The 220828-nt window shown below is 38.1% G+C and carries 207 protein-coding genes, 1 tRNA gene, 2 pseudogenes and 1 riboswitch (1 of these 211 running past the window's edge); of the genes and pseudogenes, 100 read left to right on the top strand and 110 right to left on the bottom strand.

Annotated elements, in window-relative coordinates:
* The 14 genes from mtlD to ybaK all read right to left on the bottom strand — a co-directional run.
* Nucleotides 1-874: the 5' portion of a bifunctional mannitol-1-phosphate dehydrogenase/phosphatase gene (mtlD, locus tag ACF8D3_RS05645; RefSeq protein ID WP_392470640.1), read on the bottom strand. The gene continues 1256 nt to the left of window position 1, outside the view; the window shows 874 of its 2130 coding nt (coding positions 1-874); it begins with the start codon at nucleotides 872-874; its stop codon lies beyond the left edge, outside the window.
* 344 nt (nucleotides 875-1218) lie between these two features.
* Nucleotides 1219-1839 carry a GNAT family N-acetyltransferase gene (locus ACF8D3_RS05650; RefSeq protein ID WP_004879402.1) on the bottom strand — a complete coding sequence of 207 codons (621 nt, stop codon included), beginning with the start codon at nucleotides 1837-1839 and terminating at the stop codon, nucleotides 1219-1221.
* Nucleotides 1840-1969: 130 nt separating this feature from the next.
* The gene (locus tag ACF8D3_RS05655; RefSeq protein WP_004879400.1) at nucleotides 1970-2314 is read right to left on the bottom strand and encodes a hypothetical protein; all 345 of its coding nucleotides are present in this window, start codon (nucleotides 2312-2314) and stop codon (nucleotides 1970-1972) included.
* Nucleotides 2311-3834: a PepSY-associated TM helix domain-containing protein gene (locus ACF8D3_RS05660; protein WP_392470642.1), complete on the bottom strand. Its 1524-nt coding sequence runs from the start codon at nucleotides 3832-3834 to the stop codon at nucleotides 2311-2313. Before ACF8D3_RS05660 ends, ACF8D3_RS05655 begins: the two co-directional genes overlap by 4 nt.
* Nucleotides 3834-4127, bottom strand: a complete 294-nt coding sequence (locus ACF8D3_RS05665) for a hypothetical protein (RefSeq protein ID WP_007483345.1) — start codon at nucleotides 4125-4127, stop codon at nucleotides 3834-3836. The genes ACF8D3_RS05660 and ACF8D3_RS05665 overlap by 1 nt, the downstream gene beginning before the upstream one ends.
* Nucleotides 4128-4207: 80 nt before the next feature.
* The gene (locus ACF8D3_RS05670) at nucleotides 4208-6460 is read right to left on the bottom strand and encodes a TonB-dependent receptor (protein WP_007483346.1); all 2253 of its coding nucleotides are present in this window, start codon (nucleotides 6458-6460) and stop codon (nucleotides 4208-4210) included.
* A gap of 93 nt (nucleotides 6461-6553) precedes the next feature.
* On the bottom strand, nucleotides 6554-7171 hold the full coding sequence (locus tag ACF8D3_RS05675) for an RraA family protein (protein WP_392470643.1): 618 nt from the start codon (nucleotides 7169-7171) through the stop codon (nucleotides 6554-6556).
* Nucleotides 7168-7929 (bottom strand): (2Fe-2S)-binding protein, encoded by a 762-nt coding sequence (locus ACF8D3_RS05680; RefSeq protein WP_392470644.1) that lies wholly within the window; start codon nucleotides 7927-7929, stop codon nucleotides 7168-7170. Before ACF8D3_RS05680 ends, ACF8D3_RS05675 begins: the two co-directional genes overlap by 4 nt.
* A gap of 9 nt (nucleotides 7930-7938) precedes the next feature.
* Nucleotides 7939-9852, bottom strand: a complete 1914-nt coding sequence (locus ACF8D3_RS05685) for an IucA/IucC family protein (protein WP_392470645.1) — start codon at nucleotides 9850-9852, stop codon at nucleotides 7939-7941.
* Between the two features lie 8 nt (nucleotides 9853-9860).
* A complete protein-coding gene (locus ACF8D3_RS05690; RefSeq protein WP_392470647.1) occupies nucleotides 9861-11702 on the bottom strand; it encodes an IucA/IucC family protein in 1842 nt (613 codons plus the stop codon).
* Nucleotides 11703-11720: 18 nt separating this feature from the next.
* A complete protein-coding gene (locus tag ACF8D3_RS05695) occupies nucleotides 11721-13148 on the bottom strand; it encodes a DHA2 family efflux MFS transporter permease subunit (RefSeq protein WP_392470648.1) in 1428 nt (475 codons plus the stop codon).
* A gap of 20 nt (nucleotides 13149-13168) precedes the next feature.
* A complete protein-coding gene (locus tag ACF8D3_RS05700) occupies nucleotides 13169-14602 on the bottom strand; it encodes a lysine N(6)-hydroxylase/L-ornithine N(5)-oxygenase family protein (protein WP_392470649.1) in 1434 nt (477 codons plus the stop codon).
* A complete protein-coding gene (locus tag ACF8D3_RS05705; RefSeq protein WP_392470650.1) occupies nucleotides 14595-16379 on the bottom strand; it encodes an IucA/IucC family protein in 1785 nt (594 codons plus the stop codon). The genes ACF8D3_RS05700 and ACF8D3_RS05705 overlap by 8 nt, the downstream gene beginning before the upstream one ends.
* A gap of 323 nt (nucleotides 16380-16702) precedes the next feature.
* Nucleotides 16703-17170, bottom strand: coding sequence for a Cys-tRNA(Pro) deacylase (gene ybaK, locus ACF8D3_RS05710; protein WP_007483359.1), 468 nt, complete (start codon nucleotides 17168-17170; stop codon nucleotides 16703-16705).
* A gap of 168 nt (nucleotides 17171-17338) precedes the next feature.
* Between ybaK and ACF8D3_RS05715 the strand changes: the two genes are divergently transcribed.
* From ACF8D3_RS05715 to ACF8D3_RS05730, 4 genes are all read left to right on the top strand, one after another.
* Nucleotides 17339-17644: a hypothetical protein gene (locus ACF8D3_RS05715; protein WP_004879367.1), complete on the top strand. Its 306-nt coding sequence runs from the start codon at nucleotides 17339-17341 to the stop codon at nucleotides 17642-17644.
* A 193-nt stretch (nucleotides 17645-17837) separates the two neighbouring features.
* Nucleotides 17838-19211 carry an AarF/ABC1/UbiB kinase family protein gene (locus tag ACF8D3_RS05720; protein ID WP_004879365.1) on the top strand — a complete coding sequence of 458 codons (1374 nt, stop codon included), beginning with the start codon at nucleotides 17838-17840 and terminating at the stop codon, nucleotides 19209-19211.
* 235 nt (nucleotides 19212-19446) lie between these two features.
* Entirely contained in the window at nucleotides 19447-20733 is a 1287-nt protein-coding gene (locus ACF8D3_RS05725) for an acyl-CoA dehydrogenase family protein (RefSeq protein ID WP_392470809.1), read from the top strand.
* 22 nt (nucleotides 20734-20755) lie between these two features.
* The gene (locus ACF8D3_RS05730) at nucleotides 20756-21955 is read left to right on the top strand and encodes an acyl-CoA dehydrogenase family protein (RefSeq protein WP_392470651.1); all 1200 of its coding nucleotides are present in this window, start codon (nucleotides 20756-20758) and stop codon (nucleotides 21953-21955) included.
* A 59-nt stretch (nucleotides 21956-22014) separates the two neighbouring features.
* Here the strand turns inward: ACF8D3_RS05730 and gorA are convergent, their stop codons facing one another.
* Both gorA and ACF8D3_RS05740 read right to left on the bottom strand, forming a co-directional pair.
* Entirely contained in the window at nucleotides 22015-23367 is a 1353-nt protein-coding gene (gorA, locus tag ACF8D3_RS05735; RefSeq protein WP_392470653.1) for a glutathione-disulfide reductase, read from the bottom strand.
* 161 nt (nucleotides 23368-23528) lie between these two features.
* Nucleotides 23529-24773, bottom strand: coding sequence for an alkane 1-monooxygenase (locus ACF8D3_RS05740; RefSeq protein WP_392470654.1), 1245 nt, complete (start codon nucleotides 24771-24773; stop codon nucleotides 23529-23531).
* A 189-nt stretch (nucleotides 24774-24962) separates the two neighbouring features.
* On the opposite strand from ACF8D3_RS05740, the gene ACF8D3_RS05745 reads away from it, so the two are divergent.
* A complete protein-coding gene (locus ACF8D3_RS05745; RefSeq protein ID WP_392470656.1) occupies nucleotides 24963-25895 on the top strand; it encodes an AraC family transcriptional regulator in 933 nt (310 codons plus the stop codon).
* Between the two features lie 43 nt (nucleotides 25896-25938).
* On the opposite strand, the gene lpxA is transcribed toward ACF8D3_RS05745, so the two are convergent.
* The 12 genes from lpxA to rimO form a co-directional block, all read right to left on the bottom strand.
* Nucleotides 25939-26727, bottom strand: coding sequence for an acyl-ACP--UDP-N-acetylglucosamine O-acyltransferase (gene lpxA, locus ACF8D3_RS05750; RefSeq protein ID WP_023013510.1), 789 nt, complete (start codon nucleotides 26725-26727; stop codon nucleotides 25939-25941).
* Nucleotides 26724-27209 carry a 3-hydroxyacyl-ACP dehydratase FabZ gene (gene fabZ / locus ACF8D3_RS05755; RefSeq protein ID WP_004879353.1) on the bottom strand — a complete coding sequence of 162 codons (486 nt, stop codon included), beginning with the start codon at nucleotides 27207-27209 and terminating at the stop codon, nucleotides 26724-26726. Before fabZ ends, lpxA begins: the two co-directional genes overlap by 4 nt.
* A gap of 6 nt (nucleotides 27210-27215) precedes the next feature.
* Complete coding sequence (gene lpxD, locus ACF8D3_RS05760) at nucleotides 27216-28286, bottom strand: UDP-3-O-(3-hydroxymyristoyl)glucosamine N-acyltransferase (RefSeq protein WP_392470657.1); 1071 nt, start codon at nucleotides 28284-28286, stop codon at nucleotides 27216-27218.
* Between the two features lie 3 nt (nucleotides 28287-28289).
* Complete coding sequence (locus ACF8D3_RS05765; protein WP_019384384.1) at nucleotides 28290-28778, bottom strand: OmpH family outer membrane protein; 489 nt, start codon at nucleotides 28776-28778, stop codon at nucleotides 28290-28292.
* Between the two features lie 41 nt (nucleotides 28779-28819).
* Nucleotides 28820-31327: an outer membrane protein assembly factor BamA gene (bamA, locus tag ACF8D3_RS05770; RefSeq protein ID WP_392470658.1), complete on the bottom strand. Its 2508-nt coding sequence runs from the start codon at nucleotides 31325-31327 to the stop codon at nucleotides 28820-28822.
* A gap of 32 nt (nucleotides 31328-31359) precedes the next feature.
* A complete protein-coding gene (gene rseP / locus ACF8D3_RS05775; RefSeq protein WP_392470659.1) occupies nucleotides 31360-32715 on the bottom strand; it encodes an RIP metalloprotease RseP in 1356 nt (451 codons plus the stop codon).
* A 5-nt stretch (nucleotides 32716-32720) separates the two neighbouring features.
* Nucleotides 32721-33917: a 1-deoxy-D-xylulose-5-phosphate reductoisomerase gene (ispC, locus tag ACF8D3_RS05780; RefSeq protein WP_392470660.1), complete on the bottom strand. Its 1197-nt coding sequence runs from the start codon at nucleotides 33915-33917 to the stop codon at nucleotides 32721-32723.
* On the bottom strand, nucleotides 33918-34742 hold the full coding sequence (locus ACF8D3_RS05785; protein ID WP_392470662.1) for a phosphatidate cytidylyltransferase: 825 nt from the start codon (nucleotides 34740-34742) through the stop codon (nucleotides 33918-33920).
* A gap of 3 nt (nucleotides 34743-34745) precedes the next feature.
* The gene (gene uppS / locus ACF8D3_RS05790) at nucleotides 34746-35495 is read right to left on the bottom strand and encodes a polyprenyl diphosphate synthase (protein WP_392470663.1); all 750 of its coding nucleotides are present in this window, start codon (nucleotides 35493-35495) and stop codon (nucleotides 34746-34748) included.
* 4 nt (nucleotides 35496-35499) lie between these two features.
* Nucleotides 35500-36054, bottom strand: coding sequence for a ribosome recycling factor (frr, locus tag ACF8D3_RS05795; RefSeq protein WP_061517441.1), 555 nt, complete (start codon nucleotides 36052-36054; stop codon nucleotides 35500-35502).
* A gap of 75 nt (nucleotides 36055-36129) precedes the next feature.
* Nucleotides 36130-36858: a UMP kinase gene (gene pyrH, locus ACF8D3_RS05800; protein WP_007482231.1), complete on the bottom strand. Its 729-nt coding sequence runs from the start codon at nucleotides 36856-36858 to the stop codon at nucleotides 36130-36132.
* Nucleotides 36859-36922: 64 nt separating this feature from the next.
* Nucleotides 36923-38266, bottom strand: coding sequence for a 30S ribosomal protein S12 methylthiotransferase RimO (gene rimO, locus ACF8D3_RS05805; protein ID WP_004879334.1), 1344 nt, complete (start codon nucleotides 38264-38266; stop codon nucleotides 36923-36925).
* Nucleotides 38267-38594: 328 nt separating this feature from the next.
* Between rimO and glnL the strand changes: the two genes are divergently transcribed.
* The 5 genes from glnL (at nucleotide 38595) to ACF8D3_RS05830 (ending at nucleotide 43688) form a co-directional block, all read left to right on the top strand.
* Nucleotides 38595-39704: a nitrogen regulation protein NR(II) gene (gene glnL / locus ACF8D3_RS05810; RefSeq protein ID WP_392470665.1), complete on the top strand. Its 1110-nt coding sequence runs from the start codon at nucleotides 38595-38597 to the stop codon at nucleotides 39702-39704.
* A complete protein-coding gene (gene glnG / locus ACF8D3_RS05815) occupies nucleotides 39691-41187 on the top strand; it encodes a nitrogen regulation protein NR(I) (protein WP_004879331.1) in 1497 nt (498 codons plus the stop codon). Before glnL ends, glnG begins: the two co-directional genes overlap by 14 nt.
* A 148-nt stretch (nucleotides 41188-41335) precedes the next feature.
* A complete protein-coding gene (locus ACF8D3_RS05820) occupies nucleotides 41336-41977 on the top strand; it encodes a TetR/AcrR family transcriptional regulator (protein ID WP_392470666.1) in 642 nt (213 codons plus the stop codon).
* A gap of 113 nt (nucleotides 41978-42090) precedes the next feature.
* Nucleotides 42091-43011, top strand: coding sequence for an ornithine carbamoyltransferase (gene argF, locus ACF8D3_RS05825; protein ID WP_023013568.1), 921 nt, complete (start codon nucleotides 42091-42093; stop codon nucleotides 43009-43011).
* Nucleotides 43012-43163: 152 nt separating this feature from the next.
* Nucleotides 43164-43688 (top strand): protein tyrosine phosphatase family protein, encoded by a 525-nt coding sequence (locus tag ACF8D3_RS05830; RefSeq protein WP_017196947.1) that lies wholly within the window; start codon nucleotides 43164-43166, stop codon nucleotides 43686-43688.
* Here ACF8D3_RS05830 and ispF read toward each other — a convergent pair.
* A complete protein-coding gene (gene ispF / locus ACF8D3_RS05835) occupies nucleotides 43676-44167 on the bottom strand; it encodes a 2-C-methyl-D-erythritol 2,4-cyclodiphosphate synthase (RefSeq protein ID WP_007482241.1) in 492 nt (163 codons plus the stop codon). The genes ACF8D3_RS05830 and ispF overlap by 13 nt on opposite strands.
* A 98-nt stretch (nucleotides 44168-44265) precedes the next feature.
* On the opposite strand from ispF, the gene ACF8D3_RS05840 reads away from it, so the two are divergent.
* Nucleotides 44266-44913: a hypothetical protein gene (locus ACF8D3_RS05840; protein WP_004879317.1), complete on the top strand. Its 648-nt coding sequence runs from the start codon at nucleotides 44266-44268 to the stop codon at nucleotides 44911-44913.
* A 48-nt stretch (nucleotides 44914-44961) separates the two neighbouring features.
* Here ACF8D3_RS05840 and ACF8D3_RS05845 read toward each other — a convergent pair whose 3' ends face one another.
* From ACF8D3_RS05845 to ACF8D3_RS05860, 4 genes are all read right to left on the bottom strand, one after another.
* Complete coding sequence (locus tag ACF8D3_RS05845; RefSeq protein WP_061391793.1) at nucleotides 44962-46206, bottom strand: D-amino acid dehydrogenase; 1245 nt, start codon at nucleotides 46204-46206, stop codon at nucleotides 44962-44964.
* Between the two features lie 184 nt (nucleotides 46207-46390).
* Nucleotides 46391-46480: riboswitch (glycine riboswitch) on the bottom strand.
* A 135-nt stretch (nucleotides 46481-46615) separates the two neighbouring features.
* Nucleotides 46616-47107 (bottom strand): hypothetical protein, encoded by a 492-nt coding sequence (locus ACF8D3_RS05850; protein ID WP_026094090.1) that lies wholly within the window; start codon nucleotides 47105-47107, stop codon nucleotides 46616-46618.
* Between the two features lie 112 nt (nucleotides 47108-47219).
* Entirely contained in the window at nucleotides 47220-48614 is a 1395-nt protein-coding gene (fumC, locus tag ACF8D3_RS05855; protein ID WP_392470668.1) for a class II fumarate hydratase, read from the bottom strand.
* Between the two features lie 153 nt (nucleotides 48615-48767).
* Nucleotides 48768-49775: an SDR family NAD(P)-dependent oxidoreductase gene (locus tag ACF8D3_RS05860; protein WP_061397483.1), complete on the bottom strand. Its 1008-nt coding sequence runs from the start codon at nucleotides 49773-49775 to the stop codon at nucleotides 48768-48770.
* Nucleotides 49776-49841: 66 nt separating this feature from the next.
* Here ACF8D3_RS05860 and tusD point away from each other — a divergent pair, with 66 nt between their 5' ends.
* Genes tusD through ACF8D3_RS05880 form a run of 4 tightly spaced genes read left to right on the top strand, consistent with a single transcriptional unit; the run spans nucleotide 49842 to nucleotide 51249 of the window.
* A complete protein-coding gene (gene tusD, locus ACF8D3_RS05865) occupies nucleotides 49842-50210 on the top strand; it encodes a sulfurtransferase complex subunit TusD (protein WP_007482254.1) in 369 nt (122 codons plus the stop codon).
* Nucleotides 50211-50253: 43 nt separating this feature from the next.
* Nucleotides 50254-50604: a hypothetical protein gene (locus ACF8D3_RS05870; RefSeq protein ID WP_004879310.1), complete on the top strand. Its 351-nt coding sequence runs from the start codon at nucleotides 50254-50256 to the stop codon at nucleotides 50602-50604.
* An 8-nt stretch (nucleotides 50605-50612) separates the two neighbouring features.
* Entirely contained in the window at nucleotides 50613-50897 is a 285-nt protein-coding gene (locus ACF8D3_RS05875; RefSeq protein ID WP_278397165.1) for a hypothetical protein, read from the top strand.
* 40 nt (nucleotides 50898-50937) lie between these two features.
* Nucleotides 50938-51249 carry a TusE/DsrC/DsvC family sulfur relay protein gene (locus tag ACF8D3_RS05880; protein WP_278397167.1) on the top strand — a complete coding sequence of 104 codons (312 nt, stop codon included), beginning with the start codon at nucleotides 50938-50940 and terminating at the stop codon, nucleotides 51247-51249.
* A gap of 9 nt (nucleotides 51250-51258) precedes the next feature.
* On the opposite strand, the gene ACF8D3_RS05885 is transcribed toward ACF8D3_RS05880, so the two are convergent.
* Nucleotides 51259-52122 (bottom strand): DMT family transporter, encoded by an 864-nt coding sequence (locus tag ACF8D3_RS05885; RefSeq protein WP_392470670.1) that lies wholly within the window; start codon nucleotides 52120-52122, stop codon nucleotides 51259-51261.
* 120 nt (nucleotides 52123-52242) lie between these two features.
* On the opposite strand from ACF8D3_RS05885, the gene ACF8D3_RS05890 reads away from it, so the two are divergent.
* Entirely contained in the window at nucleotides 52243-53643 is a 1401-nt protein-coding gene (locus tag ACF8D3_RS05890) for a PLP-dependent aminotransferase family protein (protein WP_392470673.1), read from the top strand.
* Nucleotide 53644: 1 nt separating this feature from the next.
* Here ACF8D3_RS05890 and ACF8D3_RS05895 read toward each other — a convergent pair whose 3' ends face one another.
* From ACF8D3_RS05895 to ACF8D3_RS05930, 8 genes are all read right to left on the bottom strand, one after another.
* Nucleotides 53645-54127 (bottom strand): helix-turn-helix domain-containing protein, encoded by a 483-nt coding sequence (locus tag ACF8D3_RS05895; RefSeq protein ID WP_007482267.1) that lies wholly within the window; start codon nucleotides 54125-54127, stop codon nucleotides 53645-53647.
* A 178-nt stretch (nucleotides 54128-54305) separates the two neighbouring features.
* Nucleotides 54306-55535 carry a molybdopterin molybdotransferase MoeA gene (locus ACF8D3_RS05900; RefSeq protein WP_392470675.1) on the bottom strand — a complete coding sequence of 410 codons (1230 nt, stop codon included), beginning with the start codon at nucleotides 55533-55535 and terminating at the stop codon, nucleotides 54306-54308.
* Nucleotides 55535-56458, bottom strand: a complete 924-nt coding sequence (gene moaCB / locus ACF8D3_RS05905; protein WP_392470676.1) for a bifunctional molybdenum cofactor biosynthesis protein MoaC/MoaB — start codon at nucleotides 56456-56458, stop codon at nucleotides 55535-55537. Before moaCB ends, ACF8D3_RS05900 begins: the two co-directional genes overlap by 1 nt.
* 16 nt (nucleotides 56459-56474) lie before the next feature.
* Entirely contained in the window at nucleotides 56475-57005 is a 531-nt protein-coding gene (locus ACF8D3_RS05910) for a molybdenum cofactor biosynthesis protein MoaE (protein WP_004879297.1), read from the bottom strand.
* Nucleotides 57006-57008: 3 nt separating this feature from the next.
* Complete coding sequence (locus tag ACF8D3_RS05915; RefSeq protein WP_004879296.1) at nucleotides 57009-57260, bottom strand: MoaD/ThiS family protein; 252 nt, start codon at nucleotides 57258-57260, stop codon at nucleotides 57009-57011.
* Nucleotides 57261-57285: 25 nt separating this feature from the next.
* Nucleotides 57286-58305, bottom strand: coding sequence for a GTP 3',8-cyclase MoaA (moaA, locus tag ACF8D3_RS05920; RefSeq protein WP_373278692.1), 1020 nt, complete (start codon nucleotides 58303-58305; stop codon nucleotides 57286-57288).
* Between the two features lie 269 nt (nucleotides 58306-58574).
* Complete coding sequence (locus ACF8D3_RS05925) at nucleotides 58575-60851, bottom strand: molybdopterin-dependent oxidoreductase (protein ID WP_392470677.1); 2277 nt, start codon at nucleotides 60849-60851, stop codon at nucleotides 58575-58577.
* An 18-nt stretch (nucleotides 60852-60869) separates the two neighbouring features.
* Nucleotides 60870-61745 carry a MaoC/PaaZ C-terminal domain-containing protein gene (locus tag ACF8D3_RS05930; RefSeq protein ID WP_392470678.1) on the bottom strand — a complete coding sequence of 292 codons (876 nt, stop codon included), beginning with the start codon at nucleotides 61743-61745 and terminating at the stop codon, nucleotides 60870-60872.
* Nucleotides 61746-62069: 324 nt separating this feature from the next.
* Here ACF8D3_RS05930 and ACF8D3_RS05935 point away from each other — a divergent pair, with 324 nt between their 5' ends.
* The gene (locus tag ACF8D3_RS05935) at nucleotides 62070-63401 is read left to right on the top strand and encodes a D-serine ammonia-lyase (protein WP_392470679.1); all 1332 of its coding nucleotides are present in this window, start codon (nucleotides 62070-62072) and stop codon (nucleotides 63399-63401) included.
* Between the two features lie 6 nt (nucleotides 63402-63407).
* On the opposite strand, the gene ACF8D3_RS05940 is transcribed toward ACF8D3_RS05935, so the two are convergent.
* From ACF8D3_RS05940 to ACF8D3_RS05960, 5 genes are all read right to left on the bottom strand, one after another.
* Nucleotides 63408-64034, bottom strand: a complete 627-nt coding sequence (locus tag ACF8D3_RS05940; RefSeq protein WP_392470681.1) for a molybdenum cofactor guanylyltransferase — start codon at nucleotides 64032-64034, stop codon at nucleotides 63408-63410.
* Nucleotides 64031-66811: a molybdopterin-dependent oxidoreductase gene (locus ACF8D3_RS05945; protein WP_392470682.1), complete on the bottom strand. Its 2781-nt coding sequence runs from the start codon at nucleotides 66809-66811 to the stop codon at nucleotides 64031-64033. Before ACF8D3_RS05945 ends, ACF8D3_RS05940 begins: the two co-directional genes overlap by 4 nt.
* An 85-nt stretch (nucleotides 66812-66896) precedes the next feature.
* Nucleotides 66897-68516, bottom strand: a complete 1620-nt coding sequence (nirD, locus tag ACF8D3_RS05950) for a nitrite reductase small subunit NirD (protein WP_392470683.1) — start codon at nucleotides 68514-68516, stop codon at nucleotides 66897-66899.
* Nucleotides 68517-68527: 11 nt separating this feature from the next.
* Nucleotides 68528-71074 carry a nitrite reductase large subunit NirB gene (nirB, locus tag ACF8D3_RS05955; protein WP_392470684.1) on the bottom strand — a complete coding sequence of 849 codons (2547 nt, stop codon included), beginning with the start codon at nucleotides 71072-71074 and terminating at the stop codon, nucleotides 68528-68530.
* Between the two features lie 27 nt (nucleotides 71075-71101).
* On the bottom strand, nucleotides 71102-72454 hold the full coding sequence (locus ACF8D3_RS05960; RefSeq protein ID WP_392470686.1) for an MFS transporter: 1353 nt from the start codon (nucleotides 72452-72454) through the stop codon (nucleotides 71102-71104).
* A 519-nt stretch (nucleotides 72455-72973) separates the two neighbouring features.
* Here ACF8D3_RS05960 and ACF8D3_RS05965 point away from each other — a divergent pair.
* The 5 genes from ACF8D3_RS05965 (at nucleotide 72974) to accC (ending at nucleotide 77620) form a co-directional block, all read left to right on the top strand.
* Nucleotides 72974-73564: an ANTAR domain-containing response regulator gene (locus tag ACF8D3_RS05965; protein ID WP_004879286.1), complete on the top strand. Its 591-nt coding sequence runs from the start codon at nucleotides 72974-72976 to the stop codon at nucleotides 73562-73564.
* Nucleotides 73565-74602, top strand: coding sequence for an ABC transporter substrate-binding protein (locus ACF8D3_RS05970; RefSeq protein WP_392470687.1), 1038 nt, complete (start codon nucleotides 73565-73567; stop codon nucleotides 74600-74602).
* A 739-nt stretch (nucleotides 74603-75341) separates the two neighbouring features.
* Nucleotides 75342-75791, top strand: coding sequence for a type II 3-dehydroquinate dehydratase (aroQ, locus tag ACF8D3_RS05975; RefSeq protein WP_392470689.1), 450 nt, complete (start codon nucleotides 75342-75344; stop codon nucleotides 75789-75791).
* Between the two features lie 27 nt (nucleotides 75792-75818).
* On the top strand, nucleotides 75819-76238 hold the full coding sequence (accB, locus tag ACF8D3_RS05980) for an acetyl-CoA carboxylase biotin carboxyl carrier protein (RefSeq protein ID WP_004879279.1): 420 nt from the start codon (nucleotides 75819-75821) through the stop codon (nucleotides 76236-76238).
* A gap of 17 nt (nucleotides 76239-76255) precedes the next feature.
* Nucleotides 76256-77620 (top strand): acetyl-CoA carboxylase biotin carboxylase subunit, encoded by a 1365-nt coding sequence (gene accC, locus ACF8D3_RS05985; protein ID WP_004879277.1) that lies wholly within the window; start codon nucleotides 76256-76258, stop codon nucleotides 77618-77620.
* A 48-nt stretch (nucleotides 77621-77668) separates the two neighbouring features.
* Here accC and ACF8D3_RS05990 read toward each other — a convergent pair whose 3' ends face one another.
* Nucleotides 77669-78139: a hypothetical protein gene (locus ACF8D3_RS05990; protein WP_004879275.1), complete on the bottom strand. Its 471-nt coding sequence runs from the start codon at nucleotides 78137-78139 to the stop codon at nucleotides 77669-77671.
* Nucleotides 78140-78342: 203 nt separating this feature from the next.
* Here ACF8D3_RS05990 and ACF8D3_RS05995 point away from each other — a divergent pair, with 203 nt between their 5' ends.
* Nucleotides 78343-79833 (top strand): amidase, encoded by a 1491-nt coding sequence (locus tag ACF8D3_RS05995; RefSeq protein ID WP_392470690.1) that lies wholly within the window; start codon nucleotides 78343-78345, stop codon nucleotides 79831-79833.
* A gap of 4 nt (nucleotides 79834-79837) precedes the next feature.
* Here the strand turns inward: ACF8D3_RS05995 and ACF8D3_RS06000 are convergent, their stop codons facing one another.
* The 3 genes from ACF8D3_RS06000 to ACF8D3_RS06010 form a co-directional block, all read right to left on the bottom strand.
* Entirely contained in the window at nucleotides 79838-81007 is a 1170-nt protein-coding gene (locus ACF8D3_RS06000) for an MFS transporter (protein ID WP_392470692.1), read from the bottom strand.
* Between the two features lie 168 nt (nucleotides 81008-81175).
* The gene (locus ACF8D3_RS06005) at nucleotides 81176-82381 is read right to left on the bottom strand and encodes an aromatic amino acid transaminase (RefSeq protein ID WP_392470693.1); all 1206 of its coding nucleotides are present in this window, start codon (nucleotides 82379-82381) and stop codon (nucleotides 81176-81178) included.
* 121 nt (nucleotides 82382-82502) lie between these two features.
* Nucleotides 82503-83891, bottom strand: coding sequence for an amino acid permease (locus tag ACF8D3_RS06010; RefSeq protein WP_392470694.1), 1389 nt, complete (start codon nucleotides 83889-83891; stop codon nucleotides 82503-82505).
* Between the two features lie 355 nt (nucleotides 83892-84246).
* Between ACF8D3_RS06010 and fahA the strand changes: the two genes are divergently transcribed.
* From fahA to ACF8D3_RS06030, 4 genes are all read left to right on the top strand, one after another.
* Nucleotides 84247-85554, top strand: coding sequence for a fumarylacetoacetase (fahA, locus tag ACF8D3_RS06015; protein WP_392470695.1), 1308 nt, complete (start codon nucleotides 84247-84249; stop codon nucleotides 85552-85554).
* Nucleotides 85541-86173 carry a maleylacetoacetate isomerase gene (gene maiA, locus ACF8D3_RS06020; protein WP_392470696.1) on the top strand — a complete coding sequence of 211 codons (633 nt, stop codon included), beginning with the start codon at nucleotides 85541-85543 and terminating at the stop codon, nucleotides 86171-86173. Before fahA ends, maiA begins: the two co-directional genes overlap by 14 nt.
* 18 nt (nucleotides 86174-86191) lie before the next feature.
* Complete coding sequence (locus tag ACF8D3_RS06025) at nucleotides 86192-86740, top strand: VOC family protein (protein ID WP_007482310.1); 549 nt, start codon at nucleotides 86192-86194, stop codon at nucleotides 86738-86740.
* Between the two features lie 388 nt (nucleotides 86741-87128).
* Nucleotides 87129-87908, top strand: coding sequence for an IclR family transcriptional regulator (locus ACF8D3_RS06030; protein WP_392470697.1), 780 nt, complete (start codon nucleotides 87129-87131; stop codon nucleotides 87906-87908).
* A gap of 64 nt (nucleotides 87909-87972) precedes the next feature.
* On the opposite strand, the gene hppD is transcribed toward ACF8D3_RS06030, so the two are convergent.
* Nucleotides 87973-89028, bottom strand: coding sequence for a 4-hydroxyphenylpyruvate dioxygenase (gene hppD / locus ACF8D3_RS06035; RefSeq protein WP_004879259.1), 1056 nt, complete (start codon nucleotides 89026-89028; stop codon nucleotides 87973-87975).
* Between the two features lie 518 nt (nucleotides 89029-89546).
* On the opposite strand from hppD, the gene ACF8D3_RS06040 reads away from it, so the two are divergent.
* Nucleotides 89547-91217 carry an FMN-binding glutamate synthase family protein gene (locus ACF8D3_RS06040; RefSeq protein ID WP_392470698.1) on the top strand — a complete coding sequence of 557 codons (1671 nt, stop codon included), beginning with the start codon at nucleotides 89547-89549 and terminating at the stop codon, nucleotides 91215-91217.
* Nucleotides 91218-91315: 98 nt separating this feature from the next.
* On the opposite strand, the gene ACF8D3_RS06045 is transcribed toward ACF8D3_RS06040, so the two are convergent.
* From ACF8D3_RS06045 to ACF8D3_RS06065, 5 genes are all read right to left on the bottom strand, one after another.
* Nucleotides 91316-91840, bottom strand: a complete 525-nt coding sequence (locus ACF8D3_RS06045; protein ID WP_019384327.1) for a hypothetical protein — start codon at nucleotides 91838-91840, stop codon at nucleotides 91316-91318.
* An 80-nt stretch (nucleotides 91841-91920) separates the two neighbouring features.
* Nucleotides 91921-92949, bottom strand: a complete 1029-nt coding sequence (locus tag ACF8D3_RS06050) for an alpha/beta hydrolase (protein ID WP_392470699.1) — start codon at nucleotides 92947-92949, stop codon at nucleotides 91921-91923.
* Nucleotides 92949-94079 (bottom strand): YdcF family protein, encoded by a 1131-nt coding sequence (locus ACF8D3_RS06055; RefSeq protein WP_392470700.1) that lies wholly within the window; start codon nucleotides 94077-94079, stop codon nucleotides 92949-92951. The genes ACF8D3_RS06050 and ACF8D3_RS06055 overlap by 1 nt, the downstream gene beginning before the upstream one ends.
* Nucleotides 94080-94087: 8 nt before the next feature.
* Nucleotides 94088-95122, bottom strand: a complete 1035-nt coding sequence (murB, locus tag ACF8D3_RS06060) for a UDP-N-acetylmuramate dehydrogenase (protein ID WP_061391765.1) — start codon at nucleotides 95120-95122, stop codon at nucleotides 94088-94090.
* A 12-nt stretch (nucleotides 95123-95134) separates the two neighbouring features.
* Nucleotides 95135-95650, bottom strand: a complete 516-nt coding sequence (locus ACF8D3_RS06065; protein WP_392470702.1) for a low molecular weight protein-tyrosine-phosphatase — start codon at nucleotides 95648-95650, stop codon at nucleotides 95135-95137.
* Between the two features lie 176 nt (nucleotides 95651-95826).
* On the opposite strand from ACF8D3_RS06065, the gene ACF8D3_RS06070 reads away from it, so the two are divergent.
* Both ACF8D3_RS06070 and ACF8D3_RS06075 read left to right on the top strand, forming a co-directional pair.
* The gene (locus tag ACF8D3_RS06070) at nucleotides 95827-96987 is read left to right on the top strand and encodes an iron-containing alcohol dehydrogenase (protein WP_392470703.1); all 1161 of its coding nucleotides are present in this window, start codon (nucleotides 95827-95829) and stop codon (nucleotides 96985-96987) included.
* Nucleotides 96984-97424: an acyl-CoA thioesterase gene (locus ACF8D3_RS06075; protein ID WP_392470704.1), complete on the top strand. Its 441-nt coding sequence runs from the start codon at nucleotides 96984-96986 to the stop codon at nucleotides 97422-97424. The genes ACF8D3_RS06070 and ACF8D3_RS06075 overlap by 4 nt, the downstream gene beginning before the upstream one ends.
* A gap of 47 nt (nucleotides 97425-97471) precedes the next feature.
* On the opposite strand, the gene dnaX is transcribed toward ACF8D3_RS06075, so the two are convergent.
* Nucleotides 97472-99502 carry a DNA polymerase III subunit gamma/tau gene (gene dnaX / locus ACF8D3_RS06080; RefSeq protein ID WP_392470705.1) on the bottom strand — a complete coding sequence of 677 codons (2031 nt, stop codon included), beginning with the start codon at nucleotides 99500-99502 and terminating at the stop codon, nucleotides 97472-97474.
* 199 nt (nucleotides 99503-99701) lie between these two features.
* Here dnaX and ACF8D3_RS06085 point away from each other — a divergent pair, with 199 nt between their 5' ends.
* The 10 genes from ACF8D3_RS06085 to ACF8D3_RS06130 all read left to right on the top strand — a co-directional run bounded on the left by ACF8D3_RS06085 (nucleotide 99702) and on the right by ACF8D3_RS06130 (nucleotide 110251).
* Nucleotides 99702-100865, top strand: a complete 1164-nt coding sequence (locus ACF8D3_RS06085; RefSeq protein ID WP_392470706.1) for a JmjC domain-containing protein — start codon at nucleotides 99702-99704, stop codon at nucleotides 100863-100865.
* Between the two features lie 203 nt (nucleotides 100866-101068).
* Nucleotides 101069-102124, top strand: coding sequence for a linear amide C-N hydrolase (locus ACF8D3_RS06090; protein WP_136457287.1), 1056 nt, complete (start codon nucleotides 101069-101071; stop codon nucleotides 102122-102124).
* A gap of 35 nt (nucleotides 102125-102159) precedes the next feature.
* Nucleotides 102160-102675: a hypothetical protein gene (locus ACF8D3_RS06095; RefSeq protein WP_061397515.1), complete on the top strand. Its 516-nt coding sequence runs from the start codon at nucleotides 102160-102162 to the stop codon at nucleotides 102673-102675.
* A gap of 364 nt (nucleotides 102676-103039) precedes the next feature.
* On the top strand, nucleotides 103040-103606 hold the full coding sequence (locus ACF8D3_RS06100) for a TetR/AcrR family transcriptional regulator (protein ID WP_007482338.1): 567 nt from the start codon (nucleotides 103040-103042) through the stop codon (nucleotides 103604-103606).
* Nucleotides 103607-104149: 543 nt separating this feature from the next.
* Complete coding sequence (locus tag ACF8D3_RS06105; protein ID WP_004879228.1) at nucleotides 104150-104461, top strand: metalloregulator ArsR/SmtB family transcription factor; 312 nt, start codon at nucleotides 104150-104152, stop codon at nucleotides 104459-104461.
* Between the two features lie 88 nt (nucleotides 104462-104549).
* On the top strand, nucleotides 104550-106247 hold the full coding sequence (locus ACF8D3_RS06110) for a SulP family inorganic anion transporter (protein ID WP_392470708.1): 1698 nt from the start codon (nucleotides 104550-104552) through the stop codon (nucleotides 106245-106247).
* 200 nt (nucleotides 106248-106447) lie between these two features.
* Nucleotides 106448-107650 (top strand): serine/threonine transporter SstT, encoded by a 1203-nt coding sequence (sstT, locus tag ACF8D3_RS06115; protein ID WP_392470709.1) that lies wholly within the window; start codon nucleotides 106448-106450, stop codon nucleotides 107648-107650.
* A gap of 6 nt (nucleotides 107651-107656) precedes the next feature.
* Nucleotides 107657-108337 carry a YoaK family protein gene (locus ACF8D3_RS06120; protein WP_392470710.1) on the top strand — a complete coding sequence of 227 codons (681 nt, stop codon included), beginning with the start codon at nucleotides 107657-107659 and terminating at the stop codon, nucleotides 108335-108337.
* Nucleotides 108338-108340: 3 nt separating this feature from the next.
* Entirely contained in the window at nucleotides 108341-108880 is a 540-nt protein-coding gene (locus ACF8D3_RS06125; RefSeq protein ID WP_192414899.1) for a DUF2058 domain-containing protein, read from the top strand.
* A 120-nt stretch (nucleotides 108881-109000) separates the two neighbouring features.
* Complete coding sequence (locus ACF8D3_RS06130; protein ID WP_004879214.1) at nucleotides 109001-110251, top strand: mechanosensitive ion channel family protein; 1251 nt, start codon at nucleotides 109001-109003, stop codon at nucleotides 110249-110251.
* 57 nt (nucleotides 110252-110308) lie between these two features.
* Here the strand turns inward: ACF8D3_RS06130 and ACF8D3_RS06135 are convergent, their stop codons facing one another.
* The gene (locus ACF8D3_RS06135; RefSeq protein WP_392470711.1) at nucleotides 110309-110638 is read right to left on the bottom strand and encodes a hypothetical protein; all 330 of its coding nucleotides are present in this window, start codon (nucleotides 110636-110638) and stop codon (nucleotides 110309-110311) included.
* Between the two features lie 98 nt (nucleotides 110639-110736).
* A complete protein-coding gene (locus tag ACF8D3_RS06140; RefSeq protein WP_392470810.1) occupies nucleotides 110737-112542 on the bottom strand; it encodes a phage capsid protein in 1806 nt (601 codons plus the stop codon).
* A gap of 312 nt (nucleotides 112543-112854) precedes the next feature.
* Here ACF8D3_RS06140 and ACF8D3_RS06145 point away from each other — a divergent pair, with 312 nt between their 5' ends.
* Nucleotides 112855-114009: a catalase family protein gene (locus ACF8D3_RS06145; protein ID WP_392470712.1), complete on the top strand. Its 1155-nt coding sequence runs from the start codon at nucleotides 112855-112857 to the stop codon at nucleotides 114007-114009.
* Nucleotides 114010-114074: 65 nt separating this feature from the next.
* Here ACF8D3_RS06145 and ACF8D3_RS06150 read toward each other — a convergent pair whose 3' ends face one another.
* Both ACF8D3_RS06150 and ACF8D3_RS06155 read right to left on the bottom strand, forming a co-directional pair.
* Entirely contained in the window at nucleotides 114075-114269 is a 195-nt protein-coding gene (locus ACF8D3_RS06150; protein WP_004879207.1) for a hypothetical protein, read from the bottom strand.
* A 111-nt stretch (nucleotides 114270-114380) separates the two neighbouring features.
* Nucleotides 114381-114608 carry a hypothetical protein gene (locus ACF8D3_RS06155; RefSeq protein WP_019384320.1) on the bottom strand — a complete coding sequence of 76 codons (228 nt, stop codon included), beginning with the start codon at nucleotides 114606-114608 and terminating at the stop codon, nucleotides 114381-114383.
* Between the two features lie 191 nt (nucleotides 114609-114799).
* On the opposite strand from ACF8D3_RS06155, the gene ACF8D3_RS06160 reads away from it, so the two are divergent.
* Entirely contained in the window at nucleotides 114800-115033 is a 234-nt protein-coding gene (locus ACF8D3_RS06160; protein ID WP_004879202.1) for a hypothetical protein, read from the top strand.
* A gap of 117 nt (nucleotides 115034-115150) precedes the next feature.
* Here ACF8D3_RS06160 and ACF8D3_RS06165 read toward each other — a convergent pair whose 3' ends face one another.
* Both ACF8D3_RS06165 and ACF8D3_RS06170 read right to left on the bottom strand, forming a co-directional pair.
* Nucleotides 115151-115432 carry a hypothetical protein gene (locus ACF8D3_RS06165; protein ID WP_392470713.1) on the bottom strand — a complete coding sequence of 94 codons (282 nt, stop codon included), beginning with the start codon at nucleotides 115430-115432 and terminating at the stop codon, nucleotides 115151-115153.
* 165 nt (nucleotides 115433-115597) lie between these two features.
* Complete coding sequence (locus ACF8D3_RS06170) at nucleotides 115598-115810, bottom strand: hypothetical protein (protein WP_081110055.1); 213 nt, start codon at nucleotides 115808-115810, stop codon at nucleotides 115598-115600.
* 185 nt (nucleotides 115811-115995) lie between these two features.
* Between ACF8D3_RS06170 and ACF8D3_RS06175 the strand changes: the two genes are divergently transcribed.
* The 5 genes from ACF8D3_RS06175 (at nucleotide 115996) to gcvH (ending at nucleotide 120716) form a co-directional block, all read left to right on the top strand.
* Nucleotides 115996-116439: a BLUF domain-containing protein gene (locus tag ACF8D3_RS06175; protein WP_278394277.1), complete on the top strand. Its 444-nt coding sequence runs from the start codon at nucleotides 115996-115998 to the stop codon at nucleotides 116437-116439.
* A gap of 319 nt (nucleotides 116440-116758) precedes the next feature.
* Nucleotides 116759-118606, top strand: coding sequence for an ABC transporter ATP-binding protein (locus ACF8D3_RS06180; protein ID WP_392470714.1), 1848 nt, complete (start codon nucleotides 116759-116761; stop codon nucleotides 118604-118606).
* Nucleotides 118606-119046 carry a MaoC family dehydratase gene (locus ACF8D3_RS06185; RefSeq protein ID WP_392470715.1) on the top strand — a complete coding sequence of 147 codons (441 nt, stop codon included), beginning with the start codon at nucleotides 118606-118608 and terminating at the stop codon, nucleotides 119044-119046. The genes ACF8D3_RS06180 and ACF8D3_RS06185 overlap by 1 nt, the downstream gene beginning before the upstream one ends.
* 128 nt (nucleotides 119047-119174) lie before the next feature.
* Entirely contained in the window at nucleotides 119175-120200 is a 1026-nt protein-coding gene (locus ACF8D3_RS06190; RefSeq protein WP_392470717.1) for an AraC family transcriptional regulator ligand-binding domain-containing protein, read from the top strand.
* A 141-nt stretch (nucleotides 120201-120341) separates the two neighbouring features.
* A complete protein-coding gene (gene gcvH, locus ACF8D3_RS06195; protein WP_392470719.1) occupies nucleotides 120342-120716 on the top strand; it encodes a glycine cleavage system protein GcvH in 375 nt (124 codons plus the stop codon).
* Nucleotides 120717-120775: 59 nt separating this feature from the next.
* Here the strand turns inward: gcvH and aspA are convergent, their stop codons facing one another.
* Complete coding sequence (gene aspA / locus ACF8D3_RS06200; RefSeq protein WP_392470720.1) at nucleotides 120776-122218, bottom strand: aspartate ammonia-lyase; 1443 nt, start codon at nucleotides 122216-122218, stop codon at nucleotides 120776-120778.
* 481 nt (nucleotides 122219-122699) lie between these two features.
* On the opposite strand from aspA, the gene putP reads away from it, so the two are divergent.
* On the top strand, nucleotides 122700-124196 hold the full coding sequence (gene putP, locus ACF8D3_RS06205) for a sodium/proline symporter PutP (protein WP_392470721.1): 1497 nt from the start codon (nucleotides 122700-122702) through the stop codon (nucleotides 124194-124196).
* Between the two features lie 42 nt (nucleotides 124197-124238).
* Here putP and ACF8D3_RS06210 read toward each other — a convergent pair whose 3' ends face one another.
* Nucleotides 124239-124730: an Lrp/AsnC ligand binding domain-containing protein gene (locus tag ACF8D3_RS06210; protein ID WP_004879183.1), complete on the bottom strand. Its 492-nt coding sequence runs from the start codon at nucleotides 124728-124730 to the stop codon at nucleotides 124239-124241.
* Nucleotides 124731-124850: 120 nt separating this feature from the next.
* Here ACF8D3_RS06210 and putA point away from each other — a divergent pair, with 120 nt between their 5' ends.
* A complete protein-coding gene (gene putA, locus ACF8D3_RS06215; protein WP_392470724.1) occupies nucleotides 124851-128615 on the top strand; it encodes a trifunctional transcriptional regulator/proline dehydrogenase/L-glutamate gamma-semialdehyde dehydrogenase in 3765 nt (1254 codons plus the stop codon).
* Between the two features lie 98 nt (nucleotides 128616-128713).
* On the opposite strand, the gene ACF8D3_RS06220 is transcribed toward putA, so the two are convergent.
* Entirely contained in the window at nucleotides 128714-128974 is a 261-nt protein-coding gene (locus tag ACF8D3_RS06220; RefSeq protein ID WP_019384311.1) for a DUF2164 domain-containing protein, read from the bottom strand.
* Nucleotides 128975-129149: 175 nt separating this feature from the next.
* Here ACF8D3_RS06220 and ACF8D3_RS06225 point away from each other — a divergent pair, with 175 nt between their 5' ends.
* From ACF8D3_RS06225 to ACF8D3_RS06235, 3 genes are all read left to right on the top strand, one after another.
* A complete protein-coding gene (locus tag ACF8D3_RS06225) occupies nucleotides 129150-129629 on the top strand; it encodes a GrpB family protein (protein WP_392470725.1) in 480 nt (159 codons plus the stop codon).
* Between the two features lie 94 nt (nucleotides 129630-129723).
* Entirely contained in the window at nucleotides 129724-130809 is a 1086-nt protein-coding gene (trmA, locus tag ACF8D3_RS06230; RefSeq protein ID WP_392470726.1) for a tRNA (uridine(54)-C5)-methyltransferase TrmA, read from the top strand.
* A 260-nt stretch (nucleotides 130810-131069) separates the two neighbouring features.
* Entirely contained in the window at nucleotides 131070-131297 is a 228-nt protein-coding gene (locus ACF8D3_RS06235; protein ID WP_004879177.1) for a hypothetical protein, read from the top strand.
* Nucleotides 131298-131340: 43 nt separating this feature from the next.
* On the opposite strand, the gene ACF8D3_RS06240 is transcribed toward ACF8D3_RS06235, so the two are convergent.
* Nucleotides 131341-132075 (bottom strand): phosphodiester glycosidase family protein, encoded by a 735-nt coding sequence (locus ACF8D3_RS06240; protein WP_392470812.1) that lies wholly within the window; start codon nucleotides 132073-132075, stop codon nucleotides 131341-131343.
* A gap of 172 nt (nucleotides 132076-132247) precedes the next feature.
* Here ACF8D3_RS06240 and ACF8D3_RS06245 point away from each other — a divergent pair, with 172 nt between their 5' ends.
* Nucleotides 132248-132781, top strand: a complete 534-nt coding sequence (locus ACF8D3_RS06245; protein WP_392470728.1) for a lecithin retinol acyltransferase family protein — start codon at nucleotides 132248-132250, stop codon at nucleotides 132779-132781.
* Between the two features lie 28 nt (nucleotides 132782-132809).
* On the opposite strand, the gene ACF8D3_RS06250 is transcribed toward ACF8D3_RS06245, so the two are convergent.
* On the bottom strand, nucleotides 132810-133271 hold the full coding sequence (locus tag ACF8D3_RS06250; protein ID WP_392470729.1) for a nucleoside deaminase: 462 nt from the start codon (nucleotides 133269-133271) through the stop codon (nucleotides 132810-132812).
* Between the two features lie 333 nt (nucleotides 133272-133604).
* Between ACF8D3_RS06250 and ACF8D3_RS06255 the strand changes: the two genes are divergently transcribed.
* Both ACF8D3_RS06255 and ACF8D3_RS06260 read left to right on the top strand, forming a co-directional pair.
* Entirely contained in the window at nucleotides 133605-133862 is a 258-nt protein-coding gene (locus ACF8D3_RS06255; RefSeq protein WP_004915387.1) for a YjhX family toxin, read from the top strand.
* Nucleotides 133863-133940: 78 nt separating this feature from the next.
* A complete protein-coding gene (locus ACF8D3_RS06260) occupies nucleotides 133941-134447 on the top strand; it encodes a GNAT family N-acetyltransferase (RefSeq protein ID WP_392470730.1) in 507 nt (168 codons plus the stop codon).
* A gap of 81 nt (nucleotides 134448-134528) precedes the next feature.
* Here the strand turns inward: ACF8D3_RS06260 and ACF8D3_RS06265 are convergent, their stop codons facing one another.
* Nucleotides 134529-135113, bottom strand: coding sequence for a YceI family protein (locus tag ACF8D3_RS06265; RefSeq protein ID WP_392470731.1), 585 nt, complete (start codon nucleotides 135111-135113; stop codon nucleotides 134529-134531).
* A gap of 227 nt (nucleotides 135114-135340) precedes the next feature.
* On the opposite strand from ACF8D3_RS06265, the gene ACF8D3_RS06270 reads away from it, so the two are divergent.
* The gene (locus tag ACF8D3_RS06270) at nucleotides 135341-135751 is read left to right on the top strand and encodes an OsmC family protein (RefSeq protein WP_392470732.1); all 411 of its coding nucleotides are present in this window, start codon (nucleotides 135341-135343) and stop codon (nucleotides 135749-135751) included.
* 214 nt (nucleotides 135752-135965) lie between these two features.
* Here ACF8D3_RS06270 and ACF8D3_RS06275 read toward each other — a convergent pair whose 3' ends face one another.
* Together ACF8D3_RS06275 and tkt are read right to left on the bottom strand one after the other, a co-directional pair.
* Nucleotides 135966-136388, bottom strand: a complete 423-nt coding sequence (locus ACF8D3_RS06275; RefSeq protein WP_392470733.1) for an Imm44 family immunity protein — start codon at nucleotides 136386-136388, stop codon at nucleotides 135966-135968.
* Nucleotides 136389-136477: 89 nt separating this feature from the next.
* Nucleotides 136478-138466 (bottom strand): transketolase, encoded by a 1989-nt coding sequence (tkt, locus tag ACF8D3_RS06280; protein WP_392470734.1) that lies wholly within the window; start codon nucleotides 138464-138466, stop codon nucleotides 136478-136480.
* 382 nt (nucleotides 138467-138848) lie between these two features.
* Between tkt and metK the strand changes: the two genes are divergently transcribed.
* Nucleotides 138849-140015, top strand: a complete 1167-nt coding sequence (metK, locus tag ACF8D3_RS06285; protein WP_392470735.1) for a methionine adenosyltransferase — start codon at nucleotides 138849-138851, stop codon at nucleotides 140013-140015.
* Between the two features lie 58 nt (nucleotides 140016-140073).
* Here the strand turns inward: metK and ACF8D3_RS06290 are convergent, their stop codons facing one another.
* The gene (locus tag ACF8D3_RS06290; protein WP_004879152.1) at nucleotides 140074-140331 is read right to left on the bottom strand and encodes a hypothetical protein; all 258 of its coding nucleotides are present in this window, start codon (nucleotides 140329-140331) and stop codon (nucleotides 140074-140076) included.
* 243 nt (nucleotides 140332-140574) lie between these two features.
* On the opposite strand from ACF8D3_RS06290, the gene ACF8D3_RS06295 reads away from it, so the two are divergent.
* Nucleotides 140575-140757, top strand: a complete 183-nt coding sequence (locus ACF8D3_RS06295) for a hypothetical protein (RefSeq protein WP_004879151.1) — start codon at nucleotides 140575-140577, stop codon at nucleotides 140755-140757.
* A 44-nt stretch (nucleotides 140758-140801) separates the two neighbouring features.
* Here ACF8D3_RS06295 and ACF8D3_RS06300 read toward each other — a convergent pair whose 3' ends face one another.
* The 5 genes from ACF8D3_RS06300 to ACF8D3_RS06320 form a co-directional block, all read right to left on the bottom strand.
* Entirely contained in the window at nucleotides 140802-141362 is a 561-nt protein-coding gene (locus ACF8D3_RS06300) for an FxsA family protein (protein WP_392470736.1), read from the bottom strand.
* A gap of 185 nt (nucleotides 141363-141547) precedes the next feature.
* A complete protein-coding gene (locus ACF8D3_RS06305; protein WP_392470737.1) occupies nucleotides 141548-141982 on the bottom strand; it encodes a DUF333 domain-containing protein in 435 nt (144 codons plus the stop codon).
* A gap of 120 nt (nucleotides 141983-142102) precedes the next feature.
* The gene (locus ACF8D3_RS06310; protein ID WP_007482405.1) at nucleotides 142103-142264 is read right to left on the bottom strand and encodes a hypothetical protein; all 162 of its coding nucleotides are present in this window, start codon (nucleotides 142262-142264) and stop codon (nucleotides 142103-142105) included.
* Between the two features lie 500 nt (nucleotides 142265-142764).
* Nucleotides 142765-142983 (bottom strand): cold-shock protein, encoded by a 219-nt coding sequence (locus ACF8D3_RS06315; RefSeq protein ID WP_004879138.1) that lies wholly within the window; start codon nucleotides 142981-142983, stop codon nucleotides 142765-142767.
* Between the two features lie 458 nt (nucleotides 142984-143441).
* A complete protein-coding gene (locus ACF8D3_RS06320; protein ID WP_392470738.1) occupies nucleotides 143442-144038 on the bottom strand; it encodes a LysE/ArgO family amino acid transporter in 597 nt (198 codons plus the stop codon).
* Between the two features lie 148 nt (nucleotides 144039-144186).
* On the opposite strand from ACF8D3_RS06320, the gene ACF8D3_RS06325 reads away from it, so the two are divergent.
* A complete protein-coding gene (locus tag ACF8D3_RS06325; RefSeq protein WP_392470740.1) occupies nucleotides 144187-145074 on the top strand; it encodes an ArgP/LysG family DNA-binding transcriptional regulator in 888 nt (295 codons plus the stop codon).
* A gap of 124 nt (nucleotides 145075-145198) precedes the next feature.
* Complete coding sequence (gene ruvC, locus ACF8D3_RS06330) at nucleotides 145199-145744, top strand: crossover junction endodeoxyribonuclease RuvC (protein WP_004879133.1); 546 nt, start codon at nucleotides 145199-145201, stop codon at nucleotides 145742-145744.
* Between the two features lie 2 nt (nucleotides 145745-145746).
* Here the strand turns inward: ruvC and ACF8D3_RS06335 are convergent, their stop codons facing one another.
* Entirely contained in the window at nucleotides 145747-147303 is a 1557-nt protein-coding gene (locus ACF8D3_RS06335; protein ID WP_392470741.1) for an NAD(P)H-hydrate dehydratase, read from the bottom strand.
* A gap of 21 nt (nucleotides 147304-147324) precedes the next feature.
* On the opposite strand from ACF8D3_RS06335, the gene queG reads away from it, so the two are divergent.
* Both queG and bioB read left to right on the top strand, forming a co-directional pair.
* A complete protein-coding gene (gene queG, locus ACF8D3_RS06340; protein WP_392470742.1) occupies nucleotides 147325-148434 on the top strand; it encodes a tRNA epoxyqueuosine(34) reductase QueG in 1110 nt (369 codons plus the stop codon).
* A 94-nt stretch (nucleotides 148435-148528) separates the two neighbouring features.
* Nucleotides 148529-149518, top strand: coding sequence for a biotin synthase BioB (bioB, locus tag ACF8D3_RS06345; protein ID WP_007482417.1), 990 nt, complete (start codon nucleotides 148529-148531; stop codon nucleotides 149516-149518).
* A 50-nt stretch (nucleotides 149519-149568) separates the two neighbouring features.
* Here bioB and ACF8D3_RS06350 read toward each other — a convergent pair whose 3' ends face one another.
* Both ACF8D3_RS06350 and ACF8D3_RS06355 read right to left on the bottom strand, forming a co-directional pair.
* Entirely contained in the window at nucleotides 149569-149781 is a 213-nt protein-coding gene (locus ACF8D3_RS06350; protein ID WP_019384290.1) for a hypothetical protein, read from the bottom strand.
* A 125-nt stretch (nucleotides 149782-149906) separates the two neighbouring features.
* Nucleotides 149907-150254, bottom strand: a complete 348-nt coding sequence (locus tag ACF8D3_RS06355) for a hypothetical protein (RefSeq protein WP_004879121.1) — start codon at nucleotides 150252-150254, stop codon at nucleotides 149907-149909.
* Nucleotides 150255-150742: 488 nt separating this feature from the next.
* Here ACF8D3_RS06355 and ACF8D3_RS06360 point away from each other — a divergent pair, with 488 nt between their 5' ends.
* From ACF8D3_RS06360 to ACF8D3_RS06390, 7 genes are all read left to right on the top strand, one after another.
* Complete coding sequence (locus tag ACF8D3_RS06360) at nucleotides 150743-151276, top strand: fimbrial protein (protein WP_004879120.1); 534 nt, start codon at nucleotides 150743-150745, stop codon at nucleotides 151274-151276.
* 84 nt (nucleotides 151277-151360) lie between these two features.
* On the top strand, nucleotides 151361-152092 hold the full coding sequence (locus ACF8D3_RS06365) for a molecular chaperone (protein ID WP_004879118.1): 732 nt from the start codon (nucleotides 151361-151363) through the stop codon (nucleotides 152090-152092).
* Between the two features lie 61 nt (nucleotides 152093-152153).
* Nucleotides 152154-154706 (top strand): fimbria/pilus outer membrane usher protein, encoded by a 2553-nt coding sequence (locus ACF8D3_RS06370; protein WP_392470744.1) that lies wholly within the window; start codon nucleotides 152154-152156, stop codon nucleotides 154704-154706.
* Nucleotides 154703-155719, top strand: a complete 1017-nt coding sequence (locus ACF8D3_RS06375) for a fimbrial protein (RefSeq protein WP_392470745.1) — start codon at nucleotides 154703-154705, stop codon at nucleotides 155717-155719. The genes ACF8D3_RS06370 and ACF8D3_RS06375 overlap by 4 nt, the downstream gene beginning before the upstream one ends.
* Before the next feature lie 263 nt (nucleotides 155720-155982).
* Nucleotides 155983-156276 carry a type 1 fimbrial protein gene (locus ACF8D3_RS06380; protein ID WP_392470746.1) on the top strand — a complete coding sequence of 98 codons (294 nt, stop codon included), beginning with the start codon at nucleotides 155983-155985 and terminating at the stop codon, nucleotides 156274-156276.
* 202 nt (nucleotides 156277-156478) lie between these two features.
* Complete coding sequence (locus tag ACF8D3_RS06385; protein ID WP_392470748.1) at nucleotides 156479-159505, top strand: LodA/GoxA family CTQ-dependent oxidase; 3027 nt, start codon at nucleotides 156479-156481, stop codon at nucleotides 159503-159505.
* Nucleotide 159506: 1 nt separating this feature from the next.
* Nucleotides 159507-160610: an FAD-dependent monooxygenase gene (locus tag ACF8D3_RS06390; RefSeq protein WP_392470749.1), complete on the top strand. Its 1104-nt coding sequence runs from the start codon at nucleotides 159507-159509 to the stop codon at nucleotides 160608-160610.
* A 227-nt stretch (nucleotides 160611-160837) separates the two neighbouring features.
* Here the strand turns inward: ACF8D3_RS06390 and ACF8D3_RS06395 are convergent, their stop codons facing one another.
* Nucleotides 160838-161185, bottom strand: coding sequence for a hypothetical protein (locus ACF8D3_RS06395; RefSeq protein ID WP_392470750.1), 348 nt, complete (start codon nucleotides 161183-161185; stop codon nucleotides 160838-160840).
* A gap of 160 nt (nucleotides 161186-161345) precedes the next feature.
* On the opposite strand from ACF8D3_RS06395, the pseudogene ACF8D3_RS06400 reads away from it, so the two are divergent.
* Nucleotides 161346-161770, top strand: a pseudogene (locus tag ACF8D3_RS06400) (type I restriction enzyme endonuclease domain-containing protein).
* A gap of 124 nt (nucleotides 161771-161894) precedes the next feature.
* On the opposite strand, the gene ACF8D3_RS06405 reads toward ACF8D3_RS06400, so the two are convergent.
* Nucleotides 161895-161971: transfer RNA gene (locus ACF8D3_RS06405), tRNA-Ile, on the bottom strand.
* 161 nt (nucleotides 161972-162132) lie between these two features.
* Here ACF8D3_RS06405 and ACF8D3_RS06410 point away from each other — a divergent pair.
* The gene (locus ACF8D3_RS06410; protein ID WP_392470751.1) at nucleotides 162133-163374 is read left to right on the top strand and encodes a tyrosine-type recombinase/integrase; all 1242 of its coding nucleotides are present in this window, start codon (nucleotides 162133-162135) and stop codon (nucleotides 163372-163374) included.
* A gap of 108 nt (nucleotides 163375-163482) precedes the next feature.
* On the opposite strand, the gene ACF8D3_RS06415 is transcribed toward ACF8D3_RS06410, so the two are convergent.
* Together ACF8D3_RS06415 and ACF8D3_RS06420 are read right to left on the bottom strand one after the other, a co-directional pair.
* Nucleotides 163483-164289 (bottom strand): Bro-N domain-containing protein, encoded by an 807-nt coding sequence (locus ACF8D3_RS06415; protein WP_392470752.1) that lies wholly within the window; start codon nucleotides 164287-164289, stop codon nucleotides 163483-163485.
* Nucleotides 164290-164358: 69 nt separating this feature from the next.
* Nucleotides 164359-164514, bottom strand: coding sequence for an Arc family DNA-binding protein (locus tag ACF8D3_RS06420; RefSeq protein ID WP_392470753.1), 156 nt, complete (start codon nucleotides 164512-164514; stop codon nucleotides 164359-164361).
* Nucleotides 164515-164630: 116 nt separating this feature from the next.
* Here ACF8D3_RS06420 and ACF8D3_RS06425 point away from each other — a divergent pair, with 116 nt between their 5' ends.
* From ACF8D3_RS06425 to ACF8D3_RS06435, 3 genes are all read left to right on the top strand, one after another.
* Complete coding sequence (locus tag ACF8D3_RS06425; RefSeq protein WP_392470754.1) at nucleotides 164631-165101, top strand: Arc family DNA-binding protein; 471 nt, start codon at nucleotides 164631-164633, stop codon at nucleotides 165099-165101.
* A gap of 634 nt (nucleotides 165102-165735) precedes the next feature.
* The gene (locus ACF8D3_RS06430; RefSeq protein WP_392470755.1) at nucleotides 165736-166734 is read left to right on the top strand and encodes a hypothetical protein; all 999 of its coding nucleotides are present in this window, start codon (nucleotides 165736-165738) and stop codon (nucleotides 166732-166734) included.
* Nucleotides 166727-167356: an NADAR family protein gene (locus ACF8D3_RS06435; RefSeq protein WP_392470757.1), complete on the top strand. Its 630-nt coding sequence runs from the start codon at nucleotides 166727-166729 to the stop codon at nucleotides 167354-167356. The genes ACF8D3_RS06430 and ACF8D3_RS06435 overlap by 8 nt, the downstream gene beginning before the upstream one ends.
* A gap of 14 nt (nucleotides 167357-167370) precedes the next feature.
* Here the strand turns inward: ACF8D3_RS06435 and ACF8D3_RS06440 are convergent, their stop codons facing one another.
* Together ACF8D3_RS06440 and ACF8D3_RS06445 are read right to left on the bottom strand one after the other, a co-directional pair.
* Nucleotides 167371-168462 carry an ImmA/IrrE family metallo-endopeptidase gene (locus ACF8D3_RS06440; RefSeq protein ID WP_392470759.1) on the bottom strand — a complete coding sequence of 364 codons (1092 nt, stop codon included), beginning with the start codon at nucleotides 168460-168462 and terminating at the stop codon, nucleotides 167371-167373.
* Between the two features lie 18 nt (nucleotides 168463-168480).
* On the bottom strand, nucleotides 168481-169101 hold the full coding sequence (locus ACF8D3_RS06445) for a hypothetical protein (protein WP_392470760.1): 621 nt from the start codon (nucleotides 169099-169101) through the stop codon (nucleotides 168481-168483).
* Nucleotides 169102-169319: 218 nt separating this feature from the next.
* Here ACF8D3_RS06445 and ACF8D3_RS06450 point away from each other — a divergent pair, with 218 nt between their 5' ends.
* On the top strand, nucleotides 169320-169541 hold the full coding sequence (locus ACF8D3_RS06450) for an excalibur calcium-binding domain-containing protein (protein WP_392470762.1): 222 nt from the start codon (nucleotides 169320-169322) through the stop codon (nucleotides 169539-169541).
* Nucleotides 169542-169550: 9 nt separating this feature from the next.
* On the top strand, nucleotides 169551-170192 hold the full coding sequence (locus ACF8D3_RS06455) for a hypothetical protein (RefSeq protein ID WP_392470763.1): 642 nt from the start codon (nucleotides 169551-169553) through the stop codon (nucleotides 170190-170192).
* A gap of 235 nt (nucleotides 170193-170427) precedes the next feature.
* Here the strand turns inward: ACF8D3_RS06455 and ACF8D3_RS06460 are convergent, their stop codons facing one another.
* From ACF8D3_RS06460 to ACF8D3_RS06510, 11 genes are all read right to left on the bottom strand, one after another.
* The gene (locus ACF8D3_RS06460) at nucleotides 170428-171012 is read right to left on the bottom strand and encodes a lysozyme (RefSeq protein ID WP_392470764.1); all 585 of its coding nucleotides are present in this window, start codon (nucleotides 171010-171012) and stop codon (nucleotides 170428-170430) included.
* The gene (locus ACF8D3_RS06465; RefSeq protein ID WP_061391716.1) at nucleotides 171009-171299 is read right to left on the bottom strand and encodes a phage holin, lambda family; all 291 of its coding nucleotides are present in this window, start codon (nucleotides 171297-171299) and stop codon (nucleotides 171009-171011) included. Before ACF8D3_RS06465 ends, ACF8D3_RS06460 begins: the two co-directional genes overlap by 4 nt.
* A gap of 269 nt (nucleotides 171300-171568) precedes the next feature.
* Nucleotides 171569-171763 carry a hypothetical protein gene (locus ACF8D3_RS06470; protein ID WP_061519431.1) on the bottom strand — a complete coding sequence of 65 codons (195 nt, stop codon included), beginning with the start codon at nucleotides 171761-171763 and terminating at the stop codon, nucleotides 171569-171571.
* A 225-nt stretch (nucleotides 171764-171988) separates the two neighbouring features.
* A complete protein-coding gene (locus tag ACF8D3_RS06475) occupies nucleotides 171989-173335 on the bottom strand; it encodes a host specificity factor TipJ family phage tail protein (RefSeq protein ID WP_392470766.1) in 1347 nt (448 codons plus the stop codon).
* A gap of 17 nt (nucleotides 173336-173352) precedes the next feature.
* Nucleotides 173353-174048, bottom strand: coding sequence for a hypothetical protein (locus ACF8D3_RS06480; protein ID WP_392470767.1), 696 nt, complete (start codon nucleotides 174046-174048; stop codon nucleotides 173353-173355).
* 38 nt (nucleotides 174049-174086) lie between these two features.
* A complete protein-coding gene (locus tag ACF8D3_RS06485; RefSeq protein ID WP_392470768.1) occupies nucleotides 174087-174530 on the bottom strand; it encodes a hypothetical protein in 444 nt (147 codons plus the stop codon).
* Nucleotides 174531-174721: 191 nt separating this feature from the next.
* A complete protein-coding gene (locus tag ACF8D3_RS06490; protein WP_392470769.1) occupies nucleotides 174722-175144 on the bottom strand; it encodes a hypothetical protein in 423 nt (140 codons plus the stop codon).
* A 108-nt stretch (nucleotides 175145-175252) separates the two neighbouring features.
* The gene (locus ACF8D3_RS06495) at nucleotides 175253-176068 is read right to left on the bottom strand and encodes a DUF4882 family protein (RefSeq protein WP_392470770.1); all 816 of its coding nucleotides are present in this window, start codon (nucleotides 176066-176068) and stop codon (nucleotides 175253-175255) included.
* A gap of 209 nt (nucleotides 176069-176277) precedes the next feature.
* A complete protein-coding gene (locus ACF8D3_RS06500) occupies nucleotides 176278-176700 on the bottom strand; it encodes a TonB-dependent receptor (RefSeq protein WP_392470771.1) in 423 nt (140 codons plus the stop codon).
* A gap of 100 nt (nucleotides 176701-176800) precedes the next feature.
* Nucleotides 176801-177184, bottom strand: coding sequence for a hypothetical protein (locus ACF8D3_RS06505; RefSeq protein WP_241775543.1), 384 nt, complete (start codon nucleotides 177182-177184; stop codon nucleotides 176801-176803).
* Between the two features lie 351 nt (nucleotides 177185-177535).
* On the bottom strand, nucleotides 177536-177967 hold the full coding sequence (locus ACF8D3_RS06510; protein ID WP_392470773.1) for a hypothetical protein: 432 nt from the start codon (nucleotides 177965-177967) through the stop codon (nucleotides 177536-177538).
* Nucleotides 177968-178548: 581 nt separating this feature from the next.
* On the opposite strand from ACF8D3_RS06510, the gene ACF8D3_RS06515 reads away from it, so the two are divergent.
* Together ACF8D3_RS06515 and ACF8D3_RS06520 are read left to right on the top strand one after the other, a co-directional pair.
* Nucleotides 178549-179094 carry a 1-acyl-sn-glycerol-3-phosphate acyltransferase gene (locus tag ACF8D3_RS06515; protein ID WP_019384226.1) on the top strand — a complete coding sequence of 182 codons (546 nt, stop codon included), beginning with the start codon at nucleotides 178549-178551 and terminating at the stop codon, nucleotides 179092-179094.
* 138 nt (nucleotides 179095-179232) lie between these two features.
* Nucleotides 179233-179982 carry a YebC/PmpR family DNA-binding transcriptional regulator gene (locus ACF8D3_RS06520; protein WP_004653079.1) on the top strand — a complete coding sequence of 250 codons (750 nt, stop codon included), beginning with the start codon at nucleotides 179233-179235 and terminating at the stop codon, nucleotides 179980-179982.
* A gap of 43 nt (nucleotides 179983-180025) precedes the next feature.
* Here the strand turns inward: ACF8D3_RS06520 and ACF8D3_RS06525 are convergent, their stop codons facing one another.
* Complete coding sequence (locus ACF8D3_RS06525) at nucleotides 180026-180496, bottom strand: Lrp/AsnC family transcriptional regulator (protein ID WP_004661600.1); 471 nt, start codon at nucleotides 180494-180496, stop codon at nucleotides 180026-180028.
* Nucleotides 180497-180953: 457 nt separating this feature from the next.
* Nucleotides 180954-181724: a glutathione S-transferase family protein gene (locus ACF8D3_RS06530; RefSeq protein ID WP_392470774.1), complete on the bottom strand. Its 771-nt coding sequence runs from the start codon at nucleotides 181722-181724 to the stop codon at nucleotides 180954-180956.
* Nucleotides 181725-182081: 357 nt separating this feature from the next.
* Between ACF8D3_RS06530 and ACF8D3_RS06535 the strand changes: the two genes are divergently transcribed.
* From ACF8D3_RS06535 to ychF, 7 genes are all read left to right on the top strand, one after another.
* The gene (locus ACF8D3_RS06535; protein ID WP_392470775.1) at nucleotides 182082-183293 is read left to right on the top strand and encodes an SfnB family sulfur acquisition oxidoreductase; all 1212 of its coding nucleotides are present in this window, start codon (nucleotides 182082-182084) and stop codon (nucleotides 183291-183293) included.
* Nucleotides 183294-183306: 13 nt separating this feature from the next.
* Complete coding sequence (locus tag ACF8D3_RS06540; RefSeq protein WP_392470777.1) at nucleotides 183307-184530, top strand: SfnB family sulfur acquisition oxidoreductase; 1224 nt, start codon at nucleotides 183307-183309, stop codon at nucleotides 184528-184530.
* The gene (locus ACF8D3_RS06545; protein WP_392470778.1) at nucleotides 184530-185942 is read left to right on the top strand and encodes an LLM class flavin-dependent oxidoreductase; all 1413 of its coding nucleotides are present in this window, start codon (nucleotides 184530-184532) and stop codon (nucleotides 185940-185942) included. Before ACF8D3_RS06540 ends, ACF8D3_RS06545 begins: the two co-directional genes overlap by 1 nt.
* 35 nt (nucleotides 185943-185977) lie before the next feature.
* Nucleotides 185978-186808, top strand: coding sequence for a MetQ/NlpA family ABC transporter substrate-binding protein (locus tag ACF8D3_RS06550; protein ID WP_392470779.1), 831 nt, complete (start codon nucleotides 185978-185980; stop codon nucleotides 186806-186808).
* A gap of 11 nt (nucleotides 186809-186819) precedes the next feature.
* Nucleotides 186820-187890, top strand: coding sequence for a methionine ABC transporter ATP-binding protein (locus tag ACF8D3_RS06555; RefSeq protein ID WP_392470814.1), 1071 nt, complete (start codon nucleotides 186820-186822; stop codon nucleotides 187888-187890).
* Nucleotides 187871-188530 carry a methionine ABC transporter permease gene (locus tag ACF8D3_RS06560; RefSeq protein WP_392470782.1) on the top strand — a complete coding sequence of 220 codons (660 nt, stop codon included), beginning with the start codon at nucleotides 187871-187873 and terminating at the stop codon, nucleotides 188528-188530. The genes ACF8D3_RS06555 and ACF8D3_RS06560 overlap by 20 nt, the downstream gene beginning before the upstream one ends.
* A 94-nt stretch (nucleotides 188531-188624) precedes the next feature.
* Nucleotides 188625-189716 (top strand): redox-regulated ATPase YchF, encoded by a 1092-nt coding sequence (ychF, locus tag ACF8D3_RS06565; RefSeq protein WP_004878859.1) that lies wholly within the window; start codon nucleotides 188625-188627, stop codon nucleotides 189714-189716.
* A gap of 79 nt (nucleotides 189717-189795) precedes the next feature.
* Here the strand turns inward: ychF and ACF8D3_RS06570 are convergent, their stop codons facing one another.
* On the bottom strand, nucleotides 189796-190329 hold the full coding sequence (locus ACF8D3_RS06570; RefSeq protein WP_061519791.1) for a DUF962 domain-containing protein: 534 nt from the start codon (nucleotides 190327-190329) through the stop codon (nucleotides 189796-189798).
* Nucleotides 190330-190435: 106 nt separating this feature from the next.
* Between ACF8D3_RS06570 and ACF8D3_RS06575 the strand changes: the two genes are divergently transcribed.
* A complete protein-coding gene (locus ACF8D3_RS06575; RefSeq protein WP_392470783.1) occupies nucleotides 190436-191140 on the top strand; it encodes a Crp/Fnr family transcriptional regulator in 705 nt (234 codons plus the stop codon).
* 36 nt (nucleotides 191141-191176) lie between these two features.
* On the opposite strand, the gene ACF8D3_RS06580 is transcribed toward ACF8D3_RS06575, so the two are convergent.
* A complete protein-coding gene (locus ACF8D3_RS06580; RefSeq protein WP_061516587.1) occupies nucleotides 191177-192307 on the bottom strand; it encodes a CNNM domain-containing protein in 1131 nt (376 codons plus the stop codon).
* Between the two features lie 166 nt (nucleotides 192308-192473).
* The gene (locus tag ACF8D3_RS06585; protein WP_392470784.1) at nucleotides 192474-192938 is read right to left on the bottom strand and encodes a hypothetical protein; all 465 of its coding nucleotides are present in this window, start codon (nucleotides 192936-192938) and stop codon (nucleotides 192474-192476) included.
* Between the two features lie 179 nt (nucleotides 192939-193117).
* Between ACF8D3_RS06585 and ACF8D3_RS06590 the strand changes: the two genes are divergently transcribed.
* The 4 genes from ACF8D3_RS06590 (at nucleotide 193118) to dapC (ending at nucleotide 198816) form a co-directional block, all read left to right on the top strand.
* Nucleotides 193118-193507 (top strand): tautomerase family protein, encoded by a 390-nt coding sequence (locus tag ACF8D3_RS06590; RefSeq protein ID WP_392470786.1) that lies wholly within the window; start codon nucleotides 193118-193120, stop codon nucleotides 193505-193507.
* A 120-nt stretch (nucleotides 193508-193627) separates the two neighbouring features.
* The gene (purT, locus tag ACF8D3_RS06595; protein ID WP_392470815.1) at nucleotides 193628-194845 is read left to right on the top strand and encodes a formate-dependent phosphoribosylglycinamide formyltransferase; all 1218 of its coding nucleotides are present in this window, start codon (nucleotides 193628-193630) and stop codon (nucleotides 194843-194845) included.
* Nucleotides 194846-194915: 70 nt separating this feature from the next.
* Nucleotides 194916-197582 (top strand): [protein-PII] uridylyltransferase, encoded by a 2667-nt coding sequence (gene glnD, locus ACF8D3_RS06600; RefSeq protein WP_019384211.1) that lies wholly within the window; start codon nucleotides 194916-194918, stop codon nucleotides 197580-197582.
* A 64-nt stretch (nucleotides 197583-197646) separates the two neighbouring features.
* Nucleotides 197647-198816, top strand: a complete 1170-nt coding sequence (gene dapC / locus ACF8D3_RS06605) for a succinyldiaminopimelate transaminase (RefSeq protein ID WP_392470788.1) — start codon at nucleotides 197647-197649, stop codon at nucleotides 198814-198816.
* A gap of 47 nt (nucleotides 198817-198863) precedes the next feature.
* Here dapC and ACF8D3_RS06610 read toward each other — a convergent pair whose 3' ends face one another.
* Nucleotides 198864-199481: a LysE family translocator gene (locus tag ACF8D3_RS06610; protein ID WP_392470789.1), complete on the bottom strand. Its 618-nt coding sequence runs from the start codon at nucleotides 199479-199481 to the stop codon at nucleotides 198864-198866.
* A 154-nt stretch (nucleotides 199482-199635) separates the two neighbouring features.
* On the opposite strand from ACF8D3_RS06610, the gene ACF8D3_RS06615 reads away from it, so the two are divergent.
* The 3 genes and pseudogenes from ACF8D3_RS06615 (at nucleotide 199636) to ACF8D3_RS06625 (ending at nucleotide 204537) form a co-directional block, all read left to right on the top strand.
* Nucleotides 199636-200088: an Lrp/AsnC family transcriptional regulator gene (locus ACF8D3_RS06615; protein WP_061391696.1), complete on the top strand. Its 453-nt coding sequence runs from the start codon at nucleotides 199636-199638 to the stop codon at nucleotides 200086-200088.
* A 269-nt stretch (nucleotides 200089-200357) separates the two neighbouring features.
* A pseudogene (locus tag ACF8D3_RS06620) lies at nucleotides 200358-201383 on the top strand (efflux RND transporter periplasmic adaptor subunit); the annotation flags it as partial.
* A gap of 10 nt (nucleotides 201384-201393) precedes the next feature.
* Nucleotides 201394-204537, top strand: coding sequence for an efflux RND transporter permease subunit (locus ACF8D3_RS06625; RefSeq protein WP_392470791.1), 3144 nt, complete (start codon nucleotides 201394-201396; stop codon nucleotides 204535-204537).
* A 42-nt stretch (nucleotides 204538-204579) separates the two neighbouring features.
* Here the strand turns inward: ACF8D3_RS06625 and ACF8D3_RS06630 are convergent, their stop codons facing one another.
* The 4 genes from ACF8D3_RS06630 to msrB all read right to left on the bottom strand — a co-directional run bounded on the left by ACF8D3_RS06630 (nucleotide 204580) and on the right by msrB (nucleotide 207052).
* On the bottom strand, nucleotides 204580-205203 hold the full coding sequence (locus tag ACF8D3_RS06630; protein ID WP_392470792.1) for a LysE family translocator: 624 nt from the start codon (nucleotides 205201-205203) through the stop codon (nucleotides 204580-204582).
* A gap of 73 nt (nucleotides 205204-205276) precedes the next feature.
* The gene (locus ACF8D3_RS06635; RefSeq protein ID WP_392470793.1) at nucleotides 205277-206116 is read right to left on the bottom strand and encodes an AraC family transcriptional regulator; all 840 of its coding nucleotides are present in this window, start codon (nucleotides 206114-206116) and stop codon (nucleotides 205277-205279) included.
* Between the two features lie 34 nt (nucleotides 206117-206150).
* Entirely contained in the window at nucleotides 206151-206636 is a 486-nt protein-coding gene (locus ACF8D3_RS06640) for a glutathione peroxidase (protein WP_019384204.1), read from the bottom strand.
* The gene (gene msrB / locus ACF8D3_RS06645) at nucleotides 206633-207052 is read right to left on the bottom strand and encodes a peptide-methionine (R)-S-oxide reductase MsrB (RefSeq protein ID WP_004878830.1); all 420 of its coding nucleotides are present in this window, start codon (nucleotides 207050-207052) and stop codon (nucleotides 206633-206635) included. Before msrB ends, ACF8D3_RS06640 begins: the two co-directional genes overlap by 4 nt.
* Nucleotides 207053-207281: 229 nt before the next feature.
* On the opposite strand from msrB, the gene ACF8D3_RS06650 reads away from it, so the two are divergent.
* Complete coding sequence (locus tag ACF8D3_RS06650; RefSeq protein WP_392470795.1) at nucleotides 207282-208712, top strand: pyridoxal phosphate-dependent aminotransferase; 1431 nt, start codon at nucleotides 207282-207284, stop codon at nucleotides 208710-208712.
* A 56-nt stretch (nucleotides 208713-208768) separates the two neighbouring features.
* On the opposite strand, the gene ACF8D3_RS06655 is transcribed toward ACF8D3_RS06650, so the two are convergent.
* Nucleotides 208769-209653 carry an SEL1-like repeat protein gene (locus ACF8D3_RS06655; RefSeq protein ID WP_130134824.1) on the bottom strand — a complete coding sequence of 295 codons (885 nt, stop codon included), beginning with the start codon at nucleotides 209651-209653 and terminating at the stop codon, nucleotides 208769-208771.
* Between the two features lie 550 nt (nucleotides 209654-210203).
* Between ACF8D3_RS06655 and ACF8D3_RS06660 the strand changes: the two genes are divergently transcribed.
* The 6 genes from ACF8D3_RS06660 to ACF8D3_RS06685 all read left to right on the top strand — a co-directional run bounded on the left by ACF8D3_RS06660 (nucleotide 210204) and on the right by ACF8D3_RS06685 (nucleotide 219819).
* A complete protein-coding gene (locus tag ACF8D3_RS06660) occupies nucleotides 210204-211271 on the top strand; it encodes an asparaginase (protein ID WP_392470797.1) in 1068 nt (355 codons plus the stop codon).
* A gap of 168 nt (nucleotides 211272-211439) precedes the next feature.
* On the top strand, nucleotides 211440-215003 hold the full coding sequence (dnaE, locus tag ACF8D3_RS06665) for a DNA polymerase III subunit alpha (protein WP_392470798.1): 3564 nt from the start codon (nucleotides 211440-211442) through the stop codon (nucleotides 215001-215003).
* Between the two features lie 13 nt (nucleotides 215004-215016).
* Nucleotides 215017-215856, top strand: a complete 840-nt coding sequence (locus ACF8D3_RS06670) for an RNA methyltransferase (protein ID WP_392470800.1) — start codon at nucleotides 215017-215019, stop codon at nucleotides 215854-215856.
* The gene (gene cysE / locus ACF8D3_RS06675; RefSeq protein WP_004878820.1) at nucleotides 215849-216667 is read left to right on the top strand and encodes a serine O-acetyltransferase; all 819 of its coding nucleotides are present in this window, start codon (nucleotides 215849-215851) and stop codon (nucleotides 216665-216667) included. Before ACF8D3_RS06670 ends, cysE begins: the two co-directional genes overlap by 8 nt.
* Before the next feature lie 113 nt (nucleotides 216668-216780).
* Entirely contained in the window at nucleotides 216781-217680 is a 900-nt protein-coding gene (locus tag ACF8D3_RS06680) for an ABUW_2363 family tetratricopeptide repeat lipoprotein (RefSeq protein ID WP_392470801.1), read from the top strand.
* Nucleotides 217681-217800: 120 nt separating this feature from the next.
* The gene (locus tag ACF8D3_RS06685; protein WP_392470802.1) at nucleotides 217801-219819 is read left to right on the top strand and encodes an esterase/lipase family protein; all 2019 of its coding nucleotides are present in this window, start codon (nucleotides 217801-217803) and stop codon (nucleotides 219817-219819) included.
* A gap of 46 nt (nucleotides 219820-219865) precedes the next feature.
* Here the strand turns inward: ACF8D3_RS06685 and ahpF are convergent.
* Nucleotides 219866-220828 (bottom strand): alkyl hydroperoxide reductase subunit F (ahpF, locus tag ACF8D3_RS06690; protein ID WP_392470804.1); only part of this gene is annotated, 963 nt, incomplete at its 5' end.

Here is a 220828-nt window from a genome sequence, read left to right on the forward strand (position 1 = left end):
CAAAGCTATTTACAGATTCAAGATATAAACGATTTCGCGTAGATGCTAACATTCGTTTTGGACGTGTGTAGCCATCCCAATGCGATAAAATTTGGGCAATATAACCACCACCAATTGCCCCGAAGCCATGAATACCAACAGTAAGCTGATTCAAACTTTGCGGAAATGGTTCTTGTAAATGTGGCATACCGATTTCGGGAGTATATTCATCCAAAGCATTCAAAAATTCATACATGTCTTGATAGTAGAATTTTGCTTTAGACAACATTCGATCATTTGGTTCTTTAATATCTTTAAATAAAATCGTGATACCGCCTGCATCACTCGCAGAACAAATACCATTTTCAGAATCTTCAAACATTAAACATTGTTGTGGCTGTAGATTTAGTTTTTGTGCCGCTTTTAAAAAGATTTCTGGATGAGGCTTACCACGCTCTACTTCATCTCCACAAACCAGTAAATCGAAAAACTTATATACATTTGCATTAATTAAATATTCTTCAGCGATTGCTCTACGACTTGAAGTCGCAACAGCCATACGCAAACCAGACTTGCGTAGTCGCTCTAATACCTGAATGAGACCTTTTTTAATCGGTACACCATTCATACGAACTGATTCTAACTCTAATTCATCAGCGCGCTTTCTTATTTGCGCGTAAGGTACATCCTCACCATAGAACTTTTTCGCTAGTTCTTCAGCAGTTCGAGCACTCAGTCCCAAACATTGCATTAAATAGTCATCAGAGAATTCCTGTCCAATGAGCTCTTCTGAAGCTTGTTTCAATGTTTGAAAACGTAAACGTTCCGTGTCAAACATCGTCCCATCCATGTCAAAAAGCGCCCCTTGAACAGGATAATCATGAAAAATAAGCATTTGTACTCCTTTCTTTTACTATCGCTTTTTATAGATTAACTAAAAAATGAGCATAAAATCCGAATTGTAAATAAATGAAATAAATTTGATCAAAAAACAATCAAATCATTTCAAATCCACACTATAATTGTAATTTATGGGGAAGTTGACTTGCATAACCATATAAAATATGAGTGCTATTTGATCATATGGATCAGTCTATAGAGAGATTAAATGTCTAAGGCCTTCAGCCAAATTATGTTGATTAGACTTTAAAAAGTAAATAAATATCCAAAGCTATGATTATCACTGAGACATAGTTAACCCCCATGTCTCAGTTGCAGCACCTATATTATTTACGAGATTTAGGCTGGTTGCGCCTCTGATTGTTGTTGTGAAGCTTTGAAATAGCTCTCGAACTTATTATAAAAAGTCTCTCGATAACAGTAGTACAACATCGCCGTTTTTTCTGGCATTGGAATTAACCGCTGGCTTTCATAACACATTTCTTCAACTACAGCCGCATACGGCTTAACGGTATGATCAGGTTCACCTACAATTTTTTTTGCTTGCGAATGTTCAAAAATATAAAAACTTAGTAAACGAATGGTTGGACGTAAGAAACCTTTACCAAAAACTGACTTATCACCAAACAGTAAGTGCCAACCTAGATCTTGCTCATCTCCTTCGTAATAACGGCCTAAACGATCACGTTTCCCTTCATAAATTTCGGTATAACCGACATCTTTACCGTCAATCCCGACAATCAATAAACGTTGATGATCATCTGCCAGCATCTTGTCAAAATAAACCTGTAAATCTAGTTCTGACTTATTCAATTGCCACTGAGGAATCACATGTGGTTCATGCATCCATTGGTGTAAAAGCGGAATATCTTGCGGGTATTGTACTTGACGCAAATAGTATTGCGTTCCGTCTTCATAGTATTCGAAATAGTCTGGAAGTTTTTGTGAAAGCGTAAGCATTATATAGTTCCTTGCTTTTACCATTAAATGATAATAATAATCGTTTTCATTAAATGGTGGAATTTATTTTTCTTGTTTTTTGTTAATTTAATTTATTTATAAGAGCGTATTCGCTTCTACCTTGAAAAGCTTAAATAAACGCTAAAAGCTCTAGTGCTGTAAAAATAAAAGCGAAAATGATCGAACCTAACCAAATCAAAATGAAATATTTTCTAAATAGATAAAAACTAAGTACTTGTAAAAAAAATGCTGTTGTTAGTATCACGAATAGCCATGTTAAAGGTCCAACTGAAGAACCTTCATAATGACAATTCATTAGCAATGAAATCATCAGGAATAAAACTGTTAGCCAAGGCAAAACTCTTTTAAGATTTTGATTTAACCCATCGTATTTCAGATGCTTCTGACCAAACTGACTCAACATACAGCCCTGCATCACGGCAGCTAAGGACCAAAACAATGCTGCAAAACTCATTTTATCTCTCCAGATACTTTAAACTTTTTGAGATAGAACAGGATTGCTGCGATATAAGCCAAAGCAAGCAATAGAAAAGCAAGATCAACACCTGCCAACCACCACTGACCATGAACTGTACTATTTAATAAAGATGCTTCAGGCACGGTGATAAAACTAATGATTGGAATCATGAGCAAGACCAATGCCGTAACGATCAACAAAGATAAAATCGCTTTGCGAACACTTAAAGTTAAGCTGAATAACAGGCTCAAAAGCCAAATCATAAAAAAAGTAGCCACTTCATAGCTGCTTCTGCTTTCAAACGTTGCAGGCAATATTCGTCCTGCTAATAAATAAGCTGCGGAAGCCAAAGGAAGTCCTAAAAAGGTAAAGAAATTCAGTTGTCGTACTAATTTATAACTAAAATTATTGTGGACTTTGATTCGCTTCTTTTGCCATAGTAATGCTCCTGCTATCAACATTACACAACCAATAATACCCATGCACGACAAAATAAAACGCATCCACATCGATGCAAAATAACCAAGATGAATGCCATACGTCGATGAAGCCAACTGAGCCACAGCACTTAAGTTTCTTGGCTGCTCAAGTAACTCAGCCGTATTTGCCGCAAAAAAATATTGAGGTGTATTTAAGGTGATAATATTTTTATAATTATATTCAAAACTAATCACCGCATCCGCTGTATTGGGTTTTCTTACTTCAAATTTATCTAAAAATGCCCCTGTTTGTGTCTGAGCTGGTAATTGCTCAATAAATTTTTTAAACGGCTGCATTGTTTTAGATGACGATGATGTAGAGGGTTTCGCCATCTCTATATACTGCATTTCATTATAAAATTGAGGAATGCCGGCTTTCCCATAATGCTGCGACAGTCCCCACGGCAATACTAGATAAAATAGAATCAATAAGCCTGTAAACCCCATAATCAAATAAAAAGGAAACGTCACAATGCCCGTTATATGGTGTAGGTCGAGTAAAGATCGTTGTCCTTTATAAGATCGGAAAACAAAGAACTCCTTGATGATTTTCTTATGAGTAATAATCCCTGAAATCAGGCTAATTAAAAAAATAATTGAAATAATAGCGACAATAAAACTGCCAATTTTGCTGGGTAGCGGATACAAGGTGTAATGCAATTTAAAGAATAAATCACCACCCAAAGTATCGCGTACTGGATTCAGTAAATCGCCAGTGAGAGGATTCTGTAATTGTTGATGCCGTCCATTTTCATCTTGCCATTGTAGTAAATTGACAGGCATTCGCTCGTTTGCAACGGTGACTCTCCAACGTTTCGCATCTTCAGCGTGTTGGTTAAGATAATCAAAAGCAGTTTGAGCGGACTGTTGAGTAGATGGAATATGTTGAATACGACTCATCGCTTCAGGTTGCGCCCAGACATTCAACTCTGTACGAAAATAAGCGACGGAACCTGTAAAAAATATAAAGAAGATGCCCCATAAAACAACAATGCCAAACCAGCTATGCACAATGGCTTGTATTTGACGAAAACTCATTAGGTCATTCCCCATCTGTTTAATAACCAATAACCTGCAAGAAGTAATACTCCTAAACTATTCATACTCCAAAACCAAAGTTTAGATATCACCGCAGTGGCTAATACCACATAGAAAATGAAGAAAATAAAACTTAAAAATACGGCCAAATAGACGTTTTCTGCTGTCGCAAACGGTAACCAATTTGCCAAAACTAAACTTAGCCAAGAGCTATAACAATAAGCTGCAAGACAGATGAAAAATACTCTACGATAAGTCAGATTAAATTTTTCTTGTTTTTCAATTCGGCTCATCTTAATTACCTTGCACTCAAAAAAAGCTTAGAGAGAAAGAAATACTCATTATCCAATCAATATTTCTTTCTCAAATTTTATTAGTAATTAATCGTATAGCTTAGGCCATAGGTACGACCTTCAGCAGGTAGACTTGATAACTTAGCAAATGAGACAGCCGATTGTTGGCTATATACAGTACGATAGTCTTTGTTCCACACGTTATAGACACCAAAGTCTAAGCGCCCTTTTCCTACAGGAAAATGTGTTAGCACATCCATGGTGGTATAACCTGTAATTTTTGCCGCCGAGTTTGGAAGGATATTATCGTCAGTTACAGCAACTAAATCGTCTTTGGCTGCTTTATCCGTACCTTTAACCGCTAACATTTGTACGCGAACGCCATAACCCTCATCATTATTCCATTCACCAAAGACTGTTCCTTTGGTTGGAGAAACTTGATAAGCATTGAGTTCACGCCATTTACCAGCAGCATCCTCGTATTGTCCACGGGTATAACCGAGTGTTCCGCCGACTTTAAAATTTTCCATGAATGGATAACTTGCAGTGAGCTCTGCACCATATACACGTTGATCTGCATCAGCCACACTAGCAGAACGGTTAGCATTAAACTGTACAACCTTATCGGACGTATTATAGAAGCCTGTTACACCAAGATTTAAACCATCATCTTGGTTTAAACGCCAACCCAATTCATAGCTATTCACTGTGATCGGTTCAATATTCGCTGTTGAAAGCGTATAAATCGCAACATCACGTAGCATACGTTGAACATCTGGATAACTGAAACCTTGTGAGAAGTTCGCAAAGACTTGCTGATCATCCGTTAATTTGTATACAGCACCTAAATTGAATAGAAACTTGTCTGAATTGGTTGAGTCACTTGGAATGACGGTCAAATCAGCACTTTGCCCTTGGGCTGCTCGTTGAGCTTGTCTTGATGGAATATAAGCATCTGTATCTGCTTTGATATATTGATAACGCGTACCCGCTTGGATATTTAAACGATCCGTCAGTTCATAATCAGCTTGTAAAAAAGCACCGATATTTTGAATCGTTGTATCAGGCCCAGCCCCATAACTTTTGCCTGTACTTGTATAAGTCAGCCCATTATCCAATGCATTCAATAAGTCATAATATTGATGATCTTTTTCATGATCGTAATCTAAACCATACGTTAGTTTTAAGGCACGATCAGCAACGCTTAGTTCTTTTTGAAGTGTTGAGCGAAGCCCAGCTACCTCAATCTCAGATTGTGATTGGCTTGCAAACTGAGTCAGTGCATAAACAGGGAAAAAACGTGCATTTTCTTTACGGTAATATGCCTCAAGATTTAAGGTTTGCCCTAAAAACTCTTGATTTTGATATTGCGTATTTACTGCATAACGCTCAGTGAATGGTTGATTATCTAGTTTCAACCCTTTGACTGCTTTATATGAAGGATTGTTTACGACATCACCCGTATAATCACGTCCATATTCTGTGTCTTGCTTGTCTTTATAATATTGCGCACCAAAGCTCAAAGACTGTGTATCTGTTAAATCAATATTCACGCGACCATTTACATCGATTGTATCGGTATCTTCACGGCTGGTCTGGTATGGATCGGTTGCGATACGCTCTCCCTTACCATCGAATTGAGAACCTCGACTGGTAAAGTTCGCACCTAAGAAACCATTGATATTGTCTTTATCGAATGAAACAGTTTGCCCAACTTCATAAGCTAAACCATCGCCACGGAATGTATCTGATGAAGTGATTCCAACTTTAGTTTCAAAGCTCAATGGTTTTGATGTATCAGCACGCTTGGTAATGATATTGATGATGCCACCTGTAGCACCAGAACCATAAATACTTGTAGCGCCTGAAATGATCTCAATACGTTCAATCATACTCGGGCTAATACTATTGAGTTGTCGTGATACATCACGCGAACCTGTTTGAGATACACCATCAATCATGACCAATACATTACGGCCACGCATCGTCTGACCATAGTTACTCGTAGTTCCACTACTTGGTGCGAGTGATGGAACAAGTTGCGCTAATACATCAGCAACTTTACGCCCCGCCGTTGCTTGCTGCGCAATTTGATTATGGTCAATGGTTTGAACAGTCCCCGCAATTTCTGCAATATTTTTTGGTGTCCGCGTTGCTGTAACAACGATTTTCTCTAATTGCGCAACTGGTTTTTCCTTAGATTCTTCAGTAGCAACTTCATTTGAACTTGTATCTGCATAGACATGCTGAGCAAACATTGCCATGACAGCAAGACAACATGGTGTCATTTTAAACAGTACTTTTTTCGCCCCAAACTCATTCTTCGCTTTCATTTTCTCATTTCTCCAGAGCCCTAATATCACTCAAAAAATATCCAAAAGGCGACTCATCATACTAAATTTAAATATTAATGAGAATGATTTTTATTAAAAATAGTATTCATTAATTTCATTCAGACGAAAAAAATTGTCTTTTTTGAGTTTTTCCTCAGTTTCGAGCTGTTGAAACTGCTCCAAATATTGATGTGCTGTCTCAATCGCCAAGACAAAAACGCCATCTGCATCAGCCACTAATAGATCACCAGAATGCACCGTGAACTGATTAATATAAATTTCTGTGTCCATTTCAACTAAGCTCTCCCCCTCATTACGAGTGGTTAAGCAACTGACAGCATGTGCAAAAATGGGAAGCTTTAATTTTGATAACGCCTGTCGATCAGTAATAGCACCAAGCACGACAACGCCAGCTAAACCACAATGAATCGCAGCTACACTCCTTTGCTCCCCCCAACATGCACGTTGTAAATCATATCGTGCATCAATGATGAGGACTTCGTTCGACCGACAGCTCATCAAGACATATCTTAATTTGCTTGCATTTTTTGACTCAAGCCGCGCTGTTCTAATCACACCGACTAGACTTTGTTCAGGAGACATTGGAAAAACATGTGGAATATGCCCTTCATCCAATACATGCCCAATGGTTGAGGTCGCGATATTTTTATACGCTGCTATAAGCGCTTCTAGGTTTATGTTCTGGTTCATAAAATGTTCTCATTTGATCTGTTTAGCTGTGATGGACAGTTGCGACATAAAGTTTGACCAGCTTCCTCTAACTGAAAATACAAACAGCACTTTTTTCTCATATAGGTTGCAAGCTCTGGATGCCAGTGACCCCAAAGACGAACAAAAGGATTTTCAGCTAAATGAAAACTTTGAGCTGATCGCTTTTTGATGAGCTGTTGTTGTTGCTGTAATTTTTCTTGCATCTCAGGACTTATGTTTTGCTGTGTCCATGAGTGATAGAACTGCACCACACGAACCGCAGCATTTTCCCAAAGCAAGGCATAAGACACTCTTCCAACCTTAGCGATCTGTTGAAACAAACAATTGAGCTGATCAAAAATTGCACCAATATCCTGCAAAGACATAACTTCAAGAGATAAAGCCTCAGAGTTTGTCAACTGCAATGTCCGATCCCAGTACCATTCACTGGATAAGTTGACAGCTAAGATTGAACTCTGCCATTTCACAAAAGTTAAAGATGCCGCCTGACAATAAAGAAAAGGTAATATCCAAACAGTAGACCAATATTTGACAAATAAAGAGCTGGCACAGCTTAGGTTTTTAGCATGAATACGTTTTGCAAAGTCTTGCAGCGTCTTCTCACAAATCGAATCATCAAGCAAATCTGCTAAAGTGATCGCCTTTGTGTCTAAGTAACACACCTCCAGTTTCAGATGTTTGCTCAACGCTGAAACTGGCGTGGTTAATCTTGCTTGATCAGCACAGTAACTATTCATGCATCGCTACTATGACTGATTGAAAACTTGCCAAAGTGGATTGCTTGTTTTTCCAATACCTGAAGGCATACTGCCTATTCGAGTATCTTGTTCAAGCAACGGTCGAAGCAATTGTTTATAAGGCCAATATGGTGACTCAAACAATAAACGTTGTAACTGCTTTTGAATTTCAGGCTGAAAATCTAAATGTTCCAGTATCTGCTGTAACTCAACAGCCAACACCTTCCAAAATTCACGCACTTCAATCTGATAATAATTCGCCAAAGTATCGACAATACAGCCAAGGTTGACTTGAATGCCTAAAGTCTGAATGTAGAACAATAATTCTTCGACTGAATCATGATAGAGCGTATTTCTAAAATCATGTGGACTTAAATAATCTGGATCATCCAAACCATTTTGTAATACCCACGGTAAGTAAATACGCAATGAGTCATGATCTCTAAACATCAATCCATCAAATTGACCATCTTTAAGCACCAGACATAAATTTTGTCCATGAATTTCTCCCATCAAACCCAAACGGAACAGACGTAAATTCACTTCAAAAAAGCATGCACATAATTGGGCGAATTGCTCTAACACCTCGGCCGTTCCATTCGACAGCCCTTGTCGCTGCAAAATATAATCAAACACAGCGGGCTGACCTGAAATCTTGTGCCCCAGGCTTGCCATTGGAATCAGTTGATACGGCTGCTGCAATAATTCAGGTGGAATATGACGGCGTTGAGCCGCTAAATGTGTTGGTTTCTCTACAAATAACCATTCATTATCAGCACTTCGATCTTGCTGTTTTTCAGGTAAATAAGACCACCATTGGGTTTCTTCACATAACCATAATTTTTGCTGTAGCACAGGATCTTTTTGCTGTGCTTGTAACAATAGTTTATGGTTTTTCTCACCATTAATCATTTTTACGATCGGAAGAAAGCGTAATGAACCAAGTGCTTTAATCCCTATCGGCAATTTCAGACTTTCTTGTGGAATATACTCAGACAATAAACTTCGCATTGAAGCACTGGCGTACATTCCTTTTGAAATAAAATTCAATGGCTGACAGATACCTACAGCGACATCCTCAGCAAAGAATTGTTCAAATAAATGCTTGAACTGCCAAGGATGAATTGGCATTGCGATATGTGTTTCACTCAAACCACGTTGGAACATTTCCTGTTTGAGTTGATAACGCTCGGCACGCTGAATAAAAATCTGGCTAGGCTGTTGCGTAAAAATATCCTCAACACCTGCACCAAACATCATTTTATCTTTATGTACCGCAACCCAGTGGATACTGAGTTCCTGCGCAAATTCAGGACAATATTGCAGGTATTCCTGTTGACTCAACCCTTCCTTCAACTTGGATAAAGGATGATAAGGACGATCCCGATAACCCGCATATTGCTCTAAAATACGAAATATCTGTGCGGAACTTTGATGCATCAACTCATGGGCATTCACTTGATGCTGTTGCAGCAAACGAAATTGCTGCAAACACTTCTGGATCTGATCTGCAAAATTTTGAATTTTATTCGTCTGACAGTGTTGAAATACCTCCATATCTTGCAAATATTGGAATAGTTCCAATAATTCAATCGACTGAAGTTTCCCCTGATCATTCATCTGATCTACTAAGATAATTTCAGACTCAGCAAAAAAACACCAAGGTTGAGCAATACCTTGATTTACAGGAAAAAAGACACATCGCTTTGATTGTTGCTCAAGTAACAATACAAAATATTGCTGCTCAAATCTTTCATTTAAATACTGTTCTAGATCAATATCGAATCCACTCAGCTTTGTTTGTGCTTTTTCAAAATCAACAACATATTGCTCAGGAATCAACTCCTCTACCAATAAGGCATTCACAAAATCTTGTAAAATGGTTCTGTCTGTCAATTGATAGACAGGTTGAAGCGCATTCATAAATAACCTCACTTCAACTGAGCTTTAAAAGGTGCTAATGGGTTATCAACAAACTTAATTTGAATACGACCATCACCAAATAAACGTCTTTTGGTTAATGATTCAATACGTAACTTGTCGGCAAATACATCAAAGATTTGATAACGCTCAGTATGTTCAGGATGTTGTTGCTGATACTCCTGAATTACATCCGCTGCCCATTGCCAAAAATCTTGTTCTGCCACCGCATAAGTTTGATTTAGAAAAATCGCAATGTCCGTCAATGCCACAAAGAACAGACATGCACAACTAAAATCACGAATCCCATCCAAGTCGCCAGTCAAAATAAAAGACATACTATTGGTTTTGGCATGTTCAGGCGGCAATTGATCGAGTTCAGGCGCTAATTCTGGATATGCCAAGTGTGCTGGGCTATAACGTACACCATCATGAAAATCTTTTAGCAACACTCGGGTTGGCCACCCTTTCTCATGTACCAAAATAATATTTTGCCCATGCGACTCCGTCGCAATACCTTCAGCAAATAGTAAGTGAATCAGCGGTGTAATCACTACTTTCAATAATTGACGTGTCCATTTTTCCATGCCGTATTGCTGTATCCACGGTGCAATTAAGGCTTGCTCATCTTTTTGAATATGGCTCACCCCATTCAATGGAATCGCATCTTCACCTTGACGTAAATATTGATGTACACTTTCACGCCATAAACAGCCAATCGTTCCATAGGCTTGTTTTGCATGTGAAGCAGGTAAACGGGTGAAATCTACACTCAAACCATAAACTTCACGCAATACCGCAAAATCTAATTTTTTCGCAGTTTCACTTTGATCAATCAGAGCTTGCAACCAGTCAGTAATGATTGGTCCATTCATCACTGTATGTTTTGCCAATACACGTGAACTCGACGTATTGGTTAAACTCATCGAAAGTTTGATATATGGTTTTTCTGGATGCTGAAGATTCGTCACAGTTCGTAAGGACTGCTGCGCCAAATAACGATCATGGCTGTGACCTAAATACATAATTTTTTGATCGGCAATTTCTTCGGCAAAAATTGAGATGAGATGATTTTCCCATTGCCAAGGATGAACTGGAATCCACACATAATCAGCGCTTTCTTTAACTTGATTTTTAAGTTTTTGCTGAAATTGGATTAGGTCTTGGGAATTTAGCTGTGCCTTAAAAAATTCTTTTGTATCAATACTATTGGAATGGTTTTCAGCAACAATATCTTTATGTATAGCTAACCAAACGAGCGCCATCGGCTGTGCAAATTCAACGCCATAATGGATATTATCTTGCAAACTGAAACCAACTCGTGACTTATAACAAGGATGATATGGATGACCATCCATTAAATAAGATTCGAGAATATCGTAAGGATATTGAATTGCAGGCAAGGCATAGTTTTCAAAACAAACTTGTGATTGTAAATCGTGAATATATGTACGTTTTAATTCAAAAATGAAATCTTCAACTTTCGCGGCGTCTGTAATTGAACGCAGAATTTCATCTATGACTTGATTCAGACGAGCTGGTTGCTGCTTACCGTGCGCATCTTGGCGGAGAACATCTTGATCACGCGCCAATCGAACTAAGTTATAACTATATTGACGCTGACCAGACGCTTTATACTGCACCGTTTGCTGTTGGCGATCCTGCACCTGAACTATAAATTTTTCACCATCATGATCAGCCGCAATGATTTCTTCGAAAATAAGCGCTTGTAATAATTGTTTTATTACACGCTGTTCAACCTCTTTCGACTGTTCAGATTGTGGTTGTTGCCATGCTTGAAAGGTATTTTGAATCAGATGCGTATTTGATAAAACTGGATGTAATTGTCCCATGTTGATCTTCCTAAATATTTAATTCATTTTGTGTTGGTCTGGGAAACGCCATGCATAAGGCAAAGCGCACAAGATAAGCACAGTACAAAAAACAAAAATTTCTTGAATGCCTTTAAATGTGTCCAGCGCTGTATTTGAACTTGTTTGAAAAATGTCTTGGCGTAATTGCAGATATAAAGCAGCAAGTACCACGGCAACTGCGGCAAAAAGTCGACGGAACAGATTATTTAATGCAGCAGCCTGAGTGACCAAATGTTGTTGTTGCTGACGTAAACTATTTAAACCTGCTGTGGTTGAAGGCATATAAGACAAGCCCATTCCCAAACCATGCAACATCATGCAACAGATAATGAACCAGACATTTTGTACGGGTGCCCATGCAAGCAATGCAAAAGACAATGCGGTAATGATGAGACCAAAGCTCATAATTTTTGACGCGCCGTATTTATCGAGATATTTTCCCGCAGGCTGACTACATAGACCGGTCACAAGTGCGCTACTCATAAGGGCAAAACCCGTCCAGAGCGGACTCAGCTTTAAACACTGTTGAATCCATAACGGTACAAGCAACATACCGATGAATAAACCAACCGTTTGTGCCACACAAATCATCAGACTAAATCGAAAGCCTTTTACATCGAACAATGCTGGCCCAATCAATGGACGGGTTTGAGCTTTTTGCCTTCTGACAAACTGCCAGAATGTTAGGACACAAATGCCAAGCAATAACCAATAGATCGGTTGTACTAAATCTGCAAGCTGATGAAGCTGACTTAAAGTACCTAACAGCAAAATAATGCTTGTACTTAGATAGATGAATCCAAGCCAATCAAAGGACTGATTCATATCGCCTTGTTCTTTAGGTAGATAAAGATAGCCCAACACTAGAGCAATACAGGCAATCGGCAAGTTGATAAAAAACAATGCTTGCCAATCGAGCCAGACCAAAACTAACGCACCCAACATCGGCCCGATTGCCAAAGTCAGCATGATCATCGAACCCCATAATCCTGTAGTACTACCTCGTTGTTCAGTCGGTGTGACCGAAAAGATCAAGCCCAGCGACAAAGGAATCATGAGACCGCTGCAAAAACCCTGCAAGGCTCTCGCGATAAGAACAGACTCAAATTGATTAAATAATCCACCAATTGTTGATGCCAAAGCAAAACACAACAATGCAGTTAAATAAGTCTGTCGCTTACCAAAACGTTGACTGAAATAACCAGCGAGCGGCAAGCTGATGCTCATTGCCAATAAAAAAGCAACAATGACCCAACTCGCCAAAATCTCTCCAATTTGAAAATATTGCATCAATTGAGGAATTGCTGGGTTAAAACTACTATTATTTAAACTTACTGTGCCTGTTCCAAGCATCACAGTAAGTAAGACATAACGCTGCAACCCGACTTGAACAGATTGTGCGGTTGGTACAGAAGATTGCTCCATACACTTTTCCTCTGTACAACCTAGTCAATATGCTCTGATAGTTTTAACTGTGAGTAAAACGTTGGCGAAGTATGTCGACGCTGATCTGATTTCTGAGAAACACGCGACAGCGTTGAATCAGCTAACTGTGCATGATTCCGCACTGGTTGATCCGGTTTTACAGATGTAGCAACACCAAACTGTTGGTAAGATTGAGCCTGATCGAGTTTAAATAACTCCCTACCCAAAAGTTGATTGGCAATCGTCGCTGCTCGATATGCACCTAGACCGAGGTCAGGTGTTCCAACACCATGATGAAACACTTGCATATTCTGTAAGAAGATCCGTCCATCACCTTTATAATTCACTTCAAAATCTGAGCTAACCTGCCAACGATTTGTCTGATCAAGTGAAATTAAAGACTGTAAATTTTGTAAAAAAGCAGGCTTTGGATAGCGATAGCCTGTAGCAGCAATCACACAATCTGCATCAACCAAATACTTCTCATTTTGCTGATGCTGTTCAAAACGCAAACGTATTTTTTGATTTTCTAGTACTTCTGCATACTGTAGCTGATGATGCCCTGCCAAAGTCACCTCTGTATTTTGACCACCAATACTACGATGATAAAGTCGCTCATAAATGTCACGAATCGTTTTACTACTAATCCCTTTATATAAATTTGCCTGTTGAATAGGTAACTCTGCTTTCAGTGCAGTAGGTAAATGATAGAAATAGTGCATGTAGTCAGGGCTAAAATGCTCAAGCCCTAACGGTGTATTTTCCATTGGGAAAAAACCCGCTGATCGAGTTAACCAATGTAAATGGAAGTTGGCTTTCACCTGTCCTTGTGCATATTGACGATCAAATAAGTCGATAAAAATTTCTGCCGCAGACTGCCCTGAGCCAATCAACACGACATCACCTTTCAGTTTTTCAGGGCAATTTTTCAAATATTCAGCTGAATGTAAACACTGTGTTGTTTGCGAATAAATATGCTGCAAACTTTCAGGTAAATGTGGAACAGTCCCGATTCCTAAAACCAATTGACGCGCACGATAGCACTGTATTTCGCCGTTGAATAAAACCTCAACCTCGAAACCACCTTTTACGGGTTGGATATCAAGAACGCGACTATTAAATTGGACATTCTCCAGTTGTTTTACAACCCATTGACAATAATGGTTATATTCTTGGCGTGGAATATATAGATTTTCACGGAAATAAAATTTATATAATCGCTGGTGATGTTTTAAATAATTGAGAAAACTATAGGGACTTGTTGGCTCGACCAAACTCACTAAATCTGCCATAAATGGGACTTGCAGTAAAGCATTGGGCAATTGCATACCCGCATGCCAGTCAAATCCATCTTTTTGTTCAAAAAATTGATATTTAAGCTCACTTTTCCCTTGCAAAAGACTAGCAAGACTCAGATTGAAAGGCCCTAACCCGATTCCAATAAAATCAAGCATAGCTCACGTCCTTCTGCTCTACGAACAGTGGATTTTGCAGCTGCACATAAACAGACTGATGCTCAACAGGTGCAATCAGTTCATCAAGTTCATGTAAACGCGTGAGTAAATTTCCCTTATAAGGCAACGTCTCATTAAACAATAAACCTTGCAATAACGTACTTTCAGGATACTGTTGCAATAAATCTTGTAAAAAACCTTTAAGATGCTCAAGCAACTTATCTTCGGTGATATAACCCGTTGCACCAATTGCATTGATGATGCCAAACAAAGTATTTCCAAAGAAATAATAACTAAAACGCTCGTCGACAAAATCTTTAGGTCCAACCGCAAACGCTTTCTCTTTTAGCTCTGGTAATACTTTTAAGATCTCAGTGGCAAATTCTTCGATGTAATAGAAACCTTGATTGTCACGTAGCCATAATGTTTTTGGAAAATTATTTTCCATTTCTAAGAGTACATTTTGCTGATGGGATTCAAAAGCCATACCATAACGATGATATAAATACATCAATGGCTCTAGGCTGACTTCAAGGAAGCGATTGAACCAATCCAACGCAATTTCAGAAAAATCAGTGTCTGAATGCGTTTTTTCAATTTTTGCAAATAATGCATTAAAGCGATTTAACGATTTACTTGGATGATCTTGGCAAAGTGATGCAATACACGTCACTTGCTGCTGCGGATGGAAAGGTTGATCACGGAAAATACAAATACTTTCATTCACTACCTCATCATCTATTTTTAATGCCATCCAAGCTGGGTCATTGACTGCTTTTAAACTTGGGCATTGTTTTAAAATATTCTGACCATATTCACTGTGCCATAGGCGATGAGTTAACTCTCCACGATGACACTCTTTCGCCAGGTTAACGCGGATTGAATTGGTAATCATGACCGAAAGTGAAGGTTTAACCATCCACGGTGCACTAAAGCTTGCTAAAGTACGAATCGATGTAGTCGGGAAAAATTGCCATCCTCGTAAACCAAGATCAATCAATTGACCCGTTTGTTTTAGTCTTTCAAACCAAGATTTGCTTTGTAAATAACGTGCTTGCCAAGGATGTAAAGGCAATAACTTATATTCGGTATGTGTTTTTAATAGATTGAGATCGTTTTCAGACAGATACCATTGTAAATTCGTTTTAAGCTCTTCGGAAATTTCCTCGTTTGTGGCTGACCCTTCTGCAATATAATCCTGATGTACAAACCAATAATGAAGTTGGGTTTGTCCTTTATGTTCTGGCGAAAACTTCAACCAATCCTCATGTACAAAACCCGTTCGACTTTTAGGCGCGGGATGCATGCTATGCCCTAAAATCAAAGCTTGTTCGGTTTCAATAAAGCTTTGCCCTGCTTTCACAAGATCATCAAAATCATGTTCACGCTGCATTAAAAACTGCTGTAGTGCATCTCGGCTTTGAATCCACTTTTCAACTAGAGAAGCAGCATCTAAAGGAATTGATGATTCAAAGACAAGTTCTTCCAACAGCAAGCCCACGATTGCAACTGGGCTAAATGTTTTAATCTGTCCTTGAATCGTTATTTGTGGGAGAGCATGTAACCGATGTCGCCCAACTCGACTGACATAACTTAATGGGAAATAGCATTGGGCTTGAATAGAATGAATCGGAACTGATAACAGCGTCAAACCTTGGCTAAACGCTTGTTGTTGGGGACTCTGCTGACTTTTATTTAGCAAGTGACCTTTGCCAGTTTCTTGCGTGTATGCGTTGACGAAGTGTTGTATCGCCAACCGATTGGCAAGTGATTGCATCAGACTGTATCCTCTTATCGAGAGAGTAGAATTTATTTTTCGTAATGTTTGAGCTCTAAACACACCTCAACCACAATTAATTATGATTAAGATTATGCTAATGATAATTATTATCATTTAATAATTCAATTTAATAAAACAACCTAAAAATATAGGCTTAACTATATGAATTAACTAGCTTAAATATAAAATTAAGATTAAAAAGGATACAAAAAGATAATAATTATTCTCATTAAATAAAATGATGGTTTTAAGATTCTCAATAGTTTTTATAGATAAATTAATATTTTAGTAATAACAGCTATTTAGAACGTTTTATTCACTTAAATGTCTAATACATCACTAAATGAAGCACCAAGTAATTTGGCTAGATCATGAGGATTCAAACCTATATCTAAGCCCCTTTTCCCACCGCTGACATAGATTTTTTCAAGAGATTGCGCCGTTAAATCAATCACTGTTTTTAAACGCTTTTTCTGCCCTAATGGACTGATCCCACCGACTAAATATCCTGTTAATCGCTCAGCGTCTTTAGGATTTGCCATTTGAAGTTTCTTACACCCTACTGCCACTGCAACTTTTTTTAGATTTAATTGATGATTTACTGGCAGTACTGCAACGTAGTAATTTTTTTCGTCTGTTACCATTAAAGTTTTGAATACTTCTTCTACTTTTAAATTTAATTTTTCAGCAGCTTCCAAGCCAAAACTTTTGGCATTTGCATCATGTTCATATTCATGAATTGAGAATGGTATTTTATTTTTTTCCAGTAATTTACATGCAGGTGTCATTTTCTTTCGGACTATTCTTAATTCATCTAATAAGTGGTATTAGTGTAGCATTATTTATAAAAAATCTTAAATTTGCTTAGGCTATTTTAGATATAAATCTATTCTTGATATCTCGATCTTGAACCTCATATATTTTCTAATAGTGAAACGAATAGGCTCTATCAGTTAATGAGTTACAAGCATAATAATTTAATGGCAATGCGAGAAAGTTATTGGAATGATGAATCATCTTCTACCGTTCACGCTGAAAAACAATTTCTAAGGAATACTTTGATTGAGGAAGGTATCTTTGAAAATGCGACTTTAGATGACACGAAGTATTTTTTCTTCACATTACCCAGTATTATTATCGTCAAAGCTCATGCCTTAGGCTTTCATCACAGTCATGTGAAACGTATGTTGATTAAACATATTCACAGCAACCGCGCTGCATTAATGCGTAAATCAGTACTGAAAATTCAGTTTAAAATATAGGACATCTGTATAGTTAAGCTAGATTTAGGATGAAAAATCTACTTAGGCTATTTTAGATTATTGATCTATTTCACAAATTTAGACTGATAATTCAAGAGATTGAACTATTTTAATACGTTCAAAAGCTGTAATATCCTCTACACTTTATCTCTCGGCTTTCAACCATCCGATTTCAGCATAGGATTTTTCTTTCATGTCAGATCAGAACGATAAGCTTAAGAACCTAAAAACCTCGTCTGTGGATCGTCGCTTATCTATCGCTAAAGCCTCTTTACTTGCTGGAACACGCTGGGCAACTGCAAGTGCTACTTCCCTTTTCTCTAGTGAAGAAGAAAAAGAGAAGAAACGTAAAAAAGCTATGGCTGAACAAGCACATTATTTAGTTTCTGAAATTGGGAAATTAAAAGGTTCAATCGTAAAGATTGGACAAATGATGGCTTTATATGGTGAGCATTTCTTACCTGAAGAAATTACTCAAGCACTCAATACATTAAATAATCAAACTGTTGCCCTTGCTTGGCCTGCGATTAAAAGTCATTTACAGGAACAACTCGGTTCTAAATTAGATGATTTAACGATCGATCATGAGCCGATTGGTACTGCTTCCCTCGCGCAAGTACACCGAGCAACGCGTAAATCAGATGGATTAGAGCTTGTTTTAAAAATTCAATATCCGGGTGTCGCAGAAGCGATTGACTCAGATATGAATCTATTCAAGAACATGCTGAAGCTTACCCGTATGGTGCCGCAAACTCGTGAATTTGATCAGTGGTTTGATGAAGTCCGTGAAATGATGCATCGTGAAGTCAACTACGATATTGAAGCAGCGACAACACGCCGTTTTGCTGAACGCTTGAATGATGATCCACGCTATATCGTGCCTCAAATTGTTGATGAATTCTGTGCTGAAAAAGTTCTATGTATGACTTTTGAGCGTGGTGTGCCGATTAATAGCCCTGTCATGCTTTCATTGCCCCAAGAACGCCGTAATCAACTGGGTGAAGCTTCGCTTGAAATTGCGGTTCGAGAGTTATTTGAATGGGGTGAAATGCAAACTGACCCGAATTTCGGAAACTATCTTGTTCGTCTTGGCAATGGTGATGATCTAAAAGATCAAATCGTTCTCCTCGATTTTGGTGCAATTCGTCAATTCGACGACAATTTACTTACGGTTGCTCGAAATCTGATTCATGCAGGATATGACCACGATAAAACGGCGATGGTTAAAGCAATGACGGGTTATGAATTCTTTGACGGAATGCCAGAAAGTATCAAACCTGGGATGGCTGATGTTTTTCTAATCGCGACAGAAGCGTTTAGTTGCCCGAGCAATAATCCTGATATGCCAGCTGGTGTAATGGATGAACAAGATCGTTATGATTGGAAAAAAAGCCAATTACATAGCAGAGTGATGCAACAAGCTGCGCAGTCTATGGCTTCGCGCTATTTCTCAGTTCCACCTAAAGAATTTATGTTTATTAGCCGTAAATTTATTGGTGCTTATACCTTCATGACTGTCATTGAAGCAAAGACTAATGTTCGCAAAATGATTCGTCAATTTGCATAATTTTCGCTAGAAAGTCATTTTGACCAATCTGATTTGTCAGTTTGGTCAATTTTTTTGAGTTCAATTTTTTCATATTTTTTTTAAATCTTTTAAAAATATATACTTATAAAACAACCTATCCATAAATCACCCTTTATCATTCTCAAAACAGCACGTCAAAGAAGACATAGTTTTTTTACTGAGAGCATGTCAGCATAATTTTACAACCATCCTCTAGGATAAAGTCATGTCGAATATGATGAATAAAGCTCAAGGCTTCGGACTATCTTTAATTACCAAAATCGCAGGAAGCGAAGTTCTTGATCAACTCAAATTAAGAAAATTTGTTGAAAAATCATTATATCAGGGTTCAAAAACAGGTTTTAAGGTACTCACTAAAACTCAGAAAGCATTTAAGCCACAACCGATTGATAAGCAACGCCTCCCGAATCAAGTCAATAAAAACCTATTTGACCTTGGCTTAACAGAAGAACAGCAAATGACGTGTGATGCAATGTCACAGTTCGCTGAAGAAGTGCTCTATACCCTCGCACATGATGCAGATCATAATGCGCAATTTCCTGAAGAACTTTGGCAGCATTTAGTTGATCTTGGACTCAATTATTACGCTTTACCAGAAGCTTTAGGTGGCGTTGCAGCAGAACAAAATATTGTCAGCAATATCTTGATTGCTGAAAGCCTAGCAAAAGGTGATTTCAGCTTAACAGCTGGTTTGCTCAGTACATTTAGCGTTATTAATGCGATTACGCGTTGGGGTTCAACCCAAGTTCAATCTATGTATCTGCCTTGTTTTGCTGAAGATACAGATATCACTGCAACATTTGCATTTCAAGAAGCAACACCAGCGTTCAATCCATTCCAGCTTAAAACTACTGCAACCGAACAAAATGGTCAGTTTTTCATTAATGGTGAAAAGACCCTTGTGATATTGGGTGATACAGCCGATGTTTTCTTAGTCAGTGCTGAGTTAAACGGTAAACCTGATCTTTTTGTTGTGCAATGCAATGAAACCATTTCAATCAAAGCAAATCCAGCAATGGGTTTGAAAGCAACAGAAACAGCAACACTTCAATTCAATCAAACCCCTGCATTACGTTTGGGTGATACAGATTTTGATTACACGGCATTTGTCGATCTTGGCAATTTAATGTGGTGCGCAATGGCCGTTGGTACATGTGAAGCGATCAAAGCTTACTGTATCAAATATGCAAATGAGCGAACTGCTTTTGGTGAGCCTATTTCTCATCGTCAAAGTGTGGCTTTCATGATCGCGGACATGGCAATTGAAATTGATGCGATGCGTATGTTGGTTCTCAATGCCGCAAGTTTGGCAGAAGCTGGAAAACCATTCCATCGTGAAGCGTATTTGGCTCGTCTACTTTGTGCTGAAAAATCTATGAAAATGGGTACAGATGGTGTGCAAATCCTAGGTGGTCATGGTTTTACCAAAGAGCATCCTGTAGAGCGCTGGTATCGTGATCTACGTGCAACCGCTATCTTACATTCTGGCTTACATGCTTAATTGACTATCAGAGGATCACAACATGAACTTACAAAGTCCTAAAAAATTCAAAATGATGGTCGATCAAGCACATGAAGTTGCGCTGAATGTGTTACGTCCTATTTCCCGTAAATACGATAAAGCTGAACATGCCTATCCTAAAGAATTAGACATGCTTGCCTCTTTAATTGATGGTATGAATGAGGGCGGCGAAGGTATTAATGCGGGCGCAGCCGTCGGGAAACGCGGTGAAACCGAGACTAGAAATAAGAATGGCAATAATATGTCAACAGCGCTTGGTATTATTGAAATGTGCTATGGCGATACAGGTCTATTGCTTAGCATGCCACGTCAAGGTCTAGGAAATTCGGCAATTGCAGCCGTTGCCAACGATGAACAACTCGAGCGTTTCAAAGGAACTTGGGCAGCGATGGCAATTACAGAGCCGGGATGTGGTTCTGATTCAGCTGCTATTCGCACAACAGCAACGCAAGATGGTGATGATTATATCCTTAATGGTGAAAAAATCTTCGTTACCTCTGGTGAACGTGCTGATTCAGTCGTCGTTTGGGCAACACTCGATAAAAAGCTTGGTCGTGCTGCAATTAAGTCATTCGTTGTACCTAAAGGTACGGCTGGTATGAAAGTTGAGCGTCTTGAACATAAACTCGGGATCAAAGCTTCTGATACTGCTGTGATTAGTTTTATTGATTGCCGAGTACCTGCTGCTAATTTATTAGGTAATCCTGAGATTGACGTGGCTAAAGGTTTCGCTGGTGTCATGGAAACTTTTGACAACACCCGTCCACTGGTTGCTGCTATGGCGATTGGTTGTGCAAAAGCATCTTTGGAACGTATCAAAGAAATCTTTAAAGACCAACTTGATGCTGACTATAAAACCCCTTATTTACAAACCTCCAATCTCGCCGCACAAATCTATCGAATGGAAGCTGAATGGGAAGCTGCTCGCCTCTTGATGATCAAAGCAACATGGATGGCAGACAATAAAAAGCCAAACTCTAAAGAAGCTTCTATTGCAAAAGCAAAAGCTGGACGTGTTGGCAATGACATCACTTTAAAATGCGTCGAGCTTGCTGCTAGTGTTGGTTATGGCGAAGATGAATTGTTAGAAAAATGGGCACGTGATTCAAAAATTCTCGATATTTTTGAAGGTACACAGCAAATTCAACAATTAATTATTGCTCGTCGCGAGTTGGGTAAATCATCTAGTGAATTGAAGTAATTTAAATAAAAAGGACGTCTATAGTGGCGTCCTTTTTTAATAGTATCGTTAATTTAACACTATCGCATCGTGACAAACTCTTCGGCTGAAGTTGGATGAATAGCGACAGTATTATCAAAATCGCGTTTTATCGCACCCATTTTCAATGCGACTGCAAAGCCTTGAAGGATTTCATCCATACCAAATCCTATCCCATGAATACCCACAATTTTTTCTTCATCACCAACACATACCAATTTCATTTTAGTCGGCTGCCGATGTTGAGTAATCGCACTGTACATTGCTGTAAATGAAGAATTATAGATTTTCACCGCTTGCTGGCCATATTTTTCAATTGCTTCTTGTTCAGTTATTCCAACTGTGCCAATAGGCGGATGGCTAAACACAACTGTTGGGATATTCTCATAATCCAAATATTCATTTGGCTTAGCATTAAATAATCTTTCAGATAAGCGTCGACCAGCTGCTACAGCGACAGGCGTCAATTCCATCTTTCCAGTAATGTCACCGACTGCATAAATTCCCTCCTGTGAGGTATTTTGAAATTGATCGACAGCGATATAACCTCGCTCATCTAATTGGACATTTGCTTTATCCAAATTTAAGTTTGCTGTATTAGGTTCTCTGCCTGTTGCCCAAATGAGACAATCAACAATATGTTCTTCACCATTTTCTAAATGCAAAGTCACTTTACCATCGGCATTTTTTGTCACTTTTTTGGGGGTTGATTGAGTATGTAACGTAATGCCATCGGTTTGCATAACGTCGACCAAAGTTTCACTCAGAAATGGATCAAATCGTCGTACAGGTAAATCCTTTCGAATAAATAAGCCAACCTGTGACCCCAAAGTATTCAGCACACCAGCAAGCTCAACAGCAATATAGCCAGAGCCAATGACTGCGACTGTTTGAGGTAAAGCTGATAACTCAAAGAAACCATTTGAATCAATACCATACTCAACACCATCTATATCAGGTAATGAGGGTTGCGTACCCGTTGCAATTAAAATATGGTCGGCAGTTAGGCGCTCACCATTTACTTCAATTGTATTTTCATCAATGAAAATTGCTGGCCCTTGAACCACATCGACTTTATTGTTACTTAGGCTATTTTGATAAGATTGATGAATTCGATCAATATAAGCTTGGCGATTTTTGACCAGTGTCTGCCAGTTAAAAGATTCAACTTGTACGTTGAATCCATAATCAGACGCATATTTTTGAATGCTCTCTGCTATATGCGCGGCATACCACATCACTTTTTTAGGTACACATCCTACATTTACACATGTACCTCCGATTTCTCCCTTTTCGATTAAGGCACATTTTTTTCCATACATGGCTGCACGATTTACAGATGCTATGCCGCCACTACCGCCACCTATCGCAATATAATCATAATGTTTTGTCATCATCGCCTCATGAATTATCTAAATCTGCAAAATTCTTGTTAGATCAAAACTATAGATATACAACAACAAGATATAGAAACCGATGATTTTTAATTTATTTAATACAAGAAAAAAGCACTGCTCATTTCTAAGCAGTGCTTTCATTTGATCATGTCTTTAAATTACTCAGCAGCGACGACTTCTGCTTGAGTTTGCTCTAAAGATTGATCAACCACACCAAACTTTTTAAAGATTTTTGCACGACGCTTAGGATAAATATTCGCTTTATTTAAATCACCTTTGTAATGATCAAATACACGCTTATCCATCATTTTTGACCATAAAGGTGGAATCAATGCAGGCAATAACATACTTGCATAGCCACTTGGTAATTCAGGAGCTTCATCAAAGTGACGTAATGCTTGGAATGGACGTGTCGGATAAGCATGATGATCAGAGTGACGTTGTAGCTGATATAAGAACAAGTTAGTCACAATATTATTATTGTTCCAGCTATGTTCAGGCATAGTACGTTGGTATTTACCATTTTCATCTTTTTGACGCTTCAAACCATAGTGTTCAATATAGTTAATAATTTCAAATAAACTAATTCCATAGAATGCTTGTGTTGCTAAATATGGAATTACACCTTTACCAAAGATACCAACCATAGAAGCATGAAATGCAGCACTCATACCCCAACCTTGCAACAACTCATTGTCTGTAGACCAGAATTCTTTACCTTTACGTTTTAAACGTGTGGTTTCAATTTCTACAGCTGATTTGAATGAGCCAATTACTGTACGAGGCCAAAACTCATAGAATGTTTCACCCATTTGTGAAGATGCTGGATCTTCTGGTGTTGCAGCACGTTTATGGTGACCATAAGGATGTTCTACACGGAAATGGTTATAGCCCGTTGGTACAAGTGCTAAATGCGATAAAATATGGTCAATACGATCATGCTTATGACTCAGCTCATGCGCAGTATTAATTGCAATACCGTTGATCGCACCCATCGAAATACCAAGTAAAATCTTATCTAAAAACGATGTTTCTTTACGACTTGTTAAATAGCATGCATAAAAATTTGCGGCATATTGCAATGGAATAAAGCTTTTTACTAAACGAGAGTAATAAGGATCTTTTTCAAGTAATTTAATGTCTTCATCCGTTGGATTATTTGCATCTTTACCAATAATCGTATCGATTGTTGGAATAACAATATGCAAAACAATTGGACCACCTAACGCAAAGATTTTTTTCAAAGGACGTGGTGCAAATTGATAGCCTGCTAAAATACCGATACCGATTACAGGCAAAGCTGGGCTAATTGCCCATAAATAACGTTTACGATCCAATTCAGTTTTTGATTTTGGAATGCTTACTGGCGTAAGTTCTTGCTCAACATTTACTGGCGCATTCATCATCTTTTCCATGTCTTTGTATATATATGTATATTTTCAGGAATTATGAGATGCATTACAGTTGCAAGCGTCCAAAAAACCTATGTGAAAGTCTTTGGCATCATCCACCCTGTTTTTGTCCTTAAAACACATATTGAGTTATTACATTAGCTCTCTATAATTTAAATGAACACACCGATAAAAAATCATATGGATGCTTTAAGTAAAATATTTGCCGATATTCATTTAAACCACAGTGAATATATCTACTTGAAAACACAAGGAGAATGGAGTTTTATCTGCCAAGATCAAACCGCTTTAATTGTTCATATTGTTTTAGTGGGGTCGGTATTTATACAGGTTGATGGACAAAATAGTCTGACAGCCAATGCGGGTGAAATCGTAGTTATCCCTTCTGGTAAAGCACATACTGGGGCTGACAATGCCATTACCAAACTCGTTAATGCCTTAGACATATCTAAATTTTTTGATGGTCACAAAGAAGATGCCATCGAGTTTGGTACTGAATCATCCGAGAAAAATTTAATATTAACAGTGCGCTGTCAAATTGATACACTCATGGCACGCCCTTTTATTCAAGCGCTTCCGACTTTAATACACCTACAACATGGAGACACAAGTACTCCTGAATGGTTACAAATTGGTCTGCACTTTCTTGCCCTTGAAACACAAAATATTCAAGCAGGCCGAGATATTATTATTGACCATCTCGTAAATATCTTATTAATTAAGTGTATTCGAGATCATATTCAACAAATTTCTGATCAATCAGGATGGCTGAGTGCATTCAATCATCCCGAACTCAGCAATAGTTTAGCCGCTATCCATAATCATCCTGAAGATGCTTGGACAGTAGAAACTTTGGCTGAACAATGCTGTATGTCTCGTTCTAAGTTTGCAAGTTTATTCCATGAAGTCATTGGGGAATCACCACTAGCATATTTACAACAACATCGAATGCGTTTAGCGAGCCAATATCTACGCAAAAGTAATTATTCTATTCAGCAAATTGCAAATAAGGTTGGATACTCTTCTGAAACTGCTTTTAGCCAAGCATTTAAACGCACTTTTGAAATTTCACCTAAACAATATCGGCAGCAATATATTCAAAATGAAACATAAATAAAAAAAGACACTGATGTGTCTTTTTTTATTTTAGAAAATCTTAGCGTACGATGCCGCGTGTAGACTTTTCTAGAGAATCGATAAACAGCTGAGCTTCAGGCGTGCTTTCTAAAATTTCATTCCGTATTTTCTCGATTGCTTGCTCTGTTGTAAGGCCAGACTTATAGATCAACTTATAAGCTTCTCTAAGACCTTGAATGGTATTTCGAGACCATCCTTTACGACGCATGCCCTCTATATTCATGCCAAAAGCACGTGCTGGATTACCTGATGCCATCACATAGGCAGGAACATCTTTAAGGATTAAAGCCGCACCACCAATCATACTGTAAGAGTCAATACGGCAGAATTGGTGAATACCAGCATTACCGCCAACAATCACATGATCACCAACATTTACATGTCCAGCTACACCAACATTGTTTGCAAAAATATTGTGGTCACCAATGTTACAATCATGTGCAATATGGGTATTCACCATCAATAAATTATGGCTACCAATCTTTGTAATACCATGATCCTGAACTGTACCTCTATGCAAAGTACAATGTTCACGAATAGAGTTATTATCCCCTATTTCTAACCACGTCTCTTCACCTTGATATTTTAAATCTTGGCAAATTTCCCCAATACTCGAAAATTGGAAAATATCATTATTTTTTCCAATTTTCGTAAAGCCACCAACTACAACATGCGAACGTAATTTTGTTCCTGCATCAATACTTACATTTGGTCCAATAATACAATATGGCCCAATTTGTACATCAGATGCGATTTCTGCAGATGCGTCAATAATTGCTGTAGGATGAACTAAATTTTGACTACTCATGTCTGCTCAATTTTCTGATGGGAAATAATAATCTCAGCTGCTGCTGCAATTTTGCCGTCAACACTAGCAGTACAATTGTACTTGTAAATGCCACGTTTTTGCATAACAAGCTCAGATTTTAAGATAAGCTGGTCACCAGCAACAACCTGTTTCTTAAATCTTATTTTTTCTGCGCCAGCAAACAAGAACAATGAACCAGCTTTTGGCTTCTGATTTGTTAATACAAAACCTAAAATACCAGAAACCTGAGCCAAAGCTTCAATAATCAATACACCAGGCATAATCGGATAAGTTGGAAAATGCCCCTGTAGAAACTCTTCATTAATAGATACGTTTTTATAACCGACAATGCTATTTTCAGTTACTTCTGTCACTCTATCAACTAACAAGAAAGGATAGCGATGAGGTAAATATTCACGGATAGTTTGGATATCCATTGGTAATTCAGGCATCGTGAATGCTGGAAATGTTGACTCAGTCATAATAAATTATTTACGTAACTTAAGGGTTGATTCAAGGGACTCTAATTGAGCTTGCATATGATCAAGCCTTTTCGTGAGTTGGGTCAATGGCACATCTGCTAATTGTCTCAAGCGTACAACCGTCCTTTTCCAATGACTATTTTCAAAGAGTCCAATTCCTGAAGAATAAGTTCCAGCCTCAGAAATATTTTTTGTGACCATTGACATTCCAGTAAGCGTGACATTATCCGCGATATTTAAATGCCCTGCAACTGCACTACCGCCTCCAATAATACATTTTTTGCCAATACGAACACTTCCAGCGATAGCACAGTTAGCGGCAATCGCAGTATTTTGACCAATTTGAACGTTATGCGCGATTTGCACAAGGTTATCAATAATTACGCCATCTTCAAGAATAGTATCGTCCAATGCACCACGATCAATACAACAATTTGAACCAATTCTGACATCATTACCAATTAAAACTGAGCCAAGTTGCGCTATTCGATGCCATTTACCTTGATACGGAGCAAATCCAAAACCTTCTGAACCAATTGAAGTATTTGTATGTATACGAACACGATCCTTCAGCTTGGCTTCACCTGTAATCGACACATTTGCATCAATAAAACCATCTTTGCCCACTTCAACGTTGTCATCAAGAAAGACGTTTGCTTGAATAATTGTATTATTACCAACAACACAATTTTCACCAATAACAACATGATGTCCAATATATGCATCGTGGGCAATAATCGCAGAAGGGTGTATCTTTGCAGTACTTTCAATACCTCGTTGAGATATTTTTTTGTCGAATACATGGGTTAATGTGGCAAACGCCAGATAAGGATTATTAACAACAATAAAGTTTTTCTTACTGCCTAATAATTGTTTTAATGATTCAGTAACGATGTAAACACCAGCTTGACTTGCTTCAGCTTGCGCTAAGTATTTTTCACCATTTACAAAGCAAATATGATGATTGTGAGCTTTTTCTAGACTTGCTAAATTAAAAATTTGAAAATCTTTTTCACCGAAATACTCACCTTTTACAAGGTGAGCGATTTCTTCTAAACGATAACTACGTCTATTCATTGATTATTTCATTGCATTAACCTTTTGAATCATTTTATCAGTTAAATCATACTGAGCGTCAGATGCAATCGTAGAATTTTTATTCAAAATAAAATCTAAATTATTTTCTTTACGTAATTGTTCTGCTGCTTGCTTTACACGATTCTCAAAAGTTGTGTTCATCGCCTGTAAACTAGACTGTACTTTTGTCTGTAAACCCTGCTGAGTAGAATTAAATTCATTTACTTTAGCTTGGTATTGCGCAGAAAGTTTTTGCAAATCAGCTTGATTAGCTGATTGAGCTTTCTGTTGCAAGCCTTCAATTTCTTTGCCCAACTGCTCTAACTTCGTTGAAGTTGGTTTTACTGTTTGGCCTAAACTTGCGTTTTGTTGCTTAAGATAAGTACTACTTTCTACAACTTTAGCGAGATCGACAACAGCAATACCACCAGCATTTGCCACTGCTGAAACCGTTAGACCTAAGCCAATCATAAGCATTGTTAATGTTTTCATTGTTTCATCCTTTTATATATTTTGAAAACCTAGAGTCGTACTTAGAAAGTACGACCAATTTCGAATTGGATAGACTTAGTATCATCACCTTTCTTATCGTTAAGCGGATATGCATAACTCAGTGATAATGGTCCGATCATCGTAATCCATGTAAAACCAACACCAACGCTATAACGCATATTACCCAAATCAAACTTGTAGTTATCGTCACAGTATTGCTTAATATCTATATCACTGCCATTCATTTTCATAGTACCGCCCGCTACGTCACATTTAGTATCAAAAACTTGAGCACCTTCTGCGAATAGAACAGGTCGAACTTGGCGAGTCCAATCCCCTTTAAATGGTAAAGGTAGTGCTAGTTCAGTACCGAACTGAACCAGTGCATTACCACCTACTTCTTCTGGCGATGGATCATTTTGATCCGTTTTTTGGAAAATCACACTTGGATATTTCGGACCTAATGAACTGTTATCATAGCCACGCACAGAACCATAACCACCTGCATAGAAGTTTTTGTAGAATGGTAGATCATTACCGAAACCTAACTTACCATAGCCACGTAATACAAATCCTTTAGGCAATGACTTAAAGGCCTGCGCATCATAAGTCAATTTTTGGTAATCAACATCACTACCAGGTAAACCAACTTCTAAACCAACGCGATGAGACATACCCGAAGTTGGGAAAATTGGACGATTCAAAGTATTGTAAGACCAACCAAGATTCAATGTATAAGTTAAGAAATCACCTTCAAATGCATTTTCGTATGTTTTCTCTGGTACTTTACAGTTCAACTCATCATCGAGTTGAGAATTACCATTGGCATCTAAAGGACAGTAAGAACTACTTCCTGTTGCTTTTCCACCATTTGCTAATAGATAGTCACGAATATAAGTCGAAACACTCGGACCTGTTCTTACTTTAGTTTTATCAATACCAACAGAAGCACTTAAACTTTGATTTTCATCAATTGGATAACCAAAACTTAGGCTACCACCTAAACTATCCGTCACATAATTGTTAACGTTGTAGTCTTCATTTAGTTTGGTCTTACGGTAATAAAGGTTATAACCACGGCTCACGCCATCAATTGTGAAGTATGGATCTGTTACGCTAAGATTATAGTAATCTTGTGTTTCTGAACGAGATAAATCAACTGCTACTCGATTACCAGTACCCATAAAGTTTGTTTGACTCAAACCTGCTTGGAATGTGATACCACCATTTTGAGAGTAACCTACAGCAAGGGTTGTTGTACCAGAGTGCTGCTCTTCAACATCAACATTTAAATCAACTTGGTCTGGAGAGTTCGGTACACGAACGGGTTTTACATCAACAGTTTTAAAGAAACCTGTACGCTCTAAACGAACTTTAGAAAGATCAATTTTCTCGTTACTCGCTAGCGCCCCTTCCATCTGACGCATTTCACGTCGTAAAACTTCATCAGCAGTTTTATTATTACCTGTAAAGTTAATACGACGAACTGTGACTTGCTGACCTGGGTTAATATAGTAATTAAGATCAACAATTCCTGTTTGATTATTAATCTGAGGAACTACATTTACCTCTGCATAGTAGTAACCAGCATTTCCGTATTTACGTAGTAAAAGTTGCTTAACAGCATTCACTTTTTCTTGCGAATAGGTCTCACCATCTTTATAAAGCTTAAGTGCTTGTAATTCTTCTGGCTTATAAAGTGCATCACCTAAAAACTTCGTTTCACCAAACTTGAACTGACTACCTTCATCAACAGAAACTTCAATAAAGATATGTTTTTTATCTTCACTAATATTCAGTTGTGAATTGATGATATTAAAATTAATGTAGCCTTTATTTAAATATAGTGCACGCAATGCCTCTAAACTTGCAGCCATTTTTTCACGAGCATATCGGTCATTACGCGTAACAATCGATGCCCAGCCGCTTTCTTTCACAGCAAAAGCTTGTTTAATATCAGCATCGCTAAATACAGTATTACCAATGATATTGATATCAAACACTTTCGCAGGCGTACCTTCATTGAAGTTTAGTTTTAACTCCACGCGGTTATTTGGGCGAGCTATTGTTTCTACTGTTACGTCAGCATCGTAACGACCTTGCTGTGTATACTGTTGCTCAAGTTCAGTTTCAATAATCTGTAATGCGGATTTTTTGAAAACCTCACCCTCAGCAATACCCATTTTCTTTAAGCCTTGTTCCAAAGCTTCCTTTGGAATGAGTTTATTGCCTTTGAATTCAAGCTTTGAAATGATTGGGCGTTCAACTACTTTGAAGACTAAGACATCATTCTCTTTAAAAGCTTTGATGTCATCAAATAGACCTGAAGCATACAAAGTGCGAATTGCTTCAGCGATCATAGGATCACTTACTCTATCGCCACTATTTATTGGTAACATTGAATAGATGCTTGCAGGTGTTAAACGTACAAGGCCATCAATTCGTATATCTCGTGCAAGAAACTCATCTGCTGCGTATACTTGTTGTACCGCTGCCATCGCACTAACAAGTGCTAAAGGCATTAATAAATGTGTGTGACGCATGCCCATATATTTTCCAGTAAGTTAAATTCCATTTGCGCTTATAAACGCATGAAGTCATTGAATAAAGCTAAAAGCATCATGCTACCGAGCAGTACCATACCAACTTTTAAACCAAACATCTGTATTTGTTCAGAAACAGGTTTACCACGAATTGCTTCAATAAAGTAATAAACTAAGTGACCACCATCCAACATTGGAATTGGCAATAAATTTAAGATACCTAGACTTACACTCATCAGCGCCATAAAAGAGATAAAGGTTTGCCATCCCATTTCAGCACTTTGTCCAGCAACTTTAGCAATCGTTATTGGACCAGATAGATTATCTAAACCAATCAAGCCTCTTACCATTTTTACGATCGAGTTTACAATCATACCTGAGAGCTGCACTGTTTTATCAGTCGCAACACCTAAAGCTTCAAGAGGTGAATATTGAATCGTTTGTTTATATTCTTGTGGAATAGTAACTTTACCAACATCACTTTTTACACCGAGAACACCCGTTGTATTCCCCATATTGTCACGTTGACCTTGCGGCATAACTTGTAAATGCACAATTTTGTCATTGCGCATCACATCAATATTCAACAATTTTTCAGGTGAGCCTTGTACAACCTCCACTACATCAAACCAGTCTTTCATCGTAACACCATTGATTGCTACGATTTTATCACCCTCTTTCATCCCTTGACGAATTGCAGCGCCATTCGCACTTAACTCTTTTACAACTGCGGGGATAACAGGACGATAAGGTAAAAAGCCCAATGCATCTAGAGGTGATTGACTCTGATCTTTAAGAAAATCTTTAATCGGTAAATTAACTTGTTTTTCAGTACCCGCACGATCAACTAAAACAGAAACTTGCCCAGTTTCACCCACACGGTTTACAAGCGCGTAGTTAAGTTTTTCCCACGTTGGTGTCGTCTGACCATCAACCTCTAAGATCTTATCTCCAACTTTTAAATCAACTTGAGCAGCAGGTGTATTTGGTAGAACTTTACCAATACGTGTATTCAACTGATCTTGAGCTGGTAGAAACAAAACCCAAAAGAGAAAAATAGCGAAAATTAAATTAATCAGTGGCCCAGCAGCGACAATCGCTATACGTTTCCACGGAGGTTGCCTATTGAAAGCATATGGTAAATCCTGTTCAGCGACATTGCCTTCACGCTCATCTAGCATCTTGACATAGCCACCAAGTGGTAGAGCTGAAAGCTGATACTGGATACCAGATTTTTTAGATTGCCATTTTAGTAAAGTAGGACCAAATCCGATCGAATAGACCAAAACTTTGACACCTAATTTACGAGCTACCCAATAATGACCAAACTCATGAATGGCGATGAGAGGACCCAACAACAAAATCGCAGCAACGATCATGAACAATGCATTCATACGATTTAACCTCCCACTTCCATCACATACTGCTCTGCTACCTGTCTTGCGATCATATCAGTATGTAAAATGATGTCTATATTTTCTGCTTTGGCATTTTGTACAACTTGCAAAGTATTTTCGACAACTTGTGGAATTTCTGTAAATCGAATTTTATTATCCAAAAAAGCAGCCACTGCTATTTCATTAGATGCATTTAAAATTGTTGGTGCTAAACCACCTGCTCGCATTGCTTGACGAGCTAAATTAAGCGCAGGAAATTTAATTTCATCTGGCTTTTGAAAATTTAATTGCGCTGTTTTAAACAAGTCCAAAGCAGGAACATGTGTTATTAAACGTTTCGGCCAAGCCAATGCGTGCGCAATAGGCGTACACATATCGGGGGTCCCCATTTGAGCCAAAGTTGATCCATCCACATATTGCACCATTGAATGAATAATACTTTGTGGGTGAACAACAACTGTAACAAAATGTTCTGATATTGAAAACAAATGACAAGCTTCGATTAATTCCAAGCCTTTATTCATTAAAGTTGCAGAATCAACGGAGATTTTTTGCCCCATAGACCAGTTTGGATGCTTACATGCTTGTTGAGGTGTTACATCTTTTAATTGTTCAATTGAGTGATTAAGAAATGGGCCACCAGAAGCAGTCAATAATATTTGAGAAACGCCGAGTTGCGGTTGTCCTGTTCTTTTTGCATCTAAATAGTTATGCGGTAATGATTGAAAAATTGCATTGTGTTCAGAATCTACAGGTAGCAATAACGCCTTATGCTGTTTTGCCGCCTGCATCATAATGTCACCAGACATCACTAAAGCTTCTTTGTTTGCAAGCAATACTCGCTTCCCTGCTTTTACTGCTGCGAGCGTTGGCAACAAACCAGCCGCACCAACAATTGCAGCCATAACAACATCAACGTCAGGATGTTCTGCAATTGCTATTAATCCAGCTTCATCAGTCAAAATTTCAATCTGTTTGAGATTTTCATTATTTAGCTTTTGTTTAAGTTCAAAAGCTTTTTCATTCGGTACGACTACAATTTTAGGATGATATTTTTTGCAGATTTCTAAAAGCTCATCTAAACGACTATAAGCAGACACTGCAAAAACAGTGTACTGGTCTGGGTGTTGTTCCAATACTTTTAATGTACTTTGACCAATTGAACCTGTAACACCCAATATACAAACAGCTTGAGTCATTTAAAGATCTACACCAATAAGTTTTAATATATACATGCCAGCAGCAAAGATAGGAGCAGCGGCTAGTAATGAGTCGATTCGATCTAATACACCACCATGCCCAGGAAGCACTCGGCCTGAATCTTTGATACCAGCTCGACGCTTAATCATTGATTCAAATAAGTCACCTAACACTGAAGCAAAAACAGTGATGATTGAAAGAACTAAAAATAAGATAAGCTGTACTACAGTTAAATTCAAATATGAATATTGAACAATCATCATAATGATTACAGTTGTTGCAATACCACCATACAAGCCTTCAACCGATTTATTTGGGCTAACTGTCGGCGCAAGTTTCTTCTTACCAAATTTACGACCAACAAAATAAGCGCCACTATCAGCACCCCAAACCAATAGGAATAAATACATCAACCACCACGGGGAGCTATGCCAGACTGCATATAAGGCTGTAACTGCCGCAGAAATTAAAATAAATCCAATGATATACAAGGAAACATTGTACCAATTATCAGATTCAGGGAAATTTTTAACCCAATAAATGCTTCCAAGCCAAGTGAGAATTGATGCAGCCCATAAAAGCAAAGCCACATCATCAAAAAATAAAGCTAGAGTCGAAACTGCTGCGACACATCCACCATAAACCCAAGCTTTTGGTTTTGAAACAACTGGCTCTGTTCTTGGCATAAGCTTAAACCACTCATACCCAGCCACCCCAGCTGCTAAAATCATAAGCACAAACATTGGATAATGTGATTGCGTTGCAAACATGCAACTTAAAACAACGGCAACTAAAACCAATGCGGTAACAATCCGCTCTAACATTTATTAATTCTCTATTTTCGCTTGTTGAATCTGTTCAGAAGTTTTACCGAAACGTCTTTCACGTCCTGAAAAAACGTTAAATGCATAATCCAACTCTTGCACTGTAAATTCTGGCCACAAAGTATCGGTAAAATACAATTCTGCATATGCAGCTTGCCAGAGCAAAAAGTTAGATAAACGATAATCACCGCCTGTACGAATTAATAAATCGACGGCAGGAAGATCGTTTAGACTGACATACTTATCAAATAAATCAACATTTATCTGATTGGTTTCAAGCCTGCCAGCGAGAGCCTCTTCTACAATGCTCTTCGCAGCTTGAGCCATATCCCACATACCGCCATAACTTACGGCAATCGTGAGTGTCATAGAATCAAATGCTGCTGTCTTTTGCTCTGCATATTCCATTAACGCTCTCAGTTTCGTTGATAAACGAGAACGATCACCAATGAAACGCAACGCAATATTAAACTTTTCCATTCGAGGCAGTTGCTCATGAATTGTCTCTTCCAACAATTGCATTAACAAATCCACTTCGTATTGTGGTCGATTCCAGTTCTCACTTGAAAAAGCAAAAACAGTTAAAGCACGAACACCAAGTTTTTTACAATGTTCAACGATAGGATCTAGGACATTTTTGCCTTCACGATGCCCATCGCCTTTTTGCATTTGCTTTTTTTTAGCAAAGCGATTATTGCCATCCATGATGATGGCAATATGCTGAGGAAGATTTTGCTCTTCTGATAATGTCATATCATTAGACTTTCATTAATTCCGCTTCTTTCGCTGCAAGACGCTTATCAACTTCTGCAACATATTTATCAGTGATTTTTTGGATATCATCACCAGCACGACGCTCATCATCTTCAGAAATTTCTTTTTCTTTCAATAATGATTTGATATCACCTAAAACATCACGACGAATATTACGGATCGCAACTTTCGCATTTTCAGCTTCAGAACGCGCTACTTTCTGCATGTCACGACGTGTTTCTTCTGTTAATGCTGGAAGCGGAACACGAATTGAATCAGCAGTAATTGGGTTCAAACCCAAATCACTTTCACGAATTGCTTTATCAATTGCTGAAACCATTGTACGTTCGAAAGGTTGAACAATAAGCGTACGAGAATCTTCTACACCAACGTTTGCAACTTGGTTAAGCGGAACATCAGAACCATAGTAAGGAACCATCACACCATTTAAAATTGATGGGTGCGCGCGTCCAGTACGAACTTTCGCAAAACCTTGCTCCAAAGAGTCAAGTGTTTTCTGCATACGCTGTTCGCTATCTTTTTTGAGATCGTTAATCATATGATCTTCCTTACTTATTCATTAGGTATTACAAAATATTTAACGTAGTATAAAGAGCTTTCAGGCTCACGTACATTAGTTCGTAACGTGAGTTCCTTCTTTTTCACCCATTACAACAGAAAGTAATGCGCCTGATTTATTCATATCGAATACTTGCAATGGCACATTATGATCACGACACAAGCAAATTGCTGTAAGATCCATAACGCCAAGCTTTTCATCAAGCACTTGATCGAATGTTAAGTTATCGTACTTAACAGCATCATCATATTTGCTTGGGTCTTTATTATAAACACCATCAACTTTAGTTGCTTTCAAGATTAAGTTTGCTTCAATTTCAATACCACGTAAGCATGCTGCTGTATCTGTTGTAAAGAATGGATTACCTGTACCTGCAACAAATACACAGACTTCACCTTGGCTTAAATGGCGAATCGCATCACGGCTTGAGTATGACTCAACAACTGTACCAATTGACAATGCAGACATTAAACGTGTTTTAATGTTACGACGTACCAATGCATCACGCATCGCCAGACCATTCATTACAGTTGCCAACATTCCCATTTGGTCACCCGTTACACGACCAACCAAACCATCTTTTTGTAATTGGCTACCACGATATAAGTTACCACCACCTACAACAATACCAACTTGCACACCTAAACCAACTAAATGAGCAATTGAAAGTGACATTTGATCTAATACTTGGGCATCAATACCCATATCTTTATTACCAGCTAAAGCTTCACCAGAAAGCTTTAGCAAAATTCGTGCATAACGTGGATTTTTAGAAGCTGACATACCTTTACTCCAAACCGACCAATCTCAAAATTTTCTTAATCTAATAAAAATGAATAATTCAACATCAAGCAGATTTAATCTGAATTAATTTCGCAAATAAATCGTATTCATCCGCGTCAGTAATTTCGACCTCAAGCAGATCACCCGCTTTAATCACGCTCTTATCAATATCTTCAACAAAAACATTACCATCAATTTCAGGTGCGTCAGCATAAGAACGAGCTACTGCTACTGGAAACTCTTCTTCCAAGCTATCAACAAGCACAGTCATTTTCTGACCAATACGTTTTTGTAGTTTCGCTGCGGAAATAGCCTGCTGAACTTCCATGAAACGTTCATAACGCTCTTGTTTGATTTCTTCAGGCACATGGTCAGGAAGATCATTCGCTGTCGCACCCTCTACAGGTGAATAAGTAAAGCATCCAACTCGATCTAGTTGAGCTTCTTTCAACCATTCTAATAAGATTTGGAAGTCTTCTTCAGTTTCACCAGGAAAACCAACGACAAAAGTAGAGCGAATCACCAATTCAGGGCATTTTTCACGCCACAATTTGAGGCGCTCTAATGTATTCTCGCTATGCGCTGGTCGTTTCATCAATTTTAAGATGCGTGGACTGGCATGCTGAAAAGGAATATCTAAATACGGTAAGATTTTACCTTGCGCCATTAAATCAATCGCAGCATCAACATGTGGGTATGGATAGACATAATGTAAACGAACCCAAATTCCAAGTTGACCAAGTGCTTCACACATGTCATAGAATTTAGTTTTTACAGGTTGTCCGTTCCAGAAATCCAACTTGTATTTCGTGTCTACTCCATAAGCTGATGTATCTTGAGAAATCACAAGAATTTCTTTTACACCAGCACGTTTGAGTGCCGCCGCCTCATCCAACACTTTACCCACTGGGCGAGAAACAAGATCTCCGCGCATACTTGGAATAATGCAGAATGTACAACGATGATTACAGCCTTCTGATATCTTTAAATATGCATAATGCTTCGGTGTCAAACGAACACCTTGCTCAGGAACTAAATCAATAAAAGGGTTGTGTTTTGGTGGTGCTGGTACATATTCATGTACAGCTTCCATTACATCTTGATAGGCTGCCGCACCTGTTACTTTTAGAACATTTGGGTGCATTTGACGAATCTTGTCTTCATCTTTACCTAAACAGCCTGTGACGATCACACGGCCATTTTCGCTCATGGCTTCACCAATCGCGTCTAAAGACTCTTGTACTGCAGATTCAATAAAACCACAGGTGTTAACAACAACCAAATCTGCACCATCATAATCTGATGCAACTTGATAACCTTCAGTCTTTAACTGAGTTAAAATTCGTTCAGAATCTACCAATGCCTTAGGACAACCTAAAGATACAAAACCGACTTTGGGGGTCTTCATGAATCTGCGCTCCACTAGAATCGGCGTATTGTATGTCTTTTCTTGGCTTACGCATAGCAGCAAAGACATCTCTTTGTGTAATGCACCAAAATACAACCAATATTTTAAATAAAATTCAACACCGCACCATTTTGAATCATAATAAAATATAGAAATAACCCAATGTATGTGAAAAATACCGTATAAATTAGACATTCTACGAATAAGTTATTGAAATTTAGCCAATACAAAGTTGGCTTATATTTTGCATTAAGTACAATTTAGAAGTTAATGGCTATTCATTTATATTGATATTAATTGCGCCATTTTAAAACAGGACGATTCACAAATGGATCAACACAACACTATCGACTATCGACTACTTGTAGATAATCTGACGACTGCCATTTTATTGGTCGATAGTAATCTTAATATTTTTTATTTAAATTCTGCTTGCGAAGCATTATTTGATATCAGTTTGCTTCGCGCGTCGGGCCAACCTGTACTCAATTTACTGCATGCACATGATGATACATTTAATACACACGAAGCATTAATCAATACATTACAAAGTGGACAACATTATACGCGTCGAGAGGCTGTAATTAATGTGAACTTCAAACCGATTCATGTTGACTATACTGCCTCGCAATTAAATGCAGGAAAAAGCTACCACCCTTTACTTCTCATTGAACTCAACCCGATTGATCGTATGTTGAAAATTTCCAAAGAGGAAAATTTGGTTCAACAACACCATGTAGCTCGCCAATTGGTTAGAGGCGTTGCACATGAAATCAAGAATCCTTTAGCTGGTATTCGTGGTGCAACTCAACTTTTAGCACGTAGCTTGGGTGATGAAAGTTATCGAGAATTTACTGACATCATTATCAATGAAGTTGACCGCTTGACTAACTTGGCTGACACTATGCTCGGATCACGTCAATTACCAAGCTATGAACATGTCAATGTACATGAACCACTAGAACGTGTTCGCTCACTGATTGTTAATCAAACTAAAAAGAAAATTAAGATTACTCGAGATTATGACCTTTCATTACCAGATGTTATGGCTGATCGTGATCAACTCATACAAGTCATGCTCAATATCAGCGTCAATGCGGTTCAAGCAATGACTGAGAATAAAGATTACTTTACCGACTCAGAGCCAGAATTAACGTTAAGAACACGTATTCAACGTTTAGTCACTATTAATGGTGCTCTGCATCGCTCAACAGTACGTATTGATATAGAAGACAACGGCCCTGGTGTGCCAGAAAGTATTTTAGAGTCAGTATTTTATCCGCTTGTCACTGGGCGAGCTAAAGGAACAGGTCTAGGCCTAAGTATTGCTCAAAACATCATGCATCAACATAACGGAATGATCGAGTGTCAATCCGTTCCTGGAAAAACCGTATTTAGCTTATATTTACCTTGGGAGTCAGACCGTGTCACGAAATAAAATTTGGGTAATCGATGACGATCGTGCCATGCGCTGGGTACTAGAAAAAACTTTCAAAGAAGAAGGTTTTGACGTTACCAATTTTGAAGAAGCACAAACGGCACTTGAACGTTTACATGATGATGCACCAGATGTCATTTTAACTGACATCCGTATGCCTGGGATTGATGGTTTAACTTTCTTATCCAAAGTTAAAAATACACATCCAGACCTACCTGTCATTATTATGACAGCGCATTCAGACCTTGAATCCGCTGTATCAAGTTATCAAACAGGTGCTTTTGAATATTTACCAAAACCTTTTGATATTGATGAAGCATTAGCACTGGTTAATCGTGCAATCTTGCATATCAATAAGTTACAACAACAAGAAGCAACTAAAGCAGCATCACCATTGCAATCAACCGAGATCATTGGTGAATCTCCTGCTATGCAGGAAGTCTTTCGTGCGATTGGGCGTTTATCACAATCTCATATTACTGTGTTAATCAATGGTGAATCTGGTACTGGTAAAGAATTAGTTGCACATGCTCTACACAAGCACTCACCTCGTCGTGCTAAACCATTTATTGCACTCAATATGGCGGCGATTCCTAAAGACCTGATTGAGACAGAATTGTTTGGGCATGAAAAAGGTGCTTTTACTGGAGCAAATACACAACACCAAGGGCGTTTTGAACAAGCCAATGGCGGTACATTATTTCTAGATGAAATTGGTGACATGCCATTCGAAACTCAAACTCGTTTACTACGTGTGCTTGCAGACGGTGAGTTTTATCGTGTTGGCGGGCACATTCCAGTCAAAGTTGATGTTCGTATTGTTGCTGCAACACACCAAGATTTAGAAAAGCTAGTCAATGAAGGACGCTTCCGTGAAGACTTATATCATCGTCTGAACGTGATTCGTATTCACATTCCTAAACTTGCGCACCGCAGCGAAGATATCCCAATGCTTGCGCAACACTTCTTGGCACGTGCAGGTAAAGAATTAGGAGTTAGCCCTAAAATCTTACGTACCGAAACAACAGACTACATGCAGCAACTTCCTTGGCCAGGCAATGTTCGCCAATTAGAAAATACCTGCCGTTGGTTAACTGTCATGATTACAGGTCGTGAAGTTTACCCTGAAGACCTGCCTGCTGAACTAAAACAAGTCTCATTGCAAAAAAGCACTAGCGATGCAACGGCAGCAACCCCAAACAGTGCAGCAATTGTAGATCGAATTGCAGTACATCATTGGGATGAGTTACTTGGTCAATGGGCTGTTCAAAAATTAAAAAATGGCGAAATGAAAATTTTAGATATTGCCACTCCGATGTTTGAACGTACTTTAATCAATGCAGCTTTACAACAGACTCGTGGTCGTAAACGCCATGCCGCTGAGCTTTTAGGTTGGGGGCGCAACACCTTGACACGCAAACTAAAAGAGCTCGGCATGGACTCAACAGAGGATGATGAAGACGAAGAAGTTCGCTCTGCATAATTACAGCCATTAAATATAAAAAGCGAGTAAATCATTTACTCGCTTTTTTCTTATGGAGATGTTTTGAAACATACAAAAACGTGATAGCCATACAAAAGATATGGTTTTTGCTATACTAACATCACTCCCAATATCTCAAGCGTAAATAATGACTGAACTTTGTTATCCAAGCTGTGCCAAACCTCAAACTCGTCGTGGTGAAGAACGTCGTCTTGCACTTTTGCTTTGTGCTACCGATTTGTTTTTAGAACGAGGTTATGAAGCTGTGTCTTTGGATGATATCGTCAATCATGCTGGCGGCTCTAAAGCATCGATTTATAAATATTTTGGCAATAAAGAAGGTCTTTTTACTGCGATTTGTGAATATCGTCGTGAACTTTTTTTCGCTGGTGTATGTTTTCCATTTGATCCAGAAAGAATCAATTTAAGAAACTATTTAACTCAAACACTACAACGTTTCTACCAACACATCATACTACCTGACAATATCGCTTTTATGCGCATGTTCACCGAACAATCGCAGAAGGACATACAACTCGCTCAGTATTTCTATGACAAATGTGCCTTAAATATCCAAGACACTATTGCTTTTGCTCTCGAATATGCCCATGCAAAGAATGAAATCTATTGCTTGCAACCTAAATTCTCCGCAATGATGTATTTTGGTATTTTGCGAGATGTAGAATGGCGCAATTTGATGGGGCTAGATGTCCCTGAAAATGATGCTGAAATATTTGATTATATTAATTATTCTGTCGATTTATTTTTAAAAGCCCACCAAAAGGTCTAATTCTTTTGCATTTTTTTGGGTGTATAGTATAGTAGTCAATTCATTTTTTGTTCACCACCCATTAAATAACAATTAATTATTGTTTTTATTCAATAATTATTGTGGGAGTAATTATGGCGCTTCGGCATTTCCTAACTTTACGTGACCTATCCTCTTTAGAACTGCAACGCATTTTAGATCGTGCTCACGAGCTCAAACGCATGCAGCATAGCAATACGGTATTTCAGCCTTTTGTTGGCAAAGTTTTGGGAATGATTTTCGAAAAATCGAGTACACGTACTCGTATTTCATTTGAAGCTGGTATCTGCCAATTTGGTGGTAGCGCTATTTTCTTATCTCCTCGCGATACACAGCTTGGCCGTGGCGAACCGATTGAAGATTCAGCACGTGTTATTTCAAGCATGCTCGATATTGTGATGATCCGAACTTTTGGTCATGACATCGTAGAGCGTTTTGCTTCTTATTCTAAAGTACCTGTGATTAATGGTCTGACCGATGACCATCATCCATGCCAACTTTTAGCTGACCTACAAACTTATCAAGAGCATCGCGGTAGCATTGAAGGCAAAACAGTTGCTTGGATTGGTGATGGCAATAATATGTGTAATTCATATATTGAAGCAGCACATATGATGGGCTTTAAATTGAAAATTGCTGCACCTGAAGGTTATGAACCAAAACCAGAGTTTTTAGCTGAATTTGCTGATTGTGTTGAAGTGTTCAACAAAGCTGAAGATGCTGCTGTAAATGCCGATTTAATCGTTACTGATGTCTGGGCAAGTATGGGACAAGAAGAAGAGCAAAAATTACGTGAAAAAGCTTTTGCTGATTTCCAAGTGAACGAAAAACTCATGGACTTAGCTCACCCTGACTGTTTATTCATGCACTGCTTACCTGCACACCGCGGTGAAGAAATTTCAGAAAATATGCTAGATCACAAAAATGCAGTGGTTTGGGATGAAGCTGAAAACCGCCTTCATGCACAAAAAGCACTGGTGGAATTTTTGCTCAATGAAAATCTAAAAAAAGACTGATTTGTGCATTAAAAAACAGCATCTTCTGATGCTGTTTTTATGTATAAAATCTAAATTGAACACTTAAATAAAAAGACTTATAGTAGCAACAGCTTTTACAATAAATTTCTCATAATATGAGAACTGCAACCCACTATGGTACAGCGGACGTTATGACATCACTTGAACAAGCACTTTCTCAAATACCTAGCTTTTCTCTAGTTCACGAGCATCTATTTACCTCAGCTCAACCCACCGCTGAGCAGCTTCAACAGATTAAGGAATATGGTTGCAGCACAATTATTAACCTTGCAACCAGCAAGTCGGAAAACCATTTATCCAAACAGGATCAAATTTGTTTAGATTTGGGTCTAAATTACATTCACATTCCGATTGACTGGGATGTGCCATGTTCTGAGCAATGTTTATTGGTCTTAGATCTAATTGACCATCTTGTACAAAATGAAATCGTTTGGTTGCATTGTGCCAAAAATATGCGTGTAAGCAGCCTAATGTATTTATATCGCCAATTTTATATGAATTTAGATATGCCAGCCGCACAAGAGCTATTGCATCAGATTTGGGAACCAAATGAAACTTGGACGGGTTTAATTCATAGCATTACTTTACAACTGCAAGGCCGTAAAGCAACACAAGAATTACAACAATCATTGATCAACAGTAATCATTTCGCTTGATGTGAAACCAATACAGTCGCAGTTGCCAATATCCCTTCTTGGCGACCTGTAAAACCCAACTTCTCTGTTGTTGTGGCCTTAATGCTAATTTGAGTGATATCAACATCAAGTACATCAGCAATACTTTGGCGCATTTCTAAATTATGTTTAGCCAATTTGGGACGTTCACACGCAACTGTGATATCTGCATTATTTAAATGATAACCACGATCCAAAATCAACTGATAAACATGTTTGAGTAAAACACGGCTATCAGCACCTTTAAATTCAGGGTCTGTATCAGGAAAATGTTGCCCAATATCTCCCAACGCTAAAGTCCCTAACAATGCATCACATAGCGCATGTAATACGACATCACCATCTGAATGTGCCTTTAGACCATGCGTATGTGGGATTTTTACACCAGCCAAGGTAACAAAATTACCTTCTTCAAAAGCATGCACATCAATCCCTTGACCAATACGAATATGAGCAACCATATGATTTTCCTTTTACAATATACTGAACTAATCTTGTATTCAGGCTTTCTATTTCGCTATAGTACATTGAGCAAATTAGACTGAAAGTATAAGTGATTATGCTGTTTAACACTGTAAGAAATCAATTAAAGAAATCTGGTTACATCCTGACATTGAGTTGTTTTTGCTCAACATTTGCGTTTGCAGCTTCGATCGAATGTTCAAATCACAATATTGAACTAGGTAAAATATGCTCTAAAAAATATGAAGAGCAGCGCACACAGTTAAATACCAAGTTCCTAACCGCTTATTTAGTGACAGATGCTCCTTTACAGCTATTGCATGACACACAAACTCTTTGGCTAAACCAAATAAGGCAGTGCAAAACCAAATCATGCTTTCAACAGCAATTTGATGCACGTATTGATGATTTGAATTTTTTCACATCAATGAACCAAACATTGACACAGCATTATTTAAAATATGAACATGGCAAAATTGCAAAACAACCTGTGCATTTAAAAGTACATCAATTAGATAAAGACAAATTAAAAATTGAAGGTTTGGCTTATCGCAACCCGAATAACCGAATCGAAACTCAGACTATTTCACTTTTGTCATACAGCACACCAAGTGAAAAAAACGAAATTATCGACAATGAAAAAAAATGCCAATATCAATTTGACTATCAAAAAGCATTGTTGGTTGTGAAAACAAAACAAAAAGGTTGTGAGCGTTTTACAGGTATTTACCGTCCATACGATTAACCTTTTATAGAAAAATAAAGCCGATGTTTTCACATCGGCTTTTTAGTTTTAGCGAGGGAATTTTTGAGCAATCTCTTGGCTAATGATTACTGCAGTTGCAGCAGATAATGTCCAACCAAGATGACCATGACCTGTATTATAAAAAACTCTCGATTGTTTACCTTGCTTAACAACTGGCAGCATATTCGGCATCATTGGACGTAAACCTGCCCAAGGAACTGAATGTTCGGTTGAAATATCAAAATTTTGATTTACCCAATTAATCAAAGGCTGGATTCGGTCTGCGCGTATATCACGGTTATAACCATTGAATTCTGCCGTTCCTGCAACACGGAAACGATCAGCACCAAGACGAGACGTTACGATCTTTGCACTTTCATCCAATAAACTCACCCAAGGTGCATTTTGTACACTGCGTTCATCTTTCAACTGGACTGTAATTGAATAGCCTTTTACAGGGTAAACATTGACACTATCACCAAGTAAGTCAGCAAGCTGATAACTGCCTACGCCACCACAAACCAAAATAACATCTGCCTCAATTTGAGTCAGTTGATTAGTATCTGGATCAACATTTTCCGAACTGTTTTTACAATCAACAACCACTTTATCTTGTAGAAACTTCACATCAACAACATCTAAACCAAAACGATATTTGACACCATATTGTTCCGTTTTTTCAGCAAGTCCAACAGAATATTTATGAATATCGCCCGTAGCATCACCTGCCGTATAGTAACCACCGTAATAATTACCCGTTAGATTAGGCTCAATCGCTTTCATTTCTTCAGGCGTAATCGCATTTCGCTCTAGTTTCCCTTCAACTAAAACATCATTTACTCTTTTAGCGATTTCAAAATCTTCTTTGGTATGGTACATATGCAAAATGCCACGTTTTTCCAAATCAAAGGAAATATTTTCTTTCTCAGCAATTTCAAAAAGACGTTGTCTAGCTAACAGGGCTAAACGGACTGTTTCGATTGTATTAGCTTTATAATCTTTAATATGAGTCAGGAACTCAACCAACCAACGGTATTTGTGCACACTAAATGATGGGTTGAGCAATAATGGTGCATCTTTTTTACTCATCCACTTAATACCTTTCAGTACCGTAGATTTCTGGTTCCAAACTTCAGCATTACATGCTGATAATTGACCACCATTTGCAAAAGAAGTTTCCATTGCAGGGAACAAATGGCGATCAATAACGGTCACCTCATATCCCAATTTAATTAATTCATAAGCAGACGTTACACCTGTAATCCCCGCACCAACTATCACAACATGAGGCATAGCAAACTCCTAGAAATGCATAACATTTCTTAATGCATAGCCCCATCTGTCATGGTACCTGAGAGTTTCGGCAAATGATTACCAATTAATCATCGAGCCATCCCCTTCGGTGAGTGTTACACGTAAAAGACCTTAGTTTATGAATAAATTCCTACGTATAGCGCACTACTCTCCAGATTGTATTTCTATTATTACAGTCCTTCTGCCTGAGAGTTTCCGGGGTCGTTGCTCCTTCGGCGAGTTCTTTGCAGAACCTCTCTCCCGCAATAATATTTATATCCATATAAGCAATATATATGCCGTCTCAACATTCCAACACTAAAATCTTGTAATTGTTTGTAGGTCAAGACTTGCTCTATATTATCAGTGAAATAATAAAAAAGCAGGTTAAATAACCTGCTTTTTCAAATTAAAATTTACATTGTAAAATTTGATCTGATAGTTGACCTTTCCAAAGATCACGTAAGGTTGGTAAATAGAATTTTTCACCAATCATAACCAGTTCCGCATCAATAAGCGCATGAATCTCATGCATCAAGATATAATCCAAAGCAATCAATGATAATTGCTGATGTTTTTGAGAAATTTGCTTACGTTTGATTTGTGCTTTTTTAACCAAGTCATTCGCAAAGTTCTTATCTTTATAAGCTGTGATTGCGCTCAAACGAAGCTCGATAATCCCCCAACCTTCTAATAGTTTTTTAAATGTTTCAAAGTCTTTAGACGTTGCTTCCCACGTCACATTCTCCAAGTTATTGTCCTCTGGTAAAACAGGTAACAATAAATCCGCAGTACTTGGGAAAATTTTCTTTAAATTCAACAGAAACTTAACAGGATTTTCGTTTGGAAGATCAGCAAACTGGATGTTAGTTTTAGTATCTGTTAAATAGATATTCAGCATAATGAAGCAACAATCAAATAAATCAAAAGCATATTGTACGCAGTTCACTTTATAAAAACTACTCATAAAAAATCCCTCTCTAAAAGAAGGATTCTTTGTTCAATGCTAAGGCTTACTTACTATTTGGAGAGACCATATTATCAGGTTTGACTACCTCATCAAATTGCTCTGCTGTCACCAGTCCAAGTTCAACCGCAACTTGTTTTAATGTCTTATTTTCCTTATAAGCTGTTTTAGCAACTTTGGCCGAGTTTTCATAACCAATTACTGGATTCAGTGCTGTCACCAACATCAATGAGTTATGTAAGAAGTAATCAATTTTCTCTCTATTCGGCTCAATACCCACCGCACAGTGATCATTAAAGCTATTGCACGCGTCACCAAGCAACTGAATGGATTGTAATAAGTTATATGCAATGACAGGCATGAAAACATTAAGTTCAAAATTACCTGATGCACCTGCAACGTTAATCGTAGTGTCATTACCTAAGACTTGCGCAACAACCATTGTCATTGCTTCGCTCTGAGTAGGATTGACCTTACCAGGCATAATACTCGATCCAGGTTCATTCTCAGGAATACGAATTTCTCCAAAGCCACAACGAGGGCCGCTCGCCAACCAACGAATATCGTTGGCAATTTTATTTAAACTCGCAGCCAGTGTTTTCAACGCGCCTGAAGCAAAAACAGCGGCATCACGCCCCGCTAATGCCTCAAATTTATTGGGAGCAGTGACAAATGGTAAACCCGTAAGCACTACCAGTTGCTCTGCTGCTTTCACTGCATAATCAGGATGCGCATTCAAGCCCGTACCTACAGCTGTACCACCCAAAGGCAACTCATATAAACCAGCCAATGCTTGATTTAAACGCTTCAATCCATGCTCTAGCTGAGATACGTAGCCGCTAAACTCTTGTCCCAACGTCAAAGGGGTTGCATCTTGTAAATGTGTGCGACCAATTTTAACAATGTCGTCAAACTCTTCAGATTTTCGCTGTAAAGTTTCTTTCAGTTTCTCAACAGCAGGAATGAGTAACTCGTTGATTTGCAAGCTAGCAGCAACGTGGATTGCCGTTGGGAAGGAATCATTGGTTGATTGCGCCCGATTGACATGATCATTTGGATGTACTGGTTTTTGAGCACCGAGCGCTTGACCTAGTTTTTGATTCGCAATATTCGCAATCACTTCATTGCAATTCATATTGCTCTGCGTACCAGAACCTGTTTGCCACACGACCAATGGAAATTGTGAATCCCATTGTCCAGCAATCACTTCCTCAGCAGCACCCACAATATATTGACTCAAATCATCTGGAAGCTGCTTCAACTCAGCATTTGTGATTGCAGCAGCTTTTTTTACCAAGCCCATGGCACGAATCATTGCGCGCGGTAAACGCTCTTGCCCTATTTTAAAGTTTTGTAAGCTGCGCTGAGTTTGAGCGCCCCACAAAGCTTCATTAGGGACTTCAACTTCACCCATTGTGTCATGTTCAATACGCATTTGCATAAACAACCTCTGCTCTATTTGGTTGAAAATATTTTGGGCTGAAGCAAATAGATGCTTTGGCTAATCAATATCCATTAAAAATTTATTGGAATATTTAATGGATAGTTATTATCCTGATTAAACCACGCATTAATGTAAATAAGAATCATTATCTTAATTACCTTTTAATGTATTCAGATAAAAACGCCACTCATCTTCAATCATCTGACTTAAAGGCCTTTTTGGCGACCAATTTAAAATGCGTTCGGCTTTTTCAATTTTTGCACCTAGTTGAGCCAGTTCCTGATGTTGATAAACTGCAGGTTGCACGCGTACCTCTGTTTGAGTCACTTTAGCAACCTCCTCCAAAAGTGCTTGTATCGAAGTCATTTGATCATGCGCGATATTGAAGTTTTCCAAACAACCTTGCTGTGTCGTAAACCAATTCAATGTTGCTAATACAGCATCACAAACATCGAGAACGTGTAAAAAACTCCGCTCAACAGTACCATCATCCGTCTCTGCTTGATTTTGTAATTCAATACAATCACGTTGCATTGCTGCAACTTGTAAAGCCAGAGGCACAATATTTTTAGGAAGTTGAGTAACATATTCACCCAATACACCGTGCTCAAATGCGCCGACGATATTGGACAAACGGAGATTCACAATCTTCCATTCATGGTCAACTCTATAGGTATCCGCGATAATATTTTCTACCATTTGTTGCGTACGAACATATGGATTTGGATAGTTATAATTAAATTCAGTTTCTTCAGTCAGTTCAGCATCAGATTTTCCATAAACAGCCAAACTAGACAGATTAATGAGCTGCCTAACTCCCATTCGCTGCATTGCGCGAAGTAAACTCATAATACTGCTGACATTGTCATTGTAGTACTCAAGAGGTTTTAAGTTAGACTCTTCCAGTGATTTAAAACTCGCTGTATGAATCACGGTATCAATTGAATATTGTTCAAAAACTTTATTTAAAGCAGGCGTATTTCTTACATCAAGCTTCGCAAATGGAATATACATTCCAGAAATATATTCTAGACGTTCCAAGGTCTGCAAAGTCGAATTGGCTAAATTATCAACAATGACGATCTCTTGACCGCGGGCCAATAGACTCAAAGCAATATGCGAACCGATAAAGCCTAAACCACCTGTCACCAAAATCATTGTATACTTACCTTCTTTTTAATATATCCATCATCGTTTTGTCTTCGCGACCATAGTGAATGTTCAATGAGTACACTACTATTAATTACCTCAGCACCTACTTCGATTATGGCTTGGCATGCATTTGGTTTAGCACAAGCACTGCAAAATAAGCATGAGGAATTTCGTGTCTTCTTTTACCAAGACGGTGTTCATGTTGCGAATGATTTACAGTGGTATCCTGATGATCAACGCAACTTAAAACAAGAATGGCAAAAGCTCGGCATTCGACTCCCTGTCTGTGTCAGTGCTGCCCTTGCACGGGGTATCACTGATGCCAGCAATGCACAACGTCATTCACTTCAACACCACAACCTAGCTCAAAGTTTTGAGTTGGTTGGACTTGGAGAGCTTGCTGATGCTGTGCAAAGCTGTTCTCGTTTAATTCAATTTTAATTCAAGTTTTTTAATAGAGTGTTGCTTTAAAAAGGTAAATTGTGTGAAATCTGTACTCGTCATCCTAACGCAGCCCAATTTAACTAGTTTACAGATCAATGAAAGTTTGTCTGCAACTATGGTTTTAGCAACCTTTGGTATTTCTGTCAAAGTATTATTGAAAGATGCTGCACTAAGTTTATTGGACAATAAATTAGAGTTCGATCAATTGAAATTCGCGTTTAAAATCGCTGCCAATATGGTCGAAAGTTTTGAATTTTACGACCTAACGCCAATATTAGTTGAAACTAAAAATCAGGCACTACCAATTGTAAAAAATACTGATCAGGAAATTGAATTTATCAACATTCAACCTGAGTTTATTCAATCATTTGACCATGTTTTATATTGGTAAGGTCATTTATGCAAAAGCACACTCTTTTTCTTGTTCAAGCACCCTATGCTAATTTAAATAAAATTTGGACTGAGTTGCCTCTGATGGCTCAAGCCAATGATTCTATTGTTGTAATGGGTGAAGCATTACTTCACATTCCTGAGAATATCTTGGCTACTTTTTCTCATATCTACTGTTTAAGTAACGAACAAAACCTACTCAATGACTCAGTAAAAGATCGAATGAGCATCATCGAATATTCGCAATTTGCAGATTTAGTTTTACAATTCGAGCGTTCTATTTCTTTGAAATAAAGAAATATGAAGTTAATTTAAAATTTACTTAGGCTATTTTATGCAATTAGAATTGGATCAAGATGGTCATTTGGTGGATTACACCATTTGGAATCAAGAAGTTGCACAAGAACTCGCTAAATCTTTGGATTTGGAATTAACAGAATGGCACTTTGAGGTGCTTAATGCTGTTCGTCAATTTTATCAGCAGTATGGTCATTCGCCAGCAACTCGTCCGTTGATCAAGTTTTTAATGAAAACTGTGAGTCCTGAAATCAACAATGCCGTGCTGCAACAAAGATTCAATACAGGTTTAGTCGCTCGTCATTTAAGTCGACTTGCTGGTGTGCCTAAACCTGCAAATTGCTTATAAATATCATATTCAAGCAAATTTCTTTGCACAAGCAACACAAATAATGACTGCAACAGTTATCACAAACATTGCAACACTCACTTGCTCATGTAAAAGGACAGCTGCGATTGCAAGCCCAAAAATCGGTTGAAGCAGCTGCAATTGACCAACCTTTGCAATGCCGCCTTGTGCCAAGCCTTTGTACCAAAAAAAGAAACCAATCAGCATACTAAAAATCGATACATAAGCTAAACCCAATTTTGCCTGTAGCGGAATTAACTCGAAATTGGTGGGTAAATACAAATATGAGAGTAATAACATGATCGGAAGTGTTATTAACAAAGCCCAACAAATCACTTGCCAACCACCTAAATGCTTTGACAACTTCCCTCCTTCTGCATAACCAAAACCGCAAAGTAAAATCGCCACTAACATGAAAAAATCACCATAGTTAAATGACCAACTTTGCGTTTGAAACAACATAAAAGCAAAAACAAGAGAAGCACCAAAAATAGCAAATAACCAAAAGATTAAACTTGGTCTTTCTCCACTACGAATGACACCAAAGATAGCCGTAGCCAATGGCAACAAACCAATAAAAACGATGGTGTGCGCCGCACTCACATACTGTAAAGCAAGTGCGGTAAAGAGTGGAAATCCGACAACAACACCTATCGAAACATATAAGAGAGAAAGCCAGTCTTGTCTTTCGGGTAATTTTTGTCGAGACAGTATGAGGAGAAATAATGCTAAAACACCAGCTATAGCCGCCCTCGCAGCAGTTAAAAAAGTTGGACTCATATCCATCACGGCAACGCGAGTAGCTGGTAGCGACCCTGCAAATATCACTACGCCAACAAGCCCATTCAACCAACCATCACGCATCGCTTTCATATATATTCTCCAAACCTATATGGAAAATTTAAACTGTGATAAGGTAATTGCACCATACACAATACAGTACAATATTAAATAACTGTATTGGTATATAAACCAATACAGTTGAGATCATTGATGAAAAATACAAAAATAGATTTTGTGGTATCGCATATCAACGAACAAATTAAGATGCGGTCATTAACCACAGGCTCACGGCTTCCTTCAGTACGTGCTTTAGCCAAAACTCTCAATCTATCTATATCAACAATCGTCGAAGCATATGAAAGACTGGCTGCTAAAGGCTTAATTGAGTCAAAAACAGGCTCAGGTTTTTTTGTCTCAGCACCTTTAGCTCCTTTATCTATCTCAGAAATCCATCCTAAAATAATCGACAGAACGATTGATCCACTTTGGATTTCTAGACAATCTTTAGAAGCACAACAAAATGTTTTAAAGCCGGGTTGTGGTTGGCTACCAGATGACTGGATGCCACACGAAAATATACGCAAAGCCATCCGAACAGTTTCTAAGACTGATGCCAAAATCCTGACAGATTACTCAACACCGCTTGGTTTAAAGTCACTTCGAGAATTAATTTCCCGCAGAATCTTGAACAAAGGTATTGAAGCATTGCCTGACCAAATCTTACTGACGGATTCAGGTACACAAGCTATTGATTTAATTTGTCGTTATTTTCTTAAACCGAATGATGTGGTTTTAGTCGATGATCCTTGTTATTTCAATTTCCATGCTTTACTCAAAGTACATCAAATTCAGATCATTGGTATCCCATATACTCAAACTGGGCCTGATTTAGACGGATTTGCAGAAGCAATCCAGAAGTATAATCCTCGGCTCTACATCACAAACTCAGGTATACACAACCCAACAGGAGCTATTTTAACTCCAACGACCGCATATCAAGTTTTAAAACTTGTTGAGAACTCCAATCTCATCGTAATTGAAGATGATATTTTTGCTGATCTTGAATTAAATTCAGCCCCTCGTCTTGCCGCCTTGGATGGTCTTTCTCGTGTCATACAAATCGGTAGTTTCTCAAAAACATTATCTGGTTCTGTACGGACTGGCTATATCGCGAGCAAGTCAGAATGGATTAATGATTTGACCGATATCAAAATTGCGACAAGTTTTGGAGGTAATCATTTATCAGCAGAGATTTTGTATATTGCACTTACAGATGGAAGTTATCGTAAATATTTAGAGGAATTAAAAATACGGCTTGCAAAAGCGATGGATTTTACCATTAAAAATTTAGAAAAATTAGGGATTCAGCCTTGGATTAAACCACAAGCAGGCATCTTCTTATGGTGTAAATTAGATAAGCATTTAGACAGTTCTCGTATCGCACAAAAATGTCTTGAACAAGGTGTTATTTTAGCACCCGGAAATGCATTTAGTCAGAGTCAGCAATATCAAAATTTTATACGCTTCAATGTTGCACAATGCCAAAATTCAAAAGTTTTTGAAGTCCTATCTCATGCTATAAAACATGAAATAGAACAATATCGATTATGAATTAAGCTGTTTTTTGCTTTTGCTCAACGAAGGCAAAATATCCAGGACCAGCGGCTACGCGCACATCTTGGACATGAATCTGATCATTACATTCGGAGCAAACCACTTTAGGATTAATTTTTTTACCACAGCTTTTATGAGTAAATTCAAGCGGCTTCCCCATTCCTAGATCCATCCATTTATCCGCCCACTGCACCATCGCAAGGATAATTGGATATAAATCCAAACCTTTTTCAGTAAGTTGGTATTCAAAACGTTCTTGGCGTTGTACATAAGGCACTTTGACTAAAATTTCATGTTCGACTAAACGCTTCAAACGCTCAGAGAGAACATGCCGCGTCAATCCTAAACTACGTTGAAAATCATCAAAACGGCGTACCCCCATAAAAGCATTCCGCAGAATTAACATTGTCCAACGATCACCCAAAACTGAAAGTGTTCTCGCGACAGAACACGGCTGATCACCAATTTCTTCCCATTTCATTATTATCACCTGATTATTTTTAAAGTTTTAAAAAGACATCTTCCATGTCTTGAACCGTAATGCTTAGAATCTAAACAATATAAAATATACACTAAACCAGCTTTGCTATCAGATGCAATATTGGTACTTGGCTAAAAGTACCAAAAATGTATCGATTCGATAACTTGATGGAAATCAATCAGCTGATAATAAACAATCCAGATAATTCACGACCTGCTTCCAGCTTTTCATTTGCTGGAATTCGCACTAAACAGTTTGCCTGCATCAAATTACTGAGCATATGTGATTGCTGCTTAGCCAAACTTTTCAGCTTTAATTGGCCTTGTTCAAAATAAGCATGCATTCTTAAAAATCGTTCACGCGCATCCGACTTGAGATCATGGGTTAAAATACCATTAAACCATTGAATGTCATGTCGTTGATTTTGCAACGCATCAAGTAAAACTTTGCCGTAAACCTGCATTGAAACGTAAACCGCAGCAGGATTCCCCGGTAAACCTAATAAGTAGCAGTGGTGTAGATTGTGCTTATATTCAGCAAAAAATAGTGGTTTCCCCGGCTTCTGCTTAACTTTCCAGAAAATTTGCTCGAACCCTGTTTCAAACGCGCATGGGCGAACAAAGTCATAATCACCAACTGAAACGCCACCGGTAGTAATAATCACATCGAATTGCTGTTTTAAACGTTCAAAACACTGAGTCACCAATGAGGCTTCATCAGCAATATGTAAAATTTCAACCTCTAGTCCATAGTCTTTAAACCATGCTTTTAAAAGTGGACCATTGGCATCAAAGACTTTACCTGCTTTGAGATCGTAAGGTGTTTCAGCGACTTCATCACCCGTGATCACCACAGCCACTTTAGGGATTTTAAATACATTGAGTTGTTGAACACCTGCCATGCTTAAAGCAGCTAATCCACCAATATTGATTTTCTGGTCAACTTCAGCAAGTGTTTGTCCAAGTTGGACTTCTTCACCAGTAAATCGAATATCTGCCTGTGGCTTAATGTGTTCAACTAGACGAATTTTTTGATCTGTTTCAATCGCAACAATTTCTTGACGGGCAACATGCGTCGTACCCTCTGGCACTTTACCACCCGTAAAAATACGAATCGCCTGTCCATCTAAAAGCCGATGTTCAATATCGCTCCCCGCTTTAATTTCCCCAATAACATGAAATACTTCGTCTTGAAGTTGCTCAGCAGTCGTGTGTAATGCATAACCATCTACTGCACTTTGCGAAAAACTAGGCAAATCAACAGGTGAGACAACATCTTGAGCTAAGTAGCGATTGAGACATTCCCCTAAAGGTAATGTCTCTGTCATTAATGCTTCAGGTGTTGATCGCATCAACGTAAGTGCTTCATCAATACTTATGAGACCTTTCTCAGCACCACATCCCGACATTATTCATATCCTCCTGGATGCGGTAGATCACGACAAACATCAAAGATATGTACCAAGGCAGGCAAAATTGCAGCCATTGATTCACTTGCACCACCACGACTTCCTGGTAAGGTCACAATTAATGAACGATCAATAAATCCTGCAACTCCACGCGACATGGCAGCATAAGGGGTCCGTTTTTGTCCGAATGCACGCGCTGCTTCCATCAAACCATCCAATTTACGTTCGAGTAATGGTTCTAATGTATCTACAGTAATATCGCGTTTACCAATCCCTGTACCACCAACAGTCATAACGCAAGCATAAGACTTTGTTAACTCTAAAACCAAATCTTTTAATTGATCAGATTCATCAGGCAAAATCTGGTAATGAATCGGATCAAAACCAGCTTCAGTCAAGGTTTCAACCACAGATTTTCCAGCGGTGTCAGGTTTACGTCCTGCAGCAACGGTATCAGATAACACAATGACTGCCGCAGAAACAGGTTGACGTAGCGTCCGTTTAAAATGTGATTTTCCGCCTTTTTTCTTAAGCAATTTACATTGATCTAGGCATAACTCATCTGGTTCACAATGCGGTTTTAGCATATCGTAAATGGTCAAACCAGCAAGACTCGCAGCGGTCAACGCTTCCATCTCAACTCCAGTCGGCCCAATCGTTTCAACAGTGGCTAAAATCAGCACATGATCATCTTGCAATGTATAATCAATATCTGCACGGTAAATCGGTAACGGATGACAAAGCGGAATCAGCTCATCTGTTCTCTTTGCCGCCAAAATACCTGCAATACGTGCTGTTTTAAGAGCATCACCTTTTTCGGTATTTCCATCGCGAAGTAACTGAATACAATGTGATGGTGCATATAAAATTGCTTGTGCTTCTGCAACACGATAACTTTCGGGTTTCATCCCTACATTTTTCATTTTTACTTCCTAAGACTTAATCGTGTGTATGTGCACAATGTTCATGGTGATGATGTGCATGTTTTGCACTTTTTTCTTCTTTAGCTAACGAAGAACTTGTTTGCTCGGTTGCATCTTTCCGAATACAGCAGCCTTCAACATATTGGCTCGTTCCATCCATGAAAAATTCTTCTTTCCAAATCGGAACTTCATGCTTGACACGTTCAACGGCCTCTTCACAGGCTTGAAACGCTTCACGGCGATGTGCGGCATATGCAATTGCAATAATCGCTGTTTCACTTACATCCAAATAACCAATACGATGAATCACGCGAACATAAGAGACTTCTGAATATTTAGCTTTTACGTCTTGTTCGATTTCACGAATCATTTTTTCAGCAACAGGCGTATAAGAGGTATATTTCAATGCCTTAACGGCTTTACCTTCATGGTGATTGCGTACTGTGCCAATAAAAACATCGACACCACCACATTCAGGAAAATCTTGAATCGGATCAAAACTATCCAAGCTTAAAGCCTGATCTTGAACTCTGGCGAACTCACGCATTTTTCATCCTCCAGCTACGGGTGATAATAAAACAAGGGTACATGATGTCGGCAAGGAAACTTGTCTTGTCACAATATCTTCGCCAATTGCACATGCACATTTTTCCATGGCAAGTGCTGCATCAGGATATAATCCAACGATATGTGTTAAAACATCTTGAACCTGTTGATCTGCTGCAAACTCAAATGCAAGTGCCTTTGGTAACAAGCGCTCAATCGCGCCAAAAGCTTCAATTTTGATTTCAATGGTTTGCATATTTTCCTTAGACCACCTTTTTTAACTAACCACCCAGCATGTGCATACTGATTTTACGTACATGTTGATTCTGTATTGCATGATAACCTTTTGCCTTATGCCAAATATAAGGCTTAATCTGCTGATCAAGTTGTTGAAACATTTTTTCTTTGATCGCTCGTTGTAGATAAGGTTTGATATTTAAACCTTGTTGAGCAAATAGACAATTATACAATTCACCTTGAGCCGTTAATCGAATCCGATCGCAGTCGCCACAAAATGAATGGGTAATCGTTGAGATAATACCTATTGTATATTGGTCATCTAAACGGTATTGACGCGCTGGCTCATGCTGTTGTTGCAAAACATGAATGTCATAATGAGGTTGTAACTGCGCCAAAATATCGGCTTCACTCACCACAGCTTGATCAGTCCAATGCTGATCGCCATCTAAAGGCATAAATTCAATAAAACGCAGTGGTATGTTCTGTTGTTTCGCCCAATTGACCATCGGCAAAATCTGATCTTCATTTTGTCCTTTGATGAGCACACAATTAATTTTAAATGGCAGCCCCACACGTTGTGCCGCTTGAATACCACTCAACACGGGTGCTAAATCTTTTTTAGTGAGTTGTTTGAATTGATCAGCATCCAGACTATCCAAACTAATGTTTAAATCATCCAAACCTGCTTGTTTCAATTGTTCTGCATATTTAGCCAGATAATGACCATTGGTCGTGATCGAGATTCGCTTTAAGCCAATTGCTCTTAGGCTTTGTAAATCACGAATAAAATGAACCACACCTTTACGCATCAAAGGTTCACCACCTGTAATACGGATATTTTCAATGCCTTGCTTAACCATATATTGGCAAAAGACCAACAAAGCCTCAAAACTCAATAAATCTTGTTTTTTCATCCATTCTGGATGCTCAGGCATACAATAAACGCATTTGAAATTGCATCGATCAGTTACAGAAATCCGTAACTTACGCTTAATACGACCATACTGATCTTGCAAGATCGGTAACATCGTTTCAGGGCTCTCATGCTTCATCATATGCACTCATTTTGGGAACACTTTTCTTCGTCTAAGCACAAGTAGCGTGCATTCTTGTTCTTTGCCCAAACGTAGAAGTTTTAATATAGCAATAATTATTCCAGTATTAAAAGCCAGTTAAGTGCTCAGTAGTTTATTCGTTCAAATAGACAACTCTTTCAATCTACTCATGAAAATACACAATGTCTTGCGTATTTTTGTTGTATTGACATCGCACCACTTTAGACCACAGAAATGAAATTTAGGAATAATGTGGTGCAAAATAGTCAACTCACTTAAGCATCTACCCGTTCTAATCGAACAGGTACATATTTATGATATGGCGTCTTCGACAATGGATCACAATGTTCTGTGGAGGTTAACCGATTCAGTTGTGGCCCAATTGGTTCACCATCACGGTAACGAATTCCATAACCATGAGGCAATGACACCACACCTTGACGCATTCCTTCATCTAACTCAACAACGACTTGAATGTTTCCATGTTCAGATACGCATTGCAATGTGTGACCTGTTTCCACACCAAAATCAGCAGCATCATGAGGATTCATTCTCAAACGTCCTTCCGCATCCACTTTGCGCCAAGCAGGGTCACGATAAATTTGATTGGCATTATAACTACGGCGTTCGCCTGCCAATAAAATAAATGGGAAACTATCACTCAATTTTGCAGCTTGCTGTTTTAACTGAGCCAGCTCAATCAACATCTCAGGAATAGCCAAACGGATTTTTTTATCTTTATAGGCAATCAAACTCCAAACATCATCGTATTCATGCTGAGATAACACAATCCCTGAACGTTGTTTTAAAATTGCTTGAAATAGTTTCACACCTAGATTCAAACGATTACCTAGATATCCTGCTTGTTTCACAGCCTTATAGTGCTGAGCAGCGTATTGCATACATAAGGGTAATAACAAAGCAGTTGATGCAGCATCGTCAGGCAATATTTTACCTAAGCTTCGATAAACAATTGAAGCGGCAAAAGGAATCTGTTTCTTATTTTTTGCAAAGCTTGCTGCCAAAGCAGTGAAATAAGCAAGAAAAGCTGTTTTGTCCGAATCTTTTTCAGCAATTTTGCTTAAAATTGGAAATTTTTTAGGAATGACCTTCATTGCTTCTAATAAGCGCGTATAAATCTCTGCTTCAGGTAAGGTATTCCCTTGTGGTTTGAATAAAGGATGACGTAAATGGAAACCATTTTTAGGAAATTCTAAGTTAAACCCCGTGAACTCCCATTTCTCAAACTGGCTATGCGCAGGCAAAATATAATGAGCTAAACGTGCTGTTTCAGTCATTGCGACATCCACAACCACCAACAAATCTAAAGACTGAAACGCCTGCTCATATGCTGCCGTATCCGCATAAGTGAGTAATGGGTTGCAACTATCGACAAACACCGCACGAACACGCTGATCACCCGCTTTTAAAATTTCATCTGGCAAAATGTTCGGTGGAAAAAATCCAGAGATTGGGAACATTTTATGATAAACTGTACGGCGATATTTAGGATTTCGCTCATCGGTATTGGTGAGAATTGGGACAAACATGGTATGTAAATTATTAGTGCCTTGTTTGCCAAAATTCCCAGTCAATAAATACAAAAGCTTTTCTAAATAGCCATTTAAAGTCGTATTTAAGGTGTGTTGAATCCCTAAATCAATCCGCACACAGCCACTTTTGGCTTTGGCAAAATCACGCACGATTTGATAAATCAGTTCCACGGAAACATCTGCTTTTTGAATATATTGTTCGACTGGAACTGCAAGAAAAGCTTTCTTTACTTCTTCAAAGCCATGCGTATGTTGTTGAATAAATGCTTGATCATATAACTCTTCACGCAACATGATCGCAATCATGGCAGACATTAAATAAGAATCTGTTCCAGGCTTTAATTGAACGTGAATATCTGCCTGTTTTGCAGTTTCGGTGACACGCGGATCAAACACCACCATGGTACGATTTGGATCTTTCTTAATATGTTTTAGCGTATCTCGTGCATTAGGAATGCCATGTGCTTGAAACGGATTTGTCCCAATAAAGAGCACATAATCTGCATACTCGACATCTTCAGTGGTATGGCATGCCTGACTACCAAACAAACGACCATTGACCCAAAAATCACCTGTTTTCTCTTGCGCCAAAGAGTTATACGCATAAAAACTTTTCATGGCATATAGCAATTGACGACCATAAGCAGCACCCAAATGATTGCCCTGACCACCGCCACCCACCGATGCAAATGCAGTTCCACCATAGGTATTTCGTATATGGACAAGCTGATCAGCAATTTCTTGAATCGCTTGTTCCCATGTAACCTCTGTGAATGAACCATCTGCCTGTCGTTTTAATGGTGAGGTTAAGCGATCAGCATGTTGTTGATAATGCTGTAATCTCGCGGCTTTCTGACAAATATAACCTTGGGAAAAATGATGTTGTTCATCCCCCTTAATTTTTTTGAATTGATTATTTTCAATTTCGACACTTAAACCACAATTTCGTGAACATAGAATGCATGCTGTCACATCTTGTCTAACGGCTGAGTTTGTCATTTTTATTTCCCCAATTTTTTATTGAAATTGTCCCATTAAACAGATCTGACCTTCAGAACCAACAACTCGAACAAAACATTGATCTTGCTCCGTACTGATCTCAACTTGATTATGCCTAGACGGCAATTTCACAGGTTTTAAAAATCGGATATCGATTTGTTTTCTAGACTCAGGCAGAAACTCAAAACTACGAGCAAATACGCCAAAACCATGCAAAACTTTCTGACCAAAACTCGATAGTTTTGCAAGTGGTCCAACCCAGTGTATTGGATTGAAATCACCCGTTAATAGCGCAAATTTAAAGCCATCATCAGCTGTTGCTGACCATTGCCCTAAAGTTTGCCAATTTTTTTGATCTACCTTTTCAGTACGTTTCATCTTTTTGAAATTTGGCAAAATAAATGCCATATGCAATACGGCTTCAATCAACTCTGGTTCGATGACTGTCCCTGTTTTGATCTGCACCGAAACTCTAGCGAGACCATTGCGTTCGTCAACCTGTGAAATTTTGGCTTGAACCATGAGCTTTTCGTTTCGAGGAAGCTCACCATGTATCGTCAAACTTACTCCTTGATTGATCACTTGGCTCAATGGATAACTGGTTTGCAATAATAATCGTGTCGCAAAAGAAAATCCCCATTGTGAAACCATATGCGCGGGGATTGAGTTGTTATATTTATTAGGTGCTGCATCACTCCATTGAATATAGTGCTCAATCAATTTAGTACTTGGTGGATCAATAATTTCCGTAATCGGAGCTAAAGCTTGCCAATTCACTGTGGCTAGTTTCTTTTTAGCAATACTTCGCAACCCGATCTTACCCAATCCTACTAGCGTTGCTTGATGTTCAAACAGAAATTGCAGAGGTATCTGCTGATAACGTAAGGCGACCATTTGGCGCTCCTGTTGATTTTATTTTTCTAGCATTCTTATTTTGATCAATCTTAATATAGACATGAACAGAAAATAAGAAGCACAATGTTAAACATATTAGTTCCAAAATAGAACTTATAAATTTAAAGGTCAATAGCTCTTATCAGAAATTCATAAAAACAATTTATCAATCAAAAATGCACTTCATACAAAATAAGCGCTTTTAAAACGTGAAAAATCACTATTCTTGGTTTAATCTCAAGGATATTGAAAAAAGGCTTTGAAAGAACAAAACTCCTTCAAGCTTACATCACTATTGGTTAAATAAATTTCAAGAGAAAATGAATGGATTCAAAGCAAATTCAAGACCTTATTAATCAGCATCCTATCGTCAAAGATTTGATTGAACTCAAAGAAACTGTTTGGTTTAATCCTGAATTCACAACACTGGCTGAAGGCTTACCATTTGTTGGTCTAGCTCAAAAAGATATGGATGATGCGCGTGATCGTTTAGCACGCTTTGCACCCTACTTAATCGCTGTATTCCCAGAAACAAGTACGACGAATGGCATTATCGAATCTGAACTGACAGCCATTCCAAATATGCAAAAATATCTACAACAGCATTTCAATCAAAACATTCAAGGTAAATTATGGCTAAAAAAAGATAGCCATTTACCCATCTCAGGATCAATCAAAGCACGTGGTGGTATTTATGAAGTGCTTTATCACGCAGAACAGCTTGCACTAAAAGCAAATCTACTCAATCTGAATGATGATTATTCAAAACTGAATAGTGATGAATTTAGAACCTTCTTCAGTCAATACAGCATCGCTGTTGGTTCTACAGGTAATCTCGGATTGTCCATTGGAATTATGAGTGCAAAATTGGGCTTCGATGTCACCGTTCATATGTCTGCTGATGCGCGCCAATGGAAAAAAGACAAATTACGCTCACACTGTGTAACCGTTGTTGAATACCAGCAAGACTATGGCATAGCTGTACAAGAAGGTCGAAAAGCGGCGTTAAAAAATCCAAATTGCTTTTTTATCGATGATGAAAATTCAAAAACGTTGTTTTTAGGTTATGCCGTTGCTGGTGAACGATTAAAACAGCAATTGACTCAACAAGGTGTCATTGTTGATCAAGCACACCCTTTATTTGTTTATTTACCTTGTGGCGTTGGTGGTGGGCCTGGTGGCGTTGCTTTTGGTTTGAAAATGGCTTTTGGAGATAACGTTCATTGTATTTTTGCAGAACCCACTCATTCACCGTGCATGTTACTCGGCGTAGCAACAGGTCTACATGATGAAATATCTGTTCAAGATATCGGTATTGACAACATCACAGCTGCCGATGGTTTAGCTGTAGGTCGTGCATCAGGTTTTGTTGGACGAGCAATGCAACGGTTATTGGATGGTTTTTATACATTGGATGACCAAACCATGTACAACCTGCTCGGGATGCTCAATCAGTCTGAAAGTTTAAAGCTAGAACCTTCTGCTTTGGCTGGAATGCTTGGCCCAGTTCTGGTGCATTCACATTCAGACTATATTGATTTACATCAATTTACTGAGCAACAACTTCAGAATGCAAATCATATTGTTTGGGGTACTGGCGGTGGTATGGTACCAGTAGAGGAAATGCAAAACTACCTTAGCAAAGCTTCTGCATAATCTAAATTAAGGGCTGAATATCTGTTTAAATGCTTTCATTTGACGGTATTGTTGCAACTCATCCAAAGAGTTAATACTGTGGCAAAACAAGCTTTGTTTTTGGAATGTCACAGTTTGCGCATGCAACTGCTTGAAACAATCACGCAAACTGAGTTTATTCACTGCAATTTGTTGTTCTAAAACTGCAAGACTTTCCCTTTTTAAGAGACAAAATGGATAAAGTGCATCACCATTCATAGAAACGTAAACTGCCGCTGCTTGCGGATTTTTCTCTAACATCCGATGCAATTTAGTCAAAACTTGATTCGGAATATAAGTGACATCACATGGTATAAACAGCGCGTGATCCGCTTGTACATGTGACCAAGCACTTTTCATTCCCATTAATGGGCCAAAGAAACCATTCTGATCATCAGAAAAACACTGAATATCTGGTTCTATGCTTTTATAAATCGAATTGTCTCTATGACTATTTACCCAAATATGTTGGACTTCAGGTTTGAACCTTTGACAAATTTTGGAGAGCTGAATCTGATCATCAAACTGCTGCAATAGTTTGTTCATCCCATTCATACGACGTGCTTGCCCTCCCGCCAAGATCACCAGATCTGTAGCGGGAAAATCGGTATTCATGCCTCAGCCTCCACTTGACAGGTTTTAATCAAACCACGAATTTCGGGTAAACATGAACCACAATTTCCACCTGCTTTTAGACATGCAGTCACTTGTTTCTCATGTGTCATATTTTGCGTTTTAATTGCTTCAATAATTTTGTTTTTTCCAACTTTAAAGCAACTACACACCAATGGACCATCATTATTGGTTGCAGACATTGGCATGCCTGCAAGCAAAGCTTTGCGATGTAAAGCACTCAAACGTTCACGTTTAAATAAACTTGCGACCCAATCACGATCAGGCAACATATCGGATGGCGCAATATAGAGGCTTGCGATCAAAATACCATCTTTCAGGATCACACTATGGCTCATCTGAGCAGAAATATCCTCAATACTCAACCATTCATAGGTTTCATCAATAAAAGGTAAAAAACTTTTCAGGTTTTTCTGCGTTTCATCAAAGTGATGACGATCAGCAATTTCATAACGTAAAGCTTTAGCAATTTTTACTTTAGCCCACCAAGCACAGCTATTCAGTGAAGCTTTAATATGATGCTCAAAACCATCACGAACATAGAGTACACCTTGCCAAGTCGTATGGAACGGTTGAATCGCAACAGGTGTGTGTTTGAATTCAGGTTCACCCGAAATGGCATCGACCACTGGATTGACCACTTTGCCAATTCTAGCATCAGAAGCGACTTGCTCAGTCCAATGAATCGGTGCAAAAATTTGACCACGGCGCACGCCTTGCGCTAAAGTCACTCGTAACACACAGCTGCCCCATTCTGAGCGTACTTCGACGAGCGCTTTGTCACGGATACCAAATTTTAAAGCATCATTTGGATGGATTTCACAAAATGGTTCTGCACGATGCGTGGTTAAGTTTGCTGATAATCCTGTGCGTGTCATGGTATGCCACTGATCACGAATCCGCCCTGTATTGAGAATAAGCGGATAATCTTCCGAAATCGAATGAACAGGATCAATCGCAACCGTTGGAATCAATTTCGCCTTGCTATTTTTATGACTAAAACGACCTTGATCAAAAAGTTGCTCAACAGCAATACTTTGTCCTTTTTCCCATACAGGCCACTGTATCGGTTGTAATTGGTCGTAGGCTTCAACTGATAATTCAGTTAGACCTTTTAAATTAAAATAGCGAAAATTTTCAACTTGATCACGCTGATCAAGGCTTGCATTTTGAAACGCCGACAAAGCTGCATGTTCATTAAAAATGTCACATGCATGATTAAAGTCAAAGCCTGTAAATCCCAGTTTTTTCGCAACCGCAGAAACTGCCCACCAATCTGCTTTGGCTTGTTTCGGTGAATCTAAAAAGGCACGTTGACGTGAAATACGGCGCTCAGAATTGGTCACTGTGCCATCTTTTTCTCCCCAACCAAGCGCGGGTAACAACACATCCGCATACGCTGCGGTATCCGTTTCGGCACAGATATCAGAAACAACCACAAACTCGCATTGCTCTAAAGCACGTTTCACTTGATCTGCATCAGGTAAACTGACCACAGGGTTGGTCGCCATAATCCAAATAGCTTTAATTTTGCCACTTTCGACTGCTTTGAATAAGTCGACCGCTTTCAATCCTGCTTGTGTGGCAATGGTTGGACTTTGCCAAAATTCCTGCACAAGGTTTTGATGCGATGGGTTTTCCAAATCCATATGTGCCGCAAGCATATTGGCTAAGCCACCAACTTCACGCCCGCCCATGGCATTCGGTTGACCTGTCATTGAGAATGGCGCTGCGCCCAACTTACCGATTTTCCCCGTCAGTATATGGCAATTAATAATGCTGTTTGCTTTATTGACTCCTTGAGAAGATTGATTCACGCCCATCGAAAATAGCGTGACTACTTTTTCTGTTTCAGCAAATTTCTCAAAAAACAGTTGTAATTTTTCAGCTGAAATCCCTGTACGTTTTACAATACTTTCAAAATCTTGTTCGGTTGCGCTTGCGTCTAATAGTGCTTCTAAACCTTCTGTATAGGATTCAACAAAATGATGATCAACATGATCGTTCTGATGCAAGTGCTGCAACAAACCATTAAATAAAACAACGTCTTGCCCAGGTAAAATTGGCAAATGCAAATCAGCTTGTTCACAAGTACTGGTAAAACGTGGGTCGACAACCACAACAAATAAATCTGGATTTTTATTTTTAGCCTGCATGATGCGTTGGTACAACACAGGGTGACACCATGCTGTATTAGAACCAACTAAGACCACCATATCGGCATATTCAAAATCTTCATAGCTGGCTGGAACGATATCTTCGCCAAAAGCACGCTTATGCGCTGCAACTGCAGAAGACATACATAAGCGTGAATTGGTATCAATATTGGCAGTGCCTAAATAGCCTTTAACAAACTTATTTACCACATAATAATCTTCTGTGAGCAACTGCCCAGAGACATAAAAGGCAACGCTATCACGACCATAATGATCAATACATGCTTGAAATTGTGTCGCAATTTTTTCCACCGCAGCATCCCAAGTGGTTGCTTCACGATGATTTTTACGTCCAAACATTGGACTCAATACACGTGTTTCTAAACCCAAAGTATCGGCTAAACGACTGCCTTTAATGCAAAGTCGACCAAAATTAGATGGATGTTCGGCATCACCAGACACTTGAACCGTTGTGCCATGTGCTTTATGTTGCACCTCAACATTGACACCACATCCCACGCCACAATAGGGACAAGTCGTTTTTGTAATGATTTTTTCTACATGATCGGAGCGACTGTGTTCTAAATTTTGAATACTGTTCATGACTGCCCCTCTACCTATTTTCATCTCTGACTGCGTTTCGTATTCGATTTCAGCTTAGGGGATGACTCCCCTAAACCAAAGATGACTAACCTGCTTTTTTCATTGCAAAATCTTTACCAAACAATAATTTATTTCTAAAACCTGAAATCGGTGTTTGATCGGCAATCAGATCGGCATACCACATACCATCTTCTGTATCACCAAACAGCACCGCACCGATCACATGATCTTTCTGAATGATAATTCGTTTGTAAATTTGACGCTTTTCATCGTTCAAAATGATGTCTTCATAATCTTCTTTCGGCTCAAAATTTCCTGCCGAGAATACATCCACACCACTGACTTTTAACTGTGTCGGTACGGTTGGAGACTTGAACGTCAAGCTGCCATGCTCTGCAAGATGTGTTGCGCAGATAAATGCTTGTCCCCACAACGGTTCAACCAAACCAAAAGTTTGATTACGGTGCTCAATACATTCACCTACCGCGTAGATACTTGGGTCAAAAGTTTGCATGGTGTCATTAACTAAAATACCACGGTTACAGCGTAAGCCTGCACTTTGTGCTAATGCGATATTTGGACGAATACCTACCGCAAACACCACTAAATCTGCGTCTAGTACCGTACCGTCTTTCAAACGCACTTGGCTGACATGACCATCTTTACCGATCAAAGCTTCAGTATTCGCTTCAGTCATGATTTTAATGCCTTTTTGTTCAATGCTATGACGTAACATGCCACTCGCACGGCTATCAAGCTGACGTTCCATAATGCGATCCATCAGATGCAATACAATCACGTTCATACCACGTTGTACCAAACCATACGCCGCTTCGAGACCGAGTAAACCTCCACCAATCACCACTGCATTTTTCTTGCTTTGGCTATACTCGATCATGGTATTAACATCGTAAATATCACGGAAGCTAATCACACCTTTTAAATCCACGCCTTGGACTGGAGGAATAAATGGTGATGAACCTGTTGCAATAATCAAGCGATCATAATCAACACTTTCACCTTGCTTTGTATGTACAATCTTACGGGTACGGTCTATTTTCACCGCAGGATCATCGGCAATAAATTTAATCCCTTTGTCGCTATACCATGCATGTGGATGCAACATAATGTCATCAATGGTTTTTTCACCTGAAAGCACTGGTGACAACATGATACGGTTGTAATTACCCCATGGTTCTTCACCAATCACGGTCACTTCATAACGATCAGGTGCCATATCTAACAAGTCTTCAAGACAGCGCATACCTGCTAAACCATTGCCAATCAACACCAATTTTAATTTATCTTGTGATGTTCCATTATTGGTGATGTAAGTCTTTTGTGGTATCGGGTTGACCCACACACGACCATTTTCAATTTTAGTCGGGAACACTAAAAGTTTTTGATCTTTATCTTCCAAACAACGCCCAGTTGCTAGACTGAAATGCTGTTTATAAATCGGTGACGCAATCACGCGCTCACCCTGTAGATCACCAATAATACCGCGAGCCATAACATTCGCTTGGCTGAATGGATCTTTATTACTCAATGCGTAAATACGGTTTTCATTTCCAACACGGAATAAAGCAACGGATTGCCCTTCAATCAAAGCACCTACACCTGTATTCGGTGTAATGTCGCTCAAATGGCATACATCTACCCATTGATCATTTGGAAGCATATTTAAGTCTTTTAAATTGGTCATTTTGATTCTCCTTATGCTTCAACCATTGGGATACGATCAACTGAACGTTCAGCTTCATTTAGTGGGCGAATTTGATCACGCACTTCTGTAAATTGAATGTATGGATCGGCTTGTTGCTCCGCACTTGCATTGATATAAGTTTGGAAACGTTTACGGATCTCAGGATTTTCAACGGCAGTACGCCATTCATCTTGATAGGTACCGATCACATGCGACATACGGTTTTCAAGTTCTTCAGCAAGTCCTAAAGAATCTTCAACAATCACCGCTTTGAGATAATCTAAGCCACCTTCCATATTGTCACGCCATACACTGGTACGTTGTAAACGATCCGCGGTTTGAATGTAGAACATAAAGAAACGGTCGATATAGCGAATCAAAGTTTGAGTATCCAAGTCAGAAGCCAAAAGCTCTGCATGACGCGGTTTCATACCACCATTACCGCAGACATATAAATTCCAACCTTTTTCAGTTGCAATCACACCAACATCTTTACCTTGTGCTTCAGCACACTCACGTGTACAGCCTGACACCGCCATTTTCAATTTATGAGGTGAACGTAAGCCCTTATAACGATTTTCTAATTCAATCGCTAAACCGACAGAATCATCCACACCATAACGACACCACGTACTACCGACACATGATTTCACCGTACGTAATGATTTACCGTAAGCATGACCAGACTCAAAGCCAGCGGCATTTAACTCTTCCCAAATAAATGGTAACTCGTGTAGTTGCGCACCGAATAAATCGACACGTTGACCACCTGTAATTTTGGTGTATAAGTTATATTTTTTGGCAATTTGCCCAACAGCAATCAAGCCATCTGGTGTGACTTCACCACCCGCCATACGCGGAACAACTGAATAAGAACCATCTTTTTGAATGTTCCCCAAGTAGTAGTCGTTACTGTCTTGTAGACCCGCGTGGCTTGGCTCTAACACAAAGTCATTCCAGCATGATGCTAAAATATTGGCAGTCATTGGCTTACAAATATCACAACCTAGACCATGACCATGTTGTTGAATCAAATCATCAAATGTTTTGATTTCATTGACACGTACTAAGTGATAAATCTCTTGACGTGAATATGGGAAATGCTCACACACATGGTTATTAACGGTTACACCTTGACGTTGTAACTCAGATTTTAAAACTTGTGTCACCAACGGCGCACAACCACCACATGCTGTTGCAGCTTTAGTACATTTCTTTAAAGCACCGAGTGAAGTTGAACCATCACAAATCGCTTGGCAAATATCCGCTTTAGATACGTTATTACATGAGCAAATCGTTGCACTGTCTGGAAGTAAATCAACGCCACTACCGCCTGCTTTCGCACCAGAATCAGCAAAGCCTGGCATGATCAAGCTTTCAGGTGTTTCAGGCAGTGCCAAACCATTCAACATCATTTGCAAAAGGTCGTTATATTCTTTCGCATCACCAACCAGTACAGCACCTAACAGTTTCGTCTTATCAGCATCAACAACAATTTTCTTATAAATCAATGCATCTTCATCAGCAAAGAAATAGCTTAGTGAGTTTGGTGTCATACCGTGCGCATCACCAACCGAAGCTACATCTACGCCCATTAACTTCAATTTGGTGCTCATATCGGCACCCGCGAAGCTATGTGTTTCTTCGGCAAGGATATGTTTTGCTGCGATACGGGCCATGTCATAACCCGGCGCAACTAAACCATAAATTTTATTATCCCAAAGCGCACATTCACCAATGGCATACACGTTGTCATTTGAAGTTTGGCAATAATCATTGATTTTAATACCACCGCGCTCACCAATTGCTAAGCCGCTAGAACGTGCCAACTCATCACGTGGACGAATACCTGCTGAGAATAAAATCACATCAGTTTCAAGTTCACTGCCATCAGCAAACTTCATCACATGCGTCGCTTCACTACCTGCCTCAATCGATGAAGTTGCTTTTTGAGTATGAACTTTAACACCTAGGTTTTCGATTTTACGACGTAGAACTTTACCGCCTAGATCATCGATTTGAACAGCCATCAAACGCGGTGCAAACTCAACCACATGTGTTTCTAAGTTTAAATCACGTAATGCTTTTGCTGCTTCTAGACCGAGCAAACCACCACCGATTACCACACCTGTTTTAGCATTCAAACTCGCTTCGCGAATTGCGTCTAAATCTTCAATGGTACGATATACAAAACAGTTTTCGCGATCATTACCATCAATTGGAGGAACGAAAGCATAAGAGCCTGTTGCTAAAACCAACTTATCGTAACTAATCACATCACCCATGCTAGTCGTGATCGTTTGATCTGCTGTATCAATGGCAATCGCTTTTGTATTTAGTCTTAAATCAATACCATGTGCATCCGCGAAATCGAAACGAGCAAGTGACAAATCTTTTGCTGATTTACCAGAGAAGTATTCAGTCAAATGTACACGATCGTATGCGATACGTGGTTCTTCAGCGAGAATTGTGATTTCTAATTCATCATCAGCTTTTTCTAAGATGGCTTCGATGAATTTATGCCCCACCATACCGTGACCAATCATCACTAATTTCATTGTGTTTCTCCTAAAATCTAATCTGGGTTAAGCTGCGCTGTTTTGTTCTGTGCCGCGTTCTAACACTGCTTGTTCGAATAAGCGTTGTTCTTTTTCTTTATGCTCTACCGAAAATCGGATCAGCATGACAGAACTCGCTGCTACCACCACCAAGCCACCTAAAACCATTAAACAAGTTTGAATATCGAGCATTCCTTTCAATAAGAAACCTGCTGCAACTGCTCCCACGTTTCCACCTGCCCCGATAATGCCTGCAACACCACCAAGTGCTTCACGATCAATAAAAGGAACCAATGCATAGGTTGCACCACATGCCATATGGGTAAACAGTGCAAATACGGTCATGCTCAAGATTGCAAGTGCTACGCTATTCATATGAGAGAACAGCATGAGGAATAAGCCTTCGCCTAAAATGAGAAGGAATAGAACTTTAGTACGTCCATCCAAACCTTTTTTAAGTGCGACTCTATCTGAAAGGATACCGCCAAGCGCGCGAGCAAATAGTGCAAGTAAACCAAAGATACCCGCCGCTAGACCTGCTTCTTTTAAACCAAAACTGAAATGATCTACGTAGTACATCGCAATAATGTTATGAATAAAGATTTCTATGCCAAAGCATGCTGCATAAGAGAAGAAAAGAATCCATACACGATAGTTACGTGCTGCATGCATCAAGATTGCAAGACCACCTTTTTTGTCGCTACCCACCACAACACCTTGGGCACGAAGCTCTTTGTAATCACCTTGAGGGCAGTCTTGAGTAAATTTCCAGTAAAGTACACCGACAATCAGCATCATCACACCCGGTACAAGCAGTGCAATTCTCCAACCCATCGCTTGCTCAACACCAAACATCACCAAAGCAGAAAGCAATAGCGGCATAATCGCTTGTGTCGCACCACCACCCGCATTACCCCAACCTGCTGACGCAGCATTTGCAGTGCCCACAACATTTGGGGCAAACATGACACTGGTATGATATTGAGTAATTACGAAGCTCGCGCCAATTGCGCCGATGAGTAAACGGAAGAATAAGAACGACTCGTAGCTATTCGCTGCTGCAACACCAAAGACAGGAATACTGCCAATCAGTAATAAAGCGGTATACGTTTTACGTGGGCCATATTTGTCACACAGCGGTCCAACAATCAAACGAACAAGAATCGTGATCGCAACTGCTGCAATATTGATATTCGCGATTTGATCTTTGGTTAAATGAAATTCACCTGCAATGACTGGCATCAACGGTGCGCAAGCAAACCAAGCAAAGAAACAAACAAAGAATGCAAGCCAACTGAGGTGAAACGCTCGCATCGCTGGTGCGGAAAAGCTAAAGAGCTTAATTGATGTGGCTTTTTTCGCCGATAAATCTAAAGACATTGCCATCTCCCATACTGAACGTATACTGCTTTGTCGACACATCAAGCTGTGTTAACAAACCGATCAGATCGGACATCGTTGGCCGTCTTACAATTTTAAAAAGTCGTCTTTGACTGAGATTAAATAAGCAAGTGTTATGCCAACTCACAATTAATTTTTAATTAAAATATTAAAGAATTGTTTTTATTATATTTTTTTAAAATATCATCGTCTCTACAAATGCTAAAACATGCTTTAACATCATGCACTATGAATAATGACCTGTTTTATTGCATCCTCATCTATGCTTCAAAAAAACTCTTTTTTTGCACCATAAAGATACACAATCCATCTTTTAAGGATTCCAACATCGATTTTCATTTCATCATTACAAAAGCAGCGATACAATAAAGCGCATAAACAACAAGTCTATAAAGGAATTGCACCGATTAAGAATTTCTTTATGGCACTAATATTGCTTCAAAAACAATGCTTACGGCACATTCATGTGCTCATATCTATAGATTGACCTTTATACTTATGCCGAAACTCAAAATCGCACTCATTGACGATGATCAGGCTCGAGCGGAATACATTAAGACCAGTTTAATTCAACATGACTTTGATGTAGTTGCTTGCTTTACACTCGATCACCTGAATATTTTTAAATTAGAACATCTTCAAGCAGACGTAATTCTGCTTGATATGGATCACCCACATCGTGATGTCATTGAAAGCTGTGTGAGTAACTTTGACTTACCTACTGTCCTCTTCACCAAAAACACAGATAAAGATACCATCAAACAAGCTGTCGATGCGGGGATCACAGCCTATATCGTTGATGGTATCGACCCAAGTCGTTTGCATACCATTTTAGATATTTCTATTGAACAATTTAAAAAGCACAAGAAACTCGAATGTGATCTCAGAGATGCAAAAACTAAACTTGCAGATCGTAAAGATGTAGAAAAAGCCAAAGTTCTACTCATGCAATTGCATGGATTGACTGAAGACACTGCATTCCAGTTACTACGCAAAAATGCAATGAGTCATCGTATGACGATTGGTGAAATGGCACGTCGTCTGCTTGATGCCCAAGAATTGTTAAATAATCAAATAAAGGATGAATAGATGAGCCATTCAGTTGAATTAGGAAACTTAGAAAAAACCGAATTGCAACTTGGTTATATTCCTTTGCTTGATTGTGCCGCGTTATTGTGGGCAAAACATCGAGGCTTTTTCCAGGAAGTTGGGCTAGAGGTCACATTAGTCAAAGAAGCATCATGGGCAAGTCTCCGTGACCGTCTTGCCTTTGGCTTATTAGATGCTGCACATTGTTTATCCGCAATGTTACCTGCTGCTGCAATCGGTGCAGATCAAATTGGCATCCCTTTACAGACACCTTTGGTTTTAAGTGAAAACCGTGCATTTATTAGCTTAAGTCAAAAACTATGTTTTGAACTCGACATACAAAAGCAAGACTCTGCACAAGTTACTGCAAACAAATTGGTTGGTTATATCAAACAGCAAAATCCAGTGTCTTTAGCGCATGTATTCAAACATTCGATCCATCATTATTGTTTGAGAGAATGGTTAGCACTTGCTGATGCAGAACTTGCCCATATGATCAAAGTGAAAACCTTACCACCTCCGTATATGGTTGAAGCACTGAGTAATCATTTAATTGATGGCTTTTGTGTAGGAGAACCTTGGAATACTCAAGCTGAGTTACAAGGTTTCAGCCATATCGTTTGTTCGAGTCAACAAGTTGCGCCAAATGTCGCTGATAAAGTACTTGCTGTGACTCAAGAATGGGCTGCTCAGCATCCAAATACACTCATTGCATTAAGCAGCGCCATTTTGAAAGCTCAACGAGAACTTCAAGTCTTAGAGGATTTCAGTCCTGTTTGGGATCTTTTGACTGAGTTCGATGTCATACAATTCAATTGCTCAGCCGATGTCCATGTTGAAAAGTTTTATACCATCCAAAATATCATTCGGAATTTTGTGCAAAATACGGCTGAACCTAGAACAAGTGATTTCGAATGGCTTTTTCAACAAATGCAAAAGTGGAACAGTTCAAATGACCGAGCAGCATCCTATGAAATTCAAGCATCTAGTTGTCTTTTGCTAGATACTTACACTGCTGCACTTTCAATGACAAAATAAAAAAAAGCTGTCTTTGTAAAAGACAGCTCAAAAATCAAGAATGACGTGCATTCATCATCAACAAGTCCTGAGTAATAATGATTTTAAATGATTAAACTTAACTTTTTCAGACAATTTTATGTCATTAATCGCCACCCGAAATGACACAATTCATGCTTTTTTGCCAATCGCTAAGCACAGCAAATTGAATAAAGAGCAAACAACAGCCTGAATCGAAAATGATTAACAATAAAGACTTGTATAAACCATAAAGACTATAAGGATATTTCATGTATTCGAGCGCAAATAACAGAATGACTCGTGCAAAACTAATGCTCACTCGCCAACTAGAAGCATCAACTAAAAACATAAAAAACAGTTATTTATGCTTAAATCATTCGACTAATTACCTATTCCATTGTTTTTACAAAATGAATAATTTAGTCCGCCAGTGAGTAGGCCTAATCATCACTAAAAATAGCGATTCATTTTTTTTGACTTCCGAGTTACACAAATCACCTCTACGAAATAAGGGATTTCAGTTTAAAATATTCAAAAAGCAAAATATCTAAAAATTTGTCATTTTTTAACATTGCCAATTCCTTGCAAAGTTTTCATTATATGCACCATGCTTGGTATGCAAATTTCTTCACTGATTAAAACAAATTATAAAAAAAATGCAGAATTTTGTGCCATAATAAGCAAACTTTGCAGACATCTTGCAAAAAACTTTTGCAGATTTAGAATTGGAGCAGGCTGAATGAGCTCAACCATTTTGGTGATTCACGGACCGAATTTGAACTTGCTAGGAAAGCGCGAACCAGAGGTATATGGTTATCTCACTTTAGATGATATTAACCAACAACTCACTGCTCAAGCTCAAAATGCATCCTTAACCATAGATAATTTTCAAAGCAATTGGGAAGGTGCGATTGTAGATCGCATTCATCAAGCGCAAAACGATGGGGTAAAATTTATTATTATCAACCCTGCTGCGCTAACACATACCTCAGTTGCTGTACGTGATGCCCTTCTCGGCGTTGCGATTCCATTTATTGAAGTTCATTTGTCGAATGTTCACGCACGTGAGGCATTTCGTCATCACTCATATTTATCAGATAAAGCCATCGGCGTGATTTGTGGCTTAGGTGCTAAGGGTTACTCCTTCGCACTCGATTACGCTATCGAAAAAATTCAATCTTCTAACTAATTTATACATTTGCAGGAATGCTCACTCATGGATATCCGTAAAATCAAGAAACTCATCGACTTGATGATTGAATCTGACTTACAGGCGATTGAAGTTAAGGAAGGTGATCAATCCATCTCATTAACTCGTCCAACACCAGTTTATGCTGCTCCAGTCGCTGCTGCTCCTACAGCTACAGCGCCTGCTGCACCTGCTGCAAAAACACCACGTGGCGCAGTAGAAACCTCACCAATGGTTGGTGTGTTCTACGCAGCTCCAAGCCCTGGTGAAGCACCGTTTGTAAATGTAGGTCAAACTGTTTCAGCGGGTGAAACGCTTGGTATCATCGAAGCAATGAAGATCATGAACCCAATTGAAGCAACTCAAAGTGGCGTAATTGAAGAGATTCTAGTGAAAAATGGCGAAGTCATTCAATTTGGTCAGCCACTTTTCCGCTACCGTGCTTAATCAGTTTGGGGATTTCTATGTTGCAAAAAGTATTAATTGCAAACCGTGGTGAAATCGCTTTACGCATTACGCGGGCTTGCAAAACTCTTGGCATTAAAACTGTTGGTATTTATTCTGATGCCGATAAAGACTTGATGCATTTACGCTTTGTTGATGAAGCAGTATGTATCGGGCCGGGTGCAAGTAGCGAAAGCTATTTAAATATTCCTGCAATTATTACTGCTGCAGAAATTACAGGTGCTGATGCCATCCACCCGGGTTATGGCTTCTTATCTGAAAATGCTGAATTTGCTGAAATTGTAGAAAATTCAGGTTTCATTTTCATTGGTCCACGTCCTGAACATATTCGTCTTATGGGCAATAAAGTATCAGCGATTATTGCTATGAAAAAGGCAGGCGTACCGACAGTACCTGGATGTGACCATGCCGTAACGATCAATAATGCACTTGCTGAAGCCAAAGAAATTGGCTTCCCATTAATCGTTAAAGCTGCCGCTGGTGGTGGCGGTCGTGGTATGCGTATTGTTGAACGTGTCGACACACTTCTCGAGTCAGTTCAAGCTGCTCAACGCGATGCTGAAATGTGGTTCGGTGATGATACCGTGTATATGGAACGCTTCTTACAGAAGCCTCGCCATGTCGAAGTACAGGTATTAGGTGATGGTAATGGTCATGCGATTCATTTATATGATCGAGACTGTTCCTTACAACGTCGTCATCAAAAGGTGTTAGAAGAAGCGCCTGCACCAAACCTACCAGAACAAGCGCGTGCAGACATTTTAGAAGCATGTGTAAATGCTTGTAAATTGATGCAATATCGTGGTGCAGGTACCTTTGAATTTTTATTTGAAGAAGGTGAATTCTTCTTCATTGAAATGAACACACGTGTTCAGGTTGAGCATCCAGTCACTGAAATGGTGACAGGTGTTGATATTATTGAACAGCAACTTCGTATTGCTGCTGGTTTAGGCTTAGAACTTGAACAAGATCAAATCGAAGTTAAAGGTCATGCGATTGAATGCCGTATCAATGCAGAAGACCCAACGACGTTCTTACCTTCACCCGGTAAAATCGAGAGCTTCTATGCTCCGGGCGGTGCTGGCATACGTTTAGACTCTCATATTTATCAGGGTTATAGCATTCCACCATACTACGATTCGATGATTGCTAAATTGATTTCATATGGTAAAGATCGCGAAACATCTTTATCTCGTATGCGTCAAGCTTTAGATGAAATGATTTTGACAGGTATTAAAACTAATATTCCATTACACAAAGACTTAATCTTAAAAGATAAAAACTTTTGTGAACAAGCAATGGATATTCACTACCTAGAAAAACATTTGCTCAAACAGCTCGAACCACAAGCTGAGAAAGCATAAATAAAAAAGCCTCTTAATTTTAAGAGGCTTTTTTATATCGATAAAATCTTATGGTAAAACTCGGCGTAGCGTTGCAAAGCACTTGTCGCCTTTTTCATTAGCGCAGAAATCAATCGTATGCTCATTTTCCCATTTCACGAAATATTGTGAAACTTCACCAGTTTGATCTTGCTGTTGACCTGAACAATCAACTTCATTGTTGTCATATTTGATCTGTAAAATCAGAGCTGGTAATCGCTCTTTATGATCGTCAGAAGGTTGATAATCATAAAGACCATAAGTCCATTCTTTACCACTCTTGATAACGACATCGCTCATACCACGAAAGTTATAGTACTCTACACATTTTTTATTATTTGCGATTTCCATTCCCCACAGCCCCATAATTTCAGGTCGAGTAATGACGCGAATTGCATTTGCCTTAGCTGCTTGTTGCGCTGTTGCTGTATTTGTCACTGTCTCTGCCATCGTCCATGTCGAGCAGGCACATAATAATCCAATAATATAAATATTTTTCATAGATTTAATTAAGTCGTCTTCTAAAACGTTCCATGGCCTTAACTTAGCATATTTTTTAAGAAAAACACTTAATCATAACCATATAAACACAATATTTTTGTCGGACGATTTATTTGATTGTGATCTAATTTTTTTAAGGTATTCTTGATGATTAAAATTATTTCTTTGTACTTTATAAAAATTTAGCTGAAGGGATAAAGGCTATGAAATTTTCTGAATACATCCAATACGACGGTTTAGGTTTAGCTCAGTTGATCAAACAAAAGCAAGTTCATCCTTCTGAATTATTGGAAATCGCATTAGAACGTACAGCTCTGGTTAACCCAAAGCTTAATGCAGTCATTATTCCAATGTGCGAGCAAGCAAAACATCGTGCTCATCAACCTAAATCAGGTATGTTTGCTGGTGTTCCCTTTTTGGTCAAAGACTTATTTCAAGAATATCAAGGTATTCCAACCTCGTACGGAAGCCAAGCACTCAAAAATATAAACTATACGCCTGATTTTAATGCTGAAATTGTCAATCGTTGGGAAGAAACAGGTATTATTACATTCGGCCGTACCAATACGCCTGAGTTTGGGATCAAAGGCATTACTGAACCTGATGCTTGGGGTACTTGTCATAACCCTTGGAATTTAAAACATAATAGTGGTGGCTCTTCTGGCGGTTCAGCATCGGCTGTTGCTGGTGGTTTAGTTCCAATTGCAGGCGCTGGTGATGGTGGCGGTTCAATTCGTATTCCAGCTTCTTATTGTGGCTTATTCGGTTTGAAACCGAGCCGAGGACGTACACCTTGGGGGCCACAATATAGTGAAGCGATGCATGGTGCTGCAATGCAGCATGTCTTGTGTAAAACCGTTCGAGACAGTGCTGCTATGTTAGATGCAGTACAAGGTCCAGAACAAACTTCGCTATTTAAAATTGAAGCACCAACCCAGAAATATTTAGATGTTATTCAACAAACACCTAAAAAATTAAGAGTTGCATTTAATACTGCATCACCAATCGGCACTAAAGTATCTAAGGATGCGATTCAAGCCGTTCATCAAACAGCAAAGCTTTTGGAATCATTAGGACATATTGTGGTTGAAGATCGCCCACAAATTGATGGAATGGCATTAGCAAAAGATTTCGTCACAACTTGGTTTAGTCAATTCTCTTATATGCAAGCACAAATTAAGCAAATGTCAGGTGCAACGGATCATGATTTTGAACTTGATTCTGTTGCCTTGGCTGCTTTTGGAGCTAAAACCACCGCAACAGAATATATTCATACTTTGAATAATTGGGGACACTACAGTACTCAAATGAATCTTTTCTTTGAGCAATATGATTTATATTTAACACCAACCACCGCTTCGGTTGCCCCGAAAAATGGAGAAGTCGCAACCCCTGCTTGGCAAAAGCCAATTTTAAAAGGTCTATTAAAAGTCGGAAAAGCACATTATTTAGCTCAAGGAAAGCTTGTTGAGCAAATGGTGAGAGATAATTTAAGTTGGGTTCCGTTTACTCAACTCGCCAATGTAACGGGTTTACCTGCTATGTCTGTCCCACTCTATTGGAATAAAAATGGCTTACCTTTAGGAAGTCAATTCATTGCACCTTTTGGTCGCGAAGATCTTTTACTGCAACTTGCTGCTCAGCTTGAACAGGCACAACCCTGGATGCCAGAATATCGAAAGATAAAAATCTAAATGATCATTTGGCTGTTGTTTCAACTTGATTCGGCAGCCAAATCACCAAAATTAAGCCCAACAGCACAACAACACTTGCACAGAGAAAAATTGTCGAACCCGAAAGAACCTGCCAATAATGTCCTGCCAACAAACTACCAGATGCAACGCCTAATCCCCACATCGTGCTATAAAGTGCTTGACCACGTCCCTGCTGTTCTGCTGAAAAGTTTTGGAAAATAACTTTCATTGCAATCAAATGGAATAAGCCAAAACTAAATGCATGTAAACATTGTGCAAGAAGTTGTCCTATAAAATTAGCTCCAAGCATTCCCACTAAAAACCAACGCAAGCTCGTAAATAGCAAACAAATGATGACCAGTGATCGCCATGAGAATCGAGTAAAAAAGACTTTTTGAGCGATCGCAAACATGACAATTTCAGCAATAACGCCTGTCGCCCATAATGAGCCGATCTGTGTAGTACTAAACCCAATTTCTTTCAGAAAATTACTATAAAAACTGTAAAATGGTGCTTGTGAAAAAAGCAAAATAAATTCAATTGTGAAAAATGCCGCAATCATCGGCTTTTTTAAAATCGGCAATAACGGTTCTAATTTTCTTTGTGAGCTTGGTGCATGTTCTGGCTCTTTAATGCTAAAAGACCATAAAAAGGCTAAAAATGAAACGGATAACAGTAAAATCGGTAACATAGAAATCGGAATAACTTCTAACAATGCTCCTATCGCAAACACACCTACGATAAAACCCACAGATCCCCATTTACGTATCTTTCCATACAGCTCAGCTCTCTTTTCGCCTAACCAAAATAAAGTGACCCCTTCAAATTGTGCCAAAATTGCATTTTGAAAAAAGCTAAAAATCAGCATCAGCAAAGCCACGGATTGAAAACTATTTGGAATAATAAAAATCGCAAACCAAATGCAAGCTTCCATCCAAGTTGCAACTCGAACCAAAAGCATCCTTTTACCTGATTTATCTGCAACCCAACCCCAAATAAATGGCGCAAAAAAACGAGTAATGATTGCAATCGAAGATAAAATACCGATTTCTTGATAATTAAAACCTTGATCTTGTAGATAAAGATTCCAATAAGGCATGAACGTGCCAACAATTGAATAGTAGAAAAAGTAAAAACCACCAAGTCGGGTTTTAATATTCAATGATTGCAACAATTTAAGAAACCCTTTGGTGGCTTAATGCCAAGCTGAAAAGAGATGAGATATTTTTATAATTCTATCGTATTTAAACATTGAGTTCTTAACTCTAGATAGAGAAGGATCAATAATTTTCTTTATTTTTATAAAAAAATAGAGCCTCTCGGCTCTATTTTCTTGATAGTATCAAGCTGACTTCGCCAATACTTCAGCCATTGCTTTGGCAACTTTATAAACATTGTTCATGTTTAAACCAGCCACACAAATACGCCCACTACGGACTAAGTAGATCGCATATTCTTCACGAAGCGTGTCCACTTGTTCAGCCGTTAAACCTGTATAGCTGAACATCCCTTTTTGATTCACAAGATAGCTAAAGTCACGATCAGGTAAGGCTTTGGTTAGTTCATCTTTGAGGATGCTACGCATTTTAATAATACGCTCACGCATCTCTTTCACTTCACCCTGCCATTGTTGGTTTAAATCAGCATCATTGAGTACTTGATCAACCAACCATGCACCTGTTGTTGGTGGGCTAGAGTAGATACGACGTACTGTTGCTTTTAACTGGCCGAATGTACATTGTGCGGCTTCAGCATCGTCACAAACGAAAGTTAAACCGCCAACGCGCTCACCATAAAGTGAGAAGATTTTAGAGAACGAGTTGCTGACAATAAAGTTCAAGCCCGCTTGGTCTAGAGCACGGATTGCATAAGCATCTTGCTCCATACCATCGCCAAAGCCTTGATAAGCGATGTCGAGGAATGGAATCAGATTACGCTCTTTTAATACTGCAATCACTTGATCCCATTGTGCTGGATTTAAATCCGCACCTGTTGGGTTGTGGCAGCAAGGGTGTAATAACACGATGCTTTGTTCAGGTAGCGTATTTAATGTCGACAACATGCCATCAAAATCAACACCACGTGTTTTAGCATCAAAATATGGATAGAAGTTGCTCTTGATTCCAGCGCCGTTGAAGATCGCAACATGGTTATCCCAAGTTGGCTGACTCACCCAAACTTCTGAATTTGGAAAATAAGTTTTTAAGAAATCTGCACCGACTTTTAATGCACCTGAACCACCCAAAGTTTGAATGGTAGCAACACGACCTTGTTGAATTGCTGGGCTGTTTGCACCAAACAATAATGCTTGAATCGCATCACGGTAAGGTTTGAAGCCTTCCATTGGGAGATAAAGTTTGGTTTTATCATTTTTAGGCGCAATACGTTTTTGAGCTTCGATAATGGTATCAAGCTGAGGAACGATACTGTCTTCGTTATAGTACAAACCAATACTCAGGTTAACCTTTTCAGCGCGAGAATCAGCATTAAACTGTTCCATTAAAGAGAGGATTGGATCACCTGCATAAGGTGGGATATGTTGAAACATTAAAAAAGTCCTTTCTTGAACGGTCATCACTTCCACCGTTCTTTTATAACAAAAGATAAAAATAAAATAGGACTGAGGATAAACTCAGTCCTATCCAAAATTTAGAGTGAAAATCTAAAGCTTATACATCAGCATTATATGCAACGCTTGGTTGTGTATTTTTCAACTTACGTTGCTTCATGTAATAAGCAAACATCAAGCACAGAATCCAAGCTGGAATCATCATCACCGCAATACGCATATCCGCAGTTAATGACATCACCACAAGAATACCCAACATGAATACGATGCAAAGGTAGTTACTAAATGGATAAGCAATACTCGGGAACTTAGTCGTTTGCCCTTCTGCTAACATCGCCTTACGGAACTTCAAGTGTGTCCACGAAATAACGATCCAGTTAATTACAATCGCTGCAACCACCAACATCATTAGCAAGCCAAATGCTTTATCAGGGAACGCATAATTCAACAATACGCAGAGCACCGTTACAAATGCCGATACATATACGGCGTTAGTTGGAATACCACGTTTATTAATTTTGTTTAAGAATTTTGGTGCATTTCCCTGTTGAGCCAAACCTAACAACATGCGGCTACTGCAATAGCTTGTACCATTATAAACCGACACAGCAGCAGTTAATATTACAAAGTTCAAAAGCGTCGCAACACCTTGGCTGTCTAATGAAGCAAAGACCATCACGAATGGACTACCGCCCTCTGCCATTTGATTCCATGGGAAAAGTGCAAATAAAACAAACAAAGTCGCAATATAGAAAATCAAAATACGATAAATAATTTGATTTACAGCTTTAGGTAAGGTTTTGTCAGGATCACGTGCTTCGGCAGCCGTAATACCAAATAGTTCGATACCACCAAAAGCAAAAATGATCACAGCCATTGCCATGACTAAACCTTCTACACCAAATGGAAAGAATCCACCGAGTGCCCAAAGATTGCTGATGCCTGCTTGAGGTCCTGCTGTTCCTGTCGCAAGTAAATATGAACCGAAGGCAATCATCGCCAAAATTGCAAGAATTTTAACAATAGAGAACCAAAATTCCATTTCGCCAAAGAATTTGACGTGTAATAAGTTGATACCGTTAATCAAAATAAAGAAGGCTAAAGCGGAAGCCCATGTCGGGATTTCTGGCCACCAATATTGTATATAAAGCCCAATTGCGCTTAATTCTGCCATACACACTAAAACATTGAGTACCCAGTAGTTCCAGCCTGACATAAAGCCTGCAAATGAACCCCAGTATTTGTATGCGAAATGACTAAAAGAACCACTTACTGGTTCCTGTACAACCATTTCTCCTAACTGACGCATCATTAGAAATGCAATAAAGCCTGCGATTGCATAACCTAAAATAACTGAAGGTCCTGCAAGCTTGATTGATTGTGAAATACCAAGAAACAGTCCTGTACCAATTGCACCACCTAGCGCGATAAGCTGGATGTGTCGATTGCTCAAACCGTGTTTCAGATTTCCTTGCTCTGGTTTTGACATATGATTATTCTCATCCTTGTCACGTAATTTTTTTGTATTAAATTACGTATATCATAAATTAATCAAAAATGCCTATAGTTGATCGAAAAATAATTAATTTACTTTTCTCATAACCGCGCATATAAGCAGAAAATTCAACAAATAACAATAATTATGAAATATGTAATTAAATTATGTATTGCGTAATTACCAAATTTAAGTATGATAGAACTCATAACGGTTAATCCTTCTTCTTGATCACAGGAAATTATTACTACTCAACTGAGAGTATCTACATATTTTTCAATAAGATGATGAGGAAAAAGTAAAATTTATGGCTTCGTCCAGATAGAATTAAAGACAAGGAAAGTAAATCATGGCACAGAATTTAAGCTCTTTTGTTGAGATTCAAGCTCTATCAGATTTCACAATGCATAATTTGCCATATGGTATTTTTAGTGAAACACCTGACGGTAACAAACGTGTTGGTGTTGCAATTGGTGATTTAGTCCTTGACCTTGCTGCTTTAGAAACGCATGGTTTACTACAACTCAATGAAAATATTCGCTATTTCAATCAGCCAACACTCAATAAATTTATCGATTCAGGTAAAGCAAACTGGCAAAAAGTACGTCAAACATTACAAAGTCTACTTTCAGCGGACAATCCAACGCTTCGTGATAATACGGAATTACGCCAACAAGCTTTTTTTAAGCAAAATACGGTAACTTTACACTTACCTCTACAAGTGCCTGGCTATACCGATTTCTATTCGTCTAAAGAACATGCGACGAATGTAGGTACGATGTTTAGAGATCCAAAGAATGCGCTTTTACCAAACTGGAGTGAACTTCCTGTCGGATATAATGGTCGTGCAAGCTCAGTGATCGTCAGCGGTAAAGATATTATCCGCCCATCTGGACAAATCAAACTACCAAATGAAGATCGTCCAATTTTCTCTGCAACACGCAAGCTGGATTTTGAATTAGAAACAGCTTTTGTAGTCGGTAAAGCAACTGAACTGGGTCAGCCAATTGCCATTGAAGATGCATGGGATCATATCTTCGGTATGGTTTTACTCAATGACTGGTCAGCACGTGATATTCAACAATGGGAATATGTGCCTCTTGGCCCTTTCAATGCAAAAACTTTTGCGAGCGCTATTTCGCCTTGGGTTGTTACGATGGAAGCTCTTGAACCATTTAAAGTAAAAGGCCCAACTCAAGAACCAAAACCACTGTGCTACTTAGAAGAAAACGTTGTGAATAGCTATGACATTCATCTCAGCGTAGAAGTACAAAGCCCTAAATCGCAACAAACTGATGTGATCTGCGAAACCAACTTCAAATATATGTATTGGTCGATGGCTCAACAACTCACTCACCACACCATTGCAGGTTGTAATGTTCAAGTTGGTGATCTTATGGGATCGGGTACGATTTCAGGTCCAACTGAAAACTCGTATGGCAGCTTGCTTGAATTAACGTGGAATACGACCAAACCATTAACCCTTTCAAATGGTGAAAAGCGTGGCTTTTTGGAAGACGGCGACCGCGTCATCATGAAAGGTTATTGTGAAAAAAATGGTATTCGTGTTGGCTTCGGCGAAGTTTCAAATAAGGTCTTAGCTGCAAAAAGCTTTCGCTTTACTGAAAAAGAGGAAGCAAGCTATGAAACTGTATAGTTACTTTCGTAGCTCCGCAGCTTATCGAGTACGGATCGCTTTGAATCTCAAAGGTCTCGATTCTGCGACTCAAGCAGTTCATTTGGTTAAAAATGAACAGCAGCAAGCCGAATATAGCGTATTGAATCCTAGCCAACTAGTTCCAACCCTGATTGATGAAGAGCAAAGTTTGCTGCAATCTCTAAGCATTTTGGAATATTTGGAAGAACGCTATCCAGCAACAGCCTTATTGCCTAAAAATTTGATTGAGCGTGCCAAAATTCGTGCCTTTGCTCAAGCAATCGCTTGCGATATTCATCCACTCAACAATTTAAGAGTGCTGAAATACTTACAAGATGAACTGAGCTTAACCAACGAACAAAAAAGCCAATGGTATCAACATTGGATTTTAGAAGGCTTTAAAAGTCTTGAAGTGCAATTGCAGCGTTCAAATGGTCAATTCTGTTTCGGAAATTCAGCCACAATTGCTGACTGTTGCTTGATTCCCCAAGTCTACAACGCAAAACGCTTCAAAGTAGATTTGAGCCCATTTCCCAAGATTGAATCAATTTATCAACACTGTCTTACCATCCCAGCATTTTTACATGCCGCACCAGAACAACAACCAGATTGGGAATAAAGAAAAAGGAGTTTTATGATGAGCTTTGCAATTAAAAAAATTCACCACGTCGCGTACCGCTGTAAAGATGCCAAAGAAACGGTTGAGTGGTACAAAAAAATGCTCAATATGGATTTCATCTTGGCATTTGCAGAAGACCACGTTCCTTCAACCAAAGCCTTTGATCCTTATATGCATTTATTCTTAGATGCTGGACAAGGCAATGTACTAGCATTTTTTGAACTGCCAACGCAACCTGAAATGGGTCGTGATGAGAATACACCGCAATGGGTACAACATATTGCTTTTGAAGTTGAAGACCAAGACGCTTTGTTACGTGCAAAAAAACACTTAGAAGAAAATGGTGTGAAAGTATTAGGCGTAACCAATCACGGTATTTTCCACTCTATTTATTTCTTCGATCCAAACGGTCATCGCCTAGAACTCACTTATAATGATGTTCACGCAGATGCGAAAATTGCACGTATTACCGAAGAAATGAAACTCGAGATGTTAGATGAATGGAGCCGTACTAAACGTGCGCCTCACCATACTCATTTCCTTCATGAAGAAGAGTTAGGAGTATAGTCAAAACATCGCAGCATGGTATTGTCAAAGATGAATACATCATTGCCGCTTGAGGTTTTTTATGACATTCAAGCAGCAAAGGATATTCAGATTCGAAACCGAATTGCTGCTTAACCATTTTCAGCGCATCGGCATTGGAACAGATTGTCTTCAATGCCGATTTTTTATCGCTCAAAAATGATCAATAAGCAAACTTTTGTTGTATTCTGCTGCTATATGAATAAAAGTAAAAACTCATTTTTGAGTCGTTATATACTTATAGAATTCGCCTATTTGCATCATTCAAAAAGATGATTTCTATTTTGAAACATGCTCAGGCATCATGTGTAACATTGAATATCTACTTGAAACAAATACAACTGGATAAATGCGGATTAAGGGTTAGTGAATGATTGAAGAAAAATTATCTGGTGGCGTTCAATCACTCGAGGTCGGTTTATCTGTACTTAATGCACTTTTAGAGCATAACAAACCGATTATTTTAAAAGACCTATCAAGCAAATTAGATATGCATCCAGCCAAAGTGCATCGATATTTAGTGAGTCTTATCCGCATGAATTACGCAAAGCAACTCGATGCAGGCCAGTATGCGCTTGGAGATCAAGCTTGGCGTTTAGGCTTAAATTGTATTCAACACACGGATGTTTTACAGCTTGTACAACATCTGATTTATGATCTGCAAAGCAAGATTGGTTGTGGTATTCAAATTAGCAAATGGTCTCCTAAAGGCCCTTTAGTCGTTCAATCTATTGAATCTAACCATCCTATTTCGATTGTGACCAAAGTTGGTTCAATCATGCCTTTAGTAAACTCTGCTGCTGGTCGTGTATTTGCTTCTTATTTACCTGAAGCAGTCATTCAGCCCTTAATGTCTGCAGAGTGGGAAAAAGCAGCTCAAAATCATTATCAAATTAAGCCGTCAAGCTGGGGTGAGTTTTTGCCTTTAAAAGAGAATATCCTGCAACAAGGCATGGCTATTGCGAAAGGAGATCTATTGGTTGGGATCAATGCTGTTGGTCTACCAATCTTTAATGCACATCAAGCAATGGAATTTTGTATCGTTGCACTAGATAGTGAAATGTTCCTACCTGTTCATGATGGTAGTGAAAAGCTAGAACTATTTAAGCGCGAAGTAGCTGCAATTAATCAATATATCAAAACACGTTAATTATTTTTCTTATTCAATAAAAAAGCCAAGATATTGATCTTGGCTTTTTTGATTTGATATTTGCTTACTTAGCTTCTAGCACACCACGGCGGATTTGATCACGTTCAATTGATTCAAATAACGCTTTGAAGTTACCTTCACCAAAACCATCATCATCTTTACGTTGAATAAATTCAAAGAATACAGGCCCAAGCATATTTTCAGAGAATATCTGTAACAACAGCTTTTTCTCGCCCTCTTTGGTATTACCATCCAAGAGAATGCCGCGTTTCTTCAACTCATCCGTCGGCTCACCATGTTCAGGTAAACGTTCATTTAACATTTCATAATAGGTTTCTGGTGGTGGTGTCATAAATTTAAGACCTAAGCCTTTTAACTTATCCCACGTTGAAACTAAATCATCTGTAATAAATGCGATATGTTGGATGCCTTCACCATTAAAATCAGCAAGGAATTCAGCAATCTGACCATTGCCCTTATCAGAGTCCTCATTAAGAGGAATACGAATCATACCATCTGGTGCAGTCAACGCTTTAGACGTTAAACCTGTATATTCACCTTTGATGTCAAAGTAACGAATTTCTTGGAAATTAAAGATTTTCTCGTAGAAATTAGCCCAGTAATCCATACGACCTTTATAAACATTATGTGTTAAATGATCGATTTCATTTAAACCCGCGCCACGCGGATTTTTTTCAACATCGTCAAAGAAAATAAAATCATTTTCATAAATATCACGATCTACAAGGAAAATTGGCATACCACCAATCCCTTTAATCGCAGGGATATTTAACTCCATCGGCCCTGCTTGTGAATACATAGGCTCTGCGCCCAATTCGATTGCATTTTTGAATGCTTTCGCAGCATCACGAGTTCTAAAACCCATTGCGCATGCCGAAGGACCATGTTCCTTGTAGAAGAATGAAGCATAAGATTCTGGCTGATAGTTCAAGATAATATTGATATTACCTTGGCGCCATAAATAAACTTTTTTAGATTTATGCTTTGCAACTTTTGTAAAGCCGATTGTTTCAAAGATCTGATCTAATCCATTTTCCGTCGAAACAAACTCAATAAAAGCAAAGCCACATAGTTCTAATGGGTTATCTAAAATGTCCATCTAGTTTCCCTTATCTTATATTAGATAAATTCATCCGTTTTAAGCTGAACACAATGTCAATCACTATAGTCATCATAAACCCTCTAGCATGATTAACGCTTGTGCACGTTGTTAGGAAAGGTAACAGGTGTTTTTATAAATATGTAAAAGCATCCATGTACTGCCTTTTCCTTCCATGAGCTCACCAAAGCAAACGTGAAAAATACAGTTTTTTGCTTTGGCTCTCAACCATGACATTCATGCTACAAGAAAGATTTAATTTATGCAATACATAATTAAATTATGTTATATGTAATTTTATAATCTTTTAGAAGTCACTTACATATCTGCATATGCTTCATGTAAAGCCGATATTAGAAGAGAAATAAGACTAAACCTAAACTCGACATTGGTCTGAATATAACAAATGATAAACTTTTAAATGGAGAATAATTCTCATATCTAACAATTCATTACTTGTAGTTATACATCGTTCTTGGCATCGTGAACCCATTACTTAATTTAGGAATCCCTTGCCAATGGCTAGTCCAGCACAAGCTATACGACATAAATTACTTAATACCTTTTTTTCAAGACATTCCGTTTGGTTCCTATGTATTTTTATTGCTTTAACAATCACTTGGTTTAAAACAATTTATACGCCACAGACCATTTATTATTTCATCTCAGATACGTTATTAAATGGGCTATGGTTAGTGACTAGCCTACTAAGTCTTGTTGGCCTTCATGATTTACTGCAAAAGAAACACTCCATCTTAAAAAACTATCCAATCTTGGGACATTTCCGTTTTTTCTTTGAAGATGTACGCCCTGAAATTCGCCAATATTTTATTGAGGCAGATCAAGATGCATTACCATTTTCACGTATGCAACGTAGTCTCGTTTATCAACGTGCAAAAAATGAAAATGCGGATAAACCTTTTGGATCAATCATAGATGTGTATGAGCCAAATTATCGGTTTATTGTTCACTCAATTGCCCCTTGCCCACCTGCTGATCCAGCAAGCTTCCGAGTTCAAATTGGCAATTTACAATGTAGCCAGCCTTATAGTGCTTCTATTCTGAATATTTCAGCGATGAGTTTTGGAAGCTTGAGCGCCAATGCAATTCGCGCTTTGAACAAAGGTGCAAAACTGGGACATTTCTACCACGATACAGGTGAAGGAAGTCTGAGTCCCTATCATTTAGAAAACGGTGGCGATATTGTTTGGCAAATTGCGAGTGGATACTTTGGCTGCCGTACACCAGAAGGACTATTTGATCCTGAAAAATTTGCGGCACAAGCGAAACAACCTCAAATCAAAATGATTGAGCTTAAGCTTTCTCAAGGTGCTAAACCTGGTCATGGTGGTATTTTACCTAAACATAAAATTACCGAAGAAATTGCTCAAATTCGTGGTGTTTCTCGTGACCATGACTGTATTTCTCCATCTAAGCATCCAAGCTTCAACACCCCAATCGAAATGATGCATTTTATTCAAAAGCTAAGAGAGCTTTCTGGTGGTAAACCAGTTGGTTTCAAACTATGCATCGGTCAACCTTGGCAGTTCATGAGTATCGTAAAAGCGATGCTTGAAACAAAAATCATTCCCGACTTTATTGTTGTGGATGGGTCTGAAGGTGGTACTGGTGCAGCACCTATTGAATTTAGTGACTATATTGGTACTCCATTAAGAGAAGGGCTACGTTTTGTGCACAACACTTTAGTTGGAGCTGGTCTACGCAGTCAGGTCAAAATCGGTGCAAGTGGTAAAATCATTAGCGCCTTCGATATTGCTAGCACCTTTGCACTCGGCGCTGATTGGGTGAACTCTGCTCGTGGATTTATGTTCGCTGTTGGATGTATTCAAGCCCAAAGTTGTCATACCAACCAATGCCCTGTTGGCGTTGCTACTCAAGATAAAGATCGACAAAAAGCAATTGATGTTCCAAGTAAAGCTGAACGTGTGTTTAGCTTTCACAAAAACACGTTACATGCTTTGTCTGAAATGATTGCAGCAGCAGGCTTAAATCACCCTTCTGATATTAAAGCCCACCATCTTGCCCAACGTATGAATGATCGTGAAATCAAAAATTATGCACAAATTCATTTCTTCCTTAAAGACAATGAATTACTGCAAGGTAATTTAGATGATGATGAGAATTTTTATTATCGTATGTGGAAATTGGCTGACGCGAATCAATTTTAATTAAAGAAAAAAGCCGTTCATTTAGAATGGCTTTTTTAGGTTATTTGTTCAGTTTCTAATGAGGATTGAGTTGATTAGAAAATAAATCTTGTAGATATTTATCTCTTACGTTTCAAAGAACATGTCGGGTTAGTTTGAGTAAGCAATGTATTTGTCGCCGCATTACAGCTCAAATAAACACTCCCATCATCAGTGCAAATTCTTGCAGCATATAATCGACTATTATTTTCAAGGGTTTGCGTCGGATGACTAGAATAACGAGCCAGACGCTCCATATACATAATACGTTGTTTACACTCTGGGAACTGTACCATAGCTCTTTGAAATTCAGATCGCTTTGCTGAAACTTTAGTGTTGTTACTTGCTAAATCTTGCGTATATGCATTTTTTTCATTTGAAATTGCCTGCATACGTCGCTGTTCAAGCGATTCACACTCCCCATTGAATCCATCAGCAGCAGAACCAGTACATGCAATTTTTTGACTTGCTTTTGCTGAACAAGGGCTACTTTGATACGAAGTCCCTTGATTGGTAACGCACTTATATAATTCTTGCGCATGGACAGAATAACAGAAACTCATAAAGCAAAAAGCATAAATGATCTGTGCTATCGATTTTGACATGACAACCCCAACATATAATTTATTGATAATTTTTATAATGTTAGGGATTCTATCATTTTGATATTCAGTTAAAAAGTAGTCTAATAATAATAGTTATTTGGTTTAGCATGTAAAAATGCAGGGATTAAACCAGTTAATGCCGCACGAATATCTGCACGCTCATTAATCAATTGATGCGAACCTTCTTCTAACATCAACAATGTTTGTAATCTAAATTTTCGGCGAATATATTCGATGTTATAGCGCCAATCTACAGTTTGATCTAACGCTCCTTGCGCTAACCAGACAGGAATTCTACAAGCTGGCCGATGCTCCATTTCAAGCATCCATTTTGACATTGCTAGAATCCAATCCATCCCCATCATCCGTGGCTGTAATGGGTCTTTTAAGCGAACAAAACGTAGAAATTCAGGATTATGGTTATTACGACGGAAATGGCGCGGAACTTGGCTTTTTATTCGGCGGATAATACCCAAACCAACCGAATTATGCCACCATGCCGTTTTCGCAGGACGTATCAAGGGAGAAAGTAACAATACACGATCAACTATCGGGTCTTCTCTGCGTTCAGCAAACTCTAACAAATGGTGCATCCAAATCGCACCACCTGTACTTTGCCCGATGCCTAACCACGGCTTAGGTAACTGTTTTGCACCTCTAACCGCATTATAAATAGCATGTAATACTTGTTGATAATGATCAAAATTCTGAATACTCGCAGGTGAACCGTTACTTAAACCATGCCCAGGAAGGTCATAAGTAACAATACTAAAACCTTGATCTAATATTTCTTTGATAATCGGCTGATAAATTCCGCTATGTTCTAAATAACCATGTAATAAACAAACGGTACCTTGAATTTTTTGTTGCTTTGGCTGAAATACTTGTACATGGAGACGAAACAAAGGCATTTCTACATAACCTTGCCAATGTTCACAATCCAATAAATGCAAACCATAAAGTTTGCGATAAGCTTGTAGCGCTAATGAAACCTCACTTTTTTTTGATAAATCTAAAGGTTCGAGCACTTGAGGTGTCGTTTCACGATTAGGAACAGGTAAATCAAGCTGTTTTAAAATTGTCGGATTTAAAAAAGGAATATTCGACATTATGGTACCTCCCGACAATCACTTGATCCAAACAACATATCACGAATCGTTGCGAGCATTTCATAGTTCGCACGGCGGCTATGATCATAGTTTTGCTCGCTTGGACGCCATTGAGTTAAAGTCGTAGGCATTGGTGCGATCACAGGCACCGTTTCTATTCCATTCAATGCAAATAAACGACGGGTACGAGGCATGTGGTATTCATCAGTAATCAAGATCACGGTTGGCGCACCACCTTTTTTCTGAAGTAATAAAGAGCTAAATCTTGAGTTTTCGCAGGTATTCATACTTCGATTTTCAAGTAATTTTGCCTCTATTCCACGCTCTTTTAACCACGCCTGCATATATGGTGCTTCGACACCACTCAGCACAATCGGTAAATCATATTTCTCTTCAACTTCAAGTGTTTTTTCTAAGCGTAACCGAGTGTAATTATTTACTACGATGTCTTTACCATTTGCACCAAGCGTTAAACCACCACCCAACACAACAATTGCATAAGGCTTAGATGAGCTATTGGTCTCGATTGCACCATCTTTATTTTTTTTGATTTCGACTAAATCTTTATTAGTTTCATCTTTTTCAGCATCTTCAACAGGTAACTCGATTGGAAATGTTTCCAAAAAAGAAACATATTTTTCCATCAAAGCCTGATTATCTGGTGTATTCCACTTTAAGAAATCAAGTGGTGTAGTTGCTGCTACCGCTGAGCTTTCTTGGTCTTGTTCAGCTGGTTGATTGATCATCGGAATATTAAGCTTTTCAGCTTCTTCATTCTCTTTTTCTTGCTCTTCGTTAATAAGCTGCTGTAGCAACTTATAACGAGCTTGTATAAACCTTAAATCTTCTGGTTTCTCTGACTGAAAAGTTTTTTCCATCAATTTGAGATAAGCCTGACGCGCAATCCAAAGATCTGAACCAGGTTCTAAGGTCTCATGTTCACTTAGTGCTGCCGATTTTTGGCTTTCAGCAGCAACTTCATTTACATCTACAGGGACAAAATAATTCAACCCTTTCACGACAAACTGTGAGTAAAATGGTGAATATAAAAAAAGCACAAAACAGCCTAAAAGTACGAATAAAATGGTAATTACTCGTACTAAACTGACCATCCAATGTACTTTAGCCATAAATCTCCTCATTCACCATGAGCTTGAATTAAACCCTGCTCATTATATAACACAGGTTCAGGCTCTAAACGAATACTAAACTTTTGTTTTACATCACTTTGTACAGCTTGATAGGTATTCCGAACATCATTCAGTGTAGCATCAGCATAATTGACCAAAACCAATGCTTGCTTATGAAACATACCTACTGAACCCAACTGTTTACCCTTCCATCCAGTTTGGTCAATCAGCCAACCCGCAGCCACTTTAACATTGCTATTTGGTTGTGGATAATGAGGAATGTTTGGAAATTGTTGTGCAATTTTGTCAAAGTCACTTTGCGTAACAATTGGATTTTTAAAGAAACTCCCGACATTTGGAAATTCTTTAGGATCTGGAAGTTTGCTCTGACGGATATGAATGACTTGATTCTGCAAATTTTCAGCAGTCAGGAGATCACCTACTGCTTGCTTTAAATCACCATAATTCAACTTCAAATCAGGATGCTTTAATAATTTAAAAGTCACAGCAACAATGATATAGCGATTCGGATGATCTTTGAAAATACTGTGCCGATAAGAGAAATGGCAATCTTGAGCAAGGATCGAGCTAAATTGTTTTAGCTCACGATCATATACTTGTACTGAGTCAATGAATTCGCCTACTTCAACACCATAGGCACCAATATTTTGCACAGGCGATGCACCAACTAAGCCAGGAATCAACGCAAGATTTTGTAAACCAAACCAATTCTGCTGCGTACTGTATAAGACAAAATCATGCCATACCTGACCTGCTCCAACTTGAACAGTTACGCTACGCTCATCTTCGGCAATAACGTCAACACCCTGAATATTGAGATGCAGGACTAAAGCATCAATATGTTTGGGCAATAGCACATTGCTACCGCCAGACAACACTAAAACATTCAAAGATTGTTGTTCTGCGAAGGCTAAGGCATCAACAACATCATTTGGATGGTGAATCTCGATATAATGTGAAGCGATGGCATTAAGATTTAAAGTATTTAACGCTTTAAGCTGAACCTGCTGTTGTACATGCATGTAAATAGAATCCTATTGCCCTACATTCAAATGTTGTTTAAAAACTTCAATCCATGCTTGGCTACTTGACTCGCACTGATCCAGTACCCGATCAAATCCATCAGCGCCACCATAATATGGATCTGGAATGGCTTGTTGCTTAAAGTTTGGATCATGTTCGCTCATCAAAGCGATTTTCGCCCGGATTTGATGTGTACCATACTGATGAATTGCTTTTCGTAATAAAGTCTGAATATCATCAAAGTTTTCATGATCCATCGCAAGGATCAGATCAAACTCAGTAAAATCTGTAGCTGTGATTTGTCTTGCACGTAGTGTCGAAAGATCATAACCACGTTGCGCAGCATGCTTTTGACTACGAATATCAGGTGCTTTGTTCGGGTGGTAATTACTTGTACCTGCCGAATCTACGATTACATCTAAACCATGCGCATCACAATAATGTTTAAGAATGGCCTCAGCCGTAGGAGAACGACAGATATTTCCCAAACAAACACACAACACCTTATATGGCGTTTTGGATGGCATATTCACCTCAAATCTACACTTTTTTACAGCGTCTTATGTTAAGTTATTTGCACAATGAAACCTATAGTCACTTCATATAAAAATGTTGTATTTATTAGGGTTTGTTAACATTTTATCTCATGATGTAATTGATCAATTATAAAGTGTGAACAAATTCAAAACATAAGGATGTATGTATGAACCCATTTCAATTTCAAACTGTTCCCAATATCATCTCGGGGCTTGGTTCCATACAAGAACTTAAAAATATTTTAACTCAACAAAACTATAATAAAGCCCTGATAGTGACTGATGCTGGCATGATTCAACATCAACTTCACTGGCCAATTGTTGATATTTTGAATCAAATTGGTCTTGAGCATATTATTTACTCAGATATTCAAGCCGATCCGCCAGAACATATTGTTTTAGAAGCAGTCGATTTTGCAAAACAAGAAAAAATTGATGTCATTATTGGTTTTGGTGGTGGCAGCTCTATGGACGTTGCGAAAATCATCGCCCTCCTCGCGCACCCGCAACAACAGCAGGCTTTAACTGATATTTACGGCGTAAACCAAGCTAAAGCACCACGTTTGCCTCTCGTTCTCATTCCGACAACGGCAGGAACAGGATCAGAAGTCACACCGATCTCAATTGTCACAACTGGTGCAACAACCAAAATGGGCGTTGTTTCACCTATTTTATACGCAGATGTCGCTATTTTAGATGCAACTTTTACCCAAGGCTTGCCGGCGCATATCACAGCATCGACGGGGATTGATGCGATGGTACATGCAATTGAAGCTTATACCTCAAATATTAAAAAGAACTTTTATGCTGATATGCTGGCGAAGAATGCTTTAAAACTACTCAACAACAACTTAGCAAAAGTCTTAAAAGATGGAAGTGATCTTGAAGCTCGTCAAAACATGTTGATGGGATCAATGTTGGCAGGACAAGCCTTTGCAAATGCACCTGTTGGTGCAGTACATGCCCTCGCGTATCCGTTAGGTGGGCATTTTCATCTTTCGCACGGTCATACCAATGCATTAGTACTGGTTGAAGTTTTAAAATTTAATGCACCAAAGGCAAAGCAATACTATGCTGAATTGATGCAACTCATGGATCCAAGAAGTACAGGTTGCACTGATGGTCTCTGCGATCTATTCATTGATCATATGCAAAACCATCTCGATCAAAGTGGTCTAACTTTGAAATTAAAAGCGCTAGATGTACCTGAAGCTAAACTTCCACAACTCGCAAAAGATGCAATGTTACAGACTCGACTACTACAAAATAATCCAAGAGAAATGACAGAACAGGACGCTTTCAACATTTATCAGGCGATTTACGCATGAGTAAACCTATTTTAAAAACCCGCGAACAATTTAAGTTCTTTTTTCCAATTCAGACTCGCTGGGCTGACAATGATATTTATGGTCATGTCAATAATGTCACTTACTACAGCTATTTTGATACCGCCGCTAATTCATTGCTGATTCAAAAAACAGGTTTCGATATTCATCACAGTGAAATTATCGGACTTGTCGTCGATTCTGCTTGTAGTTTTCTACAAGAGCTATCTTTTCCAGAAATCATTGAAGTGGGAGTAGCGATAGGCAAAGTAGGGAATTCATCACTTCGATATGAACTCGCTATTTTCAAGCAAGGACAAACCCAAGCTGCTGCGCAAGGTCATTTTGTGCATGTCTTTGTAGATCGTGAGAATCGAAAGAGCACCAGGATTCCTCAAGAAATGCGCGATGTTCTTACAGACTACTTATTAGCGCAATAAGCATATATGGAGCAAAGGGAAATTACGATTTCACCTTTGCTTTTACCTTAGGGCTTTAACTGAATATTATGTAATTCCGCATCAAAGGTTTCAATCAAACCTTTCAACGTTGGTTCTTGTTGTAACAAGTTCACTGCTCGATGAAATGCTTTTTCCTTACGTACAGCCTGCATCGCAAATGGTGTGGTGGAATCAACTTGCCCATACTTCACGGAAAATTGAGTATTGATCCAATTTTCTTTCAAAGCACTTTCTAAAGCATGTTGTAACTGAGTCAACATTCCCTCATATTCTTGCGGAATATGAAATACAGATGCACCATCAATCTGTCCCGTCATCACACCATGTTGGGCTAACTCTTGAACAGCTGGCGAAAGTTCACTATTTCTAAACCAATATTCCCACTTTTCTAAATTCCACTCACCTTCTAGCACCTGCACGGGAAGCTTCAAAATATCTTGTGGCATTAAGTTATTTATCTCAACATCTTGCTGTTGAGATGATGCAACCTGTGCCACAGCCTTTTCTAGAAGCGGTTCAACTATTTCAGGTTCAAAAAGCATCGTAGCTTCTGACTGATCGACTAATTGATTCGTTTCATCGTCCTGCACAACTTGCTGAGAATTTTCCTCAACAGGAAAAACGAGTACATCATCTGACTGAGTGATATCAAAACTTACTGTTTGCGCTTCAGCCTGCTCTAAACCAATCAGCTGGCCACCTTCCGCATCGAAAACCATGAGATGGCTATCTTGATTTTGCATAGCAGGTTCAGGTTCAGGTTCAGGTTCAGGTTCAGGTTCAGGTTCAGGTTCAGGTTCAGGTTCAGGTTCAGGTTCAGGTTCAGGTTCAGGTTCAGGTTCAGGTTCAACACTAGCCACTTCTACTGGTGCTGCAAACTGTTTTTCTTGACCGACATCTGAAGTAACCTGCTGATTTTGCGGGTCGAGTATCTGCACTACAGGTGCTGCCGGAACAGTCACCTCATTTAGACTCATCGGTCTAAACGCAAGCATCCGCAAAACGCACATCTCGAAACCTTGTTCTTGCGTCACCGCCAATTGCAAATCAGCACGACCTTTGCAAGCGATTTGATAATACAGTTGCAAGTCTTGTGCAGAAACAAGCTTCGAAAGCTGTAATATTTTTTGATTGATTTCTTCACTATACTTAAGTGCTAAATCAGGTAGATACTGCAACAATGCCAACTCATGTAGCGTCGAAACCAATTGGTCTAGAACTAAAGACACATCTAAAGCTTGCTGTCTAAATTGCAAAAGCAACTGACTCACACGCGCTTGCTGATTTTGATGAATCGCGAGAATCAAGTCATAGATAATCGTTCGATCAATCAGACCTAACATATCTTTAACATCTTGATGGTGTACAGCGCCCTGACCATAAGCAATCGCTTGATCTGTCAATGACAACGCATCACGCAGCGACCCTTGTGCAGATTCTGCAATTTGCCAAATGGCATCTTGATCTGCATCAATGTGTTCTTTATTTAAGATCGCCGTTAAATGTTCAGTAATTTCATCAACCGCCAAAGGACGTAGTGTAAATTGCAAACAACGAGAAATCACCGTAATCGGTAATTTCTGAGGATCAGTTGTCGCAAATAAGAATTTTACATGTTCAGGTGGTTCTTCTAATGTTTTCAATAATGCATTAAATGAATGCGTTGAAAGCATGTGCACTTCATCGATCAAATAAACTTTGAAGCGACCTTGAGTTGGAGCATATGGAACATTATCAAGTAACTCACGCGTATCTTCTACTTTGGTACGTGAAGCCGCATCAATCTCGATCAGATCAATAAACCGACCTTCATTCACGGCTTTACAGGTTGCACAAACTTCACAGGGTGTCGAGGTTACACCTGTCTCACAGTTCAAACACTTGGCTAAGATACGAGCAATCGTCGTTTTACCGACACCACGCGTTCCAGTAAACAAGTAAGCATGATGCAAGCGACCACGTTCTAATGCACTCGTTAAAGCACGAGAAACATGGTTTTGCCCCACTAACTCATTGAAATTACGTGGTCTGTATTTTCTTGCAAGTACTTGATACATGTATGCTCCTTATTGCAGCTTAAGCATACTGTTTTTTAGAAAGAGCTGTAAATGAATACATGTTTAATTGATCAAGATTAAATACATTCGATTACTTTAAGGGACAATTGCTCAGCAAGCTTACATCAAGCAAGACTTGCACCTGTTCGCAACTCAAGGGAAAATAGCCCCTAATTTTTATGTTGTTGGTTTATTTCCCATGTCTCAATCTTTAGCGGTTTTAGGCGGCATTACCGCAGAACAATTTTTAAATGAATATTGGCAAAAAAAACCATTACTCGTTCGCAACGCAATGCCTGAAATTATTGGCTTATTAGAGCCTGAAGATGTTCAGGAACTCGCACTTGAAGAAGATGTTACTGCACGTTTGATTCGTCAAAAAAATAAGAACCCAAATGAATGGCATGTCAAATCATCACCTCTCACCAAAGGTGATTTTCAAAAGCTACCAAATCTTTGGACTTTACTTGTACAAGCAGTCGATCATTACTCATTTGACATTTCAGAACTTTGGAAAAAATTTCCATTTATTCCTCAATGGCGTCGTGATGACATTATGGTGTCTTATGCACCTAAAGGCGGATCAGTGGGTAAGCATTTTGACTTTTATGACGTATTCTTAGTTCAGGGTCATGGTCATCGCCGCTGGCAACTTGGACAGATGTGTGATGAATCGACTCAATTTATCCCAGATCAACCTTTAAAACTATTGCCAGAAATGGATGTTCAGTTTGATGAGGTTCTTGCACCGGGTGATTTGCTCTATGTGCCACCAGGACTGTCTCACTATGGTGTTGCTGAAGATGATTGTTTAACGTTCTCATTTGGCTTTCGTATGCCAAACCTATCTGAAATGATTGATCAAGTGAGTGATAAATTTGCAGAGAACACTTTGCTTAAAAATCCACTTGCAGATATTGCACGTCAACAAACTGCACACCTTGGCGAAATCAATGAAGTTGAATTTTCATATTTAAAAACACAGCTATTAGATTATCTAACCAAAGCACCTGAGTTCGATGCTGCCATCATGGCATATATGAGTGAATCAAGTTATCCAAACAACATTCCTGAACCAGAAGAAGTTGAAGCAAGTGATCTAAGTGAAATTATCGGTACGGGTTATGAATTAATACTTGAACCTGCATCAAGATTACTTTATCGCATGCAAAATGGTTCTTTCGATTTTTGGGCAAATGGTGAAAACGTTTGTATTTCAGAGCCGTTTGCAGCTCAATTAAAACGTATCGCTGATGGCGAAAATATCGCTTTAGATGAATCATTCAATGACGATGCAGTATTAGAAGACATTGCCATGCTGCTCAACAATGCTGTTGTAATGTTATTACCACCAGAAGAATAAAAAATTTACAGAGACTTCTAATATCGATATTTCAGGTTAAGCTGCTGCACTACATTAACGCGATCATACGATATTAGAAGTAAATTTTTCCAACGATTACATTTTAATTATTGAATAAGATATCGAATTTTATAGACTCATTTACAAGAACTTAAAACATAAATTACATCACATCATTCTATTTACAATAACGGAGAACGCTTGTGTTTAAAAAAGCATTATTTTGTTCATTCATTGCTTCCTCTCTTTTTCTTCAAACAGCCCAAGCTTGTACACGCGCTGTTTATCTAGGCAATGATAATCATATTATTACAGCACGATCGATGGACTGGAAAGTTGATGTTGGTACAAACTTGTGGATTATGCCAAGTGGCGTTAATCGCGATAGTAATGCTGGTCCTAAATCACTTAAATGGAAATCAAAATATGGCAGCGTGATTGCCTCTGGATATGATATTTCTACAACAGACGGGATGAACGAGGTTGGATTAGTAGCCAATGTTTTGTGGTTAGTTGAATCTGAATATCCTGACGCCAAAAAATCAAATAAACCTCAACTCAGTATTTCTGCATGGGCCCAATACGTTCTTGATAATTACGCAACCGTTGCTGAAGCTGTAGCAGCTTTAGAAAAAGAACCTTTTACACTCATCACTGATAGTGTTCCAGGTGAACAACGCTTAACAACTTTACATTTATCACTTTCGGATAAAACAGGTGACAGCGCAATTATTGAATACATTAATGGGAAACAAGTGATTCACCATGATAAAAAATATCAGGTAATGACGAATTCACCTATATTTGACCAACAACTTGCGCTAAATACATATTGGAAACAAATCGGTGGCACAGTCATGCTACCCGGCACAAATAGAGCTTCAGACCGTTTCGCACGAGCATCATTCTATATCAACGCCATTCCTAAAAACGATAACTCTAAAGAGGCACTAGCCTCCGTATTCAGTGTAATTCGAAATGCATCAGTTCCTTTTGGATTAAATACTGAAGAAGAACCCAATATCTCTTCTACACGCTGGAGAACGGTTGCTGATCATAAACAGCAATTATATTTCTTTGAATCTGCTGTATCTCCAAATGTTTTTTGGGTAGATTTAAAGAAAATCAACTTTAAAGATGGCGTAACGCGTAAGCTTGATTTAGGAAAAGATCAGCAAAATACTTTTGCTGGTGATGCGACTGATCAATTTAAAGCATCAAAACCATTTGAATTTCTTGGGCCACAGTTACATCATTAAAGCGTTAAATTGAAAATAAACTTGAGAAGTGAAATATGAAGAATGTAATTTGTTTGCTAAGTCTTTGCGTCATGATGGCGGGTTGCGCAAATATGCAAAATACAACAACACCATCGACGACGATTGATCACCTTGCTACTGCGGGTTCATTGAACTGTAAATCAAATGAGTTATGCCCAAATGTCGTTGTTGAATGGGACAAACAGCAAAAAGATAAATTACATCTCGACGTTGCATTAACCAGTACTTATCAATATTACGACATCAATGGTTTAACTTTTTTTGTTGATGGTAAATCCTTTTCTTATACTCCAGCTGGAAAAACTGAGCAAAAGTATATTAACCGTTTAATTCCAAAACGCTCTTCTAATTCATTTAGCCTTCCAAGTGCTTTTTTACTAGAACTTAGAAATGCTAAAAATGTAGAACTTGCGATTGCAACGGATAAAGGCTCAATAAAACGTTCTGTTTATACGCCAACGGAACAATCTATGCTCTATCAAAACTTTGCTCGTTTAATTTCTGAACTTTCTAATAAATCTGCGAAGTAAAATAATTTTAGTCTTCAACGCTCGTTATTTATTTTAATGTAGATAACGAGCACACTATAAATCAGCACTCAAAAATCACAATAAACACCATAAATATAGCAGCTACCTGCCTAAGCCATCTAAAATATGTAAATAAAATGGTTTTTATTAGAACAATCAGTTTTTACATTATTTTAATTACTTCCAATTATTCATATTGTTAATTTTATCAAAGAACTACGACTGGAAATTTCAAAGTCAATTCAATAAATATTGTTAGTTTTCCCTAGGATATTTTATAAATACCATGTAAAATCGCTGCCAAAATCGCATGACAGGATGCAAAACCATGCTCTGCTGACGATGAGCAAACTCGAGGCTAAGTATGTCAAAAAAAGAAGATATTATTAACACAGCATTAAAACTTTTTAATTCGCATAGCTATAATTCGATTGGGGTTGATCGAATTATCAGTGAGTCAGGCGTTGCCAAAATGACTTTCTATAAATATTTTCCATCTAAGGAAAAATTAATCGAAGAATGTCTGCTACAACGCAATATTAATTTACAAACCTCTTTGAATGCCGCTTTAGCTGAATGTGATCCTGAAGATCCATTAGGACAATTAAAAGCCATTTTTGAATGGTATAATGCATGGTTTCTTAGCGAAGACTTCAATGGTTGTATGTTTCAAAAAGCATTAGAAGAAGTTATTAAAATCTATCCTTCTACGCTTGAACCTGCGACTCAATATAAAATTTGGCTTACAGCACTTGTGCAAAGACTATTAACACAACTTGGTATTCAGAATCCGACTCACTTAGCGACACTGATTGTAAGTATTTTGGATGGCATGACGATACAAGCCCATGTAAATAGACATTCAGTTGAAATGGATCAGTACTGGACACGAGTTGAACATTTAATCAATTATGAGAAGGCGTTAGCTTAAATAGCAACGCTTTTTTCTTGTTGAAAAATCAATTTATCTATATGCTGACTACAAGAAAAAAACAAAGCGTGATTTATAGTTATTATTGTGGCTCACGCTTGCGTCTGAGTTGGAAAGAATAATAAAAAATATTACCCTCTGGCGGTCGTACAAATTGCACATCCCGATCCTTTTTATGCAGACAGATCGTTCTGTCTTGTTTTTGATTATATACCCTTTTTATCAAATCACAACTACTTTTTTAATTTTTTTATATTTGTTAATTAAATTAACTACATAATTTTATTAATAAGTAAAATTTAACAATATAGTTACATTGCAGCATTTCTCAAAAACACATCACGGCTTAAAACAGTTAGTCAAAAAACTGAAGTAAATCACACTTCATGGGGAAAAAGTAAAATATTAAACACTATTGAGATTAATTATCATTTTTACTTATATATCTTTTCATTAAAAACCATTGCAATTATTCAGTTTTACTACATTTTTTCTTTTCAAGCATTTTATACTACACTTTGGTCGTAATTTTGGGAGGTGAACATGCAAAAGGGTCTTGAGATTGAAGCAATGAGGGAGTCAGCAGGCTCAATTGTTAATGTACTTAAATCTCTAGCAAATACAGATCGTTTGATCATCTTGTGTCATTTAGCCAAACAAGAATTAAATGTTTCTCAAATAGAGGAACTTACGCAAATTTTCCAACCGACACTATCACAACAACTGATGATGCTTCGCAAAAGTAATGTGGTTGCAACACGTCGTGAAGGTAAACAGATTTTCTACTCTATTAGCGATCCAAAACTACGCGTTGTTTTGACTACACTATATGAAAATTATTGCCCTAATATTTAATTGCTTAGGAAATTGCATACTAATTTTAAAATTGGATCACTTTTTTCTGCATAATGTATTTAGGATTTTATAATTTAGATCATCGTGAATGAAAAAATTAAATATAAAAATATCGAATATATTTCCTGCCATACAATGGTTAAAGCACTATCAATACAATAGTTTTAAAGCCGATCTAATTGCAGCACTGATCGTACTTGCAATGCTCGTCCCTCAAGGAATGGCTTATGCCATGCTGGCAGGTTTACCTCCAGTCATGGGGATATATGCAAGTATTCTTCCCATGATTATTTATGCTTTTACGGGAAGTAGCACCACTCTCTCAATCGGACCTGTCGCAATTATATCAATGATGGTATTTGCGACACTGAATCCGCTCTTTCCCGTGGCATCAGAGGCTTATATAGAAGCCGCTTGTTTACTCGCGATATTAGTGGGAATTATTTCCTTTATTCTCGGTATTTTCCGTTTTGGCTTTCTAATTCAACTGATTAGCCACCCTGTTATTCAAAGCTTTATCATTGCTTCTGCATTACTGATTGCGCTTGGACAGTTAAAGTTTTTATTAGATATCCATATAAAAGCCAACAATATTCCAGAGTTTATCTTATCTCTAGTACAAAATATTCATCAACTCAGTTTTCTGAGTATTAGCTTCAGCCTTGCGGCTATTTCAATGCTGATTCTCTTACCTAAAGTCGTTCCAAACAGTTTTATCGCAAAAACGACACCACTTGTATTGGTAATAAGCTCAATTGTTATGGTTTATCTGACCAGTCTTGATCAGCATAGTTTAAAAACAGTTGGTGTTATTCCAACGGGATTACCGAACATTCATTTTCCAACCTGGGATTTTGCGTTAGTACAGAAATTACTTCCAAGTGCATTCATGATCGCCATGATTAGTTTCGTAGAGTCTTTGGCAATCGCACAAGCAACAGCCTTGCAAAAACGTGATGACTTAAATAGTAATCAAGAACTTATCGCTTTGGGGCTGGCAAATATTGCTGCAGGTATTAACTCAGGTTTTGCCGTTTCTGGAAGCTTATCCCGTACAGTTGTAAATGCAGATGCGGGAGCCAAAACCCCCATGGCTGGTGTTTTATCTTCTTTATTTATGATTGCAGTTAGTCTTTATTTCACAGGGCTATTTCAAAATTTACCATTAACTGTTTTAGCTGCAACGATCTTTGTCTCCATTTGGAAATTGGTTATCTTCACTCCTTTTTATGAAACATGGAAATATTCTAGAGCTGATGGACTTGCCATGATTGCAACCTTTTTAGGTGTAACGTGTATTGATATTTCTACTGGGTTAATCATTGGAATCGTCTTAACTTTTATTTTATTGTTGTGGCGGATCAGTCGCCCACATATTGCCGTCATTGGTCTAATTGAAGGAACGCAACATTTTAGAAATGTCTCTCGTTATGACGTTGTCACCATTCCAACCATCGCATCCTTTCGTGTAGATGAGAATCTCAGCTTTTTAAATGCGCATGTGCTCAAAGGCTATATCATTACTGAATTAAGTCATAATAAGGCTGTTAAACATGTTGTGATTAACTGCTCAAGCATTAGCAATATCGATCTTAGCGCACTTGAAATGTTAGAAGAACTTAATAGAGAACTCTTAATTTTGGATATCAAATTGCATCTATCCGAAGTCAAAAGTCCTGTTATGGATCGCTTAGTAGACTCAAAACTGATTAAGGAACTCACAGGACAAATTTTCTTGTCACATTATCAAGCAATTCAATACCTTTCATCAGAAAGTACTGTTTAAACTTTTATTTTGAACGTATTTTTTTTACACAAAAGGATATGATTGATTTTTATAAAATACTTTTAAAAACATTGTGTTATTTTTTACAGTATTTTTAAAATAAATAGTCATCAAAAAAAATTTCAATATTCGTAGCGCTTGGGTATAGAATACGGCGCTTGTTTAACCTTAAACCGTGCATAGGTTTGTAAGGCCTTTATATGTTTAGTGTATTGTCTCGCTTAAGTTTAGTTAGCAAAATTATTATCGCTATTATTTTAGGGATTGGCGTGGCATTGCTGTTTCCTAACGTTACACCTTATCTTAGTTTATTAGGTGAATTATTTATTAAAGCGTTGAAATCGGTTGCCCCTATTCTCGTTTTTGTTCTTGTGCTTTCTTCGATTGCCAATTTCCAAGTTGGACAGAATTCTAATTTAAAACCAGTGATGATGTTATATGTAGCAGGTATGCTTCTTGCCGCTTTTAGTGCGGTGATTGCGAGTATTGTTTTTCCTAGTCAGCTGTTCTTACACTTAGCAGCTCAATCAGATTTACAAGCACCTGGCAGCTTAGCTGAGATCTTAAAAAATCTACTGCTTAGCTTTATTGCCAATCCTGTTCAAGCGATCAGTGAAGCAAACTTTATTGGAATTCTGGCTTGGGCGATTGGTTTAGGTCTTGCCTTGCGCCATAGTTCAGATACAACTAAGCAAGTATTGACGGATGTTGCTGATGCCGTGAATAAGATTATTCATACAGTCATTAGCTTTGCGCCTATCGGTATTTTTGGATTAGTTGCAGTAACTTTTGCAAGCGCAGGTTTCGCGACTTTAGCAAGTTACGCACATTTGCTCATGGTGTTAATCGGCACAATGCTGTTCGTTGCACTGGTGATCAACCCTATTTTAGTTGCAATCACTATGCGTGCAAATCCATATCCATTGGTATTTAAGTGCTTAAGAGAAAGCGGTATTACTGCATTCTTTACGCGTAGCTCAGCTGCGAATATTCCTGTGAACTTGGATCTTGCGCAACGCTTAGGTGTAAATGAAGCAACTGCTGGTGTATCTATTCCGCTTGGTGCAACCATTAATATGGCAGGTGCAGCAGTAACCATTACCGTATTAACTTTAGCTGCGGTAAATACCTTGGGTATTCACGTTGACCTAAGCACAATGTTGATTCTATCTATCGTAGCTGCGGTTTCTGCATGTGGTGCTTCAGGTGTTGCAGGCGGTTCATTATTGTTGATCCCTGTTGCATGTAGCTTGTTTGGTATATCATCAGAAGTAGCGATGCAGGTGGTTGCTATTGGTATGATTATTAGTGTGTTGCAAGACTCAACCGAGACTGCACTCAACTCATCAACCGATGTTTTATTCACCGCTGCAGTAGGTTTTAGAAACCGAGAAAATCAGTAGATTGCTATGCCATTACAACGTTTACCGAACTGGATTCAATTAGGTGCTTTCTTATTAGCCCTGAATGCAGGAATGGTAAACGTTCTTGGCTTAATCACTGTCCTACATCAGTCTGTCTCTCATATGACAGGCAATGTCAGTATGCTAGCGATGAGCTTAATTGACTGGCAACCAGAACACTTCATTTATCTCACACTTGTCATCTTCTGCTTCGTTGTAGGCTCCTTTTATAGTGGTCTAATTTTAGGAAACAGTCATGTGGCTTTTGGTCGTCATTACGGATTTCCTCTAAGTTTTGTTGCTGTTTTTCTCTTGCTTACTTGGCTACTTGTCCCTTATTTTCCGCGTTATAGCTTATTGTGGGCTTGTGCAGCAATGGGCATGCAAAATGCCATGGTCAGCCACTATAAAGGTGCAATCATCCGTACTACGCATTTGTCAGGTGTACTGACTGATATAGGTCTAGCCTTAGGCTACAAAGCTCGCGGACTAAAAGTAGATAATCGACGCATTTTTTTACATTTACTCATTTTTATTGGTTTTTTACTTGGCGGCATTGTTGCCAGTTTGCTTTATCCTTATTTAAAATTACATGCTTTTCTCGTTCCAGCAGCGCTTAGCTTTGTTATGTGCATGGCCTATTGGATCGTTTATTTTCGCTTCTCAAAGAACTCAAATTTGGATTAAATTATGGTTAAAAATGCACTTCAGGCTCAGCTATTAAAAGCAGGTTTAGTCGATAACAAGAAAGCGAAAAAATTGACTAAACAAGCTCAACATGAGCAACGTACTGGTAAGAATGATGATGCTGAAATTAAAGCAAAAATTGACCAAGCAAAACAAGAAAAACTTGCTAAAGATCAAGCATTAAACCAAGAAAAGCAAAACCTATTAGAAGAAAAGGCACTAAAAGCTTCAATCATTCAAATGATCAAACAACACAAGATCAAAGAAACTGAAGGTGATGTGGCTTATCAATTTATTGATGAAAATAAAATTAAAAAGGTATATTTATCACAGCAAGTTTACAACGCACTGGTATCAGGATCTTTGGTCATTGCCAAAGACCAAGAAAGCTATGCTTGCCTACCAAAAGCTTTAGCTGAACGCATCGATCAAAAAATGCAGGGTTTTATTCTTGTGAATAACAATACTGAAAATAATGACCAGACAACCGATGAAGAAGATCCATACGCAGCATATGTCATTCCAGATGATTTAATGTGGTAATCCCCGAACCAAAGAAATGTAAAAACACCTTACAAATCGTATATAAACTGTGATTAGATTATTATAGTTTCCCCCTAACACCTTACAATTCTCCTTCAAAGAATTTTAAGGTGTTTTAGTTTGGATTATTTAAAGTTTGTTAGTGAAATTCGAGGTGAGTTAAGCCATTATCCATGGCTCGAAATGCTATTAGCATTAGCCATGCTGATTTTCTTTGCTGCTTTAGCAAATTTTATCGCTAAGCGGATTATCGTGCGTGGAATTCGTCATTTAGTTACTAAACTTAAATCTCCAAACCAATCTATTTTTGCTCAACATAGCATTATTCGAAGATTTGCGAATATTGTCCCAGCGATTGTCATCATGAATGGTATAACCACCATTCCTCATTTACCCGCTAAAGTGATTTCATTTATACAAATGGGCGCTCAGGCATTTATTTTCCTTACGATTGCCCTAACGGTAAGTGAAGCACTGAACATCTTTAACTTAATCTATCAACGTAATCCTAAATCAAGAAATAAGCCCATTAAGGGATATCTACAACTCGTCAAATTAATCTTATTTGTCGTGTGTGGCCTAATGATTTTAGGAACGTTCCTGAAAAAAGATGTTTTCACACTGCTCGCTGGTTTTGGTGCGATGGCTGCAGTGTTAATGTTGGTTTTCCAAAATACGATTCTTTCTCTCGTAGCCAGTGTGCAAATTGCATCTTACGACATGGTTCGTATTGGTGACTGGATTGAAATGCCTTCGCTTAATGCGGATGGCGATGTCATTGATATGTCATTACATACTGTGACAGTTCAGAACTTCGATAAGACCTATACGACTATTCCAACCAATAAACTTGTTACTGATACCTTTAAAAACTGGCGTGGTATGAGTAATGCAGGTTGTCGTCGTATGAAACGCTCTTTATTCATTGACCAAAGCAGCGTGCACTTTATGACAGATGAGGAACAGCAAAAGCTCAAAGACTTCTTGTTGTTAGACCAATATTTAGATGCTAAACAATCTGAAATTGATGAATTCAACAAACAACTGAGTAATCAATCACGTTATAACAAACGTCGTTTAACGAATCTTGGTACGTTTAGAGCCTATGTAGAATTTTATTTACGTCAACATAAAGGCATTGCTCAAAATCAAACGATTCTAGTTCGCCAAATGCAGCCAACCAGTGAAGGTTTACCTTTAGAAATCTATGCATTTACCAATACTATTGCATGGGCTTCTTATGAAGCGATTCAGTCAGATATTTTTGACCATCTAATTGCAATCGTTCCTGAATTTGGGTTACGAGTTTATCAAGCCCCTTCTGGTTATGACTTTCAAGTGATGACAACAGAACAGAAAGAGCATGCATAACGTTTAAATTAATGAGAATCTGCTTTTTAGCAGATTCTCTTTTAACGGTGCTGAAAACTAATCACAAAGAATATTTAATTTCTGAGAATAGTAATCCGTAGAGAGTTTTAGATCAGACATCAATTTTTCTTTTGTATAGTCCTTCGGTGCTAACTTAAGTAAAGCGGGTACATATTGAGACTCATACAATTCAGGATAGTCCTTACAAAGTACGCGTGTTTGCTCTTCTTTCGGTGTGTCAGGATTGTCTAATGTATCCATATACGCTGAAATTTTGTTATCAACAACCTCAAAACTTTCCTGAGCTTTATCGCTTTTAACTTCAGGCTGTTTATTACAACCAACAAATAACATTGACATAAAGCCGATCAAAAAAATTCTTTTCATAAGTACATACTTTACTGAAGCTTTTCATAAAAATTAAAACCAATTTATACTGCAAAAACAGCAAAGGCTATGGTTTTCCTGTGGGCTTTATCCATTTTCTATAAGTAAATTTCGGGTGGATAAGGCGTATCATCTGTAATTGCTGTATACGGCGTATTTCCAACATAAAAAGTATTCGGTAATTGAGCTGCGTCAATCACGATGGAGTCAGCCATAACTTGCGGATATGCCCAAATAAATTGCTTCATTAATCCCAACGAATCGTTATTACTCATATCACCAAAGACTCGCTGCCAAATCGGTGTTCGATATGGTTTCGTTTTATCAAAACCGTAGACATGAGCAATCGTTTCATCAGGAACAAAACCAGCCAAATAAGCCACTTTATTTTCAGGATAATTCAGATCTTGAGTTGGTATCGTAGAAACTGCCTGATAGGCTGTATTTAATCTAGCTTCTAATATCCAGTCATAAGCTTCGGTCATAATAAAATCAAAGTTTGGATAACTATAATGTTCACTTGGATAATTAATATCTGTGACAAGCGTTTCTATTTCCGTCCGAATGGTAGGGAAAAAGATCAATGGACATACTTGAGCCGATGGATACTGTGCTTTAACAGTGCTACGAATATCACGACAGGTCTGTCCTAATTTATTTCGCAACCATGCCTTGAATTCATCATATGGCGTGCCTGTTTTTTTCATTGCCTCATAAATTGTTCCCAGATCAGGTGCATACAAGCCCGTATCTGCATTAAAGGCAAGTTTAGTCGGATAATCATAGATACAAGGCAAATTGCTACCTTGGTTATACCACCACCACGGTTCTCCTATTTGCATAAATACATCACATCCACCTATATTCATCATATCTGCGAACTCAACAAATACCTTGTTTAGATACGCCAATGCACTTTGATCCGACATGCTGAAAAAATAACTCGGAGGCTCGTAACCTGTTTTCCCTAAATTATTATTCCAATCACGCTGCGCCCAAAATTCATTAGCAGCTAATGAATACATTTCAAAACTGACACCAAATATGGGCTGCATTCCAACATTATGCAGCGCTTCTGCAAAATGCTCATGCCATTTACGGGCACATGGATTGACTACATTTTCATTGGTTGTCAACGTATCTGGAATTTGCCACTTGCCAATTTCACTTTGCCATGACATCTCAGGATATTTAGACATTCCACAGTAATGATTAACAAAGCCCTGATAGCCCAATGCGTCCATATTACTAACGATACGCTTAGGGTTTAAATCATAGTGATCATCGTAACTGCTACAAATTCCATAATCATGAGGTGCTATAGAAACTCGCTTTAAAACAAGTTTTGCATTCGTTCCAGTGGTTACAGAATTAGTGATACGAATATATCCATCTTCTGTTTGCGCTAACGGAATTGTTGAATGTCCGTTATAACTGGTTGTAAATCCTGAAAATGAAATCCGCTGAATATTGCTGACAGGAAAGCTATCCGTGGCTGAAAACCCAGCTTTTACTGAATCCCAATCAATTTGAATATGCGCTGTTCTTGAGCTTGGCTGATTAGCATAATTAAACAACACGACGTAAGCGACTTTAGTCTCGTCATTTTCAGTATATTGAATCGTTAATGTAGGCGTAAGTGTTTCATTATTTAATACAGGCATAGAAGGTGATAACTCAATATCAAAATCCCAAACCATCCCTGAATAATCACATTTCGTCTCATAAGCTAAAAACTGATGATCTTTACTGTCATGAGAATCCCAACTAACTCCGACGAGGTCAGTCGTTGCCCGTGAACGAAAGGATACCTCAAAACCATTTTCATAATCAGTGATTGCAAATGACATTGTTTGTGGGCCATCAACACGCCAATACATCGGGCTAAATCGATCAATGATCATGTCCTCAACTAAAAATGACGGCGTAGCATCATTTATAAGAGTTTCATTTTTCTTACTATTTTCTGTCATTTATTTATTCTCAAGTCATCAATATAAAGCACCATCATAAATTTTATTTTTCACGTAATTGTTAAGATAGATAAGCTTTTGAGTAAACTTAGGTATTTAAAATATATTTGAGTCTTATGCTTTTCAGAATTCTTTTGAGTTTCAAAACACTTACAACCGTTTGATTGTCATTTACTTATCAATGCAACACAATGATTTAATATAACGACTAAAACCAGAACAGCATAAATGAGGAAATCGGTCATGTTTTATCAAAAATACATTATTCCGCTGTTTGTATTCTCCTCAGTTTTCATCGCTGTGTCTGGATGTAGTGAAGAAATATATCAAAAGCCCCCGCTATCAACATTCAAGAATAATGAGACGAAAATTCCTTATCCACAAATAGACCAAGACTTGGGTGAGAAATTACAACCGAATGAAGCACTATTAGCACAAGAAATTTCAAAGACCATCGAGCAAACCATACGTACGCAGTATCAAAATGGTCATGCCCTACGTGATGCTCACCCCAAAGCACATGGCTGTGTGCAAGCTGAATTTCATATCTTAAATGACATTCCCAAGCAACTTGCCCAAGGCGTGTTCATACCAAACAAGACCTATCAAGCTTGGATTAGATTTTCCAATGCATCAAGTGATGCGACCCAAGCAGATAACAAAAAAGATGCTCGTGGCATAGCGATTAAAATTTTAGGCGTAGCTGGAAAGAAAATTCTGGAATCTGATCCTCAAGCAACAACTCAGGATTTTATTATGATTAATCATCCTGTTTTCTTCGTAAATGATGCCAAAAGATATTTGAGTTTTACCAAACACATTAGCGGAGATCATTTTACCGACAAAATTCAAGTTCCATTTGCACTCGGTATAAAAGGTACGATCAATGCTTTAGGTGCTCGTAACTCATTAATTGCAAATCCAATCCAAGCACGTTATTGGTCAATGGTCCCCTACCAACTTGGTATCGGTGAAAACCGACAAGCAGTAAAATACTCTGTGAGAGCATGTCAGCCTCAAAACGCAATTATTCCTAAAAATGCTGAACCAAATTTTCTAAGAAGCGCTTTGAAGAATACATTAGCTCATCAAGATGCTTGTATGGAGTTCCTCATTCAACCAAGAACATCCAACAAAATGCTTATTGAAGACTCAATGACAGAATGGAAAGAATCTGAAGCGCCTTTTTATCGCATCGCAACAATTCACATTCCACAACAAAACTTTGATACAGCAAAGCAAAATGAGTTCTGTGAAAATCTTTCATTTACACCATGGCACGCCTTACCCGAACACAGACCGCTTGGTGCGATCAATAGATTAAGAAAAGTGATTTATGAAGATATCAGTAGAGTCCGTCATGAAATGAATACAGCACCACGACAAGAACCGAATTAATTAGATATTTAGCTTGTATGAGAAAATGAAGCTCTTAGTTACGAGCTTCATTTGTAGTCAACAGCTTACTGAACATTGAGTTCTGTATCTTTCGCAACAATCACGGAAGCGACCATTGGAACACCTAGAATGATTGGAACAACAATGATCCATAGGTCAGTTGTAAGTTTACTTGAGAAAAAGAAGTGGATGACGATTGCAGCTAAGGCCAACACGGAAAATAAAACAGCCATGAATCGAATTGCAAACTTGAGAAGCATTTTTTGATCCTATGAAATTGTTGTTAGCTTAAATTATATGCCTCTTTATCATGCAATAACATTACAAATTTTAAGGGATTTATCACTTTTTAAATATGTGTGATTGAAGCCTTACTCTCGATAAAAAATATTTAGATCTTTAATTAACTGATGCTTGGAAAACTCATCATAGATGTTTAATTTTAAAGAATTTATATAATTCTCTACAAAAATCATCCTATTGATTTCAGTATTTAATAAATTCTTTTCCATCAAAAATTTTTGATAGGCTGAAATTAAATAGTTTAAACGAAAACCTATACTTCGCTTCTTACGACTTTCCGAAATTTTATTTCCCATCTCTATAATCCCTCCAAAAATATGAGGACTTACATCTTATTCATTAAATTTTTCTTCATTAATTGAAAAATATAGCTTTAATATGACAGTTTTATGACAGAATTTTAATAATTCTTTCATAAATTCATGTAGATAAGTTAATTAACTTGTATTATTATTTCATAAATTCTTAAAAGTGATGCATTCATAGCATGAACGATACTAGTCTTTTAAACGAATTAAATTTAATGATTGATCATTATGTTTCTCGAAATGGCTCTAAACCAAGTCGAGTAATTCTGGGGTACAAAGCATATTCAACACTTATGAATGACCGAGAATTTGCGAAAGAGGTTACTAATTCAGCACTAGATCCCAATAAGCGCAAATATAGAAAACTTAAAATTAAGGTGACTAAAGACGATTATCAGCTTGAATTAGAATAAAAGATTTAAAAGAAAGCTCTCAAAAGAGAGCTTTTTTATTTTCAGTGTAAAATATTAATATAACAAAATTTAGGATTTAATTGGATTTAAGTAAAATAAAATCAATATCTTATAAAGTTACTTATTGTTCACATCAATTTTAAATACCTTTCCATTACACACCCAAACCGTATAAGTTTGCATATCGATATCATAAATATATTCAGTTGCCGCACAAGAGCGACGCCCTTCTCTGTGAATGAAATATCTCGGCGAAGATCTTCCCATTTTTCTCAATAAATCACTCTCATTATCACCAACAACCACAAGCTCATATGAAGAACGTATTGAATTCGTTTCTCTTGCAAAAGCATATTCTGTTAATAGAAGTGATGTAACTAATAATATTATATATTTCATTTAGTGTGCCTTTTATTATTCATCCTCATAATTTACCAAATGGTAAAAATAAAATCATTAAAATAAAATTTTAAAGACTTTTAACTTTATACATGAGGGATAACTCCATTTAGCCCTCAAAGGATAATAATTTGAAAAACTATAGTCCAAATCGATTTAATAGAATCAAAAATCAACTTTGTATTGATAATTAAGATTAGAATTTTCGGGTATATTGTGAATATCTTGATCAGTCACAACACCGTGTTCAGGCATTTTAAAAGTATTAATTGCCTGATTCTTAGGAACAATCGGCGGTTTCATAGAATTCTCATAATTCATAGAAGAACAACCAACTAAGCTTGTTGCAAATACACACCCCATAAATAACTTCATCATTACCGCCTCTAAATACCATAAAAATCACATAATTTAGCAAGTAGTTTTCCGAATGTCTCATTCCAAATATTTATAGATAGTTGTAGTGATCTTGTAAGGTTCGGGCAGTTATTACGCTTAAAAATATACAAATCATTGTTTTATCTATATAACTAGATGTGAACTTTAAAATGAGTGCATCAATGATGAAGCCAGTAAGGCTTTTATACGTAAGTAAAATTAAGAATATTGACACAAATCTAAAGACAAATTTGATTGAAATCCTAGATGAAGCAGTAGATTTTAATTATCGTAATGATGTTACTGGTGTTTTATATTATGGCCATGGATATTTTGTACAATGTCTTGAGGGTCAAAAAGATACCATCGATGACTTGTTCTATACAAAGATTGTCAAAGATGACCGACATGTTAATTGTGAAATTCTCTACTATGCTGAATGTGACGATAATTTATTCTCACAATGGTCTATGAAATTTTCGCCAGTAAATCAAAATATTACTGATTTTTTTATGAAATATCATCTAGAAGAATTCAATCCCTATTTGCTGACTGCTGAAACGACTGAAAACTTTATCTCAGTATTGGCGGGTGAGCCAGAACTTGATGTAAATAGTTATGTAGCTTAATTTCTGTATAGATCAATAGAGTTGACTCATACGCTTCAGAACAATTGGAGCTCACTGAATGATAAAATACTTTAGTGAGTTCTAGATTGATGATTCTCTTAAATTAAATTTCGTGAATTTGTTTAACTACTTTTTAGAAACGCTGAATTCATTATAAAAAAGACTTTATTCAATCTCATCACTTGATAAATCAGCTCATTAATTTTTCCATTTAGTAAAAATAATATTTACTCATTTGCTTTTCTCGTTACTCCTACCCATTTTCTGATATGCTACTGAAGCTAGGCGAATCGATACTTTATAATTAGAGGAAACAAGCATGTTGCAGTGGTTTGAAAAACTAGTCGACCCATACCCCACCAAAGACTTAAACAAACCATTACCAACCACATTTTTTGCATTTGTTTGGCAAGCAACAAAAGGCATTCGTCCATATCTCTTTATCTTAATTGCGTGTACCGCAGCAGCAGCAAGCTTTGAAGCATTATTCTTTTCTTATATTGGTAAATTAGTAGATTGGCTCACTCAAAGCCAACCGAGTACCTTTTTAGAGAACAATAAGCAAAATATCACGATTCTGATTAGCATTCTTTTCGCCAATATTTTCTTTGTTAGTTTGCAATCTGTCGTTAAACACCAAGTTTTATTTAGTAATTTTCCAATGCGAATGCGTTGGCGCTTTCACAATCTATTGCTTCAACAAAGCTTAGACTTTTTCCATACTGATTTCGCAGGTCGACTTTCAGCGAAAGTCATGCAAACTGCTTTGGCAGTACGTGAGTTTTGGATGATTCTCGGCGATATGTTGGTTTATGTGCTGATCTATTTCATCACGATTAGCTTAGTACTTGGATCAATCTCGCCTATTTTAATTGTGCCACTGATTTTATGGTTGGTTATTTTCATCATCATCGCGACGTATTTCATTCCTCGACTGGGCAAAATTTCTCAAGAACAAGCGGATGCGCGTGCAATCATGACAGGGCGCGTGACAGATGCTTATACCAATATTCAAACCGTAAAATTGTTTGCTCATGCTGGTCGTGAAAGCCAATACGCCAAAGAGTCTATGAAAGAGTTCATGCTCACTGTTTATAAGCAAATGCGTTTAGGTGTCAAATACGAAATCAGTATTCGCTTCCTCAGTGCTTTTTTATACATAGGTGTGATTGGTACTTCTGTTTGGTTGTGGACACAAGGACAAGCTGCTATTGGCGTTATTGCAGCAACAACGGCGATGGTTTTAAAGTTGGATAGTATGGCTGAGTTTTTAATGTGGCATGTCACCATGCTGTTTGAAAATGTCGGTACGATTCAAGATGGAATGAAAACTTTAGGCAAGCCCGTTCAAATTCAAGATAAAGAAGATGCAACGGAACTTACAGTTCAAAAAGGTGAAATCCGTTTTGAAAATGTCAGCTTTGCCTATAATCAAAAAAATGTCATTGATCATTTTAATCTCACGATTAAACCAGGTGAAAAAATTGGTATTGTCGGTCGTTCTGGTGCTGGCAAATCAACACTAATCCAATTGCTCCTACACTTCTATGATGTGAACCAAGGTCGTATTTTGATTGATGGTCAAAGTATTCATGAAGTCACTCAAGACAGCTTACGTGCCAATATTGCATTGGTAACTCAAGACACTTCTCTACTACATCGTACTGTTGCGGAAAACATTAAATATGGTCGTCCAAATGCGACAGAAGCAGAAGTTGAGCTCGCAGTTAGAAAGGCAAAAGCCGAAGAGTTTATTCCACAGTTAACCGATCAAAAAGGTCGTGTTGGCTATGATGCTTATGTGGGTGAGCGCGGTGTAAAACTGTCAGGTGGACAACGTCAGCGTATTGCAATATCACGCGTTTTCTTAAAAGATGCACCGATTCTTATTTTAGATGAAGCAACCAGTGCCCTTGACTCAGAAGTCGAAGCTGCGATTCAAAGCAGTTTAAATGACTTGATGGTTGGCAAAACAGTCATTGCAATTGCACACCGTTTATCTACTATTGCTCAAATGGATCGTCTCATCGTACTTGATCAAGGCAGAATTGCTGAACAAGGCACACATGAGGAATTGATCGCTAATGATGGCTTGTATGCTCAACTTTGGAAACGACAAACAGGTGGTTTCTTGGTTGAACAACGAGTGACTCAGGAAACAGAATAATGTTGTATTTAGAAGACTTAAGTGTTGGAGATCATTTCATAAGCCGTGAATATGAAATGACGCTTGAAGAAGTGAAACAATTTGCCAGTCAATATGACCCTCAACCCTTCCATTTAGATGAAGAGGCTGCTGCTGAACATCCAATTTTCCAAGGATTAGCAGCAAGTGGATGGCACACATCAGCCGTGACTATGCGTCTGTGGACTGAATGCTTTCCAATTGCGGGCGGGTTGCTCGGCTCCGAGTCTAGTTTAAGATGGCCTCGCCCAACGCGTGTTGGCGATAAAATTCATGTAGAAGTTGAAATTACTGCAATTGTGCCGTCTAAAACCAAAACTGACCGTGGTATTGTCAGCTACGTTACTCAAGCTTTGAACCAACATGGTGATGTGCTATTAATATCTACAACTAAAATCATGGTCTTTAGAAAACCAACTTAATTTTTGAACATGAGGTGACTCTCTTGTCCAACAATTTTTATGATTGATTATTTTATTTCATGTAAAGATGTTCAAAACCTAAATGATTAAAGATATTAGCAAAAATTGATGAGCGCCACGGAAAGCACATGAAAACGACCTCAACTCGTCAAGATCAAGGAATACCAGGCGTCTATGGCTTATTGTTATTAGATGTTGTTTCTCGTTGGGGATATAACGATGAAACTTTATTCGCTCCTTTTCATTTAACAAGCGAACAACTGGCTGATCCAAATTTTCGCATACCGACACCAGTTGCGAATGAACTCGTAAAACACTCTTTACGCCTTACAGGTGAAAGTACACTTGGATTTCATTTAGGTACGCAAATGCGTATCTCAATCCATGGCTTTATTGGCTATGCCATCATGACTGCTCACGACATTACTGATGCAATCGCGTTGGCGAGTCGCTTTATTCAATTACGATTACCCTTTTTACAACTTTATTTTTCTACTTTTGGTCCTAAAGCTACTTTACAGCTTCAATGTGATATCGATGTTGAACCATTACGCACTGAGATTATTCTAGGTTTGACGATTGGCATCATGACGATGGCAAAAGCTTTAACGGGTATTGAAGATCTTAATGGTGAAGTTGATTTAGATTTTCCCGAACCTCAAGGTTTTGATAAGTATAAAGATAAGTTAACGAGCACTGTTCGTTTTAACCAACCACACTTAATTTCTAGCTTTGATAAAAAATATCTTGGCTTAAAAATGGTCAATGCTGATCCAATTGCAAGCCAAATTGCGATCAACCAATGTGAAACTGAATTGTCAGCTTTAGGTGAACGTCGTCGTTTAGCTATGCGTGTTCGTGATATTTTAACCAACTCAGAACAACATTACTTAAGCATTGAAAGTGTTGCAGAACGACTGCATATGTCTGATAGAACCCTCAAGCGACAGTTAGCCGCTGAAGGAACATCATTTTCAACACTCGTTGATGAAGTTCGTTACCGTCATGCAACGTCTTTACTGTCACGTACAGATTACAGTTTAGAACAGATTGCTGATGAATTAGGCTATTCAGATGTAGCCAATTTTAGCCGTGCGTTTAAACGCTGGAGTGGTCGTAGCCCGAGTAACTGGCGTAAAGATCCATATTTATAAAGTTAGAATTTGTTGGGTGACTTCAAGAATGACTCAACAATCTCTAAAAGTACTTATTTTATAAATGCTTTTGCTTTTGTTTTGATTAAAAAACATGTATAAAGCCACAAAAATGATGAGACAAATTGTTAAGGAGTTGTCATGAATCATCCAGCTGATTTGAAATATGCGCGTACGCATGAATGGGTAAGAATTGAAGGTAATTTGGTTGTTACAGGAATTAGCGACCACGCGCAAGAAGAGCTAGGTGATCTAGTTTATGTTGAAGCTCCAGAAGTTGGCAGCCATGTTACGGCAACTGAACAAGCTGGTATTGTTGAATCAGTGAAGACTGCTTCTGATATTCACGCACCTGTTTCAGGTACAGTGGTCGAAGTAAATACTGATCTTGAAGACGATCCTGATTTTGTAAATGAAGAGCCTTACGGTAAAGGCTGGATTTATAAAATTAAACCAGACAATATCGCAGATGTTGAAAAATTACTTTCTAACAACGAATACGAATCAGGTTTATAATTTTTATAAATTAAAAAAGCCTAGTCATTGAACTAGGCTTTTTTAATGACATGAGTTATCTATGCAACGTAATCGACTGGATAGCCGTCAACTTCAGAAACTAGATTTTCAAAAGAGAAAATCTCATCAAGCTGTTCTTGCGTCAATAACTCACGCTCCAATACAACTTCTTGGATGGTTTTATTTTCAGCGATACATTGCTTACCTATCTCATCACACAAAGCATGACCCAATAAAGGATCAAGTAAGGTAATAATCCCGACACTACGCATCACTGCATCATGACATGCTTGTTCATGTGCCTTGATACCGCCTACACATTTTTCATCTAGACTTTGAATCGCATGTGTCAGTAGCTCAATTGATTCATTCAATGAAATCGCAATCACTGGTTCCATCACGTTTAACTGTAATTGACCTGCTTCAGCAGCAAAAGTAATGGTTAAATCATTACCAATCACTTTAAATGCAATTTGGTTTACCACTTCAGGAATAACTGGGTTTACTTTTGCTGGCATGATTGAAGAACCAGCTTGTAATTCTGGCAATTGAATTTCACCCAAACCAGTACGAGGGCCTGAACTTAATAACCGTAAATCATTACTGATTTTTGAAAGCTTACACGCCAAACGCTTTAATGCACTTGATAAAATAATGAAAACACCACAGTCACTGGTTGCCTCAACATAATCTTCAGCACCAACCAGTTTTAAACCCGTAATATCTTTTAGACAGGTTACGACTTTTGCTGCATAGCCTTTCGGCGTATTTACACCAGTACCAATTGCCGTTGCACCTAAGTTCACTTCGAGCAACAATTCGCGAGTACGCTTAATTAAACGAACATCTTCTTTTAATAAGGTTGCGAATGCATGGAATTCTTGCCCAAGTGTCATCGGCACAGCATCTTGCAGTTGCGTACGCCCCATTTTTAAAACATAACGGAACTCAATCGCTTTATTTTCAAATGAAGTAATTAATTTATCCATCTGTGTAAATAAAGCATCCAAAGAGCAATACGTTGATAATCGGATCGCTGTTGGATAGACATCATTAGTAGATTGGGATTTATTGACGTGATCGTTCGGATGAATCACATCATATTTACCTTTTTGATGACCCAATGATTCTAATGCGATATTTGCAATGACTTCATTGGTGTTCATATTGATGGAAGTTCCTGCACCGCCTTGATAAATATCAATTGGGAAAGAATCTTGCCATTTTTCAGTTTCATTGATTAAAGCATCACATCCATGCTGGATTGCAATACTTTGAGTTTCAGTCAGTTTTCCAAAACTTAGGTTCGCTTGAGCTGAAGCCTTTTTTACCTGTGCTAGCGCACGAATAAAATAGCCATTTTGTCCAACTTTTTGCGAAGATATTTTAAAATTCTCTATTGCACGTAAAGTATGAATTCCATAATAACAATCAGCAGGAACTTCTTTCGCGCCAAGCAAGTCATGCTCTATTCTTATAGTTGCCGTTTGAACCGTATTCACTTTCCATTTCTCTCAGACGATGCACCTTATTGGTGCGAGACATTAATATGGAAGATTTAGAGTAAATATTCATTAGCAAAATTGCTTAACATTACGTATTTTTTATAATGAAATTTCTCTGCTTTGTTGTGAATGTAACATCATGTTTCATTCATTTTGCCTGCTTTTCACACCCATATCGCTTTTTTTTGGCTTGGAGAATATACTTTTGTAACTAACGAAAACGTTGTACCGTTTTTTTGAGCTAAAATTTCATTTTTTTATGCAAGAAAAAATGCATTTTTTCAGATTAAAAAACGAATATTCATACACTTATTTTAAATTACACAAACAATACACAAAATATACACAAAGTTAACAGTATTTCAAAAAACAAACGTGCTTGAATCTGTGACCTTATCAATCCAAGGAATAGTGGATCATTTTTTTGACTATTCGGATGTGATTGCAAATTATGGATATGTAAGGACAGGCATCCATTATGAATTTTTCTAATCCCACAGTTGTTGTATTCGTGGTATACATCGCTGCCATGCTCGGCATCGGTCTATACGCCTATTTTTCCACCAAAAATCTTGATGATTATATTCTTGGAGGCCGAAGTTTAGGCAGTTTTGTTACCGCTTTATCTGCTGGTGCATCGGATATGAGTGGTTGGTTGCTCATGGGCTTACCAGGCGCAATTTACCTAACTGGTTTATCAGAATCGTGGATTGCAATCGGTTTGATCATTGGTGCATGGCTTAACTGGTATTTGGTTGCAGGTCGTTTACGTGTGCATACCGAAGTACAAAACAATGCCCTCACCCTGCCTGATTATTTTACTGGTCGTTTTGATGATCAGAAAAAAATCTTACGCGTCACATCTGCATTGATTATTCTGATCTTTTTTGCAATTTATTGTGCTTCAGGTATGGTTGCTGGTGCTCGATTATTTGAAACGCTATTCCACTTACCGTATCAAACTGCGCTTATGTTAGGTGCTTTTGCAACGATTGGTTATGTGTGTATCGGTGGTTTCTTAGCAATCAGCTGGACAGATACTTTCCAAGCAGGCTTAATGATTTTCGCATTATTGCTTCTCCCTATCGTGACGTACATGTCATTGGGAATTGGTGCGGAAGAGTTTACAGCGATTGTAGAAAGTGCACGCCCACATGCTTATAATTTTGTTTCGAATTTAAGCTTTGTTGCGATTCTATCAGCGGCGGCTTGGGGCTTGGGCTATTTTGGTCAACCTCATATTCTAGTTCGCTTTATGGCTGCTGATTCTGTTAAATCAATTCCTGCTGCCCGCCGCATTGGTATGACTTGGATGGTCCTATGCTTGATTGGTGCAGTTGGTTCTGGTTTCGTCGGTATCGCATACTTCCAACAACATCCTGAGTTTGCCGCTGCTGTTAGTGCTAACCCTGAAACTGTGTTCATGGAACTCACCAAAATTTTGTTCAACCCTTGGGTTGTTGGTGTGATCCTTGCTGCAATTTTATCTGCTGTGATGAGTACGTTGAGCTGTCAGCTTCTTGTCTGCTCTAGTGCGTTGACGGAAGATTTGTACAAAGGCCTTTTCCGTAAAAATGCATCTCAAAAAGAGTTGGTTTGGATCGGTCGTGCAATGGTACTTGCTGTTGCATTGCTTGCGCTCTCTTTAGCTCAAAACCCAGACAGTAAAGTACTTGGTTTGGTTGCTTATGCATGGGCTGGTTTCGGTGCTGCTTTTGGTCCATTGATTATTCTTTCATTGTTCTGGAAGCGTATGACGCTAAACGGCGCATTGGTAGGTATGATCGTTGGTGCTGTTACGGTAATCGTATGGAAGAACTTCTTCGGCGATACTGGTATTTACGAAATCATTCCAGGCTTCGTTCTCGCTTTAATCAGCATCGTTGTGGTGAGCTTAGTTGGTAAAGCGCCAAACGCGACTGTGACAAGCCGCTTTGAACAAGCTGATGAAATCTATACACGCGAAATGAAATAATTCATTGAGAAATTTAAGGGGCTTTAGAGCCCCTTTTTTTATTTAAAATTTTGAACGTGATTTAATTTTTATTTTCGAGCTATCTTTGACCACCTGCATCACAGGATAACTCCGAGTCTCTTTTACCCCCGGCAACTGCCATAAGATCTGCCCTGCAATACGACGGAACTCCTCCATCCCTCCGCTACGCAGCTTGATTAAAAAATCAAAGCCACCACTCACCATATGACATTCAACAATCTCAGGATATTGCGTTACAGCGTCGATGAAATCATCCAAAACGTGCGGCGTGGTTTTATCAAGCAACACTTCTACAAACACGAGAAAGTTCGCATTGAGCTTGTTTGGATTGAGTTTTGCCTCATACCCCAAGATGAATTCGTCTTTCGTTAACTTCTGCACACGCGCCATTACAGCTGTGGGTGAAAGATTCACAAGTTCGGCTAATTTACTGTTAGAAATTCTCCCATCTGTTTGAAGAATATCCAAAATTTTCAGATCCGTCCGATCTAAGGTATAAATAGGGCTATTCAACTGAATTTTCCTCTAAAAAATGGGTAAAATATAGTGAGTTACTCGGGTTTTATTCTGTAATCATAAATTATCTAAACCTCTCTACTCAATATGTACTAGAGATTGTTATTGGAATTTAGTATGAATACTTTGGATATCCCCGCACAAATGGACACGGCTCACAACAATGGTGGTTATATCACCGAATTTAAAGAAAAAAGTGAGCTTGAGCAACGCATTAATACTGCTTGGCGACGTGCAGAGCCAGAAGCCGTAGCAGAACTTGCTGAAGCAGCTAATATTTCTCCTGATCTTGATCAAAAAATTTATGAATTGGCTTTTGACCTTGCCCATAACTTACGTGAGCGTAAAAGCTCAGCGGGTAAAGCAGGCATCGTTCAAGGCTTACTACAAGAGTTCTCACTTTCTTCACAGGAAGGTGTTGCGCTTATGTGTTTGGCTGAAGCATTACTTCGTATTCCAGACACGGCAACACGCGATTTACTCATTCGTGACAAAATCAACCAAGGTAACTGGAAAGAACACGTTGGCCAAAGTAGCCTCATGTTCGTCAATGCTGCTGCTTGGGGCTTAATGCTTACTGGCAAGTTAATGGAAACGCCTAAGCAAACCAGTTTATCAAGCGTATTGACAGGTCTTCTCGCACGCAGTGGTCGCGGCATCATTCGTAAAGCCGTTGATGTAGCTATGCGTATGATGGGTGAACAATTCGTTACTGGCGAAACCATCGAAGAAGCACTTGAACATGCTAAACCACTTGAGCACAAAGGCTTCCGCTACTCGTATGATATGCTTGGTGAAGCTGCGCTGACTGACCATGATGCTGAGCGTTATTATAACGACTACACTCAAGCCATTCATGCGATTGGTAAAGCATCTAATGGTCGTGGTGTTTACGAAGGCCCAGGTATTTCAATCAAACTTTCTGCGTTGCACCCACGTTACCAACGTGCGCAAATTGATCGTGTTCACAACGAACTTTATAACAAAGTTTATGAACTAGCGTGTTTAGCTAAACACTATGACATCGGTTTAAATATCGATGCAGAAGAGTCAGAACGTCTCGAAATTTCTTTAGTGCTACTTGAGCGTCTTTGCTTTGAGCCAAAACTTGCTGACTGGAAAGGTATCGGCTTCGTTATTCAAGCTTACCAAAAACGCTGCTTCTTCGTTGTAGATTACATCGTTGATCTTGCGAAACGTAGTAACAAACGTTTAATGATCCGTTTGGTGAAAGGTGCATACTGGGATAGCGAAATCAAGAAAGCGCAAATCGACGGTATGACAGACTACCCTGTGTTTACTCGTAAAGTTCACACGGACTTGTCTTACATTGCTTGCGCGAAAAAATTACTTGCTGCGCCTGATCAAGTGTATCCGCAATTCGCAACACATAACGCTCAATCGCTTGCAACGATTTACAACCTTGCTGATCCAAGTAAATATTACCCAGGTCAATATGAGTTCCAATGCTTACACGGTATGGGTGAGCCATTGTATGAACAAGTTGTAGGTTCAAAAGAAGATAAAAAATTGGGGATTCCTTGCCGCGTCTACGCGCCTGTAGGTAACCATGAAACCTTATTGGCTTATCTTGTTCGCCGTTTACTTGAAAATGGTGCGAATACATCATTCGTAAACCGTATTGCAGATAAGACTTTGAAGGTTGAAGATCTAATTCAATCTCCAATCAAAGATATTCAAACTGCTGCGAAAGATGAAGGTCAGCTCGGATTAAAACATCCTGCAATTCCTCTTCCGCACAACTTATATCCATTACGTCCAAACTCAAATGGCTTTGATCTAAACAATGATCAACCATTAACAGATTTAGACAAAACGGCTCAACAATTACGTAACCGTGTTTGGAACAGCGCGCCTTTACTTGGCTTCGAATCTACAGTTCATCCAGAAAGTAATGCTCTTGCAATTACAAACCCTGCACAAAACAGTGAAATCGTGGGTTATGTCAATGAAGCAACAAGTGCTGACGTACAACTTGCATTAGAAGCAGCGGTACAAGCGCAACAAACTTGGGCGATGACAGACAAATTCGAACGTGCCGCTTGTTTAAAACGCGCTGCTGATTTGATGGAATCTCGTATTCAAGAACTTATGGTTTTACTTTGCCGTGAAAGCGGTAAAACCTATGCCAATGCGATTGCAGAAGTTCGTGAAGCTGTTGACTTCTTACGTTACTACGCAACACAAATTGAAAACTTACCAGCAAATGCACAAGTTAAGCCATTGGGTACAGTGTTATGTATCAGTCCATGGAACTTCCCTCTTGCGATTTTCTCTGGTCAGATTGCAGCAGCGTTAGTAAGCGGTAACTGTGTTATTGCAAAACCAGCTGAGCAAACACCACTTATCGCAGCTCAAGCAGTACAAATGCTTTGGGAAGCAGGTGTTCCACATGGTGCAGTACAACTTCTACCGGGTCGTGGTGAAACAGTTGGTGCTCAACTAAGCCAAGATGATCGTATTCAAGGCATTATGTTTACTGGTTCTACAGAAGTTGCAAAAATCTTGCAAAAAACTGTAGCAAAACGCTTATCACCAAATGGTCAACCAATTCCGTTAATTGCGGAAACGGGTGGTCAAAACGCTATGATCGTTGACTCATCAGCTTTAACCGAACAAGTTGTATTAGACGTTGTAAGCTCAGCATTTGATAGTGCTGGTCAACGTTGTTCTGCACTTCGTATTTTATGTGTACAACAAGACAGTGCAGCGACAGTCGTTAAGATGTTGAAAGGTGCAATGCAGCAATTGATCGTTGGCAATCCAGCAATCTTAAAAACTGATATTGGTCCTGTTATCGATCAAGAAGCAAAACAGACGATTGATAATCATATTCAAAAGATGAAATCTAAGGGCTACCCTGTTCATCAATTGATGTTCAATGATGCTGCAAGCCAACAAGCACTTGCACAAGGTACTTTCGTTCCGCCTACAGCGATTGAACTTCCAAACCTTGATGACCTTGAACGTGAAGTATTCGGTCCTGTGTTGCACATCATCACGTATAAATACGGTGAACTTGAGCAGTTAATCGACCGCATCAATGCCAAAGGTTATGGCTTAACAATGGGTCTTCATACTCGTATTGATGAAACGATTAATACAGTCATTCAACGTGCAGAAGTGGGTAACTTGTATATTAACCGCAACATCGTTGGTGCAGTTGTTGGTGTACAACCATTTGGTGGTGAAGGCTTATCTGGTACTGGTCCAAAAGCGGGTGGTCCACTTTATATGTACCGTTTGATGGAACATTGTTCTGAAAAAGTTTTAGCAACACCGTTTGCTGTTAAATCTGAACTTTCTCAGTTTGATGCAGTCTCAAATGATGCATATCAAAACTTGTTAACTTGGGCGCAAAAACATATGGCTCAAGCAATTCCAGAAACTCCAGCATTCGGTGTTGGTAAATTCTACGAGTTGCAAGGCCCTACTGGTGAGAGTAACCAATACATTATCTTACCTCGCCATCGTGTGCTTTCAATTGCAAACGATGAACGTGGTCAATTGCAACAACTCCTCGCAGTTTTTGCAGTAGGTAGTTCAGCAGCTGTGTTAAAAGACAATATGTTCTTAGCAAAACATCAAGCTTCATTACCTAAAGAAGTTTTAGCAGCAATCAAAGTTATTTCTAATGTTGAAACTGACCAGTTTGATGCTGTACTTCATCATGGTTCTGTTGAGCAATTAACAGATCTTCAAAACAAAATTGCGAACCGTTCTGGAGCAATCGTGGGCATTACTCATCTTCAAACAGATGAGCAGATTCCTTTAGAACGTCTAGTCATTGAACGCGCTATTAGCGTAAATACTGCTGCTGCCGGCGGTAATGCGAGTTTAATGACTTTATCTGAAGACTAATTTAAGTCTTCAATCTCCCAGCCCGAATCATGTTCTACATGGTTCGGGTTTTTCATTTTTAGAGATTATTGTCCCAGAGTACTGTACCTTTTCAGTATTTAAGCTTTCGACTTTTCTTTGGTTAAAACAAAAAGGTCATCATTCAAATAAGCAAAACGCTCTGCCAACCATTCATGAGTATCATTCAAAGCTTGGTTGTAAAAATAAGGCCCGAACTCCTCAACAATAAAGTCCAATAAAAACTGTGCAGGTAAATTCCCTAAATCTACATCTAACTCTTTCAGTGCATATTTTTTCAATGCGTGCAGCAATTGCTCACGAGTTAACTCATCAAATTCAATAATTTTCTTTTTCACCATGAGTTTATCTCTCATCTCGTCCAAATATAATTACAGTCAATTTAACAGCATCGTGCAATCACATAACGTCGTAAAATGACGCATACACCTATTCTTTTCTTATTTTTAAATATATACGTTCAAAACTAGGTACATAACTTGCTGCGTTTTTATATAAATTTTTAGAGGAAGAATAATGCAGTTTTTTCCAGCAATTGAATATCAGCAGAAAGCTGCTGAGCTTTTTGGAAAATATAAAAGTGAAATACTTTCGCTACCCCCAAATGCGATTGTTGAACATATTGGTTCTTCAGCAATCCCTCATGCAATTTCAAAAGCTGACTTAGATATCTATATAGAGGTGCCCGCTCAGCAATTTTCACGAACAATAGAGCAACTTAAAACATTAGGATTTAAAGAAAAATTCAATACTTTACGCACTGACGAATTGTGTATGCTTGAAAGCCAAGCATCTGATGAGGATGTTGCCTTCCAAATTGTGGTCACTGGATCAAAATTTACTAATTTTCTTATTTTTAGAGATCGCTTGAGGAATTCAACCCAGCTAGTACACCAATATAATCAGTTAAAACAAAACTGTATGAGGTTATCGCCAGATGAATATCGACAAATCAAAGCTGAATTTATTGATCGAGTTTTAACTAAAAATCTATGAGATAAACATATGAATTTGATAATTTACATCCACCTCAGACGCCTTTTTTTGATACCATGCCTTATTTAAATTTCACCTATAGTTTTCATTATTTATGACTGTATCTTACCAACAGCAACTTCAAGAGAAAGTTGAACGAATTACCGCACAATTTGCACCGTTCAATCCCCCAGCTTTAGAAGTGTTTCAATCACCAGAACAACATTTCCGTATGCGTGCTGAGTTTCGTATCTGGCACACTGAAGAAGATTTGTTCTATGCAATGTTTGAACGTGCTGAAGACGGTAAGCAAAAACAAGTCATTCGTGTAGATGAGTTTCCAATCGCAGATCGTCACATTAATGATTTAATGCCACACTTATTAGAAGAATTAAAAGCCAATCCTATTTTATCTCAACGTATTTTTGAAGCCGATTTTCTCTCGACCCTGAGTGGAGAAATGCTCGTCACACTGATTTATCATCGTAAATTAGATGCTGAATGGGAAGTTGCAGCAAAAGCACTTGCAGAAAAACTGAATATTAAAATTATGGGCCGTAGCCGCGGTCAAAAAGTGATTATTGGTGACGACTACGTGGTTGAACAACTTAATGTTCATGGTCGTAGATTTAAATACAAACAAATTGAAAGTAGCTTTACTCAGCCAAATGCGCAAGTGTGCCAACATATGCTTGAATGGGCATGTGATGCAGCTGAAGGAGCTCAAAAAGATTTATTGGAATTATATTGTGGAAATGGGAATTTCACCCTACCACTCTCATTAAAATTCAAACGTGTACTTGCGACTGAGCTTGCAAAATCATCTGTTTACGCCGCGCAATGGAATATCGAACAGAACCAAATCGAAAATATTCAAGTTGCACGTTTATCTGCTGAGGAATTCACGCAAGCCTATCAAGGTGAGCGTGAGTTTAGGCGTTTACAAGAAGCAGAGATCGACATCAAAAGTTATGCGTTCGATACTGTTTTTGTCGATCCACCGCGTGCGGGGATTGATGATGAAACGCTTAAACTACTACAAGGCTTTGAACGTATTATCTATATCTCATGTAACCCAGACACGCTACATGATAACTTAGGGACACTTGCACAAACGCATCACATCACAAAGTTTGCTATGTTTGACCAGTTCCCTTTTACTCATCATGTTGAATCTGGTGTTTTACTTGAAAAGATTTAAACAAATTATTTCAACGTAAATTTTATATATAAAGGGTTGCAATAACCCTTTATTTTTTCAGCAAGTTTAAATATTAAATCCGAGTAAAAAAGTCATATATATCAAAGATCAAGTCATTAAATCGTCATAATTTCGTTTATCTTCCAAATGTTTATCGAAAAAATTGAAGTTCGATTGCTGCTTTTATCACTTTAGCTGACTTGTTTTTTATTTTAAAGCGGCTATATTTCGATCTATGTTAGTTTGTGAATGAAGGCTCTATGAGTTTTTGGCAAAAAATGTTCAGTGCAGATCAACAGTATAACGAACAGAAGAATCAAACTTCTTGCGTTGAAAATGATTGTTCTTGCAAATCAAATGAACAACTATTGGATGCTTTAGTAAAAGCAACTGATGAAGATGTCATTAAAGGCATTAAGAAAGTACTGATTTCTCGCGGCTACAGCCGCAAAGAGTTACTGGCGATGATCAATCCACCAGTACAATAAGAAAGAAAGCCCTAATCTCTCCTTGAAAGATTGGGGCTTTTTACTATTTACAGGCTTTTCTATTTATTTCCGCAACAATTGGCCCTAAATTCGCTCTTTTATCATGTCGTTTAGTTTCATTTAAATATAAGCTTGAGATCGAACCATCCAAATACAAAGCTTGATCAATCTGCAATTGCTGTTTAAAAAATTGGGCAAACTGATAAAAACTCACCCTCTGTTGTGAAATCACAAAATACAATTGATTATCTTTGATTCCTACACCATTTCTGATTTTTAAAGAATTTGATTCTGGCAAAAATTGGGAGTTGATCTTTCCATGATTGATTAACATTGGCCCTGATTGTGTCGCAAAAAGCGCCCTAAATTTACTTTTCTTATAATCTGCCGTGGTTTGAATTACAACATTTTGATGATTCCATGCCAGTACACCATTGGGTTGCATAAAGAAGTTCCCAAAACCAGTTTCTTCATTTAACTGAGATGTTTGCTTGGCTTGCTCTACATACAAACCGACAGGCCGAAAGTCCGCATGATACATTCCTGCGTTCATTGCAAAACTCATTTGAGCACAAGCTGGAAGATTTGCTTGGAGACGAGAAAAATTATGATAATAACGATCTGAATTTTTATCTTTTAAAAATAATTCTAACTGATCTGGTTTTTCAACTTTAATCACGTCATACGTGATCTGATCGATCTGAATACTTTGATATTGTGCTGCATGTAATTCAGCTACCGAGTACATTAATAAAAAAGCTAAAAGCCAAATCTTCATCGTCATTTTATATATGAAGCCAATTTTTATTATTTTCACATAGCAAAATCAATCCTGAAAACAGCAGATACAAACTCAACACATAATCATAGGATTCTATGTCTAAATATGCTCGATTGATTCATTATTTTTCACTAAAATAACACTGTAAATACAATATTTTTGTATCAGCATGCAGCAAAAACATCAACGCTTCCCTCTTGGTGCACACCTGATCGTAAAACACTTTGGTTATAGCCATCATGGAATTTATGCAGGTCGTGGACGGGTCATCCATTACTCAGGTTTTGCTCATATTTTCAAAAAGCATCCGATTGAAATGACCTCTATCCAACGTTTCGCACGTGGAAAAACGATCCACACAAGAGACTACCAATCACCACGCTACAAAGCAAAGGCTGTTGTTCGGCGTATGCGCTCACGTATGCATGAAAACCATTACCATTTGATTATTAATAATTGTGAACATCTCTGTACGTGGGCAATTACAGGTATAGAATCCAGTACTCAAGTTGAACGAATGCAACGGCGTTTGGCAACAATTGGTTATGTCAGCTCAATTATGAGTTATATGAATAGTATTATGCTTACGGTTGCTACAGCATGTTTTGCTATCGTGTTATACATCAAAATCATGCTCCGTCGTCAAGCCAAGAAATCCACACCAGCATATTTATTACTGAAAGAGAAACAGACTAAAAAGTGATAATAGTAAGGTTCAAGTGCACATAAAGTTATTTCTCTTGATAGCTTTGCCATAACTTATATAAATCTAAGTTCTGCAACGGCGTAATTTGTTTAAATATTAATCCCTCTTGTTTTTCAGGCGGCATTCTCAGCATTTCAGCAAGATTTGCTGTCGATAATGAAAATGGTTCTGCATCAGCATTGGAAAATGCATAACGCACTTGGTTAATTCCTGCCATACGCATCGCAGCTAAACACATCGGACAAGGCTGCCCACTTGCATAGACGATACAATCTTCTAAATTAGGATTACCTAAAGTTTTGCCAGCTTCCCGTAATGCTGATAGCTCAGCATGTGCTGTAGGATCATTGGTTAATTTGATTTGGTTGACACCTGTAGCAATGATTTCACCATTTCTCACAACCAATGCTGCAAAAGGTCTACCACCTGATTTTGCATTTTCTAATGCTAAATCTACTGCTTTCTGTATAAACAGTTGATCATCCATCTTTGTCTTACCTTAATAATAAAATTCAAGCTATATGTTTAAAGGCTTTTAATAAAATAATGCTTTTATTATAAATTGATCAAGAAAATCAGACTACACATGATCATAACCCATTACAAATAAAGTAAAATTCACATAATCCTTTACTTTAAATATAAGCACCTATATATTCAAATCATATATTTCATATCCAATCTACATCGAGGATTTTATGTTGGAGATAGCAGTAATCTGATAACCATATTTCAATGAAAATTTGAAATGGGTTATCAACGCGAATTTTCAGGCTGCATGCCTATCTTTGCTTTTGATTACTTATATCAGGATTCCAACATGAACCTATCCAAGTCTGAACAACGGACTTTACACGTCTTAGCCAAAGGCGGAAAAATCGTAAAACTCAAAAATGAATCTGGACAACTCATCGCTGTAGAATGCTATAGCCGTGAAGGTTTTGTTTTATCTGATTGCACTCTCGATGTTTTTCGAAAACTTAAAAAGAAACGATTGATCAAATCACAGGAAGGACAACCCTATCAAATCAATTTGAATGGGCTTAGAAACGTACGACCTCAACTCGATAATCAATAAACATCCTTAACAATCATCTGATGAAGCAACAATATAATTTTGCTTCGTCAGTTATTTAAAAACATATAGGCAATTAAAATGAATATTCAAATCCGTGATGAACAAAACACTGACATCCAAGCAATTTCTGATTTAACCACGGCAGCATTTAATGATGAAGAATACTCTAGCCATACAGAGCAATTTATCGTAAATGCGCTTAGAGCAGCTAAACAACTTACTGTCTCTTTAGTTGCTGAAACTCAAGGAAAAATCGTTGGCCATATTGCCTTTTCACCAGTCTCTATTTCAGATGGTGCGACAGATTGGTATGGTTTAGGTCCTATTTCAGTTCTACCTGAATATCAAGCAAATGGTATAGGCTCTCAACTTATCAAAGAAGGTTTGAATAGAATCAAGGCACTGAATGCAAAAGGATGCGTCTTACTCGGTGATCCTAATTATTATGGAAAATTTAGCTTTAAGGCTGATGCTAGATTGATCTTAGAAGATGTTCCAGCAGACTATTTTCAAATTCTTGCTTTTACCGACCACATACCAAGTGGTTATGTGACTTATTCAGAAGCATTCAATGCTACTGCATAGTCATTTTCTCTAGATAATGAGCAAATAAAAAAGCTCACGGCTATTGAGCGTGAGCTTTTTTGAAGTTTGAGTACTTCGATATTACTTAGCAGCAGTTGCTTCAGTTGTAATATTTACAGTGATCTTATCCCCTACATTAGGCACATAGTTTCCGATACCAAATGCAGAACGATCAAATGAAGTCGTTGCATTAAATCCAATTGCAGGTACTTTAGCCATTGGATGCTCACCTTGTTTATTCAGCACAGCATCTAAAACCACAGGCTTTGTCACACCTTTAACGGTTAAATCACCCGTAATTTTGAAGTGTTTCTTGTCTTTAGTTTCGACTTTAGTACTTTTAAAAGTGATATTCGGATATTTAGCTGCGTTAAACCAAGCTTCTTCTTGGAACTCTTTATCCAAAGCAGGAACATTTGTATTCACACTGCTGATTGGAATAATCACATCTACAGAAGAGTTTGATGGTTTGGCATTATCAACTTTAATCACGCCTTGAATATCAGTGAAATTCGCGCTCGGAGTTGAAAAACCAAAGTGATTCCAGCTAAACACTGTTGCTGTATGTGTTGGATCAATTTTATAGTCTACTGGCGCAGCTAAAGTTACAGAACTTGCGATGGCAACGGCTAAACCTAAGCTTAAGCTTAATGTTTTAAATTGCATTTTTCGTATCCTTGTTTGATATAGTGATTAGTGTATACATCAAGTATTTTTATTCATTATTCTTTATAAAACGATATGTTTCATCAGTGCAACAATAAAAGGGTTACAGCGCGTATTAAACTCAATATGATTAGACAGATTCGATACTAGACAATTGGATAGTTCATTCGTATTCTCGATTGATCTATGATTTTTTTAATTTTAAAAGATTCACAACAAGGTAAATCATGACTTATTCTACCCAAGCACTCAGCACATCAACTCCCTATCGTGTAACACTTACAGATACTTCTGGTCATACATGGTATGCAGATGAGCCTATGGACAAAGGTGGGCAAGATACTGCGCCAAACCCAATACAGCTTGTTCTTTCCGCTCTTGGTGCATGTACCACAATTACGTTAGAAATGTATGCCAATCATAAAGGAATTAAGCTTGAGCATGTTCAAGTCAATTTAGCACTAAATCCAAATGGTGATCCTGAATCAGGACAAAATAATATTGAACGCAAAATTATCTTAAAAGGTGAATTTACTGAAGATCAACATAAACGATTACTCAAAGTTGCTGAGAGCTGCCCTGTTCATAAATTACTAACTTCTAATATTTCGATTCAAACTGAACTGAGTGTAGGTTAAGTCTATATCACTACATCAAAGTTATTTTTCTATATAAAAATATGCCCATAGAATTTTTAGTTTGATAACTGATATTTCTATGGGCTGGTAATTGTGAGCTTATTTAGTTTTACTGAAAATTCAGAAAGGTATATTGCAATAATTATAAATACACTTTTCAATATTTAGTCAAACAGATCAGAAATCAATTTAAGATTAAATATTTATAATAATTTTATAGCCAACCCTCATTTCGTGCAACATCTAAAGCATCAGATCGAAGTCGCTCTAATTCCTCATAATTATGATCATCCAATTTTGGTTTTACTTTTTCAAACTTTTCTTTAAGTAAATCCAAACTTCTCATCAGCATTACAAAAATTAGTTTTTGACGACCTAAGTCATCTGTTGTATTGAATACACTAGGATCTATCTTTAAACGAAAATCCATACTTCTTTTTTTTACAGAATATTTGACTCGCTCACCAAAATCATTTGGTCCCATCATTACCGTAATACAATCCCAACTATCTAAAGGCAAATCATATGACTTATTTTTTAACTCTTTCTTAAGTATTTCTTCCACATAGTTTCGAGCTAATTGTAATCGAGTAAGTTGCTCCTCATTTAATACTTCTTTCCTTGATTCACTACTCATCCATATTTGCATATTCAGCCCTTATTGATTCCATTTAATCGTCATAAAAAAAGCGCCCTATTCAGGACGCTTTTTTACTCTTAATTCAATTAAGCAGTCAATTCTTTAACAGCAGCAACAACCGCTTCAGTTGTGATACCAAAGAATTGGAACAAGTCTTTTGCTGGTGCGGATTCGCCGTAAGTGGTCATACCGATCACTTTGCCGTCTAAACCAACAAACTTCCACCAGTAATCCACATGAGCCGCTTCAACCGCTACACGCGCACGGATGTGCGCAGGCAATACCGCTTCACGATATGCAGCATCTTGCTTCATGAATTCTTCAGCACATGGCATAGACACAACACGCACACCTTCAAGTTGTGCATATGCTTCCATTGCCAATGAAACTTCTGAACCTGTTGCAATGATGATTGACTTCAATTCGCCTTTCTCTTCAGCAAGTACATAACCACCTTTTGCAACGTTTTGAATTTGAGCTTCATTACGCGCTTGGAATGGTAAGTTTTGACGAGAGAAAATTAATGCTGATGGGCCATCTTTACGTTGAAGTGCTGATTTCCAAGAAATTGCTGCTTCAACTGTGTCACATGGACGCCAAGTATTTAAGTTTGGAGTACCGCGTAAAGATGCAATTTGTTCAATTGGTTGATGCGTTGGACCATCTTCACCTAAACCGATTGAGTCATGTGTATAAACATGAATCACACGTTGCTTCATTAATGCAGACATACGTACTGCATTACGCGCATATTCCATAAACATCAAGAATGTTGCAACGTAAGGAACAAAGCCACCGTGTAAAGCCACACCATTCGCAATTGCGGTCATACCGAATTCACGAACGCCGTAATACACATAGTTACCCGCTGGGTTTTCTTGTACGCCTTGGCAACCTTTCCAAAGTGTTAAGTTAGAACCCGCCAAGTCAGCAGAACCACCTAATAATTCAGGCAGTAATGGGCCAAATGCTTGTAATGTATTTTGGCTTGCTTTACGTGTAGCAATGGTTTCAGCTTTAGCATTTGTTTCAGCAATGAAAGCATCTGCTTGTGCAGCAAATTCAGCAGGTAAATCACCATTGATACGGCGTAATAATTCAGCCGCTTCAGTTGGATATTTTGCTTGATATTGAGCAAACAATTCATTCCACGCTGCTTCAGAGGTTTGACCTTTTGCTTTTGCATCCCAAGCTGCATATACATCTTCAGGGATAACAAATGAATCTTCTTTCCAACCTAAAGCTTCGCGAGTTAAAACGATTTCGTCTTTACCTAATGGTGCACCGTGACAATCTTCTTTACCTTGTTTATTTGGCGAACCTAGACCGATAATCGTTTTACAGATAATAATGGTTGGCTTACTAGCTTCAGCTTTTGCTTCAACAGTTGCTTGACGAATTGCATCTGCATCATGACCATCTACACGAAGTACTTGCCAACCATAAGCGTTGAAACGTTGCTCAGTGTCATCACTGAACCAGCCTTCTACTTCACCGTCAATCGAGATACCGTTGTCATCATAATAAACAACAAGCTTACCAAGACCTAAAGTACCTGCAAGTGAACATACTTCGTGAGAAATACCTTCCATTAAGCAGCCATCACCCAAGAAACAATAAGTGAAGTGATCAACAACGTTTAAGTCATCTTTGTTGAACTGAGCAGCTAATGTTTTTTCAGCTAAAGCGAAGCCAACAGCATTGGCGATACCTTGACCTAATGGACCTGTCGTTGTTTCGATACCCGGTGCGTAACCATATTCTGGGTGACCTGGTGTTTTAGAATGTAACTGACGGAATTGCTTTAAATCTTCAATAGATAAGTCATAACCCGTTAAATGCAATAAAGCATATTGCAACATAGAACCATGACCATTTGACAATACAAAGCGGTCGCGGTTCGCCCATTGTGGGTTTGTTGGGTTATGATTTAAAAACTCACGCCATACGACGTCAGCGATATCTGCCATCCCCATTGGTGCACCTGGATGCCCTGAGTTTGCCTGTTGCACAGCATCCATTGCCAAGACACGAATTGCATTAGCAATACGACGTTCATTTAAAGGGGTTGTCATAAGTCAGAATCCGATTAAATCAATGTGATAAAGAAGACGAGAAATCATCTTTCAAAAATTGAGACTATTGTCTTAAAAAAACGACATGGGGTAAAGTCTAATACACGATATTTCTTATATTTCGATCATTCATTTTCAATTATGTGAACAAATGTTCACAGCGTAAGCAAAAGTAAATATCTCTGGTTTGTAGAATCTATTCGCTTATTCAGAAAAATATTAAAAATCAATCCTAACATATAAGCTTTACTGATACACATATCAATAAAAACACAATGAAAATGCAATAAATTTATGGTTTTTAGTCAGCTTGTGCTAGTCCTATGAGCCAAGTCGATGTAACATACTCTGTCTTTTTGAAAATAACCATGATAGGACGTTCATGCGCGAGTATGCTGTTTTTACTTCAGAATCTGTAAGCGAAGGTCATCCAGACAAAATGGCTGACCAAATTAGTGATGCGATTTTAGATGCAATCCTAAGAGAAGACCCGTATGCACGTGTCGCTTGTGAAACATTAGTAAAAACAGGCGCGGTTGTTCTTGCTGGTGAAATTACAACGATAGCAAATGTCGACTTTGAAGCAATTGTGCGTCAAACCGTAAATGGTATTGGCTACCATCACTCTGATTTAGGTTTCGACGGATCAACTTGTGCCGTGATCAATATGATCGGTAAACAATCTCCAGAGATTGCTCAAGGTGTTGACCGTCAAAAACCTGAAGATCAAGGTGCTGGTGACCAAGGTCTAATGTTCGGTTATGCAAGCCGTGAGACAGATGTGCTTATGCCTGCACCGATTTCTTACGCGCACCGTTTGATGGAGCGTCAAGCAGAGTTACGTCGTTCAGGTGCTCTACCTTGGTTACGTCCAGATGCAAAAAGCCAAGTTACTTTTGCATATGAAAATGGCAAACCTGTTCGCTTAGATGCTGTCGTGCTTTCGACTCAACATGACCCAGAAATTACTCAAGCTCAGCTAAAAGAAGCTGTGATTGAAGAGATTGTTAAGCCAATCATTCCTGCTGAAATGTTCCATGCAGGCACAAAATTCCATATCAACCCAACAGGTATGTTTGTCATCGGCGGCCCTGTAGGTGACTGTGGTTTAACTGGTCGTAAAATTATCGTTGATACCTACGGTGGTATGGCACGTCACGGTGGTGGTGCATTCTCTGGTAAAGACCCATCTAAAGTTGACCGTTCAGCTGCATATGCTGGTCGTTATGTTGCAAAAAACATTGTTGCTGCTGGATTAGCAGATAAATGTGAAATCCAAGTGAGCTATGCAATTGGCGTTGCTGAACCTACTTCAATTTCAATCAATACCTTCAATACTGGTAAAGTATCTGATGAGTTGATCATTCAACTTGTTCGTGAACATTTTGACTTACGTCCATATGGCATCACACGCATGCTTAACCTTATTCAGCCAATGTATAAGCAAACGGCTGCTTATGGTCACTTTGGCCGCGAAGGTTCAGATACAGCATTTACTTGGGAAAAAACTGACAAAGTTGAAATCCTTAAGGATGCAGCAGGTCTTTAATTGCTCTGCATCAATTAGTAAAAAGCTCGCATTTTGCGAGCTTTTTTTATTCCCCAATCTAATTTCCCGAATTCATATTGTCTTGCTTTAAAACTTCAAAAATAGACGTATTTTGAACAGGTTGCTCTTCTTGATGATGTTGCGAATACAAATGTGCAAGTTTTACAATAACCACAACAGCTAAACACGCAGCAACACAGAACATCCACATACCGTAAGGGCTGCGAATATGTTGAGAACCACAGTAAGGACACTCCTTATCTGTAGACGCGACCACCTTGTCGCAACATGCACAATGATATTGATATAACATCATTTGTTCCTCCCACTCGTTATTTTTTATTTTCTTTTTACAACAATTTTCACCGTTGTACTTTTATCCTATGAAAAAAAAAACGAGATTACAATGCAGTTATATGACCCATTCTTTCAAATTTACAAAGTTTTTATGTCAATTTAATGAACTACAAGTATTTTTAAATTTTTCTACAGAAGCGTATTATTTTGATCTTTCACATAATTTGCTAAAATATTGCTTTAAATTTATGGAAATAGCACCATGACTCAATTAATCAATAAAGGTGGATTTCGTGAACGTGCCAACCGTAGTCGAAAATACAAACAGTCAGAAAATGAGGTGACCACTTTGCCACCGAGCCAATACCAACCTCAAGACAAACAGACTACTGTCGCCAATAATGCAGAAAATAACCAAACTACAGATACAAACAACAAACCATAAAAAAGCACACTTTTGATCGTGTGCTCTTCTATAACTAAACCGAATTAGTTTACATCTTTAAATTCAATTTTCTTTTGATCTGGTTTTACTTCACGCGCTTCACCATCAATCACGGTTGAGTCACGATATTGCCCACCACCTTGTTGATTTTGCATTTCTTGCATCTGACGCATTAAATCAGCAAATGGACTTTGCCCTGAAGCACCACCGCCCATACCACCCATCATTTGGTCCATCATCGCTTGTTGACGCTTTGCCATTGTTTTCATCAATGCATTGCGGAAAGCTGTTTGTACCGATGGGATTAACACTAAAACGGCGATTACATCAGAAATCAAACCTGGTAGCATTAAAAAGAAACCAGACATCGCTATTGCTAATTTCTTAGTTACCTCTGGATCAGCACCCAACTGCCCTGTCATTTGCATTTGCTGTAACTGAGGCATGATACCTGACGTGCTTGAACGCAGCATATTCAAGCCAATGAAAAATGCGATAATAAACCAGAAGAATACATACCACATACTTCCAACGAGATCGCCCACGCCGATCCAAACCAACACTTCAGCAATTGTGCCAAAAACCACGATAAGAAGTAGATTCATGTTAAATCTCAAAATAAAACAATGTGCATATTGATAAAACAATGCTGACACATTTAATAAAATAAACTCAATAAATTATTTGATGGGTTCTTTTCTAAATTTATCAAGTCTGATGTTTATGTTTATTACATAAAAAAGCTCTCAGTTGAAATCAATCAATTGAGAGCCTAGAAAGAATTTATAAATTAACCACAAGTTGCATTGGTAATCTTTTTAGATTGTGGATCAATCGTTACTGTAACGCGGTTCTCTCGATAATCCATAGTTACAGCTTGATTAGGCCCAACACTACGCACGATCTCAGACTTGGTTTTTTGCTTAATTTGTTCTTCGCTAAGCCCTGATTGACCAATTAACTTTTTTGCCTCATCAGCAACACATTTCGGTTGGCTAGCACGGAATAGCTCCCACTCCTCCACCACCTGACCATTTGGCAACGTGCAGTATCCAACCTGACCATTTGTTTCATTTCTAATTTCCAACTGACCACCTTGCTCAACGCAATATTTACTTGCTGGATTCGCCATACCAATTTTTGGTGGCATATCGTCTTTATTTGGAGTTGAAGAACACGCTGCCAATGACATAACAACTGCACCTAAAAGTAAGATCTTTTTCATATTTTTGAATTCTTGCAAAAAAATTTAATATAGCAAACAAATGATAAATTTATGTCTATGAATTGAAACAAAGAACTCCAGTTATGATTAACTCATCGTTTAGTTCAACGAATTAAATCATCATTGAATAATGATGTACTCAAGCCGAATAGCCTGATCAACCAAATAATGATCTTTGATAATATAAAAATATGGTCTCGTGTTTACCCACTCATCCATTTCCAAAATGGCTTCTGTATAACCCATCACTGCTGAAAAATCTTTTACTTGTAAAATATCCATAGGCTTATCCCTTTTCTTATAGATATAAGCCTAACATAGAGTAAATATTTCCTTGTAGCTCAAAGCTCAATCTTGCCAGTCATTTTATATTTTTATAATTTATTTTGGCTAAATTTCAAACATTAAAAAAGCACCCGAAGGTGCTTTCTTTCTCTTATAAGCCTGTTGCGATCAGAACCACAAAACTGAACAACAACGAACCTAAAGATCTTTTACAATGTACATGAACTTCTTGCTCAAACCCTTGAGAGTATCGCTCTAAGTTTTCCATAACCTAATGCTCATTTAATGTACTGCAATTATTAATTTGCCTAAATAATGTATGAAATGAAATTAGCAAAAAGTCGTAGATCAAGCTAGGGTAAAAATTTAAACATATGGTCAATTAGTGACAAAATTAAGCAATTTCACTTAAATTTCTAATGGTTTTTTGCAATTTTTCTAAATTATTAATATTCAAATAAAAAAGCCCACCAAAGTGAGCTTTTTTATATTTATTCTTAGTTTTGAGCAACTACAGTAATAGCAGTTGCTTGAGGTCCTTTTTTACCTTCAGCTACAGTAAAAGATACACGTTGTCCTTCATGAAGAACTCTAAAGCCGTTGCTTTGGATTTCGCTAAAGTGAGCAAAAACATCTTGTCCAGAATCAGCATGAATAAAACCAAAACCTTTAGTTTCATTGAACCATTTAACTGTACCAGTCACAGTGTTAGACATAAATTTAACCTATTTGAAAATTCGTAATACTTAGCAGCAAATAACTTGGAATAATAAAACTATGACACTAAAATCTGATAAAACGAGAAGTTTGGACAAACATACGAAATTAGAGATTTGCTGAATCAACAGAGTTATTCTTCTAGTTAACTATCACTATACACGACTTTACTTTTTATAAGCAATCCCTATTGCTTCAACCACTCATATAAATGGATGACATAACATTCAAAAACTAAGATTGATCTACGAAAGCCATTTCCAAAATTATTTAATTTCAATATTTTTCAATAAGATAGATTAATAAAAACAAGTCAAATAGATAAGATTTTCAATTAAATTCTCTTACATTTTTCTTCTTATGCAATTGATCAAGTTTCAGCAACATATTTTGAATAACGAAAAAGTAAATATGATTAAAAATCATCCCACACATCAATTTTTAACCCGTTCCAATTTTAAATAATTAACATCGTAGCAATTGCCCACATTGTGATCCCAATTAAAACGTCTAAAATTTTCCAAGATGTCGCTCTTTTAAATAAAGGAAGTAACATCTTTGCCCCGTAGCCTACTGAAAAGAAAAATATCCAAGAAGCGAGTATTGTGCCTGCCGCAAACTGATACAGTTGATCCGAAAATTGTACTGAAATTGATCCGATCAAGATAATCGCATCCAAATACACATGTGGGTTTAACCAAGTGAATGCTAAGCATATTCCGATAATTTTGAGTAACGAATCTTTTTCAATATCACTTGGGTTTAGCGAAGAAGAATTTTTTATAGCTGAATAGAAATTACGCAATCCGTAAAAGAATAAAAATGCTGCACCAAAATATTTGCTCACGGTAAGGAGAAGTGGAAAGTTAGCAATAACTTTGGAGAATCCTGTTACGCCGAAGTAAATCAAAATAGAATCAGATAATGCACAGATAAAACAAACCCAGAATACATACTGCTGCTTTAAACCTTGTTTTAATACGAATGCATTTTGCGCCCCTATTGCTAAAATCAGAGAGAAGCCAATTCCAAGCCCATATACAAATGCACTCATTCAATTTTTCCACAAACTAAAAATATTAAAGGGATTTATTTCTTTACACATTCAGATCACGCTGAAAGATTGTTATTATCTTTTTTTTAATTTTTAATTCAGTAAAATTAAGTTTATTTCAGTTCAACTAAGTTTTTTTAAGGAAATTATGCTCGATAGCAAACAATGTGAAGCTTTCTTTGCTGTTGCAGAGACAGGTAGCTTTGAACATGCAGGCCAAAGACTGTGTATTACCCCATCTGCTGTGACATTGAGGGTTCAAGCACTTGAGAAGCATTTAGGTCAGCTCTTGCTGATACGTGGCAGACCTTGCGTTTTAACTCAATCAGGTCTACATCTATTTGAATATTTACAACATAGTCGGCGTTTAGAACAAAATTTGTTATATAGTCTCACAGGCGAATCTGAATCTAATTATTTTAAAACGACAATCGCAACGAACGCTGATTCATTAGCAACGTGGTTGCTTCCCACACTGAAAGATGTGCTCATCCAAGAAAAAATTATGGTTGAATTTAATTGTGCCGATCAGTCGCATACTTATTCATTACTGGAAAATGGGACAGTCAATGCATGTATTTCTATCGAAAGTGCAGCCATGAAAGGTTGTAATGCCATACATCTAGGATCTATGCGTTATAAAATGGTTTCAACGCCATTGTTTCAAAAAAAATGGTTTAAGAATGGAATCACGAGAGAAAGCTTAAGGACTGCCCGTGCAATTATTTTCAATCACAAAGATCACACCCATTTTGACGTACTCGAAAAGATGTTTGGGTTAACAAAAGGCACTTATCCATGTCACCTTATCCCATCTTCTGAATCCTTTGTCACGGCAATCCAGCTTGGCTTGGGATATGGAATGGTTCCAGAATTTCAACTCGAACAGGCTTTTAAAGATAAAAGTTTAGTTGAGATTTTACCCGAAGCTGAAACAGATATTGCTTTATATTGGCACCATTGGAATCAACAATCTGCTCCTCTTCAAGCCTTAACGACACATATTGTCCAAAAAGCGAAAATAGTTTTGAGATAGCTCAAAATATAAGCTGCCTACAAAACCACCTATTTCTTTAAAATTCAAAATACTACAAAAATAATATGCAGCTAAAAGCCTTATATGTAACAATATCAACAATCTTTTATTCTTATAGTGCTGCATGTCATTAATTATTGGTATTGACCCTGGTTCACGCTTAACAGGTTACGGAATTATTGAGAAAGATGGCAACAAGTTACGTTTTGTCGATGCAGGCACGATTCGTACTGAAACACAGGAAATGCCCGAACGTTTGAAACGTATTTTTGCAGGTGTAGAGCGTATCGTTAAATTTCACGGGCCAACAGAAGCTGCGGTAGAGCAAGTCTTCATGGCACAAAATCCTGATTCTGCACTAAAGCTTGGTCAAGCGCGTGGTGCAGCCATCGCGGCATTGGTGAATTTGGATTTACAAGTGGCAGAATACACAGCGCGTCAGATTAAACAATCTGTCGTGGGTTATGGCGCGGCTGATAAAGAACAAGTCCAAATGATGGTGATGCGCTTATTAAACTTAAGCATTAAACCCCAAGCTGATGCGGCCGATGCCCTTGCTGCTGCTATTTGTCATGCACACGCTTCAGGAAGTATGAGCAAAATGGCTGTGCTGAATGCTTTAGGTGGGATGGCAAGAGGAAGAAGCCGCTCCAGTACTAGAAGGCGTTAATATTAATGATTAACGACTTCACAAATCACTTTCCCCATATCATGCGCTTGCAAACCCCTCATACCTTTTTCAGCCAGTAAATCTCCTGCCTGTGCATGTAAGCTAACAATTGCATGTAATGCAATTTGTTCATGAAATTGAGCTTTTAAACTCGCAATCATGCCAGCCAATACATCCCCCATACCTCCTGTCCCCATACCCGCATTACCTTGGGTACAGATAAATAATTCGCTTTCTAAGATTAAACTACCAGCACCTTTTAGCACCCATTGCCCTGCATATTTTTGCTGTAGTTGATAAATTGCGTCTATCCGATCCTGTTCAATGTCAACAGGATTACAACCTAATAAAGTTGCTGCTTCGCCTGAATGTGGAGTCGCATAGATATGATCATTTAATTGTTGCGGATGCTTTGATAAAAACCAAAGTCCATCTGCATCAAGCACAACTTTTAAATGTGAATTTTGATTGAGTAAATCGAACCATTGCTGATAAATCCGCTCTGCCCATTGATCACGTCCTAAGCCCATTCCAAAACAGACTGCATCGACTTGCTTTAATAGTTGTTGAATCAGGTCTTGATCTAACGCATTAATATCTCGAACCATGATATTGGGCGAACGTGACAAAATCGCTTGATGATGTTTGCTATGACAAATCACAGTCACTTTGCCAGCACCTGCATGAAAAGCGGCTTCAGCTGACATAATCACGGCTCCGCCCATATCCGCATGACCGCCAATAACGAGTACATGCCCGTAACTGCCTTTGTGACCAAATGCCTGACGTTTCGGCAATACAATTTTTTCAGGTGATAAATAGGCAAATGGTTTTAATGCTTTATCAATTGGAATCAGGCTGACTAAGTACAATTGACCGACATATTCTTTGCCTTGTCCCGTAAATAAGCCTGCTTTATACCCCAAAATGGTAAAGGTATGATCCGCTTGTATTGCACAAGGTAAAGCTTGTCCTGTATTAGCGTGTAATCCACTGGGAATATCAATCGAGATTTTTAAACCTGTTTGTGCATTAAAACACTGAATAATTTTTTGCCAATCTTCATTCAACGCTCTATTTAAGCCAATCCCAAATAGTGCATCGATATGACAATCAATCTTTCCTAGCATCTCCTTATGAAGATGAGGGGTATACTCCGCAAGATCACCAATGACATTGCTATTTAAATCTGTAGACGACTCGCTGTGAAGAATAGAAGCTGCAATATCATTTATTGGCTTCATTTCAACTTGCTGAGATTCAGCATACACATAGGCATGTTTTAAATCAGTAGAACTTCCCATTTCAGTTGAGAATACTGTTACATTGAAACCTGATTGCTTCAAAAATGCAGCAATATAATAACCATCACCAGCATTGTTACCCTGCCCACACCACACAGCGATATTTTGGATATTTTGTTGATGAAATTGCTCAATCAGTTGCTGCGATATTGACCAAGCTGCTTGTTGCATTAATCCTAAAGAGGAATTTTGCTGAGCAAACCAACGCTGCTCCCATGCTTGAATACTTTGGCTATGGTAAACTGAACGTTGCATATTATCCCCTATTATTGGTTTATGGCTTCATCCACACCTTCAGGAAAATCGCTTGATAAAATCGAGCTGCAACAGCTTGATCCTCAAGAACTTAAAACATGGATAAAAGCTCAGGCTTTGGACTTGGGCTTTTCTGATTGTGTCATTGCCAAACCAGATGCTCAAGATCAAATGCCTCGTTTTAAAGAATATTTAGAACGCGGCTATCATGCAGATATGCACTATTTAGAAGAAAACTTACAAAAACGTGCTGATCCCACCTTATTGGTTCCAGGAACTAAAAGCATTATTTGTGTGCGTATGAACTATCTTGTCGCATCCCCCCAGCCCCGTTATGTACCATTTGAACCAAATTCTGCCATTATTGCCCGTTATGCACGCGGTCGTGATTATCACAAAGTGATGCGTGGGCGGCTCAAAACGTTAGCAAGCCGAATTAAAGAAAAAGTGGGCGATTTTGAGTCACGCCCATTTGCTGATTCAGCACCTATTTTTGAAAAATCCCTAGCTGAAAGCGCAGGTATGGGGTGGACAGGAAAACATACTTTACTGATTCATAAAAAATCAGGTTCTTTCTTTGTATTGGGGGAGCTATTTACCTCTCTCGAACTTCCTTTTGATCAGCCTGCAACGGCACACTGCGGTTCATGTACAGCCTGTATTGATATTTGCCCAACACAAGCGATCGTTGAACCTTATATGTTAGATGCAAGGAAATGCATTGCATATTTGACCATTGAATATAAAGGTATTATTCCAGAAGAACTCCGCCAAGGTATTGGCAATCGTATATTTGGTTGTGATGATTGTCAGTTGATTTGCCCTTGGAATAGTTTTGCTAAAATGGCAACAATCCCTGATTTTGATGCGAGACATAGCTTAGATAACATTAGTTTGCTCGATATTTGGCAATGGGATGAAGTAACTTTTTTGGCCAATACCGAAGGCAGTCCGATTCGTAGAACTGGCTACCAATCTTTTAAACGCAATATTGCAATCGGGCTTGGAAATGCGCCATACTCAGTTGATGTAGTCACACAATTGCAAGAAGCAAAACCTTTGCACGATGAGATTGTCAATGTACACATTGATTGGGCAATTGAACAACAATTGCAACGAGCCAATGTATAACAAATAGAAAATTGATGTTTTTTGCCCTTTGGCTTTGGCACGATTTCTGTATGATTAATCTCAATGTTTGTAATCAATCATCATGGATATAACAATGACCTTACGTAATGACTGGACTCGTGATGAAATCCAAGCTTTATATGATCAACCTTTTTTAGACTTAGTATTTGAAGCGCAAAGCGTTCATCGTCAACATTTCCAAGCAAATACGATTCAGGTCAGCACCCTTCTTTCGATTAAAACGGGTAAATGTCCAGAAGATTGTAAATATTGCTCTCAGTCAGCACATTACGACTCAAAATTAGAAGCAGAAAAACGTATTGCAGTTGATAAAGTGATTAGCGAAGCACAAGCTGCAAAAGAATCAGGTTCATCTCGTTTCTGTATGGGTGCTGCATGGCGCAACCCACATGAAAGAGATATGCCTTATGTCTTAGAAATGGTTCGTGAAGTAAAAGCCTTAGGTTTAGAAACTTGCATGACGTTAGGTATGCTCAACCAATCGCAAGCTGAGCGTTTGAAAGATGCTGGTTTAGACTATTACAACCACAACCTAGATACATCACGCGAGTATTATTCACATATCATTAGCACTCGTACTTTTGATGATCGCTTAAATACACTCGATCATGTACGTCAAGCAGGTATGAAAGTATGTAGTGGCGGTATTGTCGGTTTAGGTGAAAGTCGTAATGACCGTATTGGTCTATTGCAAGAGCTTGCTACGATGCCAGTACACCCTGAGTCTGTACCAATCAACATGCTTGTACCTATCGAAGGCACACCACTCGCTGAAGTGGAAAAATTAGATGTGACTGAGTGGATTCGTACAATTGCTGTCGCACGTATCATCATGCCACATAGCTATATTCGATTATCAGCAGGACGCGAATCACTCAGTGATTCTGATCAAGCACTTGCATTTATGGCTGGTGCAAACTCATTGTTCTCTGGTGAAAAACTGTTAACAACTCCAAATGCTGGTGAAGGCAAAGATCAAATTTTATTTGCTAAACTCGGCTTAACTGCTGAAAAAGCAAAGCCTACAGTTGCAGAACTCTCCGTAGATGCTATGAGCGCATAAATATAAAAGCCTTGTCGATTGACAAGGCTTTTTTCTTGGAATAATTACACTTATATAGATGTGACTAAAATCCCATATTTTGCAGTAAGAAACATTCCAACTCTAATCACATCCACTCCAGCTGCATGCGTAACAGATAGCTCCTGCGTATGTACATCAAAATGGAATGAATCAAATATCTCTTGATGATGCATTAACCATAAAATGGTATCAGCGACATGCTCATCAACTGTATACGTTTCCGACTTAAAATCCTTATCCATAATGCTTTATTGAGATAAATTGATTTAAACATCATAACCAAATCATCTATCAAAAGCAGTAGGATAAAAAAACACTTAGTCAAAGGAGATAACTAAGTGTATTAACGAGGAATAAAACTTAGCGATTAGGCAGCTTTAGGATTAATCAATGTCTGACCTGCTTTTAAGCTATTTATGGCCTTTGGATTAAACTCTAATGTCAGGACGTGATTGTCTAAATGAACATGATAAGAACGAATCAATGACTGTGGTCCATCTTCTGTATCTAACACATACTCATCCGCGATATTTAGGATACCTTCGAGATTGGTTGTACTAGACGCACGATCATGGCTGAACAAGTCGTAGATTGTCTGTAAATTAAAACTTGTATGTTGTTCTGTAGGATGACTTTTTAAGTGTTGCTCTAAGAACAATACAAATTTATGTGCGAAGAAATAATAGTTAGGTTTATGTGTATAAAGCATGTTCATTTATAGCTCCTTTAGATGATTTTTTCATCAAATCATGACTAAAACACTAAGGATTGAATCTTAAAAAAATCTTAAAAAAAGTTTGGCGTTTTTGTTAACGAACTTAAAAATCTTCTGCTTTTATTTTTAACAAAGGTTCAATTTTTTGATGATTACTGAAGTCCTGTCACAAAAACTTCATATAAAAAAACCGCTATTTTGTATAAAAAATAAACAAACAATCCACTATTTCTTAAAAAATAAATCTTAAAAACAACATTTTTTGTTGAAAATTCACATAATCAGGAAAGCAATTTCAGAAAAACTAAAAAATAAACAACAAGTTATTTCAGTCAGCTTAATAATTATTTAAGAATTACTAAAAATGTGATGCAGTTTGCATTTTATTTATTAACTGGTATATTTCGCACATTACTTATTCAGCGCAAAAACTTAACTGGAAAAGTAATCTAATTCAAACTTTTAGCTGATGTCTTAGAGAAATTATTATGAAAAAACTTGCTTTGCTCGCTACTCTTTCAGTTGTTGGTATTGCTAGCGCTCACGCTGCAGATGGCACTATCACAATCAATGGTTTAGTGACTGATAAAACTTGTAACATCGTTACTCCAGCGGGTAAAGATTTTACAGTTACGCTTCCAACAGTTTCTAGACAAACTCTTGCGAATGCAGGTGATGTTGCTGGCCGTACACCATTCCAAATCAACTTAGAAGATTGTTCAGAAGGTAAAGTTGCAACTTACTTCGAACCAGGTGCAACTGTTGATTTCAACACTGGTCGTTTAATCAACCAAGCTGCTAGCGGTGCTCAAAACGTTGACGTTCAACTTTTAGGTAGCAACAACCAAGTAATCCCAGTTTTAGCTGCTGGTGCTTCTGGTGCTCAAGCGAACTCTCAATGGGTTGACGTTGTTGATGGCGGTAGTGCAGATCTTAACTACTACGCTGAATACTATGCAACTGGCGCATCTACTGCTGGTGAAGTAACAACTAACGTTCAATACACAATTATTTATCAATAATTTGTTGATCGCTGAGTTTCTATGTTCTAGAGCATAGAAACTCTTTTTATTTAAATTCATCTGCCTTTTTTGAGAATGTTGAGCATGTCATTTAACGGTTGTAAATTTTTGTCTGGTTTAGCACTTTGTTCAGTTATGGCGACTGCCGCTAACGCTGAGATAATCATTCATGGCACACGCGTGATCTACCCTTCTGATGCACGTGAAGTAACTTTACAACTAAGCAATAATGGCTCAAAACCTGCTCTCGTCCAAGCTTGGATCGATGAAGGTGATCCTAAAAGCACACCAGACCAATCTAAAGTGCCTTTTATGATTACACCACCTATTTCCCGTGTAGAGCCAACTAAAAGTCAAACACTTCGTATTACGGCTTTACCAAATGCGTTACAACTAGATCAAAAACAAGAAACTGTACTTTGGTTAAACGTTCTGGATATTCCACCGAGACCAACAGGCAAAGGTACAGAAACTGTTCCAGATAACTTTTTGCAACTTGCAATTCGTTCAAGAATTAAATTTTTCTATCGTCCAGCAAGTATCAAAGAAGATGCCAACTTAGCTGCTGACAAATTGCAATGGCGTCGTGTTGGTCAAAACATTGTTGTTAAAAACCCAACCCCTTTTCATATCACGATGACTTCAATTTATCAGGCCAATGGTGATAAGAAAGTTGATTTATTGCCTAAAGGTTTAATGTTAAAGCCTTTTTCTGAAGATCAAGTTCAGTTAAAAACATCGAACACTGAAAAAATGAGTTTTATCAATGTCAATGATTACGGTGGCCGTGTCGAAAGACCGATCAAATTCCAATAATCATTATTCGTTTAGATAATCAATAATTTTAAGTACCTATACCATATAGGCGATTTTTAATATGTCAAAACAGCACGCAACATACAGATTATTAAAGCGTCATATTTGCTTTTACCTTACTTCAGGCATGATCAGCATGACTCTGCCTGTGATGGTACATGCAGATGAACCTACACAAAAAAATGCTGTAGAAGCTGAGTTTGACTCTTCTTTTTTAATCGGTGACGCACAGAAAATCGATATTTCACGATTCAAATACGGTAACCCTGTTTTACCGGGTGAATATAACGTCGACGTATATGTAAATGGTCAGTGGTTCGGCAAACGTCGAATGATGTTTAAAGCTGTAGACCCAAAAGAAAATGCAATAACCTGTTTTAATTCAAGCACCTTACTTGAGTATGGTGTAAAGCAAGACGTTCTTTCGCAACATATTGCGAATCAATCAAAAAACAGTTGTTTAAAAATTGAAGATTGGATTGAAGATTCTTTCTATGAATTTGACACTTCAAAATTACGTATTGATATTTCAATTCCTCAAGTTGCTTTACAAAAAAATGCGCAAGGTTATGTCGATCCAAGTATTTGGGATCGCGGTATCAATGCTGGCTTTTTATCGTATAGTGGTAGCGCCTATAAAACATTTAATACGACTGGCGATAATAAAGAAACAACCAACGCATTTATGGCAGTTACTGCTGGGGCAAATATTGCAGGCTGGCAATTACGCCATAATGGTCAATGGCAGTGGCAAGACAATCCGACTGAAAACCAAAGTAAGTCAAACTATCAGTCAACAAGTACCTATTTACAACGTGCATTCCCACAGTATCGTAGTGTATTGACACTAGGTGACAGTTTTACCAATGGCGAAATTTTCGACTCATTTGGTTATCGTGGTGTCGATTTCTCTAGTGATGACCGCATGTTACCAAATAGTATGTTGGGCTATGCCCCACGCATCCGTGGTAATGCAAAAACCAATGCAAAAGTTGAAGTTCGCCAACAAGGTCAATTAATTTATCAAACCACGGTTGCTCCGGGTAGCTTTGAAATTAATGATCTCTATCCAACAGGTTTCGGTGGTGAACTTGAGGTTTCTGTAATCGAATCAAATGGTGAGATTCAGAAATTTGCTATTCCTTATGCATCTGTAGTTCAAATGCTCAGACCAGGTATGAGCCGATACTCATTAACTGCTGGTGAATTTCGTGATCGCGATATCGAGTTAGATCCATGGGTTGTGCAAGGTAAATACCAACGAGGAATTAACAACTACCTCACAGGTTATACTGGCTTTCAAGCAACTGAGAAATATGCTTCAGTTTTGGCTGGTGCTGCTTTTGCAACACCAATCGGTGCGATCTCTCTAGACGTAACACATTCAGAAGCTGATTTTGAAAGAAAAGAATCTCAATCAGGTCAAAGTTACCGTTTAAGTTATAGCAAATTAATTACACCAACAAATACTAACTTAACCTTAGCAGCCTATCGCTACTCGACTGAAAACTATTATAAATTACGTGATGCGATTTTAATTCGTGATTTAGAAGATCGTGGTATGAATAGCTACGCTGTAGGTAAGCAACGTAGTGAATTCCAAATTACCTTAAACCAAGGTTTACCTGATGGTTGGGGTAATTTCTATATGGTCGGCTCTTGGGTTGACTACTGGAATCGCAATGAAAGTACTAAACAATACCAAATTGGTTATAGTAATAATTACCATGGTTTAACCTACGGCCTCTCGGCGATCAATCGCCAAGTTGATTATGGATCAAGTAATCAAACACGTGATACTGAATATTTGATGACATTGTCATTCCCGCTCAGCTTTAAAAAGCATTCTATGAATGTGAATGCCAATGCATCTCAAGACAGTAGAACAGTTGGTGTAAGTGGAACTGTAGGTGATCGTTTCAGTTATGGTTCGTCAGTAACACATCAAGATCGCAGTAATCCAACCTTCAACGTCAATGGACGCTACCGCACAAACTACACAACTGTTGGTGGCTCATATAGTGTTGCCGACTCTTATCAACAAGCCATGGTTAGCTTAACTGGTAATATCGTTGCTCATAAAGACGGTGTTTTATTTGGCCCAGAGCAAGGTCAAACGATGGTTCTTGTATATGCACCTGATGCCGCAGGTGCGAAGGTAAATAACACAACTGGTTTAAGTGTAAACAAAGACGGTTATGCTGTTATTCCATATGTAACGCCATATCGTTTAAATGACATTACTTTAGATCCTCAAGAAATGTCGACAAATGTTGAATTAGAAGAAACAAGTCAACGTATCGCACCTTATGCTGGTGCGATTGCTAAAGTCGATTTTTCTACGAAAACAGGTTACGCAATTTATATTGCTACAAAAACAGCAAATGGTGAAAACCTACCTTTCGCAGCACAAGTATTTGACAAAAATAATGAAGCTGTAGGCATTGTTGCTCAGGGTAGTATGGTCTATCTCCGTACCAAGAAAGCACAAGATCATCTCGTTGTGAAATGGGGTGACGATAGCGCTGAACAATGTGCAATCTCATATGATGTCACAACTGAATTGGCTAAAGATCAACAGAACTTAATAATGACTGAGGCGGTTTGTAAATGAAGAAAATACTAATAACTGGTGCTTTATTCACAGCTGGTCTTGGCTTTAGCACAGTATCAAATGCTTTTTGTACTTTAAGCTCTGGATTCTCAACTGTTGATATTTCCATGGCAGTTGGTCGCGTAGTCGTACGCCCTAGCGATGCAGTAGGAACTATTTTACGCAAAGCAACGTTCCCTATTAATCCAAATGGTTCTACGTTACGTTGCACATCAAGTTCTGATCGAATTTACGCTGATTTAACACAAAACTATCCAATTAGCTCCCTTGGAAATAGTATTTACACAACAAATATTCCTGGTATCGGTATTCGTTTATATCGTGAAGCAGAAAATGCGACCAATTTCTCTGGTTACTATCCATATTCTCGGAATTTAACACCCGGTACAACTTATAATTTAGCTCAGGGTTACTTTGTTGTAGAGATTGTTAAGACTGCAAGCCAAACAGGTTCTGGCACCTTAGTTCCCGGCCGTTATAGTTCTTATTACGTTACAGGAAATGCTAGTAAGCCATTCTTAACAAGTACTGTTTACGGAAATGCAATCACCATTGCATCTTCATCATGCGAGTTACAGGGAAATATCAATAAAGTCGTTACCCTTCCAACTGTGACTAAATCAGGATTCTCTGGAATCGGATCGACCCAAGGCCCGCGATCATTTGATTTAAATATTCTTTGTAATGGTGGACAAAACCCTACTGGCTATGAAGAGAAAAATCTAATTAGTTTAAGTTTTGATTATATTCAGGATGGTACAAATAATCAGGTACTTTCTAATACAGCACCCGCTTCAACGAAAGCAAATGGTGTAGGTGTACAATTACTCTGGAATTACGACAACAAAAATCAAGTTATTAAAAAAGGCGATAAGTTAGAAATTGGGACTGTAAAATCTAACGAAACGATTCAATACAATGTTCCAATGACAGCACAGTACTATCAAACTGCGGCAAATGTAACCGCGGGAACTGTGCGCGCTATGGCAACCGTTACGATTGAGTACGACTAGAATAATTTATAAGACTTTTACTCACCTCAAATTATTTCTATATAATTTGGGGTTTTTTATTATTTGCAACATAATTATCACTTTTAAAGAAAAATACAAATCAAATCACAATATTAAAAATTAGTTAAAAATACATTATCTATTAAAAATATTAAACAGTTCACATTTAAAAAATATTTTTAACTTCAACCCAAAATTAATATTGCCTTAATAATAATTTTCATGCAGATTAATAATAATTACATTAAATAAAGGTAATAATCATGCATAAAAATCTTTATAAATTCATATTACTTTCATCATTAATGGCTATTGCTTCGGTGAGTTATTCATCGGGTACAATTCAAATTAATGGAAATATTGTTGAAGATACCTGTTCAACAAGCCACTCAGACAAAGACTGCCAAGTAATCAACACTATAAAACAAAACATTGAATCAAAAAGCGTATCTTTAGAAGATTTGAGAAACAGCCCACAAAATAACAATGTAACCGAAATTAGTATTGAGAAAATCCCTGAACATAACAGTGCTGTAATTATTGCCAGTTATTATTAATATTTTTACTCACCATAGATTTTTTAATAATATTTAATCTATGGTGTTATTAAAATATGATTAAAAATATATTTAACTAATTTTTAAAACAGATTCATTTATAAAAATAAATTTAAGCATAAATATTGACCAGACATTTTATTTTCTATAGTTTTATATCCGTTGTAAAAATTAAAAAACTTTAAAATAATAAGGACAAAAAATGGATCATATGAATTCAGATTCACCCACAAATAAAAGTTGTGTTGATTGCAGTACAGATCCCATCGAATCGCTAAAAACAATGTTTGTCGATATGGTACAAGCGGGGAGAATCGGCAAAGGTCAGTGCCCTGCTATGCGACCTGTTTTTTTAAAACCACATGGCATAGCTGCTGCTGAATTTATTATTCGAGAAGATTTGCCAGAAAACTTACGTATTGGGTTATTTGCTCATTTAGGTAAGCGCTATCCAACATGGATTCGATTCTCATCAGATACTACGCCTACCAGTACTGATTTCAAATCTACTTTAGGGGTAGGCATCAAACTATTTGAAGTTGATGGTAAAAAGCTACTAGGAAATCCCGATGCAGGTACTTTTGACTTCCTCATGCAGAACTTCGATGCATTCTTCGTCGATACGGCTAAAGACATGTGTGAATTCACGAAGGCTGGCGTTGTTGATGGCAACTATGATCCCTACTTAAAAGATCATCCAAAAACCTCTGAACTACTTGATGCAATGGCAAAACCAGTTGCAAGTGTTTTATCTTCGGCATATTGGAGTGGCTTACCTTTTAAATTTGGTGAGAGCCAATTCGTTAAATATAAATTAGAACCCAACTTTTATCTTGATCCACCAAATCACTCTCCCAATGATCCTTCTTATTTAGGTGCAGATTTAGTTGCTCGGTTAAAAAAATCAGAAGCGCGATTCCGCTTTATGATTCAATTAAGAACCGATCCAGACCAAATGCCATTAGATGAAGCAACTGTTGTCTGGTCAGAAGATTTAAGTCCACCCATTCATGTCGCTGATATTGTTATCCCTATCCAAGATATAGAAGCTCGTGGTCAAGCTGAGTATGGTGAAAATCTTGCCATGAACATATGGCGCGTAACAGCCGATCATGAACCTGTTGGTTCTATTGCCGATGCTAGGCGTGTGGTTTATGCGGCTTCTGCTGAATTAAGACGTAATGTAAATGGAATACCTTTAGGTGAACCAAACTCCCCTCGTCCACTTATTTCACCCGCTGCCTGTGTCGATACTCATATTGTCCGTGCAGCAATACATCCTGCGATTGGTATTGCTCGAGTAGGTGATAGTGAAAATGAGTTTTTCATTGGGCCTGAAATAGTTGATGCCCCTGCTGATCTTACTCAGCAACCAAATTTTTACCGAGACTCAACGGGCGCTATTAAAAGACAAGCGGCTCGTTTTCGACTATATGGATACAATGCAGCTGGTGAAGTTGTTCGTGAACTGACCCCAGATAATGCAGATATCGTTTGGACCGTGCATGTCGCCAACCGCAAATCTCAATGGTATGAGTTTCAATATGCGCTAGATATACCTGAGGCTGTCAATGCACCAGACAATGCTTTTGCTTTACGCAACCCTAAAGTCAAAGCAGAAAATCGAATTAAGTTAGCAATTGATCCAGGTCCAAGAAGTATTTGTGGTCGAAATATTTCAGGTGGTGCTGCACATCGCTTTGATACAGGAACATTTCAAGCCGCATCTGATCAATCTGTTACCGTGCCCTTAGGTGAAATACAAACTGATGAAAATGGGCGACTACTATTTTTAGGTGGACATGGAAAGTCCGCATCACCAACCAATGCACCAGTATTCGATCCAGATAATCCACCAAGCTTTAATAATGCAAATGATTGGTACGATGACACCTCAGATGGTACTGTTGATGCGACCGTAAAAATCAATGGCGTAAGTATCCCTGTTGAATCTGCTTGGGTTGTTGTCGCACCACCCAATTATGCACCTGATGTCGTCAGTTGGCGTACGATGTATGACTTGATGTGCGATGTATACGTAAATGCTGGCTGGATGACAATGCCAGAAAAACCATCATTTACCCACGATATTTTGCCATTATTAAATCGTTTGGGCGGGCTTCAATGGGTGAATAAAGGTTTTGCAGCTTATTTTGGTAAAGGCTGCCCTATGGATTTTAGCAATCCGCAGTTACTCTCCAAATTGTCATACAAACCCAACGATCTAAATCAAGCAGATCCTTATAGCGAACTTCGCCGAGCAATCTTTCATAACTTCAGACCATCAAGACCAGTTGTAGCAGAGCCAGTTCAATGGCCACATGTCTGGCCTTGGATTTATGGTGATGCTTTTGGTAGTTTTCCAGAAAATGGTACAGGTAATATGTTGACCATGACTGGGCTACAAGAAGGCTTACTACGTCATTGGGTTGAAGGTAACTTCATTGATGATTGGTCAGATCAAGAGCCAAAAAGCTTCAGCTCTTTTGACCAAGTTCCACTAAAAGACCAACCACATACGCTCGATAAGGCAGCATTGCATTATTGTCTAGCTGACACTTTCCATCCTGGATGTGAAATGACATGGCCCATGCGCCACGCCAGTATGTATAGTTCTCCTTTTAGAATTAGACGACGTTCAGATTCTGATCCTGAACCAGATTATGGCGCTACGATGACTCCGATCAAAGTTCAACAAGTAGATGGACCACTTTATGCGCAAATACCAGGAAGTATCACTCGTTGGATGGCAATTCCTTGGCAAGGTGATACAGCATTCTGCCGATCAGGCTATGATCCTGATTTTGACCCTTACCTCCCTACATTCTGGGCAGCACGTGTTCCTAATCAAGTGTTAACAGAACAAGATTATCAAAAAGTCATTAATCTAGATTTGCCTAGAGAAGAACGGATTGCTGCCTTTAACCAACGGCGTAGTTGGTTGAGAGCCATTCAAGATGCAAATACGGCAGATGTCATGATGCGTATGGTTGCACACTTCAATGAACTTGGCATTGTTGAAGTTCGTGAAGGCATTAAAGATGATCCTGATATTCCCGAATATCTATATGTTGAAACATTAATAGCAGGGAAATTAAAAGCTGCTACTGAATATGCAACTCATTTACTCGAAAGTAGTACTGAACCACTGACAAATCTCGATAAAGCAGGTTGGGCTAGTCATGAACAACTACTCGCGTTTAGAGCAGTAAGAGTTCAGAAACGTTAAAATGATCAATTATGATTGTGATGTATGCATAGCTGGTAATGGCCCCGCCGGTATGATTGCAGCAAGGCAACTCGCTTTAGCTGGGCTGTCAGTTATATTAATTGGTAGCCCAAATCATCAAGCTCATAAATTTGGCGAAACCTTAGCTGGGGCAGCAATTCGACTACTTCTGAAGTTAGGTCTTAAAGAGCTGGTTGAAACACTACACAATACTTCAAATGACTATAATTCTTTTTCCCCAAAAGTCACAGGAAATATGGCTTTTTGGGGAACTGAACAAGCATCTATAACAGATGCTATTCATGATCCTTATGGCTTAGGTCTTCGAATTGATCGTCAACGATTTGATACGCTGTTAAAACAATATATTCAACTGAAAAACATTACACATCTGAACGCGAGTATCACAAATTTAACCAAACACAATGATCTATGGGAAATTACCTTAGACGGTAAAATGCTTATTACTTCAAAATGGATTATCGATGCGACAGGCCGCAGTGCTAAAATTCTTAAATTACTGGGTATTCAACGTTATCGAGGAGCTCCATTAGTAGCCCTTTATCGTACCTGTGTACCTGAGAAAAACATATCACTGAATAAAACAATAATTTCATCCAATGAAAGTGGATGGTTATATGCAGGAAAAATCTCTGAGGAAAAATGGGTGTTAGGTTTTCATACTCTTCCTAAATTTGCATTTAATCTAAGGAATCATGCATCTCATTGGGATGACGTAATTAATAAAAAAAGTGGTATTACGGATCTTCTAGGTCAATTAGAGTTAAGCGCTGATATTTACGCTCATGATGTTCGCACAAATTGGTCGCCCGAAACCTTTGGTGAAGGTTGGGTTGCCTGTGGTGATGCGTTATTGGCTTTTGATCCAATCGCAGGACAAGGCCTATTCAATGCAATTTATACTGCAATAAAAGCTTCTGAACATATTTTATCTGCTGAGCAAAAAATAATGCTAGAAAGTAATTATTTAAAAGAAATTCAAAAGATCATTAAAGTATATGAACATAGAAGATGTTCTTTATATAGAGAGGAACAACGATGGTTAGATAGTAATTTTTGGAAAGTACATCAGTATAGCCAATAACAAATAGTACAAGTCTCATGCGACAATCTTTTCAGTTGTATATTGAGCATGAGAATCTACTTTAACTATCAAATTCATGTTAAAAGATAATCCAACTCAAAACAATTATTTCATTAATCTAAAATTATTTTAGAGCATGGAATATCAAATAACTCTAAAACTTCTGAAGACAATACCGAAATACTCCTTCTCTTCTCTAATTAAGACTAAATCAATATTTCTAAATCTTAATAATCAGAGTCATAAAGATATCTCAAAGATTCCTGTTCCATTAAGTGATGATTTTCTGAATATCCATCCTCTTCAGCTTGTCGTTCATATTGCATGTATTTTTCCGATTCACGTTTAGCCTTAGCATTTTCATCTACACGTTGTCGCTCTTTTCTTTCTTTATCGATAGCTTCCTGAGCTAGTTTTGCTCGGCGTTCAATCTCGAGTTCAGCCATTTTTTGCATATGTTGTAAAGTTTTTTGTTGATATTCTTGTTCTCGCGCTATCCGTTCAGAATTTGTTTTCCAAACAATCACTATCATTAAAAGGACTACACCACCTAAAATAATATAAAGTTTATTCATTAATTACAGATCCTCACTGCTTATTTTCAGGCCAATTTTAAACTAATTAATAGCCATTAGAATTCAACAATGAATAAAAAATTTATAATGAAAATCAATAAACTGATGAAGTTGAAATAAAAGACAACGTAGCGTAACCCAAGGCAAGAAGCTCATGGATATGCTAAATACTGCTATCAAGGGCTATCAGAATAAAGTACTCACCGCTGCTGAAGTGATTGATGAACTCATCAAGCTCGCAAAGGCTATTTAGGAGTATGACAAGCTTGTTGCAGAACTCAATTTAACTGAGTAAGAGTATGCCTTTTTCTCTGCTGTCGCTAAAGATAGTGCAAGAGAACTCATGCAAAAATATATACTTAGAGAGCTTGCAGTGGTACTTACTGAATCTATTCGCCAAAATGTCACGTTGGATTGGACAATTAAAGAAGCGGCAGGTGCAAAGTTAAGAGTGATTGTGAAATGACTCCTAAAAAATATGGATACCCACCTGATATGGCATTATTAGTGACTGAAACTGTTATAGAACAGGCTGAGCAATTAGCAAATGAACTTGCGGAAATATCAAATCTAGAAGAGATTTGACCATAAATTGGTCCATCGGACTTTTGAACTGATGGACCTTAAAATAGACCGTTGGTCTAAACTGTTTTTCTTATTTTTCCCATTGAACAACCCTCTAAACTCATGGTTTAGAGGGTTCGATATATGGTGGGCCCACCGTGACTTGAACACGGGACCAACGGATTATGAGTCCGCTGCTCTAACCAACTGAGCTATAGGCCCTATACTTTGTAACTTATTGTATTCACTACAATTCAGCTTGAGACCAATATTAGCTAAATTCAAATTTAATTACAAGTTATTTCTTGAGTAGACCCATAGTAGACCGTAGAAATTACTGTAATATGTAGCTATATATTGTCAAGCCTAGCGGATTCTAGCCCATGTCAGCAAACCGAGTAAAGCTTACAAAGTCATTTATTGATCAACTCGAACTAAAACCTGCTATTTTTCGTGATAGTGAGTTAATTGGTTTTGCTGTACGGGTTAATACCTCATATAAAACATATATCGTTGAGAAAAAGGTTAATGGCAGGTCTACTCGGTCTACTTTGGGTATTCACGGTCAAATAACACTTGCTCAAGCAAGAGTATTGGCTCAAGAAGCCTTACTTGAAATGACGAAAGGTATAAATCTTAATGAAAAGAAAAAGAATCGTATTACGGACGCTGAGAAGCTCTACCAGGTAAAGCAACAGCAACCTACTCTCTTTGAAGCCTACAGTGTTTATATTGATGAGCGAGAGCTAAAACCACGTACACTTGATGACTATAGTGACGTTATTAATGGCTACTTATCTGATTGGAAAGATATCAAATTAAAGGATATCAACCGCAAGATGATTCAGGATAAACATAAAGAATTATCCGAACGCAGTAAGGCCCAAGCAAATATGGTGATGCGAGTCTTTCGCGCGATTTATAACTTCTCAATAGAACATTATTTAGATGATGATGAGAATCCAATTCTGCCACCTATCAATCCTGTGCGTACGCTAACCGCAAAAAAAGCTTGGAATAAAATTAAAAGAAGAAAAACATACATCAATGAAGATAAATTACCTGACTGGATTAACGCTGTATTAAATTTTCAAGATCGTGGTCAAAAACTTGAGACGAACAAAGATTTCCTGCTCACCTTGATTTTGACTGGCTTTAGACGAGAAGAATGTGAATCACTCGCTTGGTCTGCAATTGATCTTAAATACGGCTTTATCACTTCAATAGACCCTAAAAACAATGAACCGCATACATTACCTATGGGCGATTATTTATGGGCAATGATGAAAAAAAGAAGAGCAGCTATAAACACTGAATGGGTCTTCCCTTCTGCAAAATCAGTTTCTGGCCATATTACAAATATTTCTAAGGTGCGGAATAAAATCAACGAGAGCTGCGGTATACCTTTCACTTTCCATGATCTTCGTAGAACGTTCGGCTCAATTGCTGAAAGTTTAGACTATGGGAAATATACGATCAAAAAACTGCTGAATCATAAAGAGGAAGATGATCGAGACGTAACAGCTGGCTATGTGCAAGTAAGCGATAAAAAACTACGGGCCGCTATGAATGAAATCGAGGTAATAGTTTTAGGTGAACATAAGCAGAACCATTCCGATAAATGATGGAATGGCAGTTTGGTTTGAAAGGAAAATTGTTAATTCTAAAAAGTAAAAAACCGCTTAAATAAGCGGCTGTTGCAGACGCGAGTTCAACTCCCGCGATCTCAAAGACTAAGAATGATTATTTAATAAATGATAACGATCCATAGCGGCTAAATGCCAAGGGTATGTTTCAATCCTCTTTCTTAATTCCGCCTGTTTTTCTTTTTCAATAAATGTCCATGCGACAAATCCACCATCATTGAAATGATCATGGATTGCAGAACTCATGTGAGGATTAATTCCTCTAACTGCTGTACCAAACTGCCTCCACCATCCACTTAACCATACTAGATGCATTGCCATCGCTCTGACGTTCATAGTATTGGGTTGGTTATCTCCACTAAACAAAGCAATCAAATGATGGACGTATTCAACTGCTACAGGAATCTGTTCCAGTGATATCTCATCTATGCCTTTCACACTAAAACGTTGGTGTACGAGTTTGTAGGCTTCAGAAAAGTTGAGATGTTGTGACTTTGCTACAAGCATATTTACGGCATCGTTTAAAACCACACGTTCTGTTTTACGATTCTTAGTTTTGGGCTGTACTTCCCTATCCAAAATGTCTAAAACCCATTTTCGGAATTCTTTGGCTACTGGTGTGCGAGCGAACATAGCAATTAAGTGGCAACCACGTAATGAGAATATACGTGTTTCTTTTTCTGAATTACCATTGCCAAACCCCTTGGTGGCTAAATTGACCACCAAGCACATACATGTACTAAATTCATCAGCATAGCGATTATATATTTTGTTGACGGACCGAATATCAGCATATCCTAAAGCATTCGCTAATTCAGAAGATGTGAGCCAAATTTGGTCATCGCTTTGTTGTACTGGATGAAATTGCATTGCATTAAATGATAGACTGTTCATGTCTTATCTCCGTTCAGGAATTAGATAGAAGCTCCTAGTCCGCCAAGATTCAGGGGCTTCATTGTTTTTCTATTTAGGGATTTTTGGCTGATCTTTTAGCCACTCTTCTACAATAAAATTTAATTGTGCTGTTACAGAACGTCTATTCTCATTAGCATCTTTTTTAAGTTCATCTACCAATTTTTGCGGCATCCGAATATTAATTTGTCTGTCTTGTCTTGCCATAAATTACAACCAATAAAGCACCGTGATACAATTAAAGCACAGTGCTTTATTGATGTAAAGCACTGTGATTCATTAATATTAAAAACTAACTTAAGTTAGTTTTTTTTGGAAACGATATGGCTCGTAATGATCCGCAAATGAATTTACGTGTTCCAATGGAACTTAAGGAAAAAATTGAAAAGGCTGCTTTAGATAACGGTAGAACCATTACTGCCGAAGCAGTACATCGCTTAGAAGAAAGTTTTTTAAACAATTCTAGTGTTAGTAGCAATCAGGCTGATGTCAGAATCATTCCCTTACGCGATGGGAAAAAGCGTGTGATTTATGGAAAGTTACTGAATACGTTGGATTTAGATTACACTCAGGAACTATCTAATCTTAGAGATGATATTCATATTTCTCTTGAAGTATTAAGTGGCTCTTCATTTTGGAATTCATTAAAGTTTTTTAATAAAGAAGTTATTGTCTATAAAGGCGACAATCATATTGATGTTGTTGATAACGGCGAAGGTAGTCTTGGATGGTTGACTGTTGAAGATCATATTACGGATGAATATATGAAAAATTTGCATAAAAAAAATAAATAAAAGTAAGTCACTGCTTACTTTTATAGGTAAGGTCTGGCACTCTATTTCATGAAGTGGGATGTTCGGGATTTAAAAAAGCACCTTATGGTGCTTTATGATATTTCAATTGGTTTTATCATTAATTGGACAATCATTTGTGTATTTGTGGAAAAAACCATAGCCTAATTTAAAAATTAGATTTTTTTAGAATAGATTTACATTAAAAAATTGTTTAAAATAATAGCATTATAGGAAATATAATACATGGTGAGAAAGAATATGAATAGTGTCGAACAATGCCCTAAATGCAAAAATTATTTTACTATTAGTGAGATCGGTGGCCAATTTCCCGGTTGTAAAGAATCAGAAGAAATTGATTGCCCGCATGAAAATTGTGATTATTCGTATACGCGAAGAAGTAATGGTACTTTCCAAACACATAAAGCTAAACCACCAAAAGAAAATTAATTTAGATATTTTCACTTAATAAAAAAGCATCTCGGGATGCTTTTTTATTACAACATATAAATATTAATAAAAATTAAATAATATTATTAGTGGTTCTTTAAATATCAAACTAAAGTAGTTTGCACTTGAAAAATTACAAAAACAAAACAATAATAACAAAAATCAACATTAACCAAAGAATATAAACATGCAAGAAAACCTTAACAGAATTTTTTCCATTTTGAGCACTTATGAAAATTTTGAACCTTATATGTTAAATCATGATCAAAGTATTAACAGCTCATTACTACGTAACCATATAAATCTATGGGTATCTCAATTTGATGATTCTGAAAAAGAATTTATTGTAGAGATCACGGCAAATTTATTAGAACAACGTTTTATTACAAAGGATAAAGAAATTAAATTTATCCAATCATTGTTTGAAAACAATCTTCTTTTACAGAATAAAACCATGCCATTTCCTTTAAAAATTCAAGGAAATGGAAAAAGTCAGAGTTGTTTAGTAAAGCACTATGAATATTTTATGAATTATTATAATTTAACGTATTCTTCAGATTCTTTTATTTATATAGATGATTTCGTTTTTAGTGGTGGTCGTCTTTTCAATGATTTAAGTAACTGGATACCTTTACAACGTAAATCTAACATAATTTTTGTGGCAGTTATGGGGCAACATACAAATATTTGGATTAAAAAAAATCTGCTCCAGAGCAAAATATATAAAACCAATCAAATTAAAGGTATTAATAGTTCTTTAATATTTTTAAAATGCGTTGAATTGGAAAATAGATTATTCAAGAAAAATGAGTCTGGTATTTTATGGCCAATGATTAGTTTTTTTCAAAATGAAGCTTATGCACCATATATGGAACCTAAATTTATTTATAGAGACGGTTTTATAGCCACTTCTAATAATTTTTTTAAAAATAATGAAGATAGAGTAAAGTTTGAAAATATATGTTTAAAATATGGTTTTCAAATTATTCAAAGATGTCAAAACCCTAATGCAACCACAAAACCGTTAGGTAACTCATTCTTTGGCTATGGTTTTGGAGGATTAGTGTTCAATTACAGAAATTGTCCTAACAACACTCCTCTGATATTCTGGTGGGGAAGTAGTAACCCATCGGATCCAATGTATAATCAATGGCATCCTTTAATGCCAAGAAGGACATATGGATAAGCTTGCTGAAAGAATTTATGATCCTGAAACACAAGATTTAGCGGTCTTTAAAAAAACACATGAGCAATGGGGTGGATATTCCAACATGGCAGCAGGATATCCCATTGTTATTAATGATATTTTCATAAAATCATCAGAAGCATTGTATCAAGCTTTTAAATACCCTACTCGTCCAGATGTACAAAATAAGATTCTTATTCAATCAAGTCCAATGACAGCGAAGATGGTAGGGAAACCTTTTCGTGACTCAATAAGACCAGATTTCGATTTAATAAAGATTAAACTCATGAAATGGTGTGTATACGCTAAGCTGCTTAGTAATTATGAAAAATTTTCAGATTTACTTCTCCAATCTGAAAATAAGATAATTGTTGAGGAGTCCCGCAAGGATAATTTTTGGGGCGCAAAAAGAACAGATGACAATAAACTCATTGGGATTAATGTATTAGGAAGAATTTTAATGGAAACAAGAGAAAATATTAAAAATGGAAAAATTCCTGATAGGCTTGAACCTTTTCACTCGATAACAGATTTCAAGCTTTTAGGTCAAGATATAAGGACTATTCAAAAAGTAGATAGAACTTTATGGGAAGATGAAGATATACAACAATCTCTACTTTAATAAAAAAAGCGCCATTAGGCGCTTTCTTCTACTAGTTTAGGAATTCTTTGCTTTTTAGGAATTTCTATTCCAACTAAATTTTCAAGAAAACTAACATTCATATCTAAAGCTTTAGCTATATCTTCAGCATAAATTTTCTTCTTGGCAAGCATGGTAAAACATGCTTGAAGAAGTTCAGGCCCTTCTTTTGCAATTAAGTGGTCTTCTTTTTCAGTAATACCCTCACCTGTTTTTTTCAAGTAAATCACACCACTGGTATATTGCTCTTGCGTTAATAAACCTAACTGCTTGGCACGATAAAGGATTGCAGCCTTACTTACCTTCCAAGTTTGTTTAAATTCACCCAACTTTGCCCAGTTATAACGACCATTCTTATACCAAGTCGGAAAGTGCGTACGCATCATGACTTGAGGAATCAATAAAGCAGAAGCAAAGTAGTTTGCTTGTGACTCAGTTAACCGATCTCCAGTCACTATCCCATCATGAAGTACAAGATGTCCCAGCTCATGTGCCAAATCAAAACGCTGTCGACAAATACTTTCCTTCGCTTCGTTCCGAACAAATACAGGTCGCTTGGTTGCTAAAGAAAGAGCATCAACTTCTTTTGAAACAGATGGAAAAGTTGTCACTATGATTCCATGTGTTTCACACAGCCTAACCATATTACTAATTGGACCTAAGCCTAATCCCCATTTTTCACGGCATTTTTCAGCAATTAATTCAATAGACGAATTTTGAGAGTTTTCAAATGCTTCAATATCATATTTAGGCAAGCGTAGTTTAGAATCAAGATACTCAGTTAATCGCTTGATGTACTCGCCTCTAGCAATCACAATCTGCTTAAATGATACTTTTGAAGTACGGTTACTTCTAAAATGTATTTGATCCTCCTGTAAAACAGGTTTTAGCTGCATAAAAAAAGACTGTGGCACATTAAAGAAATGCGCCACTTTATCAATAAATTGATCGTTGGGTGTCGTTTGCCCCGTTTCAACTTTATGAAGATATTGACGTGTTAAGTCCAGCTTGCCACCTAAGTCCTCTAACGATAATTCATTGAATTGTCTTAGAAGCTTTAGTTCCAAGCCATTAAACTGTGTTGTCATGGCTAAGTCATCTTACAATTAGTTGTTTACAGCTTCGGAATCGTCGTCATCTTCTTTTCCATTGTCCATATCTGGATCTTCAACCAATGGTGAACCTAAATCTACAGGTTTTGGTGTTTCTGGCTCAATTAAGTGAATGTTGTTCAAGCCAGTTATTCTACTAGAATCCCAGTAGGCAACTACATCGTTTTCTGCATTGTATCCAGCAAAGATAACAAGTGCTTCATCTTCCTCAGTTGATGGTTCATTAAGAATATACTTCCAATAAACTGGTTCATTTACATTAGATGGGAATAATCCATAATATGAATCCTCCGCTTTTTTGAAAAATCCTTGATTACTTGGATTTAAAAAATCATCTTTGCAAAATCTGATTCGGGCACTGCCTATTTGGAAGATACATTTAAAAGTACCATCCTTTAATAAAATCGGTACTGGAGATTCACCAGACATTATTAAATGCACTATACATCCATATGTCCGACCAAAAATAGTACATCCACGTGTATAAGCATTATCAAATTGATGTCTGAGATCCATAATAGTTTCGTTATAGATATCAAGCATTGGGCGAGCAATAAAACTGATAACCTCATCAGTCAATTGTGGTTCAAAATAAGAAGGATGACGCCATTCCATAAAAATAATCCGCAATAAGAAGTGAAATGTTGGGTTAAAATCAATTTATTGCTAATTTTTAATTCTGTCAACCAACTTTTATTGCTAAATTTAAATTTTGTCAACTAACAATGCAAACTAAACCTTATTACATTATCTACAGAGTTTCAGACTCTAGGATTGCAGACATTTATACGTGACTGCTACAATCAATTTAAACTTATACTCAAAACAAATTTATGAAATATATAATTTTTATTTTAATGGGGCTGCTTTCATTTCAAAGCTATGCAAAGAAGTGTGCTGACTTTGGAACTCAAAAAGAAGCTCAAGCTTGGTATGAAAAGCGCAAAATGTCTGGTCAAACTGGATGGAAAAGCTTAGATCGTGATGGCGATGGTCAAGCATGTGATTGCTTGTCGGTTGGAAATGGCAAGAATTGCCCGAAGAAGAAAAAATAAGGAAAGAACATGAAGTTTAATTTTTCATTGGATACAGCAATCATTGTTACTTTAACAGCAATTTTTTTATTTGCTTTGGGGCAAGCTTACTTAGGAGGTTTGCTAAGACCTTTTTATGTTGATCCTGTTGTATTGAATTTTAGTATCCAAGATAAAATTTACTGGGGCTTCGTAAAAGGACAAGCACCTTTAATATACTTTTTTATTATCACTACCCTTTTCTATGTCTCAAGATATGTTTTTGTTACAGCAGAATTAGATCAAAAAATCGTTAGTTTTTTGAGAAGTAAAATTAATTTCAGACTTCCACATGAAGTTAAACCACATAACATAAGTTTGACTGATGAAAGAGAAAGAAATTATTCGGTTTTTACTTTGACAATATCCATAATTTATACACTATTTATTGGGGCTCTTTTTTCTCTTAGTCATATTGAACAAAAGGGCAAAGTAATTGGCCAAACAATACTTACTGATATGACAATACAACCCTTAGTAAAAATAACTGGTGCAGATACAGGCCTAAAACAATATCGTATCCTATGTGGCTCTGCCTTATGTGCTGTAATAGATGCACAGAAGAATGTCTCTTTGGTTGAACCTAAGAGTGTTGTGTATTTAAGTTCTAATTTTGATAAGAAAGCATCTTAACGGATAAAAATATGTCTGCTTTTTTGATAATCATGGGATTTATCTTAGCTTTTTCTGGATTGATCTTTGGCCCATATATATTCCATAAACACATCAGAAACCACCAAGAAAGTCATGCAATGGGCTTTTTATGTATGCTTCCTGGTATGTTTGTTGTGATGCTTGGCTTTTATTTGAGATGAGAAACTGTAGTACTTATACATCGTTGAATTAAGCCCTTCAAAAAGGGCTTTTTTTATTTCTTTAAAAATAATGCTCTCTCTGCTTCACGGCGGCGAACCAAACCTTTCAACACCTTTCCCCCACCTCTATTCCACTTTGGAAACTCATCTGCTGCAGCTTTATAATCTAAAGCATTCAGATATTTCACTAAGGTCGACGTTTTAAAAGCATTCGTACCAATGTTATAAGCCAAAGAAACCAATGCATCGAATTGATTTTGTGATAGTGGAACACTCACAACATCATTTACAGCAGTTTGAAAGCGCCTCAAATCATGTTGAAAAAAGGACTTTGCTTGTTCTAAGGTACAACTATCGCCTTTCTTTACAGCAACACCATTTGGATAAATCGTTGTCCCGTAACCGATGGTCCAGACTCCTACACCATCGTCATAAGCTTTCAATCTTAAATCTTCAAAACTGGTGATGAGTTGAATACCTACAGAACTTATGGTCATTTCAGAATCAATCGCGATTCCAAGCATATCAGCAACATCATAGGCTGTAGCTACATTGATTAATTTATCAGTGGCATCGACTTGTTTTTGAGTCAGCTTTCCACCACTGATTTTACGTAAATATTCGATGATCGCTTTCATGATTCCTCACCTACTTTTTTACTAATCATTCGATCTACCCAAAGTGTGCCTTTGAAGCCCACAATACCACCCACAAAGATTGAAAGCTGCATAGGTAACGCTAAATACTCTAATGCACTCACAATCGTTAACGTTAAACATCCGCACAACACAGCTTCTAACCAGTCGATCTTTCCACGTTTCTTGAGTGACCTTACGATCGCTACAATCACTGACAGAATTACGGCGACCACTGTAAGGTTATGCGCATCTAACCAGTCAATCGCATATTTAAGATAATCTTGCATTCACTTTTCTCCAGGTAATAAAAAACCGCCCGTAAAGGCGGTAAGGAAATAAATCAATCTTTTTAAGTCTTCGCAGCTTATTGTAAAAACTAAAAACCCCTCAAAAATTAACTTGAGGGGTTTTCTTATAATCAGAGTTTAATCAATATGATTACTTTTGATTTTTAAGTTTCTTTTTCAATTTAGCTAATTTGCCTTCATGTTTAGCTATTTTCTTTAGGCGCGCTTTAATTTGTTTCTTAAGGGATTTAACTTGTTTAGCCACGATGTTACTCCTTGGTTAGTTTATCCGTTGACTGATGTTTTTTTATAAAACTACGGATGTATTTTCTTAATTCTCTAGCTGCGCTTGTGTCTAAGCTATCACATAGGTGAATAAACTCGTCACGCTCAGCCGTATTGATGCGAATTAAGAGTTGGCCATCTTTTTTATTCACCTTAGTTTTTTTGGGTAACTCAGTCATATCGTTTTAATTCCCAAAAGGTAATAAGCAAAATGTATATACAATGTATATGCCTAAATAATTAATGTCAACCTTAGCCACTCGATAAAACGTTTAAGCTACAATAAGCCATCAAGAACCACATACCATAAACTTGAATTACAGTTGTGACCCCAACACCGCTACTTACTGGCTCTGCCATTTTTATTTCTCTAGGTGTAAAACCTCCTTTCGGCGGTCATTGATTCAGACATAATCTTTATCATTTAAATAATATTGATCAGTGTAGTTGATCGCAGTGATTGAAGACTCCCCACCTCCACCAGACTTTTCAGTAATCAAAAATAGATCTCTCTTGCTATGCGTATCGGTTGTGACAAGATAAGTTGAACAACTAATATTCCCCTCGTACTCAACAACAAGCTGCGAAGTTGGTGCACGGGCCAATAAAACCTCTCGCTCATGAGCACCTTGCGATAACTGAATCACGTCAACTTGGCTATTAGGTAATTGCAGGTGAATAACATAGGTTTCGTTTTCATCAAGTACACATGGCTGTGACAACGTTAAGTACAAACCATCTTGTTCAATGACTGAACCAGAACTGACCAACATCGGACGCGTATCATCAGCAATCAGAATTAGGTCATTTCGAGTGACTAGATCAGCTTCATGATATGCAGAAAACTCAACAGATCTTTTTTTGTGCTTCAGTTTATTGAGTGCGCGGTATGCTAAAAGCTTCGCTTGCGCTTCATTCGTAATTCCGCTGATTTCCAAAGATTTTGCATTTATCACATTATCATTTGGTAGTTTAATTTCAGTCTCGGACCATGAATCAGCTGGGTTATGCCATTTGATTTTCACACCATCAAAGTCTTTATTTACACCAAAGCTGACAGATCGCTTCTCACTTTCTGGCTTCTTATTTCTATGATTAAAAAGCAGTGTCGGTATATCTCGAGGCTGTTCAAATACAAAAAAGACTTGATTTGATTCTCGGCGGGCATCGCAGAACACAGCATTCGCAACTGTTGCAAGTGCCTCCTCGTATGATATTTTCGCATCATCAAATGTATAGTTGAATTCTATTGGTACGCCAAAATACGTATTAATTTCATCAGCTACGGCATAAAGACTAGCAACATCAAGCGTATTTATATCCCTTCGTCCTATTTTTTCATCTGTTGTCATCGCGCTAACGATGTCAGCAAAATTACTTGTAGCCATGCGATCAACTGATTTCTCACCTGATTGGTATGAATATAACTTGCGATGTGCAATCAGATTAAACTCCCTGCTTTGCGCACCTGTTGCTTGCTGTGTTGCAACTGTACGTACCCGAGCAAGCGTGACATCGTCATAGATCAACTTGTCTGATTCATAAAATGCATAAGCGAGATAAAATTTGGTGTCATCGCTTAGATCAGCATGATCACCATTATCTGTAATTCTCTTTGCTCTAAAACGAAATGCACCCGTAAACGGCATATCAATCCGCAGTGTTTTTGCAATCTGTGATCGACTACCATCAATGCCGTGCAGCATGACTGTTTCTGAAAATATAGGCCCTGTGGCTGAACCATTAACCACTTGCTGATACTCAACAGTTACCTCAACGTGCTTGTCTTCAGAACCTCGAGAATGCCATTGGGTGCAACAAAATTTAGTAATATTCCCGTCGCTTTCGCAAAATCTACGCTATACCATCCAATCCAGTTATTTTGACTTGATCGTAAATAAATATACTTTGTATAAGGTTCTGTTTCTCCGTTTGGTTCGTATTGAAGATCATTCCAGCTTGAATTAATTGCACCAGGATCAACCAGTGATATGGTTTCCGAGCTGCCATCAATACCACTGATCACATATGTACCATCTAAATTCAAACCGACAGTACTATTGATGAGTAATCCACTTAATGTTGCCGTTAAATTTTCTGTGATTTGAGAGAAATTTGAATTTGTAGATGCTGGATCAATGAGTTTGATTGTATATGCACCCATTGCATAAGAAATAGATTCAATATCGTATGTACCAGACAGATCCAACGGTCCATTGATAGGATCATTAACAACATAAGTCAAAATATTGATACGCTGATAGGTTTCCGCATTCGATACCTCACTCATGACGACTGAAATCGTATTCAATGTTGCATCTACTGTTCCTCTTCCATTCCCAGCAATATCAGCTTGTCCCCAATTTGCACCTTGAATTGATATTTCCTGACCAACGACAAAACGTTCTGTAAATTGTTCGCGCGTCCAAGAATCTATGGGCGTATTTTTGACAATCAATTTCAATAAACTATTTTATTGTTGTTCTGTTAGCTGATGACAACCTACTTCTGAAAATACTTGTCCAATAAGTATAGTAGATCTCTATCATCTATTTCCTTTTTTCTACTTTGCTCTATTTGCTGCTGATACTCTTCTTGTGAAATTACTCCTTTATCAGGTGTAGTCTCAATGAGCTTCAAATAAGGCTTATTATTTAAAGTTTTATTTTGTGCATTATATTGAGTTTTATCATAAGCGCTCATACCAGATGTTTGAAATACATCTTCAATTCTTTGTGTCATATAATTATAGTTTTGATTTGTCCATTTTGCTTTTAGTTGATTTGATATCTCAAAAAAATCCACACTCTCATTGCTGTCAGTCTTATTATGAAAGTTATCTTCTTTAACAATTAAAATAGATGGTTTTTTTTCAAAAAAATCATCGGCACTGCATACAGAACTGAAAACCACTAAACTAATAAAAAACAATAGTATCCTAAACATCAAATGTATAGCTCATTACAAATCGTTGGAATGAATAAATTTTATATAACTTTAAAAAAAACCTCCACTCCCTATCATATTCTTTTATTGCTTTTCGGCCTATAAATAGTTTTGTTTAGCTTTCGACAACTAAGATTCCATAATTTTCACTCATAAAAAACCACCATAAAGGTGGCTATTAAACATTAAGACTATCCCAGCAACTTTTTATAATTCTGTTTGTCGCACTCGTAGGGTGTACCTTTTACCTGTTTAACAACATCAAGATAAGACTGATTTTCTTTATCGAATTCCTGATTCATTTGTTCACGAGTGGTAATCTCTTTTAGCAATTCTTGAGACTGTTCAAAATTATCATTAAATATTTTTTTAATCTGGTCATTTACGTTAGCAATATCACATATTGAATTTGTAAGCTCTAATTCTTCTTTAAAGGTAAGTTGTCTTTCTTCGGACAGTATTCCTAATGCATCAAATCTATTGATAGCATCTTGACGTGCATTAGAAAGTACGCGAAACTCATTAAAAAACTCTAGTTTTGAATTAGGATATGCCTGAAATGAAACAAAACTCAAAACTAATAAACTTATTATTAAATGCACTTTCATATTCATCAGCATTCCAAGAAATTTTGAATTACAGCTTAACACATAAAGTAAAAAAACCCACTGAAGCAGAACCTAAAAGAAAACCTCCCGAAGGAGGTTTAATAGTACTTAAAACTATATTGAGTTCCCACATATATCTGTTGAACCAGATGGGTATGTCTGTGTGAATTGAACACTGTCCGTAATCAACTTTAGCGTTACTGATTTGCCAATAAAATTAGATGAAGAGTATGGTGCAGGTTGAGATTCTGCAAAAAATCCTATTTTGGTTATTGGATTATTAGCCACTACATTCATGTAGCCATAATTGACACCATTTACAATAAAACCAATCTGTTTCGATTGCTGATTAACATACACACCAAATCTAACCTTACCTGATGATGGAACTTGAATAGTAAAGCTTCTAGGGTCTAAATCCTTAAATGTAGTTTGCCCATTTGCATTATTGAAAGAACCTCCAATAATAGTTAGATAATTACCATCAGCCATTGATGGAGTATTATTAATTACTGATTGAGCTAAGTTTATACCAATCTCTTGGCCTGCCGAAGAAGTACCTACTACCACAAAACCCATTTGTTGAGTTTCTTGAGCAGTTCCACCAAGTAAGCTTTGTAGTTGAGAAGTGTCAATTTCGGTCTCAAATGCAATCACGCCGTTTGTAACTACGGTTTTGTCTGCAATATCATTCATTGTCCCAAAGGAAGCAAGCACCTGATCAATAGTAGGATTTCCTATTAACTGTATAACAGATATCCCTTTTTGATTTACCGTATCAATGGTTGTCATTAAAGCTCTTTTTCTTGTATGCGTACTGTTATAAGCATCAATTTGAGCCTGTGTCGCATTGAAATTATAATTACAAGAAGCTCCCCAACTTGCTGCGCTGGTAACTCCAATTAACATGGTTAATAATAACTTTCTCATTCTTTACACCTTATTTTTATGAAATAAGAATATAAATTAAAAATTTGATCATTAGGTCAACATTCAGATCAATAACGGTTATATCTAGAAAATAAAAAGCCTCGCCAATAACTAGTGTGTTGGCAGCGCTTCCTGTGCTGTAATCCGTTCGGCAATAAAAAACCGCACCTCAACGACGGCTTTAACACAACATATTTAAGTGCTATCTATTACTCTGGAATAAAGACCATTTTTTGTTGGGCAACAATCCACTCTGGTTTCCCATCTTTTAGCCAAATTTTTGTTCTTGCCTTATTTATAAGTAAATGGACAATTTTTCTGTCTAAGTTTTCTAGACCAGTACTCTTGTACACTTTGATATGTCTAACATATCCACGTTTATCAATGAAAACTAAAAATTCAATTTCTCTGTATCTATTTTCAAGCTCACTGTTGTACACAGTTATATTTGGCAAATAAACCCAAATGTTCTCATTATTACTTATATCTTTAAAATTAAATTCAACACCATCAATAACTAACTTATCCGTTGAGTAAGGATCTAATTTTTCCACTTTAATATAGTCAACTTGAGTTGCTGCACACCCACTTAAAGATAGGAATAAAGCACAAAAAAACAATTTATTAAGCATGGTTTTTACCAAAATTTTTTTCTGATTATATATATTTTTAAATCAAATACTACACTTAAAACCTTAGAAAAATCAGATATTAAAAAATATTTTTGTGAAGCTAGGTCTTTCCAATCTTTATACGAAAATTAGTTGATCCAATGTCTTGTATTTGCATGGTGTAAACAGGCTTTCCGTCTTTCTGATCTTCGTTAATTAATAATTTAACAACTCCATAATTCTTATCACCAGTTATTTCAACTTTGTAAAAGTATGCCGGTTGTTTGGATTCATAAGAACTTGAACCGCCAACAGCTCTAATACTATAGTCGGTAACTTTGCCAAATTCTCTTCTTATCGTATCATCTGTATATATTACAGATTCAACACGCTGAACATTATTCTTATTATTAATCATAGAATGTACTCCCCAAAATATAAGTAAAACTACACTTATGAGAGCAATATTTCTTTTCTTCTTCAAATCTTTAAATTCTATAAACATGAAAGGGAAAAACCTTTTGAAAACATTCAAACAATTTATAAAAATCGTTACCTAATTGTACCCACTACAAAAAAAAGCCCGCATTAGCGAGCTTTTAAATATCTAGTGAACCATTATAATTTCGCTCACTATAGCAGAAATATGTCATATCCTTTGTACAAGGTCAATAGTGAAACGAATTCAACTTTGATATGAATCCTCTTTCTCCTTACTAAACTCAAGAGAATCTTGAATCATGCTATTTGTAATCTGAAAGAGCCTAGTCACTTCTCTAAATACTAATTCATGAAATATTCTATGGTTCGCCCCTGCTTGTTTTGGATTGCATCAAGCATCCCGGCAACATGTTCATTAGCTAATATTTGCACCATTCGCAATTTGCACGGCAGACAAGATAGATCCAAAACAGGCGAACATAAGAATACCTATAACTAAGACCTGAAATAAAAAATATTCTATCGCTAGCTTTTTGTCGCATTTCCATATTTCTGAAATTTTTATTGCTTCATTTCTTGAAAATTCTAAAAATTGAACACCTTTAACCTTTAGATATAAATAACACTTGTAGGAGTTATTAAATTCTATGTACGCATTGACTATCCAGAAAGCAAATGCGACCCATATAAATACTGTAAATATATAAAATGGAACGTGATTAAATGCCAATTTCAGTACATTCGATTTATATAAAAGAAGAAAAGCAATACCACCAAAAATAGTTTGAGTGAGTATAGTTGTCATGAATTTGTTGTAGGCTTCTCGACCTTCCTCAAAAATAAACATAATTCCTCCTAAAAATCATTAATTTTCATAAAGTTAAAGTTATTATGTTTGCAAACATGGAGTAAAGATAATGCTTATTTTTCGACAAAACAATATGCTTAATCTTTAATTTTTAATAATATTGATACGATTTTACAACTGATTTTTTACATAGCTTCTGCTTAAATACCAGATATAAAGCGCCAACTTTTCCGAGTCGGCACTTTTTTTGTTTACAATTCTCTCAGTTTTTTTATAAAAAATCTTAAGCCGGCGCATTAAAACAATTCAGATTTGTCTCCATCAACTCGCCGTCCGTTGCTCTAACCAACTGAGCTATAGACCCTAAATCACAATGCTAATGATTAAAGATGCTTGATATTAGTCAAATAAATTTACAAACAGATGATTTTATAAAATTATTTTAAAATCATATTCTTAGATAAACCCACCTGATATTCACAAGCTGAGTAAAGAAAATATTTCCATGTTTTGATCATTTTAGAGACATCCAAATTTTCTTGTGATCTTAAATTTTCAGCCATATATTTTATATAGAACTCGGATTAAACTGCTGAAATTCATTTGTAATGATAAAGAATATGAAAAAGTTTTTAGGAAAATCTATTTTTAAAGCAACAGGTTGGGAGTACAAAGTCGATCCAACTATCTTGGAAAAAAAGCAAGTTATTATTGGATTTGAACACACATCGAACTTAGATACGATCTTATCTTTAGCTTTATTCGAAATTTTAGAGCTTAAAATTCATACTCTCATCAAAAAAGAGCTTTTTAAAGGTCCACTTAAACCAATTCTAGAAAAGCTTGGTGGCATCCCTGTTGATCGTAAAGCAAATAAAGATATTGTTACGCAAATGGTTGACTTATTTAATCAAAATGAAAATTTCAACCTTGTAATTGCCCCGGAAGCAACGCGTGCCAAAGATGGTGAAACTCGAAAGCCAATCCGTACAGGTTTTTGGCATATAGCTAAGGCAGCGAATGTGCCTATCATTCTAATGTATGCAAATGCTCGTACCAAGAAAGGCGGTATTTTAGGGAAAATCTACCCTACGGATCTTCAACAAGACTTAGAAAAAATTAAATCCCTTTATGCAGAATATGGAATTGATGTAAAAATTAGCTAAGCTCATTCTTTCGATCAATCCTTGTAAATTGACGGTAATTTTAAGTTTTGAATATGAAACATGGCTGTTTTCAACAAAACCATCGCTATGCTAATATTCGTGCACTTTTTTAAGTTTTAATTTTTTGGAGTTACTTCCATGGCGGGTCATTCTAAATGGGCCAATATTAAGCATCGTAAAGCTAAACAAGATGCAAGTCGCGGTAAAGTTTTTACTAAGTATATCCGTGAAATCGTAACCGCTGCACGTTTAGGCGGTCCAGACGCAGCGAGCAACCCACGTTTACGTGCTGTTGTCGAAAAAGCACTTTCAGTCAATATGACACGTGACACGATCAATCGTGCAATTCAACGTGGTGCTGGCGGTGAAGACAATGATGATTTAAAAGAAGTAACCTATGAAGGTTATGGGGTGGGCGGTGTTGCAGTTATTGTTGAAACAATGACAGATAACCTAAACCGTACTGTACCTGACGTACGTCACTGCTTCTCTAAAACCAATGGTAACTTGGGAACCAACGGTTCGGTAGCCTACCTGTTTACTAAACGTGGTGAAATTTCTTTTGAAGATGTTTCTTTAGAAGACAAAGTCATGGAAGTTGCTTTAGAAGCTGGTGCTGATGACATCGAGATTGATGAAGATAGTATTCTCGTCATCACTAGCCCAGAAAGCTTTGGTGATGTACAAGATGCCCTTACAGCAGCAGGTTTAAAATCGGACAATGCTGAAGTTGTGATGAGCCCATCGACTAAAGCTGAAATCAATGATATTGATCAAGCCAAACAAATCATGAAAATGATTGATATGCTTGAAGATCTTGATGATGTTCAAAACGTTTATACCAACGTTGAATTCTCTGAAGATGTATTAACGCAACTTGATGCTTAATTCATTCAGAATAGTAAAAAATGCATCTTTTTAGATGCATTTTTTATAGCTTGTTTAAAAGTTTATAGCAGTTAAAAACATTGTATTCTTTAATCACAAAGCTTGAATGAAGCGCAACGACACTGTCTATCTTACCTATACGACGTAACAAGATTTCACTATAATCATCCATATTTCGCGCCACTAATTCTAAAATAAAATCAGCGCTCTGCCCCGTCACGAGAAATGCATTGGTCACTTCTGGAATATCTTCAATTTCTTGTAAGAACTTATCAAAAGTTTCACTATCGTGTTTACTCAACGAAACTTGCAAAAGAATATGCAGACTAAAACCAAGTTTATTAAAATTAATTTCTCGTTTCAGCTGCCCCATTACTTGGGATTCAATTAAATTTTTGATTCGACGATGGACTGAGCTGACAGACAGATTTATTCGCTCAGACAACTCGTTTAGATTTACGTCTTCATGGGTCAAAATTTCTAAAATTTGCTTATCAAAACGATCTAATTCCATTTCACAGTCCTCATTATCAAATTCAGTTTTTATCGGAACTGTTTATATGTTCGTGAATTTTTAAGGGTCAAGGGAAAACATTCGTTTAACTTTTGACGATGTTGCATGGATAACGCAAACATGATTCCGATAAATTTGTGATTTATCTTTGTCCCAAAGCCGAAACAAGACCTTTTGAGCAAATGTTCAACTCATCTCCCAATAGTTGAACAACTTGTTTCGATCCCCATCACACCCTGAAACATAAGATAGCAAAGCACTTTTATAATTATTTCCCTCTTTTCAGTTTTTTTAAAGTAAATTTGGAAATAAATTCCAATATTTCCCATATAAAACGAATTATCTTTTAAATTAGAAAATAATTAGTCATTTATTTCTTACATTTTTAAGAAAAATCTTATTTTTTTCTCATAAAAAAGCCCTAATTAAAAATTTAGGGCTTTTTGATCACTTTGAATTACATGCCACGCCAATCAACTCTCGCATTGCGCTCTGTTGCATAAATACGTTGGACATATTGCCCTAATGGCAAATCAAGCAAATAGTCATGATATTCTTTTAGCTCACCTGAAAACTGTTCAATATCATCATTTTCCAATTCCCAAGGCGTTCCTTTAATTAATAATAAAGGTGCAAGGATCGAACAAACTGCAATATCAGCCAAACCTAAACGATCACCGACCAAATAACGCCCTTGATTTTCGATCAATTTGAGGTTTAGATCAGTAATCAACTCTGTCATACGAAGTTTAGACTGCGCAACTTTTTCAGGATTCAATTTATAATTAGTCGAGACCAAACTTTTTAAAATCGGTTTAGAAATTTTTTCAAACTGGCGTAAATAGCCTTGCTCACCCATCATAATTTCTAAAGGATGATCGCCAACTGAGAGTGCTTGAGCTAATGACCAACGGCGCACATGAATACCTAGCTCATTTGCAAGTTGATCAATTTCAAGTGCATCTTCACGTAATTGTTCATCACGTCTCAATAAGGCATGCTCAGGATAAGTTGTATCTAAATACAGCGCGATTTGTGTTGAATCAGCAATCCATTGTTTATCATCTTTTAGCATCGGCAACAGATATTGTCCTGACTTAAGATAGGTAAACGCACGGTGAAATCCAGGAATTAAATTATGTGCAACATAGTCCAACTCCTTATGATCTAACAACCAGCGAGCTTTTTCACAATAGTGAGACAAAGGAAATTGGTATAAAACCCGCATAGACTCTCCAAATTTATTTTTCTACTCATGAAACATAAGGTTTTTCATACTTTAGAAGTAAAAGTCTTTCAAGACAATGTCATTTTTGCTTGATATTTTCTAATTTTGGCTAAAAGTCTTTATCAATATTATTGGTGAGATTATTCATTTATTTCATAGAAGTAGCCTTTTTGTATTCATCAATGCAATTTCAAAACCTCTAAACAACTGTTTTAAATAGATATTTATTATCTATTTTTTTGTTATTTTTCTCATAAAAAATGCTTAATACTTATTGTGATATTCAAGCCATAACTGATGGTTTAGTGGAAAAGTAAAACTTTTGTAAAGTTGCTCTTATCTATTAGAGGTGCTCACATGTCCAGTAATCAATCAGTGATTCAAGTTCAAATACAACTGATTTCAAATGATCAGCAGGCCATTAATGCTGCCTATCAAGTTGCTGACTTTGCATTAGAAGAACGAAATATCCGAGATCAACAGCGTATTTTACCCACTGAACAGATTATTCAGTTTAGTCAAAAAGGTCTAGGTGGAATCCGTGTGCCTAAAGAATATAGTGGCGCATTTGTTTCCAATAAAACCTTAGCTCATGTGTTTCGTATTTTAAGTAAAGCCGATGCCAATGTTGGACAAATCCCACAAAACCAATTCGGTCTTTTAAATTTTATTAATATCACAGGTTCAGATGCACAAAAAAAGTTTATCTACAGTGAAATTCTAGCAGGTAAACGCATTGCAAATGGTGGGCCTGAAAAAAATTCTAAAGATACCAAAGCCATTCAAACCACTTTAAGTATGGAAAATGGTCAATACTTTTTAAATGGAGAAAAGTTTTACTCTACAGGCACTAGCTTTGCAGATTGGTTAGCGATTCGTGCCTTACATCCCGATGGCTATACAGTATTGGTGATCGTTGATCGACATGCTGTTGGTGTTGAAGTGATTAATGACTGGAATGGCTTTGGGCAACGTACCACAGCCAGTGGAACGGTAAAACTACGCAATGTTGTCGTTGATCCTGCACTATTTTTTGATGAACGCATTATTGCCGACACCCCAAATGTACGCGGTGCGTATTCTCAACTTTTACAGGTTGCAATTGATGTTGGCATTGCCGAAGCAGCTTTTGATGACACCTTATCTAGTATTCGTAAAGCACGCCCCATTATTGATGCAGGCATAGAAAAAGCCAGTGAAGAACATTACACATTACAAGAAGTCGGTAAACTCAATATCTTGTTCGATGCTGCGATTTTATTACTGGACGATGCTGCTGAATATCTAGATGAACTTGATCAAATCGCTGCAATTTCTGCTGAGCAAGCCGCTCGTGCTTCTATTCTAGTGGCAGAAGCAAAGATCTATGCCAATGATGCTGCCCTGCATATCTCAGAAAAATTACTCGAACTTGGAGGAAGCCGTGCCAGCCTGAGCCAACACAATCTTGATCAACATTGGCGCAATGCTCGCGTACATACCTTACACGATCCTGTGCGTTGGAAATTCCATGCGATTGGTGACTATTACCTCAATGGTACCCACCCTGCCCGCCATGCTTGGATTTAAGGAGCAAATCATTATGACCTCATACCAAGAATTACAAGGCTTTGCCAAAACCAATTTTAAAGCGGCGCATATCATTCAAAGCGATGCAGAAGCACTTGACATTGCTATTCAACTAAGTGAACAGTTTAAACAAGCAGCAGTTGAACGCGATGCCAATCGGAACTTACCTTTCATAGAAATAGAAGCCTATAGCCAATCAGGTTTATGGGCGATTACCGTACCTAAACAGTATGGCGGTGCAGAGGTTTCCAGCCTCACCGTTGCTAAAGTCATTGCCCTGTTTAGCGGTGCAGATGGTTCGATTGGGCAAATTCCACAAAATCACTTCTATGCATTGGAAGTATTACGCAATACTGGTACGGAAGCGCAAAAGAAACGCCTCTATCAGGAAGTATTACAAGGTGCACGTTTTGGTAATGCGCTGGCGGAATTTAAAACCCGTACCTCAGCACATAAGCAAACCACCTTAATTCCAAGCGAAAACGGTTATCTGATCCAAGGAGAAAAGTTTTATTGCACGGGTAGCCTGTTTGCACATCGTATTCCAACTCTAGTGGTTGATGAAGCAGGTAATGAATTTTTGGCTTTTGTACAAAGAGATAGCCAAGGTTTAGAACTGATTGATGACTGGTCTGGCTTTGGGCAACGCACCACAGGCAGTGGCACAGTCAAATTTAATCAGGTCTTCGTTGCCAAAGAGGATGTGATTCCTTTTGATACCGCATTCAAACAACTGTCTTTGGTTGGCCCCTTTGCCCAAATCATGCATGCCGCGATTGAAGTCGGCATTGCCCGTGCAGCCTTTGAGGAAACACTGGAGCGTGTGCGTGTCGCCCGCCCTTGGATTGATGCCAATATTGAATCCGCCACTCAAGATCCATTAACCCTATCTGAACTCGGTCGTGTAGCAACTGATGTCAAAGCCAGCGAGTTATTGCTCAAACAAGCAGCTCGATCCGTGGATACTGCTAAACATGATCTGAATGCTGAAAACTTAGCCAAAGCCTCAATTGATGTCGCCAAAGTTCGTGCACATAGTACTGAAACAGCATTAAAGGCATCATCTAAATTGATTGAATTAGCAGGTAGTCGTGGCAGCCAACGTGCTGATGCTCTTGATCGTCATTGGCGTAATGCACGGGTTCATACCTTGCATGATGCTGCACGCTGGAAATATTACTTCATCGGTAATTATGTGTTGAATGGTGTACTGCCTCCACGTCGGGGGACTTTGTAATGACTCAAACGACTGCCAAGAAAATCTTGTTAAATGCCTTTGATATGAACTGTGTCGGTCATATCAATCATGGTTTATGGACGCATCCACGGGATCAATCACATCGATTTAATGAGCTGAATTATTGGACTGAATTGGCACAGAGTCTGGAACAAGGTTTGTTTGATGGCTTATTCCTTGCGGATATTACGGGTGTCTATGATGTCTATCAAAATGGAGTTGAGCTGACTTTAAAAGAATCGATTCAGTTACCTAGTCATGATCCATCGACCCTGATTTCGGCAATGGCCTTAGTCACACAAAATTTAAGCTTTGGTGTCACGGTCAATTTGAGCTATGAACAGCCCTACCAATTTGCACGGCGATTTGCCAGTCTGGATCATTTAACCCAAGGTCGTTTGGGCTGGAATATTGTCACCGGCTATTTGGATAGTGCCGAACGCTTAATTGGGCAAAAAGGTTTAAAAGATCACGATGCGCGCTATGATCAGGCCGAGGAGTTTTTACAGCTTTGTTATAAATATTGGGAAGGTTCTTGGGAAAATGACGCCTTAAAAAAAGATAAACAACAGCGCGTTTTTACTGACCCGAACAAGGTCCACTCAATCAATCATCAAGGTCAATATTACCAAAGCCAAGGTGTATTTCAGGTTGCACCATCGGTTCAACGTACGCCAACACTCTTCCAAGCAGGTGCTTCACCGAAAGGACTACAGTTTGCCACGCGTCATGCCGAATGTATTTTCATTGGTGGTGATCAACCTGAAAAGATTCGTCAGCAAGTCAATAAGATAAGACTACAAGCAACACAGCAAGGTCGTGATGAAGATGCGATTAAAATCTTTGTCGGCATTACTGTAGTTGTGGCTGAAACAAATGAACTCGCCCAGCAAAAACTGGCTGAATATCGTCAATACGCCAGCCCTGAGGCCGGACTAGCCCATTATGCCAGCTCAGTCGGAATTGATCTTGCCATGTTTGCAGATGATGAAGCGATTCCGTATCAAAAGAGCAATAGTATTGTTTCAGTCAATGAGAAATTTAAAGAACAGCGCATCAGCAAAAATGATCTAAAAGCCCAACATGTGTTGGGTGGACGCTATCCGCTCATTGTTGGCAGTGGCGCGGAGGTTGCAGAATATCTGATTGATCTGCTTGATCAGACTGGTATTGATGGTTTTAACCTGACGCGTACGGTTGCACCTGAATCACACCATGACTTCATTCGACTGGTCATCCCTGAGTTACAGCAACGTGGACGTTATAAAACTAAATATGCCACAGGTTCACTACGTAAGAAACTGTTTGTCCAAGGTGATCATTTAGCCGCAAGTCATCCTGCTAATCAGTTCCGATGTAGAACACACGACAACACAGATGATCTAAAAATAATTGAAGAAATTAGTGCTTAGCACTTAAACACTTAAGAATAGAATTGGAGAAATAAATGGTTCAAACTGCCTCAAAAAAATGGTTGGGTATCGGCCTTGTCGTCGTTGTTGCGATTATTGCCTTATTGATTTGGAATAAACAAAGACAGAATCATAGCAGTGAATTGGTGATTGGGATTAGCCCTTCGTTTGCACATCCTCTACAAGTTGCTGCGGATGAAGCCAAACAACAAGGTCTCAATGTGAAATTGGTGGAATTTTCCGATTGGAATACACCAAATATTACCTTAAATCATGGTGACATTGATGCGAATTTTTTCCAGCATCAACCCTTCTTGGATAATGCGATTAAGGAAACTGGCTTCAAGCTAAAATCCTTTGCTGCGGGTGCGGCTTCACATGTTGGATTGTATTCGAAAAAATATAAAAGTTTCGATGAACTTCCAAATAGCGCAACTGTTGCCATTCCTAATGATCCAGTGAATCAAGGCCGTGCATTACTGCTTTTACAACAAGCTAAGCTGATTGAACTGAAAGATAGCAACAATCATCTTTCTGCACTAAAAGACATTACTGCAAATCCGAAAAATCTGAAATTTACCGAAGTTGAAGGCCCTCAAACTGCACGTGCCATTGATGATGTTGATTTAGCTTTTGGCTATCCACATTACTTACGTTTAGCCAAAACGGCTGATCCTGAAAGTGCCCTATTGTTTGATGACAATACCAATAAACGTTATGCGATTTTATTTGTGGTGCGGGATGACTATCAGGACAAAGACAACAAACTACAGAAGTTTGTCGAGATTTATCAAAACTCGCCGAAGGTCAAAGCCACATTAGACAGCGATTTCGGCCCAACGCTATGGTTCCCTGGTTGGAAATAAGGAGAACAATGATGGTGAGTTTTGGTTCACAGGTCGATTTTTCAGTCCCACATCTAAAAATACGTGGTTTAAATAAGTTTTATGATATACAGGGCCAACGCTTACATGCCTTAAAAGACATTAATATCGATATTCCCAAAGCACAAATTGTTGGGATTATCGGCAAAAGTGGCGCAGGTAAATCATCCCTACTTCGTACCTTAAATGGGCTGGAAGCGATTGATACAGGCAGTATTTTAATTCATCAACAAAATATTGCTGAAATCAGCCATGCTGAGTTGATCAAAACTCGGCAAAAAATTGGCATGATTTTTCAGCACTTTAATTTAATGTCAGCCAAAACCGTGTGGGAAAATGTGGCTTTACCGCTACGTATTGCGGGTTATGAAAAGGCTGAGATCGAACAACAGGTCAATGAGGTACTGACGCTGGTGGGATTAGAGGCAAAGCGAAATGATTACCCTGCTCAACTGTCTGGTGGGCAAAAACAACGTGTCGGTACCGCGCGGGCCTTGGTTTCTCAGCCTGAAATCCTGCTCTGTGATGAAGCCACCTCAGCACTGGACCCTGAAAGTACCGCCAATATTCTGTCCTTATTAAAACAAATCAACCGAGACCTTGGTTTAACCATTGTCTTGATCACTCATGAAATGCAGGTCATCCAAGAAATTTGCGATCAAGTCATCGTAATTGATCAGGGTGAAATTGTTGAAGCTGGGCAAGTCTGGTCGGTATTTTCCAATCCGCAACAAAAAATCACGCAGGAATTACTCAATTTTGAACAAGTGAATTTACCCTTTGAACTGAGCGAATCTGCTGATCAGCACACCACACAGCAAATTTTAAAACTCAAATATGTAAGTGAGTCGAAATCGGTTCCTAATCTGTATGAATTGCTGGACAGTTTTAATTGTCCCGTTCAAGTGTATTACAGTCAAATTGATAGCATTCAGCAGCGTACTATCGGCTCATTGATCATCGGGATTCGCAATCTCGAATTTGACTTAAATGATGCACAATTTGAAAAACACCCTGCCATTACACCACTTGAGGTGATCGGTTATGTACAATCAACTCATTGATCTATTACTGACAGGCACAATCGATACCTTAGTGATGGTAGGGGTTTCTGCCTTTATTGCCTTTTTAATTGGTCTGCCAATTGCATTAATTTTGGTGAGTACTGCAGATTTTGGGATTTTTCCTTCCAAGAAAGTCAATCAATCATTAGGCTGGGTGATTAATATTACCCGTTCTGTCCCTTTCCTGATTTTAATGGTGGCATTGATTCCATTTACCCGCTGGATTATCGGCACTAGCTATGGCGTATTAGCCGCAATTGTGCCTCTAACCATCGCCGCGATCCCGTTCTTTGCCCGTATTGCAGAGGTCAGTCTACGTGAAGTCGATCAAGGGTTGATTGAAGCAGCACAAGCAATGGGCTGTAACCGCAAGCAGATTCTTTGGCATGTATTGCTTCCTGAAGCCTTGCCGGGGATTGTTGCAGGCTTTACCGTGACCATTGTCACCATGATCAGCTCTTCTGCTATTGCAGGTGCGATTGGTGCGGGTGGACTCGGTGATATTGCCTATCGCTATGGCTATCAGCGTTTTGATATGCAAGTGATGTTAGCCGTGATTTTAGTTCTTATTGTTTTAGTGATATTGGTGCAAAGTACAGGTGATCATATTGCCAAACAGCTTGATAAACGCAAAGTTTAATGTCGAATTGATAATCTGCTCTAGCCATGACTTTGTCATGGCTTTCATGTAAAATCAGCAGCAATTTTTATATAACACATTTGTGAGTGGTTTCATGGGTTTTAATTGCGGTATTGTTGGTCTGCCAAACGTAGGTAAATCTACATTATTTAATGCATTAACAAAGGCAGCGATTGCAGCTGAAAACTTTCCGTTCTGTACCATTGAACCAAATACAGGGATTGTCCCTGTTCCAGATTCACGCTTAGATAAACTTGCTGCAATTGTAAAACCACAGCGCATCTTACCAACCACAATGGAATTCGTTGACATCGCAGGTTTGGTTGCTGGTGCCTCAAAAGGTGAAGGTTTGGGTAACCAATTCCTTGCAAACATCCGTGAAACTGATGCAATTGCGCATGTGGTACGTTGTTTTGAAGATGAAAACGTGATTCACGTAAATGGTAAAATTGACCCATTAGATGACATTGCAACCATCAATACTGAACTTGCACTTGCTGACCTTGATACCGTTGCAAAAGCATTACTACGCTTAACTAAAGCAGCAAAAGGTGGCGATAAAGAAGCACTTGCAACTAAAGCAGTTTTAGAAAAAATTCAGCCTTTACTTGATGAAGGTAAACCAGCACGTGCCGCTGATCTTTCTGATGACGAACGTAAAGCTGTACGTGGTTTCGGTTTAATGACCCTTAAACCAACTATGTATATTGCTAACGTCGCAGAAGACGGTTTTGAAAACAACCCACATCTTGAAGCAGTACAAAAACTCGCTGCTGAAGAAAATGCCATTGTTGTACCACTTTGCAACCAAATCGAAGCTGAAATTTCATTATTAGAAGATGAAGATCGTGCTGAATTCTTGGAAGCGATGGGTATGGAAGAACCAGGTTTGAACGTGGTGATTCGTGCAGGTTATAAACTGCTAGGCTTACAAACTTACTTTACAGCTGGTGTTCAAGAAGTACGTGCTTGGACTGTTAAAGTGGGGGCAACTGCACCACAAGCGGCTGGTGTCATTCATACTGACTTCGAAAAAGGCTTCATCCGTGCTGAATGCGTGGCTTATGACGACTTTATCCAATATAACGGTGAAAATGGCGCTAAAGAAGCTGGTAAATGGCGTTTAGAAGGTAAGACTTACATCGTTCAAGATGGCGATGTTTTACACTTCCGTTTTAACGTATAAATCGATTTTCTAATCTAAAAAACCGCCAATAATGATCTTATTGGCGGTTTTTATTTGATTGATATTTATAGACTTCGATTTAAGACACAATTTGCGGTTTCATATCCATTTCAGCACGTTTCATTTGTGCTTCTTTTAAAATACGTTGATGTAATGATTTACGGAAGCCAAGTAAGAAAACAAACTCTGCCAAGACGAATAATGGCCCGATTGCTAGACCAATCAGATCATCAACAAAGGCTGGCTTTTTCTTCTCAAAATAATGCCCGATGAATTGGAATACCCATCCCACCACAAAAATACCAATGCTTGTACCCAACCAACTCCACATCGACAAAGCAGCAATTTTTACAGCCAATGGATAAACAAAGACGAATAGAATAAGCATCAAAATACCAAATAACTTATCCAATGAAAGATAGTAAACGCTACTTAAAACTATGAGTACCATAGCTAAAGTGACTGGAAAGCCAGATATATCAACTGCAGCCCGAGCACTTAAGCATAGAATAGAAAAAACAATTAATGGAATACCCATAAAATGGGTCACAATATTATTTCTGTCTAAATGATAAGCTGCATACTGACTCAATAGACGTTCTAAATTTGTCATTTTATTTTCCTCAGATCAATTCAGTTATGCTATTAATCTATTAGAAAAATCAAAGTGAAGTTGTCATATAGCTGACAAATGGATTCATATTTACAAAGGAATGGTTGTGTTAGAACACGCGTATATCCAGCATTTACAGCAAAACTCTTGGTTTAGTCGCTTAGACAAGTCGTTTCAAGAGTTCATTATTGAGCACAGTAAAAAGCAATCTGTAGAAAAAAATGCTGCTGTATTTAATGCCCAAGACAAGTTTGATGGTGTCTATGGTGTTTTAGAGGGTTCTATCAGCTTGGGATATATTGATGTCAATGGTAATGAAGCAATTGCTGCAATCGCAGAACCAATCATGTGGTTTGGCGAAATCTCCTTAATCGACAAACAACCTCGCTCGCATGATGCAATTGCCTTAAAAAGAAGTGTTGTTCTTCAAATTCCTGCCGAACCCCTGAAGCAACTATTAGATCAACATCCGTATTATTGGTATTACTTTGCTTTGCTGACTAGCCAAAAACTCCGCTACGTGTTTTTAGAACAAATTGCGATTCAGACCCAAAGCATTACCCAGCGCTTAGCGCAACGATTGCTGTTTATTTTAGAGGGTTATGGCAATCGATCCAGTATTCAAGATTTGAACATCCATATTTCTCAAGACCAACTTGCCAATATGCTGACTGTATCAAGACAAACGGTAAATCAAGAACTCAATGTATTTGAAAAACAAGGTGTAATTCAGCTTGGATTTAAAAAAATAGAAGTGCTGAATTTAGAGGGCTTGAGGATGTTGGCATCCTCAGGATTTTTTACGGAATAAGCATGCCAACCAATTAGGCTGGCACACTTTTATTGATTATTGTGTTGGCGGTTCTAAATAAATGCCAATTTTTTCAGCCCTTTTCACCCATAGTTGTCGAGCAAGTTTCTGCATATCTTCTACTTTGTCGCCCTCATCGAGAATCTCGATACCTAGCAATGTTTCAACGACATCTTCTAAAGTTACGACGCCTTTAGTATCTCCAAACTCACCCACGACCAATGCAATATGTTGTCTTTGTTCCAACAAAACTTCCATTAATTTTGATAATGGTGTTTTTGCCATAACCGTAACAATTTCTCTTTTGAAGTCGCTAATTATTCGACTACCCTGACCTTGGTTCTTTGCAACCAATAAATCTTCACGCAAAACAAAGCCGACAACGCTATCCAAGTCTTGATCATAAATCGGCAGTCTTGAAAAATTTGAGCTTTTTGGGGCAGATAAAACTTCATCAACTGTTAAATCTTTTTGTAATGCCGACACTACTACACGAGGCGTCATGACAGTGCTCGCATCCAAAGATTTAAAGAGGAAAAGATTTCGAATGATTTTAGACTCTCGATCATTCAACATGCCTTCTTCTTTACCAATCCCAGCCATCGCAACAAACTCATCACGACTAAACTGATTTGCTTTGGTACCGCCAGAAATTAACTTAGTTAACTTTTCCGAGATCACGATTAAAGGATACATGGCTTTAATTAAGAAATTAACATAAATGCCAGTTGGTCCAGCAAGTTGACGCCAATACACCGCACCTAATGTTTTTGGAACAATTTCCGAAACAAACAGGATGAGTAAGGTCATTACTGCGGAGAAAACACCAAACCAAACCTCACCAAAAACAGACGTTGCTTTTGCGCCTGCACCAATCGCACCGACTGTATGTGCAATGGTATTGACGGTTAAAATAGCAGCCAATGATTGGTCAATATTGTCTTCTTTCAAGCGTCTTAATTGCTCAGCCTTTTTAGGCTTGGTCTCTTTAAGTCTCGCAATGTAGCTTGGTGTGATACTTAATAATGTTGCTTCTGCAATCGAACACAAAAAAGAAAAAAGTAATGCTAAAACGACATACAGCAGTAAAAGCAAAAGATCGCCATGAAAAATGGAAGCGAATGAAAATTGATGAACGGTTTCAGAAATTAAACTGGGAGTATCCATATGCGAACTTGGTTTTTAACCACAGGTTCCTTATATAACTTAGGAAATTCATCCTACGGTTTACCCATAACCAAGTCAATTCTTTGGATATATTTTGTATCTATTCTAAAAGATATTGCTATTTTCCCTTTAAAAATAGCAATATTTAACGTATTCAGTTTTAGTTTTACTTCGGAGAAGTATTCCCTAACGCTGGATTATCAATTGCATCTTTACACTGTGCCTTATCACGCTCGTATTCAGTTTGTTTTTGGGTCGAAGCGGTTGGATTGTCTTTTACTTCTCTCGCCCAAGTATCCAAACTTGTTAAAGCCTTACGACATAAGGCATATTTCCCTTCCGTCACCGAATCAGTCATTTTCACATTAATACGCCAATCTGTGCTGAGCTGACGCAATGGCTTTCTTACATTCTCTTCGATTTCTGTTGTTTGTTTCTGATAAACAATTGGATCAATTTGATTGATTAAATCCCATGCCGCATTTGCATATGTTGTCGCATCATTACTCAATTTTGGCGCAGGTTTAATTTCTACCTTTTTTTCAGCTTCATTATTTGAGTTCCCGCATGCAGTCATTAGAACTGTACTGCATAGCATCAAAGCCACAAGATGAGTTTTTCTGTTCAACATATCTAACCAAATCGTCGATGAAACATTTGCCCATAATCCTAGTCAATTCAGTTGCAATACTCAATCATTGTTACCTTTTTATCATCGAAGTTTGATAAACCTGAGATTTATCAATTTTATGCTAAGGTTAGACCCATAATTGTCTTCAAAATAATTAAATCACTTGGAATCACATATTCATGTCACAAATCAAAATTTATGCATTGAGCAAAACGATTGATCAATACCGAAACTTACTTTCTGAAGCTATTCATGATGCCTTGGTCGAAAGCTTAAATTATCCAATTGAAAAGAGGTTTCAGCGCTTTATCCGTCTTGAAACAGATGACTTTATTCATCCTACTGATCGTAGTGATCACTACACCATTATTGAGATATCAATGTTCGAAGGTCGGACAATCGAAGCCAAGAAAAAACTGATCCAAACTCTATTTTCTAATATTTATCAACACTGTGGTATTTCAGCACAAAACATTGAAATTACAATATTTGAAACACCTAGAAGTAATTGGGGAATTCGAGGTCAAAATGCCGATGAACTTCTGCTGAATTACCACGTCAATGTCTAATTCTGAAAAAACAGATTTAGATCATCTTTTTTGTCTAACAAAAACAACTTTTTTTGTATCACACAAGCTTAACTCAGCAACAAGTTCTGCTATGCTTAAACACAAATTACTCAGGATAGGATTATTCGCATGAGCGTCACTCTTGGAACTCCACTTCAATCTTCTGCATTTAAGGTTTTACTGTTAGGTTCTGGAGAGCTTGGGAAAGAAGTTGTTATTTCTTTACAACGCTTGGGTGTCGAAGTTCATGCAGCTGATCGCTATGATCACGCACCTGCAATGCAAGTAGCACATTATTCTTACACTTTGAATATGGCTGATCCTGTTGAATTAAAAAAACTCATCGAAGAAATCAAACCCAATTTAATTGTCCCTGAAATCGAAGCGATTGCGACTGAGGTTTTAGTCGAAATAGAACAGAGTCAAACGGCTACAGTCATTCCATCAGCAAAAGCTGTCAACCTCACCATGAACCGTGAAGGTATCCGTCGCTTAGCCGCAGAAGAGTTAGGACTACCAACATCTGCTTACCGTTTTGCAAGTACTTTAGAAAGCTTCCGCGCGGCTTGTGATGATATTGGTTATCCAAATTTCGTTAAACCTGTTATGTCTTCATCAGGTAAAGGTCAATCTCGCGTAAAAAGCTTTGATGAAGTCGATGCTGCTTGGGATTATGCGATGCAAGGTGGCCGCGTAAATCAAGGGACTGTGATTATCGAGTCTCAGATTGACTTCGATTTTGAAATTACGCTTTTAACTGTTCGCGCCAAAAATCCTGAAACTGCCGAAATCGAAACCCATTACTGTGATCCGATTGGTCACCGTCAAGATGCGGGCGATTATGTTGAAAGTTGGCAACCTCAACCAATGACAGCTGCGGCTTTAGATGAAGCAAAACGTATTGCAAATAAAGTAACAACTGCTTTAGGCGGTTGCGGTATTTTTGGTGTAGAGTTGTTCGTAAAAGGCGATAAAGTTTGGTTTAGCGAAGTATCGCCTCGCCCACATGACACAGGCTTAGTGACTTTAGCTTCTCAATTCCAAAGTGAATTTGAATTACATGCGCGTGCAATTTTAGGTTTACCTGTAAATACAGAGCGCAATAGTGTTGCTGCAAGTGCAGTGATCTATGCAGGTGTAGATGCGAAAAATCTTAGCTTTACTGGCTTAAATCTTGCTTTGGCAAATCCGAATACAGATTTACGCTTATTTGGAAAACCAGAAGGCTTCAAACGCCGTCGTATGGGTGTTGCAACAGCGCGTGCCGAAAATATAGATTTAGCGCGTGAGTTGGCACAACATGCCGCTGACCAAGTGAGTGTTCAAACAAACGCTTAAACCACCTGAATCCTGAGCCACAATCAAGTGGTTTCAGGATAAAGAAAGACTTTGATAGAAGAACATTTTCATGATCAATACATCTCCATTGTTGAACTACGTCACCAGTCATCATGATATTCAAGCCATTAATCAATGGCGAACAGAAGTAGAGAAACAATTACAAGAGAGTTATGAAAATGGACAACCTATCCGTGAAGTCATCAAAGCTCGATCAAACTCTATTGATGAGGCTCTGATTTTTTTATGGAATCACGCAGGTTTAGATCAAACTGAATTAGGTTTATTTGCTGTCGGCGGTTATGGCCGCCGTGAAATGCTGCCTTATTCAGATACCGACATTATGATTTTATCTGAAGATGAAATTAGTGAGGAGCAAGGCAAACTCATTTCTGCTTTTATTTCATCACTTTGGGATGTTGGAAATTTTAAACCGGGTACCAGTGTTCGTACCATTCAAAACTGCGTAGATCAAGCTGCAAATGATCTAACTGTTGCAACCACACTGATTGAAGCTCGTCTGATAACAGGCAATGAACAACTTGCTAAATGGCCACGTCGTATCGTTGCGCAAACATGGACGGATAAAACTTTCTATGATGCCAAAATGCAAGAGCAAGCAAAAAGATATGCGCAGCACAACAATACTGAAAGCAATTTAGAACCTGATATTAAAAATGCACCCGGCGGTATCAGAGATATTAATCAAATCGGTTGGATTGCTAAGCGCCATTTCCGTGTCAATCGTATCTATGACCTTGTACATCTCGGTTTTATTACTGAGTTTGAACTGGGAGTTCTCGAAGAAGCTGAAAGCTTTTTATGGGAAATTCGCACCCATTTGCATCGTTTAGCCAAGCGTGATGAAAATCGATTATTGTTTGAATATCAACGTGATATTGCTGCAAAATTTGGCTACGTGCGTGAAGAAGGTCAGCCCGTCAATTTTGCTGTTGAACAGTTCATGAAACGTTATTATCGGACTGCTCAGCAAATTTCGACTTTAAATGAAATGCTACTCGCCTACTTCAATGAATCAGTGATTACACCACGTTTGACCGATTATGAACGTGAAATTGAAGACATTAATGATCGTTTCAAAATTGTAGATGGCAAACTTGCTGTTCAACACCATAAGGTTTTCTCTGAAGAACCAAGTGCAATTTTAGAAATCTTTTATCTACTTGCAAATCGCCCAGAAATTACAGGTATTCGTGCCCGTACCTTACGCTTGTTAGTTTTAGCTGCAAAACGTATCGATCAACGTTTCCGTGACAATCCTGAACACCAAGCCTTGTTTATGTCGATTATTCGCTCACCACATCGTTTGTACGACACCATGGTCGCGATGAAACGATATGGCGTATTGGGCAATTATATTCCCGCTTTCGGGCAAATTATGGGATTGATGCAATACGATCTTTTCCATATCTATACCGTCGATGCCCATACCCTACTTTTACTGCGTAACCTCAGTCGTTTTAAAGAACCTGAATTTGCTAAAGATTTCCCTGTCGTCAGTTCAGTGTTCCAACGTATTGCTCGACATGACATTGTTTATTTAGCAGCAATTTTCCATGATATTGCCAAAGGTCGTGGTGGTGATCACAGTGAACTCGGTGCGATTGACGCAATTGAATTCTGCCGCACGCATGGCTTTACTGAGCGTGAATGTAAACTCGTTGCATGGTTAATCAATAATCACCTACTGATGTCACTTACTGCACAGAAAAAAGATATTTCTGACCCTGATGAAGTCAAAGAGTTCGCTGAAAAAGTCGGTGACATGGAGCACTTAGACTACTTGTACACTTTGACTGTTGCAGATATTAATGCCACAAATCCTAAGCTTTGGAATACATGGCGTGCTTCATTGATGCGTCAACTCTACACCTATGCGCGTGATGTCATTCGTTCTGGTTTAGGCCGTCCTGTTGATTATCAAATGCTCATTGAAGATACTAAATTCGCTGCCAGTGAATTGCTTGTAAATGATTTTTCATTAGCCGAAGTCGAAAAAGTTTGGCAAGAACTTGGTGATGAATATTTCGTAAAAGAATCTGCCAATGAAATTGCATGGCACACGCAAGCTATTTTACAACACGGTGATAATCCAGAGCCATTGGTCTTATTACGTGCACATCGAAATGCAGCACAAGATGCAGTGCAAATCTTTATCTACACGCGCGATCAAGCAAATCTCTTTGCAACTACCGTTGCTGTATTGGATCGCATGAATCTCGATGTTCAAGACGCAAAAATTATCACGGCAAGTACAGATTTCAGTTTAGATACCTACTTGGTACTCGACCGTTTCGGCACATTATTGACAGACCCTGAACGTGAACATAAAGTTAAATCTGCACTGGTCGATGCATTGAGTCATTCAGATCAGTATCCAGGGATTATGCAACGTCGAATCCCTCGTCATTTACGTCATTTTGATATTCAAAATACAGTTGATATCGTACTTAACCCAGCCTTACAGCAACACATGGTAGAAATTTCTACACTCGATCAACCGGGTTTATTAGCGCGTATTGGTGCGTTATTTATGTTGCAAGGTCTCGATATTCACTCAGCCAAAATTGCAACGTTGGGCGAGCGTGCGGAAGATATTTTCTTTGTCACCAAGAAAAATGGTGTACTGCTGAATGACGAAGAAGTTAAACTTTTTGCGGAAACCTTGAAAGCTGCTTTAGATGAAGCATCTAATCAAATTTGTAATCCGTCTTAGAATCCTACTGAATCCTTCTTTGCAAAAGAAGGATTCTCCACACTTATCTTGGGTAATTGTTTAAATGAACTCCAGCTTGTCTCTATTGCATCCTTATCCATTTGAAAAGTTAAACCAACTTTTCAAAGATGTGCAACCTGCAAATCTGCCTTTGATTCCACTATCAATTGGTGAGCCAAAACATCCTGCGCCTGAGTTCGTTAAACAAGCGATTATTGCAAATTTTGCACATTTATCGACTTATCCAAATAGCAAAGGTTTACCTGAACTGCGTCAAAGTATTGCAAAATGGCTCACTCAGCGCTTCAAATTGAATCAAATTAGTGCAGAAGATCATATCTTGCCTGTATCTGGTACACGCGAAGGTATTTTTTCTTTTGTTCAAGCATTGATCAAGCGCGAAGATGCACCTTATATCGTTATGCCAAATCCTTTCTATCAGATTTATGAAGGTGCAGCATTACTCTCTGGCGCAAAACCTTACTTCATTAACTGTACGGAAGAAAATGGATATCTAGGTGATTTTGATGCTGTTCCTGCTGAAGTTTGGGAAAAAACAGCATTATTATTTGTATGTACACCGGGCAATCCAACGGGTGCAGTGTTATCAAAAGAACAATTTAAAAAGCTGATTGCACTTTCAGATCAATACAACTTTGTAATTGCATCTGATGAATGTTATTCAGAGCTTTGGTTTGATCAAGCACCTATTGGTCTGTTAGAAGTGTGTGCAGAAATGGGACGAGACGATTATACAAACTGTATCGTATTCCACTCACTTTCTAAACGCTCAAATTTGCCGGGTATGCGTTCTGGTTTTGTTGCCGGTGATGCAGCTTTGTTAAAACCATATTTGCAATATCGTACTTATCACGGCGCAGCAATGCCCGTTCAGCATCAATTAGCATCTATTGCTGCTTGGGATGATGAAGCACATGTTGAAGAAAATCGTAAGCAATACCGTGCAAAGTTTGAGTTATTCCAATCTGAACTTGGACATTTACTTCCATTGCAAAAGCCTGATGCGGGCTTCTACTATTGGTTGAAAGTGGATAATGACGAAACTTTTGCAAAATTACTGCTAGAAAAAGCCAATATTAAAGTTTTACCTGGGCGTTATTTATCTCGTGATACAGAACAAGGTAATCCGGGTGAAGGTCATGTCCGTATGGCATTGGTCGCAGATCTAGCGCAATGTGAAGAAGTCGTTAAACGCTTGAAAAATATTTTATAGCCTACTATTAAGAATCCACGTAACAACGTGGATTCTTTTATCACGGACTAACTCTGACCTACAATTAAAATCAATCCAATCACCACCATAAGCCCTCCTGATATTCGACTAACAATTTTGACCGCATAAGGTCGGGTACTTAATAGTTTCTTTGCAGCAAACCCAACTAAAACGTAGACAATCGCACAACTAATTAAATGAATGACACCAAGTGACATGATTTGTGCGGTTGGAGACAATGCCATTTGCGGATGAATAAATGGTGGTAGTAAAGCAAAGAAAAGTAATAAAACTTTTGGATTTAAGCCACTAATTCCAACACCTTTAATCAACCATAATTTAGCAGAATCTAATGCAACATTTTGATCTGAATGATTTGAAATAACAGCAGGTTTAATCAGTAAATTTATCCCCATCCACAACAAATAGCATGCACCTGCAATGGTCAGCCCTGTTAACAAGACAGGATAATGGCTGAGCAAAGCCCCCACTCCAGCAGCAACACAGAGAATGGCAATAAAATGCCCCAGCACCAAACCTGTAACAGCAGTGACGATAAATTTACCCTTTATACCTGCCAAAATCGCATAAGCCCAATCCGCCCCAGGTGTTAAAACGAATAAAATGGAGACACACCAAAAAGCAAGAACAACATTCATTTCCATAATATCACCTAGAGCAGCAAAGCAAATTACCTTTGAAATCAAAATTTCTTTTTCACCAAATGGTGAAGACTGGTTTGAGAGAATATGCTTTAATGGTGGAAATGTTCTTTCAAATGTTTCTACATTTTAAAAGCTATAGGGTAAATTCTTCTATATGGATCGCACTGATAAGAAAATTCTTGCTGAACTTCAAGCCAATGGGCGATTATCTGTTACAGAACTCGCTGAAAGGGTTGGCTTAAGCCTATCCCCTTGTCACCGTCGAGTGAAGGCATTAGAAGAACTGGGAATTATTAAAGGCTATCATGCTGATCTAGATGCTTCGCAAATTGGCTTTAATTTTTCCGCGATTATTTTCGTGACGTTAAAAGATGGTGATAAGAAAGCCTTATCAAATTTTGAAGAGAAAGTCAGTGATATTGCTAATGTGATTCAAGCTCAACGCTTATTTGGCAATCCAGACTATTTATTACATGTCGTAGCTAAAGACTTAACCAGCTTCCAAAAACTTTATGATGATAGCTTATCTGCATTGCCAAATGTGCAGCGCCTAACCTCAACGATTGTGATGAAAAATGTAGTGACCAATCGCCTGCTACCGCTCTAAGCAAAATGGATGGTACGCATTGATTAATTTTTTGCATCCATCCATCCGTGATTGACCATCTGTTGAAATCTTCGTCTATACTTAGCCATCAATATTAAGTTAACTATGGAAAGATGGCTTCTCAAACTCCTCAGAAAACTAAGAAAAAAGTTTGGTTTATATTAGCAATCATCATCGTACTTTTAATTTTCGGTGTCGTGATTTGGCAAGTTAAAGCTGATAAAAATAAAGCTGAAACCAAAGACCAAAACGATAGCAATTTATCGCCTAAAGCCGCATTAACAGTAACGGTAATTCAACCAGAAGTTCAGAACTGGAAGCAAACCTTTACAGCCAATGGAAATATCGCAGCTTGGCAAGAAGTTGTTATTAGTAGTGAGCTTTCGGGACAACGACTAACAAAAGTTAATGTCAATGTAGGCGATAAAGTTCGTCGTGGGCAAGTTCTGGCCGAAATCAATAGCGATACGATTCGAGCCGATTTAGCGGCTGCAAAAGCAAGCTATGCAGAAGCACAGGCAGTTTTAGCCGATGCAATTACCAATAATAAACGCATCCAGCAACTTAAAAATACAGGTGCGATTTCTGCACAAGAATCCACTCAATATCAAACCTCGCAAGCGACTGCTCAAGCTCGTCTTGATGCTGCAAAAGCACAAATAGAAAGTAATCAGCTTCGTTTAGCTCAGACTCAGATTGTCGCACCAGACAATGGTGTTATCTCCGCACGTACCGCTACTGTTGGATCACTTGCTCAAACAGGTCAAGAGCTATTCCGCCTGATCAGAGATCAGCGCTTGGAGTGGCGTGCTGAAGTCACTTCTGAAGATTTATACAAGTTAAAAGAAGGTATGAATGCTCGTGTCTTTTCTCCTGATCCAGCTCAACCAGCAGTTTCAGGTAAGGTGCGCATGATTGCCCCCGTGATTGATCCGCAGACTCGTTATGGCTTGGTTTATGTTGACCTACCAACAACACAAGCTGTTCGGATGGGCATGTTTGTAAAAGGCGAATTTGATTTAGGCCAAAAATCGGCGCTCACGATTCCGCAGACTGCGTTGCTGTTACGCGATGGCTTTTCTTATGTATTTATCGTAGATCAGCAAAACCGTGTCAGCCAACAGAAAGTTTCTGTTGGACGTCGCGTTGGTGATCGGGTTGAAATCTTAGATTTGGCAAATGATAATGTCAAACTCGTTTCATCAGGCACAGGCTTCTTAACCGATGGTGATTTGGTGACGGTCGCTAAAGATATTCCTGAAACACCATTGACCAAACAGCTTGTAACCGAATAGGAGAATTAAAATGAACTTCTCCGCTTGGTCAATCCGAAATCCAATTCCCGGCATTCTGCTTTTCATTATGTTGGGATTGGCAGGTCTACTCTGTTTTCACTGGATGAAAATCCAACAGTTTCCTGACATTGAATTACCGATGGTGACTGTCACGGCAGCACTTCCCGGTGCAGCACCACCACAACTTGAGACAGAAGTTGCCCGAAAAATAGAAAACTCAATAGCAACCTTACAAGGATTAAGAAATCAATACACTAAAATTCAAGATGGTGTAGTAACTGTCACAGCCGAATTTCAATTAGAGAAACCATTACAAGAAGCCGTAGATGATGTGCGCAACGCTGTTTCACAAGTTCGCTCTGATCTTCCTGCTGATTTAAGAGATCCAATTGTTAGTAAAATTAATCTATCAGGCTCTCCTATTCTCACATACACGATCCAATCTCCGAAGATGGATGAAGAAGCCCTGTCATGGTTTGTAGACTATGATATCTCGCGTGCGATGCTCCAAGTTAAAGGTGTTGGAGCTGTTTCTCGTGTTGGCGGTGTTACTCGCCAAGTTGAAGTAGAACTTGATCCAGAAAAACTGTTAGCACTGAATGCAACGGCAACAGATATTACGCGCCAACTCAGACTAACACAGCAAGATGCTTCTGGTGGTCAAACCAAGATTGGGGGTAGCGAACAGTCCATTCGTACCATTGCAACGGTAAAAACTGCTGATGAAGTTGGTGCAATGGATATTGCACTAAGTGATGGACGTCATATTCGCTTAGATCAAGTTGCAACAATTCATGATGGCATTGCCGAAAGACGCTCCGCAGCACTTTTAAATGGCAAACCCGTTATTGGTTTTGAAATCACCCGTAGTAAAGGTGCAAGTGAAGTCGATGTTGAAAAAGGCGTAATCGAAGCACTGGATAAACTCAAAGCTGCACACCCTGATATAAAAATTACGGAAGCATTTAACTTCGTAAAACCTGTAGCTGATAACTACAAAGGCTCAATGTCACTGTTATATGAAGGTGCAATTTTAGCGATTTTAGTGGTTTGGTTATTCTTACGTGATTGGCGAGCAACAATTATTGCTGCAACCGCTCTACCACTTTCAATCCTACCTGCCATGATTGGTATGTATTACTTTGGATTTACACTAAATACCGTAACCCTACTTGCAATGTCCTTGGTTGTCGGCATCTTGGTTGATGATGCAATTGTTGAAATTGAAAATATCATTCGACATTTGAGGATGGGTAAAACACCTTATGAAGCGGCAATGGAAGCTGCTGATGAAATTGGTCTCGCTGTCATTGCAACGACATTCACCTTGATTGCAGTGTTCTTACCAACTGCATTTATGAGCGGTATAGCAGGTAAATTCTTTGTTCAATTTGGTTGGACTGCTGCGCTTGCGATCTTTGCATCATTACTCGTTGCTCGTCTACTGACTCCAATGATGTCTGCATATATTCTCAAGCCTTGGGTGGGCAAAATAGACACAACTGAAGAAAATCAAGTTGCTTTAAATGACCAAGGAACAACTCGATTAGCCCATGATCGTTCTAAAGATGGACGGGTTATGCGTGGCTATATGAGTTTAGTGACGTGGTGTCTAAATCATCGTTGGGTTACCCTGTTCGGCGCGATTGCCTTTTTTATTGGCTCAGTGATGCTGATTCCATTACTCCCAACAGGCTTTGTGCCACCGCCAGATACAGGTCAAACACAAGTCCGTCTTGAGCTAACACCAGGTTCACAATTTGCCGATACATTAAAAACGGCGGAATATGCGCGTGATTTAATTAAAGATCATCCTGAAATAAAAAGCATTTACACTACGATTGGTGGTGGTGCGGCGGGAACTGATCCGTTTGCGGGTGGTGCATCAACAGAACCTCGTAAAGCAACGCTAACGATCCAAACCACAGAACGCTCAGATCGAAGTGCAAGTTTACAAGACATTGAAAATGAAATACGTCAACGACTTGCCCCTGTTCCCGGAGCACGTATTCAAGTTGGTTTAGCTGGAAATAATAGCCAATACCAACTTTCACTTTCAGGTGATGATCCTGAAACGTTAATGTCAACCGCACGTAAGCTAGAACGTGAATTACGCACGATTCCTAATATTGGTAGCATTACTTCAAGCGCTGCATTGATTCGACCTGAGTTGGTGATTCGACCTGATTTTGCGAAAGCTGCTGATTTAGGTGTTACGACTTATGACATTGCTGAAACTTTACGTATCGCGACGGCGGGAGATTTTGACCAAAACTTAGCGAAACTCAACCTCTCGCAACGGCAAGTTCCCATCGTAATCAAACTACCGTTACAAGCGCGTCAGGATCAGGAACTCATGAAGCGGCTCATGGTTAAAGGTAGTCGTGGTCCAATTATGCTCGGTACGATTGCGGAGGTGAATATCGAAAGTGGGCCTTCTCAAATTGATCGCTTCAATCGTTTGCGTAACATTAACTTCAACATTGAACTCAACAATCAACCTTTAGGTGATGTTGCTGCCAAAGTTGATCAATTGCCAACGATGAAAAATCTACCACCAACAGTAAAACGCACCAACATCGGTGATGCAGAAGTCATGCAAGAATTATTCTCAAGCTTTGGCTTGGCAATGTTAACTGGCGTACTCTGTATCTATGTCGTTTTAGTTCTTCTATTTAAAGACTTTTTACAGCCAATTACGATTTTGGTTGCATTGCCTTTATCACTCGGCGGTGCATTTGTCCTACTCCTTTTAGCAAAAAGCAGTTTCTCTATGCCAAGTTTAATTGGCCTGATTATGCTGATGGGTATCGCAAGTAAGAACTCGATTCTGCTCGTGGACTACGCGATTATTGCAAGAAAGGAAAAAGAATATTCGAGGATAAATGCCCTATTAGATGCCTGCCATAAGCGTGCACGTCCGATCATCATGACAACGCTAGCAATGGGCGCTGGCATGTTACCGATTGCACTTGGGATTGGTACAGACCCAAGTTTTCGTGCGCCAATGGCAATCTCAGTTATAGGTGGATTAATTACCAGTACATTCTTATCTTTACTGGTAATTCCTGTGGTATATACATTCATTGATGATATCAATCGAAAATTGCATAGTTTTAGAAAAACCAAGCAGCAACCGATTGAGTCATCGTAATCATTTACTTCAAAAAGACGGTTTAATCACCGTCTTTTTTATTTAGGAAAATACCAGCACCAACATGAAAAAGAGAAAGCTCGTACCAGCGAGATAGTACAAATGATGGATATGCTGATTTAACCATGATAAATAAATATTCGAACTCATGAATTGCACAATACTTAGATTCCAAATCAGTACCAAAAGGACCATCCATGAACAAATCAAAAAGTTTTGAACAAAATTATATTGAGGATAAATCAAGATCACCAAAACGCTATAAAACATCAGATTTTTAGGGTTCAATAAACTCGAAAGTAGTCCTAGTAGAAAAGACTTGAATAGATTTTCATTCGGATGAACATAAGACGTATTTTCCGATTGACCTCGAATAATCTGACTAAGGCGAGCCGATCGAAAGCATTGAACAGCAAGATATATAAAATAAAATGCCCCTAACCATTTCATCCCTATCAATAATTCAGTTTTTACTGCACCAATGACAAATAAACTGCAATAAATAACCACTAAAATAATGGCATTACCTAACGCAATACCAAAACAAGTCGCTCGTGCTGCAACTTTCTGGCTTTGCAAAAGAGTTTTTAAAATTAAAAAGAAGTCTGCCCCAGGCATCAGTAATGCAATGAAATGCGTTACTGCAATGGTCAGAAAAAGCTCCATAGATCTACTCCTAAAAAATCAGGAGCTAGAGTAAAAAAGTGCTGAATTATGTTCTTGTATAAAATTGCGAGGATTACGCTTTTTTAGAATATTGCTTAGGAGTTACACCAGTCAGCTTTTTAAAAACACGATGAAAATGACTCTGATCAACAAACTCAAGCTCATATGCAACTTGAGCAATATCAGTACCAACTTTCAATCGTTCACGCGCTTGATTGATCTTGTGATTCAGTTGATAGGCATGCGGTGTGAAACCAAAATAATGTTTAAATAAGCGAATCAACGCATAGCGGCTGATTTTCATTTTTTCAGCTAAATGCGTTAAAGATAAATTCTCAACATCTGACTGAAGATGGAGAATTAAATCTGGTAAATATTGCTGAAAATAACCAGAAGAACTTATGCTTTCCCACTCAAAATTCGGTATAAGAATATCGGTTAAAACCTGAATGAGAGATTGTTCTTTTTCGAATAGTGAAATTTTCTTATCAAACAAGATTTGATTTAATTTAGTAAAAGCTTCATAAACTGTAACATTATGAATAATCTTTGGTTTTAGTTTTGGAAAAGTTGTCATCTGCTGAGTACATGCTTTGCCAATTTCCATCTCTAACTCGTTTAACAGCCTCATTAACCATGCTGCATCAAGATGCATCATTTGGTAGCTCCATGCTTGATTGGAGAATGGATTACATGCGTGTTCAACATGTGCAGGAATAATGACGATGCTTTTGGCTTTGATTATTTCATTTTTGGCAAAAGCACTTGAAAAACAACTTTGCCCCTCATCAACAGCACCAATTGAAAATGTGGGATGGCTGTGTGATTGATAACATATGCGACTTTGACATGCCCTACGTGTTTCAACATAAGGCATGGCTGGATGAGTCCAAAATTCAACCGTTGAGTCCAAACAGAAACCTCAATTAATTCTGAGATAGCAACACTTACTTTGATAAAGCCTTTTCAATATCAGCTTCTAATGCTTCTGGTTTAGTTGTTGGTGCATAACGCCCTAGAACCTCACCATTGCGTCCAACTAAAAACTTAGTGAAATTCCACTTAATATTACGGCTACCTAAAATTCCCTTTGCCTCTCGTGTTAAATAACGAAAAATAACATGCGCCTCAGGCCCTTTTACATCCACTTTTGCGAACATTGGGAAATTCACCCCATAATTACGCTGGCAAAATGAACCGATCTCTTTATTTGTTCCCGGGTCTTGTCCCCCGAATTGATTGCAAGGAAAACCTAATACCTCTAAACCTTGAGATTTATATTTTTCATAGAGTTTCTCAAGCCCTGCAAATTGTGGTGTAAACCCACATTTACTTGCAGTATTTACAATCAGCATGACCTTGCCTTTATAATCAGCAAGTGCCTTTGTTTCTCCCTCTAACAATTCAGCTTCAAACTGATAAATGTTACTCATGGATAAGTTTCCTCGTCATTCTTTTCTTGTGTTTTAAGTTGTAATGATGCCGAATTCACGCAATAACGCAGTCCTGTCGGCTGTGGGCCATCCTCAAACACATGACCCAAATGTGCCTCGCAATCATGGCAGACTATTTCTGTTCTGACCATACCATGCGATAAATCTTCATGTTCATCAATTGCTGTGCCATCGATTGGTCTAAAAAAGCTTGGCCAACCACATCCACTGTCGTATTTCGTTTCTGACGTAAATAACTCAGCACCACAACAACGACATACATATATACCTTGTTGTTTACTGTTCCAATATTGTCCTGTAAATGCTGGTTCTGTGCCTTTTTGACGAGTAATACGATATTCTTCTGCGGATAATTCTCTTTGCCACTCGCGATCCGTCTTATTTACTTTACCCATAACCTGCACCTTTTATTCTGTTGTTAAAGTTCAGGTTTTATATTTACGCCATTCAAAACAAAAACTCTAGTCTCAGATCGTACAATTTCTTATATTTTGAATGCTTAATATTTGGTAGCAAATAGTAAGCAAATTCAAAAAACAAAAGTAAGCAAAATTTATTTACTTCATCTTTCAAGTAAGCAAAGATAGTGTTATTCTTGTTCAGCTCGGTTGTATAGGACAAAAAATGTCACAGAAAAAAAGTGTGGTTTTTAAAAATCTTTTACCAACCATCAGGCAATATCAACAATCAGGCTTTACCCATGAAAAGATTGTTGAATTACTGAGAGATCAACACAACCTGAATTTGGTTACAGTCGAAACCTTTAAGAGTTACTTATACCGATATGCAAAGGTGAGCCCTTCTATGTCTAAGAATACTGCTACATCCCACTCAGCTCAAACCACTAGAGAAATCAAAAAATCATCTAAACTTGAGCATGTTTGTTACGACATTCGTGGACCAGTATTGCGCGCCGCCAATGAAATGGAAGAGCAAGGGCATAAAATCATCAAGCTCAATATCGGCAACCCTGCTCCATTTGGTTTTGAAGCACCACAGGAAATTATTAATGATGTTGCTTTAAACCTGCCGAATGCAATTGGTTATACAGATTCAAAAGGTATCTTCCCTGCGCGTAAAGCGATTTGCCAGTATTATCAGCAAAAAGGCATTTTCGATATGCATGTCAATGATGTATACGTTGGCAATGGTGTATCTGAACTCATCGTGATGGCAATGCAAGGTTTATTGGACGACGGCGATGAAATGCTCGTTCCAATGCCTGACTATCCATTATGGACAGCAGCTGTCAATCTTTCTGGTGGTACAGCAATTCATTATAAATGTGATGAAGAAAACTACTGGTATCCTGATATTGCGGATATGGAAAGTAAAATCACACCAAATACCCGTGGTATCGTTGTTATCAATCCAAATAACCCAACTGGTGCTGTTTACCCACGGCATGTATTAGAACAAATCGTTGCTTTAGCTAAAAAACATGATTTGATTTTATTTGCAGATGAAATTTACGACAAAATCATTTATGACGGTATCGAGCATGTTGCTTTAGCAGCATTGGCTGGTGATCAGCTTTGTATCTCATTCAATGGTTTGTCTAAGGCTTACCGTATTGCAGGTTATCGTGCGGGTTGGATGGCGATAACTGGTGACAAGAAACGTGCTGCTGACTATATTGAAGGTTTAGATATGTTGGCTTCAATGCGCCTTTGTGCCAACCATCAAGCACAATATGCAATTCAAACAGCTCTAGGTGGCTATCAGTCTATTAATGATTTGATTCGTCCAGGCGGTCGCCTCTATGAACAACGTAGTATTGCTTGGGAAATGTTAAATGAAATTCCAGGTGTAAGCTGTGTAAAACCTGAAGGCGCAATGTACTGCTTCCCTCGACTTGATCCTGAGATTTATCCCGTAGAAGATGATGAGAAGTTAATGCTCGATTTATTAACTGCCGAAAAAGTCTTATTGGTTCAAGGTACTGGTTTTAACTGGCCTACACCTGATCATTTCCGCGTAGTATTCTTACCAGTGGAAAACGAATTACGTGAAGCAATTAACCGTCTAAGTCGTTTCTTATCAAAGATGCGTTAAAACAAAAAGAGGAAGCTTAAATGCTTCCTCTTTTTTATAACTCTAAATCACTTTGATTATTGCAACTCATCCCACTGATCTTCATATTGTTGAGAAATCTCTGTGTTCTTGGTTAAACCAAAGCCGCCTTTTCCAAACAATCTAGCCAGATCTAATAAGCAATCATTTTCACCTTGCTCAACTGCAAGCTCGTAATATGCAGCTGCTTTCTTATAGTTTTTTGCTACGCCTTTACCCTCTTCATAAATATAAGCAATATTAGATGAGCCTAAACCATTCTCAGCTTCTGATGCTAAAGTAAATAATCTAAGTGCTTCTTTATAATCTTGTTTAATTCCACCTTTACCTTCTAAATAGTAAATACCCAAGTTATTGATAGCAGCAGGTTCGCCTTGTTTTACCGCCAAACGGTAATACCCAAGGGCTTTCTTCAAATCTTGTGGAACACCTTCAATACCATCATTATATAAATGACCAAGTTCTGCTTGAGCAATATCTAGGCCAGCATCCGCTGACTTTGTCATCCACTCCAAACCTTTTCTAGTATTTACAGTAACACCATCATCGCCATACAGGTAAAGGAAACCGAGATAGTATTGCGCATAGAGCTGACCTTTCTGAGCCGCTTGTGTATACCATTTCAGAGCAGTTGGATTATCTTCCTCAACACCTTCGCCATAATCGTACATATAGCCAACTGAGAAAAGTGCATCTGCATTGCCCTTTGCAGCAGCTTTTTTAAACCATTCTAAAGCTTTATCAAAGTCTTTCTCAACGTCATAGCCATAGTAATAAGCATCCCCTAAATTATTTTGAGCAACAGCATCCCCTGATTTTGCTTGTTGTACTAACTCCTGACTAAATGCAACTTCTTCAGCATGAGCAAAACCCAATAAACTGCTCGTTAATAATATTGAAAGGACGATATTCTTTAATTTCATTATAAAATTCTCATGGATAAATTTTTTATTGGTCTCTATTTTAACGTCAAAAACACTCAAGTAAACTTAAATTTAAATTTACCAATTAGATGAAATAAATCCATCTTTTAAAAGCTCACTTCAACCATAGCAATTTGAGATGAATTATTCAGAACAAGATTTTCACCCAAATATCACATGAAAAATAAAATAATAAAAAACGGATAGATGCCTTAAAAAATATCAATGTTTGCTTTTTGCCATAGCACAAGTATTGAAAATTATGGTTCTTACAATACGACTAAAGCATAAAGACCTCATATGAAAAATAAAAAATTTACCATTTGGTCATAAATAATATATGAAATTCATGATTTTCCCACCTTAAAATAGCAATTAAATATTATAAATTTAAAACCCAACTTCTCATTGCTTCGACATAAATTAGATGTACTCGAAAAAAATATAATGCCAATGATTTTGATCTATAAAAATTTGAATAATATTCCAGTGTCATGTCGTGTATAGACATAGCACATCTATGGAAAATTAAAATACAGGATTGTGATTAATGATTACTAAAACGGTTAAATCATTTGGATTAGCTTTAACACTGATTGCTTCATCAGTTGCGTTACATGCGAAAAACAATGTCGTAGTTGTAGCAACAGGTGGAACAATTGCTGGTGCGGGTGCAAGTTCAACGAACAGTGCGACATATACCGCAGCCAAAGTTCCAGTCGATGGTTTAATTAATGCTGTTCCTCAAATCAAAGATCTGGCAAATGTAAGTGGTATTCAAGCCCTTCAAATCGCTTCTGAAAATATCACTGACAAAGAGTTACTCTCCCTTGCTCGCCAAGTCAATGATTTAGTTAAAAAACCATCTGTAAATGGCGTTGTAATTACTCACGGTTCCGATACGCTAGAAGAAACTGGATTCTTTCTAAATCTAGTTATTCACACTGAAAAACCTATCGTTCTTGTTGGTTCTATGCGTCCATCAACTGCTCTTTCAGCAGATGGTCCACTCAATCTTTATAGTGCCGTTGCAATCGCTGCATCTGAAGAAGCCAAAAATAAAGGTGTTTTCATCGTGATGAATGATTCAATTTTTGCTGCGCGTGATGCAACCAAAGGGATTAACATTCATACCAATGCATTTATAAGCCAATGGGGCGCATTAGGTACAATCGTTGAGGGGAAACCTTATTGGTTCAGAAATAGTATCAAACGTCATACTAACAACTCTGAATTTAATATTGAAAACATCAAAGGTGATCAACTTCCGTTGGTTCAAATCGCATATGGTTCAGGTTCAATGACACCAGAAGCTTATCTTGCTTATGCAAAAGCTGGAACGAAAGCGATTATTCATGCAGGAACAGGAAATGGTTCGGTAGCAAAATATCTTGTTCCGACATTGAAGCAACTACATGATGAACAAGGCATTCAAATTGTCCGTTCATCTCGCGTAGGTCAAGGTTTTGTATTACGAAATGCAGAACAACCTGATGATCAATACGGTTGGGTGGCTGGACATGATCTAAACCCACAAAAAGCTCGTATTTTGACTGCTTTAGCGCTGACTAAAACTAATGATGCAAAAGAAATTCAGCGAATCTTTTGGCAATACTAATTGCTAAGCTGAAATCCAAATCGATGTTAATCAGTTGATCTGATTAGCATCGTTTTTTATTTATTCTTGGTTAGATCATTCCGAACAGCATTCTATTGCAAAAATATTAGACAACTGTCCTAAACAGAGCGTGTTAGAATATTCTTCAATCGCGTTTAGGATAGATTTATGCAGTTTGTTCATCTTGGTATTCACACAGAGTTTTCGATTACAGAATCGATAGTTCGCATACCTGATTTGGTCAAAGCTGCTGTTGCTGAAGAAATGCCAGCTTTAGCAATTACTGATCTTTCTAACCTACATGCCGCTGTTAAATTCTATGGTGCATGCTTAGGTAAAGGGATTAAGCCTATCATGGGCAGTGTTATTCGATTGAATGATGCTGAACATCGTGCAACTTTACTTGCGATGAGCAATACAGGTTGGCGAAATTTAACGGAAATAGTGTCTAGAGGATTTATCGAAGGTCAGCAACTTAGTGTTCCTTGTGTTCAAAAAGAATGGGTGCTTGAACAAGCAGAAGATTTAATCGTTCTATTGGGGCAACATAGTGATGTAGGCAAAATGCTCTGCTCTTCTAACCCTCAGAAAGCAGAACCTCTTCTTGAAGACTGGATTAGTAAATTTGGAAATCGTGTCTATCTTAGTTTGACGCGCACAGATCGTGTTGGGGAAGAAGATTTTATTGTTGAGGCGGTAAAACTTGCTGCTAAGTACCAAATCGGTGTAGTGGCTCATAACGATATCCACTTTATCGAGCAAGACGATTTTTATGCTCATGAAGCGCGTGTTTGTATCGCAGATGGATACGTATTAGGTGATGATAAGCGTCCTAAACCTTATAGTCCTGAACAATACTTTAAAACAGCAGAACAAATGTCTGAGTTATTCTCTGACATTCCTAGTGCGATTGAAAATACTTACCAAATTGCTAAACGTTGCAACGTTGCCTTGCAGCTTGGTACCTATTTCTTGCCTGATTTCCCTATTCCTGATGGTTATACCATTGATACCTATTTCGAACATTTATCACGAGAAGGTTTAGAAGAACGTTTAAATCATCTTTATCCAATTGATGAACGCGATGAAGATTGGCCTGATATTCGAAAGCCATATGATGAACGAATCAAATATGAAGTCGATATCATCCTCAAGATGGGATTCCCAGGTTACTTCCTTATCGTCATGGACTTTATCCAATGGGCAAAAAACAATGGTGTACCTGTGGGACCAGGGCGTGGTTCGGGTGCAGGTTCATTAGTTGCATATAGTTTAAAAATTACTGACCTTGATCCTTTACGATACGACCTGTTATTTGAGCGCTTTCTAAATCCCGAACGTGTCTCAATGCCTGACTTTGATGTCGATTTCTGTATCGCAGGTCGTGACCGTGTTATTGAATATGTTGCACAAAATTACGGACGTGAAGCAGTTTCACAGATTGCAACCTTTGGAACAATGGCTGCAAAAGGTGCAATTCGTGACGTAGCACGTGTCTTAGGTAAATCTTATGGTTTAGCTGACCGTATCTCAAAAATGGTTCCAACAAAACCATTAGGTGTAGACTTAAAACAGGCCATAGAGCTTGAACCACAACTGAAAGATATCGTCACCAACCCTGCAAACCCTGATCATGATGATGCTGCTGAAATTTGGGAAATGGCGCTCAAATTAGAGGGCATTACACGTAACACAGGTAAGCATGCGGGTGGTGTTGTCATCGCACCTGGAAAAATTACAGATTACTCGGCAGTTATCTGTGATCCTGATGGCACAAACCGAGTAGCTCAATATGATAAAGATGATGTTGAAGCAGCAGGTTTAGTTAAATTCGACTTCTTAGGACTGCGAAATTTAACAGTAATTGAAGATGCTGTTCAAAATATTAATAAAAGAATTCAATCAGATGTCCCACTAAATATCGCTAATGTACCATTAGATGATAAAGATGCTTATCTCGTATTTGCTGAGGCAAATACGACTGCGGTTTTCCAGTTTGAATCCGTCGGTATGAAAAAAATGCTAAAAGAAGCAAGGCCAAGCAAATTCGAAGAAATTATTGCATTCGTATCCTTATACCGTCCGGGTCCAATGGATCTAATCCCCGACTTCATCCATCGTATGCATGGTGGAGAGTTTGAATACCTACACCCTTTACTAGAAGGTGTCCTTGAACCTACTTACGGGATCATGGTTTACCAAGAACAGGTCATGCAAGCTGCTCAGTTCTGCGCGGGTTATACGCTTGGCGGTGCAGATTTACTTCGCCGTGCAATGGGTAAGAAAAAACCTGAAGAAATGGTGAAACAACGCCAAATCTTTATTAAAGGTGCTGCTGAAAAAGAGATTGACGAAGCCACTGCCAACCATATTTTCGACTACATGGAAAAGTTTGCAGGTTATGGCTTTAACAAATCCCATGCCGCAGCGTATGCCCTGGTTGCCTACCATACGGCTTGGTTAAAAGCACATTATCCAGCTGAATTTATGGCTGCGGTGATGTCATCGGAAATGCAAAACACCGATAGTGTCGTGTTCTTGATTGATGACTGCCGTAATAACAAATTAGAAGTGCTTCCACCCTCTGTAAATATGTCGCTCTATCATTTCCATGCAAGTGATGAACAAACGATTGTTTATGGTTTAGGCGCGATCAAAGGCGTTGGTGAGCAAGCTATGCAATCTGTGATTGATTCACGGATTAATGACGGACCTTATAAAGATCTATTTGATTTCTGCCATCGTATTGACCTCAAAAAAATCAATAAACGTACCCTTGAAGCACTTATTCGAGCAGGTGCATTGGATTGCCTTGGTATCGAACGCTCAAGTTTAATGGCGCAACTTCCTGAAGCTGTTCAAGCAGCCGAACAAGCGCGGAGCAACCGTGAAACAGGTATCATGGACCTGTTTGGTGAAGTTGAAGAGGTTCAACGTAAACCTGCTAAACCTGTAAAACCATGGTCTGATGAAGTTCGCTTAAAAGGCGAAAAAGATACACTCGGTTTGTATTTAACAGGTCATCCAATTGATGTTTATCGTCCTGAATTGAAATCATTTATCCCTGCAAAACTCAATGAAGTTACACCGACACGTCGTGGTGTAACCACAGTATTTGCTGGTTTAGTACTAGATGTCGCAAACTTCCCAAATCGCATCATGATCACGCTTGATGATGGTACAGCGCGTATTGAAGTCAGTTGTAATCACGAACGCTTTCAACGTTACAAAGATATTGTTCGCTTAGAGCAGGTTGTGGTCATTGAAGGTGAAATATACGAGCGTGAAGGCTTTGATCGCCCGATGGCTCGATTAAGCAAAGCCTTTAACTTAAATGAAATTCGCCAAAAGCGTGCACAAAGCATTCAAATTCGTTTGCCAAATGATTTAATGACCAAGACATTAGCCAAAGATTTACAGAATATGCTGCTACCTTATTGCAACGTCGATATGTGCCAACATATCGGCATACATATACAAGTAGAGCAAAGTTTTGCAACGGCTGAATTACATCTAGGCCCTCAATGGAAAGTTGCACCACTTGATGAATTACTGGGTAAATTACGTGATTATTTTGGTAAAGAAGCGATTCACATCGAATACCAAGTCAAATCAAAAGCGGCTAAAGCGGTTGAAACACCCAAAGTCAGTGTTGTTGCCCCACCGCCTGCAAATATGTCAATGGATGAAGCTTTAGATCTTTATCAAGCCGAAGTCTCTCAATACTCTTAATTTTGGATAATATATGAATCAGTTTGACCAAAATAATGTGTCCAAACATTTGGAGCATGTGCGTATTGTGATGGTCAATACGACACTCCCTGCAAATATTGGTAGTGCTTTACGTGCAATGAAAACAATGGGGTTATCAAAACTTGTACTTGTTGCACCGAAAACTTATCCGCATCCAGACATTGATGCACTTGCTGCTGGTGCACAAGATCTGATTGAAAAAATTGAGATCGTTGAGACTTTAGAACAAGCCATCCAAGATTGCCACATTGTTTTTGGTACAAGTGCCCGCAGTCGTACCATTCCTTGGCCTTTATTGGATGTGCGTCCTGCTGCGACTGAAGCATTACAAGCAGCGAGTAAACATCAAAACATTGCGATTGTGTTTGGTCGCGAAGACCGAGGATTGACCAATGAAGAACTTGCATTGGCAAACTATCATTTAACCATTCCAGTGAATCCTGAATATGGTGTATTAAACGTTGCACAAGCAATTCAAGTGGTTTGCTACGAATTGCGTATGGCAGCGTTAGAACAAAATCAGTCTAATACCGAAGTTCCTCATGATCACATGCAGCTTAAACAACAGCAAAGCATGGAATGGGATGAACCTTTAGTCACTCAACAACAGATGGAAGAGTTCTATCCACATCTTGAGAAGATGTTGACTGATATCGAGTTTCTAGATCCAAATAACCCACGCTTACTCCCTTTACGTTTGCGTCGTTTATTTGGCAGAATACAATTAGATCGTATGGAATATCATTTACTACGTGGTATTTTCAGTCGTGTACAAGCATTAGCCAACGGCTCATGGAAAAAATCTAACAAGGAGGATCATTCTCATGATTAAACAGCTTAAAGAAGATATCGAAGCTGTATTTGCGCGTGATCCTGCTGCTCGTAATACACTTGAAGTTTTAACAACCTATCCAGGAATTCATGCGCTGATTATGCATCGTATGGCACATGAGCTCTGGAAAAAAGAATATAAAGGTACGGCACGTTTACTTTCCTCTTTTAGCCGATTTGCAACAGGTATCGAAATCCATCCCGGTGCAAAAATTGGAAAACGTTTCTTCATTGACCACGGCATGGGTGTCGTCATTGGTGAAACTGCTGAAATTGGTGATGACGTAACGCTTTATCATGGTGTGACGCTGGGTGGTACAACATGGAATAAAGGCAAACGACATCCAACACTTGAAGATGGTGTCGTTGTAGGCGCAGGTGCGAAAATATTAGGACCATTTACAGTACATAAAGGTGCAAAAGTTGGTTCTAATGCTGTCGTTACCAAAGAAGTCCCTGAAGGTGTAACTGCTGTTGGTAGTCCTGCACGTTATATTTTCAAAGAACAAGCAACAACTGAGCAAACTGAACAAGAGGCACGTCGCCGTGATTATGCAGCGACTATTGGCTTTGAACCTTATGCCACTACACAAGACCAATCTGATCCAATTTTGGAAGGTATTCGTGTTTTACTCGATCGTATGCAACAAAATGAGAAGCGTATGACAACACTCTGCCAACGTCTTTCTTTGCTTGACCCAACCTTTAAAGGGCAAAGCTCAAAAACTCAACCATTTAGTAAAGAAGAACTCAAAATCATTGATGAACTACGTCGTGAATGTGAGGCACAGAGTAAAACTTCAGCAACATAATACAATTTATAAAAAATGTAACATGCTTCTCATTGCAAGTTGGTTTTGCTTTTCCTAGACTGGTAAAACCAACGATCTACCTCTCATTTAACTAAAATTAATGGATGTAAAGCATGAATTTTAAGCCTTTGGCACTACTTGTACTTTCAACTTCTGTTTTGACGGCCTGTGGTATCGCTCCCACTAAAAAGGACAAGGCAAACGAACCGTTCGTTTTTAAAGAACCAGAACCTACTGCACCATTTTATGCTTTAAATCCAACCAACTATGATGCGCCTCCAAGTTTTGAAGTTGCACTCAAAGATGCCTCTGCACAACCTGTAACAAAAATGGTAGTTTCTCTACAAAACGATCCATCAAAATCTGCAACTTTAGATATCAATAAACTCATAGTACCAACGATTGATAGCAAAGAACGCAACATGAAATATGCTGTTCTCGCGGGTGAGAATGAAGTTGATGTCACTGAAATCGATGATTTCTTACAACTTGTTGAAGGTAAAGCTCGTCATTATCCACCTCGCTTCCCTGATCGCCAAGAGCGCAAAGGCTACGAAGTAAAATTGAAAGAAATCACTCAAAAACTTGATGCTTTAGCGGAAAAGCCAAATGCTTCTCTGGATGTTCTCACACGTGCATTTAAAGCGAGCGTTATGGCGCGTAATTTAGACTTAGGTACGTCATACACATCGAAGTCTTTGAATTATGCACAACGTATTTTAGCGATCAAACCAAATGATCCTGAAACGAATTTCTGGTTTGGTTTCGGTCTATCTGAAGGCGGTGGTCAACGTGAAGCCATTCCTTACTTAGACAAAGCAATTAAAGGTGGTGTTCAAGAAGCTTACCTTTCTGCTGCAAATAACTATTTATGGTTAGAGCAAAAGAAAAATGCAATTCAAACGTTAAAGAACTACAAGATCAATTACCCTGATGAAGCAGAAGTAACCGACCGTTTAATCAAAGAAGTTGAATCTGGTAAACGCTGGAACGTTTGGCAAGTTCTGAACTAATTTGCATCCTTTTTTGTAAAAATAGACCGTTTTTTCACGGTCTATTTTTTTATGTACATTGAAAAAGCGATTAAATTTCGTATCATAACCATAATCTTTGTGCATATTTATAGAATTCTAATGCCTGCATTCAAGCCAAATTATCGTCTCTTCGCCCTCACAATACTGAGCACAATCGTAATGAGTGGTTGCCAAGTTGTTAGTCTCAAACAACAGGCATTAAATGTCACAATCGCCAACGAACGTAATAGTATCTTAACTCAGAAAAAACTGAGTGAAGCCAGCCTGAATGTTCTTTCGATGTCTGGTAAAGAATCAAAAGTCTGTATGCAGAATCCAGATCAATGTATTGCTGATCTACATAAGATTCCAGAAATTATTGATGAGCAATTGCTCTCTACAGCGAGTGAGTTGTATCTTGCTAAATCTAAGCTTCTTTCTGAATCATCAGAATGCAAAGTAAGTAAATTAAGTAAACATAAATCTGATGATGAGCAAAAGATCATTCAACAGAGCTATGAGAAATGTATCGATCAGGAGCTAGAAGCATTAGATAAAAGTCTGCGTTATAGCTATGCTTATCTTTTTAAAACCTCACGCCAACCGCAAGAACGAATTTTTGATAACCGACAAGTTCAGATTAGAGATTTCTATAACCAAGCACTTACACAGCTGGTAAATGTCTATAATTTGAGAACACCCTCTCAAGATATTGCACCAACCATAAAAATTGGTAAAAGTACCTACACCATTGATATACAAGCTTATCAACGGCTGCAAAATATGAAATTAGAGAAGTTTATCTCTAGTTATAATATGAACTTTTCTGGTTTACGTGCGATCAATCGTCGAGATGGTTTTGGTTCAGATTTCGTTGCAGTATTTCCAGCGAGTGACCCATCAAAATTAGAAAATAAATACATTCTTGATCCTCTCACCTATCATTATCCGAAAGGAATCAATCCAAACATTCACAAAGCTCGCTATTTAGCAGCGACCATTATTGCGCAACCGAAAAAGAGAACTGCAACAGTTGACGATGTTTTAAATAGTCCCAATTTCGAAATTAAAGTTTATGATCCCTACAGTGTAGATAAAGTTGATATTGCTGGAAAAACATACTCTCTCGCTGCAAATTTCTCAGCACCCTATGGGCTTTGGCTTGCAGAAAATAACTTAGGCGCTGCGGCCTATTTAACCTTGATTGATCGTGATCAACGTTTAACTATGCCTCATTTATATATGCTCGAACCGTATAATCCGAATAAAAAAGTGATTGTATTGGTACATGGTTTGGCCAGTAGCCCTGAAGCATGGATTGCTGTGACCAATGACATCATGGGTGATCCAGTTTTACGTGAGCACTACCAAGTTTGGCAGATTTTTTATTCTACCAATATGCCAATTTTAGAGAGTCGCTTTCAAATTTATGCATTGCTCAAACAAGCTTTTGCATCACTAAATCCAAAAGATCCGGCAGCTAAAGATTCTGTGCTTATTGGACATAGTATGGGCGGAATCATCAGCCGATTGCTGGTCAGTGATGCAGACATATCAAAACAAGCACTCGCAATGATGAGCAATCGTCAGCAAACACGTTTAAGAAAACATCCTGTGATTGGTGAACGCTTGAAAATGGAACCAATTACAAACTTTGATCGTGCGATTTTCCTCGCTGCACCGCATCGTGGTACAGACTATGCCGATCGATGGTTTACCTTAGCAGCACGTAAAATTATTAAACTTCCTGCAACTTTCTTAACTACGTTAGCAGATACATTAACCAGTGATGATGTTGATCTAAAAGATTTCGTAAAAACACTCACTAATGATGTCATTCAAAATGGACCAAGTGATCTCAGTAAAAAATCTAAATTTATGGAGCTTACCGCTGATATTCCACCAGAAAAAAGCTTGGTGTTCCACTCCATCATGGGCAACATTACCAAAAGTGATGATCCAAATGTAATCACAGATGGAATTGTGACTTATAGAAGCGCTCATTTAGATGGTGCTGTTTCAGAGAAAATACTTCCAGGTGGACATTCAATTCAAGAAACACCAGCTGCAGTTTTAGAATTACGTCGTATTTTACGCCAACACTTGGTTGATCATGGTTTGTATAAACCAAAAAATTAAGTATAAAAAAGCCCCAACAAGTTGGGGCTTTTTTATATCAGTTGATTTATACGCCTGAACGAATCATGTAATCAAAAGCAGAGAGAGAAGCCTTCGCACCTTCACCTGTCGCGATGATAATTTGTTTGTAAGGCACAGTCGTACAGTCACCTGCCGCAAACACACCTTTAACATTGGTTTCGTTACGATCATTAATCACGATCTCACCACGATTGCTGAGTTCAACAGCACTGTTCTTTAAGAAATCTGTATTTGGTAATAAACCAATTTGTACAAAGATTCCTGCAAGTTCTACAGTATGTTCAACATCTGTGGCACGGTCTTTATATTTCAATGCTGTGACTTGCGAACCATCACCAACCACTTCTGTGCTTAAAGCATTCATGATCACTGTGGTGTTTGGTAAGCTATTTAACTTATCTTGCAAGACTTGGTCTGCACGAAGCTTGGTATCAAACTCCACCAAAGTCACATGCTCAACAATCCCAGCTAGGTCAATCGCAGCTTCAACACCAGAGTTACCGCCACCAATCACAGCAACACGTTTGCCTTTGAATAATGGGCCATCACAGTGTGGGCAGTAGGCAACACCACGAGTACGGTATTCTGCTTCACCTGGCACATTCATCTCTCTCCAACGTGCACCTGTTGATAGAATGATGGTTTTTGATTCAAGCTTAGCACCATTCTCAAGTTCAACTTCAACCAAACCATTGGCTGTTTGATCTGCACCAGTGATTTTGCTGACGCGTTGCAAGTTCATGATGTCTACGCCATATTCAAGTACATGGGCTTCCATATCTTGCGCAAACTTCGGACCAACCGTTTTTTGAACCGTGGTAAAGTTTTCAATATCCATGGTATCCATCACCTGACCACCAAAGCGCTCAGCAACGATACCTGTTTTGATACCCTTACGTGCTGCATAGATCGCCGCTGTACCACCTGCAGGACCACCACCAATCACCAATACATCAAATGCATCCTTGGCATTGATTGCAGCAGCATC

It is taken from the genome of Acinetobacter sp. YQ_14, from assembly GCF_043102985.1.
Lineage (GTDB): Bacteria > Pseudomonadota > Gammaproteobacteria > Pseudomonadales > Moraxellaceae > Acinetobacter > Acinetobacter venetianus.

Excerpts from the sequence above, each read along its gene's own strand:
- ACF8D3_RS05650 (WP_004879402.1), bottom strand. The coding sequence starts at position 1,839 with ATGCTTACGCTTTCACAAAAACTTCCAGACTATTTCGAATACTATGAA.
- ACF8D3_RS05655 (WP_004879400.1), bottom strand. The coding sequence starts at position 2,314 with ATGAGTTTTGCAGCATTGTTTTGGTCCTTAGCTGCCGTGATGCAGGGC.
- ACF8D3_RS05660 (WP_392470642.1), bottom strand. The coding sequence starts at position 3,834 with ATGAGTTTTCGTCAAATACAAGCCATTGTGCATAGCTGGTTTGGCATT.
- ACF8D3_RS05665 (WP_007483345.1), bottom strand. The coding sequence starts at position 4,127 with ATGAGCCGAATTGAAAAACAAGAAAAATTTAATCTGACTTATCGTAGA.
- ACF8D3_RS05670 (WP_007483346.1), bottom strand. The coding sequence starts at position 6,460 with ATGAAAGCGAAGAATGAGTTTGGGGCGAAAAAAGTACTGTTTAAAATG.
- ACF8D3_RS05675 (WP_392470643.1), bottom strand. The coding sequence starts at position 7,171 with ATGAACCAGAACATAAACCTAGAAGCGCTTATAGCAGCGTATAAAAAT.
- ACF8D3_RS05680 (WP_392470644.1), bottom strand. The coding sequence starts at position 7,929 with ATGAATAGTTACTGTGCTGATCAAGCAAGATTAACCACGCCAGTTTCA.
- ACF8D3_RS05685 (WP_392470645.1), bottom strand. The coding sequence starts at position 9,852 with ATGAATGCGCTTCAACCTGTCTATCAATTGACAGACAGAACCATTTTA.
- ACF8D3_RS05690 (WP_392470647.1), bottom strand. The coding sequence starts at position 11,702 with ATGGGACAATTACATCCAGTTTTATCAAATACGCATCTGATTCAAAAT.
- ACF8D3_RS05695 (WP_392470648.1), bottom strand. The coding sequence starts at position 13,148 with ATGGAGCAATCTTCTGTACCAACCGCACAATCTGTTCAAGTCGGGTTG.
- ACF8D3_RS05700 (WP_392470649.1), bottom strand. The coding sequence starts at position 14,602 with ATGCTTGATTTTATTGGAATCGGGTTAGGGCCTTTCAATCTGAGTCTT.
- ACF8D3_RS05705 (WP_392470650.1), bottom strand. The coding sequence starts at position 16,379 with ATGCAATCACTTGCCAATCGGTTGGCGATACAACACTTCGTCAACGCA.
- ybaK (WP_007483359.1), bottom strand. The coding sequence starts at position 17,170 with ATGACACCTGCATGTAAATTACTGGAAAAAAATAAAATACCATTCTCA.
- ACF8D3_RS05715 (WP_004879367.1), top strand. The coding sequence starts at position 17,339 with ATGAGTTACAAGCATAATAATTTAATGGCAATGCGAGAAAGTTATTGG.
- ACF8D3_RS05720 (WP_004879365.1), top strand. The coding sequence starts at position 17,838 with ATGTCAGATCAGAACGATAAGCTTAAGAACCTAAAAACCTCGTCTGTG.
- ACF8D3_RS05725 (WP_392470809.1), top strand. The coding sequence starts at position 19,447 with ATGATGAATAAAGCTCAAGGCTTCGGACTATCTTTAATTACCAAAATC.
- ACF8D3_RS05730 (WP_392470651.1), top strand. The coding sequence starts at position 20,756 with ATGAACTTACAAAGTCCTAAAAAATTCAAAATGATGGTCGATCAAGCA.
- gorA (WP_392470653.1), bottom strand. The coding sequence starts at position 23,367 with ATGACAAAACATTATGATTATATTGCGATAGGTGGCGGTAGTGGCGGC.
- ACF8D3_RS05740 (WP_392470654.1), bottom strand. The coding sequence starts at position 24,773 with ATGAATGCGCCAGTAAATGTTGAGCAAGAACTTACGCCAGTAAGCATT.
- ACF8D3_RS05745 (WP_392470656.1), top strand. The coding sequence starts at position 24,963 with ATGGATGCTTTAAGTAAAATATTTGCCGATATTCATTTAAACCACAGT.
- lpxA (WP_023013510.1), bottom strand. The coding sequence starts at position 26,727 with ATGAGTAGTCAAAATTTAGTTCATCCTACAGCAATTATTGACGCATCT.
- fabZ (WP_004879353.1), bottom strand. The coding sequence starts at position 27,209 with ATGACTGAGTCAACATTTCCAGCATTCACGATGCCTGAATTACCAATG.
- lpxD (WP_392470657.1), bottom strand. The coding sequence starts at position 28,286 with ATGAATAGACGTAGTTATCGTTTAGAAGAAATCGCTCACCTTGTAAAA.
- ACF8D3_RS05765 (WP_019384384.1), bottom strand. The coding sequence starts at position 28,778 with ATGAAAACATTAACAATGCTTATGATTGGCTTAGGTCTAACGGTTTCA.
- bamA (WP_392470658.1), bottom strand. The coding sequence starts at position 31,327 with ATGGGCATGCGTCACACACATTTATTAATGCCTTTAGCACTTGTTAGT.
- rseP (WP_392470659.1), bottom strand. The coding sequence starts at position 32,715 with ATGAATGCATTGTTCATGATCGTTGCTGCGATTTTGTTGTTGGGTCCT.
- ispC (WP_392470660.1), bottom strand. The coding sequence starts at position 33,917 with ATGACTCAAGCTGTTTGTATATTGGGTGTTACAGGTTCAATTGGTCAA.
- ACF8D3_RS05785 (WP_392470662.1), bottom strand. The coding sequence starts at position 34,742 with ATGTTAGAGCGGATTGTTACCGCATTGGTTTTAGTTGCCGTTGTTTTA.
- uppS (WP_392470663.1), bottom strand. The coding sequence starts at position 35,495 with ATGACATTATCAGAAGAGCAAAATCTTCCTCAGCATATTGCCATCATC.
- frr (WP_061517441.1), bottom strand. The coding sequence starts at position 36,054 with ATGATTAACGATCTCAAAAAAGATAGCGAACAGCGTATGCAGAAAACA.
- pyrH (WP_007482231.1), bottom strand. The coding sequence starts at position 36,858 with ATGTCAGCTTCTAAAAATCCACGTTATGCACGAATTTTGCTAAAGCTT.
- rimO (WP_004879334.1), bottom strand. The coding sequence starts at position 38,266 with ATGAAGACCCCCAAAGTCGGTTTTGTATCTTTAGGTTGTCCTAAGGCA.
- glnL (WP_392470665.1), top strand. The coding sequence starts at position 38,595 with ATGGATCAACACAACACTATCGACTATCGACTACTTGTAGATAATCTG.
- ACF8D3_RS05820 (WP_392470666.1), top strand. The coding sequence starts at position 41,336 with ATGACTGAACTTTGTTATCCAAGCTGTGCCAAACCTCAAACTCGTCGT.
- argF (WP_023013568.1), top strand. The coding sequence starts at position 42,091 with ATGGCGCTTCGGCATTTCCTAACTTTACGTGACCTATCCTCTTTAGAA.
- ACF8D3_RS05830 (WP_017196947.1), top strand. The coding sequence starts at position 43,164 with ATGACATCACTTGAACAAGCACTTTCTCAAATACCTAGCTTTTCTCTA.
- ispF (WP_007482241.1), bottom strand. The coding sequence starts at position 44,167 with ATGGTTGCTCATATTCGTATTGGTCAAGGGATTGATGTGCATGCTTTT.
- ACF8D3_RS05840 (WP_004879317.1), top strand. The coding sequence starts at position 44,266 with ATGCTGTTTAACACTGTAAGAAATCAATTAAAGAAATCTGGTTACATC.
- ACF8D3_RS05845 (WP_061391793.1), bottom strand. The coding sequence starts at position 46,206 with ATGCCTCATGTTGTGATAGTTGGTGCGGGGATTACAGGTGTAACGTCT.
- ACF8D3_RS05850 (WP_026094090.1), bottom strand. The coding sequence starts at position 47,107 with ATGCTGAATATCTATTTAACAGATACTAAAACTAACATCCAGTTTGCT.
- fumC (WP_392470668.1), bottom strand. The coding sequence starts at position 48,614 with ATGCAAATGCGTATTGAACATGACACAATGGGTGAAGTTGAAGTCCCT.
- ACF8D3_RS05860 (WP_061397483.1), bottom strand. The coding sequence starts at position 49,775 with ATGATTTTGGTGACAGGTGGTTTAGGCTTTATCGGTTCGCATATTGCT.
- tusD (WP_007482254.1), top strand. The coding sequence starts at position 49,842 with ATGAGTACACTACTATTAATTACCTCAGCACCTACTTCGATTATGGCT.
- ACF8D3_RS05875 (WP_278397165.1), top strand. The coding sequence starts at position 50,613 with ATGCAAAAGCACACTCTTTTTCTTGTTCAAGCACCCTATGCTAATTTA.
- ACF8D3_RS05880 (WP_278397167.1), top strand. The coding sequence starts at position 50,938 with ATGCAATTAGAATTGGATCAAGATGGTCATTTGGTGGATTACACCATT.
- ACF8D3_RS05885 (WP_392470670.1), bottom strand. The coding sequence starts at position 52,122 with ATGAAAGCGATGCGTGATGGTTGGTTGAATGGGCTTGTTGGCGTAGTG.
- ACF8D3_RS05890 (WP_392470673.1), top strand. The coding sequence starts at position 52,243 with ATGAAAAATACAAAAATAGATTTTGTGGTATCGCATATCAACGAACAA.
- ACF8D3_RS05895 (WP_007482267.1), bottom strand. The coding sequence starts at position 54,127 with ATGAAATGGGAAGAAATTGGTGATCAGCCGTGTTCTGTCGCGAGAACA.
- ACF8D3_RS05900 (WP_392470675.1), bottom strand. The coding sequence starts at position 55,535 with ATGTCGGGATGTGGTGCTGAGAAAGGTCTCATAAGTATTGATGAAGCA.
- moaCB (WP_392470676.1), bottom strand. The coding sequence starts at position 56,458 with ATGAAAAATGTAGGGATGAAACCCGAAAGTTATCGTGTTGCAGAAGCA.
- ACF8D3_RS05910 (WP_004879297.1), bottom strand. The coding sequence starts at position 57,005 with ATGCGTGAGTTCGCCAGAGTTCAAGATCAGGCTTTAAGCTTGGATAGT.
- ACF8D3_RS05915 (WP_004879296.1), bottom strand. The coding sequence starts at position 57,260 with ATGCAAACCATTGAAATCAAAATTGAAGCTTTTGGCGCGATTGAGCGC.
- ACF8D3_RS05925 (WP_392470677.1), bottom strand. The coding sequence starts at position 60,851 with ATGACAAACTCAGCCGTTAGACAAGATGTGACAGCATGCATTCTATGT.
- ACF8D3_RS05930 (WP_392470678.1), bottom strand. The coding sequence starts at position 61,745 with ATGGTCGCCTTACGTTATCAGCAGATACCTCTGCAATTTCTGTTTGAA.
- ACF8D3_RS05935 (WP_392470679.1), top strand. The coding sequence starts at position 62,070 with ATGGATTCAAAGCAAATTCAAGACCTTATTAATCAGCATCCTATCGTC.
- ACF8D3_RS05940 (WP_392470681.1), bottom strand. The coding sequence starts at position 64,034 with ATGAATACCGATTTTCCCGCTACAGATCTGGTGATCTTGGCGGGAGGG.
- ACF8D3_RS05945 (WP_392470682.1), bottom strand. The coding sequence starts at position 66,811 with ATGAACAGTATTCAAAATTTAGAACACAGTCGCTCCGATCATGTAGAA.
- nirD (WP_392470683.1), bottom strand. The coding sequence starts at position 68,516 with ATGACCAATTTAAAAGACTTAAATATGCTTCCAAATGATCAATGGGTA.
- nirB (WP_392470684.1), bottom strand. The coding sequence starts at position 71,074 with ATGAAATTAGTGATGATTGGTCACGGTATGGTGGGGCATAAATTCATC.
- ACF8D3_RS05960 (WP_392470686.1), bottom strand. The coding sequence starts at position 72,454 with ATGTCTTTAGATTTATCGGCGAAAAAAGCCACATCAATTAAGCTCTTT.
- ACF8D3_RS05965 (WP_004879286.1), top strand. The coding sequence starts at position 72,974 with ATGCCGAAACTCAAAATCGCACTCATTGACGATGATCAGGCTCGAGCG.
- ACF8D3_RS05970 (WP_392470687.1), top strand. The coding sequence starts at position 73,565 with ATGAGCCATTCAGTTGAATTAGGAAACTTAGAAAAAACCGAATTGCAA.
- aroQ (WP_392470689.1), top strand. The coding sequence starts at position 75,342 with ATGAGCTCAACCATTTTGGTGATTCACGGACCGAATTTGAACTTGCTA.
- accB (WP_004879279.1), top strand. The coding sequence starts at position 75,819 with ATGGATATCCGTAAAATCAAGAAACTCATCGACTTGATGATTGAATCT.
- accC (WP_004879277.1), top strand. The coding sequence starts at position 76,256 with ATGTTGCAAAAAGTATTAATTGCAAACCGTGGTGAAATCGCTTTACGC.
- ACF8D3_RS05990 (WP_004879275.1), bottom strand. The coding sequence starts at position 78,139 with ATGAAAAATATTTATATTATTGGATTATTATGTGCCTGCTCGACATGG.
- ACF8D3_RS05995 (WP_392470690.1), top strand. The coding sequence starts at position 78,343 with ATGAAATTTTCTGAATACATCCAATACGACGGTTTAGGTTTAGCTCAG.
- ACF8D3_RS06005 (WP_392470693.1), bottom strand. The coding sequence starts at position 82,381 with ATGTTTCAACATATCCCACCTTATGCAGGTGATCCAATCCTCTCTTTA.
- ACF8D3_RS06010 (WP_392470694.1), bottom strand. The coding sequence starts at position 83,891 with ATGTCAAAACCAGAGCAAGGAAATCTGAAACACGGTTTGAGCAATCGA.
- fahA (WP_392470695.1), top strand. The coding sequence starts at position 84,247 with ATGGCACAGAATTTAAGCTCTTTTGTTGAGATTCAAGCTCTATCAGAT.
- maiA (WP_392470696.1), top strand. The coding sequence starts at position 85,541 with ATGAAACTGTATAGTTACTTTCGTAGCTCCGCAGCTTATCGAGTACGG.
- ACF8D3_RS06025 (WP_007482310.1), top strand. The coding sequence starts at position 86,192 with ATGAGCTTTGCAATTAAAAAAATTCACCACGTCGCGTACCGCTGTAAA.
- ACF8D3_RS06030 (WP_392470697.1), top strand. The coding sequence starts at position 87,129 with ATGATTGAAGAAAAATTATCTGGTGGCGTTCAATCACTCGAGGTCGGT.
- hppD (WP_004879259.1), bottom strand. The coding sequence starts at position 89,028 with ATGGACATTTTAGATAACCCATTAGAACTATGTGGCTTTGCTTTTATT.
- ACF8D3_RS06040 (WP_392470698.1), top strand. The coding sequence starts at position 89,547 with ATGGCTAGTCCAGCACAAGCTATACGACATAAATTACTTAATACCTTT.
- ACF8D3_RS06045 (WP_019384327.1), bottom strand. The coding sequence starts at position 91,840 with ATGTCAAAATCGATAGCACAGATCATTTATGCTTTTTGCTTTATGAGT.
- ACF8D3_RS06050 (WP_392470699.1), bottom strand. The coding sequence starts at position 92,949 with ATGTCGAATATTCCTTTTTTAAATCCGACAATTTTAAAACAGCTTGAT.
- ACF8D3_RS06055 (WP_392470700.1), bottom strand. The coding sequence starts at position 94,079 with ATGGCTAAAGTACATTGGATGGTCAGTTTAGTACGAGTAATTACCATT.
- murB (WP_061391765.1), bottom strand. The coding sequence starts at position 95,122 with ATGCATGTACAACAGCAGGTTCAGCTTAAAGCGTTAAATACTTTAAAT.
- ACF8D3_RS06065 (WP_392470702.1), bottom strand. The coding sequence starts at position 95,650 with ATGCCATCCAAAACGCCATATAAGGTGTTGTGTGTTTGTTTGGGAAAT.
- ACF8D3_RS06070 (WP_392470703.1), top strand. The coding sequence starts at position 95,827 with ATGAACCCATTTCAATTTCAAACTGTTCCCAATATCATCTCGGGGCTT.
- ACF8D3_RS06075 (WP_392470704.1), top strand. The coding sequence starts at position 96,984 with ATGAGTAAACCTATTTTAAAAACCCGCGAACAATTTAAGTTCTTTTTT.
- dnaX (WP_392470705.1), bottom strand. The coding sequence starts at position 99,502 with ATGTATCAAGTACTTGCAAGAAAATACAGACCACGTAATTTCAATGAG.
- ACF8D3_RS06085 (WP_392470706.1), top strand. The coding sequence starts at position 99,702 with ATGTCTCAATCTTTAGCGGTTTTAGGCGGCATTACCGCAGAACAATTT.
- ACF8D3_RS06095 (WP_061397515.1), top strand. The coding sequence starts at position 102,160 with ATGAAGAATGTAATTTGTTTGCTAAGTCTTTGCGTCATGATGGCGGGT.
- ACF8D3_RS06100 (WP_007482338.1), top strand. The coding sequence starts at position 103,040 with ATGTCAAAAAAAGAAGATATTATTAACACAGCATTAAAACTTTTTAAT.
- ACF8D3_RS06105 (WP_004879228.1), top strand. The coding sequence starts at position 104,150 with ATGCAAAAGGGTCTTGAGATTGAAGCAATGAGGGAGTCAGCAGGCTCA.
- ACF8D3_RS06110 (WP_392470708.1), top strand. The coding sequence starts at position 104,550 with ATGAAAAAATTAAATATAAAAATATCGAATATATTTCCTGCCATACAA.
- sstT (WP_392470709.1), top strand. The coding sequence starts at position 106,448 with ATGTTTAGTGTATTGTCTCGCTTAAGTTTAGTTAGCAAAATTATTATC.
- ACF8D3_RS06120 (WP_392470710.1), top strand. The coding sequence starts at position 107,657 with ATGCCATTACAACGTTTACCGAACTGGATTCAATTAGGTGCTTTCTTA.
- ACF8D3_RS06125 (WP_192414899.1), top strand. The coding sequence starts at position 108,341 with ATGGTTAAAAATGCACTTCAGGCTCAGCTATTAAAAGCAGGTTTAGTC.
- ACF8D3_RS06135 (WP_392470711.1), bottom strand. The coding sequence starts at position 110,638 with ATGAAAAGAATTTTTTTGATCGGCTTTATGTCAATGTTATTTGTTGGT.
- ACF8D3_RS06140 (WP_392470810.1), bottom strand. The coding sequence starts at position 112,542 with ATGATCATTGATCGATTTAGCCCGATGTATTGGCGTGTTGATGGCCCA.
- ACF8D3_RS06145 (WP_392470712.1), top strand. The coding sequence starts at position 112,855 with ATGTTTTATCAAAAATACATTATTCCGCTGTTTGTATTCTCCTCAGTT.
- ACF8D3_RS06150 (WP_004879207.1), bottom strand. The coding sequence starts at position 114,269 with ATGCTTCTCAAGTTTGCAATTCGATTCATGGCTGTTTTATTTTCCGTG.
- ACF8D3_RS06155 (WP_019384320.1), bottom strand. The coding sequence starts at position 114,608 with ATGGGAAATAAAATTTCGGAAAGTCGTAAGAAGCGAAGTATAGGTTTT.
- ACF8D3_RS06160 (WP_004879202.1), top strand. The coding sequence starts at position 114,800 with ATGAACGATACTAGTCTTTTAAACGAATTAAATTTAATGATTGATCAT.
- ACF8D3_RS06165 (WP_392470713.1), bottom strand. The coding sequence starts at position 115,432 with ATGAAATATATAATATTATTAGTTACATCACTTCTATTAACAGAATAT.
- ACF8D3_RS06170 (WP_081110055.1), bottom strand. The coding sequence starts at position 115,810 with ATGATGAAGTTATTTATGGGGTGTGTATTTGCAACAAGCTTAGTTGGT.
- ACF8D3_RS06175 (WP_278394277.1), top strand. The coding sequence starts at position 115,996 with ATGAAGCCAGTAAGGCTTTTATACGTAAGTAAAATTAAGAATATTGAC.
- ACF8D3_RS06180 (WP_392470714.1), top strand. The coding sequence starts at position 116,759 with ATGTTGCAGTGGTTTGAAAAACTAGTCGACCCATACCCCACCAAAGAC.
- ACF8D3_RS06185 (WP_392470715.1), top strand. The coding sequence starts at position 118,606 with ATGTTGTATTTAGAAGACTTAAGTGTTGGAGATCATTTCATAAGCCGT.
- ACF8D3_RS06190 (WP_392470717.1), top strand. The coding sequence starts at position 119,175 with ATGAAAACGACCTCAACTCGTCAAGATCAAGGAATACCAGGCGTCTAT.
- gcvH (WP_392470719.1), top strand. The coding sequence starts at position 120,342 with ATGAATCATCCAGCTGATTTGAAATATGCGCGTACGCATGAATGGGTA.
- putP (WP_392470721.1), top strand. The coding sequence starts at position 122,700 with ATGAATTTTTCTAATCCCACAGTTGTTGTATTCGTGGTATACATCGCT.
- putA (WP_392470724.1), top strand. The coding sequence starts at position 124,851 with ATGAATACTTTGGATATCCCCGCACAAATGGACACGGCTCACAACAAT.
- ACF8D3_RS06220 (WP_019384311.1), bottom strand. The coding sequence starts at position 128,974 with ATGGTGAAAAAGAAAATTATTGAATTTGATGAGTTAACTCGTGAGCAA.
- ACF8D3_RS06225 (WP_392470725.1), top strand. The coding sequence starts at position 129,150 with ATGCAGTTTTTTCCAGCAATTGAATATCAGCAGAAAGCTGCTGAGCTT.
- trmA (WP_392470726.1), top strand. The coding sequence starts at position 129,724 with ATGACTGTATCTTACCAACAGCAACTTCAAGAGAAAGTTGAACGAATT.
- ACF8D3_RS06235 (WP_004879177.1), top strand. The coding sequence starts at position 131,070 with ATGAGTTTTTGGCAAAAAATGTTCAGTGCAGATCAACAGTATAACGAA.
- ACF8D3_RS06240 (WP_392470812.1), bottom strand. The coding sequence starts at position 132,075 with ATGAAGATTTGGCTTTTAGCTTTTTTATTAATGTACTCGGTAGCTGAA.
- ACF8D3_RS06245 (WP_392470728.1), top strand. The coding sequence starts at position 132,248 with ATGCAGCAAAAACATCAACGCTTCCCTCTTGGTGCACACCTGATCGTA.
- ACF8D3_RS06250 (WP_392470729.1), bottom strand. The coding sequence starts at position 133,271 with ATGGATGATCAACTGTTTATACAGAAAGCAGTAGATTTAGCATTAGAA.
- ACF8D3_RS06255 (WP_004915387.1), top strand. The coding sequence starts at position 133,605 with ATGAACCTATCCAAGTCTGAACAACGGACTTTACACGTCTTAGCCAAA.
- ACF8D3_RS06260 (WP_392470730.1), top strand. The coding sequence starts at position 133,941 with ATGAATATTCAAATCCGTGATGAACAAAACACTGACATCCAAGCAATT.
- ACF8D3_RS06265 (WP_392470731.1), bottom strand. The coding sequence starts at position 135,113 with ATGCAATTTAAAACATTAAGCTTAAGCTTAGGTTTAGCCGTTGCCATC.
- ACF8D3_RS06270 (WP_392470732.1), top strand. The coding sequence starts at position 135,341 with ATGACTTATTCTACCCAAGCACTCAGCACATCAACTCCCTATCGTGTA.
- ACF8D3_RS06275 (WP_392470733.1), bottom strand. The coding sequence starts at position 136,388 with ATGAGTAGTGAATCAAGGAAAGAAGTATTAAATGAGGAGCAACTTACT.
- tkt (WP_392470734.1), bottom strand. The coding sequence starts at position 138,466 with ATGACAACCCCTTTAAATGAACGTCGTATTGCTAATGCAATTCGTGTC.
- metK (WP_392470735.1), top strand. The coding sequence starts at position 138,849 with ATGCGCGAGTATGCTGTTTTTACTTCAGAATCTGTAAGCGAAGGTCAT.
- ACF8D3_RS06290 (WP_004879152.1), bottom strand. The coding sequence starts at position 140,331 with ATGATGTTATATCAATATCATTGTGCATGTTGCGACAAGGTGGTCGCG.
- ACF8D3_RS06295 (WP_004879151.1), top strand. The coding sequence starts at position 140,575 with ATGACTCAATTAATCAATAAAGGTGGATTTCGTGAACGTGCCAACCGT.
- ACF8D3_RS06300 (WP_392470736.1), bottom strand. The coding sequence starts at position 141,362 with ATGAATCTACTTCTTATCGTGGTTTTTGGCACAATTGCTGAAGTGTTG.
- ACF8D3_RS06305 (WP_392470737.1), bottom strand. The coding sequence starts at position 141,982 with ATGAAAAAGATCTTACTTTTAGGTGCAGTTGTTATGTCATTGGCAGCG.
- ACF8D3_RS06310 (WP_007482405.1), bottom strand. The coding sequence starts at position 142,264 with ATGGATATTTTACAAGTAAAAGATTTTTCAGCAGTGATGGGTTATACA.
- ACF8D3_RS06315 (WP_004879138.1), bottom strand. The coding sequence starts at position 142,983 with ATGTCTAACACTGTGACTGGTACAGTTAAATGGTTCAATGAAACTAAA.
- ACF8D3_RS06320 (WP_392470738.1), bottom strand. The coding sequence starts at position 144,038 with ATGAGTGCATTTGTATATGGGCTTGGAATTGGCTTCTCTCTGATTTTA.
- ACF8D3_RS06325 (WP_392470740.1), top strand. The coding sequence starts at position 144,187 with ATGCTCGATAGCAAACAATGTGAAGCTTTCTTTGCTGTTGCAGAGACA.
- ruvC (WP_004879133.1), top strand. The coding sequence starts at position 145,199 with ATGTCATTAATTATTGGTATTGACCCTGGTTCACGCTTAACAGGTTAC.
- ACF8D3_RS06335 (WP_392470741.1), bottom strand. The coding sequence starts at position 147,303 with ATGCAACGTTCAGTTTACCATAGCCAAAGTATTCAAGCATGGGAGCAG.
- queG (WP_392470742.1), top strand. The coding sequence starts at position 147,325 with ATGGCTTCATCCACACCTTCAGGAAAATCGCTTGATAAAATCGAGCTG.
- bioB (WP_007482417.1), top strand. The coding sequence starts at position 148,529 with ATGACCTTACGTAATGACTGGACTCGTGATGAAATCCAAGCTTTATAT.
- ACF8D3_RS06350 (WP_019384290.1), bottom strand. The coding sequence starts at position 149,781 with ATGGATAAGGATTTTAAGTCGGAAACGTATACAGTTGATGAGCATGTC.
- ACF8D3_RS06355 (WP_004879121.1), bottom strand. The coding sequence starts at position 150,254 with ATGAACATGCTTTATACACATAAACCTAACTATTATTTCTTCGCACAT.
- ACF8D3_RS06360 (WP_004879120.1), top strand. The coding sequence starts at position 150,743 with ATGAAAAAACTTGCTTTGCTCGCTACTCTTTCAGTTGTTGGTATTGCT.
- ACF8D3_RS06365 (WP_004879118.1), top strand. The coding sequence starts at position 151,361 with ATGTCATTTAACGGTTGTAAATTTTTGTCTGGTTTAGCACTTTGTTCA.
- ACF8D3_RS06370 (WP_392470744.1), top strand. The coding sequence starts at position 152,154 with ATGTCAAAACAGCACGCAACATACAGATTATTAAAGCGTCATATTTGC.
- ACF8D3_RS06375 (WP_392470745.1), top strand. The coding sequence starts at position 154,703 with ATGAAGAAAATACTAATAACTGGTGCTTTATTCACAGCTGGTCTTGGC.
- ACF8D3_RS06380 (WP_392470746.1), top strand. The coding sequence starts at position 155,983 with ATGCATAAAAATCTTTATAAATTCATATTACTTTCATCATTAATGGCT.
- ACF8D3_RS06385 (WP_392470748.1), top strand. The coding sequence starts at position 156,479 with ATGGATCATATGAATTCAGATTCACCCACAAATAAAAGTTGTGTTGAT.
- ACF8D3_RS06390 (WP_392470749.1), top strand. The coding sequence starts at position 159,507 with ATGATCAATTATGATTGTGATGTATGCATAGCTGGTAATGGCCCCGCC.
- ACF8D3_RS06395 (WP_392470750.1), bottom strand. The coding sequence starts at position 161,185 with ATGAATAAACTTTATATTATTTTAGGTGGTGTAGTCCTTTTAATGATA.
- ACF8D3_RS06410 (WP_392470751.1), top strand. The coding sequence starts at position 162,133 with ATGTCAGCAAACCGAGTAAAGCTTACAAAGTCATTTATTGATCAACTC.
- ACF8D3_RS06415 (WP_392470752.1), bottom strand. The coding sequence starts at position 164,289 with ATGAACAGTCTATCATTTAATGCAATGCAATTTCATCCAGTACAACAA.
- ACF8D3_RS06420 (WP_392470753.1), bottom strand. The coding sequence starts at position 164,514 with ATGGCAAGACAAGACAGACAAATTAATATTCGGATGCCGCAAAAATTG.
- ACF8D3_RS06425 (WP_392470754.1), top strand. The coding sequence starts at position 164,631 with ATGGCTCGTAATGATCCGCAAATGAATTTACGTGTTCCAATGGAACTT.
- ACF8D3_RS06430 (WP_392470755.1), top strand. The coding sequence starts at position 165,736 with ATGCAAGAAAACCTTAACAGAATTTTTTCCATTTTGAGCACTTATGAA.
- ACF8D3_RS06435 (WP_392470757.1), top strand. The coding sequence starts at position 166,727 with ATGGATAAGCTTGCTGAAAGAATTTATGATCCTGAAACACAAGATTTA.
- ACF8D3_RS06440 (WP_392470759.1), bottom strand. The coding sequence starts at position 168,462 with ATGACAACACAGTTTAATGGCTTGGAACTAAAGCTTCTAAGACAATTC.
- ACF8D3_RS06445 (WP_392470760.1), bottom strand. The coding sequence starts at position 169,101 with ATGGAATGGCGTCATCCTTCTTATTTTGAACCACAATTGACTGATGAG.
- ACF8D3_RS06450 (WP_392470762.1), top strand. The coding sequence starts at position 169,320 with ATGAAATATATAATTTTTATTTTAATGGGGCTGCTTTCATTTCAAAGC.
- ACF8D3_RS06455 (WP_392470763.1), top strand. The coding sequence starts at position 169,551 with ATGAAGTTTAATTTTTCATTGGATACAGCAATCATTGTTACTTTAACA.
- ACF8D3_RS06460 (WP_392470764.1), bottom strand. The coding sequence starts at position 171,012 with ATGAAAGCGATCATCGAATATTTACGTAAAATCAGTGGTGGAAAGCTG.
- ACF8D3_RS06465 (WP_061391716.1), bottom strand. The coding sequence starts at position 171,299 with ATGCAAGATTATCTTAAATATGCGATTGACTGGTTAGATGCGCATAAC.
- ACF8D3_RS06470 (WP_061519431.1), bottom strand. The coding sequence starts at position 171,763 with ATGACTGAGTTACCCAAAAAAACTAAGGTGAATAAAAAAGATGGCCAA.
- ACF8D3_RS06485 (WP_392470768.1), bottom strand. The coding sequence starts at position 174,530 with ATGTTTAGGATACTATTGTTTTTTATTAGTTTAGTGGTTTTCAGTTCT.
- ACF8D3_RS06490 (WP_392470769.1), bottom strand. The coding sequence starts at position 175,144 with ATGAATATGAAAGTGCATTTAATAATAAGTTTATTAGTTTTGAGTTTT.
- ACF8D3_RS06495 (WP_392470770.1), bottom strand. The coding sequence starts at position 176,068 with ATGAGAAAGTTATTATTAACCATGTTAATTGGAGTTACCAGCGCAGCA.
- ACF8D3_RS06500 (WP_392470771.1), bottom strand. The coding sequence starts at position 176,700 with ATGCTTAATAAATTGTTTTTTTGTGCTTTATTCCTATCTTTAAGTGGG.
- ACF8D3_RS06505 (WP_241775543.1), bottom strand. The coding sequence starts at position 177,184 with ATGTTTATAGAATTTAAAGATTTGAAGAAGAAAAGAAATATTGCTCTC.
- ACF8D3_RS06510 (WP_392470773.1), bottom strand. The coding sequence starts at position 177,967 with ATGTTTATTTTTGAGGAAGGTCGAGAAGCCTACAACAAATTCATGACA.
- ACF8D3_RS06515 (WP_019384226.1), top strand. The coding sequence starts at position 178,549 with ATGAAAAAGTTTTTAGGAAAATCTATTTTTAAAGCAACAGGTTGGGAG.
- ACF8D3_RS06520 (WP_004653079.1), top strand. The coding sequence starts at position 179,233 with ATGGCGGGTCATTCTAAATGGGCCAATATTAAGCATCGTAAAGCTAAA.
- ACF8D3_RS06525 (WP_004661600.1), bottom strand. The coding sequence starts at position 180,496 with ATGGAATTAGATCGTTTTGATAAGCAAATTTTAGAAATTTTGACCCAT.
- ACF8D3_RS06530 (WP_392470774.1), bottom strand. The coding sequence starts at position 181,724 with ATGCGGGTTTTATACCAATTTCCTTTGTCTCACTATTGTGAAAAAGCT.
- ACF8D3_RS06535 (WP_392470775.1), top strand. The coding sequence starts at position 182,082 with ATGTCCAGTAATCAATCAGTGATTCAAGTTCAAATACAACTGATTTCA.
- ACF8D3_RS06540 (WP_392470777.1), top strand. The coding sequence starts at position 183,307 with ATGACCTCATACCAAGAATTACAAGGCTTTGCCAAAACCAATTTTAAA.
- ACF8D3_RS06545 (WP_392470778.1), top strand. The coding sequence starts at position 184,530 with ATGACTCAAACGACTGCCAAGAAAATCTTGTTAAATGCCTTTGATATG.
- ACF8D3_RS06550 (WP_392470779.1), top strand. The coding sequence starts at position 185,978 with ATGGTTCAAACTGCCTCAAAAAAATGGTTGGGTATCGGCCTTGTCGTC.
- ACF8D3_RS06555 (WP_392470814.1), top strand. The coding sequence starts at position 186,820 with ATGGTGAGTTTTGGTTCACAGGTCGATTTTTCAGTCCCACATCTAAAA.
- ACF8D3_RS06560 (WP_392470782.1), top strand. The coding sequence starts at position 187,871 with ATGTACAATCAACTCATTGATCTATTACTGACAGGCACAATCGATACC.
- ychF (WP_004878859.1), top strand. The coding sequence starts at position 188,625 with ATGGGTTTTAATTGCGGTATTGTTGGTCTGCCAAACGTAGGTAAATCT.
- ACF8D3_RS06570 (WP_061519791.1), bottom strand. The coding sequence starts at position 190,329 with ATGACAAATTTAGAACGTCTATTGAGTCAGTATGCAGCTTATCATTTA.
- ACF8D3_RS06580 (WP_061516587.1), bottom strand. The coding sequence starts at position 192,307 with ATGGATACTCCCAGTTTAATTTCTGAAACCGTTCATCAATTTTCATTC.
- ACF8D3_RS06585 (WP_392470784.1), bottom strand. The coding sequence starts at position 192,938 with ATGTTGAACAGAAAAACTCATCTTGTGGCTTTGATGCTATGCAGTACA.
- ACF8D3_RS06590 (WP_392470786.1), top strand. The coding sequence starts at position 193,118 with ATGTCACAAATCAAAATTTATGCATTGAGCAAAACGATTGATCAATAC.
- glnD (WP_019384211.1), top strand. The coding sequence starts at position 194,916 with ATGATCAATACATCTCCATTGTTGAACTACGTCACCAGTCATCATGAT.
- dapC (WP_392470788.1), top strand. The coding sequence starts at position 197,647 with ATGAACTCCAGCTTGTCTCTATTGCATCCTTATCCATTTGAAAAGTTA.
- ACF8D3_RS06610 (WP_392470789.1), bottom strand. The coding sequence starts at position 199,481 with ATGGAAATGAATGTTGTTCTTGCTTTTTGGTGTGTCTCCATTTTATTC.
- ACF8D3_RS06615 (WP_061391696.1), top strand. The coding sequence starts at position 199,636 with ATGGATCGCACTGATAAGAAAATTCTTGCTGAACTTCAAGCCAATGGG.
- ACF8D3_RS06625 (WP_392470791.1), top strand. The coding sequence starts at position 201,394 with ATGAACTTCTCCGCTTGGTCAATCCGAAATCCAATTCCCGGCATTCTG.
- ACF8D3_RS06630 (WP_392470792.1), bottom strand. The coding sequence starts at position 205,203 with ATGGAGCTTTTTCTGACCATTGCAGTAACGCATTTCATTGCATTACTG.
- ACF8D3_RS06640 (WP_019384204.1), bottom strand. The coding sequence starts at position 206,636 with ATGAGTAACATTTATCAGTTTGAAGCTGAATTGTTAGAGGGAGAAACA.
- msrB (WP_004878830.1), bottom strand. The coding sequence starts at position 207,052 with ATGGGTAAAGTAAATAAGACGGATCGCGAGTGGCAAAGAGAATTATCC.
- ACF8D3_RS06650 (WP_392470795.1), top strand. The coding sequence starts at position 207,282 with ATGTCACAGAAAAAAAGTGTGGTTTTTAAAAATCTTTTACCAACCATC.
- ACF8D3_RS06655 (WP_130134824.1), bottom strand. The coding sequence starts at position 209,653 with ATGAAATTAAAGAATATCGTCCTTTCAATATTATTAACGAGCAGTTTA.
- ACF8D3_RS06660 (WP_392470797.1), top strand. The coding sequence starts at position 210,204 with ATGATTACTAAAACGGTTAAATCATTTGGATTAGCTTTAACACTGATT.
- dnaE (WP_392470798.1), top strand. The coding sequence starts at position 211,440 with ATGCAGTTTGTTCATCTTGGTATTCACACAGAGTTTTCGATTACAGAA.
- ACF8D3_RS06670 (WP_392470800.1), top strand. The coding sequence starts at position 215,017 with ATGAATCAGTTTGACCAAAATAATGTGTCCAAACATTTGGAGCATGTG.
- cysE (WP_004878820.1), top strand. The coding sequence starts at position 215,849 with ATGATTAAACAGCTTAAAGAAGATATCGAAGCTGTATTTGCGCGTGAT.
- ACF8D3_RS06680 (WP_392470801.1), top strand. The coding sequence starts at position 216,781 with ATGAATTTTAAGCCTTTGGCACTACTTGTACTTTCAACTTCTGTTTTG.
- ACF8D3_RS06685 (WP_392470802.1), top strand. The coding sequence starts at position 217,801 with ATGCCTGCATTCAAGCCAAATTATCGTCTCTTCGCCCTCACAATACTG.